The sequence below is a fragment of the Bradyrhizobium sp. Cp5.3 genome (genome assembly GCF_000426265.1).
Lineage (GTDB): Bacteria > Pseudomonadota > Alphaproteobacteria > Rhizobiales > Xanthobacteraceae > Bradyrhizobium > Bradyrhizobium neotropicale.
The window spans coordinates 1-175,822 of the sequence record NZ_AUFA01000017.1 but is presented as its reverse complement, the minus strand read 5'-3'; the positions used below and the strand labels follow the sequence as shown (position 1 = coordinate 175,822).

Annotated in this window: 158 protein-coding genes and 3 pseudogenes; 82 read left to right on the top strand and 79 right to left on the bottom strand. The window is 63.9% G+C overall.

The window, feature by feature from the left end:
- Positions 1–17: 17 nt before the first annotated feature.
- From K289_RS0123025 to K289_RS0123010, 4 genes and pseudogenes are all read right to left on the bottom strand, one after another.
- Positions 18–278 (bottom strand): annotated as a pseudogene (locus K289_RS0123025) (transposase); the annotation flags it as partial.
- 64 nt (positions 279–342) lie between these two features.
- Positions 343–1,071 (bottom strand): annotated as a pseudogene (locus tag K289_RS48855) (GNAT family N-acetyltransferase); the annotation flags it as partial.
- Positions 1,046–1,837 (bottom strand): helix-turn-helix domain-containing protein, encoded by a 792-nt coding sequence (locus tag K289_RS0123015; RefSeq protein ID WP_027553695.1) that lies wholly within the window; start codon positions 1,835–1,837, stop codon positions 1,046–1,048. The gene K289_RS0123015 and the pseudogene K289_RS48855, both read right to left, overlap by 26 nt.
- A gap of 145 nt (positions 1,838–1,982) precedes the next feature.
- Positions 1,983–5,753, bottom strand: coding sequence for a vitamin B12-dependent ribonucleotide reductase (locus K289_RS0123010; RefSeq protein ID WP_027553694.1), 3,771 nt, complete (start codon positions 5,751–5,753; stop codon positions 1,983–1,985).
- A 762-nt stretch (positions 5,754–6,515) separates the two neighbouring features.
- Here K289_RS0123010 and K289_RS0123005 point away from each other — a divergent pair.
- Complete coding sequence (locus tag K289_RS0123005; protein WP_027553693.1) at positions 6,516–7,412, top strand: DMT family transporter; 897 nt, start codon at positions 6,516–6,518, stop codon at positions 7,410–7,412.
- A gap of 20 nt (positions 7,413–7,432) precedes the next feature.
- On the opposite strand, the gene K289_RS0123000 is transcribed toward K289_RS0123005, so the two are convergent.
- The 5 genes from K289_RS0123000 to K289_RS0122975 all read right to left on the bottom strand — a co-directional run bounded on the left by K289_RS0123000 (position 7,433) and on the right by K289_RS0122975 (position 14,105).
- The gene (locus K289_RS0123000; RefSeq protein ID WP_027553692.1) at positions 7,433–9,232 is read right to left on the bottom strand and encodes an adenylate/guanylate cyclase domain-containing protein; all 1,800 of its coding nucleotides are present in this window, start codon (positions 9,230–9,232) and stop codon (positions 7,433–7,435) included.
- A gap of 8 nt (positions 9,233–9,240) precedes the next feature.
- Positions 9,241–10,212: an ABC transporter substrate-binding protein gene (locus K289_RS0122995; RefSeq protein WP_027553691.1), complete on the bottom strand. Its 972-nt coding sequence runs from the start codon at positions 10,210–10,212 to the stop codon at positions 9,241–9,243.
- A gap of 378 nt (positions 10,213–10,590) precedes the next feature.
- A complete protein-coding gene (locus tag K289_RS0122985) occupies positions 10,591–12,846 on the bottom strand; it encodes a CHASE3 domain-containing protein (protein ID WP_027553690.1) in 2,256 nt (751 codons plus the stop codon).
- On the bottom strand, positions 12,843–13,265 hold the full coding sequence (locus K289_RS0122980; protein ID WP_027553689.1) for a response regulator: 423 nt from the start codon (positions 13,263–13,265) through the stop codon (positions 12,843–12,845). Before K289_RS0122980 ends, K289_RS0122985 begins: the two co-directional genes overlap by 4 nt.
- 219 nt (positions 13,266–13,484) lie before the next feature.
- Complete coding sequence (locus K289_RS0122975) at positions 13,485–14,105, bottom strand: BA14K family protein (protein WP_027553688.1); 621 nt, start codon at positions 14,103–14,105, stop codon at positions 13,485–13,487.
- Between the two features lie 250 nt (positions 14,106–14,355).
- Here K289_RS0122975 and K289_RS0122970 point away from each other — a divergent pair, with 250 nt between their 5' ends.
- The gene (locus K289_RS0122970; protein ID WP_027553687.1) at positions 14,356–14,763 is read left to right on the top strand and encodes an NADH:ubiquinone oxidoreductase subunit NDUFA12; all 408 of its coding nucleotides are present in this window, start codon (positions 14,356–14,358) and stop codon (positions 14,761–14,763) included.
- 356 nt (positions 14,764–15,119) lie between these two features.
- On the opposite strand, the gene K289_RS0122965 is transcribed toward K289_RS0122970, so the two are convergent.
- Both K289_RS0122965 and K289_RS0122960 read right to left on the bottom strand, forming a co-directional pair.
- Positions 15,120–15,839, bottom strand: coding sequence for a DUF899 family protein (locus tag K289_RS0122965; RefSeq protein WP_027553686.1), 720 nt, complete (start codon positions 15,837–15,839; stop codon positions 15,120–15,122).
- An 86-nt stretch (positions 15,840–15,925) separates the two neighbouring features.
- Positions 15,926–16,606: a DJ-1/PfpI family protein gene (locus K289_RS0122960; RefSeq protein ID WP_027553685.1), complete on the bottom strand. Its 681-nt coding sequence runs from the start codon at positions 16,604–16,606 to the stop codon at positions 15,926–15,928.
- 94 nt (positions 16,607–16,700) lie between these two features.
- Here K289_RS0122960 and K289_RS0122955 point away from each other — a divergent pair, with 94 nt between their 5' ends.
- Both K289_RS0122955 and K289_RS0122950 read left to right on the top strand, forming a co-directional pair.
- Positions 16,701–17,639, top strand: a complete 939-nt coding sequence (locus K289_RS0122955) for a GlxA family transcriptional regulator (protein WP_027553684.1) — start codon at positions 16,701–16,703, stop codon at positions 17,637–17,639.
- A gap of 166 nt (positions 17,640–17,805) precedes the next feature.
- Positions 17,806–18,711 carry an alpha/beta fold hydrolase gene (locus K289_RS0122950; protein WP_084788688.1) on the top strand — a complete coding sequence of 302 codons (906 nt, stop codon included), beginning with the start codon at positions 17,806–17,808 and terminating at the stop codon, positions 18,709–18,711.
- Between the two features lie 131 nt (positions 18,712–18,842).
- Here K289_RS0122950 and K289_RS0122945 read toward each other — a convergent pair whose 3' ends face one another.
- Entirely contained in the window at positions 18,843–19,850 is a 1,008-nt protein-coding gene (locus tag K289_RS0122945) for a hypothetical protein (protein ID WP_027553682.1), read from the bottom strand.
- A 15-nt stretch (positions 19,851–19,865) separates the two neighbouring features.
- The gene (locus K289_RS0122940; protein WP_027553681.1) at positions 19,866–20,813 is read right to left on the bottom strand and encodes an alpha/beta hydrolase; all 948 of its coding nucleotides are present in this window, start codon (positions 20,811–20,813) and stop codon (positions 19,866–19,868) included.
- A gap of 170 nt (positions 20,814–20,983) precedes the next feature.
- Between K289_RS0122940 and K289_RS0122935 the strand changes: the two genes are divergently transcribed.
- Entirely contained in the window at positions 20,984–22,015 is a 1,032-nt protein-coding gene (locus K289_RS0122935) for a DUF2155 domain-containing protein (protein WP_027553680.1), read from the top strand.
- A gap of 14 nt (positions 22,016–22,029) precedes the next feature.
- On the opposite strand, the gene aat is transcribed toward K289_RS0122935, so the two are convergent.
- From aat to K289_RS0122885, 10 genes are all read right to left on the bottom strand, one after another.
- A complete protein-coding gene (aat, locus tag K289_RS0122930; RefSeq protein ID WP_027553679.1) occupies positions 22,030–22,710 on the bottom strand; it encodes a leucyl/phenylalanyl-tRNA--protein transferase in 681 nt (226 codons plus the stop codon).
- A gap of 51 nt (positions 22,711–22,761) precedes the next feature.
- Entirely contained in the window at positions 22,762–23,865 is a 1,104-nt protein-coding gene (locus tag K289_RS0122925) for a sensor histidine kinase (RefSeq protein WP_027553678.1), read from the bottom strand.
- Positions 23,862–24,302: a response regulator gene (locus tag K289_RS0122920; RefSeq protein ID WP_027553677.1), complete on the bottom strand. Its 441-nt coding sequence runs from the start codon at positions 24,300–24,302 to the stop codon at positions 23,862–23,864. Before K289_RS0122920 ends, K289_RS0122925 begins: the two co-directional genes overlap by 4 nt.
- Complete coding sequence (locus tag K289_RS0122915; protein ID WP_027553676.1) at positions 24,299–25,825, bottom strand: CHASE3 domain-containing protein; 1,527 nt, start codon at positions 25,823–25,825, stop codon at positions 24,299–24,301. The genes K289_RS0122920 and K289_RS0122915 overlap by 4 nt, the downstream gene beginning before the upstream one ends.
- Positions 25,826–25,933: 108 nt before the next feature.
- The gene (gene accC, locus K289_RS0122910; protein WP_027553675.1) at positions 25,934–27,292 is read right to left on the bottom strand and encodes an acetyl-CoA carboxylase biotin carboxylase subunit; all 1,359 of its coding nucleotides are present in this window, start codon (positions 27,290–27,292) and stop codon (positions 25,934–25,936) included.
- An 82-nt stretch (positions 27,293–27,374) separates the two neighbouring features.
- Positions 27,375–27,869, bottom strand: coding sequence for an acetyl-CoA carboxylase biotin carboxyl carrier protein (accB, locus tag K289_RS0122905; protein ID WP_027553674.1), 495 nt, complete (start codon positions 27,867–27,869; stop codon positions 27,375–27,377).
- Positions 27,870–27,904: 35 nt separating this feature from the next.
- Complete coding sequence (aroQ, locus tag K289_RS0122900) at positions 27,905–28,372, bottom strand: type II 3-dehydroquinate dehydratase (RefSeq protein ID WP_027553673.1); 468 nt, start codon at positions 28,370–28,372, stop codon at positions 27,905–27,907.
- A gap of 223 nt (positions 28,373–28,595) precedes the next feature.
- Entirely contained in the window at positions 28,596–29,501 is a 906-nt protein-coding gene (locus K289_RS0122895; protein WP_027553672.1) for a DUF1236 domain-containing protein, read from the bottom strand.
- 220 nt (positions 29,502–29,721) lie between these two features.
- Positions 29,722–30,492, bottom strand: a complete 771-nt coding sequence (locus K289_RS0122890) for a DsbA family protein (protein WP_027553671.1) — start codon at positions 30,490–30,492, stop codon at positions 29,722–29,724.
- Between the two features lie 101 nt (positions 30,493–30,593).
- A complete protein-coding gene (locus tag K289_RS0122885) occupies positions 30,594–31,997 on the bottom strand; it encodes a M48 family metalloprotease (protein ID WP_027553670.1) in 1,404 nt (467 codons plus the stop codon).
- Positions 31,998–32,188: 191 nt separating this feature from the next.
- Between K289_RS0122885 and K289_RS0122880 the strand changes: the two genes are divergently transcribed.
- From K289_RS0122880 to K289_RS0122870, 3 genes are all read left to right on the top strand, one after another.
- Complete coding sequence (locus K289_RS0122880) at positions 32,189–33,376, top strand: pyridoxal phosphate-dependent aminotransferase (RefSeq protein ID WP_027553669.1); 1,188 nt, start codon at positions 32,189–32,191, stop codon at positions 33,374–33,376.
- A gap of 85 nt (positions 33,377–33,461) precedes the next feature.
- A complete protein-coding gene (locus tag K289_RS0122875; RefSeq protein ID WP_027553668.1) occupies positions 33,462–34,019 on the top strand; it encodes a biotin transporter BioY in 558 nt (185 codons plus the stop codon).
- Positions 34,020–34,106: 87 nt separating this feature from the next.
- On the top strand, positions 34,107–35,441 hold the full coding sequence (locus K289_RS0122870) for a dicarboxylate/amino acid:cation symporter (RefSeq protein ID WP_027553667.1): 1,335 nt from the start codon (positions 34,107–34,109) through the stop codon (positions 35,439–35,441).
- Positions 35,442–35,474: 33 nt separating this feature from the next.
- Here the strand turns inward: K289_RS0122870 and K289_RS53105 are convergent, their stop codons facing one another.
- Positions 35,475–35,699: a hypothetical protein gene (locus tag K289_RS53105; protein ID WP_156918132.1), complete on the bottom strand. Its 225-nt coding sequence runs from the start codon at positions 35,697–35,699 to the stop codon at positions 35,475–35,477.
- A gap of 24 nt (positions 35,700–35,723) precedes the next feature.
- On the opposite strand from K289_RS53105, the gene K289_RS0122860 reads away from it, so the two are divergent.
- The gene (locus tag K289_RS0122860) at positions 35,724–37,829 is read left to right on the top strand and encodes a tetratricopeptide repeat protein (RefSeq protein ID WP_027553666.1); all 2,106 of its coding nucleotides are present in this window, start codon (positions 35,724–35,726) and stop codon (positions 37,827–37,829) included.
- 56 nt (positions 37,830–37,885) lie between these two features.
- Here the strand turns inward: K289_RS0122860 and K289_RS0122855 are convergent, their stop codons facing one another.
- Genes K289_RS0122855 through K289_RS0122845 form a run of 3 tightly spaced genes read right to left on the bottom strand, consistent with a single transcriptional unit; the run spans position 37,886 to position 41,921 of the window.
- Positions 37,886–39,118, bottom strand: a complete 1,233-nt coding sequence (locus tag K289_RS0122855) for an FAD-binding oxidoreductase (protein ID WP_027553665.1) — start codon at positions 39,116–39,118, stop codon at positions 37,886–37,888.
- A gap of 17 nt (positions 39,119–39,135) precedes the next feature.
- Positions 39,136–40,371 carry an MFS transporter gene (locus tag K289_RS0122850; RefSeq protein WP_027553664.1) on the bottom strand — a complete coding sequence of 412 codons (1,236 nt, stop codon included), beginning with the start codon at positions 40,369–40,371 and terminating at the stop codon, positions 39,136–39,138.
- Between the two features lie 53 nt (positions 40,372–40,424).
- Positions 40,425–41,921: an amidase gene (locus tag K289_RS0122845; protein ID WP_027553663.1), complete on the bottom strand. Its 1,497-nt coding sequence runs from the start codon at positions 41,919–41,921 to the stop codon at positions 40,425–40,427.
- 191 nt (positions 41,922–42,112) lie between these two features.
- On the opposite strand from K289_RS0122845, the gene K289_RS0122840 reads away from it, so the two are divergent.
- Positions 42,113–42,784, top strand: coding sequence for a helix-turn-helix domain-containing protein (locus K289_RS0122840; RefSeq protein WP_027553662.1), 672 nt, complete (start codon positions 42,113–42,115; stop codon positions 42,782–42,784).
- 65 nt (positions 42,785–42,849) lie between these two features.
- Here K289_RS0122840 and K289_RS0122835 read toward each other — a convergent pair whose 3' ends face one another.
- Positions 42,850–45,942 carry a ribonuclease E/G gene (locus K289_RS0122835; RefSeq protein ID WP_027553661.1) on the bottom strand — a complete coding sequence of 1,031 codons (3,093 nt, stop codon included), beginning with the start codon at positions 45,940–45,942 and terminating at the stop codon, positions 42,850–42,852.
- 708 nt (positions 45,943–46,650) lie between these two features.
- On the opposite strand from K289_RS0122835, the gene K289_RS0122830 reads away from it, so the two are divergent.
- The 6 genes from K289_RS0122830 (at position 46,651) to K289_RS0122800 (ending at position 55,740) form a co-directional block, all read left to right on the top strand.
- A complete protein-coding gene (locus K289_RS0122830; protein ID WP_027553660.1) occupies positions 46,651–47,949 on the top strand; it encodes an N-acetylmuramoyl-L-alanine amidase in 1,299 nt (432 codons plus the stop codon).
- 220 nt (positions 47,950–48,169) lie between these two features.
- A complete protein-coding gene (locus tag K289_RS0122825; protein WP_027553659.1) occupies positions 48,170–50,668 on the top strand; it encodes a penicillin-binding protein 1A in 2,499 nt (832 codons plus the stop codon).
- Positions 50,669–50,861: 193 nt separating this feature from the next.
- Positions 50,862–51,993, top strand: a protein-coding gene (gene prfB, locus K289_RS0122820; protein WP_145927393.1) for a peptide chain release factor 2 whose coding sequence is annotated in 2 segments (ribosomal slippage) — positions 50,862–50,930 and positions 50,932–51,993 — 1,131 coding nt in all. Because the reading frame shifts where the segments join, the coding sequence is not laid out codon by codon here.
- A 2-nt stretch (positions 51,994–51,995) separates the two neighbouring features.
- On the top strand, positions 51,996–52,868 hold the full coding sequence (locus K289_RS0122815) for an NAD(P)-dependent oxidoreductase (RefSeq protein ID WP_027553657.1): 873 nt from the start codon (positions 51,996–51,998) through the stop codon (positions 52,866–52,868).
- 615 nt (positions 52,869–53,483) lie between these two features.
- Positions 53,484–54,395 carry a DMT family transporter gene (locus tag K289_RS0122805; protein WP_027553656.1) on the top strand — a complete coding sequence of 304 codons (912 nt, stop codon included), beginning with the start codon at positions 53,484–53,486 and terminating at the stop codon, positions 54,393–54,395.
- A gap of 109 nt (positions 54,396–54,504) precedes the next feature.
- Positions 54,505–55,740, top strand: a complete 1,236-nt coding sequence (locus K289_RS0122800; RefSeq protein ID WP_027553655.1) for an ABC transporter substrate-binding protein — start codon at positions 54,505–54,507, stop codon at positions 55,738–55,740.
- Here the strand turns inward: K289_RS0122800 and K289_RS0122795 are convergent, their stop codons facing one another.
- From K289_RS0122795 to K289_RS51685, 5 genes are read right to left on the bottom strand one after another with little or no spacing between them, the layout of a single operon-like run.
- A complete protein-coding gene (locus K289_RS0122795; RefSeq protein ID WP_027553654.1) occupies positions 55,741–57,021 on the bottom strand; it encodes an O-antigen ligase in 1,281 nt (426 codons plus the stop codon). It lies immediately after the preceding gene.
- Positions 57,022–57,031: 10 nt separating this feature from the next.
- The gene (locus tag K289_RS0122790; RefSeq protein ID WP_027553653.1) at positions 57,032–58,411 is read right to left on the bottom strand and encodes a glycosyltransferase family 1 protein; all 1,380 of its coding nucleotides are present in this window, start codon (positions 58,409–58,411) and stop codon (positions 57,032–57,034) included.
- Positions 58,408–59,148, bottom strand: coding sequence for an ABC transporter ATP-binding protein (locus K289_RS0122785; protein WP_027553652.1), 741 nt, complete (start codon positions 59,146–59,148; stop codon positions 58,408–58,410). Before K289_RS0122785 ends, K289_RS0122790 begins: the two co-directional genes overlap by 4 nt.
- A gap of 6 nt (positions 59,149–59,154) precedes the next feature.
- Entirely contained in the window at positions 59,155–61,086 is a 1,932-nt protein-coding gene (locus K289_RS0122780) for a glycosyltransferase (protein WP_027553651.1), read from the bottom strand.
- Positions 61,087–61,094: 8 nt separating this feature from the next.
- Entirely contained in the window at positions 61,095–61,262 is a 168-nt protein-coding gene (locus tag K289_RS51685; protein WP_198024750.1) for a hypothetical protein, read from the bottom strand.
- Between the two features lie 126 nt (positions 61,263–61,388).
- On the opposite strand from K289_RS51685, the gene K289_RS0122770 reads away from it, so the two are divergent.
- Positions 61,389–62,255: a DUF6502 family protein gene (locus K289_RS0122770; protein ID WP_027553650.1), complete on the top strand. Its 867-nt coding sequence runs from the start codon at positions 61,389–61,391 to the stop codon at positions 62,253–62,255.
- Entirely contained in the window at positions 62,252–63,457 is a 1,206-nt protein-coding gene (locus K289_RS0122765) for a DUF5666 domain-containing protein (RefSeq protein ID WP_027553649.1), read from the top strand. The genes K289_RS0122770 and K289_RS0122765 overlap by 4 nt, the downstream gene beginning before the upstream one ends.
- 49 nt (positions 63,458–63,506) lie before the next feature.
- On the opposite strand, the gene K289_RS0122760 is transcribed toward K289_RS0122765, so the two are convergent.
- Both K289_RS0122760 and K289_RS0122755 read right to left on the bottom strand, forming a co-directional pair.
- A complete protein-coding gene (locus K289_RS0122760; protein WP_027553648.1) occupies positions 63,507–64,874 on the bottom strand; it encodes a M23 family metallopeptidase in 1,368 nt (455 codons plus the stop codon).
- Positions 64,875–64,982: 108 nt separating this feature from the next.
- Positions 64,983–65,675 (bottom strand): peroxiredoxin, encoded by a 693-nt coding sequence (locus K289_RS0122755; RefSeq protein ID WP_084788686.1) that lies wholly within the window; start codon positions 65,673–65,675, stop codon positions 64,983–64,985.
- Positions 65,676–65,870: 195 nt separating this feature from the next.
- Between K289_RS0122755 and K289_RS0122750 the strand changes: the two genes are divergently transcribed.
- Positions 65,871–69,686, top strand: a complete 3,816-nt coding sequence (locus tag K289_RS0122750) for a DUF3971 domain-containing protein (RefSeq protein ID WP_027553646.1) — start codon at positions 65,871–65,873, stop codon at positions 69,684–69,686.
- Positions 69,687–69,721: 35 nt separating this feature from the next.
- Here the strand turns inward: K289_RS0122750 and K289_RS0122745 are convergent, their stop codons facing one another.
- From K289_RS0122745 to tyrS, 4 genes are all read right to left on the bottom strand, one after another.
- Positions 69,722–71,416 (bottom strand): methyl-accepting chemotaxis protein, encoded by a 1,695-nt coding sequence (locus K289_RS0122745; protein WP_027553645.1) that lies wholly within the window; start codon positions 71,414–71,416, stop codon positions 69,722–69,724.
- Positions 71,417–71,759: 343 nt separating this feature from the next.
- The gene (locus tag K289_RS0122735; protein ID WP_027553644.1) at positions 71,760–72,197 is read right to left on the bottom strand and encodes a DoxX family protein; all 438 of its coding nucleotides are present in this window, start codon (positions 72,195–72,197) and stop codon (positions 71,760–71,762) included.
- Positions 72,198–72,416: 219 nt separating this feature from the next.
- Entirely contained in the window at positions 72,417–73,664 is a 1,248-nt protein-coding gene (locus K289_RS0122730; RefSeq protein WP_027553643.1) for an MFS transporter, read from the bottom strand.
- A 56-nt stretch (positions 73,665–73,720) separates the two neighbouring features.
- Positions 73,721–74,974, bottom strand: a complete 1,254-nt coding sequence (gene tyrS / locus K289_RS0122725; RefSeq protein ID WP_027553642.1) for a tyrosine--tRNA ligase — start codon at positions 74,972–74,974, stop codon at positions 73,721–73,723.
- 162 nt (positions 74,975–75,136) lie between these two features.
- On the opposite strand from tyrS, the gene K289_RS0122720 reads away from it, so the two are divergent.
- From K289_RS0122720 to K289_RS0122710, 3 genes are all read left to right on the top strand, one after another.
- Positions 75,137–76,240 (top strand): anhydro-N-acetylmuramic acid kinase, encoded by a 1,104-nt coding sequence (locus K289_RS0122720; RefSeq protein ID WP_027553641.1) that lies wholly within the window; start codon positions 75,137–75,139, stop codon positions 76,238–76,240.
- Between the two features lie 96 nt (positions 76,241–76,336).
- The gene (locus K289_RS0122715) at positions 76,337–77,014 is read left to right on the top strand and encodes a glutathione S-transferase family protein (protein ID WP_027553640.1); all 678 of its coding nucleotides are present in this window, start codon (positions 76,337–76,339) and stop codon (positions 77,012–77,014) included.
- An 11-nt stretch (positions 77,015–77,025) separates the two neighbouring features.
- Entirely contained in the window at positions 77,026–77,349 is a 324-nt protein-coding gene (locus K289_RS0122710; RefSeq protein ID WP_027553639.1) for a multidrug efflux SMR transporter, read from the top strand.
- 12 nt (positions 77,350–77,361) lie between these two features.
- Here the strand turns inward: K289_RS0122710 and K289_RS0122705 are convergent, their stop codons facing one another.
- From K289_RS0122705 to K289_RS0122695, 3 genes are read right to left on the bottom strand one after another with little or no spacing between them, the layout of a single operon-like run.
- Positions 77,362–77,652 (bottom strand): DUF1330 domain-containing protein, encoded by a 291-nt coding sequence (locus K289_RS0122705; RefSeq protein ID WP_027553638.1) that lies wholly within the window; start codon positions 77,650–77,652, stop codon positions 77,362–77,364.
- Positions 77,649–78,167, bottom strand: a complete 519-nt coding sequence (locus tag K289_RS0122700) for a DUF1697 domain-containing protein (RefSeq protein ID WP_027553637.1) — start codon at positions 78,165–78,167, stop codon at positions 77,649–77,651. The genes K289_RS0122705 and K289_RS0122700 overlap by 4 nt, the downstream gene beginning before the upstream one ends.
- A gap of 8 nt (positions 78,168–78,175) precedes the next feature.
- Positions 78,176–78,823, bottom strand: a complete 648-nt coding sequence (locus K289_RS0122695) for an alpha/beta hydrolase (RefSeq protein WP_027524593.1) — start codon at positions 78,821–78,823, stop codon at positions 78,176–78,178.
- A gap of 352 nt (positions 78,824–79,175) precedes the next feature.
- Here K289_RS0122695 and K289_RS0122685 point away from each other — a divergent pair, with 352 nt between their 5' ends.
- From K289_RS0122685 to K289_RS0122650, 8 genes are all read left to right on the top strand, one after another.
- Entirely contained in the window at positions 79,176–80,333 is a 1,158-nt protein-coding gene (locus tag K289_RS0122685; RefSeq protein WP_027553636.1) for a cysteine desulfurase family protein, read from the top strand.
- 94 nt (positions 80,334–80,427) lie between these two features.
- Entirely contained in the window at positions 80,428–81,924 is a 1,497-nt protein-coding gene (gene sufB, locus K289_RS0122680; RefSeq protein ID WP_027553635.1) for a Fe-S cluster assembly protein SufB, read from the top strand.
- Between the two features lie 62 nt (positions 81,925–81,986).
- On the top strand, positions 81,987–82,739 hold the full coding sequence (gene sufC / locus K289_RS0122675) for a Fe-S cluster assembly ATPase SufC (protein ID WP_027553634.1): 753 nt from the start codon (positions 81,987–81,989) through the stop codon (positions 82,737–82,739).
- A gap of 12 nt (positions 82,740–82,751) precedes the next feature.
- Complete coding sequence (gene sufD, locus K289_RS0122670; protein ID WP_027553633.1) at positions 82,752–84,056, top strand: Fe-S cluster assembly protein SufD; 1,305 nt, start codon at positions 82,752–82,754, stop codon at positions 84,054–84,056.
- On the top strand, positions 84,053–85,300 hold the full coding sequence (locus K289_RS0122665) for a cysteine desulfurase (protein ID WP_027553632.1): 1,248 nt from the start codon (positions 84,053–84,055) through the stop codon (positions 85,298–85,300). Before sufD ends, K289_RS0122665 begins: the two co-directional genes overlap by 4 nt.
- Positions 85,297–85,668, top strand: coding sequence for an SUF system Fe-S cluster assembly protein (locus tag K289_RS0122660; RefSeq protein ID WP_027553631.1), 372 nt, complete (start codon positions 85,297–85,299; stop codon positions 85,666–85,668). Before K289_RS0122665 ends, K289_RS0122660 begins: the two co-directional genes overlap by 4 nt.
- A gap of 48 nt (positions 85,669–85,716) precedes the next feature.
- On the top strand, positions 85,717–86,127 hold the full coding sequence (locus K289_RS0122655; protein WP_082907747.1) for an iron-sulfur cluster assembly accessory protein: 411 nt from the start codon (positions 85,717–85,719) through the stop codon (positions 86,125–86,127).
- 135 nt (positions 86,128–86,262) lie between these two features.
- The gene (locus K289_RS0122650; protein ID WP_027553629.1) at positions 86,263–86,721 is read left to right on the top strand and encodes a TfoX/Sxy family protein; all 459 of its coding nucleotides are present in this window, start codon (positions 86,263–86,265) and stop codon (positions 86,719–86,721) included.
- Between the two features lie 208 nt (positions 86,722–86,929).
- Here the strand turns inward: K289_RS0122650 and K289_RS0122645 are convergent, their stop codons facing one another.
- The 3 genes from K289_RS0122645 to K289_RS0122635 form a co-directional block, all read right to left on the bottom strand.
- Positions 86,930–87,997 carry a GGDEF domain-containing protein gene (locus K289_RS0122645; protein ID WP_027553628.1) on the bottom strand — a complete coding sequence of 356 codons (1,068 nt, stop codon included), beginning with the start codon at positions 87,995–87,997 and terminating at the stop codon, positions 86,930–86,932.
- A 159-nt stretch (positions 87,998–88,156) separates the two neighbouring features.
- Positions 88,157–89,629 (bottom strand): DEAD/DEAH box helicase, encoded by a 1,473-nt coding sequence (locus K289_RS0122640; RefSeq protein ID WP_027553627.1) that lies wholly within the window; start codon positions 89,627–89,629, stop codon positions 88,157–88,159.
- Between the two features lie 287 nt (positions 89,630–89,916).
- Positions 89,917–90,891 carry a helix-turn-helix transcriptional regulator gene (locus K289_RS0122635; RefSeq protein ID WP_027553626.1) on the bottom strand — a complete coding sequence of 325 codons (975 nt, stop codon included), beginning with the start codon at positions 90,889–90,891 and terminating at the stop codon, positions 89,917–89,919.
- Between the two features lie 197 nt (positions 90,892–91,088).
- Between K289_RS0122635 and K289_RS0122630 the strand changes: the two genes are divergently transcribed.
- Positions 91,089–92,612: a caspase family protein gene (locus tag K289_RS0122630; protein ID WP_027553625.1), complete on the top strand. Its 1,524-nt coding sequence runs from the start codon at positions 91,089–91,091 to the stop codon at positions 92,610–92,612.
- Between the two features lie 61 nt (positions 92,613–92,673).
- Here K289_RS0122630 and K289_RS0122625 read toward each other — a convergent pair whose 3' ends face one another.
- Entirely contained in the window at positions 92,674–92,958 is a 285-nt protein-coding gene (locus tag K289_RS0122625; RefSeq protein WP_027553624.1) for a hypothetical protein, read from the bottom strand.
- A 118-nt stretch (positions 92,959–93,076) separates the two neighbouring features.
- Here K289_RS0122625 and K289_RS0122620 point away from each other — a divergent pair, with 118 nt between their 5' ends.
- The gene (locus tag K289_RS0122620; RefSeq protein ID WP_027553623.1) at positions 93,077–94,336 is read left to right on the top strand and encodes an FAD-dependent oxidoreductase; all 1,260 of its coding nucleotides are present in this window, start codon (positions 93,077–93,079) and stop codon (positions 94,334–94,336) included.
- A gap of 194 nt (positions 94,337–94,530) precedes the next feature.
- The gene (locus tag K289_RS0122615; RefSeq protein ID WP_027553622.1) at positions 94,531–95,295 is read left to right on the top strand and encodes an outer membrane protein; all 765 of its coding nucleotides are present in this window, start codon (positions 94,531–94,533) and stop codon (positions 95,293–95,295) included.
- Between the two features lie 82 nt (positions 95,296–95,377).
- Here the strand turns inward: K289_RS0122615 and K289_RS0122610 are convergent, their stop codons facing one another.
- The 4 genes from K289_RS0122610 to parE form a co-directional block, all read right to left on the bottom strand.
- Positions 95,378–96,148, bottom strand: a complete 771-nt coding sequence (locus K289_RS0122610) for an SDR family NAD(P)-dependent oxidoreductase (RefSeq protein ID WP_027553621.1) — start codon at positions 96,146–96,148, stop codon at positions 95,378–95,380.
- Positions 96,149–96,169: 21 nt separating this feature from the next.
- Positions 96,170–96,355 (bottom strand): hypothetical protein, encoded by a 186-nt coding sequence (locus K289_RS0122605; protein WP_027553620.1) that lies wholly within the window; start codon positions 96,353–96,355, stop codon positions 96,170–96,172.
- A 347-nt stretch (positions 96,356–96,702) separates the two neighbouring features.
- Positions 96,703–97,488, bottom strand: a complete 786-nt coding sequence (locus tag K289_RS0122600) for an outer membrane protein (RefSeq protein WP_027553619.1) — start codon at positions 97,486–97,488, stop codon at positions 96,703–96,705.
- Between the two features lie 439 nt (positions 97,489–97,927).
- Positions 97,928–99,973, bottom strand: a complete 2,046-nt coding sequence (gene parE / locus K289_RS0122595) for a DNA topoisomerase IV subunit B (protein ID WP_027553618.1) — start codon at positions 99,971–99,973, stop codon at positions 97,928–97,930.
- Between the two features lie 266 nt (positions 99,974–100,239).
- On the opposite strand from parE, the gene K289_RS0122590 reads away from it, so the two are divergent.
- From K289_RS0122590 to argC, 3 genes are all read left to right on the top strand, one after another.
- A complete protein-coding gene (locus tag K289_RS0122590) occupies positions 100,240–100,770 on the top strand; it encodes a DedA family protein (RefSeq protein ID WP_027553617.1) in 531 nt (176 codons plus the stop codon).
- A 227-nt stretch (positions 100,771–100,997) separates the two neighbouring features.
- Entirely contained in the window at positions 100,998–101,678 is a 681-nt protein-coding gene (locus tag K289_RS0122585) for an FMN-binding negative transcriptional regulator (RefSeq protein ID WP_027553616.1), read from the top strand.
- Positions 101,675–102,658, top strand: coding sequence for an N-acetyl-gamma-glutamyl-phosphate reductase (gene argC, locus K289_RS0122580; RefSeq protein WP_027553615.1), 984 nt, complete (start codon positions 101,675–101,677; stop codon positions 102,656–102,658). The genes K289_RS0122585 and argC overlap by 4 nt, the downstream gene beginning before the upstream one ends.
- Before the next feature lie 337 nt (positions 102,659–102,995).
- Here argC and K289_RS0122575 read toward each other — a convergent pair whose 3' ends face one another.
- The 3 genes from K289_RS0122575 to K289_RS0122565 all read right to left on the bottom strand — a co-directional run bounded on the left by K289_RS0122575 (position 102,996) and on the right by K289_RS0122565 (position 106,197).
- Entirely contained in the window at positions 102,996–103,862 is an 867-nt protein-coding gene (locus K289_RS0122575; protein ID WP_027553614.1) for an ornithine carbamoyltransferase, read from the bottom strand.
- Between the two features lie 67 nt (positions 103,863–103,929).
- Complete coding sequence (locus tag K289_RS0122570; RefSeq protein WP_027553613.1) at positions 103,930–104,328, bottom strand: MAPEG family protein; 399 nt, start codon at positions 104,326–104,328, stop codon at positions 103,930–103,932.
- Between the two features lie 60 nt (positions 104,329–104,388).
- Positions 104,389–106,197: an alpha/beta hydrolase gene (locus tag K289_RS0122565; RefSeq protein ID WP_027553612.1), complete on the bottom strand. Its 1,809-nt coding sequence runs from the start codon at positions 106,195–106,197 to the stop codon at positions 104,389–104,391.
- A gap of 253 nt (positions 106,198–106,450) precedes the next feature.
- Between K289_RS0122565 and K289_RS0122560 the strand changes: the two genes are divergently transcribed.
- From K289_RS0122560 to K289_RS0122540, 5 genes are all read left to right on the top strand, one after another.
- Positions 106,451–106,726, top strand: coding sequence for a hypothetical protein (locus tag K289_RS0122560; protein WP_027553611.1), 276 nt, complete (start codon positions 106,451–106,453; stop codon positions 106,724–106,726).
- Between the two features lie 230 nt (positions 106,727–106,956).
- Positions 106,957–108,177, top strand: coding sequence for an LL-diaminopimelate aminotransferase (locus tag K289_RS0122555; protein ID WP_027553610.1), 1,221 nt, complete (start codon positions 106,957–106,959; stop codon positions 108,175–108,177).
- A 26-nt stretch (positions 108,178–108,203) separates the two neighbouring features.
- The gene (locus K289_RS0122550; protein WP_027553609.1) at positions 108,204–109,520 is read left to right on the top strand and encodes a homoserine dehydrogenase; all 1,317 of its coding nucleotides are present in this window, start codon (positions 108,204–108,206) and stop codon (positions 109,518–109,520) included.
- Positions 109,521–109,658: 138 nt separating this feature from the next.
- Complete coding sequence (gene glpX, locus K289_RS0122545) at positions 109,659–110,660, top strand: class II fructose-bisphosphatase (protein WP_027553608.1); 1,002 nt, start codon at positions 109,659–109,661, stop codon at positions 110,658–110,660.
- Positions 110,661–110,782: 122 nt separating this feature from the next.
- Positions 110,783–111,502 carry a haloacid dehalogenase type II gene (locus K289_RS0122540; RefSeq protein WP_027553607.1) on the top strand — a complete coding sequence of 240 codons (720 nt, stop codon included), beginning with the start codon at positions 110,783–110,785 and terminating at the stop codon, positions 111,500–111,502.
- On the opposite strand, the gene K289_RS0122535 is transcribed toward K289_RS0122540, so the two are convergent.
- Together K289_RS0122535 and K289_RS0122530 are read right to left on the bottom strand one after the other, a co-directional pair.
- A complete protein-coding gene (locus tag K289_RS0122535) occupies positions 111,499–112,140 on the bottom strand; it encodes a glutathione S-transferase family protein (protein WP_027553606.1) in 642 nt (213 codons plus the stop codon). The two genes, K289_RS0122540 and K289_RS0122535, sit on opposite strands and share 4 nt — an antisense overlap.
- A gap of 135 nt (positions 112,141–112,275) precedes the next feature.
- Positions 112,276–112,941 carry a GntR family transcriptional regulator gene (locus K289_RS0122530; RefSeq protein WP_027553605.1) on the bottom strand — a complete coding sequence of 222 codons (666 nt, stop codon included), beginning with the start codon at positions 112,939–112,941 and terminating at the stop codon, positions 112,276–112,278.
- A gap of 118 nt (positions 112,942–113,059) precedes the next feature.
- Here K289_RS0122530 and K289_RS0122525 point away from each other — a divergent pair, with 118 nt between their 5' ends.
- From K289_RS0122525 to K289_RS0122495, 7 genes are all read left to right on the top strand, one after another.
- On the top strand, positions 113,060–113,854 hold the full coding sequence (locus tag K289_RS0122525) for an enoyl-CoA hydratase/isomerase family protein (RefSeq protein WP_027553604.1): 795 nt from the start codon (positions 113,060–113,062) through the stop codon (positions 113,852–113,854).
- 9 nt (positions 113,855–113,863) lie between these two features.
- The gene (locus tag K289_RS0122520; RefSeq protein ID WP_027553603.1) at positions 113,864–115,120 is read left to right on the top strand and encodes a CaiB/BaiF CoA-transferase family protein; all 1,257 of its coding nucleotides are present in this window, start codon (positions 113,864–113,866) and stop codon (positions 115,118–115,120) included.
- A gap of 55 nt (positions 115,121–115,175) precedes the next feature.
- Positions 115,176–116,165 (top strand): tripartite tricarboxylate transporter substrate binding protein, encoded by a 990-nt coding sequence (locus K289_RS0122515; RefSeq protein ID WP_027553602.1) that lies wholly within the window; start codon positions 115,176–115,178, stop codon positions 116,163–116,165.
- A gap of 251 nt (positions 116,166–116,416) precedes the next feature.
- The gene (locus tag K289_RS0122510) at positions 116,417–116,899 is read left to right on the top strand and encodes a tripartite tricarboxylate transporter TctB family protein (protein ID WP_027553601.1); all 483 of its coding nucleotides are present in this window, start codon (positions 116,417–116,419) and stop codon (positions 116,897–116,899) included.
- 11 nt (positions 116,900–116,910) lie between these two features.
- Positions 116,911–118,449: a tripartite tricarboxylate transporter permease gene (locus tag K289_RS0122505; protein ID WP_027553600.1), complete on the top strand. Its 1,539-nt coding sequence runs from the start codon at positions 116,911–116,913 to the stop codon at positions 118,447–118,449.
- Complete coding sequence (locus K289_RS0122500; protein ID WP_027553599.1) at positions 118,446–119,450, top strand: 4-hydroxythreonine-4-phosphate dehydrogenase PdxA; 1,005 nt, start codon at positions 118,446–118,448, stop codon at positions 119,448–119,450. The genes K289_RS0122505 and K289_RS0122500 overlap by 4 nt, the downstream gene beginning before the upstream one ends.
- Positions 119,451–119,571: 121 nt before the next feature.
- Complete coding sequence (locus K289_RS0122495; RefSeq protein WP_027553598.1) at positions 119,572–120,573, top strand: L,D-transpeptidase family protein; 1,002 nt, start codon at positions 119,572–119,574, stop codon at positions 120,571–120,573.
- Positions 120,574–120,608: 35 nt separating this feature from the next.
- Here K289_RS0122495 and K289_RS0122490 read toward each other — a convergent pair whose 3' ends face one another.
- The 3 genes from K289_RS0122490 to gcvA form a co-directional block, all read right to left on the bottom strand.
- Positions 120,609–121,031 (bottom strand): cupin domain-containing protein, encoded by a 423-nt coding sequence (locus K289_RS0122490; RefSeq protein ID WP_027553597.1) that lies wholly within the window; start codon positions 121,029–121,031, stop codon positions 120,609–120,611.
- Between the two features lie 45 nt (positions 121,032–121,076).
- Complete coding sequence (locus K289_RS0122485; protein WP_027553596.1) at positions 121,077–121,820, bottom strand: SDR family oxidoreductase; 744 nt, start codon at positions 121,818–121,820, stop codon at positions 121,077–121,079.
- A 173-nt stretch (positions 121,821–121,993) separates the two neighbouring features.
- Positions 121,994–122,950: a transcriptional regulator GcvA gene (gene gcvA / locus K289_RS44915; protein ID WP_051310745.1), complete on the bottom strand. Its 957-nt coding sequence runs from the start codon at positions 122,948–122,950 to the stop codon at positions 121,994–121,996.
- 225 nt (positions 122,951–123,175) lie between these two features.
- Here gcvA and K289_RS0122475 point away from each other — a divergent pair, with 225 nt between their 5' ends.
- From K289_RS0122475 to K289_RS0122460, 4 genes and pseudogenes are all read left to right on the top strand, one after another.
- Entirely contained in the window at positions 123,176–124,339 is a 1,164-nt protein-coding gene (locus K289_RS0122475; RefSeq protein WP_027553595.1) for an FAD-dependent oxidoreductase, read from the top strand.
- A gap of 4 nt (positions 124,340–124,343) precedes the next feature.
- Positions 124,344–125,383 (top strand): annotated as a pseudogene (locus K289_RS44910) (alcohol dehydrogenase catalytic domain-containing protein).
- Positions 125,370–126,047, top strand: coding sequence for a cupin domain-containing protein (locus tag K289_RS0122465; RefSeq protein ID WP_027553594.1), 678 nt, complete (start codon positions 125,370–125,372; stop codon positions 126,045–126,047). Before K289_RS44910 ends, K289_RS0122465 begins: the two are co-directional and overlap by 14 nt.
- A 29-nt stretch (positions 126,048–126,076) precedes the next feature.
- Positions 126,077–126,487, top strand: coding sequence for an ASCH domain-containing protein (locus K289_RS0122460; protein ID WP_027553593.1), 411 nt, complete (start codon positions 126,077–126,079; stop codon positions 126,485–126,487).
- Between the two features lie 20 nt (positions 126,488–126,507).
- Here the strand turns inward: K289_RS0122460 and K289_RS0122455 are convergent, their stop codons facing one another.
- Entirely contained in the window at positions 126,508–127,407 is a 900-nt protein-coding gene (locus tag K289_RS0122455; protein WP_027553592.1) for a LysR family transcriptional regulator, read from the bottom strand.
- A gap of 201 nt (positions 127,408–127,608) precedes the next feature.
- On the opposite strand from K289_RS0122455, the gene K289_RS0122450 reads away from it, so the two are divergent.
- The 3 genes from K289_RS0122450 to K289_RS0122440 all read left to right on the top strand — a co-directional run bounded on the left by K289_RS0122450 (position 127,609) and on the right by K289_RS0122440 (position 129,497).
- Positions 127,609–128,817, top strand: coding sequence for an arabinose transporter (locus K289_RS0122450; RefSeq protein WP_027553591.1), 1,209 nt, complete (start codon positions 127,609–127,611; stop codon positions 128,815–128,817).
- On the top strand, positions 128,814–128,981 hold the full coding sequence (locus K289_RS51680; protein WP_198024749.1) for a hypothetical protein: 168 nt from the start codon (positions 128,814–128,816) through the stop codon (positions 128,979–128,981). The genes K289_RS0122450 and K289_RS51680 overlap by 4 nt, the downstream gene beginning before the upstream one ends.
- Before the next feature lie 114 nt (positions 128,982–129,095).
- A complete protein-coding gene (locus K289_RS0122440; protein ID WP_156918127.1) occupies positions 129,096–129,497 on the top strand; it encodes a cupin domain-containing protein in 402 nt (133 codons plus the stop codon).
- 46 nt (positions 129,498–129,543) lie between these two features.
- On the opposite strand, the gene K289_RS0122435 is transcribed toward K289_RS0122440, so the two are convergent.
- The gene (locus K289_RS0122435) at positions 129,544–130,629 is read right to left on the bottom strand and encodes a methyl-accepting chemotaxis protein (protein ID WP_027553589.1); all 1,086 of its coding nucleotides are present in this window, start codon (positions 130,627–130,629) and stop codon (positions 129,544–129,546) included.
- Between the two features lie 307 nt (positions 130,630–130,936).
- On the opposite strand from K289_RS0122435, the gene recJ reads away from it, so the two are divergent.
- The 3 genes from recJ (at position 130,937) to K289_RS0122420 (ending at position 134,563) form a co-directional block, all read left to right on the top strand.
- A complete protein-coding gene (recJ, locus tag K289_RS0122430; RefSeq protein WP_027553588.1) occupies positions 130,937–132,778 on the top strand; it encodes a single-stranded-DNA-specific exonuclease RecJ in 1,842 nt (613 codons plus the stop codon).
- An 87-nt stretch (positions 132,779–132,865) separates the two neighbouring features.
- Positions 132,866–133,675: an SDR family NAD(P)-dependent oxidoreductase gene (locus tag K289_RS0122425; RefSeq protein ID WP_027553587.1), complete on the top strand. Its 810-nt coding sequence runs from the start codon at positions 132,866–132,868 to the stop codon at positions 133,673–133,675.
- A 96-nt stretch (positions 133,676–133,771) separates the two neighbouring features.
- The gene (locus K289_RS0122420; RefSeq protein WP_027553586.1) at positions 133,772–134,563 is read left to right on the top strand and encodes an aldolase; all 792 of its coding nucleotides are present in this window, start codon (positions 133,772–133,774) and stop codon (positions 134,561–134,563) included.
- 148 nt (positions 134,564–134,711) lie between these two features.
- Here K289_RS0122420 and K289_RS0122415 read toward each other — a convergent pair whose 3' ends face one another.
- Entirely contained in the window at positions 134,712–135,941 is a 1,230-nt protein-coding gene (locus tag K289_RS0122415) for a lytic murein transglycosylase (RefSeq protein ID WP_027553585.1), read from the bottom strand.
- Between the two features lie 90 nt (positions 135,942–136,031).
- Here K289_RS0122415 and K289_RS0122410 point away from each other — a divergent pair, with 90 nt between their 5' ends.
- Positions 136,032–136,397 (top strand): hypothetical protein, encoded by a 366-nt coding sequence (locus K289_RS0122410; protein ID WP_245283976.1) that lies wholly within the window; start codon positions 136,032–136,034, stop codon positions 136,395–136,397.
- A 75-nt stretch (positions 136,398–136,472) separates the two neighbouring features.
- Here the strand turns inward: K289_RS0122410 and K289_RS0122405 are convergent, their stop codons facing one another.
- A complete protein-coding gene (locus K289_RS0122405; protein ID WP_027553583.1) occupies positions 136,473–137,024 on the bottom strand; it encodes a MarR family winged helix-turn-helix transcriptional regulator in 552 nt (183 codons plus the stop codon).
- A 53-nt stretch (positions 137,025–137,077) separates the two neighbouring features.
- Between K289_RS0122405 and K289_RS0122400 the strand changes: the two genes are divergently transcribed.
- Together K289_RS0122400 and K289_RS0122395 are read left to right on the top strand one after the other, a co-directional pair.
- On the top strand, positions 137,078–137,557 hold the full coding sequence (locus K289_RS0122400) for a carboxymuconolactone decarboxylase family protein (protein ID WP_027553582.1): 480 nt from the start codon (positions 137,078–137,080) through the stop codon (positions 137,555–137,557).
- 21 nt (positions 137,558–137,578) lie between these two features.
- On the top strand, positions 137,579–138,082 hold the full coding sequence (locus K289_RS0122395; protein ID WP_027553581.1) for a cupin domain-containing protein: 504 nt from the start codon (positions 137,579–137,581) through the stop codon (positions 138,080–138,082).
- A 28-nt stretch (positions 138,083–138,110) separates the two neighbouring features.
- Here the strand turns inward: K289_RS0122395 and K289_RS0122390 are convergent, their stop codons facing one another.
- Both K289_RS0122390 and efp read right to left on the bottom strand, forming a co-directional pair.
- Positions 138,111–139,733 carry a peptidase M23 gene (locus tag K289_RS0122390; RefSeq protein WP_027553580.1) on the bottom strand — a complete coding sequence of 541 codons (1,623 nt, stop codon included), beginning with the start codon at positions 139,731–139,733 and terminating at the stop codon, positions 138,111–138,113.
- A 25-nt stretch (positions 139,734–139,758) separates the two neighbouring features.
- Entirely contained in the window at positions 139,759–140,325 is a 567-nt protein-coding gene (gene efp / locus K289_RS0122385; protein ID WP_027553579.1) for an elongation factor P, read from the bottom strand.
- A 162-nt stretch (positions 140,326–140,487) separates the two neighbouring features.
- Between efp and epmA the strand changes: the two genes are divergently transcribed.
- Genes epmA through K289_RS0122370 form a run of 3 tightly spaced genes read left to right on the top strand, consistent with a single transcriptional unit; the run spans position 140,488 to position 142,944 of the window.
- Positions 140,488–141,540 carry an EF-P lysine aminoacylase EpmA gene (epmA, locus tag K289_RS0122380; RefSeq protein ID WP_027553578.1) on the top strand — a complete coding sequence of 351 codons (1,053 nt, stop codon included), beginning with the start codon at positions 140,488–140,490 and terminating at the stop codon, positions 141,538–141,540.
- The gene (locus K289_RS0122375; protein ID WP_027553577.1) at positions 141,537–142,631 is read left to right on the top strand and encodes a lysine-2,3-aminomutase-like protein; all 1,095 of its coding nucleotides are present in this window, start codon (positions 141,537–141,539) and stop codon (positions 142,629–142,631) included. Before epmA ends, K289_RS0122375 begins: the two co-directional genes overlap by 4 nt.
- A 46-nt stretch (positions 142,632–142,677) precedes the next feature.
- Entirely contained in the window at positions 142,678–142,944 is a 267-nt protein-coding gene (locus tag K289_RS0122370; protein WP_027553576.1) for a hypothetical protein, read from the top strand.
- Positions 142,945–143,001: 57 nt separating this feature from the next.
- Here the strand turns inward: K289_RS0122370 and K289_RS0122365 are convergent, their stop codons facing one another.
- The 6 genes from K289_RS0122365 to K289_RS52090 all read right to left on the bottom strand — a co-directional run bounded on the left by K289_RS0122365 (position 143,002) and on the right by K289_RS52090 (position 148,530).
- Complete coding sequence (locus K289_RS0122365; RefSeq protein WP_027553575.1) at positions 143,002–144,087, bottom strand: 3-deoxy-7-phosphoheptulonate synthase; 1,086 nt, start codon at positions 144,085–144,087, stop codon at positions 143,002–143,004.
- 225 nt (positions 144,088–144,312) lie between these two features.
- The gene (locus K289_RS0122360) at positions 144,313–144,891 is read right to left on the bottom strand and encodes an HdeD family acid-resistance protein (RefSeq protein ID WP_027553574.1); all 579 of its coding nucleotides are present in this window, start codon (positions 144,889–144,891) and stop codon (positions 144,313–144,315) included.
- A 74-nt stretch (positions 144,892–144,965) separates the two neighbouring features.
- Positions 144,966–146,006, bottom strand: a complete 1,041-nt coding sequence (locus K289_RS0122355) for a PrsW family glutamic-type intramembrane protease (RefSeq protein ID WP_027553573.1) — start codon at positions 146,004–146,006, stop codon at positions 144,966–144,968.
- Positions 146,007–146,481: 475 nt separating this feature from the next.
- Positions 146,482–146,721 (bottom strand): hypothetical protein, encoded by a 240-nt coding sequence (locus K289_RS0122350; RefSeq protein WP_027553572.1) that lies wholly within the window; start codon positions 146,719–146,721, stop codon positions 146,482–146,484.
- 174 nt (positions 146,722–146,895) lie between these two features.
- Entirely contained in the window at positions 146,896–147,525 is a 630-nt protein-coding gene (locus tag K289_RS0122345; protein ID WP_027553571.1) for a PilZ domain-containing protein, read from the bottom strand.
- Positions 147,526–147,744: 219 nt separating this feature from the next.
- Positions 147,745–148,530: a hypothetical protein gene (locus K289_RS52090; RefSeq protein WP_156918125.1), complete on the bottom strand. Its 786-nt coding sequence runs from the start codon at positions 148,528–148,530 to the stop codon at positions 147,745–147,747.
- A 138-nt stretch (positions 148,531–148,668) separates the two neighbouring features.
- Between K289_RS52090 and K289_RS48845 the strand changes: the two genes are divergently transcribed.
- On the top strand, positions 148,669–149,820 hold the full coding sequence (locus K289_RS48845) for a gamma-glutamylcyclotransferase family protein (RefSeq protein WP_156918124.1): 1,152 nt from the start codon (positions 148,669–148,671) through the stop codon (positions 149,818–149,820).
- Positions 149,821–150,133: 313 nt separating this feature from the next.
- Here K289_RS48845 and K289_RS0122330 read toward each other — a convergent pair whose 3' ends face one another.
- The 4 genes from K289_RS0122330 to K289_RS0122315 form a co-directional block, all read right to left on the bottom strand.
- Positions 150,134–151,225 (bottom strand): ABC transporter ATP-binding protein, encoded by a 1,092-nt coding sequence (locus K289_RS0122330; RefSeq protein ID WP_027553570.1) that lies wholly within the window; start codon positions 151,223–151,225, stop codon positions 150,134–150,136.
- A gap of 76 nt (positions 151,226–151,301) precedes the next feature.
- The gene (locus K289_RS0122325) at positions 151,302–152,153 is read right to left on the bottom strand and encodes a carbohydrate ABC transporter permease (RefSeq protein ID WP_027553569.1); all 852 of its coding nucleotides are present in this window, start codon (positions 152,151–152,153) and stop codon (positions 151,302–151,304) included.
- Positions 152,154–152,156: 3 nt separating this feature from the next.
- The gene (locus K289_RS0122320) at positions 152,157–153,092 is read right to left on the bottom strand and encodes a carbohydrate ABC transporter permease (RefSeq protein WP_027553568.1); all 936 of its coding nucleotides are present in this window, start codon (positions 153,090–153,092) and stop codon (positions 152,157–152,159) included.
- Between the two features lie 59 nt (positions 153,093–153,151).
- Positions 153,152–154,474, bottom strand: a complete 1,323-nt coding sequence (locus tag K289_RS0122315) for an ABC transporter substrate-binding protein (RefSeq protein WP_027553567.1) — start codon at positions 154,472–154,474, stop codon at positions 153,152–153,154.
- Between the two features lie 663 nt (positions 154,475–155,137).
- Here K289_RS0122315 and K289_RS0122310 point away from each other — a divergent pair.
- The 8 genes from K289_RS0122310 (at position 155,138) to K289_RS48840 (ending at position 162,355) form a co-directional block, all read left to right on the top strand.
- Positions 155,138–156,283, top strand: a complete 1,146-nt coding sequence (locus K289_RS0122310; RefSeq protein WP_027553566.1) for a fructose-1,6-bisphosphatase — start codon at positions 155,138–155,140, stop codon at positions 156,281–156,283.
- Positions 156,284–156,328: 45 nt separating this feature from the next.
- Entirely contained in the window at positions 156,329–157,522 is a 1,194-nt protein-coding gene (locus K289_RS0122305; RefSeq protein WP_035685462.1) for a 6-phosphofructokinase, read from the top strand.
- A 246-nt stretch (positions 157,523–157,768) separates the two neighbouring features.
- Positions 157,769–159,073 carry a site-specific integrase gene (locus K289_RS44890; RefSeq protein WP_084788684.1) on the top strand — a complete coding sequence of 435 codons (1,305 nt, stop codon included), beginning with the start codon at positions 157,769–157,771 and terminating at the stop codon, positions 159,071–159,073.
- Positions 159,074–159,178: 105 nt separating this feature from the next.
- Positions 159,179–159,868, top strand: a complete 690-nt coding sequence (locus tag K289_RS0122295) for a hypothetical protein (RefSeq protein WP_156918123.1) — start codon at positions 159,179–159,181, stop codon at positions 159,866–159,868.
- Between the two features lie 112 nt (positions 159,869–159,980).
- Positions 159,981–160,187, top strand: coding sequence for a hypothetical protein (locus K289_RS0122290; RefSeq protein WP_027553563.1), 207 nt, complete (start codon positions 159,981–159,983; stop codon positions 160,185–160,187).
- A 95-nt stretch (positions 160,188–160,282) separates the two neighbouring features.
- On the top strand, positions 160,283–160,636 hold the full coding sequence (locus K289_RS0122285; protein ID WP_156918122.1) for a hypothetical protein: 354 nt from the start codon (positions 160,283–160,285) through the stop codon (positions 160,634–160,636).
- On the top strand, positions 160,629–160,946 hold the full coding sequence (locus tag K289_RS0122280; protein ID WP_156918121.1) for a DUF6074 family protein: 318 nt from the start codon (positions 160,629–160,631) through the stop codon (positions 160,944–160,946). The genes K289_RS0122285 and K289_RS0122280 overlap by 8 nt, the downstream gene beginning before the upstream one ends.
- Complete coding sequence (locus K289_RS48840; protein WP_084788683.1) at positions 160,943–162,355, top strand: AAA family ATPase; 1,413 nt, start codon at positions 160,943–160,945, stop codon at positions 162,353–162,355. Before K289_RS0122280 ends, K289_RS48840 begins: the two co-directional genes overlap by 4 nt.
- A gap of 426 nt (positions 162,356–162,781) precedes the next feature.
- Here the strand turns inward: K289_RS48840 and K289_RS50635 are convergent, their stop codons facing one another.
- Positions 162,782–163,051, bottom strand: a complete 270-nt coding sequence (locus K289_RS50635) for a hypothetical protein (protein ID WP_156918120.1) — start codon at positions 163,049–163,051, stop codon at positions 162,782–162,784.
- Between the two features lie 1,217 nt (positions 163,052–164,268).
- Here K289_RS50635 and K289_RS0122260 point away from each other — a divergent pair.
- The 5 genes from K289_RS0122260 (at position 164,269) to K289_RS44885 (ending at position 168,050) form a co-directional block, all read left to right on the top strand.
- Positions 164,269–165,342, top strand: a complete 1,074-nt coding sequence (locus K289_RS0122260; protein WP_027553557.1) for a WD40 repeat domain-containing protein — start codon at positions 164,269–164,271, stop codon at positions 165,340–165,342.
- 284 nt (positions 165,343–165,626) lie between these two features.
- Complete coding sequence (locus K289_RS0122255; protein ID WP_027553556.1) at positions 165,627–166,271, top strand: hypothetical protein; 645 nt, start codon at positions 165,627–165,629, stop codon at positions 166,269–166,271.
- Between the two features lie 23 nt (positions 166,272–166,294).
- Complete coding sequence (locus K289_RS0122250) at positions 166,295–166,915, top strand: hypothetical protein (RefSeq protein ID WP_027553555.1); 621 nt, start codon at positions 166,295–166,297, stop codon at positions 166,913–166,915.
- Positions 166,916–166,982: 67 nt separating this feature from the next.
- The gene (locus K289_RS0122245) at positions 166,983–167,477 is read left to right on the top strand and encodes a hypothetical protein (protein WP_027553554.1); all 495 of its coding nucleotides are present in this window, start codon (positions 166,983–166,985) and stop codon (positions 167,475–167,477) included.
- 150 nt (positions 167,478–167,627) lie between these two features.
- Positions 167,628–168,050: an ASCH domain-containing protein gene (locus K289_RS44885; protein ID WP_063614164.1), complete on the top strand. Its 423-nt coding sequence runs from the start codon at positions 167,628–167,630 to the stop codon at positions 168,048–168,050.
- Here K289_RS44885 and K289_RS0122235 read toward each other — a convergent pair.
- On the bottom strand, positions 168,016–168,513 hold the full coding sequence (locus K289_RS0122235) for a hypothetical protein (RefSeq protein ID WP_156918119.1): 498 nt from the start codon (positions 168,511–168,513) through the stop codon (positions 168,016–168,018). The two genes, K289_RS44885 and K289_RS0122235, sit on opposite strands and share 35 nt — an antisense overlap.
- 245 nt (positions 168,514–168,758) lie before the next feature.
- Here K289_RS0122235 and K289_RS0122230 point away from each other — a divergent pair, with 245 nt between their 5' ends.
- Complete coding sequence (locus K289_RS0122230; RefSeq protein WP_156918118.1) at positions 168,759–169,082, top strand: hypothetical protein; 324 nt, start codon at positions 168,759–168,761, stop codon at positions 169,080–169,082.
- A 193-nt stretch (positions 169,083–169,275) separates the two neighbouring features.
- A complete protein-coding gene (locus K289_RS50630; RefSeq protein WP_027553551.1) occupies positions 169,276–169,680 on the top strand; it encodes a hypothetical protein in 405 nt (134 codons plus the stop codon).
- A gap of 49 nt (positions 169,681–169,729) precedes the next feature.
- On the opposite strand, the gene K289_RS44880 is transcribed toward K289_RS50630, so the two are convergent.
- The 3 genes from K289_RS44880 to K289_RS47805 all read right to left on the bottom strand — a co-directional run bounded on the left by K289_RS44880 (position 169,730) and on the right by K289_RS47805 (position 172,942).
- Complete coding sequence (locus K289_RS44880) at positions 169,730–171,484, bottom strand: ATP-dependent endonuclease (protein WP_051310739.1); 1,755 nt, start codon at positions 171,482–171,484, stop codon at positions 169,730–169,732.
- A gap of 300 nt (positions 171,485–171,784) precedes the next feature.
- Entirely contained in the window at positions 171,785–172,450 is a 666-nt protein-coding gene (locus K289_RS0122215; RefSeq protein WP_027553550.1) for an SOS response-associated peptidase, read from the bottom strand.
- A gap of 9 nt (positions 172,451–172,459) precedes the next feature.
- Positions 172,460–172,942, bottom strand: coding sequence for a hypothetical protein (locus tag K289_RS47805; RefSeq protein ID WP_051310737.1), 483 nt, complete (start codon positions 172,940–172,942; stop codon positions 172,460–172,462).
- Positions 172,943–173,157: 215 nt separating this feature from the next.
- Between K289_RS47805 and K289_RS0122205 the strand changes: the two genes are divergently transcribed.
- Entirely contained in the window at positions 173,158–173,373 is a 216-nt protein-coding gene (locus K289_RS0122205; RefSeq protein ID WP_027553549.1) for a hypothetical protein, read from the top strand.
- Positions 173,374–173,417: 44 nt separating this feature from the next.
- Positions 173,418–174,998: a recombinase family protein gene (locus K289_RS44870; RefSeq protein WP_051310735.1), complete on the top strand. Its 1,581-nt coding sequence runs from the start codon at positions 173,418–173,420 to the stop codon at positions 174,996–174,998.
- The last annotated feature ends 824 nt before the right edge of the window (positions 174,999–175,822 follow it).

The following is a 175,822-nucleotide window of genomic DNA, read 5'->3' as shown; positions in this document are numbered from 1 at the left end:
AGCGGCGGGCCCTACCATTTTTTTGACAGCAGCTCGCGAAGGGCCGCCGCATCGAGCATTTGCTCGGCCAGAAGCTTCTTCAGCTTCGCATTCTCCTCCTCCAGCGCCTTCAGCCGCTTGGCCTCGGAAACGTCCATGCCGCCGAACCTGGCCTTCCAGTTGTAGATTGTTGCCTCGGAGATCCCATGCTTGCGAGCCAAGTCCGCCGTCTTCGCCCCAGCCTCATGCTCCTTCAACACAGCGATAATCTGCTCTTCCGTGAACCTTGCTCGCTTCATCTGTCCGTCCTTCTTCAGGCCGGACTCTAACTCCATCTGGAGGAAATACGCAGTGGCAGGTCACGCGCTTTTCTGGTCTCACCTTGAAGGTGCAGATCTTCAGAATTTTGGCTGCTTTGATCGTCGCGTCAGTGGTTTGGGCCGTTTCGTCTTTTCTAACGATTAAACCGGCTAAGCCTTCATCGAAAACAGCCCAGCATGGTCTACGCTCCTTGATGCACTTATCGCGCCACCACTTGTCAAACCCTAGATAATCGTCGCGGAGACTATTGAAGATGTCATCCGTGAGTTGGATCTCATTTGCCGACACTTCTTCTACGTAACGTACAGGAGTCTCGACCGGTTCGAACGTCGTTTTGAGCAGTTGGACAGCATCGGCAACAAACAGTACTCGCCGTCCCAGTTCGGGAGAGAATCTGCGGGCGCGTTCGTGCAAGCCACGATCTTCTGTGACTAGAAAGTCGGCAGCGCCCCGCTCAATAGAGTCGAGAAGAGTGGCGTCCACAACATCATTCGGTCGTGGCAGTTGCCCAAACCGCTTCTGTAGTTCAGCTACCTGAAGCCCGCGTACTTTCTTAAGAACCTGAAATTTTTCAAGTTTGCTGAGCGAGATGCTCCGCCTAGCAATATCGCGGTCTCGCTGAATGTCGTCGCGCGCGGCCTCGTGGACCAGGACATCCACCTTGTGCTTGGCTGCTGTACTTAGCAGCGCGGCAAAGGCGGGTCGTACGGTACGATGGTCTTCAAGTCCGATGATGACATTCGTATCAATGAGATACGTCGGAGTATTCATCTTCGAGGGCCGTCCGAAGGACTGGAGAGGCGTAGAGGAATGATTGTGGCGGCTCAAATCTGAAGCGCCGCCTAAGTTCTGATAAATCGATTGGGCGCGCAAACGCGCGGGCATTCTTGAACTTCAACGCAAAGCCAGCCTCAAGCCCGGAAAAGTAGCTTTCAAAATCATCGCGCGTGATACGTGCCTTTGAACCGAACTTCTTCCATATGTCCGCAATAGGCATCTTGTACACGTTTTCGATTTCGGCGCTTCCAACCATGGCACGCACGGGTGACGTCGAGTAGATGTAAGCGACCGTGCCGCTCGGCGCCGAAATGGGAAAGCGGCGTCGTAACTCGACGGTCTTCTCCCCCGCCATTATTTTTTGCGAATAGACCGGACGGACGCTCAAAACGACGTCCCTTTTTGGTCGGAATAAATCATCGCCAAAGATCGGGAAAACGAATTGATCGTCGTCTTGTAGGTCAGGATCGAATGCACCCTCAAAGCGCAGCTTTTTGAGTGCCTCACGGGTAAACGTTGCCTCAATCCGAAGCTCCGCACCTAGCGCTTCGACGTACTTCTGCAGCGAAGAGATCTGCACGTCGCCGCGGTGCTCGATTTTAGAGATTGCCGCTTGGCCGACCTTCAGACGAGTAGCGATCTCACTCTGGCTTAGACCGGCAAGTTCACGAAGTCTCTTAAGGGACTCGCCTACGACACGTCCAAGGTCGGTGTCCCTAACCCTAACCGCCTTGACGATTTTTCCGTGAAGCCTGGACATGCGAATCCCTTTGAGTACTTATAGTTGTATTCCATATATGGAATATCAGGTGCGGTCGAGGACCAAAAAAGGCGGCCTTTCGGCCGCCCTTCGTGGATGCCCGGGTCAACCCGGGCCTAACTAACGATCGTCGCGATCTACCGCCTCACGAACACCCCGTCGTGCTTCCGCAAGTATCGCACTTCATGCACGTCCCATTCCGCACCAGCGTGAAGTTGCCGCACTCGCTGCACATCTCACCCTCGTAGCCCTTGGCCTTGGCTTCCGCGCGGCGCTCGGCCTTGGTGGGCACCAGCGTTTGGGCGGTGCCGGCCTTGCTCCACTGGAGCTGCTCGAGCTTCTCGGTGGGCGAGAGGTCGTGGCTCGTTTCCTGCTTCAGGGCGACGGCGCCTTCCACCGCGTCGCCGGCGCGGGCCGAGGCACCGTGCGAGGCCAGCGCAGTGACCTTGCTGCCGCCGGTCGGAGCGCTGTCATTGCCCTGGGCGACAGCCGTGGAGCCGCCGCGCATCACGACGAGGTTGTCGGTGCGGGAGCGGGTGAGGCCGCGCGAGACCAGCTTGGTCGCGTGGTGGCCGGCCTCGTCGTCCGGCTCCTTGCCTTCCTCGACGCCCTTGCCGAGCGCGTCAAAGCCCGTCTCGTTGGGATCGACATGGGCGAGGTCGAAGCGGCTGAGGTAGCTCACCGCCAGCTCGCGGAAGACGTAGTCGAGGATCGAGGTCGCGTACTTGATCGAGTCGTTGCCCTGCACGGGGCCCGCCGGCTCGAAGCGGGTGAAGGTGAAGGCGTCGACATATTCGTCGAGCGGCACGCCGTATTGCAGGCCGAGCGAGACGGCGATGGCGAAGTTGTTGATGAAGGAGCGCAGCGCCGCGCCTTCCTTGTGCATGTCGATGAAGATCTCGCCGAGACGGCCATCGTCATACTCGCCGGTGCGCAGGTAAACCTTGTGGCCGCCGACGACCGCCTTCTGGGTGTAGCCCTTGCGGCGATCCGGCATCTTCTCGCGCTCGCGCATCACGATGATGCGTTCGACGAGCTTCTCGACGATTTTCTCGGAGACCTGGGCGGCACGCGCCGCCATCGGCTTCTCGTAGAGATGATCGACCGCATCGTCCTCGTCCTCATCGTCGCTGATGAGCTGCGAGTTGAGCGGCTGCGACAGCTTCGAGCCGTCGCGATAGAGCGCGTTGGCTTTAAGTGCGAGTTTCCACGACAGCATGTAGGCGGACTTGCAGTCCTCCACCGTGGCGTCGTTCGGCATGTTGATGGTCTTGGAGATCGCGCCCGAGATGAAGGGCTGCGCCGCCGCCATCATGCGGATGTGGCTCTCGACCGACAGATAGCGCTTGCCGATCTTGCCGCAGGGATTGGCGCAGTCGAACACCGGATAGTGCTCGGGCTTTAGGTGCGGGGCACCTTCCACCGTCATCGCGCCGCAGATGTGGACGTTGGCCGCCTCGATCTCGCGCTTGGTGAAGCCGACGGCCTGGAGCAGGTCGAAGCCAGGGGCCGCGATCGCCTCGGCACCGATGCCGAGCTGGTCGCGGATGAAGTCTTCGCCAAAGGTCCACTTGTTGAAGGCGAACTTGATGTCGAAGGCGGTCGGCAGGGCCTTTTCGACCTTGGCGATCGCTTCATCGGTGAAGCCCTTGGCCTTCAGCGTCGAGGCGTTGATCCCCGGCGCATTCGACAGCGAGCCGTGGCCGACGGCATAGGCCTCGATCTCGGCGATCTCGGCTTCGCGATAGCCGAGCGCGCGCAGCGCGGACGGCACCGCGCGGTTGATGATCTTGAAGTAGCCGCCGCCGGCGAGCTTCTTGAACTTCACCAGGGCGAAGTCGGGCTCGATGCCGGTGGTGTCGCAGTCCATGACGAGGCCGATCGTGCCGGTCGGCGCGATCACCGTGGTCTGGGCGTTGCGATAGCCGTGCTTCTCGCCGAGCTCGAGCGCCGCATCCCAGGCCGATTGCGCATGCGCGATCAGGTCCTTTTGCGGGCAGGAGGCGTGGTCGAGCGGCACCGGGTTGACGCTGAGCGCCTCGTAGCCGGAGGCCTCGCCATGCGCGGCGCGGCGGTGATTGCGGATCACGCGCAGCATGTGCGCGGCGTTCTTCTTGTAGCCCGGGAAGGTGCCGAGCTCGCCCGCGATCTCCGCCGAGGTCTTGTAGGTGATGCCGGTCATGACCGCGGTCAGCGCGCCGCAGAGCGCACGGCCTTCCTTCGAGTCATAGGACAGGCCCATGGTCATCAGCAGGCCGCCGATGTTGGCGTAGCCGAGGCCGAGCGTGCGGAACTCGTAGGAGAGCTCGGCGATCGCCTTCGACGGGAACTGCGCCATCATCACGGAGATTTCGAGCACGAGGGTCCAGAGCCGGCAGAGGTGCTCATAGCCCTCGACGTCGAAATGCTTCGTCGTGGTGTTGTAGAACGTCAGCAAATTGGCGGAGGCGAGGTTGCACGCCGTGTCGTCCAGGAACATGTATTCCGAGCACGGATTGGACGCGCGGATGTCGCCGGACGCCTTGCAGGTGTGCCAGTCGTTCATCGTGGTGTTGAAGTGCAGGCCCGGGTCGGCCGACGCCCAGGCGGCGTAGCCGATCTTCTCCCAGAGGTCGCGCGCCTTCAGCGTCTTCGTCACCTTCTTGGAGGTGCGGGCGTTCAGGTTCCAGTCGCCGTCGGTCTCCACCGCGCGGAGGAAGTCGTCCTTCAGCGAGACCGAGTTGTTGGAATTCTGGCCGGAGACCGTGAGATAGGCTTCCGAATCCCAGTCGGTGTCGTAGGTGTCGAACTGGATGTCCTTGTAGCCCTGCTTGGCGAACTGGATCACCCGCTTGATGTAGTTGTCGGGCACGAGGCTGCGGCGCGCGAGCTTGATCTCGCGGCGCAGGGCAGGGTTCTTCTCGGGATCGAAACAGTCGTCGCCCGAGCCTTCGCAGTTGACGCAGGCCTTCAGAACGGCCTTGAGGTGCTTCTGGTTGATCTTGGAGCCGGTGACGAGGGCGGCGACCTTCTGCTCCTCCTTCACCTTCCAGTCGATATAGGTCTCGATATCGGGGTGATCGACGTCGACCACGACCATCTTGGCCGCGCGGCGCGTGGTGCCGCCCGACTTGATCGCGCCCGCGGCGCGGTCGCCGATCTTGAGGAAGCTCATCAGGCCGGACGAGCGGCCGCCGCCGGAGAGCTTTTCGCCTTCGCCGCGCAGGCGGGAGAAGTTGGAGCCGGTGCCGGAGCCGTATTTGAACAGGCGTGCTTCGCGGACCCAGAGGTCCATGATGCCGCCCTCGTTGACGAGGTCGTCACCGACGCCCTGGATGAAGCAGGCGTGCGGCTGCGGGTGCTCATAGGCCGACTTGGACTTGGTCAGCTTGCCGGTGAAGGGGTCGACGTAATAGTGGCCCTGGCCGGGCCCGTCGATGCCATAGGCCCAGTGCAGGCCGGTGTTGAACCATTGCGGCGAGTTCGGCGCGACCATCTGCATGGCGAGCATGTAGCGGAGCTCGTCGTAGAAGGCCTGGGCGTCTTCATCATTTGAGAAATAGCCGCCCTTCCAGCCCCAATAGGTCCAGCAGCCGGCGAGGCGATCGAACACCTGCTTTGCCGAGAGCTCGCTGACATAGCGCTCTTTCTCAGGCAGCGCGGCCAGCGCCTCGGTATCGGGCACGGAGCGCCACAGGAAGGAGGGGACGGATTCCTCCTCGACCTTCTTCAGGCGCGCGGCAACGCCGGCTTTACGGAAATATTTCTGCGCGAGCACGTCGGAAGCGACCTGCGACCATTCGGTCGGCACTTCGACGTTGTCGAGTTTGAAGACCACCGAGCCGTCGGGATTCCGGATCTCCGACGTGGTCAGCCGGAATTCGATCCCGGCGTAGGGTGACTGTCCTTGTGAAGTGTGGCGCCGCTCAATCCGCATCGTCTTGCCCCGTCCTTATCTTTGACCGGACCGCCTTCGTTGAGGCGCCCGGTCGACATTTCTCTTTCGCGAGTCCCCTGGCCTTTTCGGCCCAAAGGCTTCGCAGTTCAGCCGGTGGGAACCCGGCCCAGTTTCTCCCGACGCGATGGTTCGGTGCGTGCACCTCACATCCGCCGGCATATCCAGGCCCATCCGCCCCAACGGGATGTGCCCGACATGCGTTCAACGCCCCAACGCCACGTCTTCTACCGATGCCATTCGAGCCTTTTGCCGGCCCGTTCTGGCGCCCGAAAAGTCCGCTTTTGGAGGGCAGACAAGCCCTTCCCCGCTGCCTTTGTCTGGCCGGCGGAGTGGTTATTTGCGGGACCCTTTGGGGGAGTGCCGGCGGGACGCAAACTCACTCGCGCCGAACGGTCCGAAAGCTAGGACTCTCCGTTGCGCCCGTCAAGAACTAGTGCGAGTTCCTGAATCAAATACTAAATATGGTGGAGAGCGGGGGATAACAGGGGACTCGGCCTCACCTGTCCTTGAGGCAAGTATCAGTGAGTCCTCAGGGATTCCCAACCGAAAAAATTTGCGTCCGGTGTGGATACGCGAGCTTCGTCCCGCTGTTCACAGGGCAGTATATTTTTTGGGCAATGGGATTGCGTCAGCAAGACTCACGTAGTGCTACGGAACGTTGGGGCAGGCATGCCCGCCAAGGTGGTGGTCGGGCCCCCGAATCCGGGCCAAGCTGCCCCCGATTTCTGCCGGGTACCCCACATGCATGATTCGACTCGCCGGGATGCGCGGCCGCGCATCGCCCCGGCCGGCCTGATGTTCCTCGCCATCACCTCGATCGGCTGGGGCTTCAACTGGCCTGTGACCAAATTCCTCCTCGCCGAGCTGCCGCCTTTGACGCTACGCGGGGTGACCGGCGTGCTCGGGGCGGCCCTGCTGGCCGCGCTGGCCCTGATCCGGCGCGACAGCCTCAAGGTCCGGCCCGAGGTCTGGCCCCGCGTTCTGATCGCGGGCGTGCTGAACGTCACCGGCTGGATGGTGCTGATGGGGCTCGCGCTGCTCTGGCTGCCGGCGAGCGAGGCGGCGCTGATCGCCTACACCATGCCGGTCTGGGCCTCGATCATCGCCTGGCCCGTGCTCGGCGAGCGGCCGACGCTGCTGCGGACCATCGCGCTGGTGATGGCCTTTGCGGGCCTCGCCGCGATCATGGGCGGCAACGGCTTTGCCGCGAGCCAGGCCAAGCTGCCGGGGATCATCATGGCGCTCGCCGGCGCGTTCGGCTTCGCGCTCGGCACCGTGCTGCTCAAGAAATACCCGATCCATCTGCCGCCGATCACGGCGGCGGCCTGGCAGATCGGCGTCGGCTGCCTGCCGATCGCGATCGCGGGCCTTCTCTTAGAGACCACACATCTGCAACTGGTGACCCCGGTCGGCTGGGCGCTGCTGGTCTATTCGACCGTGGTGCAGTTCTGCATCGCCTATGTGAGCTGGTTCGCCGCGCTGTCGCGGCTGCCGGCCTCGGTCGCGGCGATCGGCACCATGGCGGTGCCGGTCATCGGCGTCGTGGCCTCCGCGCTCGCGCTGGGAGAGCCGCTCGGGGCAGGGCAGATCGCGGCGCTGATCTTCACGCTCGCCGGCGTCGTGCTGGCGACGCGCTAGCAGTCCCGAACTCCGGTGCATCAATGGGTCTGAGGCTCTTTCTCTCGCCGGCGTGGCCCGGAGCCCGGCGGTTTCACCGGCAAGTCAGCCTGCGCGACAGCAAAGACTTCGAGTGCCTGGTCGTAGCCTTTGATGGCCCGCTGTCCGAGCGATGCCAACGGAATGCTATCCCGCACCCGCCCGGCGATGGTGGGATCAGCCAGGATCTGCGCGTCCTTCGCGAGATTGCAGAGCCGCGACGCCAAATTCACGACGGCGCCCATGGCCGTGTAGTCCAGCCGACCGTTATAACCGACGGTGCCGACCGTCGCCGGCCCCATGGCAACGCCCACACCGAAGCCAATCGCGTGGCCGGCGTCGCACCATTTGCTGGCGATGGACTGCACCGTCATCTGCAGGTCGATCGCGAGCCGGACCGCTTGAGTTGCGGGCTGTTCACATGCGACCGGGGCATTGACGAGGAGCATGACCCCGTCGCCGTCAAAGCCGATGAGAGTTGCCTCATGACGAGTCGTAACGGTGCCAACGGCCTCATAGTACTCGCGCATGACGGCCATGATGACATCCGGCTCATTGCGCGTGGAGAACGCCGTGAAGCCGCGCAAATCGCCAAAGATGACGGCGACTTCACGCCGCTGTCCTTCGAGCAGCTCATGGGAATGCTCGACCAGTTCGGCGACTTGTGACGGCAAGAATTGCTTCAGTCGTTCGATCCGCGCAGATTTTTGCTGCGAGATCGCCAGCTCGGATGCCATTTCATTGAAGCGCAACGCCAGTTGCTGCAGCTCGTCACCACTGAAGATCTTGATGCGATGCTCGAATTGTCCGGTTCTGATCCGCTCCACGCCCTCTTCCAGCTGCTTGATCGGACCGGACATTCTGTGTGCGCGCCAATAGGCGAGCGCCAGCGCGATGAGAATGCCAAAGGCGATGAGAATTGAGGACCGCCACAAAGCCGCGCGAATTGATGCAAAGGCTTCCGAGACCGGCTGCATCGCAATCACCGTCCATCCCACGTCGGCGGCGTGAACGGATAGCGCCACCACCGGCTTGCCCTGGTCCCCGGTGATCACCGCCGCTCCGCTGGCCGCGCCAACGAGCTGCTTGATCCGGCTGAAACTGCCCGAGCTGGCGCGGCCGCGCAGAACCAGGCTGATGTCGGGATGGGCGATCAGGTGACCGGAGTCATCGACGACGATGGCGTAGCCGGTCTCGCCAATTCTGATGGCCGAGATCACGTCCCAGATCAGCTTCAGATTGACCTCCGCGATCGCAACGCCGGCGGCCGGCAGGCTCCCGGCAACCGCGATCCTCATGTAGGGCTCTGAATCTCGCTGATATTGAACCGGTCCGTACCAGACCTTGTTGGCGCGTGCACCCAGGACAGCAGGGTCCGCAGACATATCAATGCCGCGACCGGTCCTGTTCAGATGCAGTCTGGAAACAAAGACCCGTTCGGTGCCGGTCTCGTCCAGAAGCGAAACTGAAACGATCGCAGGCACCTGCTGGAGGAGACGCAAGGCGTCGATCTTATGTTGCACATCGTCTCCGGCAGACCAGGGAAGCTGCACCATCCACCCGAGCTGATCTCGGATGCCATCGGTGAACGCCTCGATCCTGTCTGAGGCTGCGCGAGCATCGGCCTGCAGCACTGCGCTGATCTGGCGACGCTGGTCCCGGTAACCGAACGATGCCTCGACGGCCGCGCCCAGTATCAGAGGCACGACTGCAGCGACAAACAACGTCGCGAAATACTTGCAAAACAGCGAGCGACGCGGGGGCATCGCACGCGACGAGGACTGCGCAGCACCGTCCGTCATAACCGCTCTCAGGAGATCACCTTGTTGGCGCGAAACAGGATCGACGATACATCCAGGTCAATACCCAGGAGCTTGGCCGTCTTCAGATTGACTGCCAGTTCAAACTTCTCGGGGCGCATCACCGGAAGATCGGATGGATTCTCACCGCGCAGGATGCGATCGGCATAGGTGGCAAGCCGATAATAGGTCGTGCGCTGGTTCGCGCCGTAGCTCAAGAGGCCTCCAGCGTCGCAATATTCAGACCAGCCAAACATCGAAGGCAGCCGGTTCGCGATTGCGAACTCTGCGATCTTGGCACGATGCACCAGGGTCACAACATCGGGAAATACGAGGAGAGCATTGGCGTCGACCTTGCCGGCAGCCGTCAACGCATTCTCGATGTCGCGAGCGCCACAGAACGGAACGTAGGCTGCTTCAATGCCCAAGTTCCTGCATGATTCCAAAGTCGCACGCCATTCCAGCGGCTCTCCCGGATGATCCGTGTTCGAGAAGACCGCCAGTTTTCGCAGCTTTGGATAAATGTCCTTGAGCAGCTCAACCCGCTTTCCTGCCAGCTCCAGCGACAGGAATGTGCTGCCGGTGAAATTGGTGCCGGGGTGAGCAAGGCTCTTCACCACACCCAAAGCGACGGGATCACCGCTCAATGCAAACAGCACGGGGATGTCGGTGACCGCAGTCATGACGCGCGTCGCCGGACCGCTCGAGACCACGAGGTCGATATTCCCCCGTTGCAACTCGGAGACGATCTTGCGCAGCGCCTGCGGATTTCCAGGCGCGTAGTGCGTCTCGAAGGCGACGGTCTTGCCCTCGACGTATCCCAGCGCGCGCATTCCCTCGCGAAAGCCGTCCAGGAAAGGATCTGGTTCGGACTCGGTGGAGACCCAGAAGATCCGATGGAGCTTGGTTCCGTCCTGCGCTCGCGCGATGGCAGGCCAGGCCAGTCCTCCACCGATCAACAAGATGAACTCCCGTCTATTCATGCGAGCACCTGCCGAAGCGGCGTTGCCGGTTCCAGCGGCAGGCCGAGATCCAAGCTTTGCATTTGGTGACTGCGCTCGATGTCGCGCTCCGCAAGCGGACCGTCGCGGCGCCGGCTCAAACATTAGTCGGCGAGAGCGTGCTCAAAGATTGGGCTGGTGAGACGATTTGTCCTTGAGATGCGCTTGATTTTTGCTTGAGACAGGTTCGATCGCGATCAAAGCGGCCATATTCATTGCTCTAGCGCGGTTCCGGAACACCTCAGGCGCAGATCCTGGCGAGCCACGGCGTATCGAGGAAAACCGGAACTCACATTCTGAGCCACTGCGCGCGACCTCATACGTGCGTGCGTGACAGCGGCGCGACTTCTTCAGTCCGCGCTAGACCCCCGCCGCGCCCCCGTGCAGCGCCAGCCGGATCATCTCGGCGAGCTGGTTGCGGCGGTAGGGTTTTGTCAGCAGCATCACGCCGTCGTCGAGCTTGCCCTGGTACACGATGGCGTCGTCGGTGTAGCCGGAGGTGTAGAGCACTTTCAGCCCCGGGCGGATCCTTGCCGCCTTCTCCGCAAGCTCGCGACCGCTGATGCCGCCGGGGATCACGACGTCGGTGAACAGCAGATCGAAGGCTTCGCCCGCCTCAATCAATTGCAGCGCGGCCTTACTGTCGGCGGCCGCGATGGTCCGGTAGCCGAGGCTCTGCAACTGCGCGGTGACGAAGTTGCGCACCAGCGTGTCATCCTCGACGACCAGAATGGTCTCGATGCCGCCCGTGGCTGCGGGTGCTGCGGGGACGGCTGCTTCAGTCGTTCCTTCGCCCGGCGGCAGATAGAGCTTGATCGTCGTGCCGTGGCCTTCCTCGCTGTAGATCTTGATGTGGCCGCCGGACTGCTTGACGAAGCCGTAGACCATGGAGAGGCCGAGGCCCGATCCCTTGCCGACCTCCTTGGTGGTGAAGAAGGGCTCGAACGCCTTCTCCTGCACGTCAGGCGGCATTCCGGTGCCGTTGTCGCTGACCGCGAGCATTACGTATTCGCCGGGGCGCACGTCCGCATTGGCGTGCGCATAGGCCGCGTCCAGCACGATCCGGTGGGTCTCGAGCAGGAGCTTGCCGCCGTTCGGCATGGCGTCGCGGGCGTTGATCGCCATGTTCAGCACGGCATTGGTGAGCCGGGACGGATCGATATGCGAGGTCATCGGTCCCTGTTCCAGAACGGTCTCGATCTGGATCTGCTCGCCGAGGGTCGGGCGCAGGAGCTTTGCGATATCGGTGATCGCGGCGTTGATCTCGACGTCGCGCGGCTTGAGCGGCTGCTTGCGCGCGAAGGCGAGCAGGTGCTGGATCAGGTCGGCGCAGCGCTCGGCGGCATCGTCGACCAGGCGCGCCACGCGCTGGAGCTCGGGCTGCTCCTTCAGGCTCGCCACCAGCGTCTCGATATTGCCGGAGATCACCGTCAGCATGTTGTTGAAGTCGTGCGCGACGCCGCCGGTGAGCTTGCCGATGGCATCCAGCTTCTGCGACTGGTGCAGCTGCCGTTCGGTCTCGCGAGAGGTGGTGGCGTCGTGATAGACCAGCACGGCGCCGGAGATATTGCCCTGGCCGTCACGCATCGGCCGGCCGCTGATCATGAGATGCCGGGGCGAATTGCCGCTGTGCGGGCGGACGATCATCTCCAGCTCTTCGAACGCATCGCCCCGCAGCACGCGCGTCGACGGCAGCTCCTCAGACTTGAGCGGCGTGACGCCGTCGCCATGGAAAACGTCGGACAGCGCCCCCAGGTTGCGCAGGTTCATGCCGGCGCGATGCAGCAGCATGCGCTCCGCGGCAGGATTGGACAAAAGGACGTCGCCATCATTGTCGATGACCAGCACTGCCTCGGCCATGCTGCGGAACGTGCTCTGTAGCACGTTGACGGAGAGGCGGAGCTCGTCATGCGCGGTAACGAGATGCTCGGTGCGCTCGGCGACGGCGGCCTCCAGCGCCTCCTTGGCGGCCTGCGTTTCGTGCAGCGAGCTCTGGAGCGCCACCTGGCTGCGCTGGGTCTCGCGCAGCAGAAGCCCGACGAGCAGCAGAATCAGCACGGCGCCGGCGATGTCGATGCCGAGCAGCACGATGCCGGTGCGGCGCGAATCCGAGGTGCGCGCGGCGAGCAGCTTGTCTTCCTGCGTGCTCAGGTGGTCGAGATTGGCGATCACCGTTTCCATGAGGCCGCGGCCCTCGGCCTTGCCCTGGAGCGCGGTGATGCCGGCGCCGTCATTCTCCGCGCGCAAGCGCATCGCTTCGGCCGCGATGTCGAGCCGGCGCCGGACCAGCGGCTCTGTGCCTTCGAGCAGTGCGATCTGATCCGGATTGTCGCGGACGGCGAGCTTGAGTTCGGCCAGCGCCGGCGCGATCTGTCTGCGCGCGGCCTGGAACTCGTCGCTGAACGCCTGGGTGCGATAGATCTCGTAGCCGCGCGCGGCGCTCTCGGCGTTGCGGATCTGGACGCGGAGGTCCGAGATCTTCTTCAAAACCCCGACGGTGTGATTGACCCAGGCGGCATCGGACCGTGACTTGACGTCCAGTCCGATCGAGGCGGCGGTGATGATCAGGAGGATTGCAAGTCCGGCACCGAGAATGACGCGCTGCGAGGGAATCAAGGGGCTTCTTTCTTGTCCTGCGGCGGTGCGCTCGCGCCTGGGCCGGCGAGGCATTCCCTGATCGTGGTCAACAGCGCGTCCGGCGTGAACGGCTTGCGCAGGCAGCGCATCGCGCCGAGCTCCAGCGCCATGCGCAGGAAATCGGGGGAGGGCGAGGCGGACGAGGCGAACGCATAACCGGACATCGCGATCAGCGGGATCGCCGGTGCGCGCTCATGAAAGATGCGGATGGATTCGAAGCCGCGCATGTGCGGCATGAAGATGTCGACCAGCATGACGTCGAACGTCTGCGCTTCGAGCGCAGCAAGCCCCGTTTCTCCGCCGTCAGTCAGCGTGACGTCGAAGCCCTGACGTTGGAGGAGGACCTCGATGGTCGCGCCGACCATCGGATCGTCATCAACCACGAGGATACGCGGCATGACTCTTCCCAGTAGATCGAAGTCCCCACAGCGGTTTTTGATATAAGAGAATCGTGCGCCGGGTCAATTTTGGATTGGATCAGGGGAGATATGCACGGTGGGGTGATTAAAGGTCCGTTGCAACAGTGCGTACAAGACCTCGCCGGTGCACGCGATGCGCGCGAAAAGGGCGTCGCATTGCTGCGACGCCCTTTTCGGATTCAGGCGATGTTGATGCGCTTACGGGCAGGGATGACGTAGACCGTCGTATCCCAGATAAGTGCCGGACGCCGGGTCGTAGGACCGGTAGCGCTGCGCGCAATAGGCGGCCGAATCGCCGCCAGTGTCGGGCACCACGGCCACGGACGGACCCTCGTCGTAATAGGAGTCACCATAGTAGTAGGGATCATCGTAGTACGGGCCGCCGTAATAGGCGTATGAGCCCAGCGCGCCGATCGCAGCACCTGCCGCGAAGCCCGGGAAGAAGCCGCCGCGATGATGCCGGAAGCCACCGTGCCAATTACCAGCACCGCCGCGCCAGTTGTTGCCTACGGCTGCGAAGCTGCGGCCGCCGCCAGCGCTGACGGACGGCGCGGCACCGACGCTCGGACGCATCGCGGCACCGGCTGCGAAATTGCCGCCGCCACCGCCGATCCGTGCTCCACCGCCGAAGCCTCCGCCACCGAAGTGAGCGCCGCCGAAGTGGCCGCCGCCACCGCCAAAGTGACCGCCGCCACCGAAGTGACCGCCGCCACCACCGAAGTGTCCTCCACCACCGCGCGCAAAGCTTGCGGTCGGTGTGACCATCGGCAGGACCAACGCCAGCGCTGCGACGGCGCCTAAAACTTTCAGACTTTTCATGTTCTTCAACTCCTTTTCCAGGGAGCAAACCCCGTTGACAGGGCTGTGGTTCCGGGGATCACGCCGGTTTGCGTGCGAACAGAGAACTCTCATGCGGTCGCAATATCCGGCACGAACGGTTCGCGTCTGATTTGCGGCGCCCTTCCGTGCCGACACTACGGCGTTTGCGGGGGGCGCGGCCGCGCCCTGCCGACTGGACATTTTGCCGTCCGGATGGCATCAGGGCGCCACGAAGCAGGGCCCTTGCCGCATGAAACAGTTCTTCCTCAAGCTCTTCACCTGGTGGAATGGCCAGACCTTTGGCACCCAGCTCTGGACCTGGCGGTTCGGGGAGCTGGTCGGCCAGGACGAGCAGGGCAACCGCTATTATCGCACCCGCGGCGGCGCGATCGATCCGACGCTCGGATTCGAGCGGCGTTGGGTGATCTTTAACGGCAATGCTGAGGCGAGCCGCATACCGCCGGCCTGGCACGGCTGGATGCATCACGTCATCGACGTGCCGCCGACCGAGATCAACTACCAGCCGCGCGAGTGGGAAAAGCCGCACCAGCCGAATCTGACCGGCACGCCCAGGGCCTACCGGCCCTCCGGTTCGACGCTCGCCAGCGGCAAGCGGCCGAAGGCGACCGGCGACTACCAGCCCTGGACGCCCGGCTAACCGGTCAGCCTCTTCCATCACTGCGATTGGATGCATCCGCATCCGCCGCACGCCGCTGTGGACAACGGGAACAGCGGGGACGCCGCTTGCGCGCCCGTTGCGCTGACGCGAGCGATAGGGCTCAATGAAGCCATCTTACGGAGATGGGAGACCATCGCGTTCGGTTCGGGCAACAGCTCGCGACTGTCCCGATATGCAGCGGCCGCCGACCAGGACTCGATCGGGAGATAGGCCCCCGGTCTGGAAGTTCCGAAATCGCCCGATGGAATGTGCAGCCGCCGTAAGAAAGGAGAGGCCGCTTGGGAAACCAAGCGGCCTTTTTCTTTGATCGCGTTGTGCCAGCGCGCTTGCGTGCTTCAGTCGTAGCGCACCTTCGGGAAGAAGTCGCCGCGTCCCGCAGGCGTCATGTCGAGCAGGCCCCAGAGCGGGTCGACCAGATCGCCTGCGCGATGATGCTGTTTCGGCGCGGGCGGCGCAAAGCTCATCTCTGAGCCCCAGAAGTGTCTGATCTTGCCGTTGGCTTTCTTGAAGACGTTGAAGATCGTCTCGTCCCAGTTCTCGCCGTCGGGAACGTGGTGCTGCGTGCGCATCCCCTTCGAGAATTTTGACGTGTCGCCGAAATAATCTGCGTCGTAGCTGTTGGCGGCGGTGGATAGCAGCGACAGATGCTCCCAGCCGCGCTGATGGGCCCAGGCGGCCAGCCGCGCGATCGGCGATTTGGCGACGATGTGAAAGGCGGCGCGCTTGCCGATATGCCGGGCGGCGCCGTCGAGCCCGTCGAGCAGATGGGTGCAGCCGGGGCACGGCAGCTCGCGTTCCGGCCCATACATGAAGCTATAGAGGATCAGCGTGTCGTGTGGACCGAACAGTTCCGACATCCGGACCTGTTCCGGCATGCTCGTTTTGCCGATGCGCTCGAAAATGTAGTCCTGCTGGACTTCGCCGCCGAGCGGCAACGCGCGTCGCTTTGCAGCGACGGATTCAATCTGTGCCCGAAGGGCGATCTCCTCATCCAGCAGCGCGTTTCGCGCGGCGCGATACTCAGTGCTTTCGTTGGGGTAGTGGAGATGCTCCATGATCACTCTCCCGGACGTTGTGGGTTTTGTGCGGGCTTAACTCGTCTGCCAAAACCCCAGTTCCGCTCCAGCATGGAATGCCTAGATCACCCGTGGGCCGCGCGCCCGACCGCCTCGAGGCGGCGGACCTGGTTCGGCGCGATGCGCTCCTTGACCAGGGCGAGGACCTCGGCCGGTGCTGTTTCCGGCGAGCCGGAACTGAACGGCGGGGCCGGATTGTATTCGAGCCGGAGCTGAATCGCTTCCGCCATGGTGCGATCGACCAGTATCGACACCAGCGTCAGCGCAAAATCGATGCCTGCGGTGACGCCGCCGCCAGTGATGCGATTGCGGTCGACGCAGACGCGCGTCTTTGTCGGCGTCGCGCCAAACTGCCTAAGGAACTCCATCGCGCTCCAATGCGTGGCGGCGCGGTAGCCCCTCAAAAGGCCGGCGGCACCCAGCACCAGTGATCCTGTGCAGACCGAAGTCACGTACTTCGCACCTTCGGCCTGCTCGCGCAGAAAATCGAGCGCCTCCGTATCGTTGACCAGATCGTCCGTTCCGCCACCGCCGGGCACGCAGATCACGTCGAGTTGCGGGCAATCGGCGAAGGTCGTGGTCGGCGTCAGCGTGAGGATGGAGTCGCTCGGCACCGGTTCGATGCGCTTCCAGATCAGGTGCAACTTCGCGCCGGGTACAGCGGAGAACACCTGCAAGGGACCCGTGAAGTCCAGTTGGGTGACCCGCGGAAATACCAAGAGTCCGATCTGAAGCGGCGACGACATCGAAGACCTCCTCGAAAATCAACTTGACGACGACAGCGTGGCATGGTGCCCTTTCGTCTGAAATGGCATATTTCCCTCATTTTCGGACGAGGCCATGATCGGCATTCTGATCTTCCCGGATTTCCAGTTGCTCGATGCGGCGGGTCCCATTTCGGCTTTCGAAATTGGCGCGCGTTATTCGGGCAAGCCGCTCGCGATCCGGGTGCTGGCGGTCAAGGCGGGGCCGGTGCGCAGCTCGTCCGGCGTGGAAATGGTCGCGCGCGATTTCAAATCGGCGAATGCAATCACGACGCTCGTGGTTGCGGGCGGCGAGGGTGTGGCAGCGGCGGCGCGATGCCCAATTACCCTGGCCTTCGTGCAGCGACTGGCGCGGCGCGGCGTGCGGGTCGCCAGCGTCTGCTCGGGCGCCTATGTGCTCGCCGAAGCCGGACTGCTCGACGGTCGTCGCGCTACCACGCATTGGGGACGGACGCGCGACTTCGTCGCGCGCTATCCGAAGGTGAAGTTCGAGCCTGACCAGATATTCACCCGGGACGGCAATGTGTGGACGTCGGCCGGCATCAGCGCCGGCATCGACCTTGCGCTGGCGATGGTCACCGAGGATCACGGCGAGGAGATCGCGCAAGCGACCGCGCGCCAGCTCGTGCTCTACCACCGCCGCAGCGGCGGTCAGTCGCAATTCTCCTCGCTGCTGGAATTGAAGACGCCGAACGGCCGGTTCGGCGGGTTGTTGTCATGGGCGCGCGAAAATCTCGACTCGCCCCTGACGGTGGAAGATCTCGCCGACCGCGCCGGCATGAGCGCGCGGCATTTTGCCCGCGCGTTCGCCGCCGAGACCGGCACGACGCCATCCAAGGCAATCGAGCGGCTGCGGGTCGAGGTCGCGCGCGAGCGTGTGCAGTCCTCGCGCGAGGCGATCGAGCTCGTCGCGGAGGCGACCGGTTTTCGCGATCCCGAGCGGATGCGGCGCGCCTTCATCCGCGCCTTCGGCCAGCCCCCGCAGGCGCTGCGGCGCGCGGCGCGGGCGGGCTAAGTCGCGCACTCCTAGAGGCGCAGACGTCAGCTTCTGACGGGCAAGCGGAAATCTTGCGATCAGTTAGAGCATTTCTGCTCGTGACCCCACAGGAGACAATCGCGCTCAGATCGTATAAGTTGTTAGGAAAGATAGTACACCTCCCATTCGTCATCATGGGGTCGCAATGTCTATTGGAAAAGCCATTTGCTCTGTGGTGTTGGGTTTGATCGCCTCTGGTCTCAGCACCTTGACCATCGCCGAGGAAGTTAAGCGAATTTCTGTCAACGGATATGAATTTGCCTACGTCGACGCTGGGCAGGGCGAGCCCGTAATATTCGTTCACGGTGGTTTGCAAGACTACCGAATGTGGAGCGAACAACTTCCAAAATTCGCGACACGATATCGCGCAATAGCATACAGTCGCCGGAACAATTATCCGAACGAAGTAAGTCCGGACGGGACACCAGATAGCGCCGCCCCCGATGTGCACGGTGAAGATCTCGCGGGCCTCTTGCGCGCTCTGGGGTACTCAAAGGCCCGGATCATAGCGCATTCATCCGGAGCGTACGCAGCTCTTTTCTTCGCCGCGAAACATCCGGACATGGTCGTCAGTCTCGCGCTCAATGAACCTCCGGCGTTGGGTCTATTGAATGGTCTGCCAGATACTGGCGACATGCTGAAAGCATGGGTCGCAAATATGGCGCCCGCCAGAGAAGCTCTTGGAATGGGCGACATACAGCGGGGGATTCCCATGATCGTAGATGCCATTGGAGGCCCGGGGGCCTACGAACACCGTTCCGACGCTCAAAGGAAAATGAACTTGGACAATGTTGCATCATTTCAGGCGGATGCAACAACCAAGCGGCCAAGGCCGGTCTTTACCTGCGACATGGCCAAAGCGATCACGGCTCCCACGCTCTTGTCCAACGGCGAGCGAAGCCCGCGCCTGTTTCACCGAGTCGTGGATCAATTAGAGCTTTGCTTGCCGAACCGCGAAAGGATCGAAATCGCTGCGAGCTCACATACCGTTTCATGGGAGAATCCCGGCGCCTACGATCAAGCTATCCTTTCCTTCATGGAGAAGCATTAGCAGCAAGACTGGCACGTCGGCTTCTGGCCCGACTCGGACCTCCGGTGAGGGTCCGCTTTTTGCGCCGCCATCAGGGGCACAGCGGACCTCATCAACGCCTGACTGCGGCGCGGAGTTTTGAGTGCGTGCCCCTAGGTCGTGCTGCCCGCGGCGGCAGCGTCGGACGTCCGTACGCGCGCCATCAGGCGGCGTGCGATCGGCGTCAGCATGTAGGGCGCGAGGTGGATCGGAAACTGGGTGAGCGCGAAATAGAGCCAGGTCGTCGGCGGCAGCGCGCCCGCGGTCGCGGCCAGCATCAGCCCCAGATTGCGCTGTGATACCATCAGCCCGAGCGCCAGCGCGCGCTCATAGCCGACGCGGCGGAACAGCAGCGTCGTGACCGCCAGCAGGGTGAAATAGACAGCAAAGGCCATCAGCGCGACGCCGATGGTGAAGACCGGATCGGTCACGAGGTCGCTTGCCACATCGCCCATCACCGCCGACGCAAACACCAGCAGGATGATGATGTTGATGCCGTCGATCGGCCGCCTGTGGCGCTGGATCGCGTCCGCGCCGACGACGCGGCGGATGATGGTTGCGGCGAGCAGCGATCCCGCGAGCAGGCCGAGCAGCTTCAGGCCGAGCGTGAGCGGCGTGATGCTGAGGCTGCCGCCCAGGAACAGGCTCGCGAACAGTGAGGCGGTGAACGGAACGAGCGCGGTCGAGGTCACCAGCGTCACCAGCACCAGCGTGGCATCGAGCCCGATCATTGCGGCGAGCGCGGGCGAGGCCATCATCGGCGAGGCCATGCCTTGCAGCATCAGTGCGAGGAAGAGGCCGGGCGAGCGGCCGTCGAACCCGGTCGACCAGGCGATCAGCCCGACGATCATGGGCACGCCGATCGTGGTCCAGGCGGTGGCGGCCGCGACCAGCCCGGGTCGGCGCAGATGGCCGTAGAGCGCAGCCAGATCGACGCGCATGAAGGAGATGCAGAGCAGGCAGAAGATCGCCTCGGTGACGTAGGGCCGCAGCAGCGCCCCGATCGGCGGCACCGCAACCGCGATGAACACCAGCGCCGCCACCGCGCGCGTGCCCTGGTCGCCAAGCCATGTGAGCCCGCGCACGGGAACGGCGATGATGGTTCGGGGAAACCAAGGCATTCGATCTCAGCCTCGTTAGCCCAACCCCTTCAGCCACGCTCCGATTTCGCTCGCGGCGACATTGGCTTGCTTGAGCAGCTTGCCCATGGTGAAGAAGCCGTGGAACTGACCTGGAAAGTGCCTGTAGGTGACGCTCACGCCGGCCTGTTTTAGACGCTCGGCATAGTCTGCGCCTTCATCGCGCAGCGGATCGGCGCCGGCGGTGAGCACATAGGCCGGCGGCAGGCCGAGATGCGTCGCGGCGCGGACCGGCGAGGCGCGCCAGTCCGCAGCGTCGGCGGCGCCGCTCAGATAATGGTCGCAGAACCAGCGGATCACCGAATGCGTGAGCAGCACGCTGGTCTCGGGCTCGCTGTGGGAGCCGTGCGTCATGGCGAAATCGACCGCCGGATAGATCAGGACCTGGCCGGCGATCGCGGGGCCGTTGCCATCGCGCGCGGCGAGGGCGACGACGGCTGCGAGATTGCCGCCGGCGCTGTCGCCGCCGACCGAGAGGCGCGCGGCGTCGATGCCGAGCGCGCGCGCATTGGCTGCGACCCATTGGGTCGCGGCGATCGCATCATCGATGGCGGCGGGAAACTTGTGCTCAGGCGCGAGGCGGTAGTCGACCGAGATCACGATCAGCGCGCCCTCGACCGCGAGCTTGCGGCAGGCGACGTCATGGGTCTCGAGATCCCCGACGACCCAGCCGCCGCCATGGAAGAACACCAGCGCGGGCGACAACCCGTCGCGCTGCCGTAGTTCCTTGGGCACGTAGATGCGCGCCGGGATCGTGCCGTGGGGCGCCACGATCGCCAGCGGCGCGATGCGCGCCAGCTCGGGTGGTTCCGGATTGGTGGCAAAGCGCGCCTGCAAGTAATAGGCGCGTGCTTCCGGTGCGGTCAGGGTCTCGTAAGGCGGGCGGCCGGCCTCCTGGAACGCCTTGTAGACGGCGGCGGCATCGGGATCGAGCACAACGGGCATAACGGGTCTTGTCCTGCTCCAGCTGGCCGGAGACGCCTGAATCTGGTCGACTATTCCATCCCGGGACGGCTCTGGCCAGCCGGCGGCGGGCAGGGCAGGGATGCCGCCCTTTCCCCGCCCTATTTGGCGTGTTAACCCGATGGCCTGCGAGCGGCGGTATCCCCTGTAGAATGTCCAACAAGCCCGATTCGCTGTTGAAGCCGCGCGAGATGTTTCGAACCCTTACCCTGACAGGTCTTGCGGCACTGCTGGCCGCCACCGCCATGACGGTTGCGACGCCCGCGCAGGCGCAGATCGGCACGATCTTCTCCGACCCGCCGCCGCGGCCGCCGGGCAGCATTCCGCGTGGCCAGCCGCAGCCGCAGATGCCTGACGACGACGAGGAGGTGCCGGAGCTGCCGCCGCAGGGCCGCGTGCTGCCGTCGCGTCCGATGCCGCGCCAGAGCAATCCTCAAGGCAATATCCAGGGCAACGCCCTGCCGGGGCCGGTCGAGACCCAGCCCCTGGCGCCGCCGCCGGGTACCGTTGTCGCCCCGCAGAACCAGCCGCCCTCCGTGGCGGTGGCCCCGCCCAATCCGCAAGCTGCGCCGCAGCCGGGCCAGCGCCAGCCGCAGCAGAAGGGCGGCGTGCCGCAGACGCCGGCGAGCCTCCAGCCGGGCGACGAGGTCGTCACCGAGCCGCCGGCGCAGAAGATCGTCAACAAGAAGGCCACCTTCTCGGGCCTGGACAAGATCACCGGACGCATCATCAATTTCGACGAGGATATCGGCGAGACCGTGCAGTTCGGCGCGCTGCGGGTCAAAACCGACGCCTGCTACACGCGGCCGGCGACGGAAGCCGCCAACACCGACGCCTTTGTCGAGGTCGACGAGATCACCTTGCAGGGCGAGGTGAAGCGGATCTTCTCGGGCTGGATGTTTGCCGCAAGCCCCGGTCTCCACGGCGTTGAGCATCCGATCTACGACATCTGGCTGACCGACTGCAAAGAGCCGCAGCAGACGATCGCAACCGCAGCGCCGGATCCCGCCGCGGCAAAGCCGCCGCCACCCCCGCCGCCCGCGCAGAAGAAGGCCGCACCCAAGCAGGCCGTGCAGCAGCAGCGCCCGCCGCAGCCATTGCCGCCGCCACCGCAGCAGACACAGCCGGCTCCGCCACCGCCGCCGCAACCGGGCCTTTTCAATTTCCCGGGCTTTAGCCGCTAAGCCAAATCGTCTGATTATTGCCGTGTCGCGATGATCTCGAGCGCGCGTGCGCCCGGGATCGCGTCACCGGCGGTCAGCTTCAGGAAATCGGCGGGCTCGTCGGCAAGCGCCTTGTCGAGCAGGCCGGTGTAGCGCCGCCGCGAAATCTCCACCGCGCCAAAGCTCTTCAGATGCTCGGTGACATATTGCGTGTCGAGCAGCTCGAAGCCGCCGTGGATGAGACGCGCGACCAGATGCACCAACGCCACCTTGGAGGCGTCGCGCGCGGTATGGAACATGCTCTCGCCGAAGAAGGCGCGCCCGAGGCTGACGCCGTAGAGGCCGCCGACGAGGTCGTCGCCCTGCCAGACCTCGACGCTGTGGCAATGGCCGAGCTCGTGCAGGCCGCCATAGAGATCGCGGATGCGCTTGTTGATCCAGGTGTCCTCGCGCCCGGTCTGCGGCGCGGCGCAGCCGGCGATGGTTGCCTTGAACGCGGTGTTGACGGTGACGCGAAACGCGTCCGAACGCACGGTGCGTGCGAGACGCGAGGCGACGCGGAATCCCTCGAGCGGAATGACGCCGCGCATTTCCGGCTCGACCCAGAACAAGGTCGGATCGTCGGCGCTCTCGGCCATCGGAAAGATGCCGCAGGCATAGGCGCGCAGCAGCACAGCCGGCGTGATTTCAGACGAGGCGGATTCGCGCGAGGTCATGGCCTGCCGACAATAGCAGGATCGCGACGGGCTTGCGATGGGTGGCGCGGATCAACTCGCTGCGGCGTTGCTGGCCTTGCCGGGCGCCGCGGCGGTGCGGCCGAATTTCAGCACGATGCGGGTTCCGGCATGGTCGGGATCGCGCTCCACGGAGGCATCGAGCTTGGAGGCCATCGCGGCGACGATGCGCTGGCCCATCCCGGTCGAGCGCGGATCGGCTTTGGCATTGTCGCCGACGCCGTTGTCGGCGATCGACAGCAGGAGGTCCTCGCCTTTCGAGGTCAGCTCGACATGGATAGGGCCGGCACCGTCCGGATAGGCGTATTTCACCGCGTTCATCACCAGCTCATTGACGATGATGCCGACGGCGACCGCGCGGTCCGGATCGATCTCGATCGGCTCCGCCTTCAGCGTTAACCGCGACATCCGGTTACCTTCGGCCGATCGACGCAAATCCTCGAGCAGGGATTCGAGATACTGGTTCAGGATCACGCTCTTGAGATCCTGCGAGGTGTAGAGGCGGCGGTGCACCTGCGCGACCGCGGCGACGCGGCCCATCGCGTTGGTCAGGGCAGCCTTGACCTCTTCCTGCGCGGCGGAACTCGCCTGCAGGTGCAGCAGCGAGGCGATGATCTGGAGCGAGTTACCGACGCGGTGATTGACCTCGCGCAGCAGCAGCTCGCGCTCGGCGGCAAGCGCAGCGTAGCGGTCGCGCGAGGCATGGACCTCGGCTTCGGCTTCCTCGCGCGCCTTCTGCATCTCGGCCTGGCGCAGCGCGCCATCGGCCGCGACATGCAGCAGCGGGATGAAGTCGCCCTTGACGTCCTTGACCAGATAGTCGGCCGCGCCCGCCTTCAGCGCGGTGACTGCGATGCTGGAATCCTGCGAGGCGGTGACGAACACCACCGGCGGGGCATCCGGGATCGCCATGATCTGCTCGAGCGTCTCCAGCCCGTCGAGTCCCGGCATGTACTGGTCGAGCGCCACGACATCGATAGAGCCGTCAGCACCCGCGCGGCGAATGCGCTCGAGGCCTTCCTCGCCGCTCGCGGCAAGAACGACCTTGTAGCCGCGGCGCGTGAGCCCGCGCTCGACGAGGCGCGCCAACGCGTCGTCGTCGTCGATATAGAGCAGTGTCGGGGTTCTCTGGTTCATGTGGCGGCGGGCGGGACCTGGATGACCGAGAAAAACAGGCCGAGCTGCCGGATGGCGTTGGCGAAGTTCTCGTAGTTGACGGGCTTGGTGATGTAGACGTTGCAGCCGAGCTCGTAGCAGCGCTTGATTTCCTGGGAGTCGTCGGTGGTGGTCAGCACCACCACGGGCGACGCCTTCAGATACTTGTTCTCCTTGATCTGCTTCAGGATGTCGATGCCGGTCATGTCGGGCAGGTTGAGGTCGAGCAGGATCAGAAGGGCGTTGCCCTTCTGCTTGAGTCCGGTGCCGTCGGCGCCGAACAGATGCATCATGGCATCGGTGCCGTTGCCGAACGCGATGATCTCGTTGTTGACCCCGGATCGACGGATGTTGCGCTCGATCAGGCGCGCATGTCCCTCGTCGTCCTCGATCATGATGATGGTGACAGGCTGGGTCATTGATCGGTCTTCCGATTGCTGGCGTTCCAATTCATTGGCAGCGTGATCGTGAATGTACTGCCCGCATTCAGTTCCGACGATACCGACATCGTACCACCGAGACGGCGCACAAGTGCACGCACATGCGCAAGGCCGATACCCTGGCCGGGCTTGTCCTGGGTTCCCGCGCGGCGGAACAGGTCGAAAATCCGCTGGTGATCCCTTGGATCGATGCCGCGGCCGTTGTCGCTGAGCTCGAAAATAGCGTACCCGAGCTTGGTGCGCCCCCGGATTCTGATCTCTCCGGGCACGCCGCTCTTCAGGTACTTGATCGCGTTGTCGATCAGGTTGGAGAAGATCTGCTCGAGCGCAAGGCGATCGCTGACGACGTCCGGCAGGGGTTCGACATGGATCTCAGCCTGCGCTTCGGCTGCCTGATGTGCCAGCGTCGATACGATGGCCTCGATCAATTCGCGCGTGTCGATCCTCTCGGGCTGGAATTCGCGGCGGCCCTCGCGGGTGAGGTTGAGGATCGCCGAGATCAGCCGGTCCATCTTGGCGATCGAGGACTTGATGAAGCCGAGCGCCTCGGAGAAGTCCTCCGAGAGCTGCTTGTCGGGGCCTTCGAGCGGGATATTGCCGGCGGCGCCGGGCACGAGCTGCGGACCGTCGGCCGGGACATGGGTGAGGCCACTGACGCGGCGGAAAATGTCGCCGCCAAGCTCTTCGAGCTCGCTGGTGAAGCCCATGATGTTGACGAGCGGCGAGCGCAGATCGTGGCTGACGATATAGGCAAAGCGCTGGATCTCGTTGTTGGCTTCGCGCAGGTCCGCGGTGCGTTCATCGACGATGGTCTCGAGGTTGACGTTCGCGTCGCGCAGGCGCGCCTCGGCCTCATCGCGGCTCCGCGCCGAGCGCCGCACCAGCCAGATCGAGATCAGCACCAACACCACCACCAGGCCGGAGCCGATGCCGGTCATCGACGCCGCCAGCGTCTGGCTGTGGTCGGCATTGACCGAGCGGAGGTAGAACAGGCGCTCCTCTTCCCGGATCATCGTGCTCGCGACGCTGCTGATCGTGGTCGTGGTGTCGGCGGGCGCGGCCTCGCGGACCAGCGCCGTGGCCTTCTCCGGCTGGCCCTGCCGGACGAACTCCATCTCGCGCGCGAACTGATCTAGCCGGGTCTCGATCGCGACGCTCAGCTTCTCGATCTTGTCGCGTTGCGCGGGATTGTCCGTGCTCAGGCGCGTGAGCCTGTCGAGCGCGGGAATGATGGCGGCCACCGCCTTGTCATGGTCGATCTTGAAATCAGCCCCCTGGGTCAGGAGGTAGCCGCGGGCGCCGCTCTCGGCGCGGCGGACCTCGAGCAGGAGCGCGTTGACCTGGTTCTCCACCTCGATGGTGTGGAGCACCCATTTGTTGTCGCTGCGGGCCTTGTTGACCAGATAAACCGAGCCGGCGCTGATCACGGTCAGCACCAACAGGCCCGCGCTGAACAGCAGGATCTGCCAGAATGCGCGCCGCCGCTGCGCCTCAACCCTCACGACGGTCTCGCCTGATACACGACAACGGAGTCCAAGGAGCCCCCTTCGAGCAGTCCCCAGTTGCTCAAAACGCCCGTGAAGGCAAAGGGTTCCCGAGGAGGTGGGAGATTATTTGGCGGCGGGTTCCGTCTGGCCGGCCAGGTACTGTTCCAGCCAGTGGATATGATAGTCGCCGTCAATGATGGCGGGCTCCCGGACCAGAGCGCGGAACAGGGGCAAGGTGGTCTCGATGCCCTCGACCACCATCTCGTCCAGTGCCCGGCGTAGCCGCATCAGGCACTCGCCGCGGGTCTTGCCGTGGACGATCAACTTGCCGACCAGGGAATCGTAATAAGGCGGGATCGTGTAGCCCTGATAGACCGCCGAATCGATCCGCACGCCGAGCCCGCCGGGCGGGTGATATTGCTGGATGCGGCCGGGCGAAGGCCGGAAGGTCTGAGGGTTCTCCGCGTTGATGCGGCACTCGATGGCATGGCCGATGATCTGGACTTCGTCCTGCCGCGCCGGCAGGTCGCCGCCGGCAGCGATGCGGATCTGCTCCAGCACGAGGTCGATGTCGGTGATGCTCTCGGTGACGGGATGCTCGACCTGGATACGGGTGTTCATCTCGATGAAGTAGAACTCACCGTCCTCGTAGAGGAACTCGATGGTGCCGACGCCAAGATATTTCATCTCGCGCATCGCCTTGGCGCAGGTCTCGCCGATCTTGGCGCGCGCGGCTGCGGAGAGCACCGGCGAGGGGCCTTCTTCCCAGACCTTCTGGTGACGGCGCTGCAGCGAGCAGTCGCGTTCGCCGAGGTGAATCGCGCCGCCGCGGCCGTCGCCGAGGATCTGGATTTCGATGTGGCGCGGCTTCTGCAGATATTTTTCGAGGTAAACGGACGCATCGCCGAAGGCGGACTTGGCTTCGTTGGCTGCCGTCGACAGTGCCACTTGCAAGTCGGCCTCGCTGTGCGCGACCTTCATGCCGCGGCCACCGCCGCCGGCAGCGGCCTTCACCAGCACTGGGAAGCCGATCTTCCTTGCGATCGCCAACGCGTCGTCGTCGGGGCCGACTGCGCCGTCGGAGCCGGGCACCACGGGGATGCCGAGCCGCTTGGCGGTCTTCTTGGCCTCGATCTTGTCGCCCATCAGGCGGATGTGCTCGGCCTTGGGACCGATGAAATGCAGATTGTGCTCGGAGAGGATTTCCGCGAAGCGCGCGTTCTCCGACAGGAAGCCGTAGCCGGGATGGACGGCGTCGGCGCCGGTGATCTCGCAGGCCGCGAGCAGGTTGGGGATGTTGAGATAGCTGTCCTTCGAGGGCGGCGGCCCGATGCACACGCTCTCGTCCGACAGGCGCACATGCATGGCATCGGCATCGGCGGTGGAGTGTACGGCAACGGTCGCGATGCCGAGCTCCTTGCAGGCTCGCAAGATGCGAAGGGCGATCTCGCCGCGATTGGCTATGAGGATCTTGTCGAACATGGCGCCTCAGCGGGCGAATAGCGAGTAGCGAAAGGTGAATGGTGAGACAGCAACCATTCGCCACGCGCCATTCGCCACTCGCTTATTCAATGATCACGAGCGGCTCGCCGTACTCGACCGGCTGGCCGTCCTCGACCAGGATCTGCGTCACGGTACCGGCGCGCGGTGAGGGGATCTGGTTCATCGTCTTCATCGCTTCGATGATCAGCAGCGTCTGGCCGACCGAAACCTTGGTGCCGACCTCGATGAAGGGTTTTGCGCCGGGCTCCGGCGCCCAATAGGCGGTGCCGACCATCGGCGAGGTGACGGCGCCCGGGTGCTTCGACATGTCGGGCGCACTGGCCGCAGGTGCGACGGCCGCGGCGGCGACCGGTACCGCGTGGGCGGCGGCTGCCACCGGCATCGGCATGGTTGCGGCGACGCTGATGTTGCGCGCGACGCGCAGGCGGAAGCCTGCACGCTCGATCTCGATCTCGGTGAGGCTGGTCTCATCGAGCAGCAGGGCGAGCTCGCGCACGAGCGCGGAATCGTCGCTGGAAAACTTTGCGGCTGCTTTGTCGTCCGGCTGGCGCGCCATGTTCTTTGATCCGAATGTTCTGTTGAAAGGGAGCGTCAGGCTTTGGGCTTGATGCCAAGCCTGGCGGCAAGGCCCTGGATGGCGAGGCGGTAGCCCTCGATGCCGAAGCCGCACAGCGAGGCGAAGGCCGCGCGCGCGGTGTAGGAATGGTGGCGGAAACTCTCGCGGGCGTGGATGTTGGTCACATGCACTTCCACGGTCGGGATCTGCACGGCGAGCAGCGCGTCGTGCAGCGCGATCGAGGTGTGCGAATAGCCGCCGGCATTGATGATGATGCCCTTCATCTTGCGGGCGTGCGCCTCGTGGATGAAGTCGATCAGCTCGCCTTCGCGGTTGGACTGGCGGCAGTCGGCCTTGAGGCCGAACTGGTTCGCCGTCTCCCGGCACAGTCTCTCGACGTCGGCCAGCGTCGCATGGCCATACTTCTCCGGCTCGCGCGTCCCCAACATGTTGAGGTTCGGCCCGTTGAGAACGAGGATCGTGTCGGTTGCTGGTTCGGCCATTCCTATCCCGGTGCTTCGGCGTGGCGGGGGTTATAGGTAACAAAGGGCGTTAGGGGAAGCCTTGAAGGACCTCCCGGAGGCCTTCAGGCACCTCATCCGGGTTGCAAAAACCTGTGCGGAAACTACGGAAATTGCTTGTTAACCAGTCTAAAGCATGGCTGCCGGCCGAACGCAAAGGGGCGGGCATTGCTGCCCGCCCCCGGATGGTTGCCGTGATCCGGCCTTAGGCGTTGAGGACCGCCACGATCTCATACGTGTCCGGATCGATGATCACGATCTCCTCGCGGACCAGGATGAACTTGTAGGTCCGCCATTCCGGATAGATCGTCACGACCCGGGACGGCAGTGCGTGCAGCTCGATGCCGGAGCGCGGAATGCGGGTACCGACTGAGACCGAGAAGTTCACGTTGCTCACCGGGGCGACGCGCTGCTCGTGGATCACCGAGGTGATCTGGGTGCGCTGCTCGGTCGAGAGCTTGGCGGCCGCGCCGGCCTGGCCGACCGTCGTGCTCGTGCTGCTCTGGCCCTGAGCGTTCTGGTTGGTGCTCGTGCCGGTGCCCTTCTGGTTCTCGGCGTTGTTGGTCGAGGTGCCGCTCTTGCTGTCCTCGGCCTTCATGTCCTTCTGGCCGGACTTGGACTGGCTCTCCGAGCTCATGCTCTTCGACTTGTCCTGCTGACCCTGCGCGCGTTCGTCAGTGCGCTGGCCCTTGGTCGCGCCAGCCTTCTCATCCGCCGACTGGTTCTTGTGCATCGTGCCGGACTTCTCTTCAGCCTTGCTCGCGCCGGACGATTTCTCTTCCGCGCCGGACTTCATGCTGCCGCCAGCCTGACCGACCGTACCCTTCTCATGGGCGCTGCCCTTCTCCTGGGCCTGACCGACGGTGCCCTTTTCGTGGGCGCTGCCCTTCTCCTGGGCCTGACCAACGGTGCCCTTCTCGTGGGTCGACTCACGGCCCATCGAGCCACTGCGCTCGGAGGCGCTGCCCGACGATTGCGAGTGCTGCATCGGCTGCTGCGCGCCGGCGCCAGCGCCGCCGCTCTCGCGGTTCATGGTGCCCTGTGCGTTCGCCAGTCCGGTGCCGGCGATCAACGCGAGCGCGGCAACCGAGATCATAAAGCGGTTAGACATTGAACTTCTCCTCACGTGTTCTTTCGCGTCATTGCCCGCGCCGACAACGAAAGGGGATTTGAGTTGTTCCGGAACTTCACTGGTTCCTCGGCATTTGTTTGTTGAATGCCAAATGAATGCGCGTGCCGGGATTGCGACACGATCGAGCCAGCAAGCGCGCAAAGAAAAAGGCCGGCTTTTCAGCCGGCCTCGCTTCATTCGGAATGGAACGAAGGTGCGATCAGCACGTCGCTTTGCCGCAGCGGGCGACGCCGATCTTCTCCTTCAGGCCGTCGAGGCCGATGGCGCCGACGACGATCTGCTTGCCGATCACGTAGCTCGGCGTGCCGTTCATGCCCATCGCTTCGGCGAGCTTGAAGTTCTCCTCGATGGTGGCGCGCACTTCGGGATTGGCCATGTCCTTCTCGATCTTGGCGACGTCGAGGCCGGCCTCCTTGGCCGCGGCGAGCGCGTGCGCCTTGTCGGCCTGGCCGCGACCGCCGAGCAGCTTCTGGTGGAAGTCGAGATACTTCTTGCCGGTGGGATCCTGCATGCGCACGGCGACCGCGACCTGCGCCGCTTCGACCGAACCCTGGCTCAACACCGGAAACTCCTTGAGCACGACCTTGAGTTTGGGATCGTTCTTCATCAGGTCGAGCATGTCGGTCATCGCGCGCTTGCAGTAGCCGCAATTGTAGTCGAAGAACTCGACGAAGGTGACGTCGCCGTCCTTGTTGCCGAGCACGACCTGGCGCGGCGAGTTGAAGATCGCGTCCGCGTTCTGCGCGATGCTGGCTTCGTGCTTCTGCGCCTCGGCGGCGGCCTGGCGCTTGCTGAGCTCGGTCATCGCTTCCTCAAGCACCTCGGGATGGGTGACGAGATAGTTCTTGATGATCGCCTCGATGTCGGTGCGCTGGGCATCCGAGAAGCTGTCGGCCGAAGCGGGCCCCGTCACGCCACAACCGATGGCGAGCGCAAACAGCGCGGGAACGAACAGGCGCAGCGAAGGCATAGGCAAATCCTCATTCAAAGCAGGTTTCGGAAAACGTCACGGCGGAGCTAAGCGTGTTGTCGTGACGTCGTGGTGTCAGGTCTCGGTGGCGTCGGGTTTGTTCAATTGTTTCGCGGCGGCTTCGACGCCACGATGTCGTCGGCTTTGACCCAGCCGGGCGTGCCGACGGCGAAACGGGTTTTCGCGCGCGTAGCAAGCTCGCGTGCGGTCTTGTTGTCGCCGCGCAAGTAGGCGGCCTGGGCCGACGCCAGATCGGCCTCGGCATAGTCTCCCTTCCGGCCATAGGCCATCGCGAGCTGGGTGTAGCCGAGCGGCGCCTCGGGTTCGCGCGCCACTGCGGCCCGCAAAATCCGAATGGCTTCGTCCGTGTAGGCCTTATTATCGGATCCGACCAGAGCCTGCCCAAGTAACATCTCGATGAGCGGTGAGTTGCTCGAAAGTTGCACCGCCTTGTGCAGGGCAGGGATGGCTTCGGCCGGCTTGCCGCTCTCGAGCAGCGCCTGGCCGCGGACCTCGTAGAAGTACGGGTTGTTGGGCTGGACCTGGATCAGCGCATCGATCTGGGCCAGCGCGCTGCGCAAGTCGCCGTGCAGATAGGTGCTGATGGCACGGGCGTAGCGCGCCGGCAGGCTGTCATTGGTCTGCGGATAGCGGCGATACACGGTCTCCGGCCGTTCCATGAACGCCGAGATCTTGGCACGCACCATGTCGTGGCGGAGCTGGAGTGCCGGATCGTCCTTCTTGTCCCAATAGGGGCTCGTGCGCGCGAACTCCTGCAGCCCGGCGACGCGCTCGGCGGGCATCGGATGCGATTGCAGATAGGGATCGGCGCCGCGCGCGGCGAACAGGCTCTCGCTGGTGAAGCGCTTGAAGGTCTCGTACATGCCCTTCGCCGACTGCTGGGTTGCGGTCAGGAACTTCACGCCGGCGCGGTCGGCGTTCTCTTCCTGCTGGCGCTGATAGGACAACAGCGAGCGGCGGATCATCTCCTGCGGCCCGGCCATCGCGGCGGCGCCGGCATTGGCGAGGCCGTTGTTGCCGCTGTTGGAGCCACGGCTGGCGCCCGCGGCGATCGCGCCGGCACCGAGCAGCATGGCGATGATCATCTGCGTCTGCGCGGTCGCCAGCTGTTCGCGCAGCTTGGCGAGATGGCCGCCGGCCAGATGCCCGGTCTCATGGGCGAGCACGCCGATCAGCTGGTTCGGCGTATCCGACTGCAGGATTGCGCCATAGTTGACGAAGATGCGGCGGCCATCGGCGACGAACGCGTTGAACGAGGCGTCGTTGATGATCACCATCTGGATGTTCTGCCTCTCCAGGCCCGCCGCGCGCAGGATCGGCCGCGTATATTCACGCAGCAGCTGCTCGGTCTCGGTGTCGCGCAGGACGGGAGGCCCCTTGGACTGGGCCCGTGCCGCCGAGAGCGGCGTCAGCACGAGGGCCGCGGCCGTGACAAGGGCGGTGAGGGCGGAGGCCTTCTTGCGCAAAGCGATCTGGAGCAACATCAAACGGTCTTGGTCAAACGGTTTTGGCAAGCGGTCTTGGAAAGCAGTTTCGCGACTGGTTTTGGTGATTGGCGGCGGACCGGATACGCGATATGCCCTTATGAGCCGTACAATGCGGCCAGTCTGGGGCGCAAGCGCCCTGTCTCCCGGACCATTATTGGGGCCGGCCGTCAGCGAAATAGCAGAAATCGATGCACGATGCGACATTGAGGAACCGGATGGCGCAATGGCTCGAGCCATCCCGCCGCAGCGATGTTCCCCCGTTCATGGTGATGGACGTGATGGCCGCGGCGGCCCAAATCGAGGCGGCCGGGGGCCATGTCATCCACATGGAGGTCGGCCAGCCCTCGGCCGGAGCGCCGAAGACCGCGATCGCGGCCGCCCATGCGGCGCTCGAAGCGGGGCGGATCGACTATACCTCCGCGCTCGGCATCCCCTCGCTGCGCGAGCGGATCGTGCGCCACTACCGCGACGTCTACGGCTGCTCGGTCAGCGCCGAGCGGGTGGTGGTGACCACGGGCTCGTCCGGCGGCTTCACCCTGGCCTTCCTGTCGATGTTCGAGCCCGGCGATCGCGTTGCCGTGACGGTGCCGGGCTATCCGCCGTATCGCCATATTCTCACGGCGCTCGGCTGCGAGCCGGTTCTGATCGAGACCACGAGCGAGACGCGTCACGCCTTGACTGGCGAGGCGCTGCTCGCCGCCCATCGCAAGGCCCCGCTGAAGGGCGTGCTGGTCGGCAGCCCCGCCAACCCGACGGGGACGATGATGTCGCGCGAGGCGCTCTCTGGCCTGATCGCGGCAGCAGAAGACGCCAATATCCGCTTCATCTCGGACGAGATCTATCACGGGCTCGACTACGCGTTTCCGGCGGTGACGGCGGCCGCGCTGTCGGAGCACGCACTCGTGATCAACTCGTTCTCGAAGTATTTTTGCATGACGGGCTGGCGCGTCGGCTGGATGGTCGTCCCGGAAATCCTGGCGCGGCCGATCGAACGGCTGCAGCAGAACCTGTCGATCTCGGTGCCGACGCTGTCCCAGATCGCGGCCGAGGCAGCCTTCGACGGAACGGCCGAGATGGACGTGATCAAGCACGGCTATGAGGAGAACCGCCGCATCCTGATCGAGGGGCTGCCCAAGGCCGGCCTGACCAGGTTCCTGCCCGCTGACGGCGCCTTTTACCTCTATGCCGATGTGTCGGACTTCACCTCCGACAGTTTCGACTTCGCCAAGCAGATGCTCGAACAGGCCCATGTCGCGGCGACGCCGGGCATCGATTTCGATCCCATCCACGGCCGTTCGTTCATCCGCTTTTCCTACGCGAGATCGGCGGACGAGATGCGGCAAGCAGTTGACCGGATCGCTCACTGGCTTAAATAGCCGCCACTTTTTCCACGAGCTTCCGGAGTTCAACTTGTCTGACAGATCGCCTGCCGTCGCGTCGCATTCTCCTCTCGCCGCCCTTGTGTGGCCGGTCCAAAGCGGCGAAGCCGCTGGCCCGCTGCGCGCCTTCGTGTTGATTGCGCTCGGCACCGCCTTGATGGCGCTGTCAGCGAAGGTCAGCCTGCCGCTGCCCTACGTGCCCATGACATTGCAGACGCTGGTCGTGCTGATGATCGGCGCGGCCTATGGCTGGCGTCTTGGCAGCGCAACCATGATCGCCTACCTCGCCGAAGGTGCGATCGGACTGCCGGTGTTCGCAGGTCCCGTTGGCGGGATCGCGCCGCTGGTCGGCCCTACGGCCGGATATCTGTTCGGCTTCGTCGCGGCTGCTTTCGTGACCGGCTATCTCGCCGAACGTGGCTGGGATCGCAGCGTCGTTCTGCTGTTTGCCGCGATGGCCGTCGGCCATATCGTCATACTAGTGGCCGGGTTCGGCTGGCTCGCGTTTGGCCTCGGTCTTGGCGCAGCGAAGGCCTGGCAGGTCGGCATCGTGCCGTTCATCGCGGCGTCACTGGTCAAGAATGCGCTGGGCGCCACCTTGATGCCAGCCGCGCGCCGGATCATCGACCGCCGCGGGTAAAAGCGCACGAATACCGAGCAGTTCCAATTGACAGGGCCGGCCAAGTTGATCTTGGCTGGCTCACGGTTTTTAGGGGGAGTGAGACAAATGACGACGACAACGATGGCGGGGGCGCCGGTCGCACCCACTGCCGCCAAGCCGTGGTACAAGGTCCTCTACATCCAGGTGCTGATCGCCATCGTGCTCGGTGCCATCGTCGGCTGGTTGTGGCCGACGGTCGCCACCAACGACTGGATCAAGGCGATGGGCGATGGCTTCATCAAGCTGATCAAGATGGTGATCGCGCCGATCATCTTCTGCACCGTCGTCTCGGGCATCGCGCACATCCAAGATGCCAAGAAGGTCGGCCGTATCGGCGTCAAGGCGCTGGTCTATTTCGAGGTGGTCTCGACCTTCGCACTCCTGATCGGCCTCATCATCGGCAATCTCGTCAAGCCGGGCGCGGGTTTCGGCAATGCCGCGGCCAACGCGCAGGCGGTCGCCAATTACGCCAAGCAGGCGGAGGGACAGAAGACCGTCGACTTCATCCTGCATATCATCCCCGACACCGTGGTCGGCGCCTTCGCGCAAGGCGAGATCCTGCAGGTGCTGCTGTTCTCGGTGCTGTTCGGTTTCGCCATCATGGGCCTCGGCGAGCGCGGCCACACCATCCGCGCGTTTATCGATGATGCCGCGCATGCCGTGTTCGGTGTCATCTCCATCGTGATGCGCGCGGCGCCGATCGGCGCGTTCGGCGCGATGGCCTACACCATCGGCAAGTTCGGCACCGGTGCCATCCTCAACCTGATCGGCCTGATCGCGACCTTCTACGTCACCGCGGCGTTGTTCGTGTTCATCGTGCTCGGGATCATCGCGCGCTTCGCCGGCTTCTCGATCTTCAAGTTCCTGGCCTACATCAAGGACGAGCTCCTGATCGTGCTCGGCACGTCCTCGTCGGAAAGCGCGCTGCCATCCTTGATGGAAAAGCTCGAGCGGCTCGGCTGCTCCAAGTCGGTTGTCGGCCTCGTGGTGCCCACGGGCTATTCGTTCAACCTCGACGGCACCAACATCTACATGACGCTGGCGACCCTGTTCATCGCGCAGGCGCTCGGCTTCGATCTCACCTTGGGCCAGCAGATGACCATCCTGGTCGTGGCCATGCTGACGTCGAAGGGCGCCTCCGGCATCACCGGTGCGGGCTTCATCACGCTCGCCGCGACGCTGGCCGTGGTCGATCCGCGCCTGGTGCCGGGCATGGCGATCGTGCTCGGCATCGACAAGTTCATGAGCGAATGCCGCGCGCTGACCAATCTCTGTGGCAACGGCGTTGCCTGCGTGATCGTCGCCTGGTGGGAGGGCGAGCTCGATCGCGACAAGCTCAACGCGCGGCTGAGCCAGCAGATCGATCCGACGGACATGGAAACCGCCGTCACGACGGACTGATCTGCAAGCCGAACCTGACGGCGCGTCTCGCCGTCAGATATTGAAATAGCAGGGCTGGTCGATATCCTCGATCAGCCCTTTTTCTTTCGCTGCCCAGCCGAGCAGGGCGAATATTCCGCCTTTGCCGTCGATGGCCGGTCCGATCTTGGCATGGTCGTCCACAATCCGGCGCCCCCCGAGGAGGCGGCGCGCATCAAGGCGGTGCTGGCCGAGCGCACCAAGTGACGGAATTGGCCGCCTCGCGCGTTTAACCTGCATCTCAGACTTCACGAAGGGGCGGGCGTGAGCAAGACAGCGATCGATCGGATAGTATTGCAGGCGGCGGAGCATTTTGCCGCCGGTCGGCCCGATCAGGCCGATGCGCTCTGCGCGGAGGCGCTGAAAGCGCAGCCGGATCATCTGCCGGCGCTGCACCTGTCCGCCGTGCTCGCCTTCGTCACCGATCGTGCGGCCGCCGGCGTCGCGCTGCTCAACCGCTTGTTCGACATCGAGCCCGATCATGCGCCGGCGCTCGTCACCCTCGGCGATGCGCTTGCGGTCAAGGGCGAGCGCGAAGGGGCGGTGGCGGCGTTCCGGCGCGCGCTGCTCAGGCTGCCGCGCGATGCCGGCCTCCACAACAAGCTCGGCGTGGCGCTCGGCGAGCTCTCGCGCTTCGATGAGGCCGAGGCAGCCTACCGTCGCGCGATCGCGCTCGATCAGCATCTGACGCGGGCCTGCTTCAATCTCGCCGTGGTGCTGGCGGAGCAGGGGCGGCCGGCGGACGCAGAGGACGCCTATCGCGCCGTCATCGCGCGCGAGCCGGACTATCCGGGCGCCTGGCTCAATCTCGGCAATGTGCTTGCGGACCAGTCGCGGCATGCCGACGCCGCAGCCGCTTATCGTTGCGCCCTCGAGGCCGATCCCGACGATTCAGGGCTGCTCTGCAACCTCGGCGCCGTGCTCTATCGGCAGGGGCTGCTCGATGAGGCGATCGTCCAGTATCGCCGTGTGATGCAGCTTGCGCCGGACGATCTTCCGGTGCTGCGCCTGCTCGGCCTCGTCCTGCATGAGGCCGGCCATCTGCCCGACGCTGCGGAGGCCTATCAGCAAATTTGCGCGTGCGATCCGGCCGATCATGTGATCGCGAGCAATCTCGGCGCCTGCCTGTGCGAGCTCGGTGCGCTCGACGACGCCATCGCGGCCTGCGAGCGCGCGCTGGCGCTGAAGCCCGACCACGCGTCGGCCTGGACCAATCTCGGCATCATCTTCGAGAAGCAGGATCGCGTCGTAGACGCGGTCGCCGCGCACCGGCGCGCGGTCGCTGCCGATCCCAGCCATGCCAAGGGCCACGCCAATCTCGCGGTCGCCTTGCGCAATGCCGGCGAGATCGACGAGGCGCTCGCGGTCTCGCATCGGGCGATCGCGCTCGATCCCGGGCAGCCGCTCGCGCAGTACAATCATGCGCATTTCCTGCTGTTGAACGGCGAGTTCGCTGATGGCTTCGAGGCCTATCAGTGGCGGCGCAAATGCAAGACGCTGTCGGACGGCGATCCGACCTTCAGCGAGCCGGAATGGCGGGGAGAGCCGCTTCATGGCCGCACGCTGCTGCTGTTCGCCGAATACGGGCTCGGCGACGCCCTGCATTTCGTGCGCTATCTACCGATGGTGGCGGCAAAGGGCGGATCGATCATCCTTCAGGTGCAGCCCGCGCTGGCGTCGCTGCTGCGGACGCTGCCCGGCGTGACGGTCATCCCGCGCGGCGAGCCGTTGCCGCCGTTCGACGTGCAATTGCCGCTGATGAGCCTGCCGCGCGTGTTCGGCACCACACTCGATACCATTCCCGCCGATATTCCCTATCTCTATCCGGATCCCGCCAAACTGGCGCGCTGGCAGGCTGCGCTCGGTGACGCGGCCGCGCTGAAGGTCGGTGTGGTCTGGGCCGGCAATGCCAGGCACAAGGGGGACCGGCAGCGTTCGCTGTCAGCCGAAGCCGTGCTGCCGCGCCTCATCATGCCGGGCGTGCAGCTCTACAGTCTGCAAAAAGAGCCGCGGCCGGAAGATGGTCCGGTGCTCACGGCGCTCGGCAGCGAGGTCATCGATCTCGCACCCGCGCTCGGCGATTTCTCCGATACGGCGGCCGCGGTTGCGGCGCTGGATCTCGTCATCGCCGTCGATACGTCGGTGGCGCATCTTGCCGGCGCGCTCGGCAGGCCGGTGTGGGTGCTGCTCCCTTACGCGCTCGACTGGCGCTGGCTGCGCGATCGCGAGGACAGTCCGTGGTACCCGACCATGCGGCTGTTCCGCCAGCGCCGGCCGTGCGAATGGGACGATCCTCTGATGCGGATGGCGGCCGCGCTCGCGGTCCTCGCAGCGAAACGCGCTAGCCAAAGCGCGACGAGATCGGGATGAATCGTCGTCGCGCTTTAATTTTCGGAAAACCGCTGCACACTTTTCCGGATCATGCTCTAGAAACGCTCGGGCCGGTACGGCGCCGGATCGATCGATGGCGTTTCGCCGCTCATCATCTCCGCGAGCAGTCGTCCGGTCGCGGGTCCGAGTGTAAAGCCCTGGTGGCCGTGGCCAAAATTCATCCAGAGGCCGCGGTGGCGTGGCGCGGGGCCGAGCACCGGCAGCATGTCCGGCGTGCAGGGGCGCGTGCCGAACCAGGGCTCGGGCTCGACGCGGCCGCCGAGATCGAGCAGTTCTCGCGCGGAAGCTTCGGCACTCGCAAGCTGGATGGGCGTTGCCGGCGCGTCCGGCCCGGTCAGCTCCGCGCCGGTCGTGATGCGGATGCCCTTGGCCATCGGCCCCATCGCGTAGCCTCGTGCCGTATCGACCAGCGGCAGATCGAGCGAGCTGCCGCCGCTATAGTGCATGTGGTAGCCGCGCTTGCGCACCAGTGGAATGCGGTAGCCGAATTTGTACAGGAGATCGGGTGACCACGGCCCAAGCGTCACCACGACGGCGGCAGCATCGATGCGTCCCGCGTCGGTGTCGACCGACCAGCCCGTCGCGGTCTGCTGCAAGGTGTTTGCGTCGCCGCGCAATAGCGTGCCGCCGTGCCGCTCGAACAGCGCCGCATAGGCCGCGACGAGCGCGCCGGGATCGGACACGGTCCATGGCTCGAGCCAATGGATGGCGCCGGGAAGATCATCGCGGATCAGCGGCTCGGCCTTGGCAAGCTCGCTGCCCGAGAGGACGCGGAACTTCACGCCGAAATCGCGCTGGTTTTCCTCTGCCGTCTTGATCGCGAGTTCGAACGCGACGGGGTCGCGATGCAGGAGGCGATAGCCGGCGCGACGGATGAGATTGTCGGCGTGGGCCTCGCGGATCAGGATGTCGTGCTCCGGTGTTGCATAGGCGATCAGGCGCGCCCAGGCCTCGATCGCCTCGCGATGCCGCTTCGGCGCCGAATGCCACCAGTAGCGGAGCAGGGGCTCGACGTGGCGGTGGAGAGACGTAAGGCTGTAGCGCACGTCATTGGTGCGGCCGGTCGCGATCTTCAGCAGCGTCGAAAAGTCGCGCGGCATCGGATAGGGCCGGACGGCTTCCGCCTGGATCATCCCGGCATTGCCGTAGCTGGTCTCGCGGCCAGGCTCCCTGCGGTCGACGAGGGTCACGGTCCAGCCGCGTTTCCGCAGATGCAGCGCGGCGCCTACGCCGACCATGCCGCCGCCGAGAACGATAGCGCTTTGCATGGGCAGAAAACCTCCTGTCAGGCCGGACTCGGCGCGAGCTTCGGCTGGGTGGCGCGGATCGTCGCGGCGACGACGACGGACATCGCGGTCATGGCCACCAGAAAGCCGAAGGCGGCGTCGAACGATCCGGTTCCGGTCACGATGAAGCCCATCACGGCGGGCGCCACGAAACCTGCACTCTGGCCGCCCAGATTGACCATGCCGACACCGGATCCGATCTGGTCGTCACGAAGCAGTTTGGTCGGAAGTGCGATCACCGAGGCGAAGACGAAGGATTTGAAGAAGTAGACCACCGATTGGTAGATGATCAGCGCCGAGACCGTTTCCGCCTTGTACATGGCGTAGAGGAAGATGCCGGTCAACGCGGAGCTGCCGATCAGGAGGTATTTTTCGCGTTCGGCGAAGAACCTCGTCATCACCCAGCCGCCGATCGCAGTCGCGATCGTCGCCATCGCGAACGGGATCGGCGCCACCACGCCGACGGTCTTGAGATCGAGTCCGCGCTGTTGCAGCAGATAGAGCGGCATCCAGGAATCCAGGCCCTTGTTGACGCAGCTGAGGCCGAACCAGATCACCATCAACTGCCAGAGCAGCGGATTCTTCATCAGCTCGCGCATCGGCGCCCGGGGCTTCGCCGTCACGGGACGGGTAGCGGCTTCGCCGGTGCGTCCCAGATGGGGAACGAAGGTGAAATAGGCCAGCGCGAACACGAGGCCCGCGATCCCGATCGCGTTGAAGGCGTGGCGCCAGCCGAGCCAGACGATCAGCGGCGCCATGATCAGCGGGGCGAGCATGCTGCCGGCATAGTTCGACGACAGCAGCAGCGTCGACATCTTCGGCCGGCTGTCCTTCCTGAACAGTTCGGCGACGGCGCGGATGCTCGCCGGCGGAAAGCCGCCCTCGGCGATGCCGAAGATGAAGCGGATCACGATCAGGGAGGTCAGCGACCAGGCGATGCTCGTGAATGCCGTGAACAGCGACCACATCACGATGGTGAAGATCACCACATATTTCGAGCCGAAGCGGTCGGAGAGCCAGCCGCCCGGCACCTGCATGATCGCGTAGCCCAGGAAGAACGCGCTGATGACGATGCCGAGATCTGCTGCCTGGAGATTGAAGTCCTTGCCGATCTGCGCCAGCGCCAGCGAGATCGCGGCGCGGTCGATATAGGAGATGCAGAAAGCGACGTAGAGAAGGATAAACCCGACGATGCAGGTTTTTGCGCTTGTCCTCTGGTGCGACAAGTCAGTCATGCTCGTCTCCGATGTCCCTGCGATCCGGCGGCGCAGCTAGTGTTTCAAATCGTCTATTCCCAAGTGAGAAAGCCGGGCGCGGCCGAGAGTGGCGGCGCTGCGGCAAGCCGCGCCAGATCGGGGATCGGCCGGCGGAGTTGTGGATCGCCCGCAAATGCGGCTTCGATGCTCGCGGCGACCGAGAGTACGATGGCGTCGCCGCCGCGCGGACCGACGATCTGGAGGCCGAAAAGCAGGCCCGCTTCGTCAACACCGAGAGGCAGGCTGAGCGCGGGATGGCCCGGAAGCGTCACGGCATAGGCGAGCGCGAGCCAATGGAAATAGGATTTGGTCGGCGCGCCGTCGATCTCGGCGGGATAGAGCTCCGACCAGGGGCGCGGGCTCAGTGTGATCGTCGGGCTGATCAGCACGTCGCAGCTTTCGAAGAAGGTCTGGTAGGCGCGGTAGATCCGCGTCTGCGTCGTCGCGGCGCGCGCGTGATCTTCGAGCGTGTAGCTCAGGCCTTCCTCGACATTGGCCCGGACGTTGGGGCCGAGCATGTTGGGACGCTCCTTGTAGTTCTTGCCGTGCATCGCCAGGAACAGTCCGGCGCGCAGCACGGCGAAGGCGTCGTCGGCGCCCGAGCAGTCCGGGGTGGCCTCGCGGCATTCGGCGAACAGCGGCGCAAGCTTGTCGACGCGCTGGCGGAATACGCGCCGGATCGCCTGCTCGGTCGGGGCGAAGCCAAAGTCCTCGGTGAAGGCGAGACGCAGCTTGCCGAGTTCCGCGGGACGCGGAGCGGCCCAGCGCTCGGCGCGTGCGCGCACCCGTTCGCCCGGCAGCGTGTAGGCGAGCGGATCGCGGGCATCGTCGCTCGCCATCACCGACAGCATGAGCGCGGCATCTGCGACGTTGCGCGCCATCGGCCCGTCGGTCGACAAATTGGACCAGCCGAAAGCGCGCTTTTCACTCGCGACGAGCCCGTAGGAGGGACGCATCCCGACGATGCCGGCATAGCCGGCCGGATTGCGCAGGCTGCCGCCGGTGTCCGAGCCCGAGGCGAGCGGGGCCATGCCGCAGGCAAGCGCGACGGCCGAGCCGCCGGAGGAGCCGGCCGCCGAGCGTATGGGATCGAAGGCATTGCCGGTTGCGCCGAAGATGGGATTGCGGGTGTTGCCGCCGGCGGCCCATTCCGGCGTGTTGGTCTTGCCGAAGATGATCGCGCCGGCCGCACGCAAACGCGCGACCGAGGCCTGATCGGCGGTCGGGACGTGATCCCGGAGCAGCGGGCTGCCATAGGTGGAACGGAGCCCGGCCGTGTCCTGGGTGTCCTTAATGAGAACGGGAAGTCCGTGCAGAGCGCCGTGGTCCTCGCCGCGCAGGATGGCGATCTCGGCGGCCTTGGCGGCCGCCCGTGCACCGGCTTCGTCCAGTGTCACGACGGCGTTGACGGCGGGATTGGTACTGGAAATTCGCGCCAGGCACGCCTCAAGCAGCTCGACCGGGGAAATCGCCCGCCGGGCCAGCAAGCGGCGGCACGCGACAGCAGGCGAGTCGCACAGCTCGTTCAACGCTACCTCCCTTTCTAATTATGAAAACTATTTAGCACATTGGAAAATAGATTAACGCCCCAATCTTCGCCAAAACTGGACATTTTGTGCCCAATCGGCAGGAAGTGTGCCCAGCGGGCAGCCAGATGGGGCGCCCGGTGACTGAAAAACGAGGCGGATCAACCAACTAATTTTCGTGCTATAATGAGGGTATGACCGATACCACGACACCCGAAACCGCCAATTCCCAGCTTGGCCAATGTCTGAAGGCCGCGCGTCAGGCGAGGGGCCTGACGCTCAAGCAGGTCGCCGAAAGGACCGGAATGGCGCTCTCGACCCTGTCCAAGGTCGAGAACGGGCTGATGTCGCTGACCTACGACAAGCTGTTGCAGCTCACCTCAGGCCTGAAGATGGAGATCGCCGAGCTGTTCAATCCTGCAGCAGGCCGGCCTGAGCAGGGGCGGCCGGTCACCGCCCGCCGCAGCATCAGCCGCGTCGGGCAGGGGCAGGTGGTCAACACCGGGTCGCACACCTACACCTATCAATGCACGGACCTGATCGGCAAACGGATGGTGCCGATCCTCGTCGAGGCGCGCGCGCGTTCGCTCGCTGAATTCGGCCCGCTGCTGCGCCATGCCGGCGAGGAATATTTTCTGGTGACGAGGGGCAAGGTAGCCGTCCACACCGAGTTCTATGCGCCGGAGATTCTCGGCGTCGGCGACGGCATCTATCTCGATAGCACCATGGGCCACGCGTATCTCAATGCGGGTGATGGGCCGGCAACGGGCATCTGCCTCTGCACCAGCGAGGCGCCGGATCTCCACGACCAGCTCCGTCAGATCGTGGTCCGCGACGGGCCGCCCCTCAACGACGAACGCCAATAGCGGCGAGTCCTCGTGCACAAGAAAACGCCCGGCCAAGCCGGGCGTTTTTGCGTGGAAGGTTCGGCTTACTCGCCGCCGCCGAAGCGGCGCGACCACCAGCCGGCGCGACGCGGCGCGGCCGGCGTTTCGCCTGCCTCTTGCGGCGCGGGCTCCGGAGCAGGAGCGGGCGGAGCAGCCGGCTCGGTTGCCTGCGCAACCGGTGTTGCCGGCTCGAGCTGGCTGTTGAGCATGAAGCTCACCTTTTCCCGGACCGTGGAGCGGCGTCGCGCGGCCTTGTCGTCGGCGGCTGGCTCGTCCGTTGCGGCAGAAGCCGGTTCGGGTTGGGCTGGCGCTTCTGCCTCCACCTCGAGGCGCGGCTCGGGCTGCGCGACCTGCAACTCGGCGCTTGCCTCGACGGGTTCCGTATCCGCGATCGAAGGCGCGTCTTCGCGGCTGTCGAAGTCGGCAACTGCGTCGTTCACTTCCGAGGGCAGATTGGCGTTCAGCTCGTCGCTGATCGAACCGGCGAGACCTTCCTCGCCGCCGGCACCACGCCGACGGCGTCCGCCACGGCGACCGCGCCGGCGCCGGCGTTCGCCGCCGCCCTGCTGTTCGCCGCGAGCCTGCTGTTCCTCGGCCTCGTCGCCGTCCTGTTCGGTGGCCTCAGCGTCTTCGTCCGCCTCGCCCGCTATCACGGCTGCATCGGGCAGGGTTGGCGCGCTGTCCTCGCGAAGCTCGCCCTCACGCTGGCCACCGCGGCCGCGCCGACGCCGGCGGCGCCGGCGACGCTGGCCGTCCTGTTCGGGCGTGGCTTCGCCGGCGGCCTCTTCGGCAAGACCTTCGGTCTCTTCGCTCTCGACCTCGGATTCGAGCTCCGAATCGAACTCCTCCTCGTCATAGGGCTCTTCAGCCATGGGCGGCGGGCTTGCCGCTGCCTGCGCCGCGAGCAGCGCCTTGGCGGCTTCCAACGTATGCACCTGCTCGCCGCGGTCGATGACGTAGGCCTGCGGACCGCTGACGCTCGCGTCGGCGATGACCGACAGCGTGACCTTGAAGCTGTTCTCGAGGTCGCGCAGATGGCCGCGCTTGTGATTGAGCACGTAGAGCGCGACGTCGGTGCGGGTGCGGACCACGAGATTGTGGGTCGCGCCTTTCATCAGGATCTCTTCGAGGCCGCGCAGGAGCTGGAGCGCAACCGAGGACACCGAGCGGACATGGCCGGTGCCGCCGCAATGCGGGCAGGGATCCGTCGAGGATTCCAGCACGCTGGCGCGGATGCGCTGGCGTGACATCTCCAGAAGGCCGAAATGCGAGATGCGCCCGACCTGGATGCGCGCGCGGTCCTGCCGGAGGCAATCGGACAGCTTGCGCTCGACCGCACGATTGTTGCGCTTCTCGTCCATGTCGATGAAGTCGATGACGATCAGGCCGGCGAGGTCGCGCAGGCGAAGCTGGCGGGCGACCTCTTCGGCCGCTTCCAGATTGGTCTTGAGCGCGGTGTCCTCGATATGATGCTCGCGCGTCGAGCGGCCGGAGTTCACGTCGATCGAGACCAGCGCCTCGGTCTGGTTGATCACGATGTAGCCGCCGGAGCGCAATTGCACGGTCGGCGAGAACATCGCGTCGAGCTGGCTCTCGACGCCCATGCGCGAGAACAACGGCTGGCCGTCGCGATACTGCTTCACCGCGCTGACATTGGCCGGCATCAGCATCTTCATGAAGTCGCGCGCTTCGCGGTAGCCGGACTCGCCCGCCACCTGAATCTCGTCGATCTCCTTGTTGTAGAGGTCGCGCAGCGAGCGCTTGATCAGCGAGCCTTCCTCGTAGACGAGGGTCGGCGCCTGCGACCGCAGCGTCAGGTCGCGCACCGTCTCCCACATCCGGATCAGATATTCGAAATCGCGCTTGATCTCGGGCTTGGTGCGGGAGGCACCGGCGGTCCGCAGGATGATGCCCATGCCCTCGGGCACGTCGAGGTCCTGCACCACTTCCTTCAGGCGCGAGCGATCCTGCGCACTGGTGATCTTGCGGCTGATGCCGCCGCCGCGCGCGGTGTTCGGCATCAGGACGGCATAGCGGCCGGCGAGCGACAGATAGGTCGTCAGCGCCGCGCCCTTGTTGCCGCGCTCTTCCTTGACCACCTGCACCAGCATCACCTGGCGGCGCTTGATGACTTCCTGGATCTTGTACTGGCGGCGCGGGCGGAAGGTGCGCTCCGGCACTTCCTCGAGCACGTCGTCGCCGCCGACGGATTCGACGACTTCCTCTTCGGCTTCCTCACCGTCTTCGCCATCCTCGGCGTCGTCATCATTGGCCGGCTCGGCATGTGGCGCCTCGGCGCTTTCACCGGCCGCATAAACGGCGTCCGCCGGCTCGACGGCGGCGGTCACGGCTTCGGCCAGGGCCTCGGCGTGCGCTTCGCCCGCCGGCACTTCGGCCGCGATCGTTTCCCGCGGCTGCTCGGCGGTGAATTCGCCGGCGACAACCGGCTCGGCTCCCACGGCTGCGACGGGCGCCTCGTCGTCATGATGGTGGTCGTGCGCGTGATGATCGTGCTCGTCCGTGTGGTCATGGTCATCGTGATCATGCGCGTGATGCTCATCATCATGGTCGTGATGATGATCTTCGTGCCCATGCTCGTCGTGATCGTGGTCATGGTCGTGATCATGCGCCTCGAACGCGCCGTGCTCGCCCTCGTGCGGGACGCCCTCGGCGTGCTCCGGCAGCGCCTCGCCTGCGAGCGGCTGGGCGGCGGGATCGCTGCCTGCCTCGAGGCCCTCAACGATGTCGCTCTGTACGCGCTCGCCATGACCGCGGCGGCGCGCATTGCGATGGCGCGAGCGGCGGCGGCCGTGCGAACGGTTCTCGTTTTCCTCCTCGGCTTCGCGATGGGCCTGCTCCTCGGCCTCGATCAGCGCCTGCCGGTCGGCAACCGGGATCTGGTAGTAGTCGGGATGAATTTCGCTGAAGGCGAGGAAGCCGTGGCGGTTGCCACCATATTCGACGAAGGCGGCCTGGAGCGAGGGCTCGACCCGGGTGACCTTGGCGAGATAGATGTTCCCGCGCAGTTGCTTGCGTTGCGCAGTCTCGAAATCAAACTCTTCGACGCGATTGCCGCGGACCACAACGACCCGGGTCTCTTCCGGGTGGGTGGCATCGATCAACATCTTGTTGGGCATGTCTTAACTCTTGGCGGCGGCGGGCGCGATTCACCGTGGGCGCGAATCGCGCCGCCGGGTGACGCGACGGTCCACCTGATTCGGGGGTGAGGGGAAGGCCGAAACGTCCTCTCTCGCGCCGTGCCGAACGTGAGGCTGGAGGCCCAAAGCGGCGCGCGGGCGTTTGGCTCCGCAGCGTCGCGAATGGTCCTTCAGATTTCGTCGGCACAGTCTGGCGCATCAAGCGTCGGCCCGTATGAAAACTCGGGCGGCGAGACCGCCCCTTGATCAGTTGCTGCTGGCCAGGTCTGGCGCGAGAACGCGCGTCCTGAGGATCACAACCGCTCCCTTGGGATTAAGGGATCGGGTAACGAGGTTACGTCGCTGTCAGAACTGTCCGTGGAACGCGAGAGGTAACCCAGGACCGCCTGCCGCCGGGGCTCGACCCCGTTCCACCTCGTTGCCGCGCGCCGCGCTGGCCTCAAAGGGGGACGGAAAACGCTGGAATTCCCAAAACTTGGGAGCTCCGGCGCTGCACCGGGCGACTGAATGCGACACAACCGAAAATATTGGCCGTCAGCAATCTGTACATACGAGGAATGGGCCATCCGTGCAAGGGAGCGTCGCAAGTCGGTCACAGTCGCCGAGTTTCGCGTTCTTCGTCATTAAGTCCTGATTAACCCTGCGGTTCTATTGCGATAAGGAAGCTGCTCGGAGGCACGGAATTCGGTGGCGAGCCGCGCAAATCAACGGGTTTTGCTGGCGTGCGCGCTGTTGTGCGCCGCAGTATTTCCGTGCGCCGATTCCTCCCGTCTGAGTGCCGCCGAGAGCCAGCCGCAACCCGCTGTTGCGACGGCGAATTTCCCGATCGCCTCGGGCGCCCGGCTGGCCGGCGATGCCAAGCAGACCCGGTTCATCCTCGACCTCGACCAGACCGTCACCTTCCGCGCCTTCACCCTGGCCGACCCGTACCGAGTCGTGGTCGACGTCCCCCAGATCAATTTTCAGCTGCCGGCCGGCACGGGTGGCGGCGGGCGGGGGCTGGTCAAAGCCTTCCGCTACGGGCTCGTAATGCCGGGCGGGTCGCGAATCGTGTTCGACCTCGCGGGACCCGCCAAGATCACCAACTCCTACGTGCTCGAGGCGGCTAATGGCCAGCCGGCCCGGCTCGTGCTCGAGCTGGAGGAGGTTGATCGCACCGCCTTCGTGCAATCGCAGAGCCCGGACAGCCGGCCCGAATTGCGGCCCGCGATCGCCGACGCGCCGCCCGCGACCGTTCCTGCCGCGGCTGCGCCCCCGGACACGGCACAACAGAAGCCGGCGGACGGGCGCGCCGTGGTGGTGATCGATCCCGGCCATGGCGGCATCGACAACGGAACGCAATCGAGCGGCGAAAGCGAAAAGAACCTTGTGCTGGCGTTCGGGCTGGCGCTGCGGGACCGGCTGGAAAAGAGCGGAAAATACCGCGTGGTGATGACGCGGGACGACGACACCTTTATCCCGCTCAACGACCGGGTCAAAATTGCCCGCGGACTCAAGGCTGCGCTGTTCGTGTCGATCCACGCCGACGCGCTGCCACGCGCCGAGGGCGATGCCCAGGGCGCGACCATCTACACGCTGTCCGACAAGGCCTCGGACGCCGAGGCCCAGCGTCTGGCGGACGCTGAAAACCGGGCGGACGCGATCGCCGGCTTCAACCTCGCGGAGGAACCGACTGACGTTGCGGACATCTTGATCGATCTCACCCAGCGGGAAACACGCACTTTTTCAAACCGTTTTGCCCGTTTTCTGATGAGCGAAATGAAGTCGACGGTAAGGATGCACAAGCACCCGCTCAAGTCGGCCGGATTCCGGGTATTGAAGGCGCCCGACGTGCCATCGGTGCTGGTGGAGATCGGTTATGTCTCCAACAAGGGCGATCTCGATCACCTCGTCTCTGAGGGCTGGCGGTCCCGCGCCGTGGGCTCGATGGCGCAGGCCATTGACGGGTTTCTGGCCAAGCGGATGGCCGCGGGGGCAGGGAATTGAAGAGGGGAAGTTTCGACCGCGCTGTTAAGCCCTAGTTTGGCCACAGCGGGCGCTTTATAAAAACGTGGCAGGGGGTTCCGGAATCGACGAGAATCCCGCTCGGCTAGCGTCTTTCGGTCCGGCGCCGATGTATTTGAGTAGGCCGGTGAATTCGCGACGTGAGGATGGCGCCTGTTGGCGGCGCCAAGGGCTGATCCAGGATTGAACGGATAAACAGATAATGCGCTTGCTGGTGCGGTTCATGGGCTTCCTGTTCGCCGCGGGAACGGTGTTGTTCCTTGTTGGTGTCGGTGCCGTGGCAGGCCTGATCTGGCATTTCTCCAAGGACTTGCCCGATTACTCTCAGCTTCAGGATTACGAACCGCCGGTGATGACCCGCGTGCACGCGGTCGACGGCTCGCTGCTCGGCGAATACGCCAAGGAGCGGCGGCTGTATCTGCCGATCCAGGCAGTGCCGAAGCTCGTGATCAACGCGTTCCTGGCGGCAGAGGACAAGAATTTCTACGAGCATGGCGGCATCGACTACACAGGCATGGCGCGCGCCGGATTGCTCTATCTCCAGAACTACGGCTCCAACCGGCGTCCGCAGGGCGCTTCCACGATCACCCAGCAGGTCGCCAAGAACTTCCTCCTGACCAACGAGGTCTCGTTCGCGCGCAAGATCAAGGAAGCCTTGCTGGCGATGCGGATCGAGAAGACCTACTCCAAGGACAAGATCCTCGAGCTGTACCTGAACGAAATCTATCTCGGCCTCGGTGCCTACGGCATCGCGGCGGCTTCGCTGGTTTATTTCGACAAATCGGTGAACGAGCTCACGATCTCCGAAGCCGCTTATCTTGCGGCGCTGCCGAAGATGCCGGCGACGCTCCACCCGGTGCGTAACCGCGACCGCGCCATCGAGCGCCGCAATTACGTGATCGACCGTCTCCAGGAGAACGGCTGGATCAAGCAGGCCGATGCCGACAAGGCGCGCAAGGAGCCGTTGGCCGTCACCAACCGTTCCAACGGCGCCCACACCTTCGCCGGCGAATATTTCGCCGAGGAAGTCCGCCGCGACATCTTCGAGCGCTATGGCGAGAAGAAGCTCTACGAGGGCGGCCTCTCGGTCCGCACCACGCTCGATCCGAAGATCCAGGTCATGGCGCGCAAGACCATGGTCTCGGGCCTCGTGAACTATGACGAGCAGCAGGGCTATCGCGGCGCCATGAGCAAGCTCGACATTTCGGGCGACTGGGGCGTGAAGCTCGCCGAGATCAAGTCGCTCTCCGACATCTCGCCCTGGCGCATGGCGGTGGTGCTGGAAACCAGCGACCAGTCGGCGCGCATCGGGTTCCAGCCGAACCGCGAGCTCGGCGGCGCCGTGAGCAAGCAGCGCGAGACCGGCATCGTCACGCTCGATGGCGTACGCTGGGCGCGGGCCGCGCAGGGCGCCGCGAAGGGCAAGACGCCGACGGCGGTGTCCCAGGTGCTGCAGCCCGGTGACGTGATCTATGCCGATCCGCTCTACACCAAAGAGGGACAACCCGTCGAAGGCCAGTACCGGCTGCGGCAGATCCCCGAAGTGTCCGGCGCGATGGTGGTGATGGACCCGTGGACCGGTCGCGTGCTCGCGATGGTCGGTGGCTTCTCGTTCGACCAGAGCCAGTTCAACCGTGCCACGCAGGCCTACCGGCAGCCAGGTTCGTCGTTCAAGCCGATCGTCTACTCGGCCGCGCTCGACAACGGCTATACGCCGTCGACGGTCGTGCTCGACGCGCCGATCGAAATCGACCAGGGGCAGGGCGCCGGCGTCTGGCGGCCTGAAAACTTCTCGTCGAACAAATATCAGGGGCCGGTGACGCTACGTAATGCGCTGCGGCAGTCGCTCAACACCGTGACGGTGCGCCTTGCGCAGGACATCGGCATGCCGCTGATCGGCGAATATGCCCGCCGCTTCGGCGTCTATGACGAGTTGCCGAACTATCTCTCTTACGCGCTCGGCGCCGGCGAGACGACGGCGATGCGCATGGTCACCGCTTATTCGATGCTCGCCAATGGCGGCCGCCGCGTGAAGCCGACGCTGATCGACCGCATCCAGGACCGCTATGGCCACACCATCTTCAAGCACGACCAGCGCGAATGCCGTGGCTGCGAAGCGCCGGGGGGCTGGAAGAACCAGAACGAGCCGCAGCTGATCGACCGCCGCGAGCAGGTGCTGGATTCCATGACCGCGTATCAGATCACCGAGCTGATGGAAGGCGTCGTGCAGGCCGGTACCGCGACCGTCGTCAAGGAGGTCGGCAAGCCGATCGCCGGCAAGACCGGCACCACCAACGAGGCCAAGGACGCCTGGTTTGTCGGCTTCTCGCCCGACGTCGCCGTGGCGATCTACATGGGTTACGACAAGCCGCGTCCGCTCGGCAAAGGCAACGCTGCGACCGGCGGCCATCTGGCAGCTCCGATCGCGCGCGACTTCCTGAAGCTCGCGCTCGCCGACAAGCCCGCGGTTCCATTCAAGGTGCCGGCCGGCATCAAGCTGGTCCGCGTGGTCGCCAAGACCGGCATGCGCGCGGGTCCCGGTGAGACCGGCGGAACCATCCTCGAAGCCTTCAAGCCGGGCACCGCGCCGCCGGATAACTACTCCGTCATCGGCGTTGCCGACGCCGACGGGCGCGTGCCGCAGCAGCCGCCGCCGGATTCCGGCTTCTTCATGCGTCCGGGCACCGGCGGGCTGTACTAGGCCTGGAATAAGACCCGCGATCCAAAGCTCCGGCGGTTGCGCTTTGCAGCCGCCGCCGCTACATCCCCATCTGCGCGATGACTTATCGCGCTTTATTTTCTTGTTTGCGCATGATCTTTTCGGGAAACCGCTGCACACTTTCCCGGATCATGCGCCAGCACGCGGGAACAATTCCGCGAGACCAGAGAGCGACATGCGCGCCGAAATCGAACGGTTGGTAGAAGAGATCAAGCAGTCAGTCGGGCTGCTGAGGAGGCATCTTTGACGTCGAGAAATCGACGGCGCGCCTCGCTGAGCTGAACAAGCTCGCAGAAGATCCCAACCTCTGGAACGATCCCCAGAAAGCCCAGAAACTGATGCAGGAGCGCACCTCGCTGGAGGATGCGCTGTCGGGCATCGGCAAGGTCGAGCAGGAGCTCGAAGACGACGTCGGCATGATCGAGCTCGGCGAGGCCGAGGGCGATGAAGGCGTCGTGGCCGAGGCCGAGGCTGCGCTGAAGAACCTGAAGAAGGAAGTGGCGCGGCGCGAGCTCGAGGCGTTGCTCTCGGGCGAGGCCGACCGCTTCGATTCCTATCTCGAAGTCCATGCCGGCGCCGGCGGCACCGAGAGCCAGGACTGGGCGCAGATGCTGCTCCGCATGTACACGCGCTGGGCCGAAACCCACGGCTTCAAGGTCGAGGTGCTCGAAGAGTCCGACGGCGAAGAGGCCGGCATCAAGTCCGCGACCATCCAGGTCTCCGGCCACAACGCCTATGGCTGGCTGAAGACGGAGGCCGGCGTGCATCGGCTGGTCCGCATCTCGCCGTTCGATTCCAACGCGCGCCGGCACACCTCGTTCTCGAGCGTTCAGGTGTTCCCGGTCATCGACGACAGCATCAAGATCGACATCAAGGAATCCGACGTCCGCGTCGATACCATGCGTTCGGGCGGCGCCGGCGGCCAGCACGTCAACAAGACCGAATCGGCGGTGCGCCTGACGCATATCCCGTCCGGCATCGCCGTGGTCTGCCAGGCCGGCCGCTCCCAGCACAAGAACCGGGCGCAGGCCTGGGACATGCTGCGCGCGCGCCTTTACGAGATCGAGCTGAAGAAGCGCGAGGAAAAGGCGGCCGCCGACCAGGCCGCCAAGACCGATATCGGCTGGGGCCACCAGATCCGCTCCTACGTGCTGCAGCCCTATCAGATGGTGAAGGATTTGCGCACAGGCGTGCAGACCTCCGACACCTCGGGCGTGCTTGGCGGCGACCTCGACGAGTTCATGGCCGCGACGCTGGCGCAGCGTGCCTTCGGCACCACGGCCGGCGAGATCGAGGACGTGGACTAGCCATGCCCCGCGTCGCCTTCATCGGACTGGGGCGAATGGGCCATGGCATGGCCGGCCGCTATCTCGATGCCGGCTTCACGGTGACGCTCTGGAATCGCAGCAAGGCGAAAGCCGAAGACCTGATCGCGCGCGGCGCGCATTGGGCGACTTCGCCGGAGGACGCCGCGATCGATGCCGATGCCGTGGTGACCATGGTCGCCGACGACGAAGCCTCGCGCGCGATCTGGCTCGGCCCCAAGGGCGCGGCCAAGACGGCGAAGGCCGGCACGATCGCGATCGAATGCTCCACGGTCTCGTACGATCATGCGCGCGAGATGGCTCGCGAGCTCAACGGCCGCGGCCTCATCTACATCGATTGTCCGGTGACGGGATTGCCGGATGCGGCAGCAGCCGGAAAGCTGACACTGCTGGTCGGTGCTGATCCCGCCGATCTCGAGCACGCGCAGCCTTATCTCGCGCCGATCGGTTCGACCATCCGCCATTTCGGCGCGGTCGGCTCCGGCACGGTCTACAAGCTCATCAACAATCTCATGGGCGCGATCCAGATCGCAGGCCTCGCCGAAGGGCTCGCGATCGCCGAGCAGGCCGGGCTCGACATGAATCTCGTGCTGGAGTCGATCCAGGCCGGCGTCGCCGCCAGTCCCCAGGTGCAGCGCCACTCCAAGCGCATGGTCGCCCGCGACTTCAGCGGCGCGACCTTCACCTCGGCGCTGCGGCACAAGGATGCCGCCTACGCGGTGAGGCTCGCCGAGACCCTGCTGGCCGACAAGCCGCTGGTTTCGCGCGCCGTCGTCGAGTCCTACGCGCGGGCGAAGGCCGTGATGCCGGACGAGGATGAAGGCAGGATGATCGAGCTGGTGTCGAAGCCGAAATAAGCCTTTGATCTCTGAGTTCTCGGGCCTGGGCCCGTGAGCGATGTCTCACTCGCCATTATTTGAGGCGCGATGTCGACGCGGTTGTCATTTCGAAAGTTGAACGAGGGGTGGAATGCGGAGCCAAATGCCCCCTGTCCGCGAGTGGCCGCATCAGGTCGCGATGTGCTTCTCCGCTTCCTGCTGAACCCCTTTCGGTTCTCATCATTTGCTGACGACGATGAAGGCGTCCTTCGTTTCGTGGATTGCTCTCGGTATCGCCTAGGAGCAACCAATGACGAGGGATGGTATCGCGGCCAATGTCGTTACAGCAAGTTGGCACCAGCGTGGGGCGAGTTTTACGAGATCGCAGGTCCTGACCCACACTTGATGGATCCAGTAGATTGGCGGATTGCTAGCGAGGCCTCGACTTCGTCGCGCCACTTCTTGTTCTATTTTCGCGACGAGACGTTTGAATGTATTGCGGCCGATTGCACTTTCGAGCGTGTTCCAGAGAACGCGCTGACCCATCGCTTGGGCGCCGGCTGAGGGAAGCCGCGATCCGTCTGGTCGGAAATCGGGTGGCAAAGTCCGTTGCGCTGGATTAGGCGGCAGGTCCGGCCACCTCTGTGAGACGCCATGCCCGCCAAAGACAACCGGATCGACGCTCGAGATTGGTCGCTGCTTTGCGTGCTCTCGATTCTCTGGGGCGGCTCGTTCTTTTTTAATGGCGCGGGCTTGCGGGAATTGCCGCCTTTGGCGCTGGTGTTTCTGCGCGTCGCGCTCGGCGCGGCCATTCTGCTGCCGTTGTTGCGCATGCAGGGGATCAGCCTTCCCAAGGGCAGAGCAGGCTGGAAACCGTTCTTCGTGATCGGACTGTTCAACAACGTCGTGCCGTTTTCACTGATCGTGCTCGGCCAGACCTTCATCGCGAGCGGTCTCGCGTCGATCCTGAACGCCACCACGCCGCTGTTCACGGTGATGGTGATGGCGGCGGCGGGCGACGAGACATTGCAGATGCGGCGCGTGGCTGGCGTTGCGCTGGGGATCCTCGGCGTGATCATCCTGAGGGGATGGGGCGTCGAGGCGGGAGCGGGGCAGGGGATTGGCATTGCGCTCTGTCTCGGCGGCGCCTTCAGCTATGGCCTCGCAGCACTGGCGGCTCGGCGATTCTTGAAGGACTCGCCGCCACTCGGGACTGCAACGTTTCAACTGATGGCCTCGACGGCGATGATGGCGATCGTCGCCGGCGCGATCGAGCAGCCATGGCGTCTCCCAATGCCGGGTGTGACGACCTGGCTTGCAGTGCTTGGCCTTGCAGGTCTTTCGACCGCATTGGCGTACATCGTTTTCTTTCAGATCCTGCGCCGTTCGGGGGCGACCAATGTCATGCTGGTGACGCTGCTTATCCCGGTCACCGCTATTCTTCTGGGATGGCTGGCGCTCGGCGAGCCGATTTCGATGCGAGAGATCGCGGGCGCAATCGTCATCGGTAGCGCGCTGCTCGTGATCGATGGACGCGTCTTGAGGCTGTCGCAGCGCGTCGGTTAAGTTCCCGACACGCTGTTTCACGTCGCGGAAAATCGAGCCGCTTGCCAGCCTGACGCCTCCTTGCGACACTCCCTGCAAAACAAGACTACAAAACATAGGGGAGAGAACGATGCCGGGTCGTTGCGAAAGCCGTGCTGCCCTCGCCATGCTTGTTGCCGGAGTGTTGGCCACCACGCCAGCCTCGGCGCAGAAGAAATACGACCCCGGCGCCAGCGACACCGAAATCAAGATCGGCAACATCATGCCCTATAGCGGGCCGGCGTCCTCCTATGGCGTGATCGGCAAGACCGAGGCCGCGTTCTTTGGGATGATCAACGATCAGGGCGGAATCAACGGGCGCAAGATCAACTTCATCAGCTACGACGACGCCTATTCTCCGCCGAAGGCGATCGAGCAGGCGCGCAAGCTCGTCGAGAGCGACGAGGTGCTGCTGATCTTCCAGTCGCTCGGCACGCCCTCCAATTCCGCGATCATGAAGTACATGAACGCCAAGAAAGTGCCGCAGCTCTTCGTTGCATCCGGCGGCACCAAGTTCGGAGACCCGAAGAACTTCCCCTGGACCATGGGATTCCAGCCCAACTACCAGAGCGAGGGGCGGATCTACGCAAAGTACATTCGCGACAACTTCCCGAACGGCAAGATCGCGGTGTTCTGGCAGAACGACGATGCAGGCAAGGATCAGTTCAAGGGTCTGAAGGATGGGCTCGGCGACAAGGCCAACATGATCATCGCCGACAAGTCCTACGAGGTCAGCGATCCCTCGATCGACTCGCAGATCGTCGCCTTGCACGATTCCGGCGCCGACATCTTCTTCTCCTGGGCCGCACCGAAAGGCTCGGCGCAGGCGATCCGGAAGGTCGGCGAGCTCGGCTGGAAACCAAAGTTCTTCCTCGCCAACACCGCGACCTCAGTTGCCTCGGTGCTGAAGCCCGCCGGGCTCGAATATTCCAAGGACATCATCTCGACGGTCTATCTGAAAGACCCGACCGATCCGACCTGGGACAAGGATCCCGCCGTGGTGAAATGGCGGGAATTCATGGACAAGTACTATCCCGAGGGCGACAAGGCCAACGCCAACAACGTCTACGGCTATGTCCAGGCCGAGGCGATGGTGCAGGTCCTGAAGCAGTGCGGCGACAATCTCACCCGCGAGAACGTCATGAAGCAGGCCGCCAACCTGAAGAACTTTCACACCGATCTGATGCTGCCGGGCATCATGGTCAACACCTCGCCGGACGATTATTTCCCGATCGAGCAGATGCAGCTGATGCGCTTCAACGGGCAGGCCTGGGAGCTGTTCGGCGACGTCATCACCGGCGAGGTCGGGCACGAACGCAGCCAGTAGTCACGATGCGGCGTTGTTTCCGCGTTCGGCATTGGCGCGCAGCGCCATGCCGCCGGCAACGCCGATGCCGAGGACATACATCCAGCCCTCGTGGAAATCGAACAGATGCGAGTTCAGAAGCGAGCTCGCGATGTTCTGCACGACGATAACGAGGCCGATCCAAGCCGCAAGACCTTCGCCCGTGAACAGGCGAAGGTGGGCCAACCACATCGCGTAGAGCAGGGCGACGCCGATCAGGCCCCACTGCACGGCGACATTGAGGGTCTGGTTGTGGGGATTACTGACGATCTCTGCGCCGAGGCCGCTCGCGCCCACCGCGGCGCGCTCGAACTGCCGCTTGATCGAGCCCGTGCCGTGCCCGAAAAGCGGCGCCTCGATGAAGGCGAGGGTCGACTTGCGCCAATAGGTCAGGCGCTGCGCGGTCGAGGCGCGGCTGATGTCCTCATGGCCGTGCTGATACTCGACAGAAATGTCGGTGATGCGCTGGCGCAGATAAGGCGAGGCCGTCCAGGCCAGCGCGCTCGCGGCAACGGCGCCCGCGAGCAGGAACAGCGCCGCGCGGCGGCTGAGGTGGCGCCAGGCGAACAGAACCAGCAGGACCGCGATGCAGACCAGCGCCGTGCGCGCCGAGGCAACGAAGACCATGTTGGTGAGGAACAACAGGATTAGCGCAAGGCAGGTGAGCATTGCGGCGACCTGCCGCGCGCGCCAGAAGCCCAGCGCGGGCAGCGCGAGTGCAAAGGCGCAGAGGGTGAACTCCTGGCTCTGGTCAATGTAGTTCTTGACGGGAACGCCGGCCGACGCGGTCGCAGTGATCTTCCAGGCAGGATGGAGAAGCACGACCCAGGAGAAGATCGCGAGCAGCGCGCAGGAGGCGAGAAAGGCGAGAAAAACCCACGTGCCGCGCTCCGATCGCCTGAAGTGATAGAGCAGCGGCGGGATCAGCACGAGCTTGGCCACCGGCCTGATCGCATGCAGCCGGTCCGCCCATGCGCCATCCGACCAGAGCGTGCCGACGACGGCGAGTAGCAGGAACGCAAAGGGCAGCGCGAATGCCGGCCCGGCGAGACTGCGCGCGCAGTCGCGCCAGTCGATCGTCGGCGTCACCGCAAGCAGCCAGAGTCCGGTGAAGATCGCCGGCACCGTGGTCGACCAGGGCAGCGAAGCTGCGATCAGCGCCGCGAGGATGTCAGCAGTCCGGATCAGCGAGGTCCGGTCCAGCCATGCCTGCCATCGCCGTGCCGCGGCAGGGCCTGACCACGCCGGGGGTTCGGCGGTCATGACGGGTTGCCTATTGCGCAGCCATCAGGCTTTCCGCGGGCACGTATTGGCCGAGGAAGTCGCGGGCCTGGGTCTGGTAGCCGAAACGCTCCGCAAGCTCGCCGCGTCGTGCCTTGATCCTGCCGCGGCACTCTTCCTGTCGCGCCAGCACGCGGGTGACGGAGGCGGCGATCGAGTCGGTCGAGAACGGATCGAAATAATCGGCGAGCTCGCCCGCGACCTCGCGGAACACGGCGATATCGGAGCACAGCACCGGCGTGTTCGCGGCCAGCGCCTCGATGATCGGCACGCCAAATCCTTCCGCGAAGCTCGGCATGATCAGGCCGTGCGACTCGGCAATCAGGGCGGCCTTCTCGTGCTCGTCGACATAGCCGGCGAAGCGGATGTTGGGCGGGAGGTTGCGCATCCGGCTGATGTGGCCGGCAAGGCCGATCACCACGAGATCGGCCTGCGGCACGTTGCGGAAGGCACGAATGACAGTGGCGACGTTCTTGCGCGGCTCGTTCGAGACGATCACAACGAAGCTCGGCCGCCCCGGACGCCCCGACGGGGCTGGTCGGTGCAGGACATCCGGGGCGTCGAACCGGGTACGGGGATACACGACCCGCGCCGGTAGGTGCGCAAATTGCGGCAACAGTTCCCTGAACCGCATCATGCTGTAGTTTGAAACGAAGGCGAGCTCGTCGGCCTGACGCAGGCTGGTGAGGAGCCGCGACAGGAACAGCCGCGTTGCGACGTCGCTGAGCTTGAGGTCGGTCAGCGGCAACAGGTCGTGGACCACGCAGATCACCTTGGCACCTGGCCTGCGCTTGATCGCGACGCGGGTTGGCGTATCCACGACGATGACGTCATAGCCGCGCGCGTCGATCCGCGGCGGCGGCAGCAGAAAGAAGGCCGAGGAGTCCTGGTAGCTGTAGAACCCGGGCTCGAGCTGGAAGTCGCGGAACAGCTCGAGGTGGCGCAGATCCGGCGGGATGTATTCAAGCGCCGCGGTCCGGTTCTCGATCAGGCGCGAGCCGAGGCCGCGGACGCCGATCGCGCGCAGGAAGCAGATCGTGTACTCCCACGACACCGACATGGTGAGGCGGTGCCTGAACCAGTCGAGCGTGCGGCGCAGGCCGCCGCGCGTCACCGGCTCGCTCATGTTGACCTCGTCGAGGAAGCGGTAGAGGGCGAGCAGCTCGATGTTGCGCGACTGCGTCGGAAAGAGCCGCGTCCGCCGCTCGCGGCGGCGCAGCTTGCGATAGCGCCGCGTGGTCTCGACCAGCAGCGTGAGCTCATGGCCTTCGGCCGCGAGCGAACGCATCAGCTCACGCGTGAAGTGGAAGATGCCGCGCTTGTGGTTGGGCTCGCCGAGCGCTTCGGAGACGACAAGGATATTCTGCTTCATGCGCGTTTCTCGCGGAGCTCAATGGGGGGCGTGGATGCCGGCTCGACCACGGCGGTCGAGGCGATGCGGCCATGATCAAGGTTGATGATCCTGGTGCAGGTGCGACGCAGCAGCGGCTGGTCGTGCGAGGCGATGATCACGATCGCGGCCTGCGAGACCAGGTTGAGGAGCCGCCGCTGCGCCTTTTCGGCGAAATGCTCGTCGACCACGCTCAGCCATTCGTCGAGCAGGAGGATGTCGGCCGGGAAGGCCGTGGCGGTCGCAAACAGCACGCGCATCAGCATGCCCGAGGAGAACATCCGCAGCGGCAGGCGCTGCATGCGCTCCTCGAGCTCGGTGAAGGCCCAGATCTCGTCGATCACGGCGCGGCTCGGCTTGCGTCCGCTGATCCGCAGCAGGAGCGCGATGTTGTCCTCCGCCACGAAATCCAGATTGACGCCGGCGTTGAGGCCGAGCAGGGGCACGATGTTGCCCTTGATCGCGACGTTGCCGCTGCTCGGCGGATAGACGCCGGCGATGAGGCGCAGCAGCGTCGACTTGCCGGAGCCGTTGGGGCCGGCGAGGCCGATCCGGGCGCCGGCTGCCGCCTCGATCGAGACATTGTCGACGGCACGGATGATCCGCATCTCGCCTTGTTCGCGGATGAGGTGGCCGAGCAGCCGTCGCTTCAGCGAGTAGTCGTAGGCGCCGTAGAGCGGGTAGTCGAGACAGACATTGCGCAGACTGATCGAGACCATGTGTTGTCAGATCCAGAAAGCGGCTTTGCGCAGGTGCATGAGGGTCAGTGCGCTCGCGACGCTCAGGAGCGCCAGTGCGACCAGGACGTAGACGATGCTGATCGTATCGACGTGACTGCCCACGAGCGGCTCGCGCCAGACGGCGAACAGATGTGTCAGCGGATTGAGCCGCATCACCGTCGAGCGGTGGTTGATCATGTCGGACGACCAGATCACCGGTGACGACAGGAAGGCGAGCATCAACGAGGATTCGATGATCGGCTTGAGGTCGCGGTAGCGGGTCGCCATCGCACCGAGGACGAGACTGAGAGCGAAGGTACAGGCGACGAACAGGAGCAGGCCCGGCACCGCCTCGAGCGCACCGGAGGCATGGTGCTGCGGGGTGAGGATGAGCCAGAGGACAAGTGGAACGCAGGCGTTATGCAGCGCGAACAGCGCATTCCGGAACGTGCATTGCAGGAGGAAGATGACCGGGGGTAGCGCCCGGTCGCGGATCAGGCTCGCCGAACCCTGCAGGGCCGTGGTCGAGTCGAGCACGACGCTGTTGAGGAAGGTCCAGGCCGTCATCGACAGCGCGAGCATGGGCAGGCGCGCCAGCACGCCGGCATTCGACATCTGGCCGATCACCGAGCCCAGCACTGCGACCACGATCGCCATCTGGAGCGACATCCAGAACGGACCGAGCAGCGAGCGTACATAGCGATGGCGCATGTCGGACCAGGCCAGCGCCGCGGCGATCCGCACCGAGTCCAGCCAGCCGGGCGGATGCGGCTCCTCGGCCGCCGTCGCCACCTCTTCCTTGCGCGGCATGGCGACTGCGTCGCGGTAGACGGTCTCCATGCCCTCCTTGAAGGCCGTGGCGGAATAGCGGGTCACGGCCCGTGTCCGCGCCGACAGGCCCATGCGGCGGCGGCGCTCGGGATCGCGGATCAGCGTGTCGATGGCCTCGCCGAGCATCTCGGCGTCGCCGGGCAGCACCGTGATAGCCTCCATGCCATGGCGGGCGACGCGGGGCACTGCGGTGTCCAGTGCCGTGTTCACGACCGGACGTCCCGCCGCCATGGCCTCCAGCTGGACGAGACCGAAGGTCTCGGCATTGGTCACCGACGGCATCACGAAGACGTCGGCGAGGCACATCAGCTTGATGCGTTCGCAGTCGTTCACCGAGCCGAGCAGACGAACCCGATCACCGACGCCGAGCTCCCGGATCAGCTGCTCGAGCCGCGGCCGCTCGACGCCTTCGCCGATGATCCAGACCTCGAATTTGCGATTGACGGCGGCGCGGATCAGCACGTCGAACCCCTTGTAGGGAACGAGCCGGCCGCAGGCGAGCACCAGCCGGCCGCGATCGTTGACGTGATGCGGCTCGATCTTCGGCCAATCGTAGACCGTGGTGTCGATGCCGAACGGCACGACGTGGCACTTGTCTTCGAATTCCCGCAGCAGCGGCGTGTTGTCGACCAGCACGCGGTCGGACACGATGATCGCCTTCGCGTGCCGCAGCGTCCGGCGCATCAGGGGCTCGATGAGCCAGCGCAGGCCAGCATGGGTGACGATGTCGGCATGCCAGTGCACGACCAGCGGCCGCTTGCGGCCGAGCCCGAAGGCGAAGACGAGGTCGGCGAGCGGGAAGGGCGCGTGCAGCGCGAGCAGGTCATGGTCGGCAATCTTGCGCCATAGCCGCCAGGGGTAGGTGGGCGCGGCCGGAAGCGACAGCAAATTGCCGTACGAGTGCACGCGCTCGACCTCGACTTCGTTGATCACCTCGTGGCGCTTGGCCGATTGCGAGCAGGTCAGCACGGCGGAGGCGAAGCTGTCCTTCAGGCTGGCGCAAATGTCGCGGATCACCGTGAGCGTGCCGCCGAACAGGTCGGGATAGTAGATCTTGAAGATGTGCAGCACCGACGGGCGGCGCGCGGTTTCGCTGGTGTGGTTCATGACGGCGGTCAACCTGCAAGCAATGCGGCGACGAACGGCGCAGCCAGCGCCGAAATGAAAATCACGCCGCGCAGGAGCGCCGGCAGGATCGGCTCGAGCGCGTTGCCGCGGTTCCTGTCTGGAAACGGCAGTGCACGCAGTGAACTGGAATTGCGGACCATGCGGTCAGCAGCCATGGGTGATGTCCCTTTACGTCGCGCCCCTCAGTGCCGTCTCGTATATGTGGGAAAATTTACCACGTCAATCGGCGAGCCGAAAAAAGTGGGATTGTGTCCCACGGATTGCATCGCTACAATTCAGACATGAATGCCAAACCCGGGTCCAAGGCTTCGGCGCCACAGCCGAACGCCGCCGCGAAGCTGCACGCGCCGCTGGCGCGGCTGCTGCGCCCGCTCGTGCGGCTTTGCATTCGCAGCGGCATGACGTTCCCGGCGCTGGCGCAACTCCTGCGCGAGCTCTTCGTCAACGTCGCCGAGCACGATTTCGCGCTCGAAGGAAAGGAGCAGACCGACAGCCGCGTCAGCCTGCTCACGGGAATCCACCGCAAGGAGGTGGCGCGGCTGCGTGGCGCAGGCGCGCCGGTGCACGAGGCCCCGGCGGCGGTGTCGCTGACGAGCGCGGTGATCGCGCGCTGGCTCGCCGCACCCGAATTCACCGATGCAAAGGGCGAGCCGCTCGCGCTGCCGCGCACCGCCGAGGGGGAGGCGCCGTCATTCGAGCAGCTCGTTGCCTCCGTCACCAAGGACGTGCGTCCGCGCGCGGTGCTCGACGAATGGCTCGACCGCAAGCTCGTCACCATCAACGGCGACGACGAGATCGAGCTGGTCGAGGCGGCCTTCGTCCCGACGGGCGAGGACAACAGCAAGTGGCACTATCTCGGCCGCAATCTGCATGACCATATCGCGGCAGCCGCCCAAAACGTCTCGGGGCCGGCGCCGCGCTTCCTCGAGCGCGCCGTGCACTACAACAATATCTCGCCGAAGCTTGCGAGGCGCCTCGAGGCGCGCTCGCGCGAGCTTGCTATGGATGCGCTGAAGACCGCCAACCGCGAGGCGAATCGCGCGCTTGCCAAGGACAAGGGCGGCGACGCCCGTTGGAATTTCGGCATCTACATCTATAGCGAGGATGCCGACGACAATGGCGACGGAACTGAAGGCAGTTCGTCATGAGTCGGCCGCCGCTCATCTCCCGCCGCCTGCTGCTGACGGGATTCTGGCTCGTCGGAACAGCCATTGCCCGGGCGCAGGTCAAGCGCGGTACCGACCAGGGTATCGGCGGCACCGGAATCACGCGCGGCGACGATCACGGCATCGGCGGTACCGGCATCGTCGGCGTGATCCAGCGCTTCGGCAGCATTTACGTGAACGGCGAGCGCATCACCTATGCGAACGATGTGCCGGTCCGCATCGATGGCGATGCGGCCAGCATCAAGGCCTTGCGCATCGGCCAGCTCGCGCGCGTGGTCGCTACGCGGCAGGCCGACGGCACACTCGTCACCCGCAGCATCACCATTGCGAGCGAGGTCTCGGGCCCGATCGAACAGGTGAAGGGCAACGAGCTGACAGTGCTCGGTCAGAAGGTGCTGTCGAGCGGCAAGGAAAACTGGCGCCGCGCAGGCACCGAGGTCGCCGTGTTCGGCCTGCGTCGCACTGACGGCGTGATCGTCGCGAGCCTCGTCGAACAGCGCGGCAATGTCACGCCGCGCGTCACGGGTCTGGTCGAGCGCGGCGCGGACGGCTTGCACATCGGCGGGCTGAAGCTGAGCGGGGTCGATCCATTGCTCGTCGGCCAGCGCGTGCAGATCGAAGGCAGCGCGAACCAGGGCGTGATGCAGGCCTCGCGCACCCGGATCGACGACTTCTCCGACCTCGTCGGCGCGAGCCGGCTCTCGATCGAGGCCTATGTGCAGCGCGCGGGCTCGAACCTGCAGCTCGGCTCCGGGTTCGTAGCCCATGACGGATCGCGCTTCGGGCCGGCGGCAGGCGAAGCGCGCATGGTGGTCAACGGCGTGTTCGATCGCGCGCGCGGCCTGCAGGTCGATTCCACACAAGCCGTCGGCCAATTCCCGGGATCGTCGATGCCGTCACCCGGACGAAGCCCCAGCGGCCCCGGCCACTCGCCCGGCGGCTCGATCCTGCATCCCGGAAGCGGCACGCCCGGCCCAAGCCCGACCGGCGGTCAGCCTGCGCCCGGTGCGCCCGGGACCGGCCCGGCGCCTGGATCCGGCCCGGGTCCGTCGCCCTCGGGCCCCGGCGCTCCGTCGGGACCCGGCGGCATGGGATCGCCCGGCGGGCCGATGGGCCCTGGCGGCGGAATGGGCGGTGGTGGCTTCGGTGGCCCCGGTGGCGGGATGGGGGGCGGCCGGCGCTAAGGTCTGGTGCGAGAGACGGGCGCTTCGCCGAATTCGACGAGGTGCGGGTCTAGCCCGCGCTCAGGCGAACCCCGGCGCGCAGGAATTTCTGCGGATCGACCGCCTCGCCGTCGATGCGGGTTTCGTAGTGCAGATGCGGACCGGTCGAGCGTCCGGTCGATCCGACGAGTCCGACGACCTGACCGATCTTCACGATCTCGCCGACCTTCACATTGATCTCGGAGAGATGGCCGTAGCGGGTCGAAAGCCCGTTGCCGTGATCGACCTCGATCATGCGACCGTAACCGCCGGACCAGCCGGCCGAGACCACCTTGCCGTTGGCGGTGACGCGAACGGGATCGCCGGTCGCGGCGCGGAAGTCGAGCCCGGTGTGCATCGCGGGCCGGCCGAGGAAGGGATCACTGCGCACGCCGAAGCCGGAGGTGAATTCGACCTCGCCGATGACGGGCTTGCGATAGGGCACGAGGGCGAGCGTGCGGTTGAGCCGGTCCATCTCGGCGCGGGTGGTGTTGATGCGATAGAGCTGCTTCTCGAACGGGCCGGAGTTCGCCGTTAGTTTCACAGGTACAAAAGGCCCGCCCATTGCGGTGCGCGGCACGGCGGCTTCGAGACTGGCAAGGTTCAGGCCGAGATCGCTGACGACGCCGCGCAGTCGCCGCATGCGTGAATCCATGCCTTCCTCGACGGCGCTGAGCGCCGCTATCTGACGACGCTCGACCTGATCAAGCGAGGTCTGGAGCCGGACCAGGACATTGTCGAAACCCTGGTTCTTGGCGAATTGATTGGTCTGCGGTGCCGCGACGGCTGGCGCGCGCGACTCGAGCCGCGCTTCGCGGTCCGGCGGCGCCACGAAGATGACGGTGTCGCTGATCGGCGAGGGCTTTGGCGTGCCCTGCGTCGTGCCCTGGCTCGAATCGCCGCGTTGCGGAGCTGAGCGCGGAATCGATCCGGTAACGTCGGGCATGGCGCCGAGCGCCGTTGCCCGGGACTCCAGCGCCGTCTGGCGTTTCATGATCTGGTCGAGCTTCTGGTCGAACTGCTCCTGGTCGAGCAATTGCCGGCTGGTGGTGCGGTCGACCTTGGCGCGCAGCTCGGCGATCCGGTCTTCATAGGCGTATTGCATCTCGGCCTGGCGGGCGATCAGCCGGGTCAGGACGTCGTCGCGAAAGGCGAAATAGGTGGCGGTTGCTGCCGACCACAGTCCGAGCAGCACGACGGTGCCGACCACGATCCAGAACACCACGGGGCCGAAGCGAACCTGCTTGCCGGCGTGGACGATGGTGTAGGCGTCATCCGCTGCGGGGAGGGGAATCGCGGCTGCCGGCGCTGCTGCGGCGGGACGGCGATGGTAGGGCCGTCCGTGATCGTGAGGATGATGTTGGGGGGAGTGCGAGTGTTGGGCAGAACTTTTCGACATCGGCACTCCCGCGCCGGTCGGAACGGTTCCTTGCGGCCTAATTGCCGCAATCTGGGCCGGTCATGGTTAATTTTTCGGAAATGGGAACGCTCGAATTTAAAGGGCTGGTTAAAGACTGCTTGCCGCCGCGAGTACGTCGTCGGCGTGGCCGTCGACGCGAACGTTGCGCCAGACTTTGGCCACCTTGCCGTCCGCGCCGACCAGAACCGTGGTGCGAAGAATCCCCAGGAAGGCCCTGCCGTACATCGATTTTTCGCCCCAGGCGCCATACGCCTCCAGCATCTCATGGGTCTCATCCGAGACGAGGGGGATGCCGAGACTGTGCTTGTCTCGGAACCTCTCCTGGGCCTTGACCGGATCGGCGGAGATGCCCAGCACGGCCGTGCCTGCTTGCGCGAACGCGTCCGCAAGGCGCGTGAAGTCGATGGCCTCGCGGGTGCAGCCAGGAGTGTCTGCGCGAGGGTAGAAGAACAGGACGAGCTTCCGCCCGGCATAGTCCGACAGCGTCGCCACGCCGCCACCGTCACGGGGCAGGCGGAAGGCGGGCGCCTTCCGACCCTCGGTCAGAACGAGTTTGGCGGCGGTCGCAGGTTGGGATAGGGATTCACTAGATTTTAACCGTTTCGGTGCGGCCTTATGCGATGCTGCCTTTGCTGCCGTCTTGCTTGATTTGCTTGCCGGTGCCCGCCGCGTTTTCGCGGGCTTTGTTTGCGCCAATGCCCGCGCTTTCGCGGCCTTCTTTTTAGCGATCGGACTGCCGGAGGCGGTTTTGGACGATTTCTTTCGGGATTTCTTGGACATACGCCTTCCTTTCGACGCTTTCGGCGGGTCAACCAAAGCGGTATTGCAGCTCTCGTCAGGTGTGCCGGATTCGCGCCCTCGGCTGGGCAACTCTGACCGCGCGGGAGTATGGTTACAAGAAATTCCAGGCACCACCCCACTGCTCGTTGAACGCGCTTCCGGGGCGAAATGACGAACAGCAGGAACATTCAAGGAATGGCGGCAGTGCCGGCGAAGGGGCCTTCGATGCCCTTCGACGGATGCGGCCCCGGCGGCGCTCAATCTTACGATGGGCGCCTGTATCGAGAGGCAATGGCAAGGAATACGTCGCCCCAGGATCATTATCGGGATTACGACCGGCGCGGCGGCGTGCAGGAGCCGCTGGAATGGGACGAGGCCGACTGGGATCCGGATCAGGAGGAGGCGGCGGGCCATCGTGCACGCCGGCTGTTGTCGCGTTCCAGTTCGGGCTTCCCTCGTTTAGGTGACGGCTTTGGGTCTCTGCGGCGGTGGCTGGCGGCGGATCGCTGGCTGAAGCGGCTGGCCGTCGTCATCGGCGCCCTCGTCGTCATCTTCGTCGGCTGTTTCGGCGCGCTGTGGTGGCGGCTTGGTGCGGGCCCCATCAATCTCGACATCGCAACGCCGTGGCTTGCGGCGGCAATCGAGGACAATATCGGCAACGGCAACACGGTCGAAGTCGGCGGTACCCAGATCGAGCGGGCCGGCCGAATCCGCATTGCCGTACGCATCCGCGACATCATCGTCCGCGACCGCGACCACGCCATCGTCGCGAGCGCGCCGAAGGCCGAGGTGAGGCTGTCCGGCACCGCGTTGCTGATGGGCCGGCTGCGCGCCGAAAGCCTCAACCTCGTCGATGCCGAGCTTGCAATCCGGATCGCGCCTGACGGGACGGTCACCGTGTCGGCCGGCGACACCGCAAAGCCGCTGGCGACCGGCGTTGCGTCGAAGAAGGAAGCCGGCCTGCCGCCGACGTTCCCGCGTACCGGGTCTGCGCCGCCGCCGGCAGCCGCGACCCCGGATCCGTCGTCCAGTGCACCGGCCGCCGCCGCCGCAGGCAGTGCCCAGAGCGGCGTTCTCGCCGGTCTCGACTGGCTCGACAGCCTGAGCATGACCGGTCTGGACGGCCAGAACCTCAACGAGATCGGTCTGAAGAACGGCAATCTGATCGTCGACGACCAGCAGCGCGGCAGCAAATGGACCTTTGAGAACATCACCCTCAGCCTGCGCCGGCCGAGCCATGGCGGTGTGTCTCTCAGCCTCGGCGAGGAAGGCGCGCGCCCGTGGATGCTGCGTGCCACGATCGGACCGTCCGAGAACGGCGTGCGCTCGGTCGACATCCGCGCCGACAAGGTCTCGACCTCCAACATCCTGCTGGCGCTGCGGCTGAAGGACCTGACCTACAATGCAGATCTGCCGCTGACTGGCGAGCTCAAGGGCGAGCTCGGCCGCGACGGCGTGCCGACCTTTTTCCGCGGCAAGATCGCGATCGGCGCCGGCAACATCATCGACACCGATACGCCCGACTATCCGATGGCGATCGACTCGGCTGAGATCAACGTCGAGTGGGATGCCGGACGGCGGGTGCTGGTCGCACCGTTCAAGGTCATCTCGGGCGCCAACCGCATCACGCTGCTGGCCCATCTCGAGCCGCCCAACGGCAGCACCAACGACTGGCAGCTCGGCTTCAGCGGCGGTTCGATCCTGCTCGGCGGCATCGACAACGAGGCGCCGCTGGTCTTCAACCGCATCGCGATCGGCTTCCGCTTCGACAGCGACCACAAGCGTGTGCTGCTGACGCAGGCCGACGTCTCCAATGGCGAGATCGGTGTCGCCGGCACCGGCAGCATCGACTATTCCGGCGAGCCCCGGCTGATGCTGGGCTTTGCGGGAACGCCGATGTCGGCCTCCGCCCTGAAGCGGATGTGGCCGACGCTCATCGTTCCGGAATTGCGTGAGTGGGTGATCGAGCGCATCGAACGCGGCACGCTCCAGCGTATCGAGATCGGCGTCAATTCGCCGACACGCAATCTTCCGCGCAAGGGCCCGCCGATCCCCGATGACGGCCTCTCGGTCAACATCGTGGCGAGCGGCGTCGCGGTTCGCCCTGTCGATGGCATGCCGGTGGTGCACGACGCCGATCTGAAGGCGCACGTGACCGGGCGCACGGCCACCGTGACGATCGGCCAGGGCATCGCGGACACGCCCGCAGGCCGCAAGATCACGATCTCTGATTTCACCTTCGAGGTGCCGGACATGGCGCCGAAGCCGTCGCCTTCGCGGACCAAATTCCGTGCCGACGGGCCGGTGCCCGCGGCGGCCGAAATTCTCAGCAATGATCGCCTGAGCGATCTGTCGGCGACCTTCGTCGATCCTAACACCAGCAAGGGGACGTTCTCGGCGAACATCGTGCTCGGCCTTCCGGTCAAGGGCGCGCTGACCAAGGCCGACACCGTCTACGCCGTGACCGCCGACCTCAACGGTTTTGCCGCCGACAAGCTGGTGATGAACCAGAAGTTGGAGGCCAACACCCTCAAGATCGTCGCCAACAACCAGGGCTACCAGGTCAAGGGTGACGTCAAGATCAACGGGCAGGCGGCCTCGCTCGACTACCGCAAGCCGGCCGAGGGCGACGCCGACGTCCGCCTGCAGGCCACGCTCGATGACGCGAGCCGGGCGCGTCTGGGCTTCGATCTCAGCCCCGCCGTCAGCGGCTCGCTGCCGATCAAGCTCTCGGGCAAGATCGCAAGTGGTCCCGACCAGACGACGAAGCTCGGCATCGAGGCCGACCTGACGTCACTCAAGCTCGACAACATCCTGCCCGGCTGGGTCAAGCTGCCGGGCAAGTCCGGCAAGGCCACCTTCAAAGTGGTGCCGACGGCACAATCGACCCGTCTCGAGGATATCGTGATCGAAGGCGGCAGCGCCTCGATCAAGGGCTCGCTCGAGGTCGACCAGAACGGCGACCTCATGAATGCGAACTTCCCGACCTACGCGCCCTCCGACGGCGACAAGGCGTCGTTGAAGGTCGAGCGCGGTCCCGACGGCGTGGTTCGGGGCAGCATGCGCGGCGACGTGTTCGACGGCCGCGGTTTCCTGAAGTCGGCGATCTCAGGCAATTCCAAGGACGATGCCAAGAGCAAGCTGAAGAATGTCGACTTCGACATCGACGTGAAGCTCGGCGCGGTCGCCGGGTTCAACGGCGAGGCGATGCGCAGCGTCGACGCCAAGATGTCGAAACGCAATGGCGCCATCAAAGCCTTCACCCTGAGCGGGAAGATCGGCCGCGACACGCCGGTGGCGGCCGATTTGCGCGGCGGCCGCGCCCAGGGCAGCCGCGAGGTCATTTATCTCCAGACCAACGATGCCGGCTCGCTGCTGCGCTTCACCGACACCTACACCAAGGCTGTCGGCGGGCAGATGGTGGTGGCGATGGAGCCGCCGGCGTCCGAGCCGAACACGACCAGGGAAGGCCTGATCAACGTCCGCGACTTCACGGTGAAGGGCGAGGCCCAGCTCGAGCGTGTCGCGGCGGGCGCGCCGAACGGCACGGGGAGCGGCGTCGCCTTCAGCGCGCTGCGCGCCGAGTTCACGCGGCAGAACGGCGCGCTGACGATCCGTGACGGCGTGGTCAAGGGGCCGATGATCGGCGCCACCATCGAGGGCTCGATCGATTATCCCGGCAACCAGGTGTGCATGAGCGGCACCTTCGTGCCGATGTACGGCGTCAACAACATCTTCGGGCAGATACCCCTGTTCGGCATCTTCCTCGGTGGCGGCAACAATGAGGGCCTGATCGGCGTGACCTATGAGGTCGTCGGCACGCCCGCCGCGCCGGTGATGCGCGTCAATCCGATCTCGGCGATGGCGCCGGGGCTGTTCCGCAAGATTTTCGAGTTCAATACCGGCAAGCAGAACTCGCCGATCGACGAGCTTCCATCGCAGCAATCGAACGACCCGCCGGGACCGTCATCGCGCCAATTGTCGAACGGTTGCAGCCTCGCGCGGCGCTAGAGCAAGGCTGCATTCATAGGTGGACGTTGCGCGGCTTACGCCGCGCGCACGCCGGCGAGGAAGGTTCCGACCTCGCCGGAGAGCTGCTCGGCCTGCTTGGAGAGGCTGGAAGCTGCGGCGAGCACCATGCCGGCGGCGTTGCCGGTCTCGTTCGCCGCCGTGCTGACGCCGCCGATATTGCTCGTGACTTCCTTGGTCGCTTCGGCGGTCTGCGAGACGCTGCGGGCGATCTCGGCCGTCGCTGCGCCTTGCTCCTCGATGGCAACTCCGATCGAGCTCGCGATCCGGCTGACTTCCTCGATGGTCGCGGTGATGCCGCCGATGGCGTCCACGGCCTCCTTGGTTGCGCCCTGGATCTGCGCGATCTTGTCGCCGATCTCGCGGGTGGCCTCGGCAGTCTGGCTGGCGAGCGACTTCACCTCGGAGGCGACGACGGCAAAGCCGCGGCCGGCTTCGCCTGCGCGAGCAGCCTCGATGGTGGCGTTGAGCGCGAGCAGGTTGGTCTGGGCGGCGATGCTGGAAATGAGCTCGGCGACGTGCTCGATCTGCTGGGCGCCGTCGGACAGCGCACGCACGATGGTGTCGGTGCGGCGGGCGCTCTCCACCGCACGTCCCGTGACCTCGGCGGACTGCGCGACCTGACGGCTGATTTCGGTGATGGAGGAGGAGAGCTCCTCGGCGGCGGCGGCGACCGTCTGCACGCGCTGGCTGGCTTCCGTGGCGGCAGAGCCGACCACGGCGGCGCGGCGGTTGGTGCCCTCGGCGGTCGACGACATCGACTTCGCGGTGGTCTCCAGTTCGCCGGAGCCCGAGGCCATCAGCCCGACGAGCTGGCCGACCGAATCATCGAAGCGGTCGGCGAGCGCAATCAGGGCCTCGCGCTTCTCCTGCTCGCCGCGGGCCTTGGCAGCGACCTGTTCGGCCTCCAGCGCGCGCGCCGTCAGCGCGGTCTGCCTGAGCACTTCGAGCGTTTCGGCCATGCGGCCGATCTCGTCGCCGCGATCGGTCTCCGCGACCGGCTCGTCGAGGGCGCCGTCGGCGATCTCCTGCATCCGGTTCTTCTGGCGGTCGAGTGCGCTGAGCACGTCGCGGGCGATCAGCCACGACAGCGTGGCCATCAGCAGCAGCAGGCCGATGCCGACGGCGGCGAGTTCGAGTGTGAGCGCACGCACGTCGGCGTCGATGTCGTCGACATAGAGGCCGTAGGCAATCACGACGTTCCAGGGCGCGAACTGGCGAACGAACACCAGCTTGCGGACCGCAACCGTCTGGCCCGGACGCGGGAAGAGATACGACGTGGTGCCACCTTCAGGGGTCTGCTTGGCCGCGTTCACGGTCGCATCGCCGATCACGATGCCATTGGCATCCCTGATGCCGTTGTTCTTGCCCTCGAGCTGAGGCGCTCCTCCGTTCATCATCACCGTTGAATCGGCGGTGTAGACCACGGGATAGCCCTGGCCATCATTGAACTTCATTCGGCGGCCGCGCAGCTTGAACTGCGCTTGCGCCTCGGCGAGCGTCATCTTGCCGGCGGCGACCTCGTCCTGCAGCGATTGCGCGAAGCCGTGCAGGAGATCGACGGCCGTCTGCATCTGGCGCGCGCGGTCCTCGAGCATGCGGGTCTTGCTGAGGACAGCTGATACCGCGATGATGGCGGTCACCGTGAGCGCCGCGAGACAGAGCATGCTGGCGAGCTTGGTACGGATACTCAGATGACTCAGCAGCGTCATAGCGGCCTCTACGGAATGGTTGTTATTGCTCGCGTCGGTAGCATGAAGTTCTTACCAATCATGAATGGACGCATGCGGCGTCCCGCCGCGCGCGCGGCTTTCGCAAGCACATGCACAATCGTGCAGGCGAATCGCCGCGGACGGCGTGCGCCGGCGCGTGTGCTCGCGTCGATCTTGGACTTTGGTTGTTTTAGCCCGGCCAGCCCGCAATGAACCGATTCGTTCACCGCATCATCTTGTCCGTGCTGCTGGTCGCGGCACTGGCCGTCATCTGGAACGTGCTGGGGGCACGCTGAACCGGCACCGGCAGATTCGCCGGTGCCGCCTTGTCTTGTCGAAAGCGTCAGCGCCGCGCGTAGGCGCCGCCCGGCTCGCCGCTCTCCTTGCCCATCAGCGCATCGATGCTGATCGGGCCGCCGCCGGCAGCGGAGAGGTAGAGGCAGGCGAAGCAGAACAGGATCGCCGCGGTGCCGCCGTTGAGCAGCGGCAGGAACACCGGCGTGCCGGTCTTGAACATGTGGCCCATGAAGTAGGCGAAGGCCATTTCACCGGCCAGGATGAAGGCCGAGAGCCGGGTGAACAGGCCGAGCATCAGGGTCGCGCCGAGCACGAGCTCCAGCGTACCGGCCGCATAGATCAGCGGCGGGATGTCAGCGAAATAGGGAAGCACCGGAAACTTGAACAGCTTCGCGACACCGTACTGGAACAGCAAGAGGCCGGTGATGAAGCGAAACAGGCTCAAGAGAACCGGCTGATAGCGAGAGAGAAAAGTGAAATTCATGGTTTGCGCCCTCCATCCAATGCTGCGACTTGGATCGCATTCGGTTCCACCCCGCAAGGCATCCAAGCACTATTCGCGCTGACATTTTCGTCATGTTGGACAAAACACCGCGGTTTGTCTTTTCAGTCCAGTCGGGCCGGACTCTTTGTGACGCCGTGCCTCACGCGTCGTCCGTAATTTCCCGGTGACGGCGAGGAGCGCAGGTTACTTCCGTCACACCTATTCCCGCAAGGCGGGGACGACGAGGAAGGGGATCATTCCCAGGATCACGCTCGCAAGTGCGAAGACGAGCAGCGCGTTGTAGCCGTGGGTCGCGTCATGGATCAGGCCGCCGCTCCAGGAGCCGAACGCCGAACCCAGTCCGCTGCCGATCGAGATGGTGCCGTAGATGGTGCCGACGCGTTCGCCGCGAAAGATCTTCATCGCGGTCGCGGTGATCAGCGGGCCGCGCGAGCCCATCATGCTGCCGAAGCAGACGACGAAGCCGGTAAGCAGGATGATGTTCGGATAGTATTGCAGCAGCCAGAGCAGGGCGATGCCGAGGATCGAGATCGCGTAGCTCAAGAGCACCGACGGCCGGCGTCCGATCAGGCCGTCGAGGGCGGAGACGCCGAGCATGCCGAACACCAGCACGACGCCGGAGAAGCCCCAGGCGGTCGCGGCCTGCAGTGGCGGGAAGCCGGCATCGATCAGATAGGCCACGATCTGCGCCGCGATCGCATACATCCCGACAGCGGTGAAGAAGAACGTCGAGAACAGCGCCCAGAAGGCGTGGTGCCGCATGGCGCTCAGAAGCGTCCAGCCGTGATCGATGAAATGCGGATCGGTCTTCTTGAGGACATGCGGCGAGCCCGTGGCGAACAGGCGCCATGGCAACAACATCAAGGGCACCAACAGGCCGAGCGCGGCAAAGCCGAACAGCTGATAGGTCTCGCGCCAGCCGAGATGATCGATCAGGAGCTGCGAAGCCGGCAGCAACGCCAGCACGCCGCCGCCCATCGCCGAATAGACCACCGCCATCGCGGTCGGCAGCCGCGGCCCGAACCATCGGCCGAGCAGGATCGAGTTCGGGACGTTGCCGATGAAGGCGACCCCGATGCCGACGCAGACGCCGATGCTGATCTGGAATTGCCAGAGTTGCTGCGCATGCCCCGCGATCAGGAAGGCGGAACCGAGCAGGAGAAGCCCGAGCGAGTAGACGATGCGCGGCCCGGAATGATCGAACAGGCGTCCGACCAGCGGCGCGGTCAGACCGCTGATCAGCCAAGTCAGCGAATAGATCGAGACGACCTGGGCGCGATCCCAGCCGAGATCCTGCGAGATCGGTTTCAGAAAGACGGTGAAGCTTTCGCTGAGGCCCCGGCCGAGCACCGCCAGCGTGAAGCACAGCGCGAGCACGACAAGCGCGGTGCGCACGGCGTCTTGCGACGTGGCCGTCAATTGTTCCCTGGGCGTGTTCTGGTCCATTGCCGATCAGGGAGCGCGCTTCGGCGCGCCCTGACAAGCATCAAAAGCACATACGCCTATGCAGGCTTGAGGAGGACGTGCTTCTTCTTGCCGAATGACAGCTTGATCACGCCTTCGGGCGTCAGATTGGCGGGCGAGAGCGTCATCTTCTCGTCGGTGACGGGCTCGTCGTTGACGCGCAGGCCGCCACCCTTGATCTGCCGCCGCGCCTCGCCATTGGAGGCGACGAGGCCCGCCTTGACGAAGGCGTTGAGCACGCCGAGACCAGCATCCAGCTCGCCGCGCGGAATTTCCACCGACGGCAGGCTCTCGGCCAGCGTGCCTTCCTCGAAGGTGCGGCGCGCGGTCTCGGCGGCTTCATTGGCGGCATCGCGGCCGTGCAGCAGCGCGGTCGCTTCGGTCGCGAGCACCTTCTTGGCCTCGTTGATCTCCGAGCCCCCGAGCGCCTCGAGCTTCCTGATCTCGCTCATCGGCATCGTCGTGAACAGCTTCAGGAACTTGCCGACGTCGGCGTCCTCGGTGTTGCGCCAGTACTGCCAGAAATCGTAGGGCGAGAACTGGTCGGCGTTGAGCCAGACCGCGCCTTGCGCGGTCTTGCCCATCTTGGCGCCCGACGCCGTGGTGAGCAGCGGCGTGGTCAGCGCGAACAGCTGATGCGTTCCCATGCGGCGGCCGAGATCGACCCCCATGATGATGTTGCCCCACTGGTCAGAGCCGCCCATCTGCAGCTTGCAGCCGGTACGCTTGGCAAGCTCGACGAAGTCGTAGGCCTGGCAGACCATGTAGTTGAACTCGATGAAGCTCATCTCCTGCTCGCGCTCGAGGCGCAGGCGCACGGAGTCCATGGTCAGCATGCGATTGACCGAGAAGTGCTTGCCGACGTCGCGCAGCATCTCGATCCAGTTGAGCTTGGTGAGCCACTCGGCGTTGTCGAGCATCACGGCGTCGCTCTTGCCGTCGCCGTAGCGCAGCACCTTGGCGAACACGCCGCGGATCGAGGCCTTGTTGGCCTCGATCTCGGCGACAGTGCGCATCGCGCGCGTCTCGTCCTTGCCGGAGGGGTCGCCGACCATGGTGGTGCCGCCGCCCATCAGCGTGATCGGCTTGTTGCCGGACTGCTGCAGCCAGTGCAGCATCATCATGGTCAGGTAGTTGCCGATGTGCAGCGAGGGGGCGGTACAGTCGTAGCCGACATAGGCAGTCGCTTCGCCCTTGGCGGCAAGCGTGTCCAGCCCCTCGAAATCGGAGCACTGGTGGATGAATCCACGTTCCTGCAGGGTATTGAGGAAATCCGATTTAAATGCACTCATCTGTCGGCGGCTCTGATCATTCTTATTTTACGGTAATTGCGGCTATAGTTGCGGAACCCAAGCCAACCGGACTGCCGCAGCGAAGCGCGCTGTGGCATTATAAGATGTGCTTGTTTGATACAAGTCAGGCGTCGGGGTAGGTAGACGTCGAGGCTTACTGGGATGATGTTAACTGCGCTCGGTCTGATGAGCGGGACCTCGCTTGACGGGGTCGACGTTGCACTGATCGAAACCGATGGAAAGCTGGTGAAGGCGTTCGGGCCGTCCGGCTACCGGCCCTATAGTCCTGCCGAGCGCAGCCTGCTGCGCCGGGCGCTCTCCGAGGCCGTGAACCTGGCGCAGCGCGATGCCCGGCCCGGGGTGCTGGCCGAGGCCGAGCGCGCGGTGACGCTGGCCCATGCCGAAGCGGTGGCCGCTTTCACCGCCCAGAACCGGATGAAGCCGGAGGACATCGACATCGTCGGCTTTCACGGCCAGACCGTGCTGCACCGGCCCGAGCGCCGCATGACGGTACAGATCGGCGATGCGCCGGCGCTGGCGAAAGCGATCCATATTCCCGTGATGCACGATTTCCGTGCTGCCGACGTCGAGGCGGGCGGGCAGGGCGCGCCGTTCGTGCCGGTCTACCACCGGGCGCTGGTGCAGTCGCTGGAGCGTGAGGGGCCGATCTGCGTCGTCAATATCGGCGGCGTTTCCAACATCACCTATATCGACGGCAACGAGACGCTGATCGCCTGCGACACCGGGCCCGGCAACGCGCTGCTCGACGATTTCATGTACCGCACCATGAACCAAGCGTTCGATGCGGAGGGTAAGTTCGCAGCGCTCGGCAAGGCGGACGAGGCCTGGATCGCGCGTGCGCTGGCGCTGCCGTTCTTCGCAGCTCCGCCGCCCAAATCGCTCGACCGCAACGATTTTGCCACGCTCAAGCTCGGCGAGGTGGCGCCGGCCGACGGCGCGGCGACGCTCACCGCCTTCACCGCGGCGGCGATCGCCCGCATCATTCCACTCCTCCCGCGACGGCCGCGGAGCTGGATCGTCTGTGGCGGGGGCGCCCGCAACCTGACCATGCTGCGCATGCTGCGGGAGCGGGTGGGGTCGGCCACCGTCGAGGCCGCCGAGACGCTCGGCTGGGCCTCCGACGCCATCGAGGCGCAGGCCTTCGGCTTTCTCGCCGCGCGCGGGCTAAAGGGTTTGCCATTGTCATACCCGGCCACGACAGGCGTCCCGATGCCGATGACGGGCGGGGTGATCGCCCGACCCTGACGTCGCAGACGGTTGATGCAGGTGCATGGATCTTGACGAATGGATGCAAATGCATCATGTTTGATGCAGTTGCATCCAACCGTCGGGATCATCGCCATGACTGCTGCCCTCAAACTGATCAGCCACAAGCTTTGTCCCTATGTGCAGCGCGCGGTGATCGCGCTCTCCGAGAAAGGCGTGCCGTTCGAGCGGATCGATATCGATCTCGCCAACAAGCCCGATTGGTTCCTGAAACTGTCGCCACTCGGCAAGGTGCCGGTGCTGGTAGTGACGACCGATAAGAGTGAGGTCGCGCTGTTCGAGAGCAACGTGATCTGCGAGTACATCGAGGAAACCCAAGGCGGCTCGAAGCTGCATCCGGCTGATGCGCTCAAGCGCGCCGAGCACCGCGCCTGGATGGAGTTCGGCTCGGCGATCCTCGGCGATCTCTGGGGTCTTGAGACCACGAGCGACCCTGCGACTTTCGACAGCAAGCGCCAGGCCATCGCCGGCAAATTCTCCCGCGTCGAGGCGGCGCTCGGCACGGGTCCGTATTTCGCCGGCGAGCAGTTCAGCCTAGTCGACGCCGTGTTTGCCTCCATCTTCCGCTATTTCGATCTGTTTGATGAGCTTGCCGAACACGGCATCTTCAACGATGTGCCGAAGGTGCGGGCGTGGCGGGCGGAGCTTGCCAAGCGTCCGAGCGTGCGCACGGCGGTCGGCGCGGACTATCCGCAATTGCTGCGCGCCTTCCTGGTGCGGCACGATGCGCATCTGCTCAAGCTCGCCGCCTGAAGGGCACGCCGGTGTCGCCGTCGTTGGCGTGGCTCATGCTCGTGATCGCGGGCGCGCTCGACGTCGGCTGGGCGATCTCGATGAAATATGCGGAAAGCTACACGCGCTTCGGCTGGAGTATCACCTCGCTCGTGCTGCTCGCCGCCTTTGTCTTCCTGCTCGGACGGGCGCTGAAGGTGCTGGAGGTCGGCGTCGCCTATTCGGTCTGGACCGGTATCGGCGCGGCCGGAACGTTTCTCTTGGGCGTCGTGTTGTTCGGGGAGACGCTGAGCGCGATGAAGATCGCCGGTATCGCGCTGGTGCTGATGGGGATCACCGCGCTGAAGCTGGCGTAGGGCGAGGCGCGATCAGGTGCATCCGTCGGCCAGCAGCAATTTGCTGGTCGTTGTTGCGTGGCGAAGCTTGAAGAGGTCTTGAATGTCGGGATCGCTCAGGAAGGCTTCCGCCTTCTCGCGCTCCGGAAATTCGATGACGACGAGACGCTCGGGCGTCCAGTCACCTTCGATCGTCGTCGGCTGGACGCCGCGAACGATGTAGCGTCCCGAATGCTTGGCGATGAAGGCCGGGATTTCGGCGACGTAGGTTTTGAAGCCGGCGAAGTCGTTCACCGACAGGTCGAGCACCAGATACGCCCTCATGGCTGGAGCTCCGCGGCCATCTTCGCGAGCGTCGCGATGGTGTTCATGTTGCGCGCGGTGCCGGCCTTGGCCGCGGGAATGACGAGCTTCGATGTCCCCATGCCGTCGCCATAGTGCACATAGATCTCGCGGCAGCCGAGGCGGACCTCCTCGTTGTTCTGGCCGCGGATGCCGGCGAGCGCATCGGCCGGCGGAGCCTTGTCGAGGAAGATCGCGACCGTGCGGTTGGGCGCGGCCTTCGGGAAGGGATTGTCGGCTGCGACCTGGGCCATCTCGGCCGCGCTGCGCATGAGCACGCCGACCGGAGCGCCGGCATAGGCATGCAGGCGCTTTTCGAGGGCGGTCTTGATTGCAGCTTCAGACTTGCGGCTGGTGAAGACGACGTTGCCGCTCGCGATGTAGGTCCGCACGGCGACGAAGCCGAGCTCCTCGCACATCGCCTTGAGCTCGGTCATCGGCAGCTTGCCGGTGCCGCCGACATTGACGGCCCGCAGCAATGCCACGAACGCGCCCATGACGGACCTCAGCGCACGTTGGCGAGCCGCATGTCGAGATAGGCTGTGATGGTCTCCATCAACGGCTCGAGCTTGCCGTCGAAGAAGTGGTTGGCGCCGGGGATGACCTGCTGGTCGATCACGATGCCCTTCTGCGTCTTTAGCTTCTCGACCAGCGTGTTGACGTCCTTCGGCGGCACCACCGCGTCCTTCTCGCCATGCACGATCAGGCCCGAGGACGGGCAGGGCGCAAGGAAGGAGAAGTCGTAGAGGTTGGCCGGCGGCGCGATCGAAATGAAGCCTTCGACCTCGGGACGGCGCATCAGGAGCTGCATGCCGATCCAGGCGCCGAAGGAGAAGCCGGCGACCCAGCAGGCGCGCGCTTCGGGATTGATGGTCTGCGCCCAGTCGAGCGCCGCTGCGGCATCCGACAATTCGCCGGTGCCGTGATCGAACGAGCCCTGACTGCGGCCGACGCCGCGAAAGTTGAAGCGCAGCACGGAGAATCCGCGATGCGCGAAGGCGTAATAGCACTGGTACACGATCTGATGATTCATCGTGCCGTGAAACTGCGGATGCGGATGCAGGATCATCGCGATCGGCGCGTTCTTCTGCTTGGCCGGGTGGTAGCGGCCTTCGAGACGGCCAGCAGGGCCGGCGAAAATGACTTCGGGCATCGATGATCTCTTGATTGATTCCCTTGAGGGATGGTCCTTGGCAATCAACCGATTGTCGTGGCCTCATCGACAGCGACGCCGACGAAAGCACGAATGAAGGGTGAGAAGGCGCGCCTTGCGGTGATGCGCTGATAGCGCGCGGTGACTTGACGGGCGCGTTCTAACATAGGCTGAGGGTCAAAAAGCAAGCATCTTGAACATCGCCCAATCCCCTCAAGATGTTAGCGTGTCATCGCCGCGTCATCGCGCGCCGCGGTTTGGGAATCGCGCTTGCCAAGCGCGCAGCCGCGGCCCATGTCGGGCGATCCAACGCAGAAGGCCACCTCTCAAGAGTTAGGTAACATATTACTTCATGCGGAACCGCGTCTATCTCGACTGGAATGCGACCACTCCGCTCCGCGCGGAAGCACGGGCGGCCATGCTGGCCGCATGGGACCTCGTCGGAAATCCCTCCTCGGTGCATGCGGAAGGGCGTCATGCGCGCCGGCTGGTCGAGGAGGCCCGGGCTGCGCTGGCGGCGGCTGTGGGCGCGCTCCCGCGGAACGTCATCTTCACCTCGGCCGGAACCGAAGCCAACACGCTGGCGCTGTCACCCGGCCTGCGCGGGCCCTCCGGTGGCCCGGTCGAACGACTTCTGGTGTCGGCGGTCGAGCATCCCTCGGTGGTGGCCGGCGGCCGGTTCCCGGCCAACAGGATCGCCCAGGTGCAGGTTACCCGCTCCGGCGTGGTCGATCTCGATCACCTCAAGGCCTTGCTCGGCGCCGGCCCGCCGGCGCTGGTCTCGATCATGGCGGCCAACAACGAGACCGGCGCGCTTCAGCCGGTCGCGGAGGCGGCGAAGATAGTGCACGAGGCCGGCGGCCTGCTGCATGTCGATGCGATCCAGGCACTCGGAAAGATTCCCTTCGATATCAAGGCGATAGGCGCAGACCTTACGACTTTTTCTGCACACAAGATCGGCGGCCCCAAGGGGGTTGGCGCGCTGGTCGTGGCCGAGGAAGTGGCCGGGCTTGAGCCCGTGCTGCGCGGGGGTGGGCAGGAGCTTGGCCGCCGGGCCGGAACTGAGAATGTCGCGGGCATTGCTGGCTTCGGCGCTGCAGTGAAGGCGGTCGTTCAGACTCTTTCTGAGGATGCGGAGCGCATGGCAACCCTCAGAGATTATTTGGAAAAAGGGCTCCTTGCCATTATAGGCACGACGATCTTTTCCGGCGATGTGCAGCGGTTGCCAAATACCGTCTTGTTCACCGCGCCCGGGCTGAAGGCCGAGACCGCTGTGATCGGTTTCGACCTCGAAGGCATTGCGGTGTCTTCGGGCTCGGCCTGTTCATCGGGAAAAGTGCAGCCGTCTCATGTGCTTTCGGCCATGGGATTTGGTCCGGTCGTGGCCCAGGGAGCGGTGCGCCTCAGTCTGGGCTGGTCCACGCAGGCCGAGGATATCAATCGGGCCTTGGAGGCTTGGCGAAAGCTGGGTAATACCCTACTTAGAGAACAGGCACGAAACACGGCTTGAACGGTTCTAAGCACGTGCTTTCCGCCAAGAAACATCGTAATAGTCGTCCGAGTTTGATCCACCGCGGTCCTTGAAACCGCGAGCGGAGGATGGAATGCCAGCCGTACAAGAGACGGTCGAGCGCGTGAAGCGCATCGACGTCGACCAGTATCGTTATGGGTTTGAGACCCTGATCGACTCCGAGAAGGCCCCCAAGGGGCTGTCGGAAGAGATCGTAAAGTTCATCTCGCAGAAAAAGAACGAACCCGCCTGGATGCTCCAGTGGCGGCTCGAGGCCTATCGCCGCTGGCTGACCATGACCGAGCCGACCTGGGCGCGCGTCGAATATCCCAAGATCGACTTCCAGGACATCTATTACTACGCGGCGCCGAAGCCGAAGAAGGCGGTCACTTCTCTCGACGAGATCGATCCGGAGATTCTCAAGACCTATGAGAAGCTCGGCATTCCCCTGCGGGAAGTCGCGATGCTCGAAGGCGTCGAGCCGAAGGTTGGTGAGGAGGATCCTGCCCGGCGCAAGATCGCGGTCGACGCGGTCTTCGATTCGGTCTCGGTCGCGACCACCTTCAAGGCGGAGCTTAAGAAGGCCGGCGTGATCTTCATGCCGATCTCGGAGGCGATCCGCGAGCATCCCGAGCTGGTGCAGAAGTATCTCGGCTCCGTGGTGCCGACCTCCGACAATTTCTACGCGACGCTGAACTCGGCGGTGTTTTCCGACGGCTCGTTCGTCTACGTGCCGCCGGGCGTGCGCTGCCCGATGGAGCTGTCGACCTATTTCCGCATCAACGAGCGCAACACCGGTCAGTTCGAGCGCACGCTGATCATCGCCGACAAGGGCTCCTACGTCTCCTATCTCGAAGGCTGCACAGCGCCGCAGCGCGACGAGAACCAACTCCATGCCGCGGTGGTCGAGCTCGTCGCACTCGATGACGCCGAGATCAAATATTCGACGGTGCAGAATTGGTACCCCGGCAACTCGGAAGGCAAGGGCGGCATCTACAATTTCGTCACCAAGCGTGGCGACTGCCGCGGCAACCACTCCAAGATCTCTTGGACCCAGGTCGAGACGGGTTCGGCGATCACCTGGAAATATCCAAGCTGCATTCTGCGCGGTGACAATTCCCGCGGTGAGTTCTACTCGATCGCGATCTCGAACGGCTTCCAGCAGGTCGATTCCGGCACCAAGATGATCCACCTCGGCAAGAACACGTCGAGCCGGATCATCTCCAAGGGCATTGCCGCCGGCAAGTCGCAGAACACCTATCGCGGCCTCGTCACCGCACACCGGAAAGCGACCGGCGCGCGCAACTTCACCGCCTGCGACTCCCTGTTGATCGGCGACAAATGCGGCGCGCACACCGTGCCATACATCGAGGCGAAGAACTCGTCGGCGACGTTCGAGCACGAGGCGACGACGTCGAAGATCTCCGAGGACGTACTGTTCTACTGCATCCAGCGCGGCCTCAGCCAAGAAGAGGCTGTCGGCCTCGTCGTCAACGGCTTCGTCAAGGACGTGCTCCAGCAACTGCCGATGGAATTCGCGGTGGAAGCGCAGAAGCTGATCTCGATCTCGCTTGAAGGGTCGGTCGGTTAATTGCCGACCCTCGCGGTGCGCCTCGGCGCTCCATGCATCATTTGAATAGACTGGAAACCAAGATGGCTTTGCTTGAAGTGAAGGATTTGAAGGTTCGCGTCGAGGAGCGTGAGATCCTCCACGGGCTGACGCTGACCGTGAACGAGGGCGAGATCCACGCGATCATGGGGCCGAACGGCTCCGGCAAGTCGACGCTCTCCCATGTCATCGCCGGCAAGCCCGGCTATGAGGTCACCGACGGCCAGATCCTGTTCAAGGGCGAGGACCTCCTGGAGATGGACCCCGAGGAGCGCGCCGCCAAGGGCGTGTTCCTGGCGTTCCAGTATCCGGTCGAGATCCCGGGCGTCGCCACCATGACCTTCCTGCGCACCGCGCTGAACGCGCAGCGCAAGGCGCGCGGCGAGAGCGAATATTCGACCCCGGACTTCCTGAAGAAGGTCCGCGAGGTCTCGAAATCGCTGAACATCCCGCAGGACATGCTCAAGCGCGGCGTCAACGTCGGCTTCTCCGGCGGCGAGAAGAAACGCAACGAAGTGCTGCAGATGGCGCTGTTCGAGCCGAGCCTGTGCATCCTCGACGAGATGGATTCGGGTCTCGACATCGACGCGCTGCGGATCGCGGCCGACGGCGTCAACGCGCTGCGCTCGCCCAAGCGCGCGATGGTCGTCATCACCCACTATCAGCGGCTGCTGAACTACATCGTGCCCGACTTCGTGCACGTGATGTCGAAGGGCCGCGTCGTGAAGAGCGGCGGCAAGGAGCTGGCGCTGGAGCTGGAAGAGTCCGGCTACGCCCAGTTCGAGGACGCCGCATAAGGATTGTTTGCGATGAACGTTGCTGTGGCAAAGACCGGAAGCGGCCGCGCGGTGAGCGATCTCTTCGCCAGCGCCGAGGGCCGGCTGCCGGGTTCGCCGGCCGTCGTTGCGGTGCGCCGCGAGGCGTTCGAGACCTATGAGCGTCTCGGCCTGCCGCACCGCCGGCTCGAAGAGTGGAAATACACCGATCTGCGCGCGATGGTCGGTGAGGTGCTGCCGCTTGCGGCCGCGCCCGACGCGGCTGCCCTGTCCCGTGCGGCGGACGCCGTGAAGGCGCATGCGTATGAAGGCGCCCGCAAGCTGGTGCTGGTCGACGGCGTATTCGCGCCCGATCTTTCCGACGTGAAGGCGCTGCCGTCCGGTGTGAGTGTGACGACCCTGCGCGAGACGCTGGACAAGGCCGCCGATCTCCTGACGACCGCATCCACCGACGCGATGATCTCGTTGAACGCGGCGATGGCGACCGATGGTGTCGTGCTGTCGATCGCCGACGGCGCGCAACTCTCCGCGCCGATCCAGATCATTCACGTGGCGACCGTGCCGTCCGCATCGAGCTTCACCCGTTCGCAGGTGCGGATCGGGAAGGGGGCTCGTCCGACCATCATCGAGAGCTTTGTCGCGGCCGGCGCCGGCGCCTACCAGGTCAACGACGCCGTGCTTGTCTGGATCGGCGATGACGCTGACGTTGCCTATATCCGCCTGATGGACGATGCGGCTGACGCGGTGAATATCACCTCGCAGTTCGTGACGGTCGGCGCCAACGTCAAACTCAACTATTTCAACATGACCAGCGGCGGCGCAGTGAGCCGCCTCCAGGGATTCATCACGTTCGCGGGCGAGGGCAGCGAGCTCTCGCTCAATGGGGTGAACCTGCTCAAGAAGACTGAGCATGGCGATCTGACGTTGGTGGTCGACCACGCGGTGCCGAACTGCATGAGCCGCGAAACCTTCCGCGCCGTGATCGATGACCGCGGCCATTCGGTGTTCCAGGGCCGCATCATCGTCCGTCCCGACGCGCAGAAGACCGACGGCAAGATGATGACCCGCGCGCTGCTGCTCTCCGACGAGGCCGAAGCCGACAACAAGCCCGAGCTCGAGATCTTTGCCGACGACGTCTCCTGCGGCCATGGCGCCACCGCCGGCGCGCTCGACGACAGCCTGCTGTTCTATCTGAAGGCGCGCGGCCTGCCGGAGAAGCAGGCCCAGGCGCTGCTGATCCAGGCCTTCGTGGGCGAGGCGATCGAGCAGATCGCCGACGATGATTTACGCGAGCATGTGATCGGGCTTGCCGAGCGCTGGCTGGAGCGGCGATCATGAGCACGCATCCGGCGGTCCTGAACGGAGCCTACGACGTCGCGCGCGTGCGCCAGGATTTTCCGGCGCTCGCCATGCAGATCTACGGCAAGCCGCTGGTCTATCTCGACAACGCGGCCTCGGCGCAGAAGCCGCAGTCCGTGCTGGACCGCATGACGCAGGCTTATGTATCCGAATATGCCAACGTGCATCGTGGCCTGCATTATCTCGCCAACGCCGCGACGGAAGCCTATGAGGGTGCGCGCATAAAAGTTGCGCAATTCGTCAACGCCCGCCGCACCGAGGAGATCATCTTCACCCGCAACGTCACCGAGGCGATCAACCTCGTGGCGTCGTCGTGGGGCGAACCGAACATCAAGGCCGGTGACGAGATCGTCCTCTCGATCATGGAGCACCATTCCAACATCGTGCCTTGGCATTTCCTCAGGGAACGCCATGGCGCGGTGATCAAATGGGCGCCAGTCGACGACGAAGGCCATTTCCTGGTCGACGAGTTCGAGAAGCTGCTGACGCCGAAGACCAAGCTCGTCGCCATCACGCAGATGTCGAATGCGCTCGGGACGTTCGTTCCGATCAAGGAGGTCGTGCGGCTGGCCCACGATCGCGGCATTCCGGTGCTGGTCGACGGCGCGCAAGGCGCGGTGCATCTGCCCATCGACGTGCAGGACCTCGATTGCGACTTCTACGCGTTCACCGGTCACAAGGTTTATGGTCCGACTGGCATAGGTGCGCTCTACGCCAAGCACGAGCACCTCGTCGCGATGCGGCCTTTCAACGGTGGCGGCGAGATGATCCGCGAGGTTGCTCAGGACTGGGTCACCTATGGCGACCCGCCGCACAAGTTCGAGGCTGGCACCCCGCCCATCGTCGAGGCGATCGGCCTCGGCGCCGCCATCGACTACGTCAACTCGATCGGCAAGGAGCGCATTGCCGCGCACGAGCATGACCTCGTCACCTACGCCCAGGAACGGCTGCGCGAAATCAACTCGCTGCGGCTGATCGGCACCGCCCGCGGCAAGGGCCCGGTAATCTCCTTCGAGCTCAAGGGCGCGCACGCCCACGACGTCGCCACCGTGATCGACCGCCAGGGCATCGCGGTGCGCGCCGGCACCCATTGCGTGATGCCGCTTTTAGAGCGGTTCAACGTGACTGCGACCTGCCGCGCCTCGTTCGGCATGTATAATACGCGGGAAGAAGTCGACCATCTGGCACAGGCGCTGCTGAAGGCACGGGATCTGTTCGCATGAGTGACACGGCCGAAATCAAAGCTAACCCGATGGAGACCCATTCGGCGCTGCCGCCGGAGGAGACCGAGCGACTGACGCGCGAGATCATCGCCGGCCTGAAGACCGTGTTCGACCCGGAAATCCCGGCCGACATCTACGAGCTCGGCCTGATCTACAAGGTCGAGATCAAGGACGATCGCTCCGTCGACGTGCTGATGACACTGACGACGCCGAACTGCCCGGCTGCCGGCGAGCTGCCGACCATGGTGGAGAACGCGGTCGCCAGCGTTCCCGGCGTCGGCGTGGTCGACGTCAAGGTCGTCTGGGAGCCGGCCTGGTCACCCGAACGGATGAGCGACGAGGCGCGCCTCGTGCTCAACATGTGGTGACGCCGCGTCCGGCATTGAATTTGCCTCGTAACGGATCATATGACTGAGATGACCCAGGTATCGTCAGGCTCGACACCAGCTTCCACCCCCAAGCCGCGGCGGCCGCGCCCGCAGGTGATGCGGCTGACGGATGCTGCCGCGCAGCGCATCACGGAGCTGACCCAGCGCGCCGATTCCGAGATCGTGGGCCTGCGCGTCGGTGTGAAGAACGGCGGTTGTGCCGGCCAGTCCTACACCGTCGAATACGCCCACGAGATCCGCCCGACCGACGAGGTCGTCGAGGACAAGGGCGTCAAGATCCTGGTCGATCCCAAGGCCGTGCTGTTCCTGCTCGGCACCGAGATGGACTACAAGGCCGACAAGATGCAGGCCCAGTTCGTCTTCAACAACCCCAACCAGGTCTCCGCCTGCGGCTGCGGCGAGTCGGTCGAGCTGCGGCCCGCGAAGGTCGAGGGGTAGCCTAGGCGTCATTGCGAGGAGCGAAGCGACGAATCAATCCAGGCCGTCTCCGCGGAGGCAGTCTGGGTTGCTTCGCTTCGCTCGCAATGACGAGGATGCTATGAGGACTCGCTTGCGCGTGCAGGGAGGCCTCCGATGGACCGCGAATTCCTGATCGACCTGTTCGCCGATTTCGGCCCCGTCACCATCCGAAAAATGTTCTCCGGCTACGGCATCTCCGCCGATGGCACCAACTTTGCGCTGGCCCTGCGCGCCGGCCTGTTCTTCCGCGCCGACGAGCAGACCATTCCGAGCTTTGAGGCCGAGGGCTCCGGGCCGTTCCAATACCAGACCCGCGCCAAGACGGTGACGGTCAACTCCTACTGGCAATTGCCCGCGCGCCTGTTCGACGATTCCGAGGAATTGGCACAATGGGCGAGGGCGGCGCTAGCGGCCGCGCAACGCGCCAAGGTGAAGAAGCGGCCCAAGGCGAAGAAGGCGGTGAAGAAGGTCGCCAAGACTGCGAAGAAGAAGATCGCAGCGAAGAAGCAAGCCAAGAAGGGTACGGCCCGTGGGGTGGGCAAAGCGAAGCGTGCCCACCGCTCAGGATCGTGATCTTTGGGAGATGGTGGGCACGGCGCGATGCGCCTTTGCCCACCCTACGACTTCCAGGATCTCGCAGCGTATGACGACCTCATCCTGAGGAGACCGCGGAGCGCTCGTCTCGAAGGATGTGGACGCGGGAGGGGTACCGGTCTTCATGGTTCAAGTCGGCGCTGGCGCGCCTCCTCACCATGAGGGTCTTGCAGTGTGCCTCTGTCGCTCAGGCCACCCGGCTGTGCGTCTCGACTGCGTATTCCGGATCGGCCTCGCAGATCACACGGTTGCGGCCGTTGCGCTTGGCGGCGTAGAGGCAGGCGTCGGCGCGCTCGATCAACGCGTCGGTGTCGTCGCCCTGCTTGAGCATGGAGACGCCGACGGAAATGGTGACGCGGCCGAGGATCTCGCCGGTCGACTTCTTCTTCAATTCCTTCGCCATCACGGCGCGGCGAATGTGATCGGCAACCGTGAGGGCCTGGCGCAGCGCGGTGTTGGGCAGCACGACCGCGAACTCCTCGCCGCCATAGCGGGCGGTAATGTCCTGCCCCTTGATGGTCTGCTTCAGCGACAGGCCGACCAGGCGCAGCACCTGGTCGCCGGTGAGATGGCCGTAGGAGTCGTTAAAGGACTTGAAATGGTCGATGTCGAACAGCAGCAGCGACAGCGGCTCGCCTGAGGCGAGTGCGTTCTGCACGGCCATGCCGATCATGCGATCGAAATATTTGCGATTTCCGAGGCCCGTCAGCGGATCGGTCAGGCTCTCGGCGCGGATCGCCTCGAGGCTCTGCTGGAGATTGCTGATCTCGTTCTTCGACAGCGTCAGCCGGTCTTCCAGCGCCTTGTTGGTGTCGCGCATCTCTTTGGTCGAGCGCACCAGCGTCTCGACAATCGACTTGATCTGCTCGCGGCTCTTGGCCGAGGCCAGCTTTGCCGTCGCGCCCGACAGACTGACATCGTAGGAGCTGGTCATCCCGAGCGCTTCACTCAGGACCTTCATGACGTCGTCGATCTCGCCGATGACGCGCGCGCCGACCTTGTCGATGCGGTCGGTGGTCTTGATGTGGGAGAGATAGGTCTCGTAGATCTGCTCGAGATCGGCTTCGGTCAGCCTGCCGTTGCGCGCCAGCGTCTCGTTGATGATCTTGTTGAGCGGCGCGTTGTAGCCGGTGGCGTAGACGTACCAGATCTCGTAATTGCGGGGAATTGCGGTCTGCTTCAGCGATCTGATTTGACCGAGCGCTACCTCGGCGAACGCCATCGTGCGTTCGTGTTCATCGAGCACCTTGACCACAGAACATACCCCACAGCGGTCGGTGCGCCATCGACCGCAGCAATGCTTAAATTATGTTCGTAGGCTAACGGACGATCGTGAACGGTCGGTAAACGGCCGTTCGCGAACGCATCCGAAAAAGTGTAGAGCGGCTTTCTTCAACCAAACCGCATTCGCGCTTCAGGCACCGGCGGGGGAGCGCACCGGTCGCAGCAGAAATGCCGGAAGATGCGAGTGATCGCCGGGCTCGGTATCGACCTCGCGCTGGCGGCGCGGCTCGGGCCGGCCAATGGATGGCACGTGCGAGGGGTTCGCCTGCTGACGCCCGCCGCGACGCGGCTCGGGCGCATGCCTTGCCTCGGATTCATGACGCGCTTCGCTGCGCGGTTCGCGCGGCTCGTGGCTACGTTCACGGTCGTGGCCGCGCTGTTGACCGCGCGGCGACTTGCCGCGTCCGCCACGGGAGCGCTCGCGGCCGCGCTGCTCGCGCGGGCGCTCGCTCTGCTCGGCGGTCTCGGCGTGGACTTCGTAATCGCCCTCGGCGCGCGGAATGCTCTGGCCGATCAGCTTTTCGATCGCGGCCATCGACTTCTGGTCGAGCGGCGTCACGATGGAGATCGCAGTACCGGTGCGGCCGGCGCGGCCAGTGCGGCCGATGCGGTGAACGTAGTCGTCGGGATGGTGGGGAACGTCGAAATTGAAGACGTGGCTGACCTCGGGAATATCGAGGCCGCGGGCGGCGACGTCGGAGGCAACCAGAAGCGGCAGCTCGCCCTTGCGGAATTGATCCAGCGCCGCCATGCGGGCCGGCTGGTCCATGTCACCGTGCAAGGCGCCGACGCTGAACCCGTGCTTCTGAAGTGATTTGTGAACGATGGCGACTTCGCGCTTGCGATTGCAGAAGATGATCGCGTTCTTGAGGTCCTTGGCTTCGCGGAGCAGGCGGCGAAGCAATTCGCGCTTCTCATGCGCCTCGCGCCCTGCGGGTACCTGGGACTGCGTGACGGTCACGGCCGTGGTCGCGGGCTTGGAAACCTCGACCTTTTGCGGGTTGTGCAGGAAGGCCTCGGTGATGCGCCGGATCTCCGGCGGCATGGTCGCGGTGAAGAATAGTGTCTGCCGTGTGAAGGGAACGAGTTTGCAGATGCGCTCGATGTCGGGAATGAAGCCCATGTCCAGCATGCGGTCGGCTTCGTCGATGACGAGCAGCTCGACGCCGGTGAGTAGGAGACCGCCGCGCTCGGTATGGTCGAGCAGGCGGCCCGGCGTCGCGATCAGGACGTCGACGCCACGCATCAGCTTGGCATCCTGGTCACCGAAGGAGACGCCGCCGATCAGGAGGGCGACGTTGAGCTTCTGGCCGGCGCCGTAGCGGTCGAAGTTCTCCTTCACCTGCGCCGCGAGCTCGCGGGTCGGTTCCAGGATCAGCGTGCGCGGCATGCGCGCACGGGCGCGACCCTTTTCGAGGATGGTGAGCATCGGCAGCACGAAAGCCGCGGTCTTGCCGGTGCCGGTCTGGGCGATGCCGAGCACGTCCTTGCGTGCGAGGACGTGGGGGATCGCCTGTTCCTGAATGGGGGTGGGGTTGGTGTAACCGGTGGCCGCCACTGCGGCGAGGACTTTTTCGGATAGTCCGAGATTTGAAAAAGACATTGAGCCTCTGGTCGAAACCGCCGTTCGGAATCGAGGGTAAAAAGGCTGTCGCGTTCCACCCCGAAACGGCGCGCTCTCAAAGAAGCTTGGGGTGCTGACTTACGCGAACAAAGCGCCAGGCTCAGGAATCGCTCTTCGATTTGAGCCGCGTCGACCCGGAACATAGGGGGGAATCGGCCAAAGTCAATGGAGCGGGCGCGGGAAGACCCTTAAAAACCTGAGGTTTTTGCCCAAATAGCGGGCGCAGCTTGGCTTTTCCACCTCTGTTTGGCAGTTCGGCGGGAACCTCAGCCACGCCTGTCGGCGCCCTCGGAGGTCTGGGCCCGGAAATCGCCAGGGGCCATGCCATAGGCGGCATTGAAGACCCGGTAATAGGTCGCCAGGCTCTCGAAGCCGCAGGCCGCGGCGACGTCCGCAATCAGCCGTTCCGGCGCCTCGCGCATCAGCCGGCGGCTCTGCTTCAGGCGCTCGTCCGTGACGGTCTGCGAGAAGCTCTTCTCGGCCATTTCGAACAGCATGTGCAGGTGGCGCACGGAGACACCGAGCTGGTCCGCCACCATGGTCGGCGTCAGATCAGGATTCCGGAGGTCCTGTGCGATCAGGCGGCGCGCCAGTGAGAGACGGGCGGTCCGCAGCGCGGCCTGGCCACGCCGGCTGCCCGGCCCGACAATGCCGCGCTCGATCAACGCCAGATGGGCCAGCGCCTGGACGAGCGTAGTGGTCTCGGCCGAAGCATCGTCTGCGGCAGTCTCACCGAGATCGGCAAAGCAGGAGTTCAGCAGGGGCGCCAGGGTGGAGTCGGTGAAGGTCTTCGGCGCCAGCCCGCGCATGCGCTTGTCCTGCCCTGGAATACCGCCGACGGGCACTTTCAGGATCCGCAGGTGAAATCCGGCAGTCCCGAGCGGCACCGTGCGGTAGGGCAGATCGGTATGGCTGGTGGCGAAGCTGCCATTGGGAATGGCGAAATCGCCGCCGCGCAGGCCGCCGAACCAGCCGCCGTCGCCAAGCTGCTGGTAGACGCAGATACTGTCACCGGGGGCATAGCCGATGTCGGCCTTGCTGCGCTCGACGGTGTATGGCGAGGCCTTCAACTCCACAAAGCCGGCTCCGCCGAGCTTGCGCAGCGAGAACTCGCCGACGAAGTCGGCGCGCCGTTCCCGCTCGAGCTCCGCCGTGACGCCGAACAGCCCCTTGGCGCGGACCTCGCGCCAATAGTCGAAGCGGTCGTGCGGTTCGACCTCGTCGGTGCACCAGCGATACACGGCAGTCCCCGGTCTCAAACGGAATTACAGAAGAAAAAGCAGATTCCGGCGGAATCTGCCATAGGTCAGAAGTCGCGCCGGTCGGTTCCGCCTGTTGAACCGTCACCACCGCTCGGCCGACTATGAAATCAGCAGCGGCAGGGGCAAAGGCCGGTGAAGGAACCCGGTCAGACAGCCCTCCGCAACGGGGATTTTCGATGGCGCGTCGGCTTTTCAGAATTTTGGCAGCGCTTGGCCTGGCGGCAGGCCTGAGCGGCTTTGCGGGTAGCGCCCACGCCGAGAAGCGCGTCGCGCTTGTCGTTGGCAATAACGACTACAAGAACGTTCCCAAGCTGCTCAAGGCCGTCAACGACGCCCGCACGATGGGCGATACGCTGAAGCAGCTCGGCTTTTCGGTGATGGTGGCGGAGAACCAGAACCGGCAGCAATTTTCCGAGACGCTGCTCGCCTTCGACAGGGCGATCGAGCCCGGCGACACTGCGTTCTTCTTCTACGCCGGCCACGGTTTCGAGATCGCCGGCCAGAACTATCTGCTGCCGACCGACGTGCCGGCGGCGACTGAAGGCCAGGAAGAGCTGGTGCGCGACGCTTCGATCCTTGCCGATCGCATCGTCGAGCGTCTCCAGAACAAGAAGGCGCGGACCTCGATCCTGGTGTTCGACGCCTGCCGCAACAACCCGTTCGAGCGTGCCGGCACGCGCGCGGTTGCCGGCGGCGGCGGGCTTGCGCCGATGACGCAACTGCCTGAAGGCGTCTTCTCGGTGTTCTCGGCCGGCCCGCGCCAGACCGCGCTCGATCGCCTGTCGAATGACGACGCCAACCCCAATTCGGTGTTCACGCGCACCTTCGCCAAGGAGCTGTTGCAGCCCGGCGAAAACCTGGTGCAGGTGGCGCAGCGCACCCGCCGTCTCGTCAGCGAGATGGCCGATACCGTCAAGCACAAGCAGGTGCCGGTCTATTTCGACCAGATGGTCGACGACGTCTTCCTCAGCGGCCTCGCGAAGGATGCGGCGGCCGCGGCCGCGCGGCCGGCAGATCCGCCGCCGCAGAAGGTCGCGGCGCTGCCGCCGGTGTCGGTGCCGCGCGTACCGAAGGAGGAATCCACCAACGCCCCGATCGCGAGCTTTTCGCGCCACAATGGCGGGTGGAGCGTCTCGTTCTCCTTCGCCGACCCGACGCTCGGCATTTCCTGGCGCATGGCCGGCGGCGGCGACTTCCGCGAGACCGGCTTCCTCGATACGCTCGACCAGCGCACGCGCAAGCGGGTGCCGAACCCGTCGATCGAGCTGCCGCCGGACGCGCAGGCCGGCACGATCGAGGTGCGCTACATCGACGCCTCCGGCGACATGCAGGGCCCGTTCCCGATCAAGTTCGATCCCGAGGCCGCGCTGATCCGCGACCAGCGCAAGATCCTCGACATGACCGCCACGAGCTGGCTCTCGTTCCGCGAATTCAACGGGCTGCTCGTCTACTACACCCATCTCGTGTCGTATCGCTGCGCCATCCGCGAGGTCCGCATCGGCATTGACACCGCCGTGCCCAACCAAGTGCTGAAGATGCCGGCCTGCGACATGCGCGATCCCAGCGCGATCACCGCAGGCATGCCGCTCTACATGAAGCTCGCTCCGGGCACGCAGTTCATCTCGGTCGAGCTGACCTATCGCGACGGCAGCGTCTCGGAGATCAAGAGCTTCCGCTCGGCGAACCGCAGCAATTATTGAGCCAGTCGCCGCCGGCCGGAGCCGGCGCAATCCGTTGAGAAGGCCCTCTTCGGGCACGTCGCTATTGGCGATGTTTGCCGAAGAAGCGCTTGATGGAGTCGATCGCCTCGATCAAAGGCGGCGTCAGCGAGAAGAACGCGCCCAGGGCGATCGAGATGATCACGTGCCGGAACAGGACCTTGTCCTGCTCCTCCACCGGGTGGCCCTTCTGGTCGATCCGCGCCGGGGCAAGCGTTCCCGTTTCGCCCGGGCCCGGCTTTCGCGGCTTGCGCGACGGGATCATGACCACGACGAAAAGTACGTTGATCAGAATCCAGATGCCGACCAATATAAGTACGGTACGCAACGCAAATTCCTGAAATCAATAGAAACTTCAACAAAGTTACTGATCATTCGCGCAAGCAGCAAACCAAATTGCGACTTGCTGCGGTGCAATAAAACTAGTGCGTAAATGGGAGCCGATCATGGACCCAGGCACATCGCCACAGCCGCCCGAACGGCGCTCCCTCAAGGTCCGCTGCTGCATCGTCGGCGGTGGTCCCGCCGGCATGATGCTCGGTTATCTCCTGGGGCGTGCCGGCATCGACGTCGTGGTGCTGGAGAAGCATGCGGACTTCTTCCGCGATTTTCGCGGCGACACGGTGCATCCTTCGACGCTCCAGGTGATGGACGAGCTCGGTCTGATCGACGGCTTCCTGAAGCTGCCGCATCAACGCCTGCAGACGATGGACGGCCTGTTCGGCGGCACGCATGTGCGGATCGCCGATCTCAGCCGGCTCCGCACCAAATACCCGTTCATTGCCTTCATGCCGCAATGGGACTTTCTGAATTTCCTGCGCGAGGCCGGCAAGCGCTTCGCCTCGCTCAAGGTGATGATGAGCACGGAGGCCGTCGACCTGATCCGGCGCGGCGAGCCCATCGCCGGCGTGCGTGCCATGACGCCAGAGGGGCCGCTCGATATCGAGGCTGATCTCACCATCGCCTGCGACGGCCGGCATTCGATCGTGCGCGAACGTGCGGGCCTCAGCGTCGACGAGATCGGCGCGCCGATGGATGTGCTGTGGTTCCGCGTCGGCCGCAAGCCGGACGAGACCGAGAACCTGTTCGCGCGCATCGAGCCCGGCAAGATGATGGTCACCTTCGACCGCGGCGACTACTGGCAATGCGCCTATGTCATCGCCAAGGGACAGTATGCGGCGGTGAAGGCGAGGGGATTGCAGGCGCTGCTCGACGACGTCGCGCGTATGGCGCCAGTGCTTCGATCCGGAATTGGCGATGTGAAGAGCTTTGACGACGTCAAGCTGCTCACTGTCGCGATCAATCGTCTGAAACACTGGACGCGGCCAGGGCTGCTCTGCATCGGCGATGCCGCGCATGCGATGTCGCCGGTGGGCGGCGTCGGCGTCAATCTCGCCGTGCAGGATGCGGTCGCGACGGCCAATCTGCTTGCCGACAAGATCAGCCGGGGTTGTCCGTCAGAGCACGAGCTCGACGCGGTGCGCGCGCGGCGCGAGTTTCCGGTGAAGATGACGCAGGCGATGCAGGTGGTCGTGCAGAACAACATCATCAGCGGTGCCTTGAAGCCCGGCAATCAGCCGCTGAAGGTGCCGCTGATCATCCGACTGCTCACGGCGGTGCCGTGGCTCCAGGGCATTCCGGCGCGCCTGCTCGCGCTCGGCATACGGCCCGAGCATGTCGCGTCGAAGGCCGCGCAAATGCCCTGATCGCTGGCTCTCGCGCGCAAGAATTCGGTAGGGATAACAGCGTATTAAATCCGTTGCCGCGCGTTGCGCCGCTGCAACAGCGCAACCGGATTCGGAACGTCAAAATACGAATCCCGACACGCCCGATCGGTTGATTCCAATTTTAGTAAGAACTGTCTGTGAGCGTGCGCCCCATCGAGGACAAGGGGTGTACCATGCGTTCCAATTTGATTGCTGCTTTTGCCTGCACGACCGCGCTCGTTTCGACCGGCGCTGCTTCCGCCGCGGATCTGGCCGCGCGGCCCTACACCAAGGCGCCGGCTTATATCGAGCCGATTTTCAACTGGACCGGCTTCTATGTCGGCGGCCACATCGGCGGTGCCTGGACCAACGAGCAGTTCATCAACAATGGCAACGGTGGTGGCTTCGGCGATCTGACGCCGGGGCAGGGCTATCGTCAGCGCGGCTCGGGCGTCATGGGCGGCGCGCAGATCGGCTACAACTGGCAGGCCAACAACTACGTGTTCGGCATGGAAGGAACGATCTCCGGGCTCAACAACAAGGGCACCGTCGTGAACACGGTGTTCGGTCCGAGGAACGACGTGTTCACCTGGCGCGCGAACGTGCTCGCGACGGTCGTCGGGCGCGCCGGCTTCGCCGTGCAGAACAATCTGTTCTACATCAAGGGTGGCTATGCCGGCGTGAACAACCGTCTCAACGTCGCCGACGCGGCCGGACTGGGCTCTGGCGGTCAGACCCACTGGGCCAACGGCTGGACCATCGGCGCCGGCTGGGAATACGGCATCACCCGCAACTGGATCATCGGCCTCGAGTACAACTATGCGGCCTTCGGCGGCCAGACCTACCAGCTCGGCGGCACCACGGCCAACTACACTTTCGATGCCAAGCCGCGCGACATTCAGTGGGCGGTCGTGCGCGGAAGCTACAAATTCGACGCGCCGGTCATCGCGCGCTACTGAGCCCTGCGCAACGCGTCTGACAAACGAAAGCCCCGGGCGATGCCCGGGGCTTTCTTGCTGCGTTAGTTAGGCAAGGCGCGCTTCAGGCCATCACGGAGAAGCCGCCGTCGACGGGGATCGCCGTGCCCGTGACGAAGTCCGACGCGGGCGAGGCGAGAAACACGGCGATGCCGGCGAAGTCGTTGATGTCGCCCCAGCGTCCTGCCGGCGTGCGCGCCAGCACACGCTCGTGCAGCCCCGAGACCTGCTGGCGCGCGCCGCGCGTGAGGTCGGTGTCGATCCAGCCGGGCAGGATGGCGTTGACCTGGATGTTGTCCGGCGCCCAGGCATTGGCGCAAGCGCGCGTGAACTGCACGATGCCGCCCTTGCTCGCCGCATAAGCGGGCGCAAAGCTCGCGCCGAAGATCGACATCATCGAGCCGATATTGATCACCTTGCCGCCGCCCGACGCCTTTAGCGCGGGGTAGGCCGCCTTCGAGCACACGAAGGCGCTGGTGAGATTGGTGTCGATCACCTTGCTCCACTCGTCGAGCTCGAGCTCGTGCGGCGGTTTGCGGATGCTCATTCCGGCATTGTTGATCAGAATGTCGATGCGGCCGAGCTCCTTCACGACGCGCGCGACCATGGCTTCGATCGCGGCCTTGTCGGTCACGTCGGTGGCAACGGCGATGGCCCTGACGCCGCGCTGCTTGAGATCTTCGACCGCCGCTTTCGACTTCGCCTCGTTGCGCCCGACGACAGCGATGTCGGCCCCGGCGTCGGCGAGCCCGCGGGCCATTCCGAGCCCGATGCCGCCATTGCCTCCCGTGACGACCGCGACCTTGCCGCGGAGATCGAACCGACTGGATGTCATGTTTTTATTCCTTCGTTTCTTCTATTGGTTGCTCTGCCAGATCAGGACCAGTCCGAAGCCGGCCATGGCTGCGCCATAGCCGGCCCATTGCAGCTGGTTGACCATGAAGCTCGATCGGGGCCAGGGAACAGTACCCGTGCCTTGTCCGATCCAGAGCAGGCCGACGGCGAGAGCAAACAGGCCTGCGATCAGCAGAAATCTGCGCATCGTTTCCTCTCCATCGCACTGCTTCTGTCGCGCTGCGGCATGAACGATTGCCCCAAGTCGCGAAAACTTGGGCGCAGACTAGCCGTAGCTTCGGTTCGGATACAACGGGCGGCCGGGCCGAAGAAGATTCGGACGACGCCGATATCTTGCGGTTCGGCATCGCGCCAGCCGAGGCGATGGCCTATCGCGACACGCGCGGCGCGACCGGCCGATGCCGAACGGAGCGAAATCGAGGCGCAACTCCGGGGCGCCTGCCAGTTGCTGAAAGCACGCGTGGGGAATTGAGTGCCGCAACGAAAAAGCCCCGGGCGATGCCGGGGCTTTGACGTCTGGCGATTTAGGCCGGATCAGTACTTCGCGACAACCGGACCGGTCCAGTTGAAGCGGTAGACCAGCGAGGTCGAGATCGTCTGGTTCCAGCTGTTGGCGCGGATGTCGCGACCCGGGGTCGGCAGGTTGGTGATGTTGCTGAGCTCGGTCTCGGTCTTGGTGTTGTAGAAGGCCGAACGATACTCGGTCTTCATGAACCAGCCGGGCGAGGTGATGCCGAAGATGTTCAGGCTGTTCTCGACGCCGCCGCCGATGAACCAGCCGTTGCGGTTGAAGCCGTTGACGTGGATGCCTGCGTCCGCGCCGGTCAGCGTCGTGAAGTTGGCGCTGCCGAAGTGGGCGCCGGAGTAACCGCCGTTCACGTAGGACAGAACGTTCGGAGCGACCAGCCAGCCGAGGCGAACACCAGCGGCCCAGGAGTCTTCCAGCTTCTGGTTGGCGGTGATCTGTGCGAACGGATCCTGCACGGTGGCGCGGATGCTGCCAAACTGACCGTCAGCGAACACGCCGGCGACCCAGGTGCCGCTGAACTGCCAGTCGTAGCCGAGACCGACGGTGCCGAACCAGCCCGAACCACCCTGACGCTGGGTGATGGTGAGCGGAACCGCGCCAGTCGTGGTCTGGATGAACTGGTCGGAGTTCGAGAGGCCGCCACCGCCGCCGCCGAAGACGTAGAAGCCGGTCCAGTTGTAAACCGGAGCGGGCATCGGGGCCTTCACATACGGACGGGCCGCGAGGTCGGCCGCCGAGGCCGAACCCGTCATCGCCGCAACCGCGGTCAGAGCGAGCAAAATCTTCTTCATGTTAAAATCCCCAACCTTTGGTCTGCTTGGCAGGCGCGAGCGCACTGAAGTCCGAGTGATCTGATGCCCGGACTATAGACGGTTCCGACCAAAATGCTGTTGCCGGGCAGGCACAGTCGCCGGAAAACGCCCGTCGGCGGCCATTTGCGGCGTCCTTGCTAGATTCAGAAAAGTATTGCAATTTCAGTGTATTGGAAGGGTTTGTGGATTCGGTGTCCAGTAACCTCCCGTTAGCAAACTCGGCTTCGTCCGGAATGGAGGCAATCCTGCCTCGGCCTCGGCACCTGTGAGTCGCTGGCCGAGTCGCGGCGCGCGTCCGGCGTGTCGGGATTAACCGAGGCCTGGCTGACCGCATGGATCTTTGGAACGAAGCAAGTGCCGTCACCGCGAGCAAAAAAGCCCCGGGCCGAGCCGGGGCTTTTGAGGGGAAGTCGCCGCTTCAGACGTCCAGCAGCTCCTCGCTGGCGAATTCGGCCTTGTCCGAGATGAAGGCGAAGCGGGCCTCGGCCTTGGTACCCATCAGGCGCTCCACCGAATCCGCTGTCGTGTCGCGGTCATCGGCCAGCAGGACCACTTTCAGCAAGGTCCGCTTGGCCGGGTCCATGGTGGTTTCCTTAAGCTGCGCCGGCATCATCTCGCCAAGGCCTTTGAAGCGGTTCACCTCGACCTTGGCGTTGGCGTTGAACTCGCTCTTGATCAGCGCCTCCTTGTGCGCGTCGTCACGGGCGTAGATCGACTTCGTGCCATGGGTGAGCTTGTAGAGCGGCGGTACCGCGAGGAAGAGGTGGCCTTCATCGATCAGCCGCGGCATCTGCCGGTAGAAGAAGGTGATCAGCAGCGAAGCGATGTGAGCGCCGTCGACGTCGGCGTCGGTCATGATGATGATGCGCTGATAGCGCAGATCCTCTTCGCGATACTGTGCAAGCTGGCCGCAGCCGATCGCCTGCACGAGATCGGAGAGCTGCGCGTTCGCCGTCAACTTGTCCTTGCCGGCGGAGGCGACGTTGAGGATCTTGCCGCGCAGCGGCAGCACGGCCTGGGTCTTGCGGTCGCGCGCCTGCTTGGCGCTGCCGCCGGCCGAGTCGCCCTCGACGATGAAGAGCTCGGAGCCCTCCGTGCCTGCGTCGGTGCAGTCGGCGAGCTTGCCGGGGAGGCGCAGCTTCTTGCCGGCGGTTTTCCGCGCGGTCTCCTTTTCCTGGCGGCGGCGCAGGCGCTCCTCGGCGCGATCGATCACGAAGTCGAGCAGCCTGTTGGCCATGTTCGGATTGCCCGAGAGCCAGTGGTCGAACGGATCCTTCATCGCCTGTTCGACGATGCGCTGCGCTTCGGCGGTCGCCAGACGATCCTTGGTCTGGCCCTGGAATTCAGGCTCGCGCACGAACACGGAGAGCATCACGGCCGCACCGACCATCACGTCTTCGGAGGTGACGGAGGCTGCGCGCTTGCCCTGGCCGACGCGCTCGGCGTGATCCTTCAGGCCGCGCAACAGCGCGCTGCGCAGGCCGGATTCGTGCGTACCGCCGTCGGGCGTCGGCACGGTGTTGGTGTAGGACGAGAGAAAACCATCGGCGTCCGCAGTCCAGGCCACGGCCCATTCGCAGGCGCCGTGCGCGCCGTTGCGGCCGGACTTGCCGGAGAAGATGTCGGGATGCACCAGCGTGTCGGCGTGGATCGCAGCGGCGAGATAATCCTTCAGGCCGCCGGGGAAGTGGAACGTCGCCTCCGCCGGCACGTCCTCGATGCCTTTGAGCAGCTCGGGCGCACAATTCCAGCGGATCTCGACGCCGCCGAACAGATAGGCCTTCGAACGCGTCATCTTGAACAGACGCTGCGGCTTGAACGCGGCCTTGGCGCCGAAGATGTCGGTGTCCGGCTTGAATCTCACGCGCGTGCCGCGACGGTTGTTGACCTTGCCGAGATCCTCGATCTTACCCTTCGGGTGGCCGCGCTCGAACGTCATGCGATAGAGTTTTTGGCTACGCGCGACTTCCACCTCGAGAAGGGAGGAGAGGGCGTTCACCACGGAGATGCCGACGCCGTGCAGACCGCCGGAGGTCTCGTAGACCTTGGAGTCGAACTTGCCGCCGGAGTGCAGCGTGCACATGATGACTTCGAGCGCCGACTTCTTCGGGAATTTCGGATGCGGATCGACCGGGATGCCGCGGCCGTTGTCGGTGACGGTCAGGAAACCGTCAGCGCTCAAGTCCACCTCGATGAAGGTCGCATGTCCCGCCAGCGCCTCGTCCATCGAGTTGTCGATGACTTCGGCGAAGAGGTGGTGCAGGGCCTTCTCGTCGGTGCCGCCGATATACATGCCGGGCCGGCGCCGGACCGGCTCCAGGCCTTCCAGCACCTCGATGTCGGCGGCCGTGTACTCGGCCTCGCCGCCGCTTGCCCGCGAGGCGGTTTTCGCCGGCGCGGGCTTTTTTGCCTCGCCGCCACCGAACAGGTCGTCTTTTGCTTTCGTTTTCAACTGCTTGGACATATATCTTGATGCGTTTTGAGGGCCGCATGGGCGGCGAATCGGTTGGCCTGACTATGGCACGGCTGGCCCGAAAAGGTGACCACAGGGCGAACCGGGCGGTGTGGTTGCGAGCCAATCCCGGCGATTTTACGCCGCAGGCCCACCAAATCCCGGCAATTTGACACCCCCGTCCGCTTCTAACCGGGCTTTGTGACTTGATGTCACGCAAGCCCTTGGCTTACCAGTCTTTTCCATCTGACCTTGATGGGGCGGGAAGGCTATCTGGAATGGAGCAGTATGCGCACGCACTGACCGACTTCGTGCGCGTGCACCAGGCCTGGGCCGCTCCGATCGTCTTCCTGCTGGCCTTCGGGGAATCGCTGGCCTTCATCTCGCTCCTGATCCCGGCCTGGGGCGCTCTGGTCGCGATCGGCGCGCTGATCGGGGTCAGCGGCATCAGCTTCTATCCGGTCTGGATTGCCGGTGGCCTCGGGGCCGCCCTCGGCGATTGGGTCTCCTACTGGTTCGGCTATCGCTACAAGGAACAGGTCGCCCAGATGTGGCCCTTGTCGCGCTATCCGGAACTGCTTCCCAAGGGCGAGGCCTTCGTGCGCCGCTGGGGCGTGCCCAGCATCTTCATCGGACGTTTCTTCGGCCCCTTACGCGCCTCCGTGCCGCTCGCCGCCGGCATCTTCGAGATGCCCTATTGGAGTTTCCAGATCGCCAACTTCGTCTCGGCGCTGGTCTGGGCGGCAGTGCTGCTGATGTTCGGCGATGTGATCGCGAAGATCATGGAATGGATCTGGCGGTTCTTCTGATGGCTTGAACCTTGACGGGAACCGCGCCTGGGCTTATAGCCGCGCGCCATGATCAACGCCGCGACCATCCTGTTCGCCCGTCGCCGCCGCCGCAGCCTAGCGGTTTGGGCGGTCGATCGCGTTTGAGATCATCGTCTTTGCCGCTGGACCCGATCCGCGGCATTCTCTCTCCTGTCAGCGCGATCTGATCCGGCGGCTCCCCCGAGGAGGCCCAGCAGGAGACCACGATGTACACGCCACCCTTTTTCAAGCAGGACCGCGCCGCGAGCCTCAAATTCGCGGACGAGCGCGGCTTCGGCACGATGTGCGCCTTTGACGGCCACAAGCCGGTCGCGTCTGCGCTGCCGTTCTACCTGACCTACGCCGACGACGGCACGCCGCACGCGGCCTTTCACGTTGCTCGTCACAATCCGCTGGTAAAGCTGGCGGACGGAGTGTCGTCCTGGCTGCTCGCGGTGAGCGGCCCGGATGCCTATGTATCGCCGGACTGGTACGTCTCGCCGGACCAGGTGCCGACCTGGCTCTACCAGTCGGTTCATCTGAGCGGCCCGGTGCGGTTGTTGTCGGATGATGAGCTGTCGGTGCAGATCGATGTGCTCAGCGACAAGTTCGAGAGCTGGCTGTTGCCGAAGCCGCCGTGGACGTCGGCCAAGATGACGGCCGGACGGCGCGAGACGATGAAGAAAGCGATCGTTGGTCTGGTCATGACGGTTGAAGAGGTCGAGGGCAGCTTCAAGCTCAACCAGCACAAATCGGACGCCGATTTCGCGGCGGTCGCAAACGCGCTTGGCGAGGGCGATGCCGACGCGAGAGAGATTTCACACTTGATGCGGCAGAGCCGGCCGCCAATCTTCACTGATCAGGTTTTTGCAGACGACACGAACATGCTCGAAAGGAGCGCGCCATGAGCCTCGCCGACACCAAGCAAGCACCGACCACCGGTGCGGCAATGAGGCCCGCCACCGTCTTCGTCGACGGCGGCTCCGGCACGACCGGGCTCGGCATCAACGAGCGCCTCAAGCTCCAGAGCGACGTCACGGTGAAGACCATCGCCGACGACAAGCGCAAGGATCCCGCGGCGAAGAAGGCGCTGATGGAGGAGGTCGATCTCGTTATCCTCTGCCTGCCCGATGACGCCGCCAAGGAGACGGTCGCCCTCGTCGACAGCATGGGCGCCTCGGCGCCGAAGGTGCTTGACGCCTCGACCGCGTACCGGGTCGCGCCCGACTGGGCTTACGGCTTTCCCGAGCTGACGCCGGACCAGACCGGCAAGATCAAGGCCGCGAAAAAGGTCTCCAATCCCGGCTGTTATCCGACCGGCGCGATCGCGCTGCTGCGGCCGATCGTCGATGCCGGCCTCTTGCCGCAGGATTATCCCGTCACCGTCAATGCGGTGAGCGGCTATTCCGGCGGCGGCAAGTCGATGATCGCGAGCTTCGAGGACGGCAGCGCGCCGTCCTTCGAGCTCTACGGCCTGGGCTTCGAGCACAAGCATCTGCCGGAGATGCAGCTCTATTCGAACCTGACGCGGCGGCCGATCTTCATTCCCTCGGTCGGCAACTACCGGCAGGGCATGCTGGTCTCGGTGCCGCTGCAGCTCGACACGCTGCCGGGCAAGCCGAGCGGCGCCGATCTTCAGGCCGCGATGGCAAAGCGCTACGCCGGCTCAAAGTACGTTTCGGTGATGCCGCTTCAGAACGAGGCGACCAAGGGCGGCCGGCTCGAGCCGGAGGCGCTGAATGAGACCAACATGCTCGAGCTCTACGTCTTCGCCAGCGACAAATATCACCAGGCGGTGCTGGTCGCGCGGCTCGACAATCTCGGCAAGGGCGCCTCGGGTGCGGCCGTGCAGAACATGCGGCTGATGCTGGGCCTGCCGGAGGAGTAGGCTCCTCTCGTGCCCCGGACGCAGCGCAGCGCGCGCTTCCCTGGCGATGCGAAGCATCGTCCAGTGCGGTGCGCTGCAGAGCCGGGACACGAGACGACACCTGCGTGACCTACGTCTCTCAGTACTTTGAGCCGACGGAGCCCGGCGTCGAGGCGGGGCCATCGCATATGAACGATCACGAGAGGTCGTCATGCCCGGGCTTGTCCCGGGCATCCACGTTCTTAGTGTGCCGCGGGGCAAGGCGTGGATGGCCGGGACAAGCCCGGCCATGACGCTGTGGAGGCTTCAGCGCCCAAAGCTCTCGCGTCACATGCGATTACCCTGGGCGTCGAGGGAACTATGCGACGACCCATTCGAGCAGGGCGTTCTGCGCATGCAGGAGATACGCCTTCGCGGGCGGGCTCTGGCACGCCGGATGCGACATCGCGTCAGTGCTGACCTCCTGACCTCTGGTGACGGGCGGGCAGGGCAGAAAAATCACGTCGGGACGGCACCGGTCCAGGATCGAGGCCGAAATCCGGTAGTCCTCGACTTGATCTTCGCGCACCCCATCGGGCCAGCAGTCGGTGATGATGACGTCCGCATCGAACAAGGCGTCCAGCCGGGTCGTTGCGGTGAAGTTCGGACTTGCCATGTCCCTGATATGCCAGTCCGCCGGATAGGCCTGGGTCACGCTGATCGGAAGCGCGATGGACGCCTCGACCCAGGAGCGGAGGATGTTGTCATCGGGCGCTACGCCGACGACCTTGAGGCCGTCGAGATGTGCTCTCTTGTGCCTGACGTAGGCGAGATCGCCGAGCGTTTCGCAGGGGTGGTTTGATCGCGTTCTCGCGTTGACGACCGGCGCGTCGGCGCGCGATGCGAGCTCTTGCAGGACCGCTAGCTCCCAAGTGCGCACCACCAGGACGTCGAACCAATTGTCGAGATATCTGGCGAGGTCCGCCGTTGCTTCACGGACATTGAATTTGATCGGCGGCTGCACGCAGATGCCGCCCATCGCCTGGATGCCAAGATCGAACGCCGCCGTATTCCGCCATCCACCGTCGTCGACGATCAGCGCCACGCGTTTGCCAGCGAGGTTTTGCGGCATGGCGCGGTCATTCCATGCCGCTGCGAGGACTTGCGCGCGTTCGATGATGGACAGGACAGTGTCCGGCCGCAGGTCATGGAATTGGAGGAAGTCCCGGTTGGACTCTGTATGCATCCAGACCTCGGTGCTTGCCGGCATGCATGCTCCGAACGCGCCGCTACGCTACGCCCCGGATGCGCGCTCAAAGTACCTTGAAGATCGCCAGCGCCAGCACGGCCTGCGCGAGGAAGCCGACGGTGAAGGCGAGGGTGCGGAACACCGGCAGGCCGAGCGAATAGACGATCAGATGGGCGACGCGGGCCCAGAAATAGACGGCGCAGGCGAGCACGGTCCATTTCGTGGAATAGTCGATCGCGTTCAGGATCAGCACCAGCGGCGCGAAGATCACGAGGTTCTCGACCGCATTGTCATGCGCGAACATCAGCCGGTTCGCCCATTCCGCATGCGGCTTGTCACCGCGCGAGGGATTGGCCATGGCGCCGCCGAGGCCGCGAACCTGGCAGCGGTTGATGATGTAGGGGATCCAGAGAATGCCGGTCAGGATCACCGTCAGTGTCAGCCAGAACAATTCGCGCGTCATAACCAGTCCCTCTGCTCGCTGTCCGAGAAGAAAGCTTATACAAAAGCGCGAGAGATTCCGCTATGCGCGAACGCGGACATAACTGCCGGGCGCATCCTCGATCGGGGCGAGGCCGTTGCCGCCGACCGCACGCGCCGGGACTTCCTCCGGATCGAGCCCGCCCAGCCATTCGCGCCAGTCCGGCCACCAGGAGCCCTTGTGCTCCTCCGCATCCTTCATCCACTGGGCAACGTTGACGTCCTTGATGTTCTCGTTGGTCCAGTACTGGTACTTGTTCGAGGCCGGCGGGTTCACGACGCCGGCAATGTGACCCGAGCCGGACAGCACATATTTCACCGGGCCACCAAAGAACTGCGAGCCGTAGAGCACCGACTCGGCCGGCGCGATGTGGTCCTCGCGGGTGGCAAGGTTGTAGACGGGCACCTTGACCTTGGAGAGATCGAGCAGGGTGTTGTCGAGCACCATCGTGCCGGTCGACAGCCGGTTCTCCAGATAGCAGTTGCGCAAATAGTAGGAATGGTTCGCCTGGGTCATCCGCGTGGCATCGGAATTCCAGTGCAGGAGGTCGAACGCGCTCGGCTGCTGGCCCTTCAGGTAGTTGCTGACGACATAGGACCAGATCAGGTCGTTGGAGCGCAGCATGTTGAAGGCCATGGCCATCTTGGAGCCTTCGAGCACGCCGGCCGCCCGCATGTCGTGCTCGAGCGCCGCGATCTGCTCCTCGTCGACGAAGACGAGGAGATCGCCGGCATGGGTGAAGTCGACCTGCGCGGCGAAGAACGTCGCCGAGCTCACGCGCTGGCGACGCTTCTCGGCGAGCCAGGCGAGCGTGGTGGCGAGCATCGTGCCGCCGACGCAATAGCCCGCGGTATGCACCTTCATCTCGCCGGTGGCCTTCTCGATCACGTCCATCGCCGTGAGCGGGCCTTCCTTCATGTAGTCTTCCCAGCTCTTGTTGCCGAGCCGCTTGTCGGGATTGACCCATGAGATCACGAACACGGTGATGCCCTGATCGACGCACCACTTGATGTAGGATTTTTCCGGCTTGAGATCGAGAATGTAGAACTTGTTGATCCAGGGCGGCACGATCAGGAGCGGGGTGCGCAGCACCTTCTCCGTCGTCGGCGAATACTGGATCAGCTGCATCATCTCGTTCTGGTAGATCACCTTGCCCGGCGTCGTCGCCATGTTGACGCCGACAACGAGATTGTCCGGATTGGACTGGCGGATCTTGAGCATGCCCTTGCCGGCTGCGATGTCCTCGGCCAGCATCTTCAGGCCGCGCGCAAGATTTTCGCCGTTGCTTGCGACCGTCTCGCGCAGCACCTCCGGATTGGTCAGCACGAAGTTCGACGGCGACAGCGCGTTGGTGACCTGCTGCACGTAGAACTCGGCCTTGCGGCGGGTGTGCGGATCGAGCCCGTCGGCATCGTGCACCAGTTCCTGCGCCCATCTGGTCGTGAGCAGATAGAGCTGCATCACGAAGTCGAAAAACTGGTTCGACTTCCATTCCGGATCGGCAAAGCGCTTGTCGCGCGGTGAGGGCGCGATTGCGGGCGAGGCCTCCTGGCCGGCCATGCGCCGCACCGCGGAGCCCCAGAGGTCGAGGTAGTCCTTGGCGAGCTTGGTCTGCAGATCGGACGAGCGCGAGCTGTCCGCCAGCCAATATTCGGCGACCGACGTGAAGGTCTTGACGACTTCGGTGAGTTCGGTCGGCGGTCGGTCCTGCACCTCGCCGCTCTCGCGCGGCTTGATGTAAGCGGCAAGCGCCTTGCCGCTGCTCTCCAGCGCCCGCGCGACGTTCATCGCGAAGGCTTCCGCATCGAACTTCTTTTCAGACGTAGGCGTGTCGGGCGTAAGGGTACTCATGCGCAAGACAGTAACGATTCATTCCGTATTCGTCACCGCGAAGCTCGCATGTTTGGCGTTAAACACTCTCGAAGATGTGTTGCACTGCGACAAAATTTCTTGGTTCCGTCACAATCAAACCGCACCTGGCGGGTTGGTGGCTCTCGGATGTTTTCGCGCTCGCACCATTTGGGGCAGCAATGGTTTGAGCTTGGGCAGGTTGTCGGGTAAAGCTCCGACAGCCTGGCGTTGGGACGAATAGGGGATTTCCCAAGTGTTGGCGTTGAGGGACCTGCAAAAGACGCGGCTTGCGTGCGGGGCGCTGCTGATCGCGGCGCTGGCGCTTGCCGGCTGCTCCAGCCAGATCGCGGATCTGACGCCCGCGGATGCGCAGGCGCATCCCAAGGAGCCCGGCGCTTATCTGCCGGTGCACGACCTGCCGCCGGACCGCGATCAGGCGACCATTCCGCCCGACAAGCGCGCCAAGATCGAGGCGGAGCTCGCCGCCGCGCGCGATCGCCAGGCCGTTGCCGCCAAGGATGCCAAGTAGGGAACGCGGAGTCAGGCGCTGCAACGTAATCGCTGGCGCGCCCGCCGGTCCGTGCTAAAAGATGTCAATTCAGCCGAAAGTTGGGGTGAAGGAGTTCAGCCCCTGATGCTGGAAATTGCTCTAAGTGTTTGATTTGGAGTGATTTTCGCGCAGGAACTGGATCCCTCTTCGATGGTCCTTGGAAGGCCGTTCGATTCTATCCTGACCGGTTGCCCGGAGCCCAGAGAGCCATGGAAGAATTTTACCGCATTCGACGTCTGCCGCCTTACGTGTTCGAACAGGTCAACCGGGCCAAGGCGGCCGCACGGAATGCCGGCGCCGACATCATCGACCTTGGCATGGGCAACCCGGACCTGCCGGCCCCGCCGCATGTGCTGGAGAAGCTCAAGGAGACTCTGGGCAAGCCGCGTACCGACCGCTATTCCGCCTCGCGCGGCATCCCTGGGCTGCGCAGGGCCCAGGCCGCCTATTATGCCCGCCGCTTTGGCGTGAAGCTCAATCCCGACACCCAGGTGGTGGCGACGCTCGGCTCGAAAGAGGGCTTTGCCAACGTCGCCCAGGCGATCACCGCGCCGGGCGACGTCATCCTCTGTCCCAACCCGAGCTACCCGATTCATGCCTTCGGCTTTTTGATGGCGGGCGGTGTGATCCGCTCGGTGCCGTCGGAGCCGACGCCGCAGTTCTTCGAAGCGGTGGAGCGGGCGATCGTGCATTCGATCCCGAAGCCGCTGGCGCTCGTCGTCTGCTACCCCTCGAACCCGACCGCCTATGTCGCGAGCCTCGACTTCTACAAGGACCTCGTCGCATTCGCGAAGAAGCACGAGATCCTGATCCTGTCCGATCTCGCCTACGCCGAGGTCTATTTCGACGAGCAGAACCCGCCGCCCTCGGTGCTGCAGGTGCCGGGCGCGATGGACGTCACGGTCGAGTTCACCTCGATGTCGAAGACCTATTCGATGGCCGGCTGGCGCATGGGCTTTGCCGTCGGCAACGAGCGCGTGATCGCCGCGCTCGCGCGCGTCAAATCCTACCTCGACTACGGCGCGTTCACGCCGGTCCAGGTCGCGGCGACCGCGGCGCTCAACGGTCCCGACGATTGCATCAAGGAGATGCGCGACACCTATCGCAAGCGCCGCGATGCGCTGGTGGAGTCGTTCGGCCGCGCCGGCTGGGACATTCCGCCGCCGGAAGCCTCGATGTTCGCCTGGGTGCCGCTGCCGGAAGCGTTTCGCAGCGTCGGCAGCATGGAGTTCGCAACCCTGATGGTGGAGAAATCCGGCGTCGCGGTCTCCCCCGGCGTCGGCTTCGGCGAGCATGGCGAAGGATATGTCCGCATCGCCATGGTGGAAAACGAGCAACGGATCAGGCAGGCCGCGCGCGGCGTGCGCCGCTTCCTTGAAAGCGGCATCGAAACGTTGCACAACGTCGTTCCGCTCGCCAATCGTCGTTAGTTCTCTCCGGCAGGTTTTTTCGCGTCATGGTCGCACCCCTGAAAGTGGGTATTGCGGGGCTCGGCACTGTGGGCGCCGAAGTTGTCCGCCTGATTGAAACCCAGTCTCGCGTGCTCGCGGGCCGCAGCGGCCGCGGCATTCGCGTCGTCGCCGTCACCGCGCGTTCGAAGGCGAAGAAGCGCGGCATCGATTTGCGCGGCGTCGAATGGGCCAAGGATCCGATCGCGCTCGCGACCCATCCCGAGGTCGATTGCTTCGTCGAGCTGATGGGCGGGGCGGGCGATCCCGCGCTTTCGGCGGTCGATGCGGCGCTGGGCGCCGGCAAGTCCGTCGTCACCGCCAACAAGGCGCTGCTCGCCAAGCACGGCATCAAGCTCGCCAAATCAGCCGAAAAGCACGGCGGCGCGCTGAATTTCGAGGCTGCGGTCGGCGCTGCGATCCCTGTCATCAAAACGCTGCGCGAAGGGCTTGCCGGAACAGGCATCAACCGCGTCTACGGTATCCTCAACGGCACCTGCAACTACATCCTGACGCGGATGGAGCAGGAAGGCCTGTCCTTCGCCGAATGCCTGAAGGACGCGCAGCGGCTCGGCTACGCCGAGGCCAATCCGTCCTTTGACGTCGATGGTCATGACACGGCGCAGAAGCTCGCCATTCTCGCGAGCCTCGCCTTCGGCACGAAAGTTGCTCAAAGCGCGGTGTATGTCGAAGGTATCTCGTCCATCGCGCCGGAGGATTTGCGCGCGGCTGCCGATCTTGGCTACCGCGTCAAGCTGCTCGGCGTTGCGGTTCGCACCGCCAAGGGCATCGAGCAGCGCGTGCATCCGACTATGGTACCGAAATCCTCCTCGATCGCGCAGGTGATGGGCGTTACCAATGCGGTCACCATCGACGGCGAGGGGATTCCGCCGATTACGTTGGTCGGCCCCGGCGCCGGTGGAGCAGCGACCGCATCGGCGGTTGTCGCCGACATCGCCGATGTCGCGCGCGGCATCCGCGCCAATCCGTTCGGCCGGCCCGTTTCGCATCTGCACGACACCAAGAAGGCGCCGATGGAGCGGCACGAGGGCGGCTACTACATTCGCCTCCTGGCGCGCGATTTTCCGGGCACTGCGGCTGCCATTGCGACCCGGCTCGCCGAGCAGAAGATTTCGATCGAGTCGATCGTGCAGCGCCATCCGAATGGCGGCGTTGCGCCGACGAGCGGCAAGGCTGTGCCCGTGCCCGTCATCTTGATCACCTATGCGACCCATGAGGACGCTGTACGCCGCGCGCTCGCCGCCGTTCAGCGCGACAAGGTGATCAGCGGACGGCCGCAGGTCATCCGGATCGAGAAGAACTAGGGCATGATCCGGCAAAGTGTGAAGCGGTTTGCCGGAAAGATCATGCTCAAAGAATGAGGTCGGTTCGAACGAACCGTGGGCGTTGCGAGTTGATACGGACAGAGACTTCTGTCCCGAACTGTTTGAAGGAGTGAGCCGATGTCGACCCATATTTCAGTCCCGCCGCACGCGTTGCTCGAGCGCATTCTCACGCTGGAGATCGTGCGCGTGACGGAGCGGGCGGCGGTGTCGGCCGCGCGGCTACGCGGTCACGGGCAGGAGAAGGCAGCCGACCAGGCCGCCGTCGACGCCATGCGGCGCGAGCTCAACAAGCTGCCGATCGAGGGCACCATCGTGATCGGCGAGGGCGAGCGCGACGAGGCGCCGATGCTCTTCATCGGCGAGCAGGTCGGCATCAAGGCTGGCCCCCAGGTCGATATCGCCGTCGACCCGCTCGAAGGCACCACGCTCTGCGCCAAGAACATGCCGGGCGCGATCGCGACCATGGCGATGGCCGACGGCGGCACGCTGCTGCACGCGCCAGACGTCTACATGCAGAAGCTCGCGATCGGTCCAGGCTATGCCAAGGGCGTGGTCGAGCTCGATGCCTCGCCCGCCGACAACGTCCGCAGCCTCGCCAAGGCCAAGGGCGTCGCGCCGGAAGCCATCACCGTCCTCGTGCTCGACCGTCCGCGCCACGCCGACATCATCACCAGCGTGCGCTCGACCGGCGCCGCCGTGCGCCTCATCACCGACGGCGACGTCGCCGGCGTGATCCACTGCGCCGATCCCGACAACACCGGCGTCGACATGTATCTCGGCACCGGCGGAGCGCCGGAAGGCGTGCTTGCCGCCGTGGCGCTGCGCTGCATCGGCGGCCAGATGCAGTGCCGCCTGATCCTGGATTCTGAGGAGAAGCGCGAGCGCGCCGCCAAGATGGGCGTCAACGATCCCAAGATGATCTACGGCATCGAGGACATGGCCAAGGGCGACTGCCTGTTCGCCGCGACCGGCGTCACCACGGGCTCGCTGCTGTCAGGCGTCAAGTTCCGCAAGGACGGCGTGATCGAGACCGAGACGGTGGTGATGCGCTCGGTGACCGGCACCGTGCGCTACATCAAGGCCGAGCATCGCGAGCTGGCGAAGTTCCACCTGGACTGATGCTCTGACGTCATTCCGGGGCTCGCGAAGCGGGAGCCCGGAATCTCGCGCCACAACTTCTGGATTCCGGGTTCGATGCTGCGCATCGCCCCGGAATGACAAAAAGAACAGGGGAAGCGCATATGTCCGATCTGTCCGCCGTCAAGGCCCTGGTGTTCGACGTGTTCGGCACCGTCGTCGACTGGCGCACCAGCCTGATCGCCGACTTCATGTGGTGGGGCAGGCAGCGCGGCATCTCCGCCGACTGGACCGCTTTGGTCGACGACTGGCGCGGCATGTACATGGCGTCGATGGACGACGTGCGAAAACATCCCGAGCGCGGCTATGTCATCCTCGACGACCTGCATCGCCGCTCCTTGGAAAAGCTGGTCGACAAGTTCGCGATCAAGGGCCTCACCGAGGCCGATCTCGATTACCTCACCAAGGGCTGGCACCGCCTGCATCCGTGGCCCGATAGCGTCGCCGGCCTGACGCGGCTGAAAACAAAATTCGTGATCTCGCCGCTGTCGAACGGCAACGTCGCGCTGCTCACCAACATGGCGAAGTTCGCCGGCCTGCCGTGGGACCTCGTGATGTCGGCCGAGCTGTTCGAGCACTACAAGCCCGATGCCGAGACCTATCTCGGTGCCGCGCGCCTGCTCGGCCTCAAGCAGGGGGAGGTGATGATGGTCGCCGCCCACAACGGCGATCTCGCCGCCGCGCAGAAGAACGGCCTCAAGACCGCGTTCGTCGCACGCCCGACCGAATACGGCCCGCTGCAAAAGGTCGACTTCGAGGCCACCAGTAACTGGGACATCGTTGCCAGGGATTTTGGCGGCGTTGCCGACAGGCTGGGATGCTAGGCTTGCGGCAATCGCGGCGTTGTGGCCACGAACGCAGATCTCTTGGAGAACTCTGACCACCAATCCTTGAGCCTTGGGTGCTTCTGAAGAAGCGCTCTTCCCTCGTCGGCCAAGACAAAGTAGCCGATCATCGGCGCCAGATGGATGTCAGCCAGCGACAGCTGACTGCCGCAGAGATAGTGCCCATCGGCAGCGGCTGTCTCCAGTGCCGCGAGCACTCTTGGCGCCGCTTCGAGGCCTCGTTGAAACTCACCCTCATCCGCCGGTCGTCTCATGAGCGGCCTGAAAACCCGGTGCGAGAACACTTGCCTCACCAGAGGCCAGTATGCGTAGCTGTCCACGATCGAGATGATCTGATTGCAACGCGCTCGCTCTTTCGGCTCCATGGGCTGAAGCTTGGGACCTTTGAAAGCTTCATCCACGTAGCGTGTGATGGCGCCCGTTTCGTAAAGCACAAACCCTGCGTGAGAAAATGCGGGCACGCGCTTGAAGGGATGCGTTGTGAGATAGCTTGCGGGGCAATCCTCTGCGAAGGGATTTACCTCGACCCAATTATACCCCACGCCCTTTTCATGGAGCGCTAGCCGGGCGATCCAGGAATAGACGCTGTATTGGTAGCCGTGCAGCTCGATCGCCATGTAGCGCGGTCCTGTCCTGCCACGATCAGGATTGCCCGATCTGTGCAGGTTTACAAGCCGTCATGACTTCCGGTGAGGGGGGCGCAGGCTGCGGTAGTCGGAGAGACCGTGGCCAATGCTGTGGGCACTCGTACGTCACGCAATCCGCAGCGTGGGCTCGCTTCCTTCCGTTTCGGCAAAGCCCGCCTGCAAGACCTCTTCGCGCTTGTGGCGGAGATGTGCGCGCAGGATGTGGGATAGGCCGACGCCGTCGCGGCGCTGGAGCGCGTTCAGGATCGCCTCGTGCTCCTGGACGGCGCGTGCCCAGCGCTGTGGCGTCATCGGCGTGACGTAGCGGGCGCGGCGAATGCGCGCGGTCACGGAGGCGTAGAGCCCCGTGAGCACGGGATTTCCGGCCGCGGAGACGATGGCCTCGTGAATGGCGCGGTTGCCGCGGTAATACTGGATCAGGTCACCCTCGCGATAATGCTGCACCATCTCCGCATGGGCGGCGGCGATCTCGTCGATCTCGGCGTCAGTGATCCGCTCGCAGGCGAGCTCGCCGGCGAGGGCTTCGAGACCCTGGCAGACCTCGAACAGGTCGCGCATGTCCTTGTCGGTCAGCTTCGCCGCGCGCGAGCCGCGATGCGGCAGCAATTGCACGAGGCCTTCGGCGGCGAGCACCTTGAGCGCTTCGCGCAGCGGTGTGCGCGAGATCTGCAGCCGGTCGCACAGCTCGCGCTCGGGAATCCGCGCGCCCGGCGGGATTTCGCCCTCGAGCAGGATGGCGCGGATGCGGCCGACGACCTCCTCGTGAAGCATGGATCAGGCTCCAATTTGCATTCAAAAATGAATTTATAGGTCGAATAACGGAAGTTCCAGCTTGAAAATCCAAACCTTTGCATTCAAAAATGCAAAAAACAAAAGGGAACGTGAGGAAATGGACCTGCAGGTGGAGGCGGAAGACCTCGTTTTTGAACGCCAGGACGGCATCGGGCGGATCACCTTCAACCGCCCTCAGGCCCGCAATGCCTTCACCTTCGCCATGTACGAGCGGCTCGCCGCGATTTGCGAAGAGGCCAACAGCGATCATGCGATCAAGGTGCTGGTGCTGCGCGGTGCAGGCGACAAGGCCTTTGCCTCGGGCACAGACATCAACCAGTTCCGCGAGTTCAAGACGCCGCAGGACGCCATCGACTACGAGAACCGGATCGATCGCGTGCTTACCACCCTCGAGCAGTGCCGCGTGCCGACGATCGCGGCGATCAACGGGTTCTGCACCGGCGGCGGGGCGGGCATCGCCGCAGCCTGCGACCTGCGCATCGGTACCAAGAGCACGCGCATCGGTTTTCCCATCGCCCGGACGCTCGGCAATTGCCTGTCGATGTCCAATGTCAGCCGTCTCACCGCGCTGATTGGCGCCGCGCGCGTCAAGGATCTGATCTTCACCGCGCGTCTCCTCGACGCCATGGATGCCGCAAGCGTCGGGCTGCTCGGCGAGGTCGTCGACGATCTTCCGGCGCTCGACAGACGGGCCAATGAGGTCGCCCGCCTGCTCGCCGGTCACGCGCCGCTGACGCTGAACGCGACCAAGCAGGCGGTGGCCCGCCTGCAGAAGCGCCTTTCGCGGGACGAGGGCGAAGACCTCATCCTGATGTGCTACACGAGCCAGGATTTTCGCGAAGGGCTCGATGCTTTCCTCAACAAGCGCGCGCCGCAGTGGCGCGGTCAATAGGGCTGGCCGATGCAAAGCGACCGATCGCAATCCACCTCCCGCCGTTCGGGGCCGCTTGCCGGCCTCAAGGTCGTCGATCTCACCCATGTCATGGCGGGGCCGACCTGCACCTTGATGCTCGCTGACATGGGCGCCGACGTCATCAAGATCGAGAAATGGCCGAACGGCGACGACACCCGCCATTCGGTGCCGCCGAAGATCGGCGATGAGGCGGCGTCCTTTCTGATGATGAACCGCAACAAACGCGGCATCGTGCTGGATCTGAAGACCGAAGGCGGCAAAGAGGTGCTGCGGCGGCTGATCGCGGGCGCCGACGTGCTGGTCGAGAATTTTGCGCCGGGCGCGATGGAGCGTCTCGGCTTCGGCTACGAGGCGGTGCACAGGGAATTCCCGGCGCTGATCTACTGCTCGCTGTCGGGCTTTGGCCGCACCGGGCCCTACAAGCACCGCCGCGGATTCGACCTGGTCGCGCAGGCCATGAGCGGCATCATGAGTTTTACCGGTGAACGTCCCGATGGTCCGCCCGTGAAGTGCGGGCCGCCGCTGTCCGACATCACCGCCGGCCTGCTCGCGAGCATGGGCATCCTGGCCGCCTATACGCATCGCCTCAAGACCGGCGAAGGGCAGTGGGTCGAGACCTCGCTCTATGAGGCGGCCCTGGTGCAGACCTATTGGCAGTCGACGATCGCGCTTGCCGCGGGCACCGCGCCGCGCGCGATGGGCTCGGCCCATCCGCTCAACGCGCCTTATCAGGCGTTTGAAGCCTCGGACGGCTGGCTCGTGGTCGGCGGCGCCAACAAGAAGCATTGGCTGTTGATGTTGGAAGCACTCGGCGCAACCGAGCTCGCCTCCGATCCGCGCTTCGTCACGGGCGGCGACCGCATGGCGAATCTGAAAGAGCTCGAAGCCGTCCTGAGCGAACGCTTCCGCACGAAATCTCGCTCGCATTGGCTCGCGGCGCTGGAAGAGAAGGGCGTGCCGTGCGGACCCGTGCACGACATGCTGGAAGCCCTGAGCGATCCGCAGACCCTGGCGCGCGAGATGGTCGTCGAGGTCGACCACTCCACGCTCGGCCCGGTGAAGACGATCGGCCTTCCCGTGAAGTTTTCGAAGACGCCGGGCAAAGTCCTTTCCGGCGCGCCGGTCTATGGTGAGCATACCCGCGAGGTGCTCGCCGAGCACGGGTTGGACCAAACGCAAATCGAAGCGCTCGAAAAAGAAGGCGCAATCGTTTCGGCTTCGGGGAGGCGCGAGGAACGCGTCTGACCAGACGTCGATACGACCACAAGAACAACAGACCAGAAATCGTGTGGAGGAAATCATGGGTCGGACGTCAACACTTCTGCTCTCGGCTGCGACCGTGCTCGCCGGCACGATGCCGGCGCTCAGCGCCTGGCAACCGCAAAAGCCGATCGAGTTCGTGGCTACGGCCGGGCCGGGCGGCGGGACCGACAATCTCGCCCGCGCGGTGCAGAACATCATCACCAAGTACAAGCTGACGGAGCAGCCCATCGTCGTCGTCAACAAGGGCGGCGGCAGCGGCGCGGAAGGCTATGTCTACGGCAAGGCGTCCGCGGGCGACCCTTACAAGGTGATCTTCGGCACCTCGAACGCCTGGCAGCAGCCGCTTGTGTCCAAGGTTGCCTTCAACTACACCGATCTCACCCCGATCGCGGCCATGGCGCAGGACGAGTTCCTGCTCTGGGTCAAGCAGGACGCGCCTTACAAGACCGCAGGCGATTACCTCAAGGCCGCCGCATCCGGCGAATTCAAGATGGGTGGTGCGCAGTCAAAAGACACCGATGAAGTGCTGACCCGCATGATCGAGAAGGCCGGCCACGTCAAGCTGACCTACATCCCCTTCAAGAGCGGCGCCGAGACCGCGGTACAACTCGCCGGCGGACACCTCGACTCCCACGTCAACAATCCCAGCGAAAGCCTCGGGCAATGGCGGGGTGGAACGCAGCGTCCGCTTTGCGTTTTCAGCCCGAAGCGGCTGCCGCAGGGCGCCAAGGTCACGGCGACCGAAGGCTGGGGCGACGTTCCGACCTGCGTCGAGCAGGGCCTCGACATCAAGCAATATGAGCAGCCGCGGACAGTGTGGCTGCCCGGCAAGGTCACGCCGGACCAGGCCGGGTTCTATGTCGACCTCATGAAGAAGGTGCAGGCGACGCCGGAATGGAAGGACTACATCGAGAAGACATCCCAGGTCGACACGTTCCTGACCGGTGCCGAGTTCGACAAGTTCATCAAGGAGGACCTCGAGCACGTCAAGCAGGTCGCGGGCGAGCAGGGCTGGCTCGTCAAGTGAGGCGGAAAGCCCCTTCAATGGCAGGGCGAGGGCATATGACGAAAAACGTCGCGGGCTGGTCGCCTGCAGCCATCGTTCGAGACGTCCGCCTGCGGCGGGCCCTCAGGATGAGGTCGCGCTTCGTGGCGAGATATCAGACCCTCATGGTGAGGAGCCCGCCAAAGCGGGCGTCTCGAACCATGCAGGCCGAGCACGTTCGGCCGGCTCCCCGCTCTCACATGCGATAGCCCAGCCTTCAAGGGGACCACGCCATGATATCGCGCCGTGCTCTTGAACTTGCGACCGCCGTCCTCACCGGCAGCTTCGGTGCGGCCGTGGTCGTCTCCAGCCTCGACAACGGCATCGGCTGGTCGAGCGCGGGCGTAGACGCCGGCACGTTTCCGTTCCTGACCGGTGTCATCATCGTGCTCGGGAGCCTCTACAATCTGGTGCGGGGTCTCCTGCCGGCCACAACGCTCGCGAGCGTTCCCATCGCCATCACGCCGATCGAGCTGCGTCGGCTTGCCGGCCTGTTCGTGCCGGCTGCGATTTTCGTTGCCGCGATCCCGCTGGCCGGGATGTACCTCGCCTCGGCGCTGTATGTCTTCGCGGTGCTTGCGATCCCGAGACACCAAACCGTGCCGCGTGCGCTCGCGATGGCGGCGGCGACGGCGCTCGCGCTCTACGTGGTGTTCGAGCGCATGTTCCAGGTGAGCTTGCCGCACGGCGCGCTCGCTGCCGCGTTCGGGTTCTGACGGAGAGGTTGATGGACAATCTCGCCGAACTCCTGCACGGCTTCACCATCGCGGTCACCGTGCCGCATCTGGTCCTGATGGCGGTCGGCGTGCTGCTCGGCATTCTCGTCGGCGTGCTGCCGGGGCTCGGTGCGCCGAACGGCGTGTCGCTGCTGCTGCCGCTGACCTTCGGCATGCAGCCGGTCTCCGCAATCATTCTGCTCTCCAGCATGTATTGGGGAGCGCTGTTCGGCGGCTCCGTGACCTCGATCCTGTTCAACATTCCCGGCGAGCCGTCGTCGGTCGCCACCACCTTCGACGGCTATCCGATGGCACGCGACGGGCGGCCGACCACGGCGCTCGCCACCGCCTTCGGTTCGGCCGCGTTCGGCGCCCTGATCGGCGTCATCCTGATCACCTTCCTCGCGTCCTGGGTGGCGCAGGTCGCGCTCGCCTTCGGGCCGCCGGAATATTTCGCGGTCTATTTCCTCGCCTTTGCCAGCTTCGTCGGCATGGGGGGCGCGGCACCGATCAAGACCGTCGTGGCGCTGGCGATCGGCTTTGCGATCGCGGCCATCGGCATCGACACCGTCTCCGGCAGCGTTCGCCTCACCATGGGTATCGACGAGCTGGTCAAGGGCGTGAGCTTTGTCGTGGCCGTGATGGGCCTGTTCGGCATCGGCGAGCTGCTGGTTGCGGTCGAGGAGGAGATTCATGCCCGTGCGGTCTCGTCAAAGATTGATTGGGGCGAGGTGTTCCGCGCGGTCGGCCGCCTGCCGCAGCATAGCGTTGCGCTGCTGCGGAGCGCCGCGATCGGCTGCTGGATGGGGATCACGCCGGGTGGCCCGACGGCGGCATCCTTCATGAGCTATGGCATCGCCCGGCGCTTCTCGCGCCGCGGCCGATACTTTGGCACCGGCGAGGTCGAGGGCATCATCTCGCCGGAGACGGCCGATCATGCCGCCGGCACCAGCGCGCTCTTGCCAATGCTCTCGCTCGGCATTCCCGGCTCGGCTACCGCGGCAGTCATGATGGGCGGACTGATGATCTGGGGACTCAATCCCGGGCCGATGCTGTTCGTCGACCAGAAGGACTTCGTCTGGGGCCTGATCGCCTCGATGTATGTCGGCAACATCGTCGCCGTCGCGCTGGTGTTGCTCACGGTTCCGGTCTTTGCCGCCTTGATGCGAATTCCGTTCGTGATCATCGCGCCCCTGATCGTGATCATCTGCGTCGTCGGAGCCTATTCGGTATCGAACTCCTATCTCGACGTGGTGATGATGCTCGGCTTCGGGATCGTCGGCTATCTCTTCAAGAAGCTGTTCTATCCGCTGGCGCCGCTCGTGCTGGCGATCGTCATCGGCGACAAGGCCGAGGATGCGTTCCGGCAGTCGATGCTGATGTCCAAGGGATCGCTCGGGATATTCTTTGCAAACAAGCTGGTGACGTGCCTGATCGTCGCGGGCATCGCGCTGTTGCTGCTCCCGCTCGCGTTGCAGCTCGCGCGCCCCTGGCGCAAGCCGGCATCCCGCGCCAAAGAGACGACAGCGAAGGAGAAGGTGATCCTATGACTGCAAAGCCGCTGATTGCATTGGCAATGGGAGATCCCGCCGGCATCAGTCCGGAGCTGACGGCGAAGCTCGTGGCGCAGGACGAGATCCGCGCCCGCAGCCGGCTCGTCGTGATCGGTGACCGCCGCATCTTCGATGAGGGCGCGCGTGTCGCGGGCGTCACGCCTGCGCTAAAGACGGTGGAGCAGGGGGGCGACTTTCGCGCAGCGGACGGCGCGGCGCTGTTCGTCGATCTCGGCCACCTTGATTCCGCCGAAGTCGAGCGGGGAACGGCAAGCCTTGCCGGCGGCAAGTTCGCGCTGGCCAACTACCGGCACGCGCTCGAACTCGGCCGCGACGGGCGCGTCGATGCCGTCTGCTTCACGCCGTTCAACAAGCAGGCGATGCGCCTTGCCCGTGCCGACTACGACGACGAGATCGCGTTCTCCGCAGAGGTCGCCGGGCTCAAGACTGCGGCGAGCGAGTTCAACGTGCTGGGCCATCTCTGGAACGCGCGGGTCACCTCGCATATCCCGCTCAAGGACGTCGCGTCGCGGCTGTCCAGCGAGCGCATCCACCGCGCGCTCAAGCTGACCGATGCTTGCATGCGCGGCGCCGGCTTCGCGCGGCCGCGCATTGCGGTCGCCGGGCTCAATCCGCACGCGGGTGATGGTGGCAATTTCGGCCGCGAGGAGATCGACATCATCGCGCCTGCGGTCGCGGCAGGCCAGCGCGAGGGCATCGCCGCCGAGGGGCCGTTTCCCGCCGACACCGTGTTTCTGCGCGCGAAGAACAGCGCCTTCGATGCGGTGCTGACGATGTATCACGACCAGGGGCAGATCGCGATGAAGCTGATGGGCTTCGACCGCGGCGTGACCCTGCTCGGCGGCTTTCCGTTCCCGATCTGCACGCCGGCGCACGGCACCGCCTACGACATCGCAGGACAGGGGACCGCATCGATCGGCGCGAGCCGCGCCGCGCTGCTGCTCGCAGCGGAGATGGCCGCTCGTCGCGACGCCTGAGGGATGCAAGAAGGGGCGCGTGACGTCTGCGCCGGCCCGCCTCCCAGCTTTCGAGCTTTTCGGAAAAAACTGGAAACTTCCGCCGCCGAGACGAGTTGCCCTCCCGCGGAAGGAGGCGGCGATGTCGCTCACGAAAGCGGGGCAGGTCTGTTTCTTTCTGGTCTTCGCCCTGACAGCCGCGCCGGCGTCCGCTGCCGAGATGAATGCGGACGCCATCAACTCCGCCCAACCATCGAAGAAGACTCTGTCGAACGAGAAGCCGACGCCGGCAGGCGTTCGGCTGCAGGTGCTCCTGGACAGGGCGCACTTCTCGGCAGGTGAGATCGACGGCAAGTTCGGGGAGAACGCCAGGAAGGCGCTGCGCGCCTATGCGGAAGCCCAGCAGCGTCCGAGCTCGGACGTTCTGACCGAGGACGTCTGGAGGGCGTTGAGCGGGGACGACCGGCCGCTGACGGCGACATACACCATCACCGAGCAGGACGTCGCGGGTCCGTTCCTGAAAAAGCTTCCGTCGAAGATGGAGGACATGAAGGACATCCCGAAGCTCGCCTTCACCAGTCCGCGCGAAGGCTTGGCCGAGAGATTTCACATGAGCGAGCAGCTGTTGGCGACGCTCAACCCCGGGCGCCGCTTCGATCGCGCCGGCGACACCATCCTCGTCGTGGACATCGGCAGCGGGGAAGGCGGTGCGACGGCCAAGGCCGACAGGGTCGAGATCGACAAGAGCCGGCAGACGGTGAAGCTGTTCGACAAGTCGAATGCTCTGATCGGCTTCTATCCGGCGACCGTCGGAAGCGAAGAAAAGCCGTCGCCTTCGGGCACGCTGAAGGTGACGGAGATCAGCAAAAATCCGACCTACCGCTACAATCCCGCCTATCACTTCAAGGACGTGCGTTCCCGCAAGCCCTTCAAGATCAGGCCCGGTCCGAACAATCCGGTTGGCACGGTCTGGATCAACCTGTCGGCCGAAGGCTACGGCATTCACGGTACGCCTTCGCCGGGGAAGATCTCCAAGGCGCAATCGCACGGCTGCGTGCGTCTCACCAATTGGGACGCCGAACGTGTCGCCGGTAGAGTCTCGAAGGGGACGCCGGTCGCGTTCGTTGAAGGCCCGGGATCATAGCAGCGAGCGTCGGGCCGCCGCACGCGGATCCGGCGCTACTTTGCGATCGGCGTCGTCAGCTCCTTGTCGTCCGTATCCACCACGAAGACGGCAAGCAGCTTCGCGGGCTCGGTATCGCTGGCATTGGCGCTGACGGCATGGCGGTCGCCGGGCTTTTCGGAGAAGTTCTCTCCCTTGTGAAAGACCTTGGCGGGCTCGTCATTGACCTGACTGCGGATGGCCCCTTCCAGCACGGTCGCGTAGATGAACGCAGAGCGCGCATGAATGTGGGCCGGTGAGAAGCCTCCGGGACCATACTCGACCAGTATGCCCTTCATGCTCTTGCCCGGGACATTTGGCAGTGCCTGGTCGAACACGACGGTCACTTTGGCCGCTTTCGCTGCCGGCTGCGTCTCGGCTGCATGAGCCGTCAGGAAAGTTGCGGCGTAAATCGCCGCCGCGATCAGCAATCTGCGCATGGGGATCCCTTCATTTCCCTTGGGTGAATACAGGATGGCGGTTCCTCAGAGTCTCGCGAGCCATGTTGCGAGCGGCGTCTTTCCGAGCCGCGCCTCGCCGAGCGGGTTCAGCGAGGTGTCGCTGATGGGAGCGCCGTAATACTGTGCGCTTGGATCTCCGACCACTGGACGGCTGTCGCCGGACGCTTTCAGACGGCGCGCAACGAACTCATTGAAGGGCGCCTTCTCGGGTCCCGCGATATCGATCGTGCCGTTGAGCGGCCGCGCCGTTGCGACCTCCGCGAGGCAATCGACCACGTCGTCCGCAGCGATCGGCTGAAACTGCGCGGAGGGAACGACGATATTGCTTCCGACGGCCCCCATTTCGGCAATGGCGCCGAGGAATTCAAAGAACTGGGTGGCCCGGACGATCGAGTAGGGGACGGAAGATGCCTTGACGATGGTCTCCTGGGCGAGCTTGGCACGAAAATAGGCAATGTCGGGCGACCGCTCGGTTCCCACGATCGACAGCGCGACGTGATGCTTGACGCCCGCGGCGGCCTCCGTCGCGCCGAGATTTTTGCTCGAGCGCTCGAAGAATTCGAGCACGGCGGCAGGCTCCCAGGACGGCGCGTTGGCGACGTCGATGACGACATCCGCGCCCGCCAGCGCCGCGGCGAGGCCTTCCCCGGTCACGGCGTTCACGCCCGATTTTGGCGAGGCTGCTGCCGCCTCGTGACCCTGCTGCTTGAGCTTCGCCACGAGCTTGGATCCGATCAATCCGGTTCCGCCGATCACGACAATCTTCATGGTGCGTCTCCTCAGCATTTCGCAAGCGTGAGGTGATGAAGGCCGTCCTCACGCTCTCCTGATGCGAGCCACGTTTTACAGGAGCAATGGGGCAAGCTCTTGCCTGGAACCGGCGTTCCTTGCCGGAAAATGCTCCAGACAGTCCGAGCGATGCCACAACAATCGGTAAGGGATCATTCCCCTGTGTCTTGAACGCGCGCCTGCTCGCCGCAAGAAGGGCCTACCTTCGATGCCTCGCCAAGCAGCCAGTCTCGGAAGGCCACCAGCCTCGGCAGCGCGGCGCACTCAGGACGATAGACGACGTAATATGCGAGCGCCGATGCCAGCGCGATCTTGGGAAAAAGCCGCACCAGCCGGCCTGCCGCCACATCGTCGCGCGCCATGATGCTGCGCGCCAACGCTACGCCATGTCCGTCGATCGCCGCCTGCAGCACTGCCGCCGAATTGTTGATCCGCAAGCCCCGTTTCGTTGCGACATCCGGCGCATCCGCCTGTTTGAGCCAAGTGCTCCATGTCGCGAACCCGGCGCGAGAATCCACTGACACATCATGGATGAGCATTTGACCGGCCAGATCGGCTGGTGTGCGCAATCGCCTCCGACGCAGGAGCATTGGTGAGCAGACCGGATATATCTCCTCGTCCATCAGCTTTTGCGCCGTCAGCCCGGGCCAAACCCCGGCGCCATAGCGCACCCCGATGTCGATGCCTTGGGCGGCGTAATCCAGCAGCTTGAGATTGGTATCGAGCCGGACGTCGGTATCCGGCCACGAGGCCTGGAAGCGGTCGATGCGCGGCAACAGCCACTTGGCCGCGAAGGCCGGGCTGACCGTCACGGTCAGAACGCCGCTCGCCGATCCCTCCTTGAGCCGCTCGAGGCCCAGGCTCAACCGGTCGAACCCGGCGCGTATGTCCGGCAGCGCGCGCTGAGCGATCTCGGTTGCGACGAGCCGCGCCCGCCCGCTGGTGCTCCGATGAAACAAGGGAGTGCCGAGCCACTCCTCGAGACTGCGCACGAGTTGTCCGACGGCCGCGGGCGTCACGTTGAGCTCCGAGGCGGCGGCCGAAAAGCCCTCGTGCCTGGCACTCGCCTCGAAGGCGCGCATCGCATTCAGATAGACGGGCGATCTCATGGCGAGAAGATTTTCTTTTTTAGACCAGACTAGCTTACATTTGGGATGAGCTAGGCGTCTGTCAATGATAATCCGGAATACGGGCACATACGGCTACCGCTCTGTTGGTGGTGGTGCTGATCCACGCTAAAGATTTTCTTTTCTGCCCGCCAAGATCTTCCCGTTTGCGGAGGCGTCGCCTTTCGAACACCTTCGGTCGGCGTTTCAATTTTTCGGGTGCTCAGCGTGTCGTCGTCGGATCGCGCCGTTCTGATCGTCGGAGGAGGCCTCGCCGGTCTGACCGTGGCCCATCTGATCCACCGTGCGGGTCTCGATTTTCGTCTGCTCGAAGCGCGATTGCGGCTCGGGGGACGCATCCTTTCGGTGGACGAGAAGGGCCTGCCTGCGGGCGACGGTTTCGATCTCGGTCCGTCCTGGTTCTGGCCCGACATGCAGCCGTCGTTGGGCCGGTTGGTCGAAAGTCTCGGTCTCGCAAGCTTCGCTCAGCAGAGTGATGGTGACGTCCTCTTCCATCGCTTCTCGCGCGAAGCTCCCCAACGCTTCGGAGGAATAGGCCAGCCGCCTGTGTCCATGCGGGTCGTCGGCGGCACGGCATCGATCGTAACGGCGCTCGCCGCCGGTCTTCCGGAGGGGAGCATCGAGCTCGGCGCCCGAGCCACAGCCGCGAGGCTGGATGGCGATGAGGTCGAGCTGAGCTTCGTCGACGCGAACGGCGCCGAACGGACGGATCGGTCGTCGCAGATCGTCTTCGCGCTGCCGCCGCGGCTGCTCGAGGCGACCGTCTCTTTTACGCCTGGCATCGACGAAGCGTCGGCGCGGCGCTGGCGCAATACGCCGACGTGGATGGCTCCGCATGCGAAGTTCTTCGCGGTGTACGACCGACCGTTCTGGCGCGAGAAGGGTCTGTCGGGCACGGCGCAGAGCATGGCGGGCCCGCTCGTCGAAATCCACGATGCCACGACCGCCTCGGGAAAGGCTGCTCTGTTCGGCTTTCTCGGCTTGTCCGGCGAAGACCGCGCATCGCAGGGTAAGGATGCGATCGTGGCGTCGTGCGTCCTGCAATTGGCTCTTCTGTTCGGCCCGGAGGCCGCCGAGCCGCGGGCGACGCTCATCAAGGATTGGGCGACCGATCCCCTTACGGCGACGAACCGGGACCGAACCGCGGCGGGGCATCCCGTTGCGGATCGGCGCCCATGGGTCGGGGAACGCTGGCGTGATCAGATCGTTCTGGCCGGAAGCGAGACAAGCGTTCGCGAGCCTGGCTATCTTGCCGGCGCCGTGAACGCGGCGGAAGGCGCCGCCGCGTCCTTGATCGCGCGCTTGCGCGCACCGCGCCCTCAGGTCGGGCCTCGTCCGGCGCAATCATCTGAAGACGACCATCGGAGGTAAGGATATGAAGCGATCCTATCGCGTCGTTCAGGTCGCGAAGGCCGGCAGGCTCGAAATCGCGGAACGCGAGATGCCTTCGCCCGGCCCGGGCGAAGTGCTGATCGCGGTCGAGGCCTGCGGCGTCTGCGGCGCGGATGCTGCCGACATCGACCGCGCCGATCCGGCTCTGCACCCGCCGCGCGTTCCCGGTCATGAAGTGGTGGGGCGCATCGTGGCACTGGGCCCAGCAACGCCGTCGATCTGGAGAATGGGTCAAAGGGTTGGTGTCGGAAGGCTCGGAGGCCATTGCAACGAATGCGTCCAGTGCCGCCGGGGCGAATTCCAGCTCTGTTCCAAGCAGCCCTTCGTCGGATCATCCTGCGACGGAGGCTACGCGGAGATGATGATTGCGCGCGCGACCGGGCTGGTCTCGATTCCGGACGAACTGAGCTCCGAAGAGGCCGCACCGCTGCTCTGCGCGGGCATTGCGACGTTCAACGCGCTCAAGAAGTCGGGTGCGGAAGCCGGCGACACCGTGGTCGTGCAGGGGATCGGCGGGCTGGGACATCTCGCACTTCAGTACGCCAGGAAGATGGGTTTCAGGGTCGTGGCTGTCGGACGCGGCGCGGATATCGCGAATGATGCCCTCGGCCTGGGAGCCATGTCTACATCGACTCGAAAGAGGACGATGCGCTCGCCCGTCTGCAGAGCTTGGGCGGCGCGAAAGCGATCGTCACCACCATAAGCGATGTTCAGGCGGTCGCAGCGCTCATGGGCGCTCTCGCTCCGCAGGGACGATTGGTGCTGCTGGGGGCGGGACGGGATCCGCTGCCGGTATCTACGGGACATCTGGTGGTGGGCGAGCGTAGTATATTGGGATCGATCACTGGCACGCCCTTCGAGAACGAAAAGACGCTGGATTTCAGTGTGCTCGCGGGCGTCCGTCCGCGCATCGAGATCGTGTCCTTGGAGAGAGCCGCGGAGGCGGTCGCGCGGATGAGGTCCGGCCAGGCAAATTTCAGAATGGTGTTGACCATGACGGAGCAACGCAATGCGCATCAATGATGATCTGACGGTTCCGGTTATCGTTCACGCCGCACAGCTGCCGTGGAAGCCAAGCCCGTCCCCCGGCGTCGAGCGGCGCATGCTGTTCCGCATCGGCGACGAGGTGGCGCGTGCCACCTCTATCGTGCGATATGCGCCGGATAGCGCATTCCCTCGCCACACCCACGGCGGCGGCGAGGAGGTCGTCGTTCTCGATGGCGTCTTCCAGGACGAACACGGCGACTACCCGGCGGGCAGCTACTACCGCAATCCGCCCGGGACCTCGCACGTTCCCGCATCGAAGGACGGCTGCACGATCTTCGTTCGTCTCTGGCAATTCCGGGACGGCGATCGCGACCAGATCGTGCGACGGCCTGCGGAAGGTCGTCCTCTGGCCCCGAGATCGGGCGCGACGAGCGCGATCGAACTGTTCGACGACGGCTTCGAAAACGTGCGCATCGAGAGCTGGGTGCCGGGCAGGACGATCACGATCGAGAACCCGCGTGGGCTCGAAGCGCTCGTCCTCGCGGGGAGCTTGTCGATCGGCGATCAGGCGCTGACGTCCCAAGCCTGGATCCGCTTGCCGGCTGGCGAAGCGCTGCGTGCGGTCTCCGGGTCTGAGGGGGCCAAGGTCTGGGTGAAGGACGCGCCCCTTCTGCATCCGGACGTGTGCCGAATGTCGTGATGGCACCCGATGAGGGCAGGTGGAAAACCATGAACGAGCTGATCCCCGAACGGTATCAACATCTCCGAACGTTCGCCTTCGGCGACAGTCCCGCGCTCGCAGATGAACTACTTGAACTTGTCATGAAGGGAATCAAGACCGCGACTTGCAGCACAGAGGACGAGCCGAACACCTCTACGCCCGGTGAGCGCTGGGTCGTGCTCGATGGACACGGAGAACCGCGCTGTGTCATCGAAACCACCGAGGTCACATATCGGCGCTTCAATGACGTTGAGGCCGATTTTGCGTTTGATGAGGGAGAGGGCGACCGGAGCCTGGCCTATTGGCGCAGCGCCCATCGGGCCTTTTTCGGCCGGCTCGAACGATTCAGCGAGGACATGATGCTGATGTGCGAGCGTTTTCGCCTGGTCGAGGTCTTCGGGGATCTCCCGCCCAGGTGAGCTTGTCACTGGGATTCTCGCTATTTCCCGCGATATCGAAGAGCTTCGACCAACATCGAGAAGGCCGGCGAGAGTTGGCGGCGGCTGGGATAGTAGAGGTGATATCCCGAGAACGGCGGACACCAGTCCGAGAGGACTCGCGCCAGGCGTCCTTGCGAGATGTGAGGTTGCACATGGCCCTCGGTCAGGTAGGCGAGGCCGAGGCCCTTGAGCGCACCTTCCAGGAGCAAGCCTGCGCTGTTGAACACAAGCTGGCCTTCGACGCGCACATTGAGCTCGCGCCCGTTCTTTTCGAACTCCCATGCGTAGAGGCTGCCGCCGTGTGTCGGCAGGCGAAGGTTGAGGCAGTTGTGGCTGGTCAGATCCTGCGGCGCCTTGGGCCGCTTGCGCTCGGCGAAGTAGGAAGGCGAGCCCACGACCGCCATCCGTAGGTCGGGGCTGACCCTAACGGCGATCATATCCTTGGCAACGAGTTCGCCGGGACGAATACCCGCGTCGACCTGTTGAGCAACGATGTTGGTGAGCCCGTAATCGATGATCACCTCGACGTGGATGTCGGGGTATTTCGGCAAGATCTTCCCAAGCGCGGGCAGCAATATCTCTGCCGCGGCATACTCCGTCGCCGTGAGGCGAACGGTCCCGGCCGGTTTTTCGCGGAGTTCGCTGAGCGCAGCAAGTTCCAGGTCCATCTCGTTGAACTTGGGTCCGATGCTCACGAACAGGCGTTCTCCAGCCTGAGTGGGCGTGACGCTGCGTGTCGTCCGATTCAGGAGCCTGACGCCAAGTCGCTCTTCGAGATTCCGGATGATCTGGCTGAGCGCGGACTGCGTCATGCCGAGCTGCGCCGCAGCTCGCGTGAAGCTGCGTTCCCTCGCGACCGCGAGGAAGGCGAGGAGATCGCTCGCGTCGTCTCGATGCATTGATAAGCTACTCTAATGACTACATGCGGAATTTATCACCTAATCGAGTGACGGCGGAAGCCCTAGGTTTGGATCAGCCATCAGGCGGCCATGCCGTCTCATTGACGGGCCAAGACCGATGACCGAAAGCAACGAGATGGGAGCAAGCCGCGGGTTCTGCAAAGCCGCCGGACGAAACCCGGCAGGAGCTTTGAATTCGCCATGTCGGTAATGGGCATGCAGGAGCCCGCCGCGGCCCCTCGCTTCGCAGCGACGTTGCTGCCGATCATGGGGGTCGTCTTCGTCGCCTTTCTCGTCATCGGCGTTGCGATGCCGGTCCTTCCGCTCCACGTCCACAATGGATTGGGGCTGGGCACCTTCGTGGTCGGTCTCGTTGCGGGCAGTCAGTTCGCGGCGTCGCTCGTCACCCGACCTTGGGCGGGCCACTTCTCGGATAGTCGGGGAGCCAAACGCGGCGTGGTCATCGGTCTGCTGGCGGCCACGGTCGCCGGGCTCCTGTATCTGCTCTCGCTCGGCTTCACCACGGCTCCGCTGACCTCGGTCGCAATTCTCCTGCTGGGGCGCGGTGTGCTCGGCGGAGCGGAGAGCTTCATCATCACGGCCGCGGTGAGTTGGGGATTGGCGCTCGCCGAGGCCAGCAGCACGGGCAAGGTCATCGCCTGGGTGGGTTCGGCAATGTTCGCCGCCTTTGCGATCGGTGCGCCGACCGGCGCGGCGCTCTACGCCGCTTATGGCTTTGCGGCGATTGCGATCGCTACCGCATCGGCTCCGCTGCTGACGCTGCTGCTCGTCGCGCAAATTCCCGCGGTCGGTCAGGTGCAGCACGCGCGCTTCTCATTCGCCAAGGTGCTTGGTGCCGTATGGGTGCCGGGCCTTGGCTCGGCCCTTGGCAGCGTGGGCTTCGGCGCGGTGACCACGTTCGTCGCGCTGCTGTTCGCATATCGAGGCTGGGCCAACGGATGGCTCGCCTACACGGCCTATGCAGTCGCTTTCATCCTTGCGCGCTTGTTCTTCAGCCATGTGGCCGATGTGATCGGCGGGGCGAGGGTCGCGCTGGTCTGTACGTTGATCGAGGTCATCGGTCAGGCGCTGATCTGGCTGGCCGTTCGGCCCGAGATGGCCTTGGCGGGAGCCGCGCTCACCGGCTTCGGTTTCTCGCTGGTCTATCCCGGCTTCGGCGTCGAAGCGGTGCGCCGCGTGCCGGTACAGAGCCGTGGTCTGGCCATGGGCGCCTACACCGCTTTTCTCGACCTCGCCCAGGGACTCGCGAGTCCCGCGCTTGGCCTGATTGCGACCGGAGCGAAGCTGAACCTCGTGTTTCTCGCCAGCGCCTTGACTGTGCTCTGCGCCGCGCTCGTCGCTTGGTGGCTGATGTCGTACCCCGCAAATGTGGAAGGACCACTGCAATGAGACTGCTCGCAGCGAGCTTGATCACGCTCAACTATGGGGAAGAGTCTGTCTCGGTCGGCATCGAAGACGTCGAGCCGAGGGACTGGACCGAGCGGGTCTGCAAGCCAGACATCGTCGGCAAGCCCGACACCATCTACAAGAAACCCGGATACGACCCGCGATGAACGGGGAGTGAAATGATCACACGCAGGGGCGTGCTCATCTGCGTCGGCGCGGCCGCAACGATCGGAGTTTGTCGGACGCATGCGCTCACGCCTGACGCGCAGAAGGAGTTTTACATGGACATCGACCTCAAGAGAAACGGCTCTCGGCCGTCCCAGAAAGGACCGGACGACTGGTTCACTGGCACGGTTCGCATCGACCCGCTGTTCCAGGCCCCGGATCCTGCCCGCGTGGGCGCCGGCCAGGTCACGTTCGAGCCCGGCGCCCGCACTGCGTGGCATACGCATCCGCTTGGGCAGACGCTGATCATCACGGCGGGCCTTGGCTGGGTGCAGCGCGAGGGCGGCCCCGTCGAGGAGGTCCGACCGGGCGACGTCGTCTGGATTCCGCCGGGACTGAAGCATTGGCATGGCGCTGCGCCGACCACAGCGATGACGCACATCGCCATCCAGGAAACGCTCGGCGGCAAGAACGTCGACTGGATGGAGAAGGTCAGCGACGAGCAATATCGGAAGTGATGGATGAGAGCAGCTTCGCTGCCTTCCGTATCGGGTGCGTATGGCCTCAAGGCCCGCAGACGATGACCCCGTACCAGCCCAAGCCCCGATAGGTCTCGTAGCCCGGCGTGGCATGGAAGGCGACCAAGGCCCCCGAGCGGTCGTGATAGAAACCGGAGCGCTGTCCGTTGAGTGAGAGCGAGATGCGCTCGCTCAAGATGCCCTGGCCGTCGGAGGAGGCGATCACGCGAAGATTCGAGTCGACCAGCAGGACGCGCGCCTTGTCGCTGTCGCCGATGCGCACGCCCTGCACGATGGCGCGGGCCTGCGCCTCCCAGTCGAAATGGATGGCGAGCACGCCGATCGGCGCGCCATTGGCCTGGCCACCGGCGCGCACGCTGGCGCAATAGGTCGCGACCTGCGCATTGCCGAGCAGCGGCTGGTTCTCGACGTCGCCGGCGACATAGTCGTCGCCGGAGCGCAAGGACCGCGCCTCGCGAAACCACTTCGTGCCGGCGACGTTCTGGCCGATCACGCGAAAGCGATCGGCGCGGCCGTTGGCGATGACGTTACCTTCGAGGTCGCAGAGCCAGAGATCGAGATAGACGGTGTAGGCGCCGAGGATCACGCCCAGGCGCTGCGAGGCATGGCTGACTGCGGCCGCGCTCGGCGACGCCGCGCAATCGACGACGGCGGAGTCGGTCGCCCACCAGCGCACATCGCAGGTGCGTTCATAGAGGTTGCGGTCGATCAGCTCGACGGCGTTGAGCGACAGATCGACCATGCGCTCGCCGCGCGAGCGCTGGCTCATCCGCTCGATCGAGGCGACGAGGTCGCCGGTGCGTTTTGTCAGTTGAGTCTCGAGCTCGCGTGCGATGGTCTCGACCTGCTGGCCGACGCCGCGCACCTCCTGTGCCACCACGGCGAAGCCCGCGCCTTGCGCGCCGGCACGCGAGCTCTCGATCAGCGCGTTCAGCGCCAGCATCTTCATCTGGTTGGTGATCTGCTGGATCGCCTTGGTCTTGTCGACCGCGATCTGGTTGACCTCCGCGGTGAGGCGGTTGATCAGCGCGGAGATGTCGGAATCATCGTCGGCGGGTTCAGTGGTTCCGGTTGTAATCGGCCTGGCCTTCAGACCCAGCGCAGCAGACATAGGGGATTTCCCTTGGCAATGAGGTCTGACCTGCAACGAACGCGGAACAACAAATTACAGATCGAATACGAGCCTTTTTCGAAGATTCCGCCTAACGCCCACTTAATTTGCTGTCCGCGTGACTGCTCAAATGGTAGTCAGATCGCTCAGCAATTCGGCAATCCACCGCTTTCTGGGGCGTGGAGATTGCAAATTGCCGGGGATTGCCGACGAATCCCCTGATCCAAGTCCTCTGATCCAAGTCCTCTGATCCAAGGCGGCCGCCCGCGCCGCTGTTCTTACCCGACCGCTCGAACACGCTCGAATCATGACGCCGCCCGCCACAGCCTTGCCCGTCGAAATGCCTCAGGCGTTTCTTGGCGTGGCGCGCTCGCTTACTGACAAGCTCTGGCGCGACCGCCTGGACGCACGCGGGGCGGCGAGAGCGCTCGCCATCGTGCAGCGCCACCAGCTGCCGGAGCTGCTTGCGCGGGTGCTGGCCGGGCGCGGCGTCGACATCGACGCGGTCGCCGACTTCCTCGATCCGACCATCCGCAAGCTGCTGCCCGATCCGTTCACCGTGACGGAGATGGAGGCCGCCGCCAAGCGCATCGCCGATGCCGCAGCGAAAGGCGAGAAGGTCGCGATCTTCGGCGACTACGACGTCGACGGCGCGACCTCGGCGGCGCTGCTGGCGTGGCACCTGCGCCATTGCGGGCTCGACCCGCTGATCCACATTCCCGACCGCATTTTCGAGGGCTATGGCCCCAACGTCGAAGCTGTTCGTGCGTTGGCCGCGAAGGGCGCGACGCTGCTCGTCACCGTCGATTGCGGCACCACCAGCATCGAGCCGCTGGCCGAGGCCAGGCGGCTCGGCATGTCCGTGGTCGTGATCGATCACCATCAATGCGGGTTCGACCTTCCGGAGGTCGATGCGCTGGTCAATCCGAACCGGCCCGATGATCTCTCCGGCCTCGGCCATCTCGCAGCCGTTGGCCTCGTGCTGGTCACGCTGGTCGCCGTCAATCGCGAGCTGCGCCAGCGCGGCTTCTGGACTAGTGAAATGCCCGAGCCCGACCTGCTCGGCATGCTGCATCACGTCGCGCTCGGCACGGTCGCCGACGTGGCGCCGCTGATCGGGCTGAACCGTGCCTTCGTCGCCAAGGGGCTGATCGCGATGCGGCGGCGCGACCATGTCGGCCACACCGCGCTGATGGACGTGGCGCGCCTCAACGGCCCGCCGGAGGCCTGGCATCTCGGCTTCATGCTCGGACCGCGCGTCAATGCCGGCGGCCGTATCGGCCGCGCCGATCTCGGCGTACGGCTGCTGCTGGAAGGCGACAGCGTCGAAGCCGCGCGGATCGCCGCCGAGCTCGACCGCCTCAACAACGAGCGCCGCGTCATCGAGCAGGCGGCGGAAGCTCAGGCTGAAGCCGAGGCGCTGGCCTCGATCGGGTTCGAGGACAAGCTCGGCGTCATCGTCACGGCCTCCGAGGGCTGGCATCCCGGCGTGGTCGGCCTCGTCGCCTCGCGGCTGAAGGAGAAGTTTTCGCGGCCGGCCTTTGCCATTGCGCTGGAGCCCGGCGGGATCGGCACCGGCTCGGGCCGCTCGATCGCCGGCGTCGATCTCGGCAAGGCTGTGCGGCAGGCGGTTGCCGACGGCATTCTGCTCAAGGGCGGCGGGCACGCGATGGCCGCGGGCGTGACGCTGCGAAAAGAAAAGCTGGCCGAATTCCGTGCCTATCTCGAAAATGCGCTGGCGCAGGACGTTGCAGAAGCGCGCCACGTCAACGAGCTCTATATCGACGGAGCGGTGTCCGCGCGCGCGGTGACGCCGGAGCTTGCGACCACGCTCAATCGCGCCGGACCCTTTGGCAGCGGCAATCCGGAAGCCGTGCTGGCGCTACCGGCGCATCAGCTCGTCTATGCCGACGAGGTCGGGCAGGCGCATCTGCGCCTGCGCTTCAAGTCCGGCGACGGCGCGATCGTCAACGGCATCGCATTCCGGTCCGTCGGCCAGAAGCTCGGCAATGCGCTGGTGGCCAACCGCGGCCAGCAGCTGCATGTTGCTGGTGCGCTGTCGGTCGACCGCTACCAGGGGGCCGAGCGCGTGCAGTTTCGCGTCATCGACGTCGCGCTACCGGATCAGGGCCCCTCCGTGATTAGATAACGCATGATCCGGAAAAGTGCGAAGCGGTTTTCCGACAAGATCATGCCTAAAAAATAGATCGCTCAAACAACAAAAAAGGGAGTGAACATGGCAGGGCAGGTTGAGGGCAAGGTCGCGCTGGTGACGGGCGGCGCCTCCGGCATCGGCGAAGCGATCGTGGAGCTGTTCGCGCGTGAGGGGGCGGCCGTCGTCATCACCGACATCGACGAGCTCAGGGGGCCGGAGCTCGCGAGCCGCATCACCAAGGCGGGCGGCAAGGCGATTTTCCTGGAGCAGGACGTCACCAGCGAGGAGCGTTGGGTCGAGATCGTTGCCGAGGTCGCAAAGCGCTACGGCCGGCTCGATATCCTGGTCTCCAATGCCGGCATCGGCATTGCCGTGCCCTCGATCGTCGACATGACGCTCGGTGACTGGCGCAGGCAGAACGCGATCAATCTCGATGGCGTGTTCCTGTCGGTCAAGCACTGCCTGCCCTTGATGCGCAAGACCGGCGGCGGCTCGATCATCATGATGTCCTCGCTTGCGGGCCTGCGCGGTGCGCCGGGGCTGTCGGCCTATTCGGCGACCAAGGGCGGCGTGCGGCTGTTCGCAAAATCCATCGCGATGGAGTGTGCGGGGGCGGGCGACGGCATCCGCGTCAACTCCGTGCATCCCGGCATCATCGATACGCCGATCTGGGGCAAGATTCCGACCGGCGCCACCGGCGCGAGCCAGAACGCGCCGATTGATCCCGAGGAGCGGGCCAGGGGCGCAACGCCGCTCGGTCGCGCCGGCCAGGCCGCGGATATCGCGAGCGGCGTGCTGTATCTGGCCTCTGACGCCTCTCGCTACGTCACCGGCAGCGAGCTCGTCATCGACGGCGGCATGAACGCAGGGAGCGCGCCGCGGCGGACGTGAACCGCGCAGGGCAGGGCGGCGGTCGGGAGGGGCTGACGCGCGGGCGTCGGCCCTGTAGAACGCTGGCGTCTCCGATCGAAAGAGGTTTCCCTCGCCATGGCGCACAGCCTTCACGCCTCCTCACCCGCGCCCCATCGCTCGAACCGGCCGGACCTCGCCACCGACGCGATCCGCACCGCGCGCGAGGATCTTGCCGCCTGCTTCCGGATGGCGGCGCGCAACGGCTTTGAGGAGGGCATCTGCAACCACTTCTCCGCGGTGGTGCCGGGCCATGACGATCTCTTCCTCGTCAACCCCTATGGCTACGCCTTCCGCGAGCTCACGGCCTCAAAGCTCCTGATCTGCGACTTCCATGGCAACGTGCTCGACGGCGAGGGCGTGCCCGAGGCGACCGCGTTCTACATCCATGCCGAGATGCACAAGCGCCTGCCGCGCGCCAAGGTCGCTTTCCACACCCACATGCCCTACGCCACCGCGCTGTCGATGACCGAGGGTGACCCCTTGATCTGGGCCGGCCAGACCGCGCTGAAATTCTACGGCCGCACGGCTGTCGACCGCGACTACAACGGCCTCGCGCTCGACAATCGCGAGGGCGCGCGCATCGCCTCCGCCGTCGGCGATGCCGACATCGTCTTCATGAAGCATCACGGCGTGATGGTGTTGGCGCCGACCATCGCAGAGGCCTGGGACGATCTCTATTATCTCGAGCGCGCCGCCGAGGTGCAGGTGCTGGCGATGTCGACGGGACGGAAAGTGCTGCCCATCGATCCCGCAATTGCGGCCGAGACCTACAAGCAGATGCGCGAGGGCGATTCCGAATCTGCGCGTCTGCATCTCGCCGCGATCCGCCGCCAGCTCGATGCGGAAGAGCCGCAGTACCGGCACTAGGGCGAAGTGCTACACTCTCCACATCGTCATTCCGGGGCGAGGCGAAGCCTCGAACCCGGAAGCCATCGTGCAGCAAGCGAGGTGGAAAAATGGATTCCGGGCTCGCGCCGATTGGCGCGCCCCGGAATGACGGGCAATAGAGCGCGCCCTACGATCCCTGCCGCAGTTTCGCCAGCACCTTCAGCCCGCCATAACCATCGGCCGGTGTGATTCCGGCGCGCTGTTGAAAATCCTTGATCGCCTTCATCGTGTCATTGCCGACGCGGCCGTCGGTGCCGCCGGTATCGAAGCCCGCCTTGGTCAGCCGCGTCTGCATCTCCTGCACCTCCGCGAGCGTCAGCGCGCGCTCGGAGCCCGGGAAGGGCTGGATGAAGGGCGGTGCGCCGAGGCAGCGGTCGCCGAGATGGCAGATCGCCAGCGCATAGTTCATCGAGGGATTGTAGCTCTTCACCGAATAGAAATTCGGTCCGAGCAGGAACGTTGGTCCACCCGCGACCGGCGTCCACACTTGCGCGGATGCGTTCGGCTGCGGAAACGGCTGGCCGTCGGCACGGGTGACGCCGGCCGATGCCCAGGCCGCATAGGTGCGGCTGCCGCTCATGTTGCCGGAGGCGCGCACCTCGTAGCCCCAATGCTCGCCGCGATGCCACTTGCCGCGATTAACCAGGTATTTGGCCGTCGATCCCAGCGCATCGTCGGGCTTGCCGAATGGCGACACCTTGCCGTCGCCGTCATAGTCGATGCCGACATTGAGCCAGACCTCCGGCATCCATTGCGAGTGGCCCATGGCGCCGGCCCAGGAGCCGTTCATCTCCTCCGGCGTGCTCCAGCCTTTGTCGACGATGCGCAGAGCGTTGATCAGTTCGGTCTCCCAATAGGCTTTGCGCCGCGGCTCGTTCCAGGCGAGCGCCGCAAGCGAGGGGAATACCGGCGTCATATGGTTCTGCTGCACCAAGGGATCGCCATAGGCCGACTCCACGCCCCACAGCGCCAGCAGCGTGCCACGCTCGACACCGAAATCGCGCTCGATGCGCGCGAACAGCGCTTCGTTGTTCTTCAGCGCGATCTTGCCGTTGATGATGCGCCAGTCGGAAACGCGACGGTTGATGTATTGCCAGACCTGCTCGTTGAATTCCGGCTGGTTGCGGATCTGCTTGAACACGCTCATGTCGGGCTCGACCCGTGCCATCGCGCGTTGCCATGTCGCGGCCGAAATGCCTTTCGCCATCGCACGCGCGCGAAAGCTTTCGCGCCACTCGTCGAAGCCGGGCGGGGCGGCAAGGGTGAGCGCGGGCGAGGCGAGCAAGGCGGTCGCGCCAAGTGCGGATTGCAGCAGGGCGCGGCGGGTGGGATTGGCCGAGGAATCAGCTTGTTTCATGCGCGCATTCTAGCGGGAAACAGGGCCGCCGTGAGTCGGTTCCTGAGGCCGTGCGGTTGAGTTCCCGCGTAGGCTCGCGCGCGGCTCGGAATGGGCAAGACCCAACTCACTGTTCCCGCGGAACAAAGTGTCGCACTGCCGCATTCCCTCGACATCACGATGCTGGAGCCGCTTGCAGCCCGGATCAATACGATTTGGAGGATGATGAAGATACGCACGCACTCAGAGAGCCATGTCGTTGAACTCGATGACGGATCGAGGTGGCAGATCTTCCCCGGTGATCTCGATCTGACATTGAGCTGGAAACCCGACACGGAGCTGCACGTCGAACCGCACGGCGATCGGGTCAGCTCGCATGTGCTGATCAATCCCGAAGACCAAAGCTGTGTGCGGGTGATTGCATCGGGTGAGACCTGGCCCGCCGGCGAGGTCAAGAATGCATTGAGAGACGGGTAGGACCGTTTCGCGCCAATCCAAAATCCCAATCTTTGAGCCTGCTGCGGACCGTGCGGCAGGCGCCGCAACCATCGCCTAATCGTCGTCCTGCAATTCGGTTGCAACGTTGGAGAGCCAGCGCCGGATCGTGGTTTCCGCCTCGGAATCCAGGCCCGCTGCGAGGCGCTTCTCCAGCGCGATGACGCGTTCCCGGCACGCCCTGAGCAGCGTCGCGCCGCGCGCGGTCAGCGTCCATTGCTGGATGCGGCCGTGGACGGGATGCGGCGTCATGAGAATCGCGCCGTCGCGCTCGAGGTTGCGAATGATCACGCCGACGGTCTGCGGCGTCAGAAAGGTGAGGCGGGCGACGTCGGCACCGGACAGGCCCGGATAGGCGTTGAGCATGGTCAGCACGGCGAATTGGGGCGACGTCACGCCGAGATCGGCGAGGGTTCGCTCCATTCTCAGCCGGACCGCGGCATGGGCCTGACGCAGAAGATAGCCGAGATAGCCTCGCTCCCCGCGCTTGCCTTCGCCGGGCGCGGGCACGCGCACTGGACTATCGGCGGCCCGTCCGGCCGCTTCTCGCCGGGGGCGCGCTTTTCGACCTGGTTGCGATCTCGTGATGTCAGCCGGCTTGCGGTCCATATAAGAACTCTTATACAATGTAAGAGTTCTTATAATATCACGAGGTGAACGAAATGCCAGATGCCCGCAGCGAGTACGAAGATTTCAAGCGGCTCGCGCCCGATGCCTATGATCTGGTGCTCGCGCTCGGTCAGCTCGCAGCCAAGGCCGGCCTCGACAAGCAGCTCCTCGAGCTGGTCAAGCTGCGTGCTTCGCAGATCAACGGCTGTGCCTTCTGCGTGCAGCATCACGTTCTCCTCTCGGAGCGCATCGGCGTGTCCGCGGACAAGCTCCACCTGGTCGCGGTCTGGCGGGAGGCGCCGATCTTCTCTGCACGCGAGCGCGCGGCGCTGGCCTGGGCTGAAGCGCTGACTTTGCTGCCGAATGGGGTCAGCGAGGAAATCTATGCGGAGGCCGCCCGCGAATTCTCTGAAACGGAGCTGACATATCTGACCTCGGCGGTCGCCTCGATCAACGTCTGGAACCGGTTTGGCGCGGCCTTTCGCTGGACGCCGGCGAAGCGGCCGGCCGCGGCGAATGTAGCGGCGTCCTGATCGCGAGGAATGGAGGTTGCCATGACAACAATGATGATGACCGCTGCGCCGCGGCCAATGCCGTCGCGGTCGATGTTGCTTGCCGTCGTTGCCGGGCTCGGCTTCGCGCTCGCGATCGGCAAGGCGTTGCCGGTGACGATGGACACGGTATCAGGTGTACTCGCGCCGCTGTGTGCGACGGCTGCCGAGAGCTCGCCGCTCGATAAGGTCGAGCCCATCGCGTCCTACGCGCTGCCGAACGTGCCGGGCAAGCGCGTCACCATCGTGCGCGTCTTCTACGGGCCCGGCGGATTCTCCCGGCCGCATCGCCACGCGGGCTCGGTGACCGCTTACATCACCAAGGGCGAGATCCGCTCCCAGCTCGGCGGCGGCCCGGTCGAGACCTTTGGCGTCGGCCAGTCCTTCTTCGAACCGCCCGGTTCGACGCATCTGGTGTCGGCCAACGCCAGCAGCACGGAGCCGGCGGAACTAATCGCGGTGTTCGTGGCCGACGAGGGCGCACAGCTCACGACGCTTTTGGAGTAATCCGTAGCTGCCTCAGCGGCGCGCGGCCTCAATTCTCCTCGCGGCCGAGGCCCTCGCGCAGGTCCGGCTTGATCACGTCCTCCGGCAGCGCATGCGCGACCGGCTGTGAAGCGCCTGCGATCTCCGGGCCGATCTCGCGGCCGCGGGCGCCGATCAGGCGCTCGTAGGACGAGATCAGCGTGACGTAGGGACTGACCCAGATCCATCCGTCGCGGGTAAACAGCTGGACGTCGAAATGCAGGTGCATCGAGGTGCCGGCAGGATGATCGAGATAGTTCGAGACCACGCCGATCTTTTCGCCCTCGGTGACCATGCGGCCGTTGAGCACGCCGTCGGCGTTCATGGTCTGCGGGTTCATGTGCATGTAGCGGAAGCGGATGTGCTCGGTGCGGCTGTTGACCTCGAGCGTCGCGGCCTGGTCCTTGATGCCGCGGACCACCACGGCATCGCGCACCGCGACCACGGCCCGCTGCTTGGGATCGCAGCGCTCGCTATTTTCGTCTGCGGGCGGGCAGGCGGCCGCGCGAATATCCTCGCCCTGATGGCCGTAGCCGCCGCCGCATTGCCAGACCTCGAAGCTGCGGGATTCGCAGAAATTGTCGCGCCAGGGATAGGCGGTCAGGCCTTCCAGCTTGTCGCGCCTGCCATAGGATTGCGAGCGAACGACAGCAGGCGCCTTTTCCAGCGGGAAGCGGATCTGCGCATAGGCCATCACATCGGGATGGCCGCCCTGCTTGCGGAAGCCGGTGTTGGGGATGATGTCGCCGCTCGGCCGATAGCTGAAATCCGCCGAGTGCTCGGCAGGACGATCGATGACGTCGGAGGTGACGTCCATCAGCGGCCGCATGCGCTGGCCGCCGGCGACGCGCAGCGCCTTCAGAAACCGTTCGGCAACTGGATAGGCCTCCTTGCAGGCGAGCCGCCGCGGCTTCGCGATGCTGTCGAGACATTGGATCGACACCACGTAGGCGACGCCGAAGCGCGTGAAGGCGTAGCGTACATAGCCTTCCCGGATGAACCTGCGCAGGTCCGGATAGAGCGTCGTGAGCGACTTGACCTGCTCGCCCTTGCCGCCGGCGGGATCGGCGACGTCGTAGATCAGCGCGGAACCGGTGATCTGCACCTCGACCGGCCTTGCGAACACCCGTATCGGCATGCCGTCGCCGGCGCCAGGATCGAGCGAAAAGCTCGCGCTGTAGCCGGCCGGGCCGGCATCGAACATCTCGACGGGACTGAAATCGGCCTGGTAGCGCGCCAGCGACTGGCTCGGTGCGGCCGCGTTACGTTGCGCCTCGCGGTAGGCGGCGGCATCGAAAGGCAGCAGTACGGGAATTGAGCTGCGCGCAATCCCGGTGAAGAATTGCCCGGAGACCGCGTTGAGCTGCACCAGCGCCGGCATGGCACGCGGATCGTATCGCGGCACCGAACGGCGCGGCACGAAGATGAAGTCGCCCGCGATTTGGGGGCGGCTGCTGATCTCGGTGCGGAGCTGGTCGAGCGCTGCGCGCCAATCGACGCGCAGGGCCGACAGTGATGGGCTGCGGAACTCCTCCGCGGCGAGCGGACTTGCGATCAGCAGCGAAAGCGACGCCAGAAGCAGCGAGACGAAGCGGAAACCCTTCCCAACCACTGTCTCGCCCCCCGGCGGCACCTGTTCCGATTGCTCGGTTGCCAGCTTAGTCCTTAGCGCGCTCGGAGTAAGAGCCGTCTTCGGTCATCACCACGATACGGGTGCCGACCGAGATGTGCGGCGGCACGGTGGTGCGCACGCCGTTGGAGAGCACCGCGGGCTTGTAGGAGGAGGAGGCGGTCTGGCCCTTGGTCACCGGCTCGGTATCGACCACTTCCAGCGTCACGCGCTGCGGCAGGGCGATCGACACCGGATTGGCGTCGTGCATGGACAGCTTGACCGTCATGCTCTCCTGAAGGTACGCGGCCGCGTCGCCGACCACGTCCTTGGAGACCTGGACCTGATCGTAGGTCTCAGGGTTCATGAAGTGGTAGCCATCGGCATCTTCATACAGGAAGGTGTAGTTGCGCTCTTCGATCGTGGCCTTTTCGACCTGGTCGGTGGTCTTGTACCGCTCGGAGATCTTTACGCCGTCCGAGATTCGGCGCATTTCGATCTGGCTGACCGGGGTGCCCTTGCCGGGATGGATGTTCTCGGCGCTCACGACGACATAGAGCTTGCCGTCTTGCTCGATCACGTTGCCCTTGCGAATAGAACTGGCGATGACTCTCAAAGCTATATTTCCTGCTTGCTTGGCCCGGCACCGGCCAGGACGTGGTCAAATCTCGGGGGGACTCGGGGTCTCAAATCGGACCGCGGCGCCCGTTTCGGGCCGCAACATACTGATTTTGCCGTTGGATGCCAGCATTTTGCTCAAGGCCGGAGCGGGCGGTTAATGGCTGGGGACAAGCCGATTTCACCGTTCTGGTCGCCCGGTCGGCACATCGACCGTCGCCCGTTCCTCCAAGCCAGGGGGGCCATTACCGGGGCTGTACGGGGCTTTTTCGCCGAACAGGGCTTCGTCGAGGTCGAAACCTCAGTCCTCCAGGTCTCTCCGGGCAACGAGACCCATCTGCACGCCCCGCGGACCGAGATCATCCGGCCTGACGGCAGCCGCGCCACCCGCTATCTGCGGACGTCCCCCGAATTCGCCTGCAAGAAGCTGCTGGCGGCCGGCGAGCCCCGGATTTTCGAATTCGCACGGGTGTTCCGCGACCGCGAGCGCGGCGACCTGCATCTGCCCGAGTTCATCATGCTGGAATGGTACCGGGCGGGTGCGCCCTACGACGCCATCATGGCCGATTGCGTCGCCGTGATCGCCCGGGCTGCGCAGGCGACCGCGATCGGGCAATTCGCCTTCCGCGGCCGGACCGCCGACCCCTTCGCCGAGCCGGAGCTATTGACCGTCGCCGGCGCCTTCGAGAGGTTCGCTGGGATCGACCTGCTTGCGACCATTTCAGGCGGCGAGGGCGACCGTGCCGGGCTCGCCGCTGCTGCGGCCCGGAAGGTCCGCCTCAGCCTGGACGACACCTGGGCGGACATTTTCAGCAAGGTTCTGGTCGAGCATGTCGAGCCCCATCTGGGGCAGGGCCGTTTGACCATTCTGTTCGAATACCCATCTCCAGAGGCGGCGTTGGCGCGGGTGAAGGCGGACGAACCGCGCGTGGCGGAACGTTTCGAGGTCTATGCCTGCGGTGTCGAACTCGCCAACGGGTTTGGCGAATTGACCGATGCCGAGGAACAGCGCCGGCGCTTCACCGAGTCGATGGCGGAGAAGCAGCGCCGCTACGGCGAGACCTATCCGCTCGACGAGGATTTTTTGGCCGCCGTCGCCGAAATGCCGGAGGCGAGCGGCGTTGCGCTCGGCTTCGACCGGCTGGTGATGCTGGCTAGCGGCGCAGCGCGGATTGATCAGGTGGTGTGGACGCCGCCTGCGGGTGAGACATGACGAAGACCAATCTTGCACGGACCTTGCGCGAGCCGGCCGAGCTCGTCGCCGAAGGGCTTGCCCCGACCGCGGCGCTGCCGGCGCTCGAGCGTGTCGCCGCGCGCTATGCGGTGGCGATCACGCCGGCGCTGGCCGAGTTGATCGACACGTCGGATCCCGAGGATCCCATCGCGCGGCAATTCGTTCCGACCGCCGCGGAACTGGAGATGCAGCCGGGCGAGAGCGCCGATCCGATCGGCGATCATCCGCATTCGCCGGTGCCCGGCATCGTGCATCGCTATCCCGACCGCGTCCTGTTCAAGCTCGTTCATGTCTGCGCGGTCTATTGCCGCTTCTGCTTCCGCCGCGAGATGGTCGGCCCCGGCAAGGAGAACGCGCTCTCGGACGATGCCTACCGCGCGGCGATCGATTACGTCCGTGCGCACAGCGAGATCTGGGAGGTGATTCTCACCGGCGGCGATCCGTTGATGCTGTCGCCGCGGCGGATGAGCGAGATCATGGCCGATCTTGCCGGCATCGATCACGTCAAGATCATCCGCCTTCACACCCGCGTTCCCGTGGCGGATCCCGCGCGCGTCAGCGACGAGATGGTCGCGGCACTGAAGGTCGAGGGCGCAACCACCTGGGTTGCGCTGCACGCCAACCATGCGCGCGAGCTGACGCAAGCGGCCCGGGCCGCCTGCGCACGGCTCGTCGACGCCGGCATTCCCATGGTGAGTCAGTCCGTTCTTTTGCGCGGCGTCAATGACAACGTCGCCGCTCTGTCGGATTTGATGCGAGCTTTCGTCGAATGCCGGATCAAGCCCTATTACCTGCATCACGGCGATCTCGCGCCGGGGACCGCGCATCTGCGCACAACGCTGGCGCACGGACAGGAGCTGATGCGGCAGTTGCGCGGGCGGGTGTCGGGATTGTGTCAGCCGGACTATGTCATCGACATTCCCGGCGGCGCGGGCAAGTCTCCGGTCGGGCCGAATTATGTGTTGGCGGAGCAAAATACCGCACCGGATGGGCGTGAAGCGGCGTCGGAAACGCGTTATCGTATCGTGGACTATTGCGGCGACGTTCATCTCTATCCGCCCGGGACCTGAGCAGGTGGGATGCGGGGCGGCGCCGGTTTGAGGATTGGAGGAGCAAATGAGAAAGATCGTCGTGGCAATGTCGCTCCTGGTGGCGTTCGGCAGCGCGGGCTTTGCGCAAACCGGCAGCAAGGGCACGGGGACATCGGGGACGTCGGGAACATCGGCGGGCTCATCAGCCGTGCTGCCCGCGCCGGTCGGTCACCGTCAACCGCGCGCCTCGGACGTTCCGAACGAGAAGAATCTGAGCGATCCGAACAGTCCGGTGAACAAGGAAGACGCCTTGCTCGACAAGAAGATCAAGAGCATCTGCCGCGGCTGCTGACGCAGACAGGTTTGCGGGCAGGGCGCGACAGCATCGCCCCGCCCGCGTGACATCCGATCAGGCCGTGCGCTCGTGCAACCCGGCGCGCTGGTTGTTGCGCCGGATCTCGACCGCGTCGGCAAGCTGCTCGAGCACGGTTGCCGTGGTCGCCCAGTCGATGCAGCCGTCCGTGATGCTCTGGCCGTAGGTGAGCGGCTTGCCCGCGACGACATCCTGGCGGCCGGCGACGAGATTGCTCTCGATCATCACGCCCATGATGCGGCTTTCTGCTGCTGAGATCTGGCCGGCGATATCGGCCATGACCAGCGGCTGGTTTTCCGGCTTCTTGCTCGAATTGGCGTGGCTCGCATCCACCATCAGCCGCGGCGCGACGCCGGATTTCGCCAGCTCGTTGCAGGCGGCTGCAACGCTTTCCGCGTCGTAGTTCGGCTTGCTGCCGCCGCGCAGGATGATGTGGCAGTCCTCATTGCCCGCGGTCGAGGCGATCGCCGAGCGCCCGCGCTTGGTCACCGCCATGAAATGGTGCGGGTGCGAGGCCGACTTCACCGCATCCGCCGCGATGCGGACATTGCCGTCGGTGCCGTTCTTGAACCCGACCGGGCAGGACAGCCCCGAGGCCAGTTCGCGATGGATCTGGCTTTCGGTCGTGCGCGCGCCGATTGCGGCCCATGACACGAGGTCGGCGATATATTGCGGCGTCGTCATGTCGAGGAATTCGGTGCCCGCCGGCAGCCCGAGATTGTTCACCGCCGACAGCACGTTGCGTGCGAGCCTGAGGCCCTTGTTGATGTCGAAGCTGCCGTCGAGATCGGGATCGTTGATCAGGCCCTTCCAGCCGACGGTGGTGCGCGGCTTCTCGAAATAGACCCGCATCACGATTTCGAGCTGGTCGGCGAGGTCTTCGCGCAGTTTCGCGAGGCGATCCGCATAGTCGATTGCGGCCTTGGGATCGTGCACGGAGCAGGGGCCGACGACGACCAGAAGGCGGTCGTCCTGACCATTCAGGATGGCATGGATTGCGTTGCGCGCCGCCATGACCACGCGGGTCGCAGTGAGGGTCCGCGGGATCTCCCGCATCACCTCGTCAGGCGTACTCAGCTCTTTCAGTTCGCGGATACGAAGGTCGTCGGTCGTGCTCAACACGGCGGGGCTCCTGTCTTTGAAGAACCTGCCGGCCAATAAAAAAGCCGCCAGGTCTGGCGGCTGTTCGGATGTCTTGCTGCAATGTGTCAGATTGAGCGCGATCCTCCCGCCGCCAGCGAGCTGTCGTAGCTAAAGTACCAAAAATAGCTGGTGGCGAGGGTGATCATGGCCGGGGTCTATAGCGCAGGCGCTTTGGCTTGTCACCCCCCAAATCGACAGGGGACCTCAGGTGTTGCTGTTGCGTGCCGCCAGCGCCACACCGATCAGGGTCGCGCCCCCGAACAACAGGTTGATGCCGACCAGGACGCCGATCGCCCATTCCGCCGAGCTCGGCAGCCCCGCGATCACCATGAACGCGATCGCGATGTCGATCAGGCCCGAGATCAGCAGCCACGACCAGCGGCTGTTCAACTCGCGGCGATGCTCCAGCGCGTACATGATGGTGGCGACGCCCTCGGCGAGGAAATAGGCGCCGAGCACGATGGTCAGCGTCAGCACGGCCTGCATTGGCCGCGCCAGCAGGATCATGCCGGCGAGCACCGCGAGCGCAGCGGAGATCAGCGACCACCAGAAGCCCGGCATGTTGCGCGCCCAATAGGTCACGATCAGCCCGCCGATGCCGCTGATCAGGAACATCCACCCCAGGAAGATCGTGATCGCAAGGCTCGCGAGCGGCGGCAGGATCAGCGCGGCAATGCCGAGAGCGGCAAGCAGGATGCCCTCGAACAAGAAGGCCTTCCAATGCGCCTTCACCGCCTCGCTCATGGCGGACTGCATTCGTGTGAAATCGTCAGGTGATGTCATGGCGGCCTCCAGGTCGCAGCGCCGGGTGCGGCTCAATCTAGTATGGCCGCACCGGCGTTACCATTCCGGAGAGCTCACCCGCCGCCCGGCGCCGACGAAAAGCCTTCCGCGCTGGTGCGGATGCGGTTGCGGCCGAGAATGTAGATCGCGCTTGTGACAATCAGAAGCGCGATGCCGAGCAGGATCGAGGTGAGGCCGATCGGAATCAGGGCCAGCGTGAGGTTGCGCTCGGGGTTGATCAGCCAGTGATGGATCGAGGTCAGCACGAAGGCGAGGCCGAGAAAGCCGACGCCGCCGCCGGCCAGCAGCAAAGCCCACATGCGCCGCAACTGGCTGAGCCGCTCGCGCGCGATATCGGTGCGTGGGGCATGATGGCGCGCGACGCGCCGCACCAGGCGGATGGCGAAGGCGATCGAGCTGAAGCCGATCAGAAGGCTCGCCGCGCCGAGCCACATCCGCAAGGACGGATCGAGATCGGGCATCCGCTGCAGCGTCAGCAGCGGAAAGTCGAAGGCCGAGTGCAGGGCGAGCGGACCCGCCAGCATCAGGAGGCGGCTGGAGAGACGGGCCCAGTCGCGATGATGGCGGTTGGCGCCGAGTGCCGTGCCTGCGCGTGCAATAGTCAGATAAGCGCCGGCGATGATGCCGAGGGCGCCGTGGAAGGGCACCGTCAGCACGCTGCGCAGGGCCGCCAGCGAGCGCCACATCTCGGCATGCTGCACGAGGTAGGCGAGGTTCTCATAAGCCGCGAAGCCGAGGCCGACCGCCGCGCCGTAGACCACGGTGTCCATCGGATTCGCGAAGGTCCGCCGCTTGGTCGAGGAGACCACCACGATGGCGATCACCTTCACGGCTTCCTCGGGCAGCGCGACACCGAAAACCGAGTGCATCGCCAGCGCCGCCCAGGGGTTGTCGGGAGCGGCGACCATCTTGGCGAAGGGCGCGCGGGCAAGGCCCAGCAGCGAAATGCTGGCCGCTCCGAGCAGGAACGCTGTCCACACCTGGGCCGGCGGGCCGGGGCGCTCTTCGGCGGCAATGACAAGCCACAGCATCAGCAGCGCCGGCGCGATGGCGGCAGTTCCGATGACGGTGGGTAATGCTTCAATCAGGTACATCGGCGTCGAAAATAGGTTCCCTCGGCCCTCTTATCCACTTTCACCGATGCGACCATGTGTCATGCGCCTGCTGTCGCCGGCATTAACGACCGGGACAGATTCCGTTCATCCGCCCGGCTTCAGCGCGTTGTCCGCACTTCCGTAGCAGGCAAGCCTCGCTTTGGGCGCAGCGATCGTTCCGCATTCCGTGGTTTGGGCGGATGCGGCTCGGCTCACTGCCATGAGCAGAAGTGTAAGCGCAATCAATCGCATGACAGGACCTGTTCGGTGTCGATGGCAGCAAAGGCGCACGCCCCGTCAGGTTGCGATTGGTAAGCTAGATCAAGGGAATAAGAAGGTTTCTTCGATTCACGATGCACGTGTCCCCGCAGCAAGTCCAGAGCCGGCTTCGCCAATGCCTGGACAACGCGCAAGCAGGCAGACCGGCCCAGTCACTATCCGTTGTGCACCGGCGAGGCGGAGGCCTGCCGGCCCGTCAATGCGTGGTGAACGTCGGCTTGGCGTCGGGCGCAATATCGAAGGCGCCGAGGTGGAATTCGTCGCCGGTCGTCTCGTCCAGCAGCGGATCTGCGAGCAGTGTGAACGCCGCGTCCGGATATTGCTGCCAGACCGCAATATCGCCGGCCGTGATCGTGAGCCAGCCGAAGGTGTACATGTAGCGTCCGGGCTCGGTAACCCGGCCGACCTTGTCCCAGGTGACTTTGTTGACAGCCATTCGGTCCCCCTATCGCAAGTTCTGCAAATGAAGGCCGGCGCGAGGCGCGGACCTGTCGAGGCTGATCCGACATTGGGGCCGCGGCATGGCAGCCGGGGGCGGCCCGGCATCGTGATCTCCGGCGCCGCCGGCTCCGCCAAAGGCCGGCGGCGGATTTCGTCCGCCCGGACGGCCTCAGGCCGACTGCAGCGCGGCCGAGGAGCGTACGATCAGGCGGACGAGGTCGTCGCGTTGCTGCTTCTCGGCGAACTTCACCGCAAAGCCGTTGTGGAATTTGCGGATCACGCGTCCCACGCAGGCGCCGACCGCAAGCGCCGTTCCGACCGGCGGGTCGTATTCGGCCGACACCGCGACGCCGGCGGTGGAAACGTCGATGATGAAGCATGGGTGGGTGCTGCCGTCGGCGAGCGTCAGGAACGTGTGCGAGATCTGTGGGACGAAGCGCGCGTCCCGACGGTGCTCGGCGATGCTCGCGTCCTTCTGCTTCTTCTCGAGCCAGGTCAGCTTTTCAGACATCCAGGCGCGGCGCGCCCGGGTCATCTCGAGCTCCATCAGGAAACCCGATTTCAGCGTCCCGCTGATCGTGCATTCGAACTCGCCGAAGTCCTCGAAGTAGGACGTCACGCGTTCGCCGACCTTGCCGACGACCGGGACGTCCACGATCATGCGGAACGGCGAGACGCGCTTGGTGCGGCAGGCGAACGTTCGCAGCTTGCCTTCGCAATCATACCAGCGGTGCAGCGAATAGCTGCCGCCCACGGCGACTTCCACTGCGCGCTGCCTGAGGAATTCTGCGACGGACATTGAGGGCCAACGATGTCTTGGATTGATTCCGTATTTCCACGGTAGCCGGCAAATTCTAAGCAAATGATACCGCCGCTCATGAGCAGGGGTAAATTTCGGGTAAACGCGCGCGAGATCGTGAAGGGCTAACTGTCGCAGCGACCGGCGAGGACGCCGTCGACGCGGCGGATGTCGTCCAGCGCCCAGTTGCCGAGCAAGGTGATGATCGCGGGAAGCGGTTCACAAGCGTGCGAGCAAGTTGGTGATTATCGACGTGGCGTTGTCGAAGGAAATCAGCGTAGCCAGCAGGCCGGCGCCGGCGAGGAATTTGATCGCTGTCCAGCCCAGGCTGTCCGGCCTGATCTCCAGTCCAAGCCACGGCAACGCGCGCCGCATCATCGCCGTCGAGATTGCCTCGACGATGGCGAACACAAAGGCCGCGCCGCCAATGAAGGGCCATGACGCGGACGGGGGCATCCATGGCGCGAGCCACGCAGGCGCCGAGTCCTTCCAGGAGGCGAGCAACCAAATCCATCCCAACCAGGACACGAAGCACTTGAGGAGATCTGGGCCGATCGTCTCGGGCTCGAACCGGATGCCGATTTTTCGGAATGCCCATTCGACGCGCTCCTCGTCGGTGAAGAAGGAGTACAGACCAAGGTAGAGGGGGAAGCGCGACTGGAACAGGAGTCCGATGATGCCGAACATGACCATGTTGCCAAGGAAGTCGGCGAAGAGGTCGTGGCCGCTCTTGTGTGGCGGTTCCGGCGCGGTCGGGGACATTGCAGCCTGGCGCTGAGATTGCGACCTCGCCCGCGCCATGTGCTCCAGCATGGTGGCGCGCCGGCCCAGTGCAAGCTGCGTCTTGGGGGCGCGCAGCCAAAGCGGCAGCGCCGCCGCCGTCGAGGGAGCGCCAGTTGGACCGTCCGAGGCAGATTTACCCTGCTCCATGGTTCCTTCTACCTTGCATTCGCCGTTGCGGCCGCAAGCAGACCTTTGTCGAGCCCGAGGGGGTGGGAGGTTCACTGGATACCTGCGGATCGCACTGGCGAGGCGGTCGTGAGTGCTCCGGGATCGCAAAAGATCGTCGCAACAACCACGGCCGATGGAATAGCGGGCCCGGACCGATGAAGATGAGCACTATTGCTCGGCCGTAGGCCTATGATGAACCGTCCGGATTTGCGAAAAGCCATCCCGATCGTCGTGGCCGCGAGGTCGCGGCCTGCTGCTCATGTAAGTGCCTTCGAGGAACCGATGTTTGCGAGCCGTATCCGCTGCGGCGCCGGCGCTCTTGCCATCTCCGGGATTCTGTTCTTGATCTACCCGGCACTTCGCCCGTTCTCCGACGAGAGGTCGTTGCTGGGCGCTGCGGCCTTTGGCTCCGGGGCATGGCTGGCTTCGCACATGCTTGCCATTGTTGCGTTCACCCTGTTGCCGCTGGGCTTGCTCGGGCTGCAACGTTCTCTACTCGGGACGTCAGCCGAACGCCTGCTCTTTGTCGCCGTCGTCCTGAGCATGGTCGGCATTGGCTTTACGCTGCCGTTCTACGGCGGAGAAACCTATGGCCTTCATGCGCTCGGGCAGGAAGCGCTGCGGTTGCACTCTGACGCTCCGCTCGGCTTAGCGGAGGTTATCCGTTCCGGCCCGGGCCTTGTGATGTTCCTTGCCGGCCTGCTGCTGCTTGCCGCCTCCGCAATTGTGACCGCAACGGCGCTTTGGCGCTCCTGTCGCTATCCGAAGGCAAGCGGCATTCCCTTCGCCGTCGGGATCTCCCTGTACATTCCGCAATTCTTCGGCGCGCAGCCCCTTCGCGTTGCCCATGGACTGCTGTTGGCAGCCGGCTGCGTGTGGATGGCCGCATGTCTTTGGCGGCAAGGGCAGGTGGAGAGTGTGGAGGACAACTTGGCGGAGCAGGTGACGATCTTCTTCTACGGATTGTTCATGGACCCTGAGGCCCTTGAAGCGAAGGGGCTGCGGCCATCCCGGCCCAGGCAGGCCTTTGTCGAGCGCTTTGCGCTAATACTCGCTGCGCGGGCGACGTTGCGCCCGGGCGGAGAGGGGCGAGTCTACGGCACGATCATGCGGCTCACCCATGCCGAGGTCGACCAGCTGTATTCGGAGCCCAGCGTCGCGGCGTATCGACCTGAGCCGGTGCTGGCGCGGCTGACCGACGGCACCGCCGAGCTCGCGCTTTGTTTCAATCTGCCTGCTGCGCCGCAGGGTCCGATCGGCAACCCGGAATATGCGGCGGCGCTGCAAGCCGTGGCGCGAAAGATAGGACTGCCGGACGAATATATCGCAGAGATCCCGCGCTGAGTTCTCCACGACCGGTCTCTTCGCATCAGACGTTCGTTTCCGCGAATAAGCAGCGCCGTCTCCGTCCAGGGGGCGCCGGCTTGATCGTCCGAGGTGGATTTGCGCTGCTCCATGGTCCGCATGCCCTTGTATCCGCCGTAGCGGCCGGAAGCGGACCTTTGTCGAGACCACGGGGGTGAGAGGTTCACGGGCTGCCAACGGCTTTACGCCAGCCGACGGCAGCGAAAATTCCGGGAATGTGCAAGAGATCGTCGCAACCGCCGCAGTCGATGGAATGGCGGGACACTCGGAATAAATTGGCCAACTGCCGGCGTTAGATGGCCGCCTCGGTCTGCGCGTCAAAAACGTGAAGCCTGGTGGGCCGCATGGCAACGCGCAGCTTGTCGCCCACCCTCACGCTCGCGGTCGGCTCGACGCTCGCCACCATGATGCTCTCGCCGACCTTCATATCGAGCAGGATTTCCGAGCCGAGTTGCTCGACCACCTCAATCACAGCATCGAAGCATGGGTGGCCGAGATCAACGCTACCCGCCACGGTGAGGTCCTCTGGACGCACGCCGAGCATGACCTTGCGTCCGATATGGCCGCGCAGCCGCTGGGCGGCCTCGTCCGGCAGCTTGATGCGCAGGCCGGAGTTCTCGGCGATCAGCGATCCGTTCGCCTCGGTCACAGTAACGGCGGCGAAATTCATGGCCGGGGAGCCGATGAAGCCGGCGACGAACTTGTTGGCGGGCCGATTGTACAGCTCGAGCGGCTCCCCCACCTGCTGCACCACGCCGTCCTTCATGACGACGACCCGGTCACCTAGCGTCATGGCTTCGACCTGATCGTGGGTAACGTAAATGGCTGTAGTGCCGAGACGCAGATGCAGCTTCTTGAGCTCAACGCGCATCTGCACCCGCAGTTTGGCATCGAGGTTCGACAGCGGCTCGTCGAACAGGAACACGCGGGGGTGGCGCACGATAGCGCGGCCTAACGCAACGCGCTGGCGCTGGCCGCCTGAAAGCTGGCGTGGCCTGCGCTTTAGCAGTTCGCCGATGCCGAGGATGTCAGCCGCCTCCAGCACGCGCTTGTCAATCTCGGGCTTTTCGAATTTGCGCATCTTCAGGCCGAACGCCATGTTGTCGTACACGCTCATGTGCGGGTACAGGGCGTAGTTCTGGAACACCATGGCAATGTCCCGGTCCATGGGTGCCAATCCATTGACCACGTTGCCGTCGATCGAAATGTCGCCGGAACTGATCGCTTCAAGCCCGGCGATCATCCTGAGCGTCGTCGTCTTGCCACAGCCGGAGGGGCCGACGAACACCATGAACTCTTTGTCGCGGATCTGCAGATTGACGTCTTTGACAGCGTGCACGCTGTCAAAGAACTTGTTGATCCCCTTGAGGACGACCTGGCCCATTCGCTTCCACCTGCATCCCAACGGTCCATGCGCAGTCTGCGTAAGCGCTTTCGAATCCCCATAATCCTGAGTGCTCTCAGCCCTTCACTGATCCGGTCAATCCTGCGACGTAATGCTCGACGAAGAACGAATAGGCGATAGCAACCGGTATCGATCCAAGCAGGGCCCCAGCCATCAGCGGTCCCCAGTAAAATACATCTCCGCGGATCAGCTCCGATGTGACGCCGACCGGCACAGTCTTCTGCTCGGGCGAGGACAGGAAGACGAGCGCATAGATGAACTCGTTCCAAGACAGCGTGAAAGCGAAGATGCCGGCCGAGAGGATGCCCGGGACCGCCACCGGGATGACGATGTAGAGCATGGCCTGCCAGCGCGAGGCGCCGTCAATGCGCGCGCATTCCTCTAGCTCCTTGGGTACCGCCTTGAAGTAGCCCATCATGAGCCAGGTGCAGAACGGAGTAAGAAAGGTCGGATAGGTCAGAATCAGTGACCAAGGCGTGTCACCCAGCCGATAGTTGCGTATGATCTCTGCCAGCGGAATGAACAGCAGCGTCTGAGGTACCAGGTAAGTAATGAAGATGCCGGTGCCCAGGCTGCCGGCAAATGGAAAGTTCAGCCGCGACAGAGCATAGCCGGCGAACACGCCGCACACGAGCGAGATAGCGGTTGACGCGAGCGCGATGAACGTCGTGTTCCACAGCCACGATGCGAACAGCGTCTCCTCGAACAAGTACCTGACATGGTCCCAGGTCGGTTTCCAAGTCCAGAACGGATTGTAGTTGCTCGAATTCCAGGGCCGGTAAAGCTCGCCGTCCGGCCGCACCGAGGTGATCACCATCCAGTAGAACGGGAACAGCAGGAAAAGCAGGAACAGCGCCAGGGGGACGTAGAAGAACACCCACTTTCGCCACCTTGCACCTTCGATCATGGCTCAGCGGACCTCCACGCGGCGGATGTAGAGAAGCTGGATGATGACGACCAGAAGCAGGACCGGAAACATTGCGAGCGAGATGGCGGCGCCCTCGCTCAAGAGGCCGGTGCCGATGCCGATCTGATAAGCGTAGGTGGCGAACAGGTGCGTTGCATTGGCTGGTCCGCCGCCCGTCATCACATAGACGATCTGAAAGTCAGCGAACGTCTGAATCACTGAGAACAGCATCACGACCATGGTCACGGGCAGCAGCAGCGGCCAGGTGATGTGCCAGAACCGCTGCCACGGCTTGGCGCCGTCAATCGCGGCGGCCTCGTTGAGCTCGGGACTGATTGTCTGCAAGCCGGCAAGCAGACTGATGGCGAAGAACGGCACCCCGCGCCAGATGTTGACGATGATAATCGAGATCATGGCGAGGTCCGGATCGCCCAGCCAATTGATCCGACCGGTGATCAAACCGAGATGGTAGAGGAGCCAATTGAGAACGCTGAACGTCGGGTCGAACATCCACTTCCAGGCGAAAGTCGAGAGCACGGTCGGAATAATGAACGGCAGCAGGATGAAAGCACGGATAAAAGCCTTGCCGCGGAAATTGCGGTTGAGCAGCATGGCCAGCCACAGCCCGAGCCCCAGCTTGAAGACGGTGGTCACGCCCGTATAGAGGAAGGTGTTGTAAACGGCGGTACGAAAGATCCCGTCATTGAAGATCTTGTAGAAGTTGGCGAGGCCGACGAAGTCGCCGGGCATACCGACGCGCGAGCTGGTGACCGACAGCAATATCCCTCGAATGAAGGGATAGGCAATGAACATGCCGAGCAGCACGATGGTCGGCGCCAGCAACACGAACGCCAGCCAGCGCTCGTCCTCGAGCAAACGCTGTCGCCTGGGAGGGGGCGCCTCGCGGAGCGTGGTGGTGGAAACCGCGCTTATCGACATGTTCGATCCTCGTCGGCCGGAAGATTCCCTTGCCAGACGAAAATGGGGAGAGGGACGGCTTAATCTCGGACGTAGACCCTCTTGAGCTCAGCCTCTGCCCACTTCACGGCATCCTCGGCGGGCATGCCTTGGACGGCTTTTGCGTACATATCAACGATGATGTACTTGGTTACGACCTCGGCTGCTTTGCGCGTAGAGGGCCCTTCGTAGCCAGCGAAGCGCCCTGTGCGCGCCGCTTGCTTGTAGGGCAGCATGACCGGGTCGTCGCCCCACAGCTTGTGTTTTTCCCAATCCGTGGTCGGACCGACCGAGTAGCCCTTCTGGGAGGCGAACCACTTGTCGTAGACGTCCTTGGAGTGAATCCAGCCAAGGAATTTCTTCGCCGCATCCTGGTTCTTCGAATAACCCATTAGGAGGTTCGAGAACGGGACGTGATAGCTGAACTGCCCGCCGGGGCCCTTGGGCAGTGCGGCATGAAGGATGTCGTCCTTCAGTTGCCCGCCTGCCTCCGTCTTGTAGGTATCCGGCTTGCGCAGAGCCTCAATGTAGATCGAGGCTCCATTGAGCGTGGCGCTGCACGTCCCGGACAGAAATGCGCGGTTGTTGTTGGAATCGTCCCAGGCGAGCCCGCCTTCATCATGGGCGTCCTTCCAGAAGCCCACCATGAACTTCACCGACTCGACCGTTGCTGGGGTATTCAGCACAACCGTCTTGCCGTCCGCTTCGACCTCCTTGCCGCCCCAGGACCACAGGTAGGGGTAAGCGAAGGCGGGCGCATCGCCGAAGGTGTGACCCAGCGTTTGGCCTATGGGCCGTCCCTTCGCCTTCAGCTTCTTGCCGGCTTCGCGATACTCCTCCCACGTCTGGGGAAATTTTCCATCCGTGTAGCCGATCTCGGCAAACCAAGACTTTCGGTATGCGATCTGCAGGCCGACGATGCACCACGGCACCGCGATCCATCTCTTGCCGTCATTGGCGACAGCGCGAGAAGTTTCGTAGAAGCCGCCCTGATCCTTGCCGAGTGCCTCAGCGATGTCGCTGACCTCTATGACGCTCTCGCCGTAAAGTTGACCCCAATTGTTGAGGACGCAGACGATGTCGGGGCCTGACCCCGACTGGATCGCCGAGGTGATGCGGGCCTGGATATCGTTGGCGTTGATGGTCTCTATATTGAGCTTGATGCCGAGCGCCTTCTCGCCCTCCTTGGCGATTTCGTTGCGCAGAAGCTGATCAGAAGCCGGAACGAAGTCGGTCCAGCGCAGCCAGTGCACCGTGGCGGCTTGCGCATAGGCGGGCGCCCTGCCGGTCGCCAGGATGCCGGCCATGCCGCCCACAAGCGCGGTACCACCCTTGAGGACATTGCGCCGCGTTACCGTCGTCATGCATCCCTCCCTCGGTGTGTCTGAGCTAATGCTTCGGCCAGTCTTACGCCGGCTTGGAGTACCTTTCAGTCTAGCGCGCCTCCGTGGTTCAACGCCTGCGCTCGTTTTCGCCGACCCGATACGTTTCCACTCGCAGCGCCGTGGCGGCTAGTGCGCTGCGATAGAGTGTGAATTCTGCGTAGAGCAGCGGCGCGATTACATCGCTCGCAATCGCAACGGAGATACGACCGGCGGCGTGTCGGCGCCGGAGCCAGCGCTTGAACCCTACCGTCATAACGGTACCTCCCGCGCAGCGACGGTATTGCCTTGGCCAAGCAGGTTTTCCCCGTCTTATGTGGAGTTCAGTACCGGAAGCTAGCGCGACGTCATTGTCGCCCGTCGCAGCAGGAAATCAAGTGCTAGCTTTGACGCGGCGGCCATGGCCTCAATTCGTCGACTGGCCGGCCTCCAAAGTATCGAAGCTGTTGAGTAAGACGCTTGATCTAAGGCGGCTACAGAAACGCTCTCGGGGACCGCCGCAAGATTGCGGTCCAGATATCTATTGCCTCCAGGTGGAACCTAATCGCTAGATCAGACGTTCGTTTCCGCGAATGAGCAGCGCCGTCGCCCCGGCGCAGCAAGCGCCGAGGCCGAGGCGCTGTGCTTGCACGGGGAGGAACGCTCATGAGACTCACCATTTCTGTCATTAAGGCTGACGTTGGCTCTATTGGCGGGCACACAAAACCGTCTTCGCGGATGATGGCAGCCGTCGAAGGTGGGGTCGCGAAGGCGATCTGCAATGGTCTATTGATCGACGGCTTTGTCTGTCACACCGGCGACGACATTGCGATCATCATGACTCACACGCGGGGTGAGGGGCATCCCGAGATCCATCAATTCGCCTGGCAGACGTTTCTCGCGGCGACGTCGGTTGCGAAGACGTCCGGTCTCTACGGCGCTGGCCAGGATCTCCTCGCAGACGCACCTTCCGGGAACATTCGCGGCGCCGGTCCGGGCGTCGCCGAACTCAGCTTCGACCATAACCTCTTGGCCCCGAGACCGGCGGAATCCTTCATGGTGTTTGCCGCCGACAAGTGCGGCCCCGGCGCCTACAACCTGCCGCTCTACCTCGCCTTCGCCGATCCCATGTATTGCGCGGGGCTGATGCTGCCTCCGATGATCAAGGGATTCCGTTTCCATGTCATCGACATGGATCACACCGCGGGCGACAGCGTCATCGAGCTCGATGCGCCCGCGGACAACTACCAGATTGCCGCGCTGCTCCGCGACAACGAGCGCTTTGGCGTCGATCGCATCGTTTCTCAAACATATGGCGAGGTTGCCGCCGCCGTGTCGGCGCAGCGTCTTCACGCGATCGCAGGCAAGTACACCGGCAAGGATGACCCGGTCGCGATCATCAGGAACCAGGGAATTTTCCCGGCGCCCGAGGAAATCGTCTCTCCCTTCGCCAAGGCGCACTTCGTGGGTGGCGATGCGCGCGGCTCGCACGTGATGCCGCTGATGCCGGTGCCGCTCAATACACCGGTGACTGGCATGTACTGCCTGCCGATCGTTTCCTGCGCAGGCTTTTCGATCGACAGGGAAGGCCGCTTCTCCGAGTCCTATACTGATTTCTTCGACAATCCGGCGTGGGACGAGGTGCGCCGGCGCGCGCAAAGCAAGGCAATCGAGATGCGCAGCCAAGGCTGGTCGGGCGCTGCGATGCTGCCCTATTCCGAATTGGAGTATGGCGGCTTCCGCGACACCGTATCCGCACTCCTGAAGCGTTTTCGTCTGCGCGAGGAGCGCAAGCCGGAAGCGGCCGAGTAAGGAACGTGTGAAGCAGGCGCTATTGCGAAACGCCAATACTGGGAGATGGGCGTGACGAGAAAACGCATCGGCATTCTCACCGGCGGCGGCGACGTCCCCGGCCTCAACGCCATCATCAAGACCGTGACCTATCGCGGCAGCGAGGACGACATCGAGGTCGTCGGCCTCCGCCGCGGTTGGGAGGCCCTCACGCATCTGAACCTTGACGACCCCGCCAGCAAATCCCACTACCTCATACCGCTCAACCGCGAAAACACCCGCGTCATCGACCGACGCGGCGGTACCGTGCTGCACTCGAGCCGCACCAATCCCTCCAAGATGAAAAAGCCGCCCGATCATCTGGCTGGCCAAGACCTTCCGGTCTCGGAGAGCACCAAGGGCGGAATCGCCACGAAGACCTGGGACCTCACCGGCCAGGTCCTGGCGAACCTGTCGGGGCTCGGGATCGAACACCTGATCGCCATCGGCGGCGACGACACGCTCAGCTATGCGGACAAGCTCAACGGACTCGGCGTCAAGATCATTGCCATCCCGAAGACGATGGACAACGACGTCCGCAACACCGAGTATTGCATCGGCTTCTCGACCGCGATCACCCGCGCCAGCGATGCGATCCAGCGGCAGCGCACCACCGTCGGCTCGCACGAGCGCATCGGCATTTTCCGCATCTTTGGCCGCGATGCCGGATTTACGGCACTCTACACCGCATACGCGACCTCGATCCGGTGCGTGATACCGGAGTACAAAGTCAATCTCGACAAGATGATCCGACTGCTGCTCGAGGAGAAGCGCGCCAACCCAAGCAACTACGCGCTGATCGTGCTGAGCGAAGGCGCCGAGTGGGAGGGCTACAAGATGCAGGAATACGGCGAGCCTGACGCCTACGGTCACCGCAAGAGGACAAGCGTGGCCGAAGTGCTCGCCGACGAAATCAAGCGCCGCGCCGGCCAGGAGACCATCGTCTCCGATCTCACCTACGACCTGCGATCGGGCGATCCTGACTTCATCGACAAGCTCGTCGCCCTGACTTTCGGCAACATGGCCTATGACGCCATCCTGGAAGGCAAGACCGGTCTGATGTCAGCGCTGGTCGAGGGCCGCTACGACCTCGTGCCCATCCCCGACGCCAGGCTCGGGCCGCGCAAGCTGGACGTCGCCAGCACGTACAACACCGAGCGCTACCGTCCGCTCTATTCCAACAAGCGGGGGCTGCCGATCTTCCTCAATCGCGCGTCCTGAGCGGCGAGAGGATGCCCTGGAATAAAAGAGTCTTGGAAATTTGGCGCTCCCTAGCGGAATCGAACCGCTCTCTCCACCGTGAAAGGGACGCATTAGCGTTCGCCAAAGTCCGTGGACATCCAAAAAATCAGCAATGACATCATATAGATAGTGTATTATCGTCTCTGACCGTTCGGGGGCGTGCATCCCCATATACTGGACTTTTGCTGGACACGGGGCTGCTCTCCAACGCGGCAAGGGGGCTAAATGGCGCGCAGAGTGCTGGACACGACATTGGACACGAGAACGGCCCGCAGCCGGCTCAAGGCGCGCGGCAAGCCGTACTGGCGGCAGCTGGAGCCCGGACTGGCGATTGGCTATCGCAAGCCGTCCAGCGGCCCCGGGAAGTGGGTTGTACGCCATTATCTAGGGGACGGAGATCGGTACGAGACCGACACGTTCGGCACGGCTGATGACCTCTCGGATCCCGATGGGCTCGCGGTGCTGAGCTTCTGGCAGGCCCAGGGGAAGGCGCGCGAGCAAATGGTCCAGCGAGCGCACAACGGGCGTGTCGCCGACGCGCCGCGCACCGTGAAGGACTCGATCGACAGCTACATCGAATTCCTGGAGAGCCACCGGAAGTCGGGGAAAGAGGCCCGGTACGCGGCCGACGCATTCATTCTGCCTAGTCTCGGAAAAACCAAGCTCGAGGATCTGACCGGCGATCAGGTGCGGAAGTGGCACGTCGGCCTGGCCAGAGCGCGGGCTCGTGTTCGGACCAAGAGGGGCAGCGAACAAAAGTTCCGTCTCAGCGAGGATGATCCGGAGCGTGAGCGCCGGCGCAAGTCGACGGCAAACCGCATTCTCACAATTCTGAAGGCCGCGCTCAATCGATCCTGGCGGGATAAGCACGTCACCAGCGATCGCGCGTGGCGCAGCGTCGAGCCGTTCAGGAACGTAGAGAGCGCGCGCATTCGTTACCTGTCCCTCGAAGAGGCGACCCGTTTCATCAACGCGGCGGACGAGGACTTCCGCAAGTTGGTCAGGGGTGCCTTGGAGAGCGGAGCTAGGTACGGCGAGCTCTGCGACTTCCTCGTGGCCGATTTCAACTCCGACGCCGGAACACTCTCGGTGCCCGATCCTAAAACGGGCAAGCCGCGGCACATCGTGCTGAGCGCGGATGGTATCGACTTCTTCGAGGAGATTACCGCCGGTCGGGGAGGGTCAGAGCCGATCTTCCTGAAGGGGGACGGCTCAAAATGGCTCGACGATCACCAGGCCGATCCGATCCGCGAAACGAATAAGCGGGCCAAGATCACACCTCCGATCAACTTCCACGGACTGCGCCATACTTGGGCCAGTCACGCTGTGATGAACGGCATGCCGCTGATCGTGGTGGCGAAGAACCTCGGCCACTCAACCACACGGATGGTCGAGAAGCACTACGGCCACCTCGCTCCATCGTACGTAGCGCAGGCGGTGCGCGATCACGCCCCTCGCTTCAATCCAGGCTCACTCGGAAACATTAGGAAGTTGCGCCGCTCTCCCAAAGCGCTAGCGAGAGGTCGTTAGCCCATGGCGAGGCGCAAACCTGACCCGAAGGGGCTGCGAGATTTGAGAAACCTCCCATCCAACCGATGGGTGTTTGACAATGCTGGGAATGGCCGGCGCGAGGACATGTTGGATCACCACGCTCCAATCGGTCACTACGAGCTTGATGACGTAATCCTCACAATGACTGAGAACGGCGGAATTGCCATTCAACGCTCCGCGGCTGAAAATGTTGCGCATGCTCGCGGCCTGGCCGACGTTGCTGGCGCGATGTCCATCGCTCGGGCTCGCGATGAGTTGACCGCGCCTTCCCGGTGGCGCGACGCGATGACCCTTCACAACAATCTGTTGGAAATTAGAGAAGCCGCGCGTCGAGTTCAGTTGAGCAAACCAGGCGAGATCGCGCCGCTCATCGCGCGCATAGATGATGCCGCCAGCAACGGTGACGAAGTCAGGACGCTGAAGGACAGCGTACAGCACGCCGAGGGGGTGCTGGACGAGTTGCTCGGTGAAATGCGAGGTGCCGCTGAGAAGGTTGATCGCTACCTCAAGCGATATCGGATCAATTATACTCCGTCTTCATCGGAGCCGTTGACCAACTGGTTCATGATTTGCTGTGCCGGATCTTGGTATCCATTTAGTGGACAATGGCTCAACAAGGGTGACCGCGCCGACTTCCGACGTTTTCTCGTCGCGGCGTGGAGGGATCTTCAATTTCCGGATCCCACAGACCCGACGGGAGCCATCAAGCCCGTGGAGGATCACATCCGCGAGCGTCTGGCCGCTTCGGACATATTCGACCACTTCGGCGGCTAGCCGATGAAATTGCCCACCTAAGAAAAGGTATCCATTTCACTTCACGTCTAATCCCGCTTCGCTACGGTCCGTGCGCACACGTCAATAAACGATGACGCACGGAGATTGCAGAATGGAAGTGAAACCCGCTTACGGGATCGAGGAACTCGCGAAAGCGGGCCCTCTGGGACGCAGCTCGCTCTTTAAGGCGATCAAGGAAGGGAAGCTGATCGCGCAGAAGGCCGGGCGCCGCACGATCATTACCCACGAGAACTACCAAGCGTATCTCAAGAGCTTGCCGGCCGTCGGAAACGCCGGCCAAGCTGACAACGCCGCTTGAGCTTGCTGCCGGCGGCGGTGGCAGTCTCCCGCCGCCTTGGCGCAGGGCGCGCGACCCGGATGCACGGTCGCGGCCAGTGCCGCCCCAGGGTCTTCATGGCCTGGGGCGGCACGCCCTTCCGAAACCTTCAGCAACAAGGAGCCCCGCACATGTTGAAGGCGGATACCGCCTATGGACGAGCAAGCCGCCTGATCGGTCTCGCTTCCGATCTCGCCAGCTTTTGCCGCCGAAATGATCTGCACGGCGTCGCCATAGGGATGCGTCCGGCTGAGATCACCGAGATCGAGCGCAATCGCACTGAGGTGGTCGGTTGGGTGCGGTTCCTCGCGGCCGCTCGCGCCGATGGCCAGCCATCAGCCGGTGCTCCAGCGTCCGCGCAACGCGCTTGCGAGCCGCAAGTAAGCGCCGAGTTCAACGCTCTCTGCTTCTCGGAGGTGAATGATGGGTGACGTGATCCTCTTTCGGCTCGTGTTGCGCTCCCCAGACGAGCCGGCGGCGGCGAGCGCGACAGAGCTTGTGCCGTTTCCTTTCAGCAGGCGTCGCAAACTGGTGGAAGATCACGCGCGAGCGATGCGCGGGCTCGATCCGGAGAGAGCCGAGGCCTACCTGACGAGCGTCCTCGAGCGAATGTGTGACGAGCTGAACAAGATCGGCATCGACTGCGAGGACTGCCAGAACGAAGCAATCTTCGAACTCGCTGACGCAATCGGCAAGCAACTCCATGGGCCACATTTTCAGCTTGAGGAAGCGGCGCAATGACAACACGGGCTCAGATCAAGCGCGTCGTCCGTAGAGTGGTCGATGATGGCGTTCCACCAACTGACGGTTCACCGGTGCAATCCCCCCAGCATGCCGCGCCTCGAGGCCGGGCAGATGCGCCTGAAATCGACGAGGTCGAGCAGAAAATCGCTGAGTTGCCGATCTCGGCCGATGCGACCGAATTCGACGAGGATGATGACCTGGACGACATTCCATTCGAATACCGTGAGACGGTTGGCCCTTGGTGGCAGGAACCGACTGCCATTCCTGCGCGCGAAAGTCTGGATCGAGACGGGCATCTTTTTCGCGGAACGGTGAGCATTGATGTTGCCGGTGGCGGGAAAGCCAAGACAACCAATTCCCTTTTTGAGGCTGTTCAGCTTTCGGCAGGCTTCGACCTTGCAACTAAGCAGCCACTTCCCGCCGGCCGTCTCCGGGTGTGGGTTGTCAATGGAGAAGAAGATCAAGTTGAGCTCGACCGACGCGTTGCGGCGATCTGCACGCACTACGGATTAAAGCAATCCGATCTCGGAGGAGGGCTTTTCGTTCAGTCGGTGCGGAGCACCCCCCTTCGACTGGCGTCGATCGTCAATAGCAAGCCGACGGTGAACGTGATGGTCCAGCGCTTCTTCGTCGACTTCATGCAGGCCAACGCCATAGACGTCCTGATTGTCGATCCTCTGGTCTCATTCCACAGTCTGGAGGAGAGTAACAACGGGCAGATGGACCTTTTGGTCAAGGAGGGCTTTGGGGCGATCGCAATCGGAGCGAACGCCGCCTGCGAGCTGCTTCACCACTCCGGTAAGCCAAGACCTGGACTAGCCGATGCAACCGTCGATGACGGTCGCGGCGCCTCGGCGATAATCTGGGCATGTCGTTCGGCCAGGGTCCTAAACTTCATGACCCCGGAAGAGGCAAAAAGGCTCGGCATCGCGGAAAGCGAGCGCCGTCGACACATCAAGATCACCAACGGGAAGGCGAACAACGGACCGATCGGGGGCGCGAAATGGATCAAGCTGGAGGTCGAAAAACTCCCCAGTGGCGATGAGGTCGCCGTCGCCAGCTCGTGGATGCCTCTGGATCACTCCGCCGGCGTCACCACAGACACCATGGAACTGGCGAGAAAACTGGCGGCGACTGGTGAGTACAGAGAGGACAGCCGCTCGCCGAACTGGTTCGGCTACGCCATCGCTCCGCATTTGAACATAGACGTTTCCTTCCGCGGCGAGAATGAGCCTGCCAGCATGGCCCGCCTCAACTCGATCCTTAAAACGTGGTTCAAAATCAGGCTCTTGTCGATCGATGAGCGCAAGGACAAGAGCGGTAAGAACAGGAACTTCATCGTCGCGGGATCATTCGAGCCGGTAGATGTCGCTGCCGCGCCGGACGAAGAGGATGGTCTCGAATGAACTGGCGAATAACTGGCGACAACTGGCGGAGACAGTTGAGCTTGAAGGTCCGATTTCCCGCCAGTTCGCCAGTTAGTCAGTCCCCTTTAGGGGACGACTACTGGAGTGGCGGTGACGGACCCGGCCCATCGGACGCTGGTGAAGCCACGGTTTGGACCGCCCAGCGCCGTCAGGCGCACTCGGTCCACCACCACAGCACCGCCAAGCCGATAGAGTTTAGAGCGGGCGCGCACGAGCGCGCGCGCGGCGCTAAGTGGCTATTCGCGAGGCCGGCCCACGGAAGCGCGGACAAGTCGAACCGCCACCCGCGCCTGCCACATCAGCGGCAACGCCCGTCCTGCGGCGGGCGCTGGTGGCTCCAAATCTCGCACCGCTCTTTCCGGCACCGTACCGCCGAACTCGCGCCACTGCGCTCGGCAGCGCGTCCTATCCGCCGCAATGGAGGATGCGGAAATTAATGCCGCCTTGCCAGTCGACCTCGGGCCGCTTGTCTCTGCTCACGTGCTTGCTCGCGCTCGCCCTGGACGTGTCCGTGAAGAGATCAGCTCGGAGCGGGTCTGGTTGTGGACGCGCGCCGACAACGGCGCGCTCATCGGCGACCCGGATGCAGTCGATGATCTCGGGGACGACAGAGGGATTGTGCGGCGCATGGCGCCGCTCCCCGCGATCCGCTGTCGTAAGATGCTCTTCGAGCAAATTTCCTTCCAACCCGCTGAAGCATCGGTGCGGCCTAGCCCGTTCTGGCAGATGAGATTGATCGATGGAGAGGGGCCAGGGGTGATTTTCGATGGGACCGATCTCAGCCACCCGCGTGAGGTTCTGGTAGCGCTTGATCGCACGACCAGGGCGACCGAGTCGCGTCCGCGGCCTGTTGAGACTGAAATGCGACCTGTCTCCCCAGGAAGGCCGTGAAATTGGCGACGAGGTCTGCTTTAGCTCCTTAAGCTAGCATCGTTAGCTCGACGGACTAACGACTGAAATGGGCCAAGTGCAGCCATTCGCGCGTTAGGTCGGCGCAGCATCCCAGCAGCCGACCAAGTTCGACCGACCCGGCAATGTGGAGATAGGAATACAACTCGCGATTGACATACGTTCAGGCGCACCTAAGATGTGTTGCCGCTTTGGCAAATTATCGAAGGGACTGAAACGGGGCTCTAATCGACGATACGTGCGAAGCGCGAAATTGCCTTGATCGAACTTCCATACTTCAGCGTAGGGAGATCATAAATGATATTAGCACTCCGTATTGTTGTTTTCTCTGCCTTTCTGACGACAGCGATTTTGCCGCCGCTCGCCGGGAATGCAGCAACTTCAGACCATAATCACAAGCTCTCCCTTCGATTTCACAAGAAAGACGCCGGCGGCTCTTGCAGGGCGAGTGGAAATCCTGGCTGCGTCCAAACCTGTGCTCTTAATGTCGCCGCATGTTGCTACTTGGCTCAAGACTACAGTAGCCATTGTTACTGCAGTAGCGGCGCTTGCTGATATGCGAGGACGTTAGTTTTAGTCTAATCGCAAAAATGATCTCAGGAGCGAACTATGCGAACGCTGGTGCGCGTGCTTTTTTTGGTGTCGCTGTGTGTTTCCCTAGAGAGTGGTTTGTCCGGGGTGGCCCCAGCGACCGCCGCTAGCGATGTGCATAACTCCTTCGCGAAATTACAGAGTAAGTCCGGCCGTTACTCCTGCTGCCCCGCAGGCGGCAATCCTAGTTGCGGTATTTGCTGCTCGATTGGCAAGTCGGCTGTGTGCGGCATAGGCTCTGGCAACAGAGGTTACTGTATTTGCCAATAGTTAGAGTGCCTCGTGTGGCAAGCCGGGTTGTAGAGCGTGATCTTGTAAGAATCGCGGGCGACCGGATTTGCGGAGAAGGAAAAATCCACTGCTGGAGACTTTCTAGCTCGGAGGATTAGAGAATGCCTGTTATCAGCAGGACGATCAGAAGATTGGCTGAGGGGAGCGGCAACAACTCAACCCGCGATCTGGGCCCCGGGGGATCGAACGACCACACAGCCCGCATTTGGGACGCGAAGTCCGGAAAGCAAATCGCGATCCTGCAGCACAAGGATCAAGTGACTTCAGCGAGGTATAGTCGGAATGGCTCACGCGTTGTCACATCGTCGTTTGATAAGACCGTTTGCATTTGGGATGCCGCCACGGGCAAGCGGATCCATATTTTAACGCACAAAGGTGACGATTGGTTTTCTTCCGGCGCCTTCAGCCCCGATGGTAAGTTTGTGGTGGGAGCCGGTTATAGTGGAAACGGCGTCATTTGGGATGCGCACACCGGGCAGCTTGTGGGCGTGCTACCTGGACCGCTGGGTGCGATAGTGTCGTCCGCTTATTTCAACCGAGACGGCACGCTCATTGTAACCGGGTCCTGGGACAAAACCGCCCGCATCTGGCTCTCCGCAACGAGCGAGCAGGTCGGGCTTCTGCGGCACAATGATCTGGTTCTATGGGCCGATTTCAGTCCCGACGGCTTGCACATTGCCACGGTATGTCGGGACCACACTTTGTGGATTTGGGATGTGCCAACTGGCAAGTCCGTTGCGGTAGTCCAGCTCGCCGATAATGCATGGACTGTCGCCTTGAGCCCCGATAATTCGCGTATCGCCACAGGGGAAGGATTGAAAGGCGCGCACGTATGGGATGCTGCCACGGGCAAACTCCTGCTTACACTGGAGGCGCGCGGACTGGTATTATCTGTCGATTTCAATCACGATAGCACACTGGTCCTTGCAGCGGATGGTGTAGCGGGCATCTGGGACGTCAAGACTGGAAAGCAGCTCACGGTTTTCGGAGGAGATCCCGGGGTGAGGCTCGCGGTCTTTAACTTCAACGCCTCGCAGGTAGCCGTGTCCTATTTGTTTCGTGGAGGTGTCTGGGACGTCAGGACCGCTAAACAGATTGCAACCTTCGGCGGGGATCAAGCCAATATAGAATCGATCGAGTTCAGCCCGGATGGCTCGCGAATCCTTACGTCGTAGGTCGCGTGGCCAATGCCACTACACTCGGGCTACGGCGCGTATGCAGTCTTCGATTTCCAGTTGCACCTACCGCGACGGCTGGGACCACCTCCGACCCAGACCGATGCATGTAACGCTGCACTACGGCGATAGCGGCCCTCATTGCATAGGCGCAATGCTTGGGTGCGGTCGACCAAAGCAGCAGTCTTCCGAACGGCGCCATTAACCATTTTCTTAGTCGCTTGCCCTGATGCTTGCCGCTAAATGTAAGGTTGTGGGTCCTTCAGAACCGGCGACCGATTTTCATGAGTTATATTGAGCGAGTGAAGCCGATCGTCGACCAGACGATCTCAACGCTGGCGTCCGCCGCCTTCGACACTGATCCTATTGCCGGTGAAAAGTATTCACGCCAGACCAGCATCATCAGTTCGGCTTACAAGCGTCACGGCACGATCCTAGAGCGCGCGATGCTGGAAAGCCTCAAGGATAGCAACAGGCACGAGGTCTGGCGGGAAGATTGTTTCCGTGTATCGCAAGCAGCCGACCAGATCATCGGTCACCAAGCAGATGCCGCCCTATTGCCATACGGCGAAAGCTTCCGCACCCTGCAAATCGACATGATGGTCTTCGATAGCGCGGACCAGACGCTCCGAGCTTATGAGGTCAAAAGGGGCTTCGGGAAGTTCGATGCCGGCAAGATACGATCGATCCGGAGGGATCTTACTGTCACTCAAATGCTGCTCAAGAGTTACGGGGAGACGGCGGGGTACAAACCCGAGAAGGCCGAGGCGCGGATCATCTTCTACTACGGTCGGCGCTCCATCCCGAAGCCGTATTCCCTGACCGGGCCGGAGCTTAACGATCACTTCGGCTTTCCGGTCTACGATCTCGTGGAAGAAGCCAATGCCTATTTCAAGCAGCAACTGTATGCTCTCCTAGACCGAATCTAGTCGAGGGCGCGGGGAGAAGAGGGATGCAGAACCGATCGCACGCCGTCATGGCGCAGCGCACCGAGGCGGCGGACAGCCCTGACGACTTTCCGACGCCGCCGTGGGCCACGCGCGCGTTCATGGAGCATGTGCTGGCTGAGTTCGGTCCGTTCAAAAAGCTGAGTTGCCTCGAACCGGCGTGCGGCGCCGGCCACATGGCAAAAGTGCTGAAGGAGTACTTCGGCGAGGTGCGCTCTTCCGACGCGTACAAGTACGGCTATGGGGCGGTGAGGAACTACCTTGACGTCCCCTACGAGGCGAACGCCGTGGATTGGGTGATCACGAACCCGCCGTTTCGGTTGGCGGAGGACTTTGTCCACCGCTCGCTTATCGTGGCCAGGCGCGGGGTCGCCGTCCTGGTCCGGACCGTATTCATCGAAAGCGTCGGACGCTATCGCAACCTGTTTGAGAAGACGCCACCCGCGATCTGCGCTCAATACACGGAGCGCGTGCCGATGGTGAAAGGACGGTTGGACCGAAAGGCATCCACTGCGACCGGATATGCTTGGCTCGTCTGGAAAAAGTCTGGCGCGCGATCGACGCAACTCGCCTGGATCCCGCCCAGCCGGAAAGCGCTCGAGCGCGACCAAGACTATCTTCGATAACCCAAGTTGCGATCGCGTTCGGCCTTGACATCGCCGCGCCAAATCGGCTTTGCCAAGCGCCCTGGGCATGGGCGCAAATCGGGACGAGATCCTCACGGAACACTATCTCAAGGCGGCCGCGGTCGCCGCGGTCTGGATCGACCGCGACGGCTTGATCGGCTCGCAGGACGCCGCTCGCTTCCACCTTGAGGAGGGCCGGGTTGCCTATTGCTGCCCGCGGGGCGCCAACTTCATCCTCGCCTACCGCCTGCAGCTCTGGAAGCAAGACCACACCCACGTCGCACCCCCCGACCAGGCGGCGATCGCCGCGCGCCTCGAGGAGCTCGCGGACGAGGGCAGGGTGGGCATCACCCCGCACGCGGTCGCGATCGACCGCGCCCGCGCGGCGATCGACACGGTGAACGCGATGCTGGCGACGATGAAGAGCAAGGGAGAGCTTCGGGAGCTCAATCAATCGTTCAGAGCTGCGCGAGCGGCCGATCGCACGATCCGGTACGCGGATTTCTTCGAGGCGAAGAAGGCTGCGCTACTAGAGGCGCTGGCCAAACGAGCTTGCGTTTGAGAGCGCCGCCGGCTGCTTCCGTAGCAATTCGACTTCACTCCTCAGCAAAACGAGCACCATCCGGTGCTTTCGCTCAAAAATTGCGGGTTTTGCTGTTGGAAGAGGGCTTTTCCGTTGGATTTGCGAGGTCAGCCGCTAGTCTGCTTCTGCATGAAGATCATCAGCATTCGACAGCCCTGGGCCGCGCTGATCGTGCACGGCCTGAAAGACATCGAAAACCGCACCTGGGCGACCGGATATCGTGGTCCAGTGCTGGTGCACGCATCACAACGTCCGGACGACATCACCCCAGAGGAGATCGAAAGGCGCTTTGGAGTGCGGCTCACGAGCGAGCGGAAGCTCGGTGGCGTCGTTGGCATCACCGAGATCGTGGACTGCGTCCGGCCGCACGCGAGCCGCTGGTACGCGCCTGGCTGCTATGGTTTCGTTCTAGCCAACTCGCGCCCGCTGCCATTTGTCGCCTGGAAGGGAGCGTTGTCGCTCAGACAGGCGCCGCCCGAGCTGCTCGCTCTCTTGAACCTAGACGACTATCCGGCGATCAATCGAGATTGCACTCATCCGCAATTCGCGTGAGAGCCTTCGCGGTCCCTTTCGTCCTAAAGATGATCGTTCGGGACACGCCTTCGTCGGTCTCCAGGCGGATCGCTGTCTCCCGACCCTTGCGTATTGTACGAACCATATCGGCTTGGGTGCTGACCTGAATTAGACGTTCGTTGATCGCCTTGCCGGTCGTGGTCATGATCGGCTCTTTATCGGTCCTCAGCTTGACGATGTAGCTTGTACCCACTTTCAGGGGCTTTGGGTCCGGCGCGCTGTCGAGCACGGCGACCGAAAGCTCCTTTTCGATGCATCTGATCGCAAGGGCCGTGCCGGCAGTTTCGTCCGGGACGGCAGCAACGAAGGTCCCGCCCTTTCCAAAGCGATCGTCGTTGTTGCTCACGATCCAAGATCCCACGATTTTGCGATCATCCGCGTGAGCGCAGGCAGTCGCAGCTAGTAGCATCACCGCAAGAAGCGGAACTTCAATAATCCTCATATAGCCCCCCGGCATGTTGAGTGCGCACCATCGTCTTAAACGAAAGCATGTCAGCGGCGCTATACTACGAAATGTGTGCTCGACTACAGATCGTAGTATTCCACACCTACCAACCGTAGCAGGCTTTTTCCTTGGCATTCTGAGGCACGCCGCTACGCTTCTTCTCGCAAACAACAGCGCGACACGCGCGAGAGGAGAACGACATGCAGTCCTGTCCAGTGCTTACCCTTGCTCAGAAGTACGACGTGCTCGCAAAGCAATGGCTCGAAAGGGAAGATGACGCCACACACGATAAGCTGGGCTCTCTAGTCCTGTCAGCCGACCATCTCGCGCCTCAAAGCATCACGGGCGCGACGTTCCAAATCGCGTGCGCCCTTTCCGAGATGGACGTGATCGTCGGAGGCGGCGATGCTCCGCAGATCCGATTGGCGGCCGAACGGCGCGTGCTGAAGCTGTTGCGCCACGCGCTCTGCTTCCTCGAGGAGCGCAGCGCTGATCTGCCATCAGCTTGGAAGTTCGTGGTACCGGCCGGCGAGTGGCATCTCAAACGGAAGTACGGCGCGAACTGACGACGAAGCGCAAAAGGAGATCAAGCCAGCTTGGGCGGCGGTGCAAACCGCCGCCCAATTTGTGGCTTCGGCGTCCCGCGCCACCGGTGAGACCTTCCATCCGGCACTGCTTGCGACTACAGCTGCGAGACATTTGGCGCCAAGATCTATACGTTTGATGTCGAAGGCGGTGGATTGGTCCTGAGGAAGAGCGATGAACCAGAAGCTCGGAAGACGGAAACGCAGACTGCAAGAGCAGGTAGCGCCCTCCACCGCAAAGGCGGCAACATCGTGGCGCTATTTCCATGGCGGCAGAGCGGGCTTCATGGCCATCTTGCCGCCGTCAGTAACTGGTGCCGAGCAAAATGGCGTAGTCCCTGACAAAGTTCGACGCAAGGATCGCGTGTACATCACCACGGACGTTGCGACTGCAATCCTTTGGGCGTCGCAACATTCTTCGCCGATGCTCTATGAAGTCGAGCCGGAGGGCGCAATTGAGGCCGACCCCGACCACAATGGCGTCGACGTGTCGTTCCAATGCGAGAAGGCCAAGATCGTTGCCCTTCACACAATTCCGGAAGAGACGCTTCGGCAGGCGCGTTCGGCGCTACTCGAATAGGCGCCTCGACGCGCTCGATCCAGCTCAGTCTGAGCCGCAGGATGAGATCTTACTTGTTCGCAGCCCGGATACGTGAAACCAAATCCGTCACGTTCCTCTTTAGATCGAGAACGTCTAGTTCGACTGGCTTGCTCGTTACAATCTTGGCAACGCGCACTTTGTCCACCTCCGCAATCACTTTTGCTGCCCGGGCGCCAGACGAAGACAGCGACCGAAAATGCAGGGCATGCCCGTAGGGGTCAGTCGGCAGCGCGGAATGATACTTGGCTGGATAAATCTCCTTGACGGCAGCTTGTAGGACATCGTGCGGGAGATAGTTCTCGATCTCTCTGCCCTTTGTCACCCACACCATGCCTTGCGTATCTTCAAACTCCGTAACGATCCTCTTCTTGGTGTTGTTGATCACCGAGCGCAGGCCGGACTTATCGCTATCTATAACGACACACAAATTTTGATTGAGGGATCGTAGGCTGATGAATTCGGTGACTTCCTCATCGGTCGCCGACAAATGACTAAGTAGGCGGCCACCATAAAACATGATGGAGTATTGGATGCTTTCCTGCAATTCGGGGGCGATGCTGGCGATCCAGTGTCTCAGGTAGAGGCGATCTGAAGGTCCTTCCACCCAGATCACGTAATTCGACTGAACGATGTCCGAAGCGCGAACGCCGAGATCTGAGCAGATTGCAAATCGCTCCTTTTTCAGAATGCTCTCTTTGATCTGAGTTTGAACGCCATCGTTTGTTACGTGAAATATCGCGGCGCCGGGCGTGTCGATGAAACTCGGAGAGTGTGTTGCCACGAAGTATTGGTTGGTGGTGTTGGCTCGCAGATATGAGATGAGCTTCCGCTGCAGGAGCGGGTGCAGGTGGCTTTCTGGTTCTTCTATGCAGACTATTTCTTTTTGACTGATGGTACAGAAAGCGGCAATCAAGATGACCTCGTGAATACCTGTTCCCAAGCTGGATAGGGGCAACACCTTGTTGTCCATATGGACAAGCACGTGCCTGCGATGGTGCGGCACTTCGATCCTCGCTTGCGGTCTTCCCGTGACTGTTTGAAGGAATGAATTGATTTGCTCAAACAGACGAAAATCTTCGCGCGTGTCATGATCGGGACTTTGCAATTGAGCCAACCGATCAATAAGACCGCGCCCGCTAAAGTCGTTGAATTCTTCGGATGCTTGGCCGATTTGGCGGTGGGTTGGAATAAACCTTACGGGTGGAAGCTTTGTGTCTTGAGCGTCAAAAAAGAATGGAAGCGTTTGCGGCAGCCAATGTTGATCGATGTCGCCGCGCCCAGAGCCAGTAATCGCATTCCACAAGTCCTGCCACTGGCCGGGAGTGAGGACTGGCTTGGCACGACGTGCGTACTCGCGAAGCCTGGTCTGGTCGTCACTTCGTCTTTCTCGATCGTCGATCCAAATAAATCTGTTGTCCGCAAGACTTGCGCATACCTGTCGGATGTGTTGCTCGAATTCTTGCCTCCTTTGATCATTGAAGTGTCGGTTCTCCGCAATCGGCTTGAACTTCGAGACAATCGCATCTGCAAATTTTCTCTCGGGTATTCCAATTGCGTAATAGAAGGTGCCGGTCTCTGGTCCGGTGTAGGCATCCACGGCTTGGGGATGTTGATTAGGTTTATTTTTCGCCACGTACCGGTGGATCAAATCTAGGACAGTAGATTTGCCTGCGTTGTTAGCGCCGACGAAAAAGTTGAAATCCTTAAACGGTCCCAGTTTCTGCTTTTCGGGTCCGATCCCGCGGAAAAATTGAATTGATAAACCGTCGAGATAAACTGACATCGCTTGGCGGATCCTTTTTTTGCCGCTGCGGCCCGACCGTAACGGAAAGGCCAATTATTAGGCTGATGCCGCGAGGTGATGCAACTTTCACGCGCGCTCATACACACTACTTTGGTTGGGCGATGACGGTGCGGGACATCGATGCGGCCTTTCAAAATTTATCGACTGATCGCCCAGGCCGTTAATCCGTGGGTGGGTCTCGATGTTTAGGCAATCCGGGTACAGGAAAGTCCATCGATCGGAAGGCCGAAGCTCGATCCGCGTCTCGGTCCGCATCGAACACGCGTAGTATTTCGGTACTTACGCCGCGGCTTTATCTTCCTTGTCTACGCCACGCGCCACGATCTTGAGAGCGTCATCGGGTAGAGGTTGTTGCAGCGCCTTGGCTTCATCCCATGGCGCTCGCATCCAGACGTCGCGCTCTTCTGCCGTGGTCAGGATGACCGGCATCGCCTTGGGATGGATCGGCTTGACGACCGCATTTGCCGCGGTCGTCAGGAAACCGTAGACGAGGTGAGGGCCAGGGATAGGCTTGGACTTGGTGCCGCGGTCGCCGTTGAAGGTCGTCCAGATCCCGCCGAAGGCGAATAGCGGACGGTCGTTGCTGAGCGCGAACCACACTAGGTCCTTCTTCTTCGTTTCCGGGTTCGGTTCCGGAGCGTACTCGGCGAAGCTGTTCGCCGGCACCAGGCAGCGGTGCTCCGGCTTCAGCCAGGCGCGCCAGTGCGGGGACGACGTATTGCGGATGTTCGTCACCGGCGCGCCGCCGGCGCGCGGCGGAGGCGGCATGCCCCAACGCATCATTACGAGCTCGCGCTCACCGTTGCCGGTGTTGCGGATGACGGGGGCAGGGTAGTCCGGAAAGACGCCGGGCATCGGCGGCAAGTTGCCCTCATAGCGTTGGGTCACGCGGAAGAGGTCGGCGATCGCCGCCTGGTTCGTGGTAATGCTGTAGAGGTTGCACATCGCAGGGGTCTATCTTGCCTTCTTCTGGCGCGCGGCTTCCACAGGCGCGCTCGGTTGCGGACCATCCAATGGCCGGAGCCCGATCAGCTCCGGCCGATGCTTGCGGCCCGCCGTCCGTTGGCATGGCCCGCAATACAGTGCTCTGCGGATCGTGTGCACCGGCCTTTCGCGAGGCCACACGACCAGCGTCAAGTCGATGATCTCCGTGTGGCGGCAATGCCGGCAGCGAACCTCCAGCAGGCTGTACCGACCGTGGATGGCATCCGCGATCGTTGGGGACGGATCCTCGTCACCGCCGATGAACTGCCGGGTCGTCCAAGCGATGCAGTCGAGCGCGTGCGCCTTAGCGAGCATCCGATCGGCGGCCTCGTGAGCCTCGGCCGCTTCACGCATCTCGTGCTCGTAGGCGACCTCTGCCTTGTGCAGCTCGCGCGCATAGTGCTTGCGATCTCGGCCGGACAGGGGCGGGGTGATGATACGGGCGGCGGGCATGGCGAAATAAATACGGATCTCGTGCTCGCTGGCAAATTATCGAGATGTAGGGGGTGACGAAGCCATCGCGCTACTGCGGCTCGTGGGTGTGGAAACGAGCCGCCAACTCAGTTCGCCACCACAAACAACGGCCGATTACGAAAAGCAGAAATTACTCTTGCTCCGTCGGGCAAAACAGTGGTTCATGGGGTGCTGGTCCAACTCGGGAGCAGCCCATGTCGAATGAAGCCGAGACGTCCGATCTATCGAAGATCGCAAAGCTGAACGGGGATTTTCGAAGGAACTACGGAACGCTGCTCGGCGCCTTCCTGTATCTGCGTTCAATCAATGCCGCCCGCGGTCGTTCGTGGTTCTGGGCCGGAATGGCTTCGCTCCTCTGCTCCGCCGCGCTAGGATGGCTGAGCAAGCGCGGCCTGTCCTCGCTATGGTGACTGCCCATATCGGGGCGTCAGAGCAATCGTTGCGGAGGCATCGAATGGCCAACGCGTTGATCGTTCGCCCGCGGACCGATTTGTTATCGCCGACACGTGCCGGGCGGGCCGCCCAGTATGTTCGGATGTCGACGGACCACCAGCGCTACTCGACCCAAAACCAAGCCGCCGCCATCGCCGTCTATGCCGCGCAGCATGATCTCGTGATTGTTCGTACCTACGCGGACGAAGGCCGGAGCGGACTTCGTATCCACCGGCGCGAGGGGTTGATTGAGCTGATCGACGACGTCCGCAGCGGTCGAGCGGACTTCGACCACATCCTTGTCTATGACGTGAGCCGTTGGGGGCGATTTCAGGACGTCGATGAAAGCGCCTATCACGAATTCACCTGCCGTCAGGCAGGGATCAAGGTGTGCTACTGCGCCGAGGAATTCGACAACGACGGCAGCGTTATCGCGAGTATCGTTAAGAACCTTAAGCGGGTAATGGCGGCCGAATACTCAAGGGAGCTTTCGGCAAAGGTCCATGCCGGCGCTTGCCGCGTCGCCAGCCTCGGGTTCAAGCAAGGCGGCGCCATCGGCTACGCTCTGCAGCGCGAACTGGTCGACGAGGATCGCCGTTCGCGAGGCATCTTGAGCAAAGGCCAGCGCAAGCATCTCCAGACAGACCGGGTGCTGGTCCGGCCCGGACCCGAGGGAGAACAACGACTTGTCGCTCAGATATTCCGGGAATACGTAGTCCACCGTAGATCCCAAGCGTCGATCGCACGTCTGCTTAATAAGGAACAGGTGCCGAACCATCGGGGAACGGCATGGTCGGAAGCCATGATCCGCAACATCCTTGGTAACGAGGCTTACATCGGAAACAGCGTCTACAATCGCAAGTCATTCCGGCTCAGGCAAGTGATGAAGAAAAACCCGCCGGAGCTATGGATAAGGGCCACAGATCTTTATGAGCCTATTGTCGACAAAAGCATTTTTCTGAGGGCACAACAGCTGCTGAGCGAGCAGTATGTCAGGCTATCGGATGAGCAACTGCTGAAAAAGCTGCGGGAAGCGCTTGCGATCAATGGAAAGCTGAGCGTCTCGATAATGGCATCAATGGATAGCATGCCGAGCGCTGCCCTTTATGCCTATCGGTTCGGTAGCTTGCGAGAGGCGTTCCGCCAAGTCGGCTATGCCAATTCGGAACGAGATTTCGACTATCTCGACGCGCGCCAGCAATCTGGCGCCGAGTTGTCGAGACAGGCGTCGACTCTTGCCACGCGCATTCGAGCGCTCGGTGCTGCGGCCATTTTCGATGCCGATACGAAAGTCCTGACGGTCGAGGGTAGGCTGGCTATTTCGTTGCGCATGGCCCGCTACTATACCGCCCCGCGCCACGCGCCTGCCTGGCTAGTCCATCGTCGGATAGTCGAGCCGGCCAGTCTCATCCTAGCGATGAGACTGGACCAGCAAACGAACAGAGAGGTCATCGACTATTTCCTGTTGCCATTAGACGAGATGGCAACGGAGCGGATCAGTCTCACGGCAACGGCCCGATCCCGGTTCGCGCGCTATCGCTGTCCTAAAATGGACGACGTCCTGCGAGCTGTCATGACGCAAGTTGCGACCTTGCCGCCGTAAGGTCACGTGCGTGCAAAAGATGGCCCCGAGGGAGCTTGCATCGTCCCTCAGTACACCGCGCGTAACTACGGGGCACTCTCTACTGCTTCATTCCAAGTTGCTCTGCGCAAATGCTGCCAGTCTGGATGCCTGTAGGGATCGGCCCGTAGTAGACGCTGCTGTCCCTATCCTCAGTATCGAGCTTTGTGATCGTTCCGCTCGGCGATGCAACGACATTGACTTTGCAAGCGTACCCCCTCGAGCTTCCCGATGCGCTCGCTTGGCCGTCACGAGAGACCGAAAATGAACTCGCAGTTGCGAGTTGCCACGAATAGGCGGTTTCGCCACTATTCATCTTGAAACTACTTGCGGGTGGCCCCCACCGAACGACAAGAGCATCGACATTTTTTCCGATGTAGTCTTGTCCCAGTTTGGCGCGAACATCTGCGCCCGTTGCGTAACATCCACCCAGTGCCACGCAGAGCATTGCGATTCCCAGCCAGCGCATTTCTTTCCCCCGGAACGGACATATCCAAACGCAACTACCGCGCGAGATCAAGGGCCGGCGCTAGTTTTCGAAATGAGCCGCCGTAGAGGGTTAACCGGCTCGAGGCACCCCCTTGTCTTCCCGGTCCGCCCCAAGGCGCTAGTCGGCGAGAGTGAACCTCACGCCTCTTGCCTAATCATCATCTGGCAGGTGTTTCGTCCGAGCACTCAGACGGTCGCCCGCCACCCCGGACGCAGGCCCGATGTAACCGGCATGAGGCACCCACCTCGCCAGCCGTCGGCTCGCCTGCAATACAGCCTGGCATGAGCTGATCGGTGGAGGTGGAGCGATGGCAAAT

Bases quoted from the DNA above. Each gene is read 5' to 3' on its own strand.
- K289_RS0122800 (WP_027553655.1), top strand. From the start codon at position 54,505: ATGCCGGGTCGTTGCGAAAGCCGTGCTGCCCTCGCCATGCTTGTTGCC.
- K289_RS0122755 (WP_084788686.1), bottom strand. From the start codon at position 65,675: ATGTCCAAGAAATCCCGAAAGAAATCGTCCAAAACCGCCTCCGGCAGT.
- K289_RS0122320 (WP_027553568.1), bottom strand. From the start codon at position 153,092: ATGTCGATAAGCGCGGTTTCCACCACCACGCTCCGCGAGGCGCCCCCT.
- K289_RS0122460 (WP_027553593.1), top strand. From the start codon at position 126,077: ATGAACGAGCTGATCCCCGAACGGTATCAACATCTCCGAACGTTCGCC.
- K289_RS0122965 (WP_027553686.1), bottom strand. From the start codon at position 15,839: ATGGAGCATCTCCACTACCCCAACGAAAGCACTGAGTATCGCGCCGCG.
- K289_RS51680 (WP_198024749.1), top strand. From the start codon at position 128,814: ATGAGACTGCTCGCAGCGAGCTTGATCACGCTCAACTATGGGGAAGAG.
- K289_RS0122815 (WP_027553657.1), top strand. From the start codon at position 51,996: ATGCCCCGCGTCGCCTTCATCGGACTGGGGCGAATGGGCCATGGCATG.
- K289_RS0122465 (WP_027553594.1), top strand. From the start codon at position 125,370: ATGCGCATCAATGATGATCTGACGGTTCCGGTTATCGTTCACGCCGCA.
- tyrS (WP_027553642.1), bottom strand. From the start codon at position 74,974: ATGAGTGCATTTAAATCGGATTTCCTCAATACCCTGCAGGAACGTGGA.
- recJ (WP_027553588.1), top strand. From the start codon at position 130,937: ATGACGCCGCCCGCCACAGCCTTGCCCGTCGAAATGCCTCAGGCGTTT.
- K289_RS0122355 (WP_027553573.1), bottom strand. From the start codon at position 146,006: ATGTACCTGATTGAAGCATTACCCACCGTCATCGGAACTGCCGCCATC.
- K289_RS0122575 (WP_027553614.1), bottom strand. From the start codon at position 103,862: ATGCATACAGAGTCCAACCGGGACTTCCTCCAATTCCATGACCTGCGG.
- K289_RS0122505 (WP_027553600.1), top strand. From the start codon at position 116,911: ATGGACAATCTCGCCGAACTCCTGCACGGCTTCACCATCGCGGTCACC.
- K289_RS44885 (WP_063614164.1), top strand. From the start codon at position 167,628: ATGAAGATCATCAGCATTCGACAGCCCTGGGCCGCGCTGATCGTGCAC.
- K289_RS0122500 (WP_027553599.1), top strand. From the start codon at position 118,446: ATGACTGCAAAGCCGCTGATTGCATTGGCAATGGGAGATCCCGCCGGC.
- K289_RS0123010 (WP_027553694.1), bottom strand. From the start codon at position 5,753: ATGCGGATTGAGCGGCGCCACACTTCACAAGGACAGTCACCCTACGCC.
- K289_RS48840 (WP_084788683.1), top strand. From the start codon at position 160,943: ATGACAACACGGGCTCAGATCAAGCGCGTCGTCCGTAGAGTGGTCGAT.
- K289_RS0123015 (WP_027553695.1), bottom strand. From the start codon at position 1,837: ATGTCCAGGCTTCACGGAAAAATCGTCAAGGCGGTTAGGGTTAGGGAC.
- K289_RS0122615 (WP_027553622.1), top strand. From the start codon at position 94,531: ATGCGTTCCAATTTGATTGCTGCTTTTGCCTGCACGACCGCGCTCGTT.
- K289_RS0122360 (WP_027553574.1), bottom strand. From the start codon at position 144,891: ATGACATCACCTGACGATTTCACACGAATGCAGTCCGCCATGAGCGAG.
- K289_RS0123000 (WP_027553692.1), bottom strand. From the start codon at position 9,232: ATGACGGACGGTGCTGCGCAGTCCTCGTCGCGTGCGATGCCCCCGCGT.
- K289_RS0122420 (WP_027553586.1), top strand. From the start codon at position 133,772: ATGGCGCACAGCCTTCACGCCTCCTCACCCGCGCCCCATCGCTCGAAC.
- K289_RS0122455 (WP_027553592.1), bottom strand. From the start codon at position 127,407: ATGCATCGAGACGACGCGAGCGATCTCCTCGCCTTCCTCGCGGTCGCG.
- K289_RS0122535 (WP_027553606.1), bottom strand. From the start codon at position 112,140: ATGGCGATCGAGCTGCACGGCTACCAATACAGCGTCTATTCCTGGATC.
- K289_RS0122540 (WP_027553607.1), top strand. From the start codon at position 110,783: ATGTCCGATCTGTCCGCCGTCAAGGCCCTGGTGTTCGACGTGTTCGGC.
- K289_RS0122750 (WP_027553646.1), top strand. From the start codon at position 65,871: ATGGCGGCAGTGCCGGCGAAGGGGCCTTCGATGCCCTTCGACGGATGC.
- K289_RS0122975 (WP_027553688.1), bottom strand. From the start codon at position 14,105: ATGAAAAGTCTGAAAGTTTTAGGCGCCGTCGCAGCGCTGGCGTTGGTC.
- K289_RS0122940 (WP_027553681.1), bottom strand. From the start codon at position 20,813: ATGCCCGTTGTGCTCGATCCCGATGCCGCCGCCGTCTACAAGGCGTTC.
- K289_RS0122660 (WP_027553631.1), top strand. From the start codon at position 85,297: ATGAGTGACACGGCCGAAATCAAAGCTAACCCGATGGAGACCCATTCG.
- sufB (WP_027553635.1), top strand. From the start codon at position 80,428: ATGCCAGCCGTACAAGAGACGGTCGAGCGCGTGAAGCGCATCGACGTC.
- K289_RS0122395 (WP_027553581.1), top strand. From the start codon at position 137,579: ATGACAACAATGATGATGACCGCTGCGCCGCGGCCAATGCCGTCGCGG.
- K289_RS0123005 (WP_027553693.1), top strand. From the start codon at position 6,516: ATGCATGATTCGACTCGCCGGGATGCGCGGCCGCGCATCGCCCCGGCC.
- K289_RS0122665 (WP_027553632.1), top strand. From the start codon at position 84,053: ATGAGCACGCATCCGGCGGTCCTGAACGGAGCCTACGACGTCGCGCGC.
- K289_RS0122515 (WP_027553602.1), top strand. From the start codon at position 115,176: ATGGGTCGGACGTCAACACTTCTGCTCTCGGCTGCGACCGTGCTCGCC.
- K289_RS0122530 (WP_027553605.1), bottom strand. From the start codon at position 112,941: ATGCTTCACGAGGAGGTCGTCGGCCGCATCCGCGCCATCCTGCTCGAG.
- K289_RS0122235 (WP_156918119.1), bottom strand. From the start codon at position 168,513: ATGAGGATTATTGAAGTTCCGCTTCTTGCGGTGATGCTACTAGCTGCG.
- K289_RS0122405 (WP_027553583.1), bottom strand. From the start codon at position 137,024: ATGGACCGCAAGCCGGCTGACATCACGAGATCGCAACCAGGTCGAAAA.
- K289_RS53105 (WP_156918132.1), bottom strand. From the start codon at position 35,699: ATGCAGGTTAAACGCGCGAGGCGGCCAATTCCGTCACTTGGTGCGCTC.
- K289_RS0122980 (WP_027553689.1), bottom strand. From the start codon at position 13,265: ATGCCGCGTATCCTCGTGGTTGATGACGATCCGATGGTCGGCGCGACC.
- K289_RS0122280 (WP_156918121.1), top strand. From the start codon at position 160,629: ATGGGTGACGTGATCCTCTTTCGGCTCGTGTTGCGCTCCCCAGACGAG.
- K289_RS0122350 (WP_027553572.1), bottom strand. From the start codon at position 146,721: ATGGCTGTCAACAAAGTCACCTGGGACAAGGTCGGCCGGGTTACCGAG.
- K289_RS0122960 (WP_027553685.1), bottom strand. From the start codon at position 16,606: ATGTCGTCGCCGCTTCAGATCGGACTCTTGGTATTTCCGCGGGTCACC.
- K289_RS0122495 (WP_027553598.1), top strand. From the start codon at position 119,572: ATGTCGCTCACGAAAGCGGGGCAGGTCTGTTTCTTTCTGGTCTTCGCC.
- K289_RS0122485 (WP_027553596.1), bottom strand. From the start codon at position 121,820: ATGAAGATTGTCGTGATCGGCGGAACCGGATTGATCGGATCCAAGCTC.
- K289_RS0122835 (WP_027553661.1), bottom strand. From the start codon at position 45,942: ATGCCCAACAAGATGTTGATCGATGCCACCCACCCGGAAGAGACCCGG.
- K289_RS0122805 (WP_027553656.1), top strand. From the start codon at position 53,484: ATGCCCGCCAAAGACAACCGGATCGACGCTCGAGATTGGTCGCTGCTT.
- K289_RS0122880 (WP_027553669.1), top strand. From the start codon at position 32,189: ATGCACGATGCGACATTGAGGAACCGGATGGCGCAATGGCTCGAGCCA.
- K289_RS0122550 (WP_027553609.1), top strand. From the start codon at position 108,204: ATGGTCGCACCCCTGAAAGTGGGTATTGCGGGGCTCGGCACTGTGGGC.
- K289_RS0122705 (WP_027553638.1), bottom strand. From the start codon at position 77,652: ATGAGGGCGTATCTGGTGCTCGACCTGTCGGTGAACGACTTCGCCGGC.
- K289_RS0122245 (WP_027553554.1), top strand. From the start codon at position 166,983: ATGGGCGCAAATCGGGACGAGATCCTCACGGAACACTATCTCAAGGCG.
- glpX (WP_027553608.1), top strand. From the start codon at position 109,659: ATGTCGACCCATATTTCAGTCCCGCCGCACGCGTTGCTCGAGCGCATT.
- K289_RS0122700 (WP_027553637.1), bottom strand. From the start codon at position 78,167: ATGGGCGCGTTCGTGGCATTGCTGCGGGCCGTCAATGTCGGCGGCACC.
- K289_RS0122600 (WP_027553619.1), bottom strand. From the start codon at position 97,488: ATGAAGAAGATTTTGCTCGCTCTGACCGCGGTTGCGGCGATGACGGGT.
- K289_RS0122760 (WP_027553648.1), bottom strand. From the start codon at position 64,874: ATGTCGAAAAGTTCTGCCCAACACTCGCACTCCCCCCAACATCATCCT.
- K289_RS0122650 (WP_027553629.1), top strand. From the start codon at position 86,263: ATGGACCGCGAATTCCTGATCGACCTGTTCGCCGATTTCGGCCCCGTC.
- K289_RS0122870 (WP_027553667.1), top strand. From the start codon at position 34,107: ATGACGACGACAACGATGGCGGGGGCGCCGGTCGCACCCACTGCCGCC.
- K289_RS0122565 (WP_027553612.1), bottom strand. From the start codon at position 106,197: ATGAGTACCCTTACGCCCGACACGCCTACGTCTGAAAAGAAGTTCGAT.
- K289_RS0122215 (WP_027553550.1), bottom strand. From the start codon at position 172,450: ATGTGCAACCTCTACAGCATTACCACGAACCAGGCGGCGATCGCCGAC.
- K289_RS0122695 (WP_027524593.1), bottom strand. From the start codon at position 78,823: ATGCCCGAAGTCATTTTCGCCGGCCCTGCTGGCCGTCTCGAAGGCCGC.
- K289_RS0122840 (WP_027553662.1), top strand. From the start codon at position 42,113: ATGACCGATACCACGACACCCGAAACCGCCAATTCCCAGCTTGGCCAA.
- K289_RS44880 (WP_051310739.1), bottom strand. From the start codon at position 171,484: ATGTCAGTTTATCTCGACGGTTTATCAATTCAATTTTTCCGCGGGATC.
- K289_RS0122885 (WP_027553670.1), bottom strand. From the start codon at position 31,997: ATGTTGCTCCAGATCGCTTTGCGCAAGAAGGCCTCCGCCCTCACCGCC.
- K289_RS0122955 (WP_027553684.1), top strand. From the start codon at position 16,701: ATGATCGGCATTCTGATCTTCCCGGATTTCCAGTTGCTCGATGCGGCG.
- gcvA (WP_051310745.1), bottom strand. From the start codon at position 122,950: ATGAGATCGCCCGTCTATCTGAATGCGATGCGCGCCTTCGAGGCGAGT.
- K289_RS0122525 (WP_027553604.1), top strand. From the start codon at position 113,060: ATGGACCTGCAGGTGGAGGCGGAAGACCTCGTTTTTGAACGCCAGGAC.
- K289_RS0122735 (WP_027553644.1), bottom strand. From the start codon at position 72,197: ATGAATTTCACTTTTCTCTCTCGCTATCAGCCGGTTCTCTTGAGCCTG.
- K289_RS0122255 (WP_027553556.1), top strand. From the start codon at position 165,627: ATGAGTTATATTGAGCGAGTGAAGCCGATCGTCGACCAGACGATCTCA.
- K289_RS0122715 (WP_027553640.1), top strand. From the start codon at position 76,337: ATGACTGCTGCCCTCAAACTGATCAGCCACAAGCTTTGTCCCTATGTG.
- K289_RS0122370 (WP_027553576.1), top strand. From the start codon at position 142,678: ATGAGAAAGATCGTCGTGGCAATGTCGCTCCTGGTGGCGTTCGGCAGC.
- argC (WP_027553615.1), top strand. From the start codon at position 101,675: ATGAGCCTCGCCGACACCAAGCAAGCACCGACCACCGGTGCGGCAATG.
- K289_RS0122250 (WP_027553555.1), top strand. From the start codon at position 166,295: ATGCAGAACCGATCGCACGCCGTCATGGCGCAGCGCACCGAGGCGGCG.
- K289_RS0122410 (WP_245283976.1), top strand. From the start codon at position 136,032: ATGGGCAAGACCCAACTCACTGTTCCCGCGGAACAAAGTGTCGCACTG.
- K289_RS0122610 (WP_027553621.1), bottom strand. From the start codon at position 96,148: ATGACATCCAGTCGGTTCGATCTCCGCGGCAAGGTCGCGGTCGTCACG.
- K289_RS0122435 (WP_027553589.1), bottom strand. From the start codon at position 130,629: ATGTCTGCTGCGCTGGGTCTGAAGGCCAGGCCGATTACAACCGGAACC.
- K289_RS0122620 (WP_027553623.1), top strand. From the start codon at position 93,077: ATGGACCCAGGCACATCGCCACAGCCGCCCGAACGGCGCTCCCTCAAG.
- K289_RS0122655 (WP_082907747.1), top strand. From the start codon at position 85,717: ATGACCCAGGTATCGTCAGGCTCGACACCAGCTTCCACCCCCAAGCCG.
- K289_RS0122605 (WP_027553620.1), bottom strand. From the start codon at position 96,355: ATGCGCAGATTTCTGCTGATCGCAGGCCTGTTTGCTCTCGCCGTCGGC.
- K289_RS0122490 (WP_027553597.1), bottom strand. From the start codon at position 121,031: ATGCGCAGATTGCTGATCGCGGCGGCGATTTACGCCGCAACTTTCCTG.
- K289_RS0122970 (WP_027553687.1), top strand. From the start codon at position 14,356: ATGAAACAGTTCTTCCTCAAGCTCTTCACCTGGTGGAATGGCCAGACC.
- K289_RS0122770 (WP_027553650.1), top strand. From the start codon at position 61,389: ATGAATGCCAAACCCGGGTCCAAGGCTTCGGCGCCACAGCCGAACGCC.
- K289_RS0122630 (WP_027553625.1), top strand. From the start codon at position 91,089: ATGGCGCGTCGGCTTTTCAGAATTTTGGCAGCGCTTGGCCTGGCGGCA.
- K289_RS0122945 (WP_027553682.1), bottom strand. From the start codon at position 19,850: ATGCCTTGGTTTCCCCGAACCATCATCGCCGTTCCCGTGCGCGGGCTC.
- K289_RS0122440 (WP_156918127.1), top strand. From the start codon at position 129,096: ATGGACATCGACCTCAAGAGAAACGGCTCTCGGCCGTCCCAGAAAGGA.
- K289_RS0122510 (WP_027553601.1), top strand. From the start codon at position 116,417: ATGATATCGCGCCGTGCTCTTGAACTTGCGACCGCCGTCCTCACCGGC.
- K289_RS0122825 (WP_027553659.1), top strand. From the start codon at position 48,170: ATGCGCTTGCTGGTGCGGTTCATGGGCTTCCTGTTCGCCGCGGGAACG.
- K289_RS0122795 (WP_027553654.1), bottom strand. From the start codon at position 57,021: ATGACCGCCGAACCCCCGGCGTGGTCAGGCCCTGCCGCGGCACGGCGA.
- K289_RS0122640 (WP_027553627.1), bottom strand. From the start codon at position 89,629: ATGTCTTTTTCAAATCTCGGACTATCCGAAAAAGTCCTCGCCGCAGTG.
- K289_RS0122590 (WP_027553617.1), top strand. From the start codon at position 100,240: ATGGAGCAGTATGCGCACGCACTGACCGACTTCGTGCGCGTGCACCAG.
- K289_RS0122730 (WP_027553643.1), bottom strand. From the start codon at position 73,664: ATGGACCAGAACACGCCCAGGGAACAATTGACGGCCACGTCGCAAGAC.
- K289_RS0122935 (WP_027553680.1), top strand. From the start codon at position 20,984: ATGTCCAACAAGCCCGATTCGCTGTTGAAGCCGCGCGAGATGTTTCGA.
- K289_RS0122890 (WP_027553671.1), bottom strand. From the start codon at position 30,492: ATGCCTTCGCTGCGCCTGTTCGTTCCCGCGCTGTTTGCGCTCGCCATC.
- K289_RS0122315 (WP_027553567.1), bottom strand. From the start codon at position 154,474: ATGACGACGGTAACGCGGCGCAATGTCCTCAAGGGTGGTACCGCGCTT.
- K289_RS0122285 (WP_156918122.1), top strand. From the start codon at position 160,283: ATGGCCTGGGGCGGCACGCCCTTCCGAAACCTTCAGCAACAAGGAGCC.
- K289_RS0122415 (WP_027553585.1), bottom strand. From the start codon at position 135,941: ATGAAACAAGCTGATTCCTCGGCCAATCCCACCCGCCGCGCCCTGCTG.
- sufD (WP_027553633.1), top strand. From the start codon at position 82,752: ATGAACGTTGCTGTGGCAAAGACCGGAAGCGGCCGCGCGGTGAGCGAT.
- K289_RS0122330 (WP_027553570.1), bottom strand. From the start codon at position 151,225: ATGGGCCAGGTCGTCCTCAAGGGGATCAACAAGTTCTTTGACAGCGTG.
- parE (WP_027553618.1), bottom strand. From the start codon at position 99,973: ATGTCCAAGCAGTTGAAAACGAAAGCAAAAGACGACCTGTTCGGTGGC.
- K289_RS0122785 (WP_027553652.1), bottom strand. From the start codon at position 59,148: ATGGTCTCGATCAGTCTGCGCAATGTCTGTCTCGACTACCCGCTCTAC.
- K289_RS48845 (WP_156918124.1), top strand. From the start codon at position 148,669: ATGAACCGTCCGGATTTGCGAAAAGCCATCCCGATCGTCGTGGCCGCG.
- sufC (WP_027553634.1), top strand. From the start codon at position 81,987: ATGGCTTTGCTTGAAGTGAAGGATTTGAAGGTTCGCGTCGAGGAGCGT.
- accC (WP_027553675.1), bottom strand. From the start codon at position 27,292: ATGTTCGACAAGATCCTCATAGCCAATCGCGGCGAGATCGCCCTTCGC.
- K289_RS0122310 (WP_027553566.1), top strand. From the start codon at position 155,138: ATGAGACTCACCATTTCTGTCATTAAGGCTGACGTTGGCTCTATTGGC.
- K289_RS0122450 (WP_027553591.1), top strand. From the start codon at position 127,609: ATGTCGGTAATGGGCATGCAGGAGCCCGCCGCGGCCCCTCGCTTCGCA.
- K289_RS0122585 (WP_027553616.1), top strand. From the start codon at position 100,998: ATGTACACGCCACCCTTTTTCAAGCAGGACCGCGCCGCGAGCCTCAAA.
- K289_RS0122260 (WP_027553557.1), top strand. From the start codon at position 164,269: ATGCCTGTTATCAGCAGGACGATCAGAAGATTGGCTGAGGGGAGCGGC.
- K289_RS0122325 (WP_027553569.1), bottom strand. From the start codon at position 152,153: ATGATCGAAGGTGCAAGGTGGCGAAAGTGGGTGTTCTTCTACGTCCCC.
- K289_RS0122720 (WP_027553641.1), top strand. From the start codon at position 75,137: ATGATGTTAACTGCGCTCGGTCTGATGAGCGGGACCTCGCTTGACGGG.
- epmA (WP_027553578.1), top strand. From the start codon at position 140,488: ATGGCTGGGGACAAGCCGATTTCACCGTTCTGGTCGCCCGGTCGGCAC.
- K289_RS50630 (WP_027553551.1), top strand. From the start codon at position 169,276: ATGAACCAGAAGCTCGGAAGACGGAAACGCAGACTGCAAGAGCAGGTA.
- K289_RS44890 (WP_084788684.1), top strand. From the start codon at position 157,769: ATGGCGCGCAGAGTGCTGGACACGACATTGGACACGAGAACGGCCCGC.
- K289_RS0122305 (WP_035685462.1), top strand. From the start codon at position 156,329: ATGGGCGTGACGAGAAAACGCATCGGCATTCTCACCGGCGGCGGCGAC.
- K289_RS0122995 (WP_027553691.1), bottom strand. From the start codon at position 10,212: ATGAATAGACGGGAGTTCATCTTGTTGATCGGTGGAGGACTGGCCTGG.
- K289_RS0122375 (WP_027553577.1), top strand. From the start codon at position 141,537: ATGACGAAGACCAATCTTGCACGGACCTTGCGCGAGCCGGCCGAGCTC.
- K289_RS0122745 (WP_027553645.1), bottom strand. From the start codon at position 71,416: ATGACGCTGCTGAGTCATCTGAGTATCCGTACCAAGCTCGCCAGCATG.
- K289_RS0122790 (WP_027553653.1), bottom strand. From the start codon at position 58,411: ATGAAGCAGAATATCCTTGTCGTCTCCGAAGCGCTCGGCGAGCCCAAC.
- K289_RS0122205 (WP_027553549.1), top strand. From the start codon at position 173,158: ATGTCGAATGAAGCCGAGACGTCCGATCTATCGAAGATCGCAAAGCTG.
- aroQ (WP_027553673.1), bottom strand. From the start codon at position 28,372: ATGGCCGAACCAGCAACCGACACGATCCTCGTTCTCAACGGGCCGAAC.
- K289_RS0122520 (WP_027553603.1), top strand. From the start codon at position 113,864: ATGCAAAGCGACCGATCGCAATCCACCTCCCGCCGTTCGGGGCCGCTT.
- K289_RS0122920 (WP_027553677.1), bottom strand. From the start codon at position 24,302: ATGACCCAGCCTGTCACCATCATCATGATCGAGGACGACGAGGGACAT.
- K289_RS0122425 (WP_027553587.1), top strand. From the start codon at position 132,866: ATGGCAGGGCAGGTTGAGGGCAAGGTCGCGCTGGTGACGGGCGGCGCC.
- K289_RS0122850 (WP_027553664.1), bottom strand. From the start codon at position 40,371: ATGACTGACTTGTCGCACCAGAGGACAAGCGCAAAAACCTGCATCGTC.
- K289_RS0122855 (WP_027553665.1), bottom strand. From the start codon at position 39,118: ATGCAAAGCGCTATCGTTCTCGGCGGCGGCATGGTCGGCGTAGGCGCC.
- K289_RS0122345 (WP_027553571.1), bottom strand. From the start codon at position 147,525: ATGTCCGTCGCAGAATTCCTCAGGCAGCGCGCAGTGGAAGTCGCCGTG.
- K289_RS47805 (WP_051310737.1), bottom strand. From the start codon at position 172,942: ATGCCCGCCGCCCGTATCATCACCCCGCCCCTGTCCGGCCGAGATCGC.
- K289_RS0122555 (WP_027553610.1), top strand. From the start codon at position 106,957: ATGGAAGAATTTTACCGCATTCGACGTCTGCCGCCTTACGTGTTCGAA.
- K289_RS0122950 (WP_084788688.1), top strand. From the start codon at position 17,806: ATGTCTATTGGAAAAGCCATTTGCTCTGTGGTGTTGGGTTTGATCGCC.
- K289_RS0122685 (WP_027553636.1), top strand. From the start codon at position 79,176: ATGCGGAACCGCGTCTATCTCGACTGGAATGCGACCACTCCGCTCCGC.
- K289_RS0122895 (WP_027553672.1), bottom strand. From the start codon at position 29,501: ATGTCTAACCGCTTTATGATCTCGGTTGCCGCGCTCGCGTTGATCGCC.
- K289_RS0122780 (WP_027553651.1), bottom strand. From the start codon at position 61,086: ATGAACCACACCAGCGAAACCGCGCGCCGCCCGTCGGTGCTGCACATC.
- K289_RS0122925 (WP_027553678.1), bottom strand. From the start codon at position 23,865: ATGAACCAGAGAACCCCGACACTGCTCTATATCGACGACGACGACGCG.
- aat (WP_027553679.1), bottom strand. From the start codon at position 22,710: ATGACCTCGCGCGAATCCGCCTCGTCTGAAATCACGCCGGCTGTGCTG.
- K289_RS51685 (WP_198024750.1), bottom strand. From the start codon at position 61,262: ATGGCTGCTGACCGCATGGTCCGCAATTCCAGTTCACTGCGTGCACTG.
- K289_RS0122295 (WP_156918123.1), top strand. From the start codon at position 159,179: ATGTTGGATCACCACGCTCCAATCGGTCACTACGAGCTTGATGACGTA.
- K289_RS0122570 (WP_027553613.1), bottom strand. From the start codon at position 104,328: ATGACGCGCGAATTGTTCTGGCTGACACTGACGGTGATCCTGACCGGC.
- K289_RS0122400 (WP_027553582.1), top strand. From the start codon at position 137,078: ATGCCAGATGCCCGCAGCGAGTACGAAGATTTCAAGCGGCTCGCGCCC.
- K289_RS44870 (WP_051310735.1), top strand. From the start codon at position 173,418: ATGGCCAACGCGTTGATCGTTCGCCCGCGGACCGATTTGTTATCGCCG.
- K289_RS0122290 (WP_027553563.1), top strand. From the start codon at position 159,981: ATGGAAGTGAAACCCGCTTACGGGATCGAGGAACTCGCGAAAGCGGGC.
- K289_RS0122765 (WP_027553649.1), top strand. From the start codon at position 62,252: ATGAGTCGGCCGCCGCTCATCTCCCGCCGCCTGCTGCTGACGGGATTC.
- accB (WP_027553674.1), bottom strand. From the start codon at position 27,869: ATGGCGCGCCAGCCGGACGACAAAGCAGCCGCAAAGTTTTCCAGCGAC.